Origin of the sequence: Streptomyces sp. NPDC048111 (assembly GCF_043202815.1) — a bacterium.
Classification (GTDB): domain Bacteria; phylum Actinomycetota; class Actinomycetes; order Streptomycetales; family Streptomycetaceae; genus Streptomyces.
On record NZ_JBIDBD010000014.1, the window covers coordinates 1 to 173285 of the forward strand.

169 protein-coding genes, 4 tRNA genes and 2 pseudogenes are annotated in these 173285 nt (G+C 71.2%); 60 read left to right on the forward strand and 115 right to left on the reverse strand.

Annotation, left to right across the window (positions count from 1 at the left end; genetic code table 11):
• Positions 1–462: 462 nt before the first annotated feature.
• On the reverse strand, positions 463–2991 hold the full coding sequence (locus ACGF3I_RS21825; protein WP_393134470.1) for a protein kinase: 2529 nt from the start codon (positions 2989–2991) through the stop codon (positions 463–465).
• Positions 2992–3653: 662 nt separating this feature from the next.
• Between ACGF3I_RS21825 and ACGF3I_RS21830 the strand changes: the two genes are divergently transcribed.
• Positions 3654–4721 (forward strand): serine hydrolase domain-containing protein, encoded by a 1068-nt coding sequence (locus ACGF3I_RS21830; protein WP_393134472.1) that lies wholly within the window; start codon positions 3654–3656, stop codon positions 4719–4721.
• Positions 4722–4891: 170 nt separating this feature from the next.
• Here ACGF3I_RS21830 and ACGF3I_RS21835 read toward each other — a convergent pair whose 3' ends face one another.
• Positions 4892–6598, reverse strand: a complete 1707-nt coding sequence (locus tag ACGF3I_RS21835; RefSeq protein ID WP_393134474.1) for a glycerol-3-phosphate dehydrogenase/oxidase — start codon at positions 6596–6598, stop codon at positions 4892–4894.
• A 232-nt stretch (positions 6599–6830) separates the two neighbouring features.
• Between ACGF3I_RS21835 and ACGF3I_RS21840 the strand changes: the two genes are divergently transcribed.
• Together ACGF3I_RS21840 and ACGF3I_RS21845 are read left to right on the forward strand one after the other, a co-directional pair.
• The gene (locus ACGF3I_RS21840; protein WP_393134476.1) at positions 6831–8075 is read left to right on the forward strand and encodes a nucleotide sugar dehydrogenase; all 1245 of its coding nucleotides are present in this window, start codon (positions 6831–6833) and stop codon (positions 8073–8075) included.
• Positions 8076–8165: 90 nt separating this feature from the next.
• Complete coding sequence (locus tag ACGF3I_RS21845) at positions 8166–8693, forward strand: hypothetical protein (RefSeq protein WP_393134478.1); 528 nt, start codon at positions 8166–8168, stop codon at positions 8691–8693.
• Positions 8694–8857: 164 nt separating this feature from the next.
• Here ACGF3I_RS21845 and ACGF3I_RS21850 read toward each other — a convergent pair whose 3' ends face one another.
• The 4 genes from ACGF3I_RS21850 to ACGF3I_RS21865 form a co-directional block, all read right to left on the reverse strand.
• Positions 8858–9982, reverse strand: a complete 1125-nt coding sequence (locus tag ACGF3I_RS21850) for a GuaB3 family IMP dehydrogenase-related protein (RefSeq protein WP_161247528.1) — start codon at positions 9980–9982, stop codon at positions 8858–8860.
• Between the two features lie 107 nt (positions 9983–10089).
• Positions 10090–11595: an IMP dehydrogenase gene (gene guaB, locus ACGF3I_RS21855; protein WP_393134480.1), complete on the reverse strand. Its 1506-nt coding sequence runs from the start codon at positions 11593–11595 to the stop codon at positions 10090–10092.
• A 157-nt stretch (positions 11596–11752) separates the two neighbouring features.
• Positions 11753–12337: a sigma-70 family RNA polymerase sigma factor gene (locus tag ACGF3I_RS21860; protein WP_161247532.1), complete on the reverse strand. Its 585-nt coding sequence runs from the start codon at positions 12335–12337 to the stop codon at positions 11753–11755.
• A 254-nt stretch (positions 12338–12591) separates the two neighbouring features.
• On the reverse strand, positions 12592–13203 hold the full coding sequence (locus ACGF3I_RS21865; RefSeq protein ID WP_003948568.1) for a response regulator transcription factor: 612 nt from the start codon (positions 13201–13203) through the stop codon (positions 12592–12594).
• A gap of 427 nt (positions 13204–13630) precedes the next feature.
• On the opposite strand from ACGF3I_RS21865, the gene ACGF3I_RS21870 reads away from it, so the two are divergent.
• Entirely contained in the window at positions 13631–13954 is a 324-nt protein-coding gene (locus ACGF3I_RS21870; protein ID WP_393134482.1) for a WhiB family transcriptional regulator, read from the forward strand.
• 126 nt (positions 13955–14080) lie between these two features.
• Here the strand turns inward: ACGF3I_RS21870 and ACGF3I_RS21875 are convergent, their stop codons facing one another.
• On the reverse strand, positions 14081–14974 hold the full coding sequence (locus tag ACGF3I_RS21875; protein WP_393134484.1) for a LysR family transcriptional regulator: 894 nt from the start codon (positions 14972–14974) through the stop codon (positions 14081–14083).
• A gap of 81 nt (positions 14975–15055) precedes the next feature.
• On the opposite strand from ACGF3I_RS21875, the gene ACGF3I_RS21880 reads away from it, so the two are divergent.
• Together ACGF3I_RS21880 and ACGF3I_RS21885 are read left to right on the forward strand one after the other, a co-directional pair.
• Positions 15056–15724, forward strand: a complete 669-nt coding sequence (locus tag ACGF3I_RS21880) for an MOSC domain-containing protein (protein WP_393134486.1) — start codon at positions 15056–15058, stop codon at positions 15722–15724.
• A 155-nt stretch (positions 15725–15879) separates the two neighbouring features.
• Positions 15880–16653: an SDR family NAD(P)-dependent oxidoreductase gene (locus ACGF3I_RS21885; protein ID WP_393134488.1), complete on the forward strand. Its 774-nt coding sequence runs from the start codon at positions 15880–15882 to the stop codon at positions 16651–16653.
• On the opposite strand, the gene ACGF3I_RS21890 is transcribed toward ACGF3I_RS21885, so the two are convergent.
• Entirely contained in the window at positions 16616–18610 is a 1995-nt protein-coding gene (locus tag ACGF3I_RS21890; protein ID WP_393134490.1) for a DUF2264 domain-containing protein, read from the reverse strand. The genes ACGF3I_RS21885 and ACGF3I_RS21890 overlap by 38 nt on opposite strands.
• Before the next feature lie 204 nt (positions 18611–18814).
• Here ACGF3I_RS21890 and ACGF3I_RS21895 point away from each other — a divergent pair, with 204 nt between their 5' ends.
• The 5 genes from ACGF3I_RS21895 to ACGF3I_RS21915 all read left to right on the forward strand — a co-directional run bounded on the left by ACGF3I_RS21895 (position 18815) and on the right by ACGF3I_RS21915 (position 24615).
• Positions 18815–19996 carry a substrate-binding domain-containing protein gene (locus ACGF3I_RS21895; protein ID WP_393134492.1) on the forward strand — a complete coding sequence of 394 codons (1182 nt, stop codon included), beginning with the start codon at positions 18815–18817 and terminating at the stop codon, positions 19994–19996.
• A 217-nt stretch (positions 19997–20213) separates the two neighbouring features.
• The gene (locus ACGF3I_RS21900; RefSeq protein WP_393134494.1) at positions 20214–21542 is read left to right on the forward strand and encodes an ABC transporter substrate-binding protein; all 1329 of its coding nucleotides are present in this window, start codon (positions 20214–20216) and stop codon (positions 21540–21542) included.
• 259 nt (positions 21543–21801) lie between these two features.
• Positions 21802–22662, forward strand: a complete 861-nt coding sequence (locus tag ACGF3I_RS21905) for a carbohydrate ABC transporter permease (protein ID WP_393134708.1) — start codon at positions 21802–21804, stop codon at positions 22660–22662.
• A complete protein-coding gene (locus ACGF3I_RS21910; protein WP_393134496.1) occupies positions 22659–23528 on the forward strand; it encodes a carbohydrate ABC transporter permease in 870 nt (289 codons plus the stop codon). Before ACGF3I_RS21905 ends, ACGF3I_RS21910 begins: the two co-directional genes overlap by 4 nt.
• Positions 23529–23586: 58 nt before the next feature.
• Positions 23587–24615 (forward strand): hydroxyacid dehydrogenase, encoded by a 1029-nt coding sequence (locus ACGF3I_RS21915; protein ID WP_393134498.1) that lies wholly within the window; start codon positions 23587–23589, stop codon positions 24613–24615.
• Here ACGF3I_RS21915 and ACGF3I_RS21920 read toward each other — a convergent pair.
• The 3 genes from ACGF3I_RS21920 to groES all read right to left on the reverse strand — a co-directional run bounded on the left by ACGF3I_RS21920 (position 24528) and on the right by groES (position 30226).
• On the reverse strand, positions 24528–28067 hold the full coding sequence (locus tag ACGF3I_RS21920; protein WP_393134500.1) for a hypothetical protein: 3540 nt from the start codon (positions 28065–28067) through the stop codon (positions 24528–24530). The genes ACGF3I_RS21915 and ACGF3I_RS21920 overlap by 88 nt on opposite strands.
• A gap of 86 nt (positions 28068–28153) precedes the next feature.
• On the reverse strand, positions 28154–29782 hold the full coding sequence (gene groL, locus ACGF3I_RS21925; protein ID WP_393134502.1) for a chaperonin GroEL: 1629 nt from the start codon (positions 29780–29782) through the stop codon (positions 28154–28156).
• A 135-nt stretch (positions 29783–29917) separates the two neighbouring features.
• Positions 29918–30226 carry a co-chaperone GroES gene (groES, locus tag ACGF3I_RS21930; protein ID WP_120721868.1) on the reverse strand — a complete coding sequence of 103 codons (309 nt, stop codon included), beginning with the start codon at positions 30224–30226 and terminating at the stop codon, positions 29918–29920.
• A gap of 234 nt (positions 30227–30460) precedes the next feature.
• Between groES and ACGF3I_RS21935 the strand changes: the two genes are divergently transcribed.
• The 4 genes from ACGF3I_RS21935 (at position 30461) to ACGF3I_RS21950 (ending at position 35328) form a co-directional block, all read left to right on the forward strand.
• A complete protein-coding gene (locus ACGF3I_RS21935) occupies positions 30461–31150 on the forward strand; it encodes a response regulator transcription factor (protein WP_393134505.1) in 690 nt (229 codons plus the stop codon).
• Positions 31140–32531, forward strand: a complete 1392-nt coding sequence (locus ACGF3I_RS21940) for a sensor histidine kinase (protein WP_393134507.1) — start codon at positions 31140–31142, stop codon at positions 32529–32531. The genes ACGF3I_RS21935 and ACGF3I_RS21940 overlap by 11 nt, the downstream gene beginning before the upstream one ends.
• A gap of 161 nt (positions 32532–32692) precedes the next feature.
• Positions 32693–33913 carry an LCP family protein gene (locus ACGF3I_RS21945; protein ID WP_393134509.1) on the forward strand — a complete coding sequence of 407 codons (1221 nt, stop codon included), beginning with the start codon at positions 32693–32695 and terminating at the stop codon, positions 33911–33913.
• Positions 33901–35328 carry an FtsW/RodA/SpoVE family cell cycle protein gene (locus ACGF3I_RS21950; protein WP_393134511.1) on the forward strand — a complete coding sequence of 476 codons (1428 nt, stop codon included), beginning with the start codon at positions 33901–33903 and terminating at the stop codon, positions 35326–35328. The genes ACGF3I_RS21945 and ACGF3I_RS21950 overlap by 13 nt, the downstream gene beginning before the upstream one ends.
• Here the strand turns inward: ACGF3I_RS21950 and ACGF3I_RS21955 are convergent.
• Entirely contained in the window at positions 35319–36140 is an 822-nt protein-coding gene (locus ACGF3I_RS21955) for a polysaccharide deacetylase family protein (protein ID WP_393134513.1), read from the reverse strand. The two genes, ACGF3I_RS21950 and ACGF3I_RS21955, sit on opposite strands and share 10 nt — an antisense overlap.
• 22 nt (positions 36141–36162) lie before the next feature.
• Positions 36163–37068: a polysaccharide deacetylase family protein gene (locus ACGF3I_RS21960; protein WP_393134515.1), complete on the reverse strand. Its 906-nt coding sequence runs from the start codon at positions 37066–37068 to the stop codon at positions 36163–36165.
• Positions 37069–37180: 112 nt separating this feature from the next.
• Here ACGF3I_RS21960 and ACGF3I_RS21965 point away from each other — a divergent pair, with 112 nt between their 5' ends.
• Positions 37181–38401: a methyltransferase domain-containing protein gene (locus ACGF3I_RS21965; protein ID WP_393134517.1), complete on the forward strand. Its 1221-nt coding sequence runs from the start codon at positions 37181–37183 to the stop codon at positions 38399–38401.
• A 404-nt stretch (positions 38402–38805) separates the two neighbouring features.
• Here the strand turns inward: ACGF3I_RS21965 and ACGF3I_RS21970 are convergent, their stop codons facing one another.
• From ACGF3I_RS21970 to tsaB, 10 genes are all read right to left on the reverse strand, one after another.
• A complete protein-coding gene (locus ACGF3I_RS21970) occupies positions 38806–39171 on the reverse strand; it encodes a hypothetical protein (protein ID WP_393134519.1) in 366 nt (121 codons plus the stop codon).
• A gap of 67 nt (positions 39172–39238) precedes the next feature.
• Positions 39239–39859 carry a hypothetical protein gene (locus ACGF3I_RS21975; protein WP_393134521.1) on the reverse strand — a complete coding sequence of 207 codons (621 nt, stop codon included), beginning with the start codon at positions 39857–39859 and terminating at the stop codon, positions 39239–39241.
• Positions 39860–40083: 224 nt separating this feature from the next.
• Positions 40084–40560, reverse strand: a complete 477-nt coding sequence (locus ACGF3I_RS21980; RefSeq protein ID WP_393134523.1) for a VOC family protein — start codon at positions 40558–40560, stop codon at positions 40084–40086.
• A gap of 254 nt (positions 40561–40814) precedes the next feature.
• On the reverse strand, positions 40815–41171 hold the full coding sequence (locus ACGF3I_RS21985; RefSeq protein WP_393134525.1) for a YciI family protein: 357 nt from the start codon (positions 41169–41171) through the stop codon (positions 40815–40817).
• 179 nt (positions 41172–41350) lie between these two features.
• A complete protein-coding gene (gene helR / locus ACGF3I_RS21990) occupies positions 41351–43579 on the reverse strand; it encodes an RNA polymerase recycling motor ATPase HelR (RefSeq protein WP_393134527.1) in 2229 nt (742 codons plus the stop codon).
• A gap of 177 nt (positions 43580–43756) precedes the next feature.
• Positions 43757–44626 carry a polysaccharide deacetylase family protein gene (locus ACGF3I_RS21995; protein WP_393134710.1) on the reverse strand — a complete coding sequence of 290 codons (870 nt, stop codon included), beginning with the start codon at positions 44624–44626 and terminating at the stop codon, positions 43757–43759.
• A gap of 143 nt (positions 44627–44769) precedes the next feature.
• Positions 44770–45033, reverse strand: coding sequence for a hypothetical protein (locus ACGF3I_RS22000; RefSeq protein ID WP_393134529.1), 264 nt, complete (start codon positions 45031–45033; stop codon positions 44770–44772).
• Positions 45030–46187: a tRNA (adenosine(37)-N6)-threonylcarbamoyltransferase complex transferase subunit TsaD gene (tsaD, locus tag ACGF3I_RS22005; RefSeq protein WP_393134531.1), complete on the reverse strand. Its 1158-nt coding sequence runs from the start codon at positions 46185–46187 to the stop codon at positions 45030–45032. The genes ACGF3I_RS22000 and tsaD overlap by 4 nt, the downstream gene beginning before the upstream one ends.
• The gene (gene rimI / locus ACGF3I_RS22010) at positions 46187–46669 is read right to left on the reverse strand and encodes a ribosomal protein S18-alanine N-acetyltransferase (RefSeq protein WP_393134712.1); all 483 of its coding nucleotides are present in this window, start codon (positions 46667–46669) and stop codon (positions 46187–46189) included. Before rimI ends, tsaD begins: the two co-directional genes overlap by 1 nt.
• A 68-nt stretch (positions 46670–46737) precedes the next feature.
• Complete coding sequence (tsaB, locus tag ACGF3I_RS22015; protein ID WP_393134533.1) at positions 46738–47391, reverse strand: tRNA (adenosine(37)-N6)-threonylcarbamoyltransferase complex dimerization subunit type 1 TsaB; 654 nt, start codon at positions 47389–47391, stop codon at positions 46738–46740.
• A 145-nt stretch (positions 47392–47536) separates the two neighbouring features.
• Here tsaB and ACGF3I_RS22020 point away from each other — a divergent pair, with 145 nt between their 5' ends.
• A complete protein-coding gene (locus ACGF3I_RS22020; RefSeq protein WP_393134714.1) occupies positions 47537–48085 on the forward strand; it encodes a hypothetical protein in 549 nt (182 codons plus the stop codon).
• Between the two features lie 87 nt (positions 48086–48172).
• On the opposite strand, the gene ACGF3I_RS22025 is transcribed toward ACGF3I_RS22020, so the two are convergent.
• The 9 genes and pseudogenes from ACGF3I_RS22025 to glmS all read right to left on the reverse strand — a co-directional run bounded on the left by ACGF3I_RS22025 (position 48173) and on the right by glmS (position 57919).
• Positions 48173–48349 (reverse strand): hypothetical protein, encoded by a 177-nt coding sequence (locus ACGF3I_RS22025; protein ID WP_393134535.1) that lies wholly within the window; start codon positions 48347–48349, stop codon positions 48173–48175.
• 152 nt (positions 48350–48501) lie between these two features.
• Entirely contained in the window at positions 48502–49011 is a 510-nt protein-coding gene (gene tsaE / locus ACGF3I_RS22030) for a tRNA (adenosine(37)-N6)-threonylcarbamoyltransferase complex ATPase subunit type 1 TsaE (protein WP_393134537.1), read from the reverse strand.
• On the reverse strand, positions 48980–50215 hold the full coding sequence (locus ACGF3I_RS22035) for an alpha/beta fold hydrolase (RefSeq protein WP_393134539.1): 1236 nt from the start codon (positions 50213–50215) through the stop codon (positions 48980–48982). Before ACGF3I_RS22035 ends, tsaE begins: the two co-directional genes overlap by 32 nt.
• An 18-nt stretch (positions 50216–50233) precedes the next feature.
• Positions 50234–51379: an alanine racemase gene (gene alr, locus ACGF3I_RS22040; protein WP_393134715.1), complete on the reverse strand. Its 1146-nt coding sequence runs from the start codon at positions 51377–51379 to the stop codon at positions 50234–50236.
• A 169-nt stretch (positions 51380–51548) separates the two neighbouring features.
• Positions 51549–52496 (reverse strand): L,D-transpeptidase family protein, encoded by a 948-nt coding sequence (locus ACGF3I_RS22045; protein WP_393134541.1) that lies wholly within the window; start codon positions 52494–52496, stop codon positions 51549–51551.
• A gap of 624 nt (positions 52497–53120) precedes the next feature.
• Positions 53121–54551 (reverse strand): NAD(P)H-hydrate dehydratase, encoded by a 1431-nt coding sequence (locus ACGF3I_RS22050; protein WP_393134543.1) that lies wholly within the window; start codon positions 54549–54551, stop codon positions 53121–53123.
• A 208-nt stretch (positions 54552–54759) separates the two neighbouring features.
• Positions 54760–54981: pseudogene (locus ACGF3I_RS22055) on the reverse strand (NAD(P)H-hydrate epimerase); the annotation flags it as partial.
• Positions 54982–55698: 717 nt separating this feature from the next.
• Positions 55699–56067, reverse strand: a complete 369-nt coding sequence (locus ACGF3I_RS22060) for a holo-ACP synthase (RefSeq protein WP_393134545.1) — start codon at positions 56065–56067, stop codon at positions 55699–55701.
• Positions 56068–56071: 4 nt separating this feature from the next.
• Entirely contained in the window at positions 56072–57919 is a 1848-nt protein-coding gene (gene glmS / locus ACGF3I_RS22065) for a glutamine--fructose-6-phosphate transaminase (isomerizing) (RefSeq protein WP_393134547.1), read from the reverse strand.
• 199 nt (positions 57920–58118) lie between these two features.
• On the opposite strand from glmS, the gene coaA reads away from it, so the two are divergent.
• Both coaA and ACGF3I_RS22075 read left to right on the forward strand, forming a co-directional pair.
• Positions 58119–59108, forward strand: a complete 990-nt coding sequence (gene coaA, locus ACGF3I_RS22070) for a type I pantothenate kinase (RefSeq protein ID WP_393134549.1) — start codon at positions 58119–58121, stop codon at positions 59106–59108.
• A gap of 15 nt (positions 59109–59123) precedes the next feature.
• On the forward strand, positions 59124–60059 hold the full coding sequence (locus ACGF3I_RS22075; protein ID WP_393134551.1) for a DUF389 domain-containing protein: 936 nt from the start codon (positions 59124–59126) through the stop codon (positions 60057–60059).
• Here the strand turns inward: ACGF3I_RS22075 and glmM are convergent.
• From glmM to ACGF3I_RS22095, 4 genes are all read right to left on the reverse strand, one after another.
• On the reverse strand, positions 60056–61414 hold the full coding sequence (gene glmM, locus ACGF3I_RS22080; protein ID WP_393134552.1) for a phosphoglucosamine mutase: 1359 nt from the start codon (positions 61412–61414) through the stop codon (positions 60056–60058). The two genes, ACGF3I_RS22075 and glmM, sit on opposite strands and share 4 nt — an antisense overlap.
• Before the next feature lie 122 nt (positions 61415–61536).
• Positions 61537–62055, reverse strand: coding sequence for a 30S ribosomal protein S9 (gene rpsI, locus ACGF3I_RS22085; protein ID WP_161245589.1), 519 nt, complete (start codon positions 62053–62055; stop codon positions 61537–61539).
• A gap of 41 nt (positions 62056–62096) precedes the next feature.
• Entirely contained in the window at positions 62097–62540 is a 444-nt protein-coding gene (gene rplM, locus ACGF3I_RS22090; protein ID WP_053727625.1) for a 50S ribosomal protein L13, read from the reverse strand.
• A gap of 271 nt (positions 62541–62811) precedes the next feature.
• On the reverse strand, positions 62812–64434 hold the full coding sequence (locus ACGF3I_RS22095; protein ID WP_393134555.1) for an ABC-F family ATP-binding cassette domain-containing protein: 1623 nt from the start codon (positions 64432–64434) through the stop codon (positions 62812–62814).
• Positions 64435–64490: 56 nt separating this feature from the next.
• Between ACGF3I_RS22095 and ACGF3I_RS22100 the strand changes: the two genes are divergently transcribed.
• Positions 64491–65333 carry a hypothetical protein gene (locus ACGF3I_RS22100; protein ID WP_393134557.1) on the forward strand — a complete coding sequence of 281 codons (843 nt, stop codon included), beginning with the start codon at positions 64491–64493 and terminating at the stop codon, positions 65331–65333.
• Here the strand turns inward: ACGF3I_RS22100 and truA are convergent.
• The 32 genes and pseudogenes from truA to rpsJ form a co-directional block, all read right to left on the reverse strand.
• Entirely contained in the window at positions 65304–66176 is an 873-nt protein-coding gene (gene truA, locus ACGF3I_RS22105) for a tRNA pseudouridine(38-40) synthase TruA (protein WP_393134559.1), read from the reverse strand. The two genes, ACGF3I_RS22100 and truA, sit on opposite strands and share 30 nt — an antisense overlap.
• Positions 66177–66261: 85 nt before the next feature.
• Positions 66262–66750, reverse strand: a complete 489-nt coding sequence (rplQ, locus tag ACGF3I_RS22110) for a 50S ribosomal protein L17 (protein ID WP_393134561.1) — start codon at positions 66748–66750, stop codon at positions 66262–66264.
• A gap of 169 nt (positions 66751–66919) precedes the next feature.
• The gene (locus ACGF3I_RS22115; RefSeq protein WP_010473911.1) at positions 66920–67942 is read right to left on the reverse strand and encodes a DNA-directed RNA polymerase subunit alpha; all 1023 of its coding nucleotides are present in this window, start codon (positions 67940–67942) and stop codon (positions 66920–66922) included.
• Positions 67943–68208: 266 nt separating this feature from the next.
• Positions 68209–68613 (reverse strand): 30S ribosomal protein S11, encoded by a 405-nt coding sequence (gene rpsK / locus ACGF3I_RS22120; RefSeq protein WP_003956432.1) that lies wholly within the window; start codon positions 68611–68613, stop codon positions 68209–68211.
• Positions 68614–68714: 101 nt separating this feature from the next.
• The gene (gene rpsM / locus ACGF3I_RS22125) at positions 68715–69095 is read right to left on the reverse strand and encodes a 30S ribosomal protein S13 (protein WP_053727621.1); all 381 of its coding nucleotides are present in this window, start codon (positions 69093–69095) and stop codon (positions 68715–68717) included.
• A 189-nt stretch (positions 69096–69284) separates the two neighbouring features.
• Positions 69285–69398 (reverse strand): 50S ribosomal protein L36, encoded by a 114-nt coding sequence (gene rpmJ, locus ACGF3I_RS22130; protein WP_003956441.1) that lies wholly within the window; start codon positions 69396–69398, stop codon positions 69285–69287.
• Between the two features lie 59 nt (positions 69399–69457).
• Positions 69458–69679, reverse strand: a complete 222-nt coding sequence (infA, locus tag ACGF3I_RS22135) for a translation initiation factor IF-1 (protein ID WP_003956442.1) — start codon at positions 69677–69679, stop codon at positions 69458–69460.
• 150 nt (positions 69680–69829) lie between these two features.
• Positions 69830–69988, reverse strand: a pseudogene (locus tag ACGF3I_RS22140) (type I methionyl aminopeptidase); the annotation flags it as partial.
• Positions 69989–70083: 95 nt separating this feature from the next.
• Positions 70084–70929, reverse strand: a complete 846-nt coding sequence (gene map / locus ACGF3I_RS22145; RefSeq protein ID WP_393134563.1) for a type I methionyl aminopeptidase — start codon at positions 70927–70929, stop codon at positions 70084–70086.
• A gap of 159 nt (positions 70930–71088) precedes the next feature.
• Complete coding sequence (locus ACGF3I_RS22150; protein ID WP_393134565.1) at positions 71089–71745, reverse strand: adenylate kinase; 657 nt, start codon at positions 71743–71745, stop codon at positions 71089–71091.
• Entirely contained in the window at positions 71745–73058 is a 1314-nt protein-coding gene (gene secY / locus ACGF3I_RS22155) for a preprotein translocase subunit SecY (RefSeq protein ID WP_393134567.1), read from the reverse strand. The genes ACGF3I_RS22150 and secY overlap by 1 nt, the downstream gene beginning before the upstream one ends.
• 235 nt (positions 73059–73293) lie before the next feature.
• Positions 73294–73749 carry a 50S ribosomal protein L15 gene (rplO, locus tag ACGF3I_RS22160; RefSeq protein ID WP_114037182.1) on the reverse strand — a complete coding sequence of 152 codons (456 nt, stop codon included), beginning with the start codon at positions 73747–73749 and terminating at the stop codon, positions 73294–73296.
• A gap of 1 nt (position 73750) precedes the next feature.
• Positions 73751–73933, reverse strand: coding sequence for a 50S ribosomal protein L30 (gene rpmD / locus ACGF3I_RS22165; protein ID WP_393134569.1), 183 nt, complete (start codon positions 73931–73933; stop codon positions 73751–73753).
• A complete protein-coding gene (gene rpsE / locus ACGF3I_RS22170; RefSeq protein WP_030351447.1) occupies positions 73933–74535 on the reverse strand; it encodes a 30S ribosomal protein S5 in 603 nt (200 codons plus the stop codon). Before rpsE ends, rpmD begins: the two co-directional genes overlap by 1 nt.
• Positions 74536–74581: 46 nt before the next feature.
• Entirely contained in the window at positions 74582–74965 is a 384-nt protein-coding gene (rplR, locus tag ACGF3I_RS22175; protein WP_114037183.1) for a 50S ribosomal protein L18, read from the reverse strand.
• Between the two features lie 3 nt (positions 74966–74968).
• Positions 74969–75508, reverse strand: coding sequence for a 50S ribosomal protein L6 (rplF, locus tag ACGF3I_RS22180; RefSeq protein WP_393134571.1), 540 nt, complete (start codon positions 75506–75508; stop codon positions 74969–74971).
• Between the two features lie 21 nt (positions 75509–75529).
• Entirely contained in the window at positions 75530–75928 is a 399-nt protein-coding gene (gene rpsH / locus ACGF3I_RS22185) for a 30S ribosomal protein S8 (RefSeq protein ID WP_003966947.1), read from the reverse strand.
• A 223-nt stretch (positions 75929–76151) separates the two neighbouring features.
• Positions 76152–76337, reverse strand: coding sequence for a type Z 30S ribosomal protein S14 (locus ACGF3I_RS22190; protein ID WP_003956452.1), 186 nt, complete (start codon positions 76335–76337; stop codon positions 76152–76154).
• 5 nt (positions 76338–76342) lie between these two features.
• The gene (gene rplE, locus ACGF3I_RS22195) at positions 76343–76900 is read right to left on the reverse strand and encodes a 50S ribosomal protein L5 (protein WP_053727613.1); all 558 of its coding nucleotides are present in this window, start codon (positions 76898–76900) and stop codon (positions 76343–76345) included.
• Positions 76900–77223 carry a 50S ribosomal protein L24 gene (gene rplX, locus ACGF3I_RS22200; protein ID WP_053727612.1) on the reverse strand — a complete coding sequence of 108 codons (324 nt, stop codon included), beginning with the start codon at positions 77221–77223 and terminating at the stop codon, positions 76900–76902. The genes rplE and rplX overlap by 1 nt, the downstream gene beginning before the upstream one ends.
• Positions 77224–77225: 2 nt before the next feature.
• Entirely contained in the window at positions 77226–77594 is a 369-nt protein-coding gene (rplN, locus tag ACGF3I_RS22205) for a 50S ribosomal protein L14 (protein ID WP_053727611.1), read from the reverse strand.
• Positions 77595–77708: 114 nt separating this feature from the next.
• A complete protein-coding gene (gene rpsQ / locus ACGF3I_RS22210; RefSeq protein WP_100578124.1) occupies positions 77709–77993 on the reverse strand; it encodes a 30S ribosomal protein S17 in 285 nt (94 codons plus the stop codon).
• Complete coding sequence (gene rpmC / locus ACGF3I_RS22215; RefSeq protein WP_100578218.1) at positions 77993–78217, reverse strand: 50S ribosomal protein L29; 225 nt, start codon at positions 78215–78217, stop codon at positions 77993–77995. Before rpmC ends, rpsQ begins: the two co-directional genes overlap by 1 nt.
• Positions 78217–78636, reverse strand: coding sequence for a 50S ribosomal protein L16 (gene rplP / locus ACGF3I_RS22220; RefSeq protein WP_053727610.1), 420 nt, complete (start codon positions 78634–78636; stop codon positions 78217–78219). The genes rpmC and rplP overlap by 1 nt, the downstream gene beginning before the upstream one ends.
• Positions 78637–78641: 5 nt before the next feature.
• Positions 78642–79484, reverse strand: coding sequence for a 30S ribosomal protein S3 (rpsC, locus tag ACGF3I_RS22225; protein WP_053727609.1), 843 nt, complete (start codon positions 79482–79484; stop codon positions 78642–78644).
• Entirely contained in the window at positions 79484–79831 is a 348-nt protein-coding gene (gene rplV / locus ACGF3I_RS22230; RefSeq protein WP_030359020.1) for a 50S ribosomal protein L22, read from the reverse strand. Before rplV ends, rpsC begins: the two co-directional genes overlap by 1 nt.
• Positions 79832–79872: 41 nt before the next feature.
• Positions 79873–80154, reverse strand: coding sequence for a 30S ribosomal protein S19 (rpsS, locus tag ACGF3I_RS22235; RefSeq protein ID WP_100578122.1), 282 nt, complete (start codon positions 80152–80154; stop codon positions 79873–79875).
• A 12-nt stretch (positions 80155–80166) separates the two neighbouring features.
• Positions 80167–81003, reverse strand: coding sequence for a 50S ribosomal protein L2 (gene rplB, locus ACGF3I_RS22240; RefSeq protein WP_114037186.1), 837 nt, complete (start codon positions 81001–81003; stop codon positions 80167–80169).
• 39 nt (positions 81004–81042) lie between these two features.
• Positions 81043–81357, reverse strand: coding sequence for a 50S ribosomal protein L23 (rplW, locus tag ACGF3I_RS22245; protein WP_053727606.1), 315 nt, complete (start codon positions 81355–81357; stop codon positions 81043–81045).
• Positions 81357–82007 (reverse strand): 50S ribosomal protein L4, encoded by a 651-nt coding sequence (gene rplD / locus ACGF3I_RS22250; protein ID WP_393134576.1) that lies wholly within the window; start codon positions 82005–82007, stop codon positions 81357–81359. The genes rplW and rplD overlap by 1 nt, the downstream gene beginning before the upstream one ends.
• A 7-nt stretch (positions 82008–82014) precedes the next feature.
• Positions 82015–82659 (reverse strand): 50S ribosomal protein L3, encoded by a 645-nt coding sequence (gene rplC, locus ACGF3I_RS22255; RefSeq protein ID WP_114037188.1) that lies wholly within the window; start codon positions 82657–82659, stop codon positions 82015–82017.
• A 14-nt stretch (positions 82660–82673) separates the two neighbouring features.
• On the reverse strand, positions 82674–82982 hold the full coding sequence (gene rpsJ / locus ACGF3I_RS22260) for a 30S ribosomal protein S10 (RefSeq protein WP_003948644.1): 309 nt from the start codon (positions 82980–82982) through the stop codon (positions 82674–82676).
• Between the two features lie 654 nt (positions 82983–83636).
• Here rpsJ and ACGF3I_RS22265 point away from each other — a divergent pair.
• On the forward strand, positions 83637–85682 hold the full coding sequence (locus tag ACGF3I_RS22265; RefSeq protein ID WP_393134717.1) for a PIG-L family deacetylase: 2046 nt from the start codon (positions 83637–83639) through the stop codon (positions 85680–85682).
• 171 nt (positions 85683–85853) lie between these two features.
• On the opposite strand, the gene tuf is transcribed toward ACGF3I_RS22265, so the two are convergent.
• The 5 genes from tuf to ACGF3I_RS22290 all read right to left on the reverse strand — a co-directional run bounded on the left by tuf (position 85854) and on the right by ACGF3I_RS22290 (position 90996).
• Entirely contained in the window at positions 85854–87047 is a 1194-nt protein-coding gene (tuf, locus tag ACGF3I_RS22270) for an elongation factor Tu (protein ID WP_053731194.1), read from the reverse strand.
• Positions 87048–87210: 163 nt separating this feature from the next.
• Positions 87211–89337, reverse strand: a complete 2127-nt coding sequence (gene fusA / locus ACGF3I_RS22275) for an elongation factor G (RefSeq protein WP_393134578.1) — start codon at positions 89335–89337, stop codon at positions 87211–87213.
• 39 nt (positions 89338–89376) lie between these two features.
• A complete protein-coding gene (gene rpsG, locus ACGF3I_RS22280; protein WP_018101248.1) occupies positions 89377–89847 on the reverse strand; it encodes a 30S ribosomal protein S7 in 471 nt (156 codons plus the stop codon).
• Positions 89848–89849: 2 nt separating this feature from the next.
• Positions 89850–90221: a 30S ribosomal protein S12 gene (gene rpsL, locus ACGF3I_RS22285; RefSeq protein WP_003948652.1), complete on the reverse strand. Its 372-nt coding sequence runs from the start codon at positions 90219–90221 to the stop codon at positions 89850–89852.
• Positions 90222–90525: 304 nt separating this feature from the next.
• Positions 90526–90996, reverse strand: a complete 471-nt coding sequence (locus ACGF3I_RS22290; RefSeq protein WP_393134580.1) for a helix-turn-helix domain-containing protein — start codon at positions 90994–90996, stop codon at positions 90526–90528.
• 317 nt (positions 90997–91313) lie between these two features.
• Here ACGF3I_RS22290 and ACGF3I_RS22295 point away from each other — a divergent pair, with 317 nt between their 5' ends.
• The 3 genes from ACGF3I_RS22295 to ACGF3I_RS22305 are packed head-to-tail and all read left to right on the forward strand — an operon-like array spanning position 91314 to position 92835.
• Positions 91314–91694: a WhiB family transcriptional regulator gene (locus ACGF3I_RS22295; protein WP_393134582.1), complete on the forward strand. Its 381-nt coding sequence runs from the start codon at positions 91314–91316 to the stop codon at positions 91692–91694.
• Complete coding sequence (locus tag ACGF3I_RS22300; protein ID WP_393134584.1) at positions 91691–92605, forward strand: hypothetical protein; 915 nt, start codon at positions 91691–91693, stop codon at positions 92603–92605. Before ACGF3I_RS22295 ends, ACGF3I_RS22300 begins: the two co-directional genes overlap by 4 nt.
• A complete protein-coding gene (locus ACGF3I_RS22305; RefSeq protein WP_393134586.1) occupies positions 92602–92835 on the forward strand; it encodes a hypothetical protein in 234 nt (77 codons plus the stop codon). The genes ACGF3I_RS22300 and ACGF3I_RS22305 overlap by 4 nt, the downstream gene beginning before the upstream one ends.
• Before the next feature lie 154 nt (positions 92836–92989).
• Here the strand turns inward: ACGF3I_RS22305 and ACGF3I_RS22310 are convergent, their stop codons facing one another.
• Positions 92990–93286 (reverse strand): hypothetical protein, encoded by a 297-nt coding sequence (locus ACGF3I_RS22310; RefSeq protein WP_393134588.1) that lies wholly within the window; start codon positions 93284–93286, stop codon positions 92990–92992.
• Positions 93287–93878: 592 nt separating this feature from the next.
• Here ACGF3I_RS22310 and ACGF3I_RS22315 point away from each other — a divergent pair.
• From ACGF3I_RS22315 to ACGF3I_RS22385, 15 genes are all read left to right on the forward strand, one after another.
• The gene (locus tag ACGF3I_RS22315; RefSeq protein WP_393134590.1) at positions 93879–94286 is read left to right on the forward strand and encodes a hypothetical protein; all 408 of its coding nucleotides are present in this window, start codon (positions 93879–93881) and stop codon (positions 94284–94286) included.
• Between the two features lie 79 nt (positions 94287–94365).
• Positions 94366–94941 (forward strand): phage tail protein, encoded by a 576-nt coding sequence (locus tag ACGF3I_RS22320; protein WP_393134592.1) that lies wholly within the window; start codon positions 94366–94368, stop codon positions 94939–94941.
• A gap of 212 nt (positions 94942–95153) precedes the next feature.
• Positions 95154–95444: a hypothetical protein gene (locus tag ACGF3I_RS22325; protein WP_393134594.1), complete on the forward strand. Its 291-nt coding sequence runs from the start codon at positions 95154–95156 to the stop codon at positions 95442–95444.
• 176 nt (positions 95445–95620) lie between these two features.
• Positions 95621–95860 carry a hypothetical protein gene (locus ACGF3I_RS22330; protein WP_393134596.1) on the forward strand — a complete coding sequence of 80 codons (240 nt, stop codon included), beginning with the start codon at positions 95621–95623 and terminating at the stop codon, positions 95858–95860.
• A gap of 516 nt (positions 95861–96376) precedes the next feature.
• The gene (locus ACGF3I_RS22335; protein WP_393134598.1) at positions 96377–96919 is read left to right on the forward strand and encodes a hypothetical protein; all 543 of its coding nucleotides are present in this window, start codon (positions 96377–96379) and stop codon (positions 96917–96919) included.
• 45 nt (positions 96920–96964) lie between these two features.
• On the forward strand, positions 96965–98026 hold the full coding sequence (locus tag ACGF3I_RS22340; protein ID WP_393134600.1) for a phage tail protein: 1062 nt from the start codon (positions 96965–96967) through the stop codon (positions 98024–98026).
• A gap of 69 nt (positions 98027–98095) precedes the next feature.
• On the forward strand, positions 98096–99256 hold the full coding sequence (locus ACGF3I_RS22345; protein ID WP_393134602.1) for a hypothetical protein: 1161 nt from the start codon (positions 98096–98098) through the stop codon (positions 99254–99256).
• Positions 99257–99281: 25 nt separating this feature from the next.
• The gene (locus ACGF3I_RS22350; RefSeq protein WP_393134604.1) at positions 99282–100349 is read left to right on the forward strand and encodes a phage distal tail protein; all 1068 of its coding nucleotides are present in this window, start codon (positions 99282–99284) and stop codon (positions 100347–100349) included.
• Positions 100350–100401: 52 nt separating this feature from the next.
• Positions 100402–101514, forward strand: coding sequence for a hypothetical protein (locus tag ACGF3I_RS22355; RefSeq protein WP_393134606.1), 1113 nt, complete (start codon positions 100402–100404; stop codon positions 101512–101514).
• A gap of 8 nt (positions 101515–101522) precedes the next feature.
• On the forward strand, positions 101523–102641 hold the full coding sequence (locus ACGF3I_RS22360) for a hypothetical protein (RefSeq protein WP_393134719.1): 1119 nt from the start codon (positions 101523–101525) through the stop codon (positions 102639–102641).
• Positions 102642–103355 (forward strand): hypothetical protein, encoded by a 714-nt coding sequence (locus tag ACGF3I_RS22365; RefSeq protein WP_393134607.1) that lies wholly within the window; start codon positions 102642–102644, stop codon positions 103353–103355. It abuts the gene before it with no gap.
• Between the two features lie 53 nt (positions 103356–103408).
• Positions 103409–104860 carry a phage tail protein gene (locus tag ACGF3I_RS22370; protein ID WP_393134609.1) on the forward strand — a complete coding sequence of 484 codons (1452 nt, stop codon included), beginning with the start codon at positions 103409–103411 and terminating at the stop codon, positions 104858–104860.
• A gap of 80 nt (positions 104861–104940) precedes the next feature.
• Positions 104941–105867, forward strand: a complete 927-nt coding sequence (locus ACGF3I_RS22375; protein ID WP_393134611.1) for a peptidoglycan-binding protein — start codon at positions 104941–104943, stop codon at positions 105865–105867.
• Positions 105868–105995: 128 nt separating this feature from the next.
• A complete protein-coding gene (locus ACGF3I_RS22380) occupies positions 105996–106238 on the forward strand; it encodes a hypothetical protein (RefSeq protein ID WP_393134613.1) in 243 nt (80 codons plus the stop codon).
• Positions 106225–106488: a hypothetical protein gene (locus ACGF3I_RS22385; RefSeq protein ID WP_393134615.1), complete on the forward strand. Its 264-nt coding sequence runs from the start codon at positions 106225–106227 to the stop codon at positions 106486–106488. The genes ACGF3I_RS22380 and ACGF3I_RS22385 overlap by 14 nt, the downstream gene beginning before the upstream one ends.
• Before the next feature lie 67 nt (positions 106489–106555).
• Here ACGF3I_RS22385 and ACGF3I_RS22390 read toward each other — a convergent pair whose 3' ends face one another.
• The 10 genes from ACGF3I_RS22390 to ACGF3I_RS22435 form a co-directional block, all read right to left on the reverse strand.
• A complete protein-coding gene (locus ACGF3I_RS22390; RefSeq protein WP_393134617.1) occupies positions 106556–110455 on the reverse strand; it encodes a DNA-directed RNA polymerase subunit beta' in 3900 nt (1299 codons plus the stop codon).
• Between the two features lie 96 nt (positions 110456–110551).
• Positions 110552–114037, reverse strand: coding sequence for a DNA-directed RNA polymerase subunit beta (gene rpoB, locus ACGF3I_RS22395; RefSeq protein ID WP_161244510.1), 3486 nt, complete (start codon positions 114035–114037; stop codon positions 110552–110554).
• A gap of 613 nt (positions 114038–114650) precedes the next feature.
• Complete coding sequence (gene rplL / locus ACGF3I_RS22400) at positions 114651–115034, reverse strand: 50S ribosomal protein L7/L12 (RefSeq protein WP_393134619.1); 384 nt, start codon at positions 115032–115034, stop codon at positions 114651–114653.
• A 113-nt stretch (positions 115035–115147) separates the two neighbouring features.
• Positions 115148–115678, reverse strand: a complete 531-nt coding sequence (gene rplJ, locus ACGF3I_RS22405) for a 50S ribosomal protein L10 (RefSeq protein WP_053731188.1) — start codon at positions 115676–115678, stop codon at positions 115148–115150.
• A 296-nt stretch (positions 115679–115974) separates the two neighbouring features.
• Positions 115975–116910 (reverse strand): hypothetical protein, encoded by a 936-nt coding sequence (locus ACGF3I_RS22410; protein ID WP_393134621.1) that lies wholly within the window; start codon positions 116908–116910, stop codon positions 115975–115977.
• 187 nt (positions 116911–117097) lie between these two features.
• Positions 117098–117820 carry a 50S ribosomal protein L1 gene (gene rplA / locus ACGF3I_RS22415; RefSeq protein WP_189963093.1) on the reverse strand — a complete coding sequence of 241 codons (723 nt, stop codon included), beginning with the start codon at positions 117818–117820 and terminating at the stop codon, positions 117098–117100.
• Between the two features lie 88 nt (positions 117821–117908).
• A complete protein-coding gene (gene rplK, locus ACGF3I_RS22420; protein ID WP_053731185.1) occupies positions 117909–118343 on the reverse strand; it encodes a 50S ribosomal protein L11 in 435 nt (144 codons plus the stop codon).
• Positions 118344–118523: 180 nt separating this feature from the next.
• Positions 118524–119492, reverse strand: coding sequence for a transcription termination/antitermination protein NusG (nusG, locus tag ACGF3I_RS22425; RefSeq protein WP_393134623.1), 969 nt, complete (start codon positions 119490–119492; stop codon positions 118524–118526).
• Positions 119493–119566: 74 nt separating this feature from the next.
• Positions 119567–119863 (reverse strand): preprotein translocase subunit SecE, encoded by a 297-nt coding sequence (secE, locus tag ACGF3I_RS22430; protein ID WP_053731183.1) that lies wholly within the window; start codon positions 119861–119863, stop codon positions 119567–119569.
• A 106-nt stretch (positions 119864–119969) separates the two neighbouring features.
• A tRNA-Trp gene (locus tag ACGF3I_RS22435) sits at positions 119970–120042 on the reverse strand.
• A gap of 259 nt (positions 120043–120301) precedes the next feature.
• Between ACGF3I_RS22435 and ACGF3I_RS22440 the strand changes: the two genes are divergently transcribed.
• Complete coding sequence (locus ACGF3I_RS22440; protein WP_393134625.1) at positions 120302–121540, forward strand: pyridoxal phosphate-dependent aminotransferase; 1239 nt, start codon at positions 120302–120304, stop codon at positions 121538–121540.
• Positions 121541–121679: 139 nt separating this feature from the next.
• On the forward strand, positions 121680–122699 hold the full coding sequence (locus ACGF3I_RS22445) for an adenosine deaminase (RefSeq protein WP_393134627.1): 1020 nt from the start codon (positions 121680–121682) through the stop codon (positions 122697–122699).
• A 179-nt stretch (positions 122700–122878) separates the two neighbouring features.
• On the opposite strand, the gene ACGF3I_RS22450 is transcribed toward ACGF3I_RS22445, so the two are convergent.
• Entirely contained in the window at positions 122879–123523 is a 645-nt protein-coding gene (locus ACGF3I_RS22450; RefSeq protein WP_393134629.1) for a TetR/AcrR family transcriptional regulator, read from the reverse strand.
• Positions 123524–123622: 99 nt separating this feature from the next.
• Here ACGF3I_RS22450 and ACGF3I_RS22455 point away from each other — a divergent pair, with 99 nt between their 5' ends.
• Positions 123623–124255, forward strand: coding sequence for an NAD(P)-dependent oxidoreductase (locus tag ACGF3I_RS22455; protein ID WP_393134631.1), 633 nt, complete (start codon positions 123623–123625; stop codon positions 124253–124255).
• 35 nt (positions 124256–124290) lie between these two features.
• Here the strand turns inward: ACGF3I_RS22455 and ACGF3I_RS22460 are convergent, their stop codons facing one another.
• From ACGF3I_RS22460 to ACGF3I_RS22495, 8 genes are all read right to left on the reverse strand, one after another.
• Complete coding sequence (locus ACGF3I_RS22460; protein WP_393134633.1) at positions 124291–125418, reverse strand: UDP-N-acetylmuramate dehydrogenase; 1128 nt, start codon at positions 125416–125418, stop codon at positions 124291–124293.
• Between the two features lie 2 nt (positions 125419–125420).
• Complete coding sequence (locus ACGF3I_RS22465) at positions 125421–126869, reverse strand: DHA2 family efflux MFS transporter permease subunit (protein ID WP_393134635.1); 1449 nt, start codon at positions 126867–126869, stop codon at positions 125421–125423.
• Positions 126870–126953: 84 nt separating this feature from the next.
• Positions 126954–127514, reverse strand: a complete 561-nt coding sequence (locus ACGF3I_RS22470) for a TetR/AcrR family transcriptional regulator (protein ID WP_393134637.1) — start codon at positions 127512–127514, stop codon at positions 126954–126956.
• 112 nt (positions 127515–127626) lie between these two features.
• On the reverse strand, positions 127627–128061 hold the full coding sequence (locus ACGF3I_RS22475; protein WP_393134639.1) for a MaoC family dehydratase: 435 nt from the start codon (positions 128059–128061) through the stop codon (positions 127627–127629).
• A 1-nt stretch (position 128062) separates the two neighbouring features.
• A complete protein-coding gene (locus ACGF3I_RS22480) occupies positions 128063–128515 on the reverse strand; it encodes a MaoC family dehydratase N-terminal domain-containing protein (protein WP_393134641.1) in 453 nt (150 codons plus the stop codon).
• Positions 128516–128679: 164 nt separating this feature from the next.
• Positions 128680–128844 (reverse strand): 50S ribosomal protein L33, encoded by a 165-nt coding sequence (rpmG, locus tag ACGF3I_RS22485; protein ID WP_003956487.1) that lies wholly within the window; start codon positions 128842–128844, stop codon positions 128680–128682.
• Positions 128845–128932: 88 nt separating this feature from the next.
• Positions 128933–129005: transfer RNA gene (locus ACGF3I_RS22490), tRNA-Met, on the reverse strand.
• Positions 129006–129049: 44 nt separating this feature from the next.
• Positions 129050–129122 (reverse strand) — tRNA-Thr (locus tag ACGF3I_RS22495).
• Between the two features lie 245 nt (positions 129123–129367).
• Here ACGF3I_RS22495 and ACGF3I_RS22500 point away from each other — a divergent pair.
• Positions 129368–130639 (forward strand): hydrolase, encoded by a 1272-nt coding sequence (locus ACGF3I_RS22500; RefSeq protein WP_393134643.1) that lies wholly within the window; start codon positions 129368–129370, stop codon positions 130637–130639.
• Positions 130640–130719: 80 nt separating this feature from the next.
• Positions 130720–131376 (forward strand): SDR family oxidoreductase, encoded by a 657-nt coding sequence (locus ACGF3I_RS22505; protein ID WP_393134644.1) that lies wholly within the window; start codon positions 130720–130722, stop codon positions 131374–131376.
• Positions 131377–131395: 19 nt separating this feature from the next.
• On the opposite strand, the gene ACGF3I_RS22510 is transcribed toward ACGF3I_RS22505, so the two are convergent.
• On the reverse strand, positions 131396–132067 hold the full coding sequence (locus ACGF3I_RS22510) for a hypothetical protein (RefSeq protein WP_393134646.1): 672 nt from the start codon (positions 132065–132067) through the stop codon (positions 131396–131398).
• Between the two features lie 842 nt (positions 132068–132909).
• On the opposite strand from ACGF3I_RS22510, the gene ACGF3I_RS22515 reads away from it, so the two are divergent.
• The 3 genes from ACGF3I_RS22515 to ACGF3I_RS22525 all read left to right on the forward strand — a co-directional run bounded on the left by ACGF3I_RS22515 (position 132910) and on the right by ACGF3I_RS22525 (position 136305).
• A complete protein-coding gene (locus tag ACGF3I_RS22515; protein ID WP_393134648.1) occupies positions 132910–133251 on the forward strand; it encodes a hypothetical protein in 342 nt (113 codons plus the stop codon).
• Between the two features lie 226 nt (positions 133252–133477).
• Positions 133478–134092: an ABC transporter ATP-binding protein gene (locus ACGF3I_RS22520; protein WP_393134721.1), complete on the forward strand. Its 615-nt coding sequence runs from the start codon at positions 133478–133480 to the stop codon at positions 134090–134092.
• Complete coding sequence (locus ACGF3I_RS22525) at positions 134089–136305, forward strand: hypothetical protein (protein ID WP_393134650.1); 2217 nt, start codon at positions 134089–134091, stop codon at positions 136303–136305. The genes ACGF3I_RS22520 and ACGF3I_RS22525 overlap by 4 nt, the downstream gene beginning before the upstream one ends.
• 305 nt (positions 136306–136610) lie before the next feature.
• Here the strand turns inward: ACGF3I_RS22525 and ACGF3I_RS22530 are convergent.
• Positions 136611–136692, reverse strand: a tRNA-Tyr gene (locus tag ACGF3I_RS22530).
• A 224-nt stretch (positions 136693–136916) separates the two neighbouring features.
• On the opposite strand from ACGF3I_RS22530, the gene ACGF3I_RS22535 reads away from it, so the two are divergent.
• The 3 genes from ACGF3I_RS22535 (at position 136917) to ACGF3I_RS22545 (ending at position 138676) form a co-directional block, all read left to right on the forward strand.
• Positions 136917–137405 (forward strand): YajQ family cyclic di-GMP-binding protein, encoded by a 489-nt coding sequence (locus ACGF3I_RS22535; protein WP_100578076.1) that lies wholly within the window; start codon positions 136917–136919, stop codon positions 137403–137405.
• 96 nt (positions 137406–137501) lie between these two features.
• Positions 137502–138011, forward strand: coding sequence for a methylated-DNA--[protein]-cysteine S-methyltransferase (locus ACGF3I_RS22540; protein ID WP_393134652.1), 510 nt, complete (start codon positions 137502–137504; stop codon positions 138009–138011).
• Positions 138008–138676: an alpha-ketoglutarate-dependent dioxygenase AlkB family protein gene (locus tag ACGF3I_RS22545; RefSeq protein WP_393134654.1), complete on the forward strand. Its 669-nt coding sequence runs from the start codon at positions 138008–138010 to the stop codon at positions 138674–138676. Before ACGF3I_RS22540 ends, ACGF3I_RS22545 begins: the two co-directional genes overlap by 4 nt.
• Positions 138677–138714: 38 nt before the next feature.
• Here the strand turns inward: ACGF3I_RS22545 and ACGF3I_RS22550 are convergent, their stop codons facing one another.
• The 14 genes from ACGF3I_RS22550 to ACGF3I_RS22615 all read right to left on the reverse strand — a co-directional run bounded on the left by ACGF3I_RS22550 (position 138715) and on the right by ACGF3I_RS22615 (position 151327).
• Positions 138715–138984, reverse strand: coding sequence for a GlsB/YeaQ/YmgE family stress response membrane protein (locus ACGF3I_RS22550; protein WP_261712228.1), 270 nt, complete (start codon positions 138982–138984; stop codon positions 138715–138717).
• A 249-nt stretch (positions 138985–139233) separates the two neighbouring features.
• Positions 139234–139626: a YccF domain-containing protein gene (locus tag ACGF3I_RS22555; protein WP_393134656.1), complete on the reverse strand. Its 393-nt coding sequence runs from the start codon at positions 139624–139626 to the stop codon at positions 139234–139236.
• Positions 139623–140486: a zinc metalloprotease HtpX gene (htpX, locus tag ACGF3I_RS22560; RefSeq protein ID WP_393134658.1), complete on the reverse strand. Its 864-nt coding sequence runs from the start codon at positions 140484–140486 to the stop codon at positions 139623–139625. The genes ACGF3I_RS22555 and htpX overlap by 4 nt, the downstream gene beginning before the upstream one ends.
• 146 nt (positions 140487–140632) lie before the next feature.
• A complete protein-coding gene (locus tag ACGF3I_RS22565; RefSeq protein WP_393134660.1) occupies positions 140633–141091 on the reverse strand; it encodes an MscL family protein in 459 nt (152 codons plus the stop codon).
• 102 nt (positions 141092–141193) lie between these two features.
• The gene (locus tag ACGF3I_RS22570) at positions 141194–142735 is read right to left on the reverse strand and encodes an NADH-quinone oxidoreductase subunit N (protein WP_393134662.1); all 1542 of its coding nucleotides are present in this window, start codon (positions 142733–142735) and stop codon (positions 141194–141196) included.
• A complete protein-coding gene (locus tag ACGF3I_RS22575; protein WP_393134664.1) occupies positions 142732–144306 on the reverse strand; it encodes a NuoM family protein in 1575 nt (524 codons plus the stop codon). Before ACGF3I_RS22575 ends, ACGF3I_RS22570 begins: the two co-directional genes overlap by 4 nt.
• Positions 144307–144309: 3 nt before the next feature.
• Complete coding sequence (locus tag ACGF3I_RS22580) at positions 144310–146310, reverse strand: NADH-quinone oxidoreductase subunit L (RefSeq protein WP_393134666.1); 2001 nt, start codon at positions 146308–146310, stop codon at positions 144310–144312.
• Positions 146307–146699, reverse strand: coding sequence for an NADH-quinone oxidoreductase subunit NuoK (gene nuoK / locus ACGF3I_RS22585; RefSeq protein ID WP_393134668.1), 393 nt, complete (start codon positions 146697–146699; stop codon positions 146307–146309). Before nuoK ends, ACGF3I_RS22580 begins: the two co-directional genes overlap by 4 nt.
• Positions 146699–147322 (reverse strand): NADH-quinone oxidoreductase subunit J, encoded by a 624-nt coding sequence (locus ACGF3I_RS22590; RefSeq protein ID WP_393134671.1) that lies wholly within the window; start codon positions 147320–147322, stop codon positions 146699–146701. Before ACGF3I_RS22590 ends, nuoK begins: the two co-directional genes overlap by 1 nt.
• Positions 147319–147879 carry a NuoI/complex I 23 kDa subunit family protein gene (locus tag ACGF3I_RS22595; RefSeq protein ID WP_393134673.1) on the reverse strand — a complete coding sequence of 187 codons (561 nt, stop codon included), beginning with the start codon at positions 147877–147879 and terminating at the stop codon, positions 147319–147321. The genes ACGF3I_RS22590 and ACGF3I_RS22595 overlap by 4 nt, the downstream gene beginning before the upstream one ends.
• On the reverse strand, positions 147879–148847 hold the full coding sequence (locus ACGF3I_RS22600) for an NADH-quinone oxidoreductase subunit H (RefSeq protein WP_393134675.1): 969 nt from the start codon (positions 148845–148847) through the stop codon (positions 147879–147881). The genes ACGF3I_RS22595 and ACGF3I_RS22600 overlap by 1 nt, the downstream gene beginning before the upstream one ends.
• A complete protein-coding gene (locus ACGF3I_RS22605) occupies positions 148840–150351 on the reverse strand; it encodes an NADH-quinone oxidoreductase subunit C (RefSeq protein WP_393134677.1) in 1512 nt (503 codons plus the stop codon). The genes ACGF3I_RS22600 and ACGF3I_RS22605 overlap by 8 nt, the downstream gene beginning before the upstream one ends.
• Positions 150348–150953: an NADH-quinone oxidoreductase subunit B gene (locus tag ACGF3I_RS22610; protein ID WP_393134679.1), complete on the reverse strand. Its 606-nt coding sequence runs from the start codon at positions 150951–150953 to the stop codon at positions 150348–150350. The genes ACGF3I_RS22605 and ACGF3I_RS22610 overlap by 4 nt, the downstream gene beginning before the upstream one ends.
• On the reverse strand, positions 150944–151327 hold the full coding sequence (locus ACGF3I_RS22615) for an NADH-quinone oxidoreductase subunit A (protein ID WP_393134723.1): 384 nt from the start codon (positions 151325–151327) through the stop codon (positions 150944–150946). Before ACGF3I_RS22615 ends, ACGF3I_RS22610 begins: the two co-directional genes overlap by 10 nt.
• Positions 151328–151551: 224 nt before the next feature.
• Between ACGF3I_RS22615 and ACGF3I_RS22620 the strand changes: the two genes are divergently transcribed.
• The 5 genes from ACGF3I_RS22620 to ACGF3I_RS22640 all read left to right on the forward strand — a co-directional run bounded on the left by ACGF3I_RS22620 (position 151552) and on the right by ACGF3I_RS22640 (position 158462).
• Positions 151552–152775, forward strand: a complete 1224-nt coding sequence (locus ACGF3I_RS22620; protein ID WP_393134681.1) for a sensor histidine kinase — start codon at positions 151552–151554, stop codon at positions 152773–152775.
• Positions 152776–152938: 163 nt separating this feature from the next.
• Positions 152939–154264, forward strand: coding sequence for a sensor histidine kinase (locus ACGF3I_RS22625; protein ID WP_393134725.1), 1326 nt, complete (start codon positions 152939–152941; stop codon positions 154262–154264).
• Between the two features lie 228 nt (positions 154265–154492).
• Positions 154493–155152 carry a LuxR C-terminal-related transcriptional regulator gene (locus tag ACGF3I_RS22630; protein WP_393134727.1) on the forward strand — a complete coding sequence of 220 codons (660 nt, stop codon included), beginning with the start codon at positions 154493–154495 and terminating at the stop codon, positions 155150–155152.
• Between the two features lie 315 nt (positions 155153–155467).
• On the forward strand, positions 155468–157405 hold the full coding sequence (locus ACGF3I_RS22635) for a 2-oxoacid:acceptor oxidoreductase subunit alpha (RefSeq protein WP_393134683.1): 1938 nt from the start codon (positions 155468–155470) through the stop codon (positions 157403–157405).
• Complete coding sequence (locus ACGF3I_RS22640) at positions 157398–158462, forward strand: 2-oxoacid:ferredoxin oxidoreductase subunit beta (protein ID WP_393134685.1); 1065 nt, start codon at positions 157398–157400, stop codon at positions 158460–158462. Before ACGF3I_RS22635 ends, ACGF3I_RS22640 begins: the two co-directional genes overlap by 8 nt.
• Positions 158463–158594: 132 nt before the next feature.
• Here ACGF3I_RS22640 and ACGF3I_RS22645 read toward each other — a convergent pair whose 3' ends face one another.
• Complete coding sequence (locus tag ACGF3I_RS22645; RefSeq protein ID WP_393134687.1) at positions 158595–159008, reverse strand: winged helix-turn-helix transcriptional regulator; 414 nt, start codon at positions 159006–159008, stop codon at positions 158595–158597.
• 121 nt (positions 159009–159129) lie between these two features.
• Between ACGF3I_RS22645 and ACGF3I_RS22650 the strand changes: the two genes are divergently transcribed.
• From ACGF3I_RS22650 to ACGF3I_RS22660, 3 genes are all read left to right on the forward strand, one after another.
• Positions 159130–159987 carry an SDR family oxidoreductase gene (locus ACGF3I_RS22650; RefSeq protein WP_393134689.1) on the forward strand — a complete coding sequence of 286 codons (858 nt, stop codon included), beginning with the start codon at positions 159130–159132 and terminating at the stop codon, positions 159985–159987.
• A 292-nt stretch (positions 159988–160279) separates the two neighbouring features.
• Positions 160280–161329: an EamA family transporter RarD gene (rarD, locus tag ACGF3I_RS22655; protein ID WP_393134729.1), complete on the forward strand. Its 1050-nt coding sequence runs from the start codon at positions 160280–160282 to the stop codon at positions 161327–161329.
• A 1083-nt stretch (positions 161330–162412) separates the two neighbouring features.
• Complete coding sequence (locus ACGF3I_RS22660) at positions 162413–163801, forward strand: M28 family metallopeptidase (RefSeq protein ID WP_393134691.1); 1389 nt, start codon at positions 162413–162415, stop codon at positions 163799–163801.
• 239 nt (positions 163802–164040) lie between these two features.
• Here the strand turns inward: ACGF3I_RS22660 and ACGF3I_RS22665 are convergent, their stop codons facing one another.
• The 5 genes from ACGF3I_RS22665 to ACGF3I_RS22685 form a co-directional block, all read right to left on the reverse strand.
• Positions 164041–164649 (reverse strand): TetR/AcrR family transcriptional regulator, encoded by a 609-nt coding sequence (locus tag ACGF3I_RS22665; protein WP_393134694.1) that lies wholly within the window; start codon positions 164647–164649, stop codon positions 164041–164043.
• Positions 164650–164867: 218 nt separating this feature from the next.
• Positions 164868–165770 (reverse strand): ABC transporter permease, encoded by a 903-nt coding sequence (locus ACGF3I_RS22670; protein ID WP_393134696.1) that lies wholly within the window; start codon positions 165768–165770, stop codon positions 164868–164870.
• A complete protein-coding gene (locus ACGF3I_RS22675; protein ID WP_393134698.1) occupies positions 165757–166707 on the reverse strand; it encodes an ABC transporter ATP-binding protein in 951 nt (316 codons plus the stop codon). Before ACGF3I_RS22675 ends, ACGF3I_RS22670 begins: the two co-directional genes overlap by 14 nt.
• A gap of 101 nt (positions 166708–166808) precedes the next feature.
• Complete coding sequence (locus ACGF3I_RS22680; protein WP_393134700.1) at positions 166809–168032, reverse strand: outer membrane lipoprotein carrier protein LolA; 1224 nt, start codon at positions 168030–168032, stop codon at positions 166809–166811.
• A 322-nt stretch (positions 168033–168354) separates the two neighbouring features.
• A complete protein-coding gene (locus tag ACGF3I_RS22685) occupies positions 168355–169365 on the reverse strand; it encodes a polyprenyl synthetase family protein (RefSeq protein ID WP_393134702.1) in 1011 nt (336 codons plus the stop codon).
• A 204-nt stretch (positions 169366–169569) separates the two neighbouring features.
• On the opposite strand from ACGF3I_RS22685, the gene ACGF3I_RS22690 reads away from it, so the two are divergent.
• Together ACGF3I_RS22690 and fahA are read left to right on the forward strand one after the other, a co-directional pair.
• Entirely contained in the window at positions 169570–171570 is a 2001-nt protein-coding gene (locus tag ACGF3I_RS22690; protein ID WP_393134704.1) for a CocE/NonD family hydrolase, read from the forward strand.
• 183 nt (positions 171571–171753) lie between these two features.
• Complete coding sequence (gene fahA, locus ACGF3I_RS22695) at positions 171754–172980, forward strand: fumarylacetoacetase (protein WP_393134706.1); 1227 nt, start codon at positions 171754–171756, stop codon at positions 172978–172980.
• The last annotated feature ends 305 nt before the right edge of the window (positions 172981–173285 follow it).

The following is a 173285-nucleotide window of genomic DNA, read 5'->3' on the forward strand; positions in this document are numbered from 1 at the left end:
TCGCGCCTGAACGGCGCTCGTCCTCAATCGCCGGACGGGCTGAGGATGCGCATGCTGGCCCGCACCGGTGCGGTTAGGGGCGCGGGGAACTGCGCGAGGGGGGCCGGGATGCACGTGCGGGCCAGCACCGGTCCCGCTAAGGGGCGCGGGGAACTGCGCAAGGCAGGCTGCACACGACATGCGGGCCCGCACCAGTCCTGCCAGGGGCGCGAGGAACGGCGCGAGAAGCGACCACGGCCCGCACACGACCGCGGAGTTGAGGGGCGCGGGGAACTACGCAAACCCCGGCCAGCCCCAGCACCGCCAGGGGCGCGAGGAACTGCGCGAGAAGCGAGCACGGCCCGCGCCCGGCCGAGAGGTTAGGGGCGCGGGGAACTGCGCGAACCCCGGGCCCGGCCGCCCAGTACCGCCAAGAGGCCCAGGGGGATGCCACACCCCTGGCAACCCCGGCGGAGCTGGGCGTCAAGCGGGCTTGAACGTGGCGAAGAAGGCCGCCAGGGTCGCCTGCGTCCCCGCCGCCCCCCACTCCGCATCCTTCGCCGAGAACATGATCCCGTACCCCCGGCTCAGGCTCACGACGAACCCCCTGTCCAGGGAGTGGTACTTGGCCCCGCCGTCGTCGTCGTAGGTGAACTCCCAGTCCGCCGCCGGCCAGCCCCGATAGTTCAACCCGGCTATCTTCACGCGCTGATAACCGGGCCGGGTCATGGACGACTCCTGGTTCGTCCAGTCCTGCACCGGGTTCTTCTTCGGGCTGTCGGTCCAACCGACCAGCAACCTCTGCCCGTTGGGCCCGGTGAAGCGGGCGCCCGCGTCGTCGGTCGACTTGTACGACCAGCCCGCGGGCAGCCCTATGGAGAAGCCCTGGGACGACGTGTAGGGCGTGGTGGCGATCCCGCCCGACGCGCCACCCCCGCCGGTGGCCGTGCCCGCCCCGGCGCTGTCGCCGGTACCGGTCCCCGTGCCCGTACTCGTACCCGTCTCGCCGCCCTTGCCGTCCCCCTGCCCGCCCGACGAGCCCTGGCCCGCCGAACCGCCACTCCCGCCGGACGGCTTCTGGCTGCCGGAGCCCTTCTTGCTGCCGGCGGGACTGGCACCCGTCGCCGGACCGCTGGAGGCGGCCTTGTCGCTCTTCGGCTTGTCCGAGGCGTCGTCACCGCCGCTCAGCGTGATGGCGAGCACCGTGCCGAGTATGGCGAGCGCCACGACCACCGCGATGATGATCAGCGTGCGGCGCGGCACCACGTCGGTCAGCGGGGCGCGCGGCGGCGGCACCCGGCCGGGCACGGAACCCGACGACGTCCGCGCCGCTGGCACCGCCTTGGCCCGGACGTCCCGGGCCTCCCTGGCCCCCTGCGCCTTCTCCTTGGCCGACGCCTTGGCCTCGGCCGCGGCATTCCGTACCGACTTGAGCGCGCCGCGCATCCGCTCGGCCGCCGCGTCGCCCTTCGGCTCGCGGGGCAGCGGGGGCAGCGGAACCACCCGCGTCGCCTCCGACGAGACCGGCTGCGGCGCCGGTTCGTTGTGCTCGGGCGCGTTGAGCACCCCGGTGAGCAGCTTGCGCGCCGCGGAGTTGTCGAGCCGCTGCGCCGGGTCCTTGGCGAGCAGCCCGTAGATGACCTGCTCAAGGAGCGGGCCCGCGTTCTTGGGCGGGTCGACCGGCTCGGTCATCACCGCGGTCAGCGTCGCGATCGCCGAGCCCTTGTCGTACGGAGGCACACCCTCCACGCTCGCGTACAGCAGCCCGCCGAGCGACCAGAGGTCGGCGGCCGGGCCGGGCTTGTGGCCACGCGCCCGCTCCGGCGAGATGTACGAGGGCGCGCCCACCAGCATGCCGGTGGACGTGATGGACGGGTCGCCCTCCACCTGGGCGATGCCGAAGTCGGTGAGGACGACCCGGCCGTCCTCGGCGATCAGCACGTTGGACGGCTTGACGTCCCGGTGCAGGATCCCCTCGCGGTGCGCACTGCGCAGCACGTCGAGGATGGCCAGCCCGACCTCCGCGGCCCGGCGGGGCGTCAGCGTGCCGTCCTCGCGCACCACTTCGGCGAGCGACTTGCCCTCGACGAGCTCCATGACGATCCAGGGCCGGTCGTCCTCGTCCACGACGTCGTAGACGGTGATGGCGGCGGTGTTGCGGATCCGGGCGATCGCCTTGGCCTCGCGCAGGGTGCGCGTGATGAGCCGGCGCTTCTCGTCCTCGTCGATGCTGGAGGGGAAGCGGAGTTCCTTGACGGCGACGGTCCGTCCGAGCGTCTCGTCGACGGCCCGCCAGACCGTTCCCATCCCGCCGCGCCCGAGCACGCCGCCGAGACGGTACCGCCCCGCGAGCAGCCGCCCCTCTCCGCCGGCCGCGGCGACGGACTGCCCGGCCGACGCATCGACGGCGGGCTCGGCCGAAGACGCGACCGGGGACGAGGACGAGGACACGCGCTTGGCGTCCCCCGACTTGGCGCCTCCTCGGCCCGACCTGCCCTCCGCGCCGGACCCGACCCGCTTGACATCGGCGCCGGGCTCAACGCGCTTGGCCTGGCCGGCGGGCTCGACCCGCTTTGCGTCCGTCCCGTTCGCGCCCGTCGGCTTCGCGTCCGCCGACTCGCCACCTACCGGCGCGGCGGTGTCCGCGAGGCCCGTATCGGCGCTCCGGGAAGCCGACTTGGCACCCCTGGGCGACGGTACGGGCTTGTCGGCCGAGCCGGCGTCGGCGGGGGCGCCGGTACCCGACGGCGCCGCCGCCGGGCCGGACTTGGTGCCGCCCGTCGGGCCCGCCGCCTTGTCGTCGCGGCGCGCGCCCGCGCTGCCCGGCTCCGCGAACGCCGAGGCGCCACCGGACCGCGGCCCGGCCTTCCCGTCCCGGGACGCGGACTTGGCCTTGGGGGCTGCGGCATCCCGCCCGGCGCTCGCTGCCCCGGCACCCGGGGTGGCCACGGCCGTACGGGGGTCCGGCCTGCCCTTCGATGCGGAGGCCGCGACCGGCGTCGCCTCCTCCACAGGGGAGACCGAGTCGCCCGGGGAAACCGAGTCGCTCCGGGTGGCCGAATCGCCCCGCGCAACCGAATCGTCCTGCGCGTCCGAATCGTTCCGGGAGGTCGAATCGTTCCGGGAGGTCGAATCGTTCCGGGGAGCCGCCGTACCCGGCTCGGTTTCCGACGACGTGTCATCGTCCGGCTTCGTCACCGCGTCACCCGCACGCGACGACGCGCCGCGGCCGGATCCGGCCCCGGCAGCCCGGTCCGAACGCCCCGCCGGGGCCTCGGCGTCCGCCGGGCGCCGTCCGGATGTCGTGCCCGCCTCGCCCGAGGCGGACTCTGCGGGCGCCGACGACGCCTCCGGTTCCTGTCGCCCGTCCCGCTGGGGTTCCCGCGACTGCTCCGCCTCCGACATGCGTCCCCTCTGCGATTCCTGATCTTCGCCCGCGCCGGCCTCGGCCCGCGGCCTGCCGCGACCTGCCCTCATGGAGGCGGTCCGGCGCACCGCTCCGACCTGCTTGTCCTGCCGGGTGCCCGGCCGCACCGGAGCCGCTGTCGAACGCGGCGTCCGCGCGAGGCCCGTAACCCGCCCTGGCAGAGCCCCCATTGTCCCTCACGCCAGGACCGATCGTGGTCCCGGGTCCGCCGTCCGCCAAGATGACCGCGGAGGAAGGGAAGCCCGCCATGCCGATGCTCCGGGCGCCGCTCGTCGCCGTGCTCGTCGTGACGCTCTGTGTGCTGGGCACCGTGTCGCCGCGCACCGAGCCGGCACCCGCCGCGGTGCGCGTCGCGCTTGCCCGACTTGTCACCGAAGGTGGCGCTCCGGCCGCCGCGTTGCTCGCCGACGACCCCTCCGGCACGCGGTTCCGCACCGCCGGCGCCACCCTCGGCCGCGAGGACCATTTCCGCGCCGCCAGCATCACCAAATCCTTCGTCGCCACCGTCGTGCTCCAACTGGCCGGCGAGGGCAGGCTCGGGCTCGGTGACACCGTGGAGCGGTATCTGCCCGGCCTCGTCCGCGGACACGGCAACGACGGCCGCCACCTCACTCTGCGCTCCCTGCTCTCCCACACCAGCGGTCTCTTCAACTACACGGCGGACGACACCGCTCCGGTTCCCCTCTCCCCCGGCGCGGCCCTCGGCATCGCCCTCGCCCACTCCCCCGGCCCCCTCGGCACCTATGCCTACGCGAACACCGACTACGTACTGCTCGGCCTGATCATTCACGCCGTCACCGGCCGTACGTACGCGGCCGAGGCCGAACGCCGCATCATCTCCCCCCTCCATCTGACGGGCACCTCCTTCCCCGGCTCCCGGACCACCCTGCCCGCTCCGCACAGCCGCGGCTATGCCCTCGACGGCAGCGACGTGACCGACCTCGACCCCCGCGTGGCGGGGGCCTCGGGCGAACTCGTCTCGACCCTCGCCGACCTCGGCCGTTTTTACGCGGCCCTGCTCGGCGGCGTCCTGCTGCCGCCGGCCCAGCAGCGCGCCCTGCTCGACACCTCCGCCACCGGGGGCGGCTACGCCCTCGGCGTCTACCGCCGGCGGCTCGTCTGCGGTCTGACGGTGTGGGGGCACGACGGCCACATCCGGGGCAGCTTCGTGCGCGCCGCCACCACCCCCGACGGCCGCCACACCGTCGTCTTCCGCGTCAACACCGACGGCCTCACCGACCCCTCCCTCGAACTCGCCCTCCTGAACGCCGAGTTCTGCCCGATCCCGGGCAGATCGGCGCCCTCCGACCGCTAGCGCGCCTGTGCGGCGCATCGGGTGCCCTGTCCGCGCCGGCGCCCACGCCCGCCCACACGCCAGGTGCCCAGCCCGCCCGGGGCACCCGCGCCGCGCGCCGGCTCCTGCTCCTGCTCCTGCTCCTGCTCCTGCTCCTGCTCCCAACCTCCGCCCCCGGATCCCCGCCCCCCTTACACCGGCGCGATGTCCGGCGCCCCGAGCCGGGCCGCGTCCGCCGTCTGGTCGTCGGGCTGGAGCTGCGACTCCCGTTCCGCCTCCACCCGCTTCTCGTAGTGCTCCACCTCCTTGTCGATCTGCTGGGCGTCCCAGCCGAGGACCGGCGCCATCAACTCGGCGCATTCGCGCGCCGAACGCGTGCCCCGGTCGAAGGTCTCGATCGAGATCCGGGTGCGCCGGGTCAGCACGTCGTCCAGGTGGCGGGCGCCCTCGTGCGAGGCCGCGTAGACGATCTCGGCGCGGAGGTAGTCGTCCGCCGCGGCGAGCGGTTCGCCGAGCGAGGGGTCGGCGATGATCAGTTCGAGCAGGTCCTCGGCCATGGAGCCGTACCGGTTCAACAGGTGCTCCACGCGCACCACATGGAGGCCGGTCCGGGCCGCGATCCTGGCGCGGGTGTTCCACAGCGCCCGGTACCCCTCGGCACCGAGCAGCGGGATGTCCTCGGTGACGCAGGCCGCGACCCGCTGGTCCAGCGCGTGCACCGCCTCGTCCACCGCGTCCTTCGCCATCACCCGGTACGTCGTGTACTTGCCGCCGGCCACCACCACGAGCCCGGGCACCGGGTGCGCGACGGTGTGTTCGCGCGACAGCTTGCTCGTCGCGTCCGACTCCCCGGCCAGCAGCGGTCGAAGACCGGCGTAGACGCCCTGCACGTCGTCCCGCGTCAGCGGCACCGCGAGCACCGAGTTGACGTGTTCGAGCAGGTAGTCGATGTCGGCGCTGGAGGCGGCCGGGTGGGCCTTGTCGAGGTCCCAGTCGGTGTCGGTGGTGCCGATGATCCAGTGCCGGCCCCAGGGAATGACGAAGAGCACGGACTTCTCGGTCCGCAGGATGAGCCCGGTGTTGGAGTGGATCCGGTCCTTGGGCACGACCAGATGGATGCCCTTCGAGGCCCGTACGTGGAACTGCCCCCGCTCCCCGATCAACGCCTGGGTGTCGTCGGTCCACACCCCTGTCGCGTTCACGACCTGCTTGGCGCGTACCTCGTACTCGCCGCCCGCCTCGCCGTCCTGCACCCGCGCGCCGACCACGCGTTCGCCCTCGCGCAGGAAGCCCACCACCCGGGCCCGGTTGGCGACCTGCGCCCCGTAGGCCGCCGCGGTGCGCACCAGGGTGGCCACATAGCGGGCGTCGTCCATCTGCGCGTCGTAGTACTGCAACGCTCCGACCAGCGCGTCCTTCTTCAAGGCGGGCGCTACGCGCAGCGCGTGGCGCCGGCTCAGATGACGGTGCGTCGGCAGGCCGCGCCCGTGGCCCGACGAGACGGACATCGCGTCGTAGAGCGCGACGCCCGAGCCCGCGTACAGCCGCTCCCAGCCCTTGTGCTGCAACGGGTAGAGGAACGGAACCGGTTTGACCAGGTGCGGGGCGAGCCGTTCCAGGAGCAGCCCGCGTTCCTTCAGCGCCTCGCGCACCAGCGCGAAGTCGAGCATCTCCAGATAGCGCAGCCCGCCGTGGATCAGCTTGCTGGAGCGGCTCGATGTGCCCGACGCCCAGTCCCTCGCCTCGACCAGGCCGGTGGCCAGGCCCCGCGTGGCCGCGTCGAGCGCCGTGCCCGCGCCCACCACCCCCGCGCCCACGACCAGCACGTCCAGCTCGCGTTCGGCCATGGCGGCGAGCGCCTGTGCGCGCTGCTCGGGTCCCAGTGTCGCTGTCCTCACGGCTTGCCTCCCGTGGATCGGGTGATCGCGCGGACCGGGTGGTCCGGCTCACACCCCCGATTCTGGACGGGACCACCGACATCGGCCACCGCCTGTGGACAACACTCGCCTTGCCGCGTCCGCGCAATGCCGTAAATCAGTCATATTTCCTCTTAGTCTGACATTCAGCACGCCCGTTCTGTCCACAGGGCTTGCGCTCCATGTCCCCTCCGGCTAAGGGAAGGACGGTCACATGCCCGCAGACCTCGCCGTCATCGGACTCGGCCACTTGGGCCTGCCCCTCGCCCAGGCCGCCGTCGCCGCCGGCATCCAGACCGTCGGGTTCGACACCGACCCGCACGCCCTCACCGAACTCGACGCGGGACGCACCCCGGTCGACGGCTCCCTCACCCCCGCCGACCTGCGCCGGATGCTCGCGGGCGGTTTCCACACCGCCGCCGACCCGGCAGAGCTCGGCCGGGTGCGCACCGCCGTCATCTGCGCGCCCACCACCCTGGGCGCCGACCGCGCGCTCGACCTCGGCGCGGTCGCCGACGCGGCCCGCGCGCTGGCCGGGCGGCTGCGGCCGCACACCACCGTCATCCTGGAGTCGGCCGGCCACCCGGGCACCACCGAGGACTTTCTGCGCCCGATCCTGGAGCAGGGTTCGGGCCTGCGGGCCGGGCGCGACTTCCACCTCGCCTGCGCCCCGAGCCGCATCGACCCCGGCAACCGCACGCACGCCTATGCGGCGATCCCCCGCGTCATCGGCGGGCTCACCCCGGCATGCACGGAGTCGGCCGCCGCGTTCTACGGCCGCCTGACCGACAAGGTGGTCCGCGCCCGCGGGCCGCGCGAGGCCGAGATGTCCAAGGTCCTGGAGACCAACTTCCGGCACGTCAACATCGCCCTGGTCAATGAAATGGCCGTGCTCTGCCACGACATGGGGGTCGACTTCTGGGACGTCATCCGCTGCGCCGAGACCAAGCCGTTCGGCTTCCAGGCCTTCCGCCCCGGTCCCGGCGTCGGCGGCCACGGCGTCCCGCTGGACCCCACCCCGCTTCCGTACGCGGGCCTGCGCATGGTGGGCCTGGCCCGCGAGATCAACGCGCACATGCCGAGCTATGTCATCCAGCGCTCCACCACGCTCCTGAACGAGCACGGGAAGTCGGCCCGCGGCGCCCGCGTCCTACTGCTCGGCGTGACCTACAAGCCGGACTCCGCCGACCAGGAGGGCTCGCCCGCCCAGGAGATCGCCGGCCGCCTGATGGATCTGGGCGCGCAGATCACGTACCACGACCCCCATGTGCCCGCCTGGCGCGTCCGCGACCAGCCGGTGCCGCGCGCCGACTCGCTCTACGAGGCCGCCGCCCACGCGGATCTGACGATGCTGCTCCAGCACCACCGCACGTACGACCTCCAGGGCCTCGCGGTCAAGGCGCAGCTCCTCCTCGACACCCGCGGGGCGACCCCGGCGGGGGCGGCGCACCGGCTGTGAAATCCCGGTGAGCGGGCGGTCGCGCGGCTGCTAATCTGCGGCGTTCGCTTGTCGCACAGCCGTGCGTTTTCGTCCCAGGGGGGACCTTTCATGACCCAGCCCGTCACGCCGCCACCCCAGCCGTCCGAGCCGCAGCCGTCGGCGCCCCGGCCGTCCGAGCCGCAGCCCGACTTCGGGTACCCGGCGGCCCCCGTGGCCCCGGCGCCGGTGCGGGCGCCCGGCAACCTGGTCGGCGGGGCGCTCGCCGGCTTCGCGGCCGCCGTCGTCACCGGGCTCGTCTACGGGCTGATCACCGGCGCCATCGAGCGGCAGTTCGGCTACGCGGCCTTCGGCATCGGCTTCGCGGTCGCCATCGCGGCCTTCAAGGCCGGCGGCCGCAGCTTCTGGCTGTTCGTGATCTCCGCGCCGCTCGCGGTGGCGGCCACGTTCTTCGGACAGCTCCTCGCGGTCGCGATGATCGAGACCAAGGACACCCCCGAGTCGGTCACCGACCTGTTCCTGAGCCACTTCGGTCTGCTCACCGACGCCTGGTCCTACGACCAGAGCATCCTGCGGTACGCGTTCCTCGCGCTCGCCGTGGTCGGCGCCTGGGCGGGGGCCAGCCGCGCGACCGAGTAGCGGCCACGTACCGGGAAGGGCCCGTACCGCGTCGGCGGTACGGGCCCTTCCCTCAGTGCGCTTACGGCTCGCCTCTGAGGAGGCGACCTGCGCCTGCCCCTATACGAGCGGTACGCCGTTCAAACCTCGGCGTTTGCGCGGTGCTTCAGCGTTTGTGCGGTGCTTCAGCGCTTGTGCTGCGCGTCCGCCACCGTGACCTCGACCCGCTGGAACTCCTTGAGCTCGCTGTAGCCGGTGGTCGCCATCGAGCGGCGCAGGGCGCCGAACAGGTTCATCGAGCCGTCCGGGGTGTGCGAGGGACCGGTGAGGATCTCCTCGGTGGTGCCCACGATGCCCAGGTCGACGAGCTTGCCGCGCGGCACGTCCTCGTGCACGGCCTCCATGCCCCAGTGGTGGCCGCGGCCCGGAGCGTCGGTCGCCCGCGCCAGCGGGGAGCCCATCATCACCGCGTCGGCGCCACAGGCGACCGCCTTCGGGATGTCGCCGGACCAGCCCACGCCGCCGTCCGCGATGACGTGCACGTACCGGCCGCCGGACTCGTCCATGTAGTCGCGGCGGGCCGCGGCGACATCGGCGACGGCGGTCGCCATCGGGACCTGGATGCCCAGGACGTTGCGCGTGGTGTGCGCGGCGCCGCCGCCGAAGCCCACCAGGACGCCGGCCGCGCCGGTGCGCATCAGGTGCAGGGCCGCGGTGTACGTGGCGCAGCCGCCGACGATGACCGGGACGTCCAGCTCGTAGATGAACTGCTTCAGGTTGAGCGGCTCGGCGGCGCCCGAGACGTGCTCGGCCGAGACGGTGGTGCCGCGGATGACGAAGATGTCCACGCCCGCGTCCACGACGGCCTTGGAGAACTGCGCGGTGCGCTGCGGGGAGAGCGCGGCGGCGGTGACCACACCGGAGTCGCGCACCTCCTTGATGCGCTGCCCGATCAGCTCTTCCTTGATGGGCGCCGCGTAGATCTCCTGGAGGCGGCGGCTCGCGGTCGCCTCGTCGAGCTCGGCGATCTCGTCGAGCAGCGGCTGCGGGTCCTCGTACCGGGTCCACAGACCCTCGAGGTTCAGCACGCCGAGGCCGCCGAGCTCACCGATGCGGATCGCCGTCTGCGGCGAGACCACGGAGTCCATGGGGGCGGCCAGGAAGGGCAGCTCGAAACGGTAGGCGTCGATCTGCCAGGCGATCGAGACCTCCTTCGGGTCCCGGGTACGCCGGCTCGGGACGATGGCGATGTCGTCGAACGCGTACGCCCTGCGGCCGCGCTTGCCGCGCCCGATCTCGATCTCAGTCACGTTGTGTGGGCCTTTCCCTCTACGTCTGCATGCTCCAGTATCCCCGACATACGGGCGAGGGGCGGCCCCGGGAAATCCGGGACCGCCCCTCGTCGGGTGCTGCGGACTTACTTCCTGCTGTAGTTCGGCGCCTCGACGGTCATCTGGATGTCGTGCGGGTGGCTCTCCTTGAGGCCCGCCGAGGTGATCCGGACGAACCTGCCGTTCTGCTGGAGCTCGGGGACCGTACGGCCGCCGACGTAGAACATCGACTGGCGCAGCCCGCCGACGAGCTGGTGGACGACGGCGGACAGCGGGCCGCGGTAGGGCACCTGGCCCTCGATGCCCTCGGGGATCAGCTTGTCGTCGGTGGACACGGCCTCCTGGAAATACCGGTCCTTGGAGAACGAGCGCTGCTCGCCCCGGGACTGCATGGCGCCCAGCGAGCCCATGCCGCGGTACGACTTGAACTGCTTGCCGTTGATGAAGAGCAGCTCGCCGGGGGACTCCTCGCAGCCGGCCAGCAGCGAGCCGAGCATCACCGTGTCGGCGCCCGCGACCAGGGCCTTGGCGATGTCGCCCGAGTACTGCAGGCCGCCGTCGCCGATGACCGGGACGCCCGCGGCCTTGGCGGCGAGCGAGGCCTCGTAGATCGCGGTGACCTGCGGGACGCCGATGCCGGCGACGACGCGGGTGGTGCAGATGGAGCCGGGGCCGACGCCGACCTTGATGCCGTCGACGCCCGCGTCGATGAGCGCCTGGGCGCCGTCGCGGGTGGCGATGTTGCCGCCGATGAGGTCGACGCCCGAGGAGTTCGACTTGATCTTCGCGACCATGTCGCCGACGAGCCGGGAGTGGCCGTGCGCGGTGTCCACCACGATGAAGTCGACACCGGCGGCGATCAGCGCCTGGGCGCGCTCGTAGGCGTCGCCCGCGACACCGACGGCCGCGCCGACGAGCAGCCGGCCGTCCTTGTCCTTGGCCGCGTTGGGGTACTTCTCGGCCTTCACGAAGTCCTTGACCGTGATGAGGCCCTTGAGGATGCCGGCGTCGTCGACGAGCGGCAGCTTCTCGATCTTGTGGCGGCGCAGCAGCTCCATGGCGTCCACGCCGGAGATGCCGACCTTGCCGGTGACCAGCGGCATCGGCGTCATGACCTCGCGCACCTGGCGGCTGCGGTCCGACTCGAAGGCCATGTCGCGGTTGGTGACGATGCCGAGCAGCTTGCCCGCCGAGTCGGTCACCGGAACGCCGCTGATGCGGAACTTGGCGCACAGCTCGTCGGCCTCGCGCAGCGTCGCGTCCGGGTGCACCGTGATCGGGTCGGTGACCATGCCGGACTCGGAGCGCTTCACCAGGTCGACCTGGTTGGCCTGGTCCTCGATCGAGAGGTTGCGGTGCAGCACGCCGGCGCCGCCCTGACGGGCCATGGCGATGGCCATGCGCGCCTCGGTGACCTTGTCCATCGCCGCCGAGAGCAGCGGGACGTTCACCTTGACGTTCTTCGAGAGGTACGAGGAGGTGTCGATCTGGTCGGGCGCCATGTCGGACGCGCCCGGCAGCAGCAGCACGTCGTCGTATGTCAGCCCGAGCGTCGCGAACTTCTCGGGCACTCCGTCGACGTTTGCAGTCATGACACCTTCCCCAATGGCCTTGATCGGTGCGGATGTCCATGCTAACGGGCTGTGCGGGTGTCTCATTCCACGAGCAAGATCATCGGGATTCTTTGTACGTTCACACGGTGATGGGCGGGCGCGCGCTGCGTGCTCGCGGCGCGCACGCGCGGACGGCCTACTGCTCGGCCAGGGCGCGCAGCCGGCTCAGCGCCCGGTGCTGGGCGACGCGCACGGCACCCGGCGACATGCCGAGCATCTGGCCGGTCTCCTCGGCGGTCAGCCCGACCGCGACCCGCAGCACCAGGAGTTCGCGCTGGTTCTCGGGAAGGTTGGCGAGGAGCTTCTTGGCCCACTCGGCGTCACTGCTGAGCAGGGCGCGCTCCTCGGGGCCCAGCGAGTCGTCCGGCCGCTCGGGCATCTCGTCGGAGGGCACCGCCGTCGACCCGGGGTGGCGCATCGCGGCCCGCTGGAGGTCGGCGACCTTGTGCGAGGCGATGGCGAAGACGAAGGCCTCGAAGGGCCGCCCGGTGTCGCGGTAGCGCGGCAGCGCCATCAGGACGGCGACGCAGACTTCCTGGGCGAGGTCCTCGACGAAGTGGCGAGCATCACCCGGCAACCGGTTGAGCCGGGTGCGGCAGTAGCGCAGCGCGAGCGGGTGGACATGGGCGAGCAGATCATGCGTGGCCTGCTCGTCCCCGTCGACAGCACGGTGGACGAGTGCACCGATGACCCCCTGGGCCGCAGCCTCGTCGTCGCGCATCGATCCATCGTGCCTCGGTGCCGCCGCGTTCGTGGCACCGCGTCCGTAGTTGTGCACCGAAGCGTTATGAGCGGGTGCGCCGGAACCCATCCCCTGCACCCCCCTCCCGCTCGACCGACCTGTCCCCGAGGAACTCCACACCTACAAGGATGCGGCATCGCGGCGGAAGCAACACCTACTGCTGCCGTTCGCGGGACGACCGGGCCCGTCCGCCCGGTGGCGGACGGGGCTCCGACCGGCTGTGGAACCTGCCGTCAGCGCACCAGGCCCCAGCGGAAACCGAGCGCCACCGCGTGCGCCCGGTCCGAGGCGCCGAGCTTCTTGAACAGCCGCCGGGCGTGCGTCTTGACCGTGTCCTCGGAGAGGAACAGCTCGCGGCCGATCTCGGCGTTGGAGCGGCCGTGGCTCATGCCTTCGAGCACCTGGATCTCGCGCGCGGTGAGCGTGGGGGCGGCCCCCATCTCGGCCGACCGCAGTCGGCGCGGCGCGAGCCGCCAGGTCGGGTCGGCGAGCGCCTGGGTGACGGTCGCGCGCAGTTCGGCGCGCGAGGCGTCCTTGTGCAGATAGCCGCGGGCGCCGGCGGCGACCGCGAGGGCGACCCCGTCGAGGTCCTCGGCGACCGTGAGCATGATGATCCGGGCGCCCGGATCGGCGGACAGCAGCCGACGGACCGTCTCCACACCGCCCAGACCGGGCATGCGTACGTCCATCAGAATCAGGTCCGAGCGGTCGGCACCCCAGCGGCGGAGGACTTCCTCGCCGTTGGCCGCCGTCGTCACACGCTCGACACCGGGCACGGTCGCAACCGCGCGGCGGAGCGCCTCGCGGGCAAGCGGGGAGTCGTCGCAGACGAGGACTGATGTCATGGCCGCCCTCCGCAGCTGATGCGCGTCACCTTGAGCCTCCAGGCTGGGTACATGTGTCACCTGAGCGATTGACGCTCTCGGACACCTGCCCGAGCGCTTGTTGTTTCAACCGCCTCCGCACTCTCAACGACGGTCACTCGAAAGAGTTACGGGTCGGGCGGGGACGTTCGGCACTCTACGTGAGGAACCGTGCACACAGCAGAGTGTCGCGACGCGGCAGCCCAACTTTTTGACCTATGCCCCATTTAGCGGCTTTTCTTCCCTTTTGCTGGTGTCTGTGGCTAGATTCCCAATGAGTCATATTTACATCTACTTACACAGGAGATGTACCTTCGTCGGTACGTACGTTTCGGATGAGCCCCCGTGCGCACCCGTTCCGTACCGGCCCGCCCATCCGCCTCAGCACGGTTTCAAGGGGACAAGAGCAATGGCAGATTTCTCCCGCCTTCCCGGACCGAACGCCGATCTGTGGGACTGGCAGCTCCTCGCGGCCTGCCGTGGGGTCGACAGCTCGCTCTTCTTCCACCCGGAGGGCGAGCGCGGTGCGGCGCGGAGCGCGCGCGAGAGCTCGGCGAAAGAGGTGTGCATGCGCTGCCCGGTGCGTGCGCAGTGCGCGGCCCACGCCCTCGCGGTGCGCGAGCCCTACGGGGTGTGGGGCGGGCTCACCGAGGACGAGCGCGAGGAGCTCATGGGCCGGGCGCGCAACCGCCTGGTCACGGCCGCGGCCGGTGGCGGCCTCGGCCCCTCCTGAGCGGCTTCCGTCCGTTCCGATCAGAAGAAACGTTCCTGCATCGCCTGGCGCAGCGACGTACGCACAGTCGCGCCCGGCGGCGGCCGGTCGCGGCCGGGTGCCTGGTGACGCTCGGTTCGGTCGCGCTCAGTCGCGCGCGGCGGCCCGGGCCAGTTGGTCGAGGGTGGCTGCGACGGCGGGCACCCGGGCGAGGTCCGGCAGGGTGAGCGCGACGATCTCGCGCTCGACGGCGGGCTCGACCGCCACGGTGCGCGCGCCCTTGGGGCGTACGGACTCGATGGCGAGCTCCGGCAGCACCGCGACGCCGAGCCCGGCGCCCACCAGGCCGATCACCGCGGGATAGTCGTCGGTCGCGAAGTCGATGCGCGGGGTGAACCCGGACTCCTCGCACACCTCGACCAGTTGGCGCCGGCAGCGCGGGCAGCCCGCGATCCAGGACTCGTCCGCGAGGTCCCTGACGGCCACGGTGCCCGCCTCCGCCAGCGCATGGCCCTCCGGCACCAGGCCGACCAGGCGGTCGACCAGCAGCGGGCGGACCACCAGGTCCTCCCACTCCGTCGCGTTGGAGCCGTAGCGGAAGGCGAGCGCGATGTCGCAGTCGCCCTCGCGGAGCATCTCCACCGAGCGCGGCGGCTCGGCCTCCACCAGCGAGACCCGGGTGCCCGGGTGCTCCGCGCGCAGGGCCGCGAGCGCGGTCGGCACCAGCGTGGAGGAGCCGCTCGGGAAGGAGACCAGGCGCACCCGGCCGGCCCGCAGGCCCGCGATGGCGGCGACCTCCTCCTCGGCGGCCGTCAGCCCGGCCAGGATGCCGGACGCGTGCCGGACCAGGACCTGCCCCGCCTGGGTGAGGCGCATCTCGCGGCCCGTCCTGATGAGCAGCGGAGTGCCCGCGGACGTTTCGAGCGCCTTCATCTGCTGGCTCACGGCGGGCTGGGTGCAGCCCAGTTCGCGGGCGGCGGCCGAGAACGAGCCGGTGGTGGCGACGGCGCGCAGGACGCGGAGGTGACGGGCCTCGATCATCCCTTGAGCATAAGCGAATCTTGGGTCGAGTGGAAGAAATAAAGTCACGGCTTTGAGGCACGCTCGGCTAGCGTGCGCCCCATGAAGCTTCTGTCCGTGAACCTGGGCCGCGCCAAGGCGGTCGACTACACCGATGGCGCCGGGGGCCGCACCGGCATCGACAAGCGTCCCGTGACCGGCCCGGTCCGGGTGTACGCGCCCGGCCCCCGGGGCACCGGCGCGAGCGGCGTCGAGGGTGACGACGTGTGCGACCTGCGCCACCACGGCGGGGACCACCAGGCGGTCTACGCCTATGCCCGCGAGGACCTGGACGTCTGGGCGAAGGAGCTGGGCCGCGAACTGCCCAACGGCTGCTTCGGCGAGAACCTCACGACGTACGGGATCGACGTGAACGACGCCCGGATCGGCGAGCGCTGGCGGATAGGCGGCGATCTGGTCCTGGAGGTCGCCTCCGGACGCATCCCGTGCCGGACGTTCGCGGGCTGGCTCGACCGGAAGGGCTGGGTGCGGCGCTTCACACAGGCGGCGGTCCCCGGCGCGTACTTCCGGGTGATCGAACCGGGTGAGATCCGGGCCGGCGACGCGGTCGAGGTGATCGAACGACCGGATCACGAAGTGTCGGTCGCCTTCTGGTTCCGTGCGTTCACGACCGAGCGCGACCTGCTGCCGCGCACCCTGGCGGCCGGCGACGCCCTGGAGCCCGGGGCGCGCGACGTGGCGCGGAAGTACCTGGAGAGGACGGGTCCCTGACGCGGCCTCCGCGAGGACCGCCCGGCGCGGGACCGGGTGTCCCCCGGAGTGCCGCGCACCTGTTCGTGAGGGGGCGGCCGGCGGGGGCCGTCACCGGTCCGGCGGTGGGGTGGGGCCGGTCAACGGGCGCCCGGCGGGGGCACTACCGTGCGCCTATGACGACTGCACTGATTACGGGAGCGACGGCGGGCATCGGGGCCGCGTTCGCGCGGCGCCTGGCGGCCGATGGACACGATCTGGTGCTGGTGGCCCGGGACGGCGAGCGGCTGAGCCGGCAGGCCACCGAGCTGCACGACCGGCACGGCATCGAGGCCGAGGTGCTGGGCGCCGACCTGTCCACGGAGGACGGGATCGCCGCGGTCGAGGCGCGTCTGACGCAGCCGAGGCGGCCGGTCGACCTCCTGGTCAACAACGCCGGGTTCGGCAACAAGGGCCGGTACCTCGACGTGCCCATGGCCGAAGAGCTGACCATGGTCAAGGTGCACATCGAGGCGGTCCTCAGGCTGACCTCGGCCGCCGCCGCCTCGATGCGCGAGCGCGGCCGGGGCGGTGTCGTCAACGTGGCCTCGGTCGCCGCCTTCGTCCCGCGCGGCACCTACGGCGCGTCCAAGGCGTGGGTCGTGCAGTTCACCCAGGGCGCGGCCCGGGACCTCGCCGGGTCCGGGGTGCGTCTGATGGCGCTGTGCCCCGGCTTCGTACGGACCGAGTTCCACGAGCGGGCCGGCATGGGCACCGACAACATCCCGGGCTGGATGTGGCTGGACGCCGACAAGCTCGTGGCGGCGGCCCTGGCCGACCTGGCGCGCGGCAAGTCCCTCTCGGTCCCTGACCCCCGCTACAAGGCGCTGATGGGCGCGGTGAAGCTGGCGCCGCGCGGACTCCTCGGCGGGCTCACCTCCAAGACGGGCCGCAAGTACGGTCCCCAGTAGGCCGGTTGACGCCCGGGCCGGCCTGGGCACCCTGGCCGGCTTGGGCCCTGAGGTCGGCCTGGGCACCGAGGTCGGGCGGGGTGGCGAGGCCGGGCGGAGCGGCGTCCTCCGTGTGCACGGCGGGAGCGGTGGGGTCGAGCACGAGCCGGTGGACGGGGCCGCCCCGCCAGGCGACGCGCACGGTGTGTCCGGTGACCTGGACGTCGGCGAGGGTGTGGACCGGATCCGGGTCCGGCCGCGCGGTGAGGGAGGCGAGCGCGAGGAACAGGCACGGCGTGGCGCCGGTCGTTCCGTGGAGCGCGCGGACGGTCGACGCGGGGCCGAACAGCGTTGATCCGGCGGCCAGTTGGCTCACCTCCGGCGCATAGCCGTGCACGGGGTGCAGCTGTGCGGTGCGGCCCGGTGCGACCGCCCAGCCGGTCTGGCGCACGGGGGTTCCGGCGGGCGCTCCGACGACCAGGTGGGCACGGAGTTCGGCGCGGCCGTGCGCGAGGGTGAGCGACACGATCCGCACGCCCGGCGGCCCGGGGCGCGGCGTCGAGTGCGAGGCCGCCCAGCCGGGGCCGGAGCCGAGCGGCACGGCGGGGCCGCGGGTGGTGGCAGCGCCCGGCGGGACGAGCCCGAAGTGGTTGTCCGGCACGCCCTGTGCGGTGGGCCCGGTGGTGGTGGAGTAGGCGAACCGGGAGTAGCAGGGGTCCTCGTCGCCGCCGCCGTCCACATGGTTGTTGCTGCCGTGGTTGTGCAGCCGCACCAGGCCGTCCGCGGCCGTGGACTGGATCAGCAGTCCGGGCGGGCCGAGGGTCATGGTGGCGTCCGCGGTCTCGGCGGGCAGCGGCTCCTCCACGTCCGTCCACACCGGGTGCTCGGGCGGCAGCAGCAGTCCGAGGTGGCCCTTGGACGCCCAGTACGGGGAGGCGGGGCCCGAATAGCGCTGGATCACCGGTGGGTACGGGCCGTGCCAGCCGAGGGTGAGCAGCCCGTCGGCGTCGGTCGCGCCCCGGCCCGCGGGCCGGTCGAGGAAGTACTTCAGGCTGCCGGAAGCGAGCCGACGGGTGGCGCCCGGGCTGAGCGGGGTGTGCCCCGTGAGGGCGCCGAGCCAGGGGGCGGCCGCGGCGGCGAAGCGGTAGGTGAGCGAGCGCCCGTACGGCATCGGGGCGCCGTCGGAGCCGAACAGGCGGGTGTGCGCGTCGAGTTGGGCGTGCAGCCGGGGGCCGTAACGGGCCAGCAGGTCGCGGTCGTCGGCGAGATGGGCGTGCAGGACGGGATAGAAGTGCAGGGCCCAGCCGTTGTAGTGGTCGAAGGAGCGGTTGGGCCCGTCGCTGTACCAGCCGTCGCCGAGGTACCACTGGTCGATGCGGTCCAGGGAGCGTTCGATGGTGGCCGCGGCGCGGTCGGTCTCGATGCCGGCGTCCTGGAGGAATCCGGCGACGGTGAGGCCGAACAGCCACCAGTTGTTGTCGACCGGGGACGGTCCGAGAGCGGGCAGCAGCCAGTCGACGGCGCGCTGTCGCACCCGGTCGTCCAGCCCGCCCCACAGCCAGGGCCGGGTGAGCCGCAGCCCGAGCGCCACGGAGGCGGACTCGACGACCGCCTGGCGCACCTGGGTGGTCAGCGGCCAGGCGTCGGGAGACGCCGGGTCCAACTGGCCAGTGCCCAGCGGGTTCCGGGTGCCCGAGGCGAGGCCTTCGCCGTAGCGGTCCAGATGGCCGTGCGGATCCTCGCCCCGGGCGCCGGCCACCCGCAGGGCGGCCAGCAGCCAGGTGCGGGCATAGCCTTCGAGGCCGTCGGAGCGCGGCCCGGACCAACTGGGCCGGGTGCCGGGCAGGTTGATCAGACCCCCGCCGGGCGAGGCGTGGGGCCGTACGGCCAGGAGCAGCTCGTCCGCCGAGCGCTCCCAGTGGGCGCGGGTCCAGCCGGTGTACGGGCTGAGCCCACGGTTCTCGGGCGGCATGGGCATGGTGCGATGCTCCCTCGGGAACGCGCGGACGGCGGTGACGGCATCACGGCACCGGCGGGGCCTGTGCCGGGCCCCTGGGAACGTAGAGCTCGATTTGATCGAACGTCAATGGATCGGACCGAATGATCGAAACTGTCGGCGTTCGATCACATTGCATGAGGGTCGGGGCCCGCCGGGCCACCACACCGCGAAGGGGATGCCGCTGTGCGCGAAAGTGCTGCTGAACGTCATGACCGACTGCTGGAACTGGTACGCGGACGGGGGTCGGCGCGGGTGTCCGAGCTGGCGGCCCAGTTGGGGGTCTCGCCGGTGACCGTCCGGCGGGACGTGGAGTTCCTGGCCGGCGAGGGGCGTCTGGACCGCGTCCACGGCTCGGTGTCCTGGCCGGAGGCCGCGCGGCCGCAATCCGCCGCGGGCACGGCAGCGGGCACGGCCTCGGCACCGGGCACGACACCGACACCGGCTTCGCGCGAGCTCGTCATCGGCATGCTGGCGCCCCATGCCACGTACTACTTCGCCGAGGTCATCCGGGGCGCGCACGAGGCCGCCGCCGCGGCCGGGGCCCGGCTCATCCTGCGGATCTCGGACTACCGGCCGCAGGAGGACGCCGGCCGGGCGGCCGGGCTGCTCGCGGCCGGGGCCGAGGGTCTGCTGATCGCGCCGGGCTGGAAGGAGCCGGACGATCCGGTCGAGCACGGCGCCTGGATCGCCGGCCTCCCGGTGCCCACCGTGCTCCTCGAACGGCGCGGGGTGCCGGGCCGCGAGCTCGACGACCTGGACCGGGTCTGCTCGGACCACGGCCACGGCGTGCTCATCGCGCTGCGCCACCTGCTCGGGCTCGGCCACACCACGCCGCTCCTGATGGCCCGCGCGGACAGCCCGACCGCCATCGCGGTCCGCTCCGGCTACCGCCACGCGCTGGACGCGCTCGGTCTCAAGTCGCCGGGCGGGCCGATCGGTTCGGTCTCCGCCGAGACGGACCCGGCCGGGTTCGAGAGGGCCGTGCAGGCAGTGCGCGCCGCGGTCGCGGCCAACAGGGCGACGGCCGCGCTCGTGCACAACGACGTGGACGCCATCCGCCTGGTGCAGCGGCTGGCCGAGCTGGGCGTGCGGGTGCCGGACGACCTGGCGCTCGTGGCGTACGACGACGAGGTGGCGGCGCTCGCGGACATCCCGCTCACCGCGGTCGCCCCGCCCAAGCGCGAGGTGGGGCGCCATGCGGCCGAGCTCTTGATCGAGCGGCTGCGACGGGCTCCGGACGGGGGGACGGGCGGGGCGCAGGAGCCGCCCCGGCGCCATGTGGACCTGCTGCCCAGGCTGCGGGTGCGGGCTTCCTGCGGGGCGCCGGCCGACACCCTGCGGGCCTCGGGGAGCGCTCATTCCTGACGCACGAGCGTCCGGTCCGGGCGGCGGTCCCTGACGGGTGGGGGCGAGCGGCAGGCCGAGCGGTGGGGCCGAGCAGTGAGGGCGAGCGGTGGCGCCGAGCGTTCGACCCACCCTCTGATCATTTTTCGATCAATCGAACTTTCGCTCTTGACTTCGAACAGAACTGGGCCAAGGATCGCGGCCATCGCCTCGTCCCCTCACGTTCAGGAGCCGTTCCGTGAGCCGCAGTTGGACCAGATCGACCGCCGCCTTCGTCGGCACCGCCACCGCTCTCGCCCTGCTCACCGCCTGCGGTGGCGGGGACGGCACCACGGGCGACGCGGGCAAGGGCACCGCCGACAAGCCCGTCACCCTCACGTTCTGGGCCTGGCAGAAGGGGTCCAAGGACGTGGTGGACGCCTTCAACGCGTCCCACAAAAACATCCGGGTGAAGTTCGAGGAGATCCCCTCCGGCAACGCCGGCGGCTACGCCAAGATCTCGAACGCCGTGAAGGCGGGCAACGCGCCCGACCTCGTCACCGTCGAGTACCCGATGCTCCCCGAGTTCGTCAGCCAGGGCTCGTTCCAGGACATCAGCAAGTACGTCACCGACGACGTGAAGAAGCAGTTCCTGCCGCAGGCGATCCAGCAGACCACCCTCGGCGGCAAGAACTGGGCGATCCCCTTCGACGCGGCGCCCCAGGCGTACTTCTACCGCAAGGACTTCTTCGACAAGAACCACATCGAAGTCCCCACCACCTGGGCCGAGTTCAAGGCCGCTGCCCAGAAGGCCAAGGCCGCCGACCCCAAGGCCCGCATCGGTACGTTCTTCCCCGACGACCCGACCACTTTCGAGGCGATGGCCTGGCAGGCCGGCGCCCAGTGGTTCAAGGCCGACGGCGACACCTGGAAGCTCAACACCACCGACGCCGCCACCACGCGGGTCGCCGACTACTGGCAGGGCCTGATCGACGACAAGCTGGTCCAGAACGCGGTCTCCTTCAGCCCCGAGTGGACGGCTTCCCTCAAGGACGGCTCCACCGTCGGCTACCTCGGCGCGTCCTGGGGCGCGGGCGTCCTGAAGGGCACCGTCCCCGACCAGAGCGGCAAGTGGGCGGTCGCGCCCGTCCCCACCTGGGACGGCAAGCCCGCCAGCGGGATGCTCGGCGGTTCCACCTGGGCGGTGACCAAGGGCAGCACCAAGACCGCGGCGGCGCTGGAGTTCGCCCAGTGGATGTCGACCACCGAAGCGGGCATCGACGCCCGCATCAAGTCCGGCACCTCCAGCGCGTTCCCGGCCGACATCGCCCTGCGTCCGGCCGCCAAGAAGGCCTTCGACGCGAGCTTCTACACCGGCCAGGACCTCTACCAGCTCTTCGACGCCGCGGGCGGATCGATCAACGCGAACTGGGGCTGGGGCCCGAGCATGGGCACCACCAACACCACCCTCAAGGACCAGCTCGGCAAGGTCGCCGGGGGCTCGGTGAAGATCACCGACGCGATCCGGGCCGCCCACGACGCCACGGTCACCGAGCTGAAGAAGCGCGGCCTGAAGGTCGAGGGCTGAGCGGATGAGGACGTCGGGCCGCCCCGCGCACCCCGCCGCGGGCGGCGCCACCCCCCGCGTACCGCCACCGCCCGAGGACGCCCCCACCGGACCGGAGTCCGCCCACGAAACGGCACCCGGACCCCGGGCGGAAGCCGCCGCCGCAGCCACCGGCACCTCGCCCCGTACCCCGCAGACGCCCCGGACCCCGCAGGCGTGGCGCACCGGGCCGTCACCCCGGACCCGGTCGGCGCGGCGGCGCGTCGCCGGGGCCGCCGGAGTGCTGCTCGCGCCGTTCTTCGTGCTGTTCACCGCCGTCACCGTGGTGCCCATCGGGTACGCGCTGTGGCTCAGCCTGTTCACCGAGAAGCAGTCGGGGCTCGGGTTCGGCGGAGCCACGACCGTGTTCAGCGGGCCCGACAACTACACGGCGGCGCTGGGCGACCGGGCCTTCCGGGACGGTTTCTGGGTGCTGGCCGGCTACTGCGTCGTCTACATCCCGCTGATGGTCGGCGGCGCCCTCGCCCTCGCGCTGCTGCTGGACTCGACGCTGGCCCGCGCCCGCCGCTTCTTCCAGCTGGCGCTGTTCCTGCCGCACGCCGTGCCCGGCATCATCGCGGCCCTGATCTGGGTCTACCTCTACACTCCCGGCCTCAGCCCGGTCGTACGGGCGATGAACTCCGGCGGCGTCGGCCTCGACTTCTTCTCCTCCGGCGGCACGCTCCCCTCCGTGGTCAACATCGCGCTGTGGGAATGGCTCGGCTACAACATGGTGATCTTCTACGCGGCGCTCCAGGCCATCGACCGGTCGGTCCTGGAGGCGGCCGTGATGGACGGCGCCGGCGAGTGGCGCACCGCGTTCGGCATCAAACTCCCGCTGATCCGCGCCTCGTTGGTGATGGTGTCGCTGTTCACCGTCATCGGCTCGCTCCAGCTCTTCACCGAGCCGCTGATCCTCAACCAGGGCGGCAGCTCCACGGTCACCTCGACCTGGACGCCCAACATGTACGCCTACACCGCCGCGTTCAGCCGCAACGACTACGGCCTCGCGGCCGCGTCGGCCGTACTCCTCGCGCTCGCCGCGGCCCTGCTCTCCTTCGTCGTCACCCGCCTCACCAACCGGAAGGGGGCCACGGCATGACCGCCCCCGCCACCGCCGCACCCCGGCGGACGAACCGCTGGCTGTCGAAGACCGCGGTCAACGCCACCCTGCTCCTGTCCGTCCTCTACACGCTCTTCCCCCTCGTGTGGCTGGTCACGGCGGCCACCAAGGACAGCGGAAGCCTGCTGTCCGGCGAGGCCTTCTCGTTCCGGGGTTTCGACCTCGGCCACAACCTCTCGCAGCTCGCCTCGTACAACGACGGCGTGTACTTCCGCTGGTACCTCAACTCCCTGCTCTACGCGGGCGGTGGCGCGGCCGTCTGCGCGCTGGTCAGCGTCGCCGCCGGGTACGCCTTCGACAAGTACGCCTTCCGCGGCAAGGAGAAGCTGTTCGGCGTCGTGCTGCTGGGCGTGCTCGTGCCGACCACCGCGCTCGCCCTGCCGATGTACCTCCTGGCGAGCAAGGTCGGCCTGGTCAACACGTACTGGTCGGTGCTCGTCCCCGTTCTGGTCAATCCGTTCGGGGTCTATCTGGCGCGGGTGTTCAGCGCGAGCCACATCCCCGACGAGGCCCTGGAGGCCGCCCGTATCGACGGGGCGGGCGAGCTGCGCACCTTCTGGTCGATCGGTCTGCGCATGGTGATGCCCGGCTTCGTGACTGTCTTCCTCTTCCAGTTCACCGCGATCTGGAACAACTTCTTCCTCCCCCTGGTCATGCTCAGCGACCAGAAGCTCTTCCCGCTGAGCCTCGGTCTGTACGCCTGGAACAGCAACACCCATGCCGAGCCGAGCTACTACCCTCTCGTCGTCACCGGCTCCCTCCTCGCCGTCGTCCCGCTGATCGTCGCCTTCGTCTCCCTCCAGCGGCACTGGAAGGCCGGGCTCGCCGCCGGCAGCGTCAAATGACCGGCGCCCACCCCCCGTTACCCCCGGCCAGCGCCTCGTGAGGAGCCCGAGTCCCACCATGCACCACACCACTGACAACCGGCCCGCCCTGCTGCTCGCGATGGGCCCCGGCATCGCGGACCGCCTCCTCGCCGAGCGCCACCGCAGCCGCCTGACCGCCCTGACCCGCACCGACCCGCGGCTGGTCGCCCACGACCTCGCCCGCCCCACCCCTGCGGTGGCCGCAGCCCTCGCCGAGGCCGAGGTCCTGCTCACCTGCTGGGGCGCTCCCCCGCTCACCGCGGACGTGCTGGCCGCGGCCCCAGAGCTGCGCGCCGTGGTCCACGCGGCCGGCTCGGTCAAGCACCACATCACCGAGGCCTGCTGGGAACGCGGCATCGCGGTGACCTCGGCGGCGGCGGCCAACGCACTGCCGGTCGCCGAGTACACGCTGGCCGCGATCCTGTTCGCGGGCAAGGAGGTGCTGCGCTCTGCCCAGCACTACGCGGAGTTGCGTACCGCGCCCCAGTGGCTGAGCGAGACCGGGCGCACCGGCAACTACCGGCGGACCGTAGGTCTGATCGGCGCGTCACGCATCGGACGGCGCGTGATCGAGCTCCTGCGCCCCTTCGACTTCGACGTCCTGCTGCACGACCCGTACGTGAGCGGAACCGAGGCCGCGGCGCTGGGCGTCGAGCGGGTGTCGCTCGACGACCTGTGCGCCCGCAGCAGCGTCGTCTCCGTCCACGCGCCCCAGCTCCCCGAGACCCACCGCATGATCGACGCCCGCCGCCTCGCCCTGATGCCGACGGGCGCCACCCTGATCAACACCGCCCGCGGCTCCCTGGTGGACGAGCCCGCCCTGCTGGCCGAGCTGATCGAGGGCCGCCTGCACGCGGTCCTGGACGTGACGGACCCCGAACTCCCGCCCCGCGACAGCCCGTTGTACACCCTCCCGAACGTCCTGCTGACCCCGCACATCGCGGGCTCCCTGGGCAACGAGCTGCACCGCATGGCGGATCAGGCACTGGACGAGGTGGAGCGCTTCGGGTCGGGCCTGCCGTTCGCCGACCCGGTGCATCCACTCTCGCTGGACAGGTCGGCGTAGTCGGGCCGGGCGCCGAGTACCTCCTGGGCGGCGACCAGCGCGGCCTCGGGACTGTGCCGCACCAGCTCGGGCAGACAGCGCACCCAGCTCCCCCTGCGCAGGGCCTCCGCGAGAAGGGTGCGGGCCTCGGGGGCCGGCGACCAGTGGGCCAGGGCCGCCAAGGCCGTGGCGGCCCCGGCCCTGGAAGTGATTCCCCCCGCCCGGGCGTACGCCCTCGGTCGCTCGCCGCTCTCGGCGAGGGCGGCGACAAGATCCACCTGGGCTGCGGTCGCGGCCGGACCCCGCACCCGTTCGACCAGGTTCTCGGCCCGCTCGGCCTGCCCCGAGGAAACCAACGCCCGCACGAAGTCGCCCACTTCGGAACCACCGGCCCGGGTGAAGCCGACGACGACCTCCGCCTGCGAAAGGTGCAGGTGAGCCGCCTCGCGGTCACCGACCTGGTGGAAAGCTCGGGCCAGAGCGGCTGAGGCACGGACGCTCGGAGCGAATCCGGCGGCCGATGCCGCTCGGGCCAGCAGCGTGGCCGCTTCCGCCTCCCGTCCGTCCCGGTGCAGGCACCGGGCGATGTCGGCCAGCGCCCCGGCCTGCCCCTGCAAGGTCGCGCATTCGGCCAGCTTCAGAGCTGTGTCGTACGCACCCCTCTCTGCCGCGCGTGCGGCGGCCACGACGGCGAGCCACCCGCCGTTCAGCTTCGCCTGGGTGCGCCCCAGCCTCTCGACCTCGTCGAAGCTCCCGGCATCGGCCCGCGCCCGCACCAGCTCGCCCAGCAGGAGTTCCACCTGCTGGGGGCCGGGCGCCAGGTGCGCCAGTACCTCAGCCCGTTCGAAGTGCCCCACGGACGCGAGCGCGCGAAGGACGACGAGGAGGAGGTGCCCCGCTTCCTGTCCCTGGGCGTCCAGGCGCCCCAGGGCCGCGTGGAGCCGGTCCTCGATCCCCTCCAGTGCCGCCTCGGCCCGCTCGCACCAACCAGCCGCGGCCAACGCGGCCGAGACTTCCGCCTGTTGCTCCACCTCCGATGCAGGTGAGGCGCCGTGCAGGAGGTGCGCCTCGGCGACGAGCCCGACCGCCCGTTCCTTCAGGCCCACGCGTCCGAGTTCCGCGGCGATACTGACCAGAGGTCCCGGGTCGTCGTCCTGTTCCGCGAGCAGGCGGGCGATGCGCAGGCCCCGCTCGACCTCTCCCCGCCGCACCATCGCACCGGCCACGTGGCCCAGTACGTCGGAGAGCGACGTCGCATCGCTCATCAGGCGGGCGAAGCGCATGGCGGCCTCGACCTCGCCCGACAGGGCACAGGCTCGGGCCACCTCCCAGACCCCCTCGGAGAAGTCCAGTCCCCGCAACCGCCTGAGGACTGCTCTCGCGCCGTCGAACTCTCCGGCCCTGGCCAGCGCCGGCAGAAGGAGGATGCCGGTCCTCGCGCCCCGCCCCTGCGCAAGGGCGTCCGTGATGAGCCGCAGTCCTTCGGTCACGTCGCCGAGTTCGACGAGGCCCTCGATGAACTGTCGCCGAAGGACACCGGGTCCGGCCGCCCGCGCCTCATGGATCAGTTGCTCCGCCCGCGCGGTGAGGCCGGCCCGTCGCAGCGCGGCGGCCACCTCCAGCAGCGCCGCGCCCCGCGCAAGCTCCACGGAACGGGCCGCCCGCTCCGCGGCTTCGAAGTCACCGTTCCGGGCGAAGGCAGTTGCCCGGACGTGGGCTGCCCTGACGTCCGAGATCCGGTGTCTCGTCAGAGCCTGTCCCACGTACGCGGGTTGCCCGGCCCGCGCCAGTTCCTCGACGACCCGTCTGGCGAAGACCGGGTAGGGCAAGACCCAAGACCCCTGTACGTCACCGGCCACGGCCATGGCATCGGCGCATCGGCCCGCACGGATCAGCCGCAGGCAGACCGCCCCCAGTTGCCGGTCACGCCGGACGTCCTGAGGGAGCTCCCGTGCCGCGTCCGCGGCGTCGGTCAGGGCGCACACCTCCCTGTCGCGTTCGCCGCCGCGGCCCAGCTCGTCGGCGATGTCGATCAGTGCGGAGACCCTCATGTGGGGTTCCGGCAGCGCGAGGGCGGTCCTCCTGGCCCTGGGCTCGTCGCCCAGGGCCACCCAGACCACCGGGAGCGGCAGAGGGGTCCGTTCAATGCGCTCGGTGAGGGCCGTTCGCTTGATGGCCAGACGCAGCAGGCTCAGCAGCTGGTCGTCCTGGCCGGGGTCGAGGAGTTCCTCGGTGGCCCGGATCTGCTCCACGGCCTCCGCATCGCCGCCCGTGGCATCCCGCATGCGGCGATGCAGCGCGTCGTCGCCGGCGCACAGCAGCATGCGCTCCACGTCCCGGCGCATGCGCAGCATCAGGAAGTAGCCCCGCATCAGGTACTCCGGCGTCGACGCCGGCCAGCCGAGGCGGCGGTGCTCGGCGAACCAGTCGTGGAGCTGGTCCCGGCAGGCGTCCAGCGCCCGGTGCCCCAGCATCTCCACCGCCTGGCGCTGCAGTTCCTCATGGCCCAGCAGGACCACCTCGGACCGCGCGTCCTCCCCCTCCGTCCCCGATGCGGAACGCCGCAGCGAGAACGTCCGTCCTGCCTTGCTGCGCAGGAGGTCCTTCACCTCGTACGCGGTGGCGCCGGTGAGCCGGGCGAGGTCGTCCATCGTCAGACCGCCGCCGGCCGCGACGATCAGACCGAGCAGTGCCCGGTGCAGGTCCCCCGCCGTGAGGAAGCTCTTCAGCTCGCGCTCGGCCTCGTGCCTGATCGCCTTCGCCGAGGGTGAGGGGGTGAGCAGCCGCACCACGTCGGGGCTGCGCAGCGGATGGCCGTGCGCCACGTCGGGAGGCAGCGGCGGGTTGAGCCGGCCCGCGCACAGCACCCACAGCCCGGCCGTCGTGTCCATGGGCAGGAGACTCGCGATGCTGTGCGCGTCGGGGCCGGTGTGCACCCCGTGGTCCTCGTCGAGTCCGTCCACCAGGAGCACCAGGCGCTCGCGCCGCTCGGCGCAGATCCGGGCGGCCCGTTCGTACAGCGCGAGCAGGTGGGCCGCCCGGACCGTGGCGGGCAGGAAGGCGGGAAGCGCCTCCCCCGTCAGCTCGGCCAGCTGTTCCAGGACGACATCGACGTACGCCACCACATCGTTCTGCGCCCCGGACCGCGCGGTGACGAAGAACGGTACGACACGCACGCCCTCGGGCGGATGCAGGGCGAACCACGCCAGCAGAGCGGTCTTGCCGGCCCAGGCGTCCGCGCGCCACCAGGCGTACCCGGGGGTGGAGTCGGCGCGGCAGAACTTCGCAAGCTCCGCCAACTCGGCTTCCCGGCCCACCAGTTGGGACGGGGCCATCCGGCGGACATGCTCCCAGTACGCCGACCGGACCGCGGGCGCCGACCCCTGGGTGACGTAGACCGTGTTGCGGTCCCCGACCACCGCCGCGCCCACCACGTCGCTCAGCTCGACCGTCCGCCCCGCGTCCTCCCCCATATGCCCATCATGCCAACGCCGAAGGCCCGGCACCCCCCGAAGGGGACGCCGGGCCTCTGGTGTGCGGGGCTACCGCTGACCGGGGGTCAGTGGGAGTGGCCGTGACCGTGGCCGTGACCGGCCTCGGGCTCCTCCTCGGCCGGCTTCTCGACGACCAGGGTCTCGGTCGTGAGCAGCAGGGAGGCGATGGAGGCGGCGTTCTCCAGGGCGGAGCGGGTGACCTTGACCGGGTCGATGACGCCGGCCTTGACCAGGTCGCCGTACTCGCCGGTGGCGGCGTTGAAGCCGAAGCCCTTGTCGAGCTCGCTCACCTTGGAGGTGATGACGTAGCCCTCGAGGCCGGCGTTCTCGGCGATCCAGCGCAGCGGCTCGACGACGGCGCGGCGCACGACCGCGACACCGGTGGCCTCGTCGCCGGTCTTGTCGAGGTTGCCCTCGAGGACCTTGGCGGCGTGCACCAGGGCGGAGCCACCACCGGAGACGATGCCCTCCTCGACCGCGGCGCGGGTCGCGGAGATGGCGTCCTCCAGACGGTGCTTGCGCTCCTTGAGCTCCACCTCGGTGGCGGCACCGACCTTGATCACGCACACGCCGCCGGCCAGCTTCGCGAGGCGCTCCTGGAGCTTCTCGCGGTCCCAGTCGGAGTCCGTGGCCTCGATCTCGGCCTTGATCTGGGCGACGCGGCCCTCGACGTCGGCCTTGTTGCCGCCGCCGTCGACGATCGTGGTGTCGTCCTTGGTGATGGTGACGCGGCGCGCGGTGCCGAGCACCTCGAGACCGGCCTGGTCGAGCTTGAGGCCGACCTCTTCGGCGATGACGGTCGCACCGGTGAGGGTGGCGATGTCCTGCAGCATGGCCTTGCGGCGGTCGCCGAAGCCCGGGGCCTTGACGGCCACGGCGTTGAACGTGCCGCGGATCTTGTTGACGACCAGGGTGGAGAGCGCCTCGCCCTCGACATCCTCGGCGATGATCAGGAGCGGCTTGGAGGCGCCGGCCTGGATGACCTTCTCCAGGAGCGGCAGCAGGTCCTGGATCGAGGCGATCTTGCCCTGGTTGATCAGGATGTACGGGTCGTCGAGGACGGCCTCCATACGCTCCTGGTCGGTGACCATGTAGTGCGAGAGGTAGCCCTTGTCGAAGGCCATGCCCTCGGTGAACTCGAGGTCCACACCGAAGGTGTTGGACTCCTCGACGGTGATGACACCGTCCTTGCCGACCTTGTCCATGGCCTCGGCGATGAGCTCGCCGATCTGCTTGTCCTGGGCGGACAGCGCGGCGACGGCGGCGATGTCGGTCTTGTCCTCGATCGGACGGGCGGTCGCGAGCAGCTCGTCGGAGACGGCCTTGACCGCGGCGTCGATGCCCTTCTTCAGGGCGGCCGGGGAGGCGCCGGCGGCGACGTTGCGCAGACCCTCGCGGACCAGCGCCTGGGCCAGCACGGTCGCGGTGGTGGTGCCGTCACCCGCGATGTCGTTGGTCTTGGTCGCCACCTCCTTGACGAGCTGGGCGCCCAGGTTCTCGTACGGGTCGTCGAGCTCGACCTCGCGCGCGATGGTCACGCCGTCGTTGGTGATGGTGGGGGCGCCGAACTTCTTGTCGATGACGACGTTGCGGCCCTTGGGGCCGATCGTCACCTTCACGGTGTCGGCAAGCTTGTTGACGCCGCGCTCAAGGGCGCGACGGGCGTCCTCGTCGAACTTCAGGATCTTCGCCATGGGAGCGGTTCAGCCCTCTCGAAACTCGGGTTAATGACACTGCGCCCCTCGCCGCCCGGCAATCAGCGGGGTGACCAGGGGCGCAGCTCTCAAAGCATTCGCTTCGAACGCGAAGTACTCACGTACTCCGGTGAATTACTTCTCGATGACCGCAAGCACGTCGCGGGCCGAGAGGACGAGGTACTCCTCGCCGTTGTACTTCACCTCGGTGCCGCCGTACTTGCTGTACAGCACGATGTCGCCGGTGCTGACGTCGAGCGGAAGGCGCTCGCCGTTCTCGAAGCGGCCCGGGCCCACGGCCAGGACGACGCCCTCCTGGGGCTTCTCCTTGGCGGTGTCCGGAATGACCAGGCCGGAGGCCGTGGTCTGCTCGGCGTCGAGCGGCTGGACCACAATGCGGTCCTCGAGCGGCTTGATGGCAACCTTGGAGCTGGTGGTCGTCACGATCCGGTCTCCCCCTTCGGAGATCTCACGGGGTTAACTGTCTGGGGTGGCGACCAGGTGGATCCGTCGTCGCGGGTGCCGGACCTGCCCGTCGCTACTTGGCACTCTCCGGTGGGGAGTGCCAGAAGCGAGACTAGGACGGCGATTAGCACTCGGTCAAGCGGAGTGCCAATGTGCCACCGCCGCGGCGGATCGCGCGGGGCCCGCCTCCGGGCCTGTGTGACCCTGGAGGGCATGCGCATTCTGGTCGTCGAGGACGAAACCGGGCTCGCCGACTCGCTGCGTCGGGGCATCTCCGCCGAGGGGCACTGGGTCGACCTCGCCCACGACGGCCACCGCGGGCTCGACCTCGCGCTCACCGGCGGGTACGACGCGGTCGTGCTCGATCTGATGCTGCCGGGGCTCAGCGGCTACGAGATCTGCCGCCGGATGCGCGCGCTCGGCGATCCCACCCCGGTCCTGATGCTGACCGCGCGCGACGGCGAGTACGACGAGGCCGACGGGCTCGACTCGGGGGCGGACGACTATCTGACCAAGCCGTTCTCGTTCGTGGTGCTGCTCGCCCGGCTGCGGGCGCTCGGCCGCCGGGCGGGCGCCGAACGCCCGGGCCCGCTCCAGGCCGGTGACCTCACGCTCGACCCCGGCGCCCGGCGCTGCCGCCGGGACGGCCGCGAGATCGAGCTGACCGCGCGCGAACTGGCCGTCCTCGCCTGCCTGATGGCCGAGCCGGGACGGGCCGTGACCAAGCAGCACGTCCTGGACGAGGTCTGGGACGGCGGCACGGGCACGGCCGGCGGGATCGATCCGAACATCGTCGAGGTGTACGTCTCCTCGCTCCGCAAGAAGATCGACGCCCCGTTCGGGCGCCGGTCGATCCTGACCGTGCACGGCGTCGGTTACCGGATGTCCCCCGATGGCGGCTGAGCCGCGCCGCCGGACCGTGGGGCGGCTGCTGCCGAGGACCGTGCGGGGCAAGGTGGCCGCTGCCGCGGCCCTCGCGATGGCGCTGCTGCTCGCCGCGGGCGGGATCTGGCTCTTCCTCGTCCTGCGCTCCAATCTGCTGGACAACACCACGGGCCGCACCGAACTGGCGGCCCGCAAGGTCGCCGCCCAGGTCGACGCCGGGACCGTACGCCCGCAGCTCCCGCCGCCGGACGACGGCGTGGACCTGGTCGTGGTCCTGGACGAGCGGGGCCGGGTGAGCGCGGCGAGTCAGCGCACCGGGGCCGCCGCGGAGCTGGCCGGGCTGCGCCCGCCGCCCGGCCGGGACTCGGCGTCGCGGGTCCTGAACGAGGGCGGCCGGCACGAGGTCGCGGTGGTCGTCCGCGCCCAGCTGCCCGGCGGGCCCGCGAGCTACGTGTACGGCACGACCGTCCTCAACGACGTGGACGACGCCACCGGCGCCATCGGCTGGGCGCTGCTCGCCAGCGCCCCGCCGCTGATCGCGCTGGCCGCCGCCATCGCCTGGGCCGGCACCGGGCTCGCGCTGCGCCCGGTCACCTCGATCCGCACCGAGCTGGCCGAGGTCAGTTCGAGCGAGCTGGACCGGCGGGTGCCCGATCCGGGCGGCGGTGACGAGATCGCGCTGCTCGCCCGGACCGTGAACGCCACCCTCGACCGGCTCGAACAGGCCCATGTCCGCCAGCGCGAGTTCGTCGCGGACGCCTCGCACGAGCTGCGCAACCCGATCGCCGCCGTCCGCTCGCGGCTCGAAGTCGCCCTGACGTCACCGGACTTGGCCGCCGTCAGGGCCGCGCTCGACGACACCGAGCGGCTCCAGCGGATCGCCGCCGACCTGCTGCTCCTGGCCCGCCTCGACGCCCGGCACCGGCCGCTCGCCGAGCCCGTCGACCTCGCGCTCATCGCCGCCGAGGACACCGCGCGCCGGCGCGCCGCCCGGGTCCCGGTACGGCTCGCGGCCGACGCCCCCGTACCGGTGCGCGGCGATCCCGCGCAGCTGGAGCGGATGCTGGCCAACCTCGTCGACAACGCCGTGCGTCACGCGCGGACGGCGGTACGGGTGCGGGCCGCGCGCGAGGGGGACGGCGCGGTCGTGGAGGTACGCGACGACGGGCCCGGGGTGCCGGCCGCCGACCGGGCGCGGATCTTCGAGCGCTTCGTACGGCTCGACGCGGCCCGCGCCCGGGAGAGCGGCGGCACCGGGCTCGGGCTGGCTATCGCCCGCGAGATCGCGCGGGCCCACGGCGGTGAGCTGACGGCGGGAGCGGGGCCGGGCGCGGTGTTCACGGTGCGGCTGCCGGCGCGGCGACCGGACGAGGTCGCGCAGGAGCGGGCGGGCGCCTGAGAGGGCGGCCCGGTCCGGGGGCCGGGCGCCGTGCGGGTGTCCGGCCCGTGGGGGCGGGTCCCCGGCTGGTGAGCGCCCGCGCGTCCGGGCGGCCCGGGTTCTGAAGGCGTCTTCAGGACCTTCAGGATTCCTTCAGCGCCCCGGGCCAAGGATCGGTCGGCGTGAGCCATCGCCGAGAGAGCCGCAGCCCCGCCGACCGAGAGCGCCGCAGCCGGGGCGGCCGCCGCAGGAGACGTTCCGGGCCGGTGCGCCTGCTGCGCGCGTTCGTCGTGTGCGCCGTCGCCCTGGCGCTCTGCGCCCTGGCCGGCGGCTGGTACCTGTACCGCGACCTGGCCGGGAGCATCGGCACCTCGCGGGCGCTCGGGGACGGCGCGCCCAAGTCGGTGGGCGGGGACACCAACATCCTGCTGATGGGCCTGGACAGCCGCAAGGACCAGAACGGCGACGACCTGCCGCCGGAGGTGCTCGACAAGCTGCACGCGGGCAGTTCCGACATCGGCGGCTACAACACCAACACCCTGATCCTGCTGCACGTCCCGGCCGACGGCGGCAGGGCGAAGGCGTTCTCGGTGCCGCGGGACGACCTGGTCGACATCGCCGGACACGGTCAGGACAAGATCAAGAAGGCGTACGGCCTGGAGAAGGCCCGCACCGAGGAGAAGCTGGCGGCCGAGGGCGTCACCGACGGACGGAAGCTGGAGACGGCGGGCCGCGAGGCCGGGCGCCGGGCCGAGATCGAGACCGTACGCGCCTTCCTGGGGGTGCCGATCGACCACTTCGCCGAGGTCAACCTCGCCGGTTTCTACCATCTGGCCGACGCTCTGGACGGGGTGACGGTCTGTCTGAAGCACCCCGTGAAGGACCGGTACTCGGGCGCCGACTTCCCGGCCGGGAAACAGACCCTGAACGGACAGCAGTCGCTCGCCTTCGTACGGCAGCGGCACGGTCTGACCGGGGGCGACCTGGACCGCACCCGCCGTCAGCAGGCCTTCCTCGCCTCGGCGACCCGGAAGCTCGACTCGGCGGGCACCTTCACCGACCCGGTCCGGCTGCTGCACCTGCTCAACACCGCCAAGCAGGACCTGGTGACCGACCAGGGCTGGGACCTGCTGTCGTTCCTCAAGCAGGCGAAGAACCTGTCGGGCGGCAACGTGCAGTTCACGACGCTGCCGATCGAGCGGTTCGCCAAGCACCGGGGCGAGGACGTCAACATCGTCGACCCCGCGAAGATCAAACGGATCGTCGCGGAGGCGGTCGCCCCGGTGCGCTCCACCCCGCCCGCGCCCCCGGCAAGCTCCCCCGCGCCTCCGGGCCCGAGCAGGGCGCCCGAGCCGCCGTCCGGGCCGGTCATCGACGGCGGCGGCATCCCGTGCGTCGACTGACCGGCGGACCGGCCGGGACGGCCGGGCCGGGCCCCGGCGCGCTCCGCAGGCGCCGCGCGGAGGCACTGCTCCTGGTGCTGGTGGTCGCGGTGACCGGTTTCGGCCATGCTGCGGCCTCGATGGCGATGAGTGGTCAACTGCCGCGCTCCACCTATGAGTTCACCGCCAGCATGGCGCTGATCGCCTTGGCCGGCCATGTGGTGGTGCGCCGGTGCGCGGCCCACGCCGATCCGCTGATCCTGCCGCTCGCGCTGTTGCTGTCGGGGCTCGGGCTCGTGCTGCTGCACCGGCTCGACACCACGTACGCGCACAAGTTCCACGCGGGGGCGACCGCTCCGGGCCAGCTGATCTGGACGGTGATCGGCCTGGGGAGCGCACTCGCCGCCCTCGTGGCGCTGCGCGACCACCGCCGTCTCCAGCGCTGCATCCATGTGTGCATGGCGGCGGCGCTCGTGCTCCTGATGGCCCCGGCGTTCTTCCCCGGCGACACCTACGGCGCCAAGCGGTGGATCTTCATCGGCTCGTTCTCGCTCCAGCCCGGCGAGTTCGTGAAGATCATGATCGCGGTGTTCTTCGCGGGCTATCTGGTCGTCCACAAGGACTCGCTCGCCCTGACCGGCCGCAAGGTGCTGGGCGTGCGGCTGCCACCCGGCCGGCGGCTCGCGCCGATCCTGACCATCTGGGTGCTGAGCCTGCTCGTGCTCGTCTTCGAGCGCGACCTGGGCACCTCACTGATCTTCTTCGGCCTCTTCGTGGTGATGCTGTACGTCGCCACCGAGCGCTCCGGCTGGATCCTGACCGGGCTGGTGATGGCGGTGGCCGGGGCGTTCGTGGTCGGCTCGACGGAGCCGCACGTCAAGGGACGGGTGGCCGCCTGGCTGCACCCCTTCGACATCTATCTGCCGCCCGCCGAACGCCCGCCGGGCCTGATCTCCGACCAGGCCGCCCAGGCCCTGTTCGGTTTCGGCAGCGGCGGCCTGACCGGCACCGGGCTCGGTCTCGGCCACCCCGAGCTGGTGGGTTTCGCCGGGCGCAGCGACTTCATCCTGACCACGGTCGGCGAGGAGCTGGGCCTGGCCGGGGTGATGGCCGTCCTCGCGGTGTACGCGCTGCTCGTGCAGCGGGGCCTGCGCGCGGCGCTCGGCGCGCACGACGGGTTCGGCAAGCTGCTGGCGACCGGCCTCGCGGCGGCCCTCGCGCTCCAGGTGTTCGTGGTGGCGGGCGGGGTCACCGGCCTCATCCCGCTGACCGGCAAGGCGCTGCCCTTCCTCGCCAAGGGCGGCTCGTCACTGGTCGCGAACTGGCTGATGGTCGCGCTGCTGCTGCGGATCAGCGACAGCGGAGAGCGTCTCCGCGCAACCCAACTGAGCGATCCGGAGCCCGAGTTGGCGTACGCCGCGACCGCTCAGAGGTAGTCCTCCAGACGGCCCACCGTGAACCCCTGGGCCTGGATCTCGCGCAGGAGGCGCACGGTCGCGCGGGCCGAGTCGCCGCCGGGTCCCGGCAACCGGGTGCGCACGATGTCGCCGGGCCGCAGCGAGCGGGCGCCGTCGGCGCAGCGCAGTCCGTCGGCGGTCATGGTGGCGCGGGAGAGCACCACCGCGGTGATCCCGCACTCCCGTGCGGCCCGCAGGGTGGTCGCGTCGTAGTGGCCGAGGGGTGGTCGCAGCAGATGGGGGCGGGCTCGGGAGCGGGCGGCGGGCAGCTCCTGGCGGCCGCAGATCTCGGCGCGCTGTCCGGCGAGGTCCAGGGCGCGCAGATCGCGGTGGTGCAGGGCGTGGTGGTGCACCCCGGCGCCGAGTGCGCGCAGCTCCTCGACGCGTTCGCGCCCCGGCCCGGCGTCCTCGCCGGCCGGGAACAGGGTGACCGGCAGCCGCAGGTCCCGCACCAGGCGCACGAAGGCCGGGTCGGCGCCCGGCCCGCCGTCGAAGGTCAGGAAGACCACCTTGGCCCGCACCGGGATCCGGTCGACCACGTACGGCAGCCCCGCGGGGCGGCCCGGCGCGTGCGGGGCGGGGGCGAGCGGGGCGGTCAGGCCCCAGCGCCGGGCGGCGACGGCCCGGGCGTCCGGGCCGTCGCGGTGCACGACGCGGTGGGCGGCCTTGCGCCCGAGCCGCTGGAACGGGCCGGCCTGCGCGGCCGGATGGGAGCATCCCGCGAGCGGGCCGAGCAGCGCACCGACGGCGAGCAGCCCGGCCAGGGCGGCCCGGAGCCGGTGCGCCCGCATCACCTCGGCTCCTCGGACCCGGTCACACGTAGTCCTCGAGCCGGGCCACGGCGTACCCCTTGTCGGTGATCACCTTCATCACCTGGCGCACCATGTCGGGCATGGTTCCGTTCCAGTCCTCGCGCCCGCGGAAGTGCGTCAGGACGATGTCGCCCGGGTGCAGGTCGCGGTCCCACTCGCGCCACTCCATGTGGTCGGTGAAGGCCTCCTCCGCCCACAGCGGGGCGGCCGTGATGCCGCAGGACTTGGCGGCCCTGAGGGTGTCCTCGTTGTAGTTCCCGTACGGCGGCCGGAACAGCCGGGGCCGCTTGCCCGCCCACTGGCCGATCTTGTCCTGCTGGTCGCAGATCTCGTGGCGCTGCTCGTCGTAGGAGAGCGCGGGCAGGTAGCGGTGGTTGAGGGTGTGGTTGTTGAGGGTGACGCCGAGGCCCTGCATCTTCTTGAAGTACTCGTGGTCGTTCTTGACCAGGTAGTCGCTGAGGAACGCGCTGTAGGGGATGCGCAGTTCCTGCATCATCTTCAGGAAGGTCGGGTCCTTCTCGGCACCGTCGTCGATCGTCAGGAAGACGATCTTGTCCTTGGTGGGGACGGTGGTGAAGACGGGCGGCAGGGAGTCGCCGCCGTCCGTCTCGAACCCCTTGCGGTTGGTGATCTTCGGCTTGACGGCGGGTGGCGCGGGCGCCAGCAGCGGAGGCTTGGCGAGGCCCCACTTCTTGACGGCCGCGAGCCGGGCGGCCTCGGTGTGCTTGAGCTGCTCCGCGTGGTCCGCGAGCGCTCCGGCGGGGCCCTTCTGGGCGGCCGGGGCGCCGTGGCTGCCGGCGCCGGTGTCCTGGGAGGCGCAGCCCGAGGCGAGCAGGGCGGCGGCGAGCCCGAGGACCACACAGGCGACCTTTGTCCGATGTTTACCCTTTTGTCGTACTAGTTGCATGGCGTCGGATCCTGTCAGGCGCGAGCCCCGGAACCCGCACGACACCGCCACCGGCGCCCCACCATCGCCCGGCTGGCCCACAGCGGGTCCGGGCCTGGACGACAATGGCGGGGTGAACGACCTCGACACCTTCTCCCTGCTGCTCACCGACGAGGGCCGCGCGCTGCTCGCCTCCCTGCGGGAGTACGACCCGTCCCAGGAGCTGGCGGTGGCCACCCGGCTGCGCCGCGAGCACGACGCGGGCCTGGTGTCGGCGGCGCTCGGGCAGGCGCGGCTGCGGCAGCGGGCGGTGGCGAAGTTCGGCGCGGCCGACGCGCACCGGATGTTCTTCACGCCCAACGGCGTCGAGCAGTCCACCCGCGCCTCGGTCGCCGCCCACCGCGCACGGACCTTCGCCGCGCGGGGCGTACGCAGCGTGGCCGACCTGTGCTGCGGCATCGGCGGCGACGCGCTGGCCCTCGCGCGGGCCGGCGTCGCCGTCCTCGCGGTCGACCGCGACCCGCTGACCGCGGCCGTGGCCCGCGCCAACGCCGAGGCGCTGGGCCTGGCCGACCTCATCGAGGTGCGCTGCGCCGATGTCGCCGACATCGACACGGCCCCCTACGACGCGGTCTTCGTGGACCCGGCGCGGCGCGGCGGGCGCGGCCGGATCTTCGACCCCGAGGCGTACTCACCGCCGCTGTCCTGGGCGACCTCGGCGGCCCTCGCCGCGCCCTTCGCCGCGCTGAAGATCGCGCCGGGCATCCCGCACGAGGCGATCCCGCCGCAGGCCGAGGCGGAGTGGATCTCGGACGCCGGTGACGTCAAGGAGGCGGTGCTCTGGTTCGGCACCGGGGTCACTCCGGGTGCCGTCCGCGCCACCCTGCTGCCCTCCGCCGCCGAACTGTCCACGGCCGCACCGCTCGCCGCACCGCCGGTCGGACCGGTCGGGCGCTATCTGTACGAGCCGGACGGCGCGGTCATCCGGGCGCACCTGGTCGCCGAGATCGCGCGGCGGTGCGGGGGGCGGCTGATCGACGAGACGATCGCGTACGTCACGAGCGACGAGCCGTCCGTGTCGCCGTCCGTGGCGCCCTACGTCTCGGCGTACGAGATCACCGACCAACTCCCCTTCAACCTGAAGAAGTTGAGGGCGGTGCTGCGGGAGCGGGAGGTGGGGGTGCTGACGGTGAAGAAGCGGGGGTCGGCTGTGGAGCCCGAGGAGGTGCGGCGGAGGGTGCGGTTGCGGGGGCCCGGGTCGGTGACGGTCTTCCTCACCCGGGTGGCCGGCGCCCCCACGATGCTCCTGGGCCACCCCTGGGCTGAGGGCTCGGCCCGGCCCGGGGACGCTTGAGGGGCTCCGCCCCTCGAACCCCGGCGGGGGCTCCGCCCCCTGCACCCCTGCTCAGGGGCTGCGCCCCCGAACCCCCCATCGCGCCTGAACGGCGCTCGTCCTCAAACGCCGGACGGGCTGAAATGCCCGGTGCCGGCCAGCACCATGCCGCCAAGGGGCGCGAGGAACTGCGCGAGAAGCGACCACGGCCCGCACACGGCCGAGGGGTTAGGGGCGCGGGGAACTGCGCAAACCCCGGCCACCCCCGGCACCTCCAGGGGCGCGGGGAACTGCGCGAAGCAGGCCGGCATGCACGTGCGGGCCAGCACCATGCCGCCAAGGGGCGCGGGGAACTGCGCGAGAAGCGACCACGGCCCGCACACGGCCGACGGGTTGAGGGGCGCGGGGAACTGCGCGGAAGAGGGTCAGGCCAGGTCTGTCAGGTCTTCTGCGTAGACCTGGGACAGCGGCTGCGGGCCGACATAGCGCTGGCAATTGCACTGCCCCGCCTCAAACCGCAACGGCTTCTTGCTCTCATCCCAAGCCACCGGCACCTCAACCCGCTCATGACACTTACCCGCGCGGTCATGCTTGGCCAAGTGGTGGGTGCAGCCGCACACCGGCTCCGGGGCCTTGTGGGCCGCCTCCAGGGCGAGGCGCTCCTGCTTCGCCGCCTCAAGGCGCTCCATCTTGCGTTCGTGCCGCGTGCGCAACGCCGTCCGGGCATTGTCGATCGCCCACCCGAACCCGCCCATCCAGAAAACGATCAGAATCCACCAGTACCAGGCCATCACGACCGTCCTTCCCCCGGGATGCGACACCGCGACGCGCCGCGGCATCCTCAGGATAGGCCGGGTGTCAGCGGGGTGCGCCGGGGGCCAGGGACCGCAGGACCCAGCGCCGGTGGGCGGCGGCCTTCACCACCCCCACCAGACCGGTCAGCCAGCAGATCAGGCCGAGGCCCATGCCGTACACGACGAGGGCGTACGTGTCGTGGCCCGGCACCGCGGTGGCCGGCAGCACCAGGCAGACGGCGAGCCCTCCCGCGCACAGGAGCACCGACGGGACCAGCCAGGCCAGACTGAGTCCGGGTCGGCGCAGATTGCGGTCCAGGACCGGATCGCGGTCCAACTCGGCCCAGGCGCGCAGCAGTTCGCGGATCTTCCGGTCCTTGCTCAGACCGAACCCGACCGCGAGCCCGGTCGGGATCATCACGCCGAGGCCCAACAGCAGGAACACCCCGCCGACGATCGCGGTGAGCACGTCCGTCAGCGACGTGAGCGCCGTACCCACCATCGACCAGCCGAGCGCGAACAGCGCCGCCCACAGCCAGAGCAACCCCAGCCGGGCCGCCCCCACATGCCGGGTGACCAGCGCGTCCAGGACCTGCGCCCGGTCGGCGAGCAGCGCGTTGCGGTCGGGCCAGGCACGTATCTCGGCCGGGGGCGGAGGGGGAGGCAGCGGCGAACGGGGCGACATGCGCCAGAGGTTATCCGGGCCCCCTCGGCCTCCGGCGCCCACCCCGGGCCCCTCACCTGCCAGTTGGCCGATTCAACGGCCCGCGACCAGCCAACTGCCTTCCGCCGCGCGCCCGTTCAGCGGGACGGGCCACCGGCAGCCCCGCCGGGCGGGCTTCGCCAGTGCTGGCGCCGCGCGCGGTCGGGCCCAGGACACACCCGGCCCTCCGAGAGCCCAGGCGCGCGTCACGCGTCCCGCAGCGCCTTCAGATCGAGCTTCTTCATGCCCATGACCGCCGCCATGACCCGGTCGGACTTGTCCTCGCCCTGGCCGAGCAGTTCCGGCAGCTCCTGCGGGACGATCTGCCACGACAGCCCGTACTTGTCCTTGAGCCAGCCGCACGGGCCCTCTTCGCCGCCCTCGCTCAGCCGCGTCCAGAAGTGGTCGATCTCGTCCTGATCGGCGCAGCCCACCGACAGCGAGATCGCCTCGCTGAACGTGAACTGCGGGCCGCCGTTGAGGGCGCTGAAGCGCTGACCCGCGAGCTCGAACTCGACCGTCATGACCGAGCCCGTCTCGCCGGGCGCCGACGCGGGGTAGTGCGTGACGGTGACGATCCGCGAATCGCCGCCGAAGACGGAGACGTAGTGCTGGGCGGCCTCCTCGGCCTGGCTGTCGAACCAGAGGAAGGTGGTGATCTTCTGCGGGAGCTGCGGGGACATCTCGGCCTCCTTGCCGTTGCCGTGCCCGGTGCGGGCGGCATCAACAGGTGGACCGGCGCCGGACGCGAAACTCATCGCCGCGACGCCCACCGATTCCGCCCCGTCGGCCCGATCGGCCCGATCTGCCTGATCTGCCTGATCGGCCGGCCGGCCGTTCCAGCACAGCACCGCGGGCGGCGGGCGGCAACACGGAGCAGCGTCGCCTCCCGGCCCCGTCTTCGTCGCCGTCCCCTCCCCCGCCGGGGCGCCCCCGCTCAGCCCCCGACGACCTCGCGCACCTCGGAGGTGATGTCCCAGCCCTCCTCGTGGATCTTCACGAAGCGGGTGGCCCACTCGATCGCCTCGGCCTTGTCCTTGGCCTGGATCATCGCGTAGCCGCCCACGACCTCCTTGGACTCGGTGAACGGGCCGTCGGTGACGGTCAGCTCGCCGTGGTTCCAGCGCACCCGGGTGCCCTCGGACGTGGGGGCGAGCCCGGCGGTGTCGAGCAGCACCCCGGCCTTCGTCATCTCGTTGATCAGGTCCCCCATACGCTCCATCAGCGCGTCGCTGGGGCCGCCCTCGGGGGCGTTGTTCTCGTCGATGCGGACCATCGTCAGGTAGCGCGGCATGGCCGTTCTCCATTCTGTGCTGCGCGGCGTCCGTGCCGCGTGGTGTGCGCGTCGTGCCGTACGCCCGTCGCGTGCGGCCCTTCCCGCCTCTCACTACCCGCGTCGAGCGGGACGCCGCCGGATCGACACCCCCACCGGAATCAGCCGGACTTTTTTTCCGGGGCCGCGAGGACGGCGGCTCAGCTCGTCAGGACGACCAGACGCTGGGTCGCCCGGGTCATCGCCACGTACCGGTCGACCGCGCCCTCGATGCCCTCGCCGAACTCCTGCGGATCGACCAGGACCACCAGATCGAACTCCAGGCCCTTGGACAGCTCGGGCGTCAGCGACCGTACGCGGGACGTGGCCGGGAAGTGCGGCGCGCCGATCACACAGGCGATGCCGTCGGCGTGCTCGGCGAGCCAGTCGGCGAGGACCCGGTCGAGGTCGGCGGTCCGCCCGTGGGTGACGGGTACACCGCTGCTCCGGATGGACACCGGCACGTTGGCGTCCGGCAGCGCGGCCCGGATGACGGGCTCGGCCTCGGCCATGACCTCCTGCGGCGTGCGGTAGTTGACGCCGAGCGAGGCCACCTCGATCCGGTCGAGCCCGATCCGCTCCAGGCGTTCGTGCCACGACTCGGTGAAGCCGTGCCGGGCCTGGGCGCGGTCGCCGACGATGGTGAAGCTGCGGGACGGGCAGCGCAGCAGCAGCATCTGCCACTCGGCGTCGGTGAGCTCCTGGGCCTCGTCGACCACGATGTGCGCGAACGGGCCCGCCAGCAGGTCCGGTTCGGCGGCCGGCAGGGCGCTGTCGTCGATCAGGGTGTCCTGGAGGTCCTTGCCGCGCAGCATGCGCAGCGCGCCCTCGCTCTCGTCGCCCGCCGAGTTGAAATTGGACGCCGAGATGATCTCGGCGATGACGCCGGACATCCGCTCGCGCTCGGCGGCGACCAGGGCGTCGTGCCGGTGCCTGCGCCGTTCCGCCTCCGGGTCGCCGACCCGCTGGCGGGCGGCGTCGAGGAGCGGCAGGTCGGACACCGTCCAGGCCCGCGCGTCGGCGCGCCGCAGCCTGCGGACGTCCGCGGGGCCGAGCCAGGGCGCGCACATCCGCAGATAGGCGGGGACCGACCACAGGTCGCCGACCACGTCCGCCGCGTCGAGCAGCGGCCACGCGCCGTGCAGGGCGTCGGTCAGCTCGCGGTCCCGGCCGAGGGCCGCGCGGAACTCCTCCGGTGTGACGTCCTCGCCCTCCGGCCCGTCGTCGTAGCCGCCGCCCTGCCCGGCGCCGAGCCCGCCGACGTGTTTGTCGAAGAGGATCGTGGCCAGCGCCTCGCGGACCAGCTCGCGGCCTTCGTTGTGCGGGGTGCCGGGGCCGGGCGCCGAGAAGGCCTCCGCCCAGTCCTCGGCGGTCAGCTCGATGTCGGACCAGGGTGTGGAGACGGTCATCGCGTCGGTGGGCGGCTCCTCATAGAAGGCGACGGCCTTCTCGACGGCCCGTACGAGTTCCGCGCCCGACTTCAGGCGGGCCACCTCCGGATCGGCCTCCGCCACGGCGCCGGCGCCCTCGGTGACGAGGTCGCGCAGGACGCAGGTCTGTACGCCCTCCTCGCCGAGGCTGGGCAGCACATCGGCGACATAGTCCAGGTACGGCCGGTGCGGGCCGACGAACAGGACGCCGCCGCGCCGGTGGCCCAGGCGCGGATCGGAGTAGAGCAGATAGGCGGAGCGGTGCAGCGCGACGACGGTCTTGCCGGTGCCGGGGCCGCCGTCGACCACGAGCGCGCCGCGCGAGCCCGCCCGGATGATGGCGTCCTGGTCGGCCTGGATGGTGGACAGGACGTCGCGCATCCGGGCCGAGCGGTTGGTGGCGAGGCTCGCGATGAACGCGGACTGGTCGTCGAGCGCCGCGTGCCCTTCGAGCCCGTCGGCGCTGAACACCTCGTCCCAGTAGTCGCTGATCCGGCCGCGCGTCCAGCGGTACCTGCGCCGGCTCGCGAGGCGCATGGGGTCCGCGTGGGTGGCCGCGAAGAAGGGCTCGGCGGCGGGCGAGCGCCAGTCGACGAGGAGCCTGCGGCCCTCGCGGTCGGTCAGGCCGAGCCGTCCGATGTACAGGGGCTCGGCGTCGTCGGCCGCGACGACCCGGCCGAGGCAGAGGTCGAGGCCGAAGCGGCGCAGGGTGCGCAGCCGGCCGGTCAGCTGGTGGACCTCGATGTCCCGGTCCATGGCGGCCCGGCCGATGCCGCCGGGCGACCGGCGCAACGCGTCGAGGCGGTCGGAGAGTTCGGTGATCGTTTCGTCGAGGGTGCTCGCGATGGCGGCGAAGTGCCGCTCGTCGCCCTCGATCAGGGCGGGGTCGGCCTTGGCGGCGAGACGGTCGGGAAGGTCGAAAGCGCTGGAGGATCCAGGAACCGACAACTGCACACGCACTTCGTGAATCTCCCATTTCCGCAGGTACTGGCCCGAGGCCAGCGATTCTGCGGCAGGAGGGGGGCCTTGCCGCAAGCCCCCCGGTGCGCTATACCTTGAGAGTGGCGAGGAGAGCACGTACTCCTCGTCCTTTCTTTTTCCCGCCCGTTCCCGCCCGGCGCGTCCGCCGCGTCCGCCCTAGACGTAGTCCTCCAGGCGGGCCACCGTGAAGCCCTGCTCCTGTATGTGGCGCAGCATGTTCGCGGTCATCTCCGTCATGGACGTGCCCTTGAGCTCCTTCGGGCCGCGGAAGTGCGCCAGGATGATGTCGCCGGGGTGCAGCTTCTTGTCACCGCGCTGGTACTGCATGTTGCTGATCTGCATGGACTCGCGCCACAGCACCATCGCCCGGACGTCGCAGGACTTGGCGGCGGCGCGGGTGCTCTCGTTCCAGTTGCCGTACGGGGGCCTGAAGAGCCGGGGCGCCTTGCCGTACTCCTTGCCCAGCTTCTGCTCCTGGGCGCATATCTCGTTCTTCTGCGCGGCCTCGCCGAGCGTGCGCAGGTTCGGGTGCGAGAGCGTGTGGTTCTCTATCGAGTTCCCGAGTTCCTGGAGCGGTTTGAAGTAGCCGTAGTCGCCGCGGATGATGTCGTCGGTCAGGAACATCGTGAAGGGGACCTTCAAGTCCCGCATCATCTCGACGAACTTGGGGTCCTTCTCGGCGCCGTCGTCGAACGTTACGAAGACGATCTTCTCCGTGGTGGGTATGTCGCTCACCACCGGCACCTCCCCCGGCTTCGCCTGCACCGGCTTCTGCGCCGGGGGCGCGGGCGGGGCCGCGAACGGCTTGAGGCCCCACTTGCGGTACGCGGCCTCGGTGACGGCGGCGGCGTCGCCCGGGGACGCCTTGGGCGGCGCACCGCCGGGCCTGCCGGAGGGCGCGGAGGTGGCGGAGGCGCCGTGCGAACCCCCGGAGGAGCAGCCCGCGACCAGCAGCAGACCGAGGACGGCCGCGCCGACCGCCTTCCTGCGCACGAGGACCGCCTTCTTGCGCACGAGCCAACCCATGTTCCAGTACCGCCCGTTCCTGTCATCGGCCACGCCTAGCTTGATGGCCGAAACGGGCGCGAGGTTGCCTGAAACGATCGGTCGAGGGTCAGTGAGCGATCAGAAAGCGATCAGTGGACGATCACGATGTGACCGGGCCATGGTCAGGCGGCCGGGTCCCCCAGCGATTCGAAGCGCCAGCGGTGCACCGGCCGGGCGATCAACTCCGCGTCCGGATCCGGGAGTTCGGGCAGCTCGGCCTCGTACGGCGCAGCCCACCAGGTGATCACCAGGACCCGGTCGCCGGGCGCGCGCAGGACCTCGCGGCGCAGCGGCGATCCGGCCACCGGCTGTTGCCGGACCCAGGCGAGCAGTTCGGCGCCGCGGCCCTCGGCGGCCCGGGCCTCCCACATCAGGGCGACGGTCATGAGTACAGGTTCTTCCTGCTGACCTCGTGCACGTGATCATGGCCGTGACCGTGGTCATGCCCGTGCCCGTGCCCCTCCTCGTGTCCGTCGCGGTCGCGGTGCCCGTGCGCCTCGCCCGGTACGTGCGGCTCGGTCACCGGCAGCGAGGAGTCCGCGGAGAGTTCGAGGTCGGAGGCGGGCCGGTTCCTGGCCACCATCTCCGCGCCGAGCGCCGCCACCATCGCGCCGTTGTCGGTGCACAGCCCCGGACGCGGCACCCGCAGCCGGATCCCGGCCCGTTCGCAGCGCTCCTGGGCGAGCGCGCGCAGCCGGGAGTTGGCGGCGACGCCGCCGCCGATCATCAGGTGGTCGACGCCCTCGTCCTTGCAGGCCCGTACGGCCTTGCGGGTCAGCACGTCGACCACGGCCTCCTGGAAGGACGCGGCCACGTCCCGCACCGGCACCTCCTCGCCCGCGTTGCGCTTGGCCTCGATCCAGCGGGCCACCGCGGTCTTCAGGCCGGAGAAGGAGAAGTCGTACGCCGGGTCGCGCGAGCCGGTCAGGCCGCGCGGGAACGCGATGGCCGCGGGGTCGCCCTCCTTGGCGAGGCGGTCGATGACCGGCCCGCCGGGGAAGCCGAGCTGGAGCACCCGCGCGATCTTGTCGAAGGCCTCGCCCGCCGCGTCGTCGATGGTGGCGCCCATGGGGCGGACGTCGGCGGTGATGTCGGGGGCGAGCAGCAGCGAGGAGTGGCCGCCGGAGACGAGCAGCGCCATCGTCGGCTCGGGCAGCGGGCCGTGCTCCAGCTGGTCGACGCAGATGTGCGAGGCCAGGTGGTTGACGCCGTACAGCGGCTTGTTGAGGGCGTACGCGTACGCCTTGGCCGCCGAGACGCCGACGAGCAGCGCGCCGGCGAGGCCGGGGCCCGCGGTGACCGCGATGCCGTCGAGGTCGCGCGCCGAGACGCCGGCGGTCTTCAGGGCGCGCTCGATGGTCGGCACCATCGCCTCCAGGTGGGCGCGGGAGGCGATCTCGGGGACCACGCCGCCGAACCGGGCGTGCGTGTCCACGCTGGAGGCAATGGCATCGGCGAGCAGCGTCGTTCCGCGCACGATGCCGACGCCGGTCTCGTCGCAGGAGGTCTCGATGCCCAGTACGAGCGGTTCGTCAGCCATCAGTCAGTCTCTTCTGTTCCTTGGACGTATTCCTGGACGGTCAGTCGCATCACGAGCGCGTCGACGTTGCCCGGCTGGTAGTAGCCGCGCCGGAAGCCGATGGGCTCGAAGCCGAAGCGCTCGTAGAGCCTCTGGGCCCGGGTGTTGTCCACGCGCACTTCGAGCAGGACCTCGTCGCACTCGAAGGCGGTGGCGTGCTTGAGGAGGTCGGTCAGGAGGCGGGCGCCGAGCCCGGTGCCCCACTGGTCGCGGGCGGCGGCGATGGTCTGGACGTCGCCGAGCCCGCCGGCCGCGGCGAGCCCGGCGTAGCCGACGAGCCGGCGCCCGCCGTCCTCGACGCACTCGGCCACCACATAGCGGCGGGTGGCGCCGGGTCCGCGCGCGTGCGCGAGCTCGGACCAGAACATCCCCGCCGACCAGGCGTCCTCGGGGAACAGCTCGTGTTCGAGGGCGAGTACGGGCTCGATGTCCCACCAGCGCATCTCGCGCAGTACGGCCCCCGGCGCGGCCCCGGCGGCGGGGGCTGCGGCGCCGGTCGCCTCGGCACCGGTCACTTCGGGGTGACCACCTTGTAGTTCTTGGGCACCTGCGCGTCGGGCCGCCGCAGGTACAGCGGCGTCGGCGGCAGGAACGCGGAGCCCGCGGCGAGCTTCTCGGCGGCCAGGCCGGCGAGCGCCCCGGCCGACTGGTGCTCGGGGCCGCGCGCCTCGGGGAAGGCCTCCGGGTAGAGCACGGCGCCCTGACCGACGACGGGCAGCCCGCTCAGCTCGTCCGCGATGTCGCCGGGCCGGTCGACGCCGGGCTCGCCCGCGCGGGTGCGGAAGTTCTCGTAGCGGGCCCAGTAGACCTCCTTGCGGCGCGCGTCCGTGGCGACCACGAACGGCTCCTCGATGCCGGAGGCGTAGGCGAGTCCGTCCAGCGTGCACAGCCCGTGCACGGGGACGCCGAGGACCGAGCCGAACGTGGCGGCGGTGACCAGGCCGACGCGCAGCCCGGTGTAGGGGCCGGGGCCGACCCCCACGACCAGGTCCGTCACGGCGTCCAGGGCCAGGCCGGCCTCGGCGAGCACCCGGTCGACGGCGGGCAGCAGGAGTTCCCCGTGCCGGCGGGCGTCGACCTGGCGGGCCTCGGCGAGGACGGAGGTGCCGTCGTGCAGGGCGACGGTGACGGCGGGGGTGGCGGTATCAACGGCGAGCAAGAGCACGCGAACAGCCTACGACCAAGCCGGCGGGGGCACGGCGTCCCGCCCGAGCCGTCACCTGCTGCTACCGTCAGCCGCAGGTATGACCGTAGACATGCACGTACGTACGAAAGGGGAAGCCCAGGTGGCAAGGAGCAGCACGGGATTCGTGGCCGGGCTCACCGCGGCCGCTCTCGCGGTGGTCGGCTTCCTCGCCTACCAGGCCTCGGCGAGCGCGCCCCCGGCCTCCGAGCTCGCGGCCCCCGGTACGAGCGTCTCCCCGTCGGCGAAGCCGTCGAACGCGCCGCCCGCGGGCTCCCCGGCGGCGAAGCCCAGCCTCGCGGTCCCGGCCGACTCGGGCACCGGCGTCCGGGTCGTCTACGCGCTCGGCGCGAAGCGGGTGTGGCTGGTGGGCGTGGCCAAGACGCCGCGGACCTTCGCCGTCGTGCCGTCCTCGATCAACCCGAAGCCGGGCACGTACGTGGTGCTCTCCCGCACCGGCGGCAAGATCACCGGTTCGGACGGCGTGGCCGTGGACCACGTGGTGCGCTTCGCCAGCAACGACAACGTGGCGATCGGATTCAGTTCGGCGGTGGACGGTTCGATGACGCCCGCCAAGCCCGGCAAGAAGGCCGGCGGCATCCGCATGACGCGCGCCGACGGCGACGCGATGTGGACGTTCGCCACCCGCAACTCCAAGGTCGTCGTCGTCCCGTAGCGCTCGCGAAGGTCGTCGTCGTCCCGTAGCGCTCGCGCACGGCGGCACCGCGACCGGGCGCCGCGCTCGGGCGAACACCCGATGGGACTACGCGGCGTCCTTGCGCAGGTCACCCTCGGCGGGCCCGGAGGCGCTCTCGCGCGGCGGGGTGGACACGGCGGAGGCCGCCGCGCACGAGGCGAGCAGATCGTGTATCGACACCCCGAGCGGCACCGGGACGCCCCGCGGGGCCTGTGGCTTCGCTTCGCGTTCCGGCACGGTCATGGCGGCCTCCTGAGGCGGCGGAAGAGGGCGCGGTTAGGTAGACCTAACCAGGTCTCTTCCTCCATGTGACCACGCCCGGTGCGACCGGCGCAACATTTTGCCGACGTCTTGTCGGAACGTACGGCTCGCTCCAGCCGCACCCGGGCGCGGCCTCACAGCGATTCGATCCCGGCGCCGCTCCAGCGCGGTCCGATCCCGGCGACCGTGACCGTCCTGCGGTCGTCGTCGGTCTCGCCCACGACCCGGTCGATCAGCACTTGGAGCCGGTCGTCGGACAGCTCCTCGACCTTGCCCTCGCCCCACTCGACGACCACCACGGACTCGGGCAGCGACACGTCGAGGTCGAGGTCCTCCATCTCGTCGAGGCCGCCGCCGAGCCGGTAGGCGTCCACGTGCACCAGGGCGGGTCCGCCGACGAGGGAGGGGTGGACGCGCGCGATGACGAAGGTCGGGGACGTCACGGCGCCGCGCACGCCGAGGCCCTCGCCCAGGCCACGGGTCAGGGTCGTCTTGCCGGCGCCGAGCTCGCCGGTGAGCATCACGAGATCGCCGGGGCGGAGCAGTTTGGCGATGCGGCGGCCCAACTCCTGCATTTCGGAAGGGGAGTTGAGGGTCAGGCGGGTGGCGGCGTCAGCCGCCGGGCTGCTGTGCGGTGCTTCCATACGTCCCAACGTTAGCGGCCTGCGGCACCGCGCCCACCCGGGCCAGCAGGTCCGCGAGGCGGTCGGTGACCGTCTCGGGGTGCTCCAGCATCACCAGGTGCCCGCCGTCCGGCACGATGACCAGCTCCGCGTCGGGCAGCAGATCGGCGATGGCCTCGCTGTGCGAGCTGGGCGTGACCAGGTCGCGGTCGCCCGCCAGGACGAGGACCGGGACCTCCGCGAAGATCGCGAGGGCTGCGGTCTTGTCGTGCTCGGAGAAGGCCGGGTAGAACTCGGCGACCACGTCGATCGGGGTGCTCTCGATCATCCGCTCGGCGAACCGCGCGACCGCCGGGTCGACGTCCCTGGACGAGAACGAGTACCGCTTGATCATGCCCGCGAACAGGTCGGCCGTCGCCCGCCGGCCCCGCTCGACCAGCTCCGCCTGCGAGCCGAGCGCCTTGAGCACGCCCGGCAGCACCCGGCGCACCGCATTCACCCCGGCCACCGGCAGCCCGTAGTTGACCTCGCCGAGCCGGCCCGACGACGTGCCGACGAAGGCGACGCCGACCACCCGCTCCCGGATCAGCTCGGGGAACTGCTCGGCCAGGGCCATGATCGTCATGCCGCCCATGGAGTGTCCGACCAGGACGAGCGGGCCGTCCGGCGCGGCGGCGTCGATGACGGCCTTCAGGTCACGGCCCAGCTGGTCGATGTCGACCGGCACGCCCTCGCGCTGGGCCTTGCCGCGGTCCGAGCGGCCGTGGCTGCGCTGGTCCCAGTGCACCGTGCGCAGCACCCCGCGCAGGGCCGCCCGCTGGAAGTGCCAGGAGTCCTGGCTGAGGCAGTAGCCGTGCGAGAACACCACGGTGACCGGGGCCGGGACCTTGCGCCCGAAGAGGCGGCGCCGGCGCGGGGCGTTGTCCCCCGCCGCCGGCTCGGTCTCGTCGGTCTCGTAGTGCAGGACGGTCCCGTCGTCGGAGACCGCCCGGCCGGACGTGCCGCGCAGCGTCCCGTACGGCCCGGACGCGTCGAGCGCGAGCCGCGCCTTCCTGCGCATCCCGCGCCCGACCGTGAGCCGTTCCATGGCCACGCCCGCCGCGGCCCCCGCCGCGACCACGCCTATCGCCGCGCCCGCGATCGAGGCCAGACGCCAGTTCCCCACCGCTGAACCGGCGTCCTGGACCGCGGACACGACGGCGTCCCCCGTGCTGGTCTCGCTCACCGTGCCGCTCCGCTCCTGCTAGTCGTCGTCGGACCGCTCATCGAGATGGACGCGCGGCACCCGCGAACCGATGCGCGTCACGATCTCGTACCCGATGGTTCCGGCCGCACCGGCCCAGTCCTCGGCCGTCGGCTCCCCCTGGTCGCCCGGGCCGAACAGCACGGCCCGCGCGCCCGGCTCGACCGTGTCCCCCCCAAGGTCGACCACGAACTGGTCCATGGCAATGCGGCCCGCCGCCGTCCGCACTTTCCCGCCCACCAGGACCGGGCCGCGTCCCGAGGCGTGCCGCGGGATCCCGTCGGCGTAGCCGAGCGGAATGAGGCCGAGGGTGGTCTCGTCGCGCGTGACGTAGTGATGCCCGTAACTGACGCCGTGACCCGCCGGGACGTGCTTGACGAGGGCGACGGAGGCCGAGAGCGTCATCACGGGCCGCAGGCCCAGCTCCCGGGCGGTGCCGAGCTCGGGCGCCGGGGAGATGCCGTACATGGCGATGCCGGTGCGCACCAGGTCGTAGTGCGACTCGGGCAGGGTGAGGGTGGCCGGGGAGTTGGCGATGTGGCGCACCTCGGGGGTGGCGCCCGCCTTCTCCGCGTACGCCGTCATCTCCTGGAACACCGAGAGCTGGGCCGCGATCGAGGGGTGGCCCGGTTCGTCGGCGCAGGCCAGGTGGGACCAGAGGCCGGTGACCCGCACGCCGGGCGCGGCGAGGGCCGCGTGCACCAGCTCCGGCCAGTCGGCGGGCTGGCAGCCGTTGCGGCCGAGGCCGGTGTCGGCCTTGAGCTGGATCCTGGCGGTGCGACCGGCGGCCCGGGCCGCGTCGGTGACCTCGCGCAGGGCCCACATGTCGCTGACCGAGACGTCGATGTCCGCCTCGATCGCCTGCTGCCAGGGGCCGCCCGGCGTCCACAGCCAGCACAGCATCCGGCCCCCGATGCCGGCCGCGCGCAGGGCGAACGCCTCGTGCGGGGTGGCGGTGCCGATCCAGGTGGCCCCGGCCTCCTGGGCCGCCCGGGCGCAGGGCACGGCGCCGTGCCCGTACGCGTCGGCCTTCACCACGGCCATGAGCCGCGCGCCGGACGAACGGGCGCGCAGCGTCCGCACGTTGGCGCGCAACGCGCCGAGGTCGATCTCGGCGCGGGCACGCCCGGCGGGGTTCTGAGTCATCGCGGTCATCGCGCCCAGTCTCTCAGAGCGCACGGGTGCCCGGATTGTGCCGCGGGCCACACGGCCTGGGGCGGGGCGGGGATGGGGGTTTGACGGGGGTGGGGGCGGGGCCGGGGTGGGGCGGGGAACGCCGGGCCGGCCCCACCCCCTCCGCGCCTCCGCCCCTCGCTCAGGTGCCCTCGCGGTGGCCCCACACGTAGACGGAGTCGCCCTTGCGCAGCACGTCCCACAGCTTGCGGGCGTCGGTCAGGCTCAGGTTCACACAGCCCTGGCTGCCGACCGAGGTGTAGACGCTGTGGTAGATCGCGTGGAAAGCCTGCCCGCCGTCGAAGAACTGGGCGTAGGGCATGGACTGGTGGTAGATCGTCGACCAGTGGTTCTTGTGCCGCCAGTAGACCTTGTGCCAGCCGCCCCGGGTGGGCAGCGAGGCCCGTCCGCTGCGGATCGGCACCGGTCCGAAGGTGACCTTCGAGCCGGTCTGCACCCACATCAGCTGGCGCGCCAAGTCCACGCACGCCACCCGCTGCTTCTTCACCGGGCACTTGTGGGCGGCGTTGGGGTTCTTGCGCGCCGACAGGAACTGCATCCGCGACCAGGTGACCGGGCCCGCGAAGCCGATGGCCGGTGAAATGGCCTGCTGCTGCTGGAACTTGCGGATCGCCGCACAGTCCGCCGCGGACTGCCGGCCGTCCGCCTTCAGCCCCAGCCAGCCCTCGACCTGCCGCTGGTGGGGGCCGGTCTTGGCGGTGCAGCTGCCGGGCTTCGCCGTCAGCTCGGCCTGCGGTACGTACTCGACGAGCCGGTAGGCGCCCTCCGGCGCGGCGGCCGGCTCCTGGCGGTCCTCGTCCGCGTTGGGTTCGTACACGAGGGGCGGGAGCACCTGGTCGGGGGTGTCGAGTGGGGCCGCCTGCGGCTCCTCGGCGACGCCGGGCACCAGCACCTCGGCGGGCGCGGGGTCGCCCGGGGCGGGCGGGGCGGGGGCGGCGGGACGGCTTGGCCGTGGGGGCGGGGGCTCGGGGCTGCCGGGTGCGGCGGCGCCGAGGGCGAGGGTGGCGGCGAGCACCAGCCCGCAGGCGCCCCATTTCTTACGGTATCCACGGTTCTGTCCTTGGCTCATGCGCCCAGCGAACCCCGGGGCAGACCCGGATCACGGAAGCCGCGCGGCGCGTGTCACCCGGGGGTGGGGGTGGGGTGGGGCTCGGGGCGAGTGGGGGGGCTCGGCGGGGCTGGCGGGCTCGGCGGGGCTGGCGGGGCTGGCGGGCTCGGCAGGCCAGGCAGGTCGGGCGGGCTCGGCAGGTCGGGCGGGCCGGGCAGGTCGGGCGGGCTCGGCAGGTCGGGCAGGCCAGGCAGGCTCGGCGGGTCAGGCGGACCGGGCGGGCCAGGCAGGCCAGGCGGGCTCGGCAGGTCGGGCGGGCCGGGCGGCCTCGGCGGGCCAGGCGGGCCGGGGGCCGAGCGGGCCAGGCAGGTCGGGCGGGCCAGGCGGGTCAGGCGGACCGGGCGGGCCAGGCAGGCCAGGCGGCCTCGGCAGGCCAGGCAGGTCGGGCGGGCCGGGCGGGTTCGGCGGGCCAGGCAGGCCGGGCGGGTTCGGCGGGCCAGGGGGGTCAGGCGGGCCAGGCAGGCCGGGCGGGTCGGGCGGGTCAGGCGGACCGGGCGGGTCAGGCGGACCGGGCGGGCCAGGCGGCCTCGGCAGGCCAGGCAGGTCGGGCGGGCCGGGCGGGTTTGCGTGCTCGGTCCGCTGTGGTCACCCCGTCGAGGCTTCCGTGACGTCCCGCCAGGCGCCGGGCAGTGCCTCGGACACCGCGTACGCCGTGGTCGGGGCGCCGCGGGCCGCGCGTCGGCCGGCCAGGCCGTGCAGATACGCCGCCGCGGACGCCGCGTCACGGGCGGGCAGGCCGGTCGCGAGCAGCGAGCCCGCCAGGCCCGAGAGGACGTCGCCGCTGCCCGCGGTGGCCAGCCAGGAGGTGCCGGTGGAGTTGGCGCGCACCGGGCCCCGGGCGTCCGCGATCAGCGTGGTCGAACCCTTCAGGAGTACCGTCGCGCCGTAGCGGGCGGCCAACTCCCTTACGGACGCGAGCCGTTCGGCCTCGACCTGCTCGCGCGCGACGCCGAGCAGGGCCGCCGCCTCGCCCGCGTGCGGGGTGAGCAGGGTGTCCGCGGTCCTCGCCCGTACCGCGTCCGGGTCGAGGCCGCGCAGGCCGTCCGCGTCCACCAGTACGGGCACGTCCGAGGCCAGCACCTCGGCCACGCCGGGCCCGTCACCGAGGCCGGGCCCGACCACCCACGCCTGGACGCGCCCGGCCTTGTCCGGCGAGCCGTCCGACACCAGCACCTCCGGGAAGCGCGCGATCACCGCGTCGCCGCCGGGCCCGACGTACCGCACGGCCCCCGCGCCGCCACCCAGCGCGCCCGCGACCGCGAGGACCGCGGCCCCCGGATACCGGGCCGACCCCGCGACCACCCCGACGACGCCCCTGCGGTACTTGTCGCTCTCGGCGCCGGGAGTGGGCAACAGGTCGGCGGCGTCGGTGTGTTGGAGCGCCTCCACGGCCGGCACGGAGGGCAGGTCGAGGCCGATCGGGACCAGGTGCACCACGCCCGCGTACCGCGCCGCCGGGTCGATGAACAGGCCCGGCTTGTACGCGCCGAACGTGACGGTCACGTCCGCGCGCAGGGCCTCGCCCGCGACCTCGCCGGTGTCGGCGTCCACCCCGCTGGGCAGGTCGACCGCGACGACCAGGGCGTCGGAGCCGCGGGCGGCCCTGGCCAGCGGTACGGCGGCGGGGCGCAGGCCTCCGTGGCCGCCGATGCCGGTGATGCCGTCGAGGACGAGGTCGGCGGCGGCCAGCACGTCGAACGGGTCGTCCGCGACGCGGCCGCCGGCCCGGGTCAGTGCGGCGAGGCCGCCGGGGTGGGCGCGGTCGGGGGTGAGCAGCACCGCGCTGACGGACGCGCCCCTGCGGGCCAGGCGGGCGCCGGCGTACAGGGCGTCGCCGCCGTTGTCGCCGCTGCCTACGAGGAGGGTGATGCGGGTGCCGTATACGCGGCAGAGGAGGTTGGCGCAGGTGGTTGCCAGGCCTGCGGCTGCCCTCTGCATCAGGGTGCCTTCGGGGAGGGTGGTCAGGAGCTTGCGCTCGGCGGTTCGTACGGTGGCGACGTCATACGCGGTACGCATCCCCCCACTCTGCCCCGCTCCCCGGGGGGCCTGCCACCCGTCCGGGCGGGGGGCCCGGCTCCCTGGGGCTCCGCCCCAGACCCCGGGGGGTTTGCCCACCCACCCGCCCGTGACGGGGGTTGGATAGGCCCGGCCCCTGGGGCTCCGCCCCAGACCCCCTTGAGGGGCTCCGCCCCTCGAACCCTGGCGGGGGCTGCGCCCCCTGCACCCCCCTGCGGGCCAGGCGGGCGCCGGCGTACAGGGCGTCGCCGCCGTTGTCGCCGCTGCCTACGAGGAGGGTGATGCGGGTGCCGTATACGCGGCAGAGGAGGTTGGCGCAGGTGGTTGCCAGGCCTGCGGCTGCCCTCTGCATCAGGGTGCCTTCGGGGAGGGTGGTCAGGAGCTTGCGCTCGGCGGTTCGTACGGTGGCGACGTCATACGCGGTACGCATCCCCCCACTCTGCCCCGCTCCCCGGGGGGCCTGCCACCCGTCCGGGCGGGGGGCCCGGCTCCCTGGGGCTCCGCCCCAGACCCCGGGGGGTTTGCCCACCCACCCGCCCGTGACGGGGGTTGGGGGGTGCCTGGCCCTGGGGCTGCGCCCCAGACCCCCTGAGGGGCTCCGCCCCTCGGACCCCGGCGGGGGCTTCGCCCCCTGCACCCCCCATCGCGCCTGAACGGCGCTCGTCCTCAAACGCCGGACGGGCTGAGGATGCCGGTGCGGGCCCGCACCATGCCGCTAAGGGGCGCGGGGAACTGCGCGACCAGCCACGCACGGCCCGCACACAAACATAAGAGGTCAGGGGCGCGGGGAACTGCGCAAGGCAGGCCGCACACGACATGCGGGCCCGCACCAGTCCTGCCAGGGGCGCGGGGAACTGCGCGAGAAGCGACCACGACCCGCAGACGACCCTGGGACGAGGTGCACCGAACAACCACCCGCCCCGCCCTGGGCACAACCCCCTGGGGGCGCGGGGAACTGCGCAAAAAGGCCGCCCCGCACGCACCCAGGACCGGAAAGGCCCCGGGCCCAGGGCCGGAGAGGCCCAGCGGCACACGCCCACGCCCAGGACCAGGACCAGGACCCAGGGCCAGGACCAGGACCCAGGGCCAGGGCCAGGGCCAGGGCCAGGGCCAGGGCCAGGGCCAGGGCCAGGGCCAGGGCCAAAAGCTAGCCCTCTGCGATCACCACAGCCGACGCCACCCCCGCATCATGACTCAAAGACACATGCCACCCCCGCACCCCCAACTCCTCCGCCCGCGCCGCAACAGTCCCCCGCACCCGCAGGCGCGGCCGCCCGCTCTCCTCCACGTACACCTCCGCGTCCGTCCACAGAAGTCCGGCCGGTGCTCCCAGGGCCTTCGCCAGGGCCTCCTTCGCCGCGAAGCGGGCGGCCAGTGAGGCCACGCCTCGGCGTTCGCCGCCGGGGAGTATCAACTCGCTCTCCACGAACAGCCGTTGGAGCATCGCGGGGGTCCGCTCGATGGACTGCCCGAAGCGCTCGATCTCGGCCACGTCGATGCCTACTCCGATGATCATCGATTCACTCCACCGTCACGGACTTGGCCAGGTTGCGCGGCTGGTCGACCTCGTTGCCCCGGGCCGTCGCCAGCTCGCACGCGAAGACCTGGAGCGGGACCGTCGCCACCAGCGGCTGGAGCAGGGTGGGGGTGGCGGGGATGCGGATGAGGTGGTCCGCGTACGGGACGACCGCCTCGTCGCCCTCCTCCGCGATCACGATGGTGCGCGCCCCGCGCGCCCGGATCTCCTGGATGTTGGACACGATCTTGTCGTGCAGGACGGACCGCCCGCGGGGCGAGGGGACGACCACCACGACGGGCAGATCCTCCTCGATCAGCGCGATCGGGCCGTGCTTGAGCTCGCCCGCCGCGAACCCCTCGGCGTGCATGTACGCGAGTTCCTTGAGCTTGAGCGCGCCTTCCAGGGCGACGGGGTAGCCGACGTGCCGGCCGAGGAAGAGCACCGTGTTCTTGTCGGCGAGCGAGCGCGCCAACTCCCGTACCGGCTCCATGGTTTCGAGGACGCGGTCGACCTCGGTGGCGATCTCGGCGAGGTCGTGCACGACGTCCCGGATCTCGTCGCCCCACTTGGTCCCGCGCACCTGGCCGAGGTAGAGCGCGACGAGGTAGCAGGCCACCAGCTGGGTGAGGAAGGCCTTGGTGGAGGCCACCGCCACCTCGGGGCCGGCGTGCGTGTAGAGGACGGCGTCCGACTCGCGCGGGATCGTCGAGCCGTTGGTGTTGCAGATCGCGAGCACCTTCGCACCCTGTTCGCGCGCGTGCCGCAGCGCCATCAGGGTGTCCATGGTCTCGCCCGACTGGGAGATGGCGATGACCAGGGTGCGCTGGTCGAGGATGGGGTCGCGGTAGCGGAACTCGCTGGCCAGCTCCGTCTCGCAGGGGATCCGCGTCCAGTGCTCGATGGCCAGCTTCGCGATCATGCCCGCGTGGTGGGCGGTGCCGCAGGCCACGATCACGACCTTGTCGATCTCGCGCAGGACGGCGTGCGGGATGCGCAGCTCGTCCAGGGTGAGCGAGCCCGCGCCGTCGATCCGTCCGAGCAGCGTGTCCGCGACGGCCTTGGGCTGCTCGGCGATCTCCTTGAGCATGAAGTAGTCGTAGCCGCCCTTCTCGGCGGCGGAGGCGTCCCAGTCGACGTGGTAGGCGCGGGTCTCGGCCGGGGCCCCGTCGAAGTCGGTGACGGTGACGCCGTCCCGGCGCAGCTCCACGACCTGGTCCTGGCCGAGTTCGATGGCGGAGCGGGTGTGCTCGATGAACGCGGCGACGTCGGACGCGAGGAAGGCCTCGCCCTCGCCGACGCCCACCACAAGTGGCGAATTGCGCCGCGCGCCCACCACCACGTCCGGCTCGTCGGCGTGCACGGCGACGAGCGTGAAGGCCCCTTCGAGCCGGCGGCACACCTGCCGCATCGCCTCGGCGAGGTCTTCGGCCGAGGAGTGGCACTCGGCGAGGAGGTGCGCCACCACCTCGGTGTCCGTCTCGGAGGCCAGATCGTGCCCGCGCTCGGCGAGTTCGGCCCGCAGGCCGGCGAAGTTCTCGATGATGCCGTTGTGCACGACCGCGACCCGCCCGGAGTTGTCCAGGTGCGGGTGCGCGTTGGCGTCGGTCGGCCCGCCGTGCGTGGCCCAGCGGGTGTGCCCGATGCCGGTGGCCCCGGCGGGCAGCGGCGCCTCCAGGAGCGCCTTCTCCAGATTGACCAGCTTGCCGGCCCGCTTCGCCGCGGCGAGTCCGCCGTCCGCGAGCACCGCCACGCCCGCCGAGTCGTAGCCGCGGTATTCGAGCCGCTTCAGGCCCGCCACCACGACGTCGAGCGCCGACTGCCCGCCCACATAACCCACGATTCCGCACATAGAAACCCCTTCGTGGCCGCCTGACCTGCGCACGGGGGCTGCCCGTACGGAACACCGGTCCTCGTGACCGAGCCACCTTGCCATGACTTGGGCCGCCCGCCCGGCTGCGCGCGCTGGCGGGCCGGGCGTGTGGCGCGGCAGTCCGCCACGTGACCCACCCCACCCCCCACGCATGTCATACAGCCGCAACAATGGAGGCGTGATCACCACGCCGCCACGGAGCGCCCACCGCAAGCCGGAGGCGACTCCCTACGTGGACCTGACGCGCGCCGAGTGGAGCGCCCTCCGCGACAAGACGCCGCTGCCGCTGACCGCCGAGGAGGTGGAGCGGCTGCGCGGGCTCGGCGATGTCATCGACCTCGACGAGGTAAGGGACATCTATCTGCCGCTGTCCCGGCTGCTCAACCTGTACGTGGAGGCCACCGCCCAGCTGCGCGGCACCCTCAACACGTTCCTGGGCGACGCGGGCAACGGACACGGCACCCAGCGCGGCACCCCGTTCGTCATAGGGGTGGCGGGGTCGGTGGCCGTCGGGAAGTCGACCGTGGCGCGCCTGCTCCAGGCGCTGCTGGCCCGCTGGCCCGAGCACCCCCGGGTCGAGCTGGTCACCACCGACGGCTTCCTGTACCCGATGGCCGAGCTCCAGCGGCGCGGCCTGATGTCGCGCAAGGGCTTCCCCGAGTCGTACGACCGCCGGGCGCTGACCCGGTTCGTCGCGGACATCAAGGCGGGCAAGGACGAGGTCACCGCGCCCGTCTACTCGCACCTGATCTACGACATCGTGCCGGACGAGCGGCTCGTGGTGCGCCGCCCCGACATCCTGATCGTCGAGGGCCTCAACGTGCTGCAACCCGCCCTGCCCGGCCAGGACGGCCGCACCCGGGTGGGCCTCGCGGACTACTTCGACTTCAGCGTGTATGTGGACGCGCGGACCGAGGACATCGAGACCTGGTACCTCAACCGCTTCCGCAAGCTGCGCGAGACGGCCTTCCAGAACCCGTTCTCGTACTTCCGCAAGTACACCCAGGTCTCCGAGGCGGAGGCCCTGGACTACGCGCGGACGACCTGGCGGACCATCAACCGGCCCAATCTGGTGGAGAACGTGGCCCCGACCCGCGGGCGGGCCACCCTGGTCGTGCGCAAGGGCCCGGACCACAAGATCCAGAAGATCTCCCTGCGCAAGCTCTGACCCCGGCGAGGACCCGTGCTCCAGCTCCGACTGATCGTGCCCGCCGACCGGACGGAGGCGGTGGTGCGCCTCGTGGAGTCGACGGTCGGCACCGCCCACCTCGTGGTCCTCGCGGGCGCGGCCCGCGACCCGGCGGGCGACCTGGTGCTGTGCGACGTGGCGCGCGAGGCGGGCGACGGCCTGATCGCCGCCCTGCGCGCGCTCGGCCTCGACCGGGACGGCTCGATCGCCGTCGGCGACATCGACCTGACGCTGTCGGCACGGGCGGAGAAGGCCGAGGCGGAAGCGCCGGGCGAGGGCGCGGACGCGGTGCTCTGGGAGTCACTGGCCGACGCGACGCACGAGGAGTCGACGCTCTCGGTGACCTATGTGGCGTTCCTCGCCCTCGCCACCATGCTGGCCGCGTGCGGGGTGATGCTCGACAACGCGATCCTGATCGTGGGCGCGATGGCGGTGGGCCCTGAATTCGGTCCGCTGGCCGGGATCTGCACCGCGCTGGTGCGCCGGGCGCCGGGGCTGGCGTGGCGCTCGCTGGTCGCCCTGGTGGTGGGCTTCGCGTCGGCGATGGTCCTGACGGCCGGGTTCGGCTGGCTGATGGAGCTGTGCGGGCTCTTCGACAAGTCCATGATCGAGGCGCCCCGGCCGAACACGGCGTTCATCTTCCAGCCCGACTGGATGTCGTTCGTGGTGGCGTTCCTGGCGGGCGTCGCCGGAACGCTCTCCCTGACCTCGGCGAAGTCGGGCGCCCTGATCGGGGTGGCGATCTCGGTGACCACCGTGCCGGCGGCCGCCAACGCGGCCATGGCGTTCAGCTACCTGGACTACGGGCAGACCTGGGGCTCCAGCTGGCAACTGCTCGCCAACCTGGCCGGCATCGTGCTCGCCGGCACCCTCACGCTGCTCGCCCAGAAGGTGTTCTGGGCGAGACAGCGCAAGCGTCGACTCGCTTAGCCGAGCGCCGACTTGACGACGTCGGCGAGGCGGCCGGCGACCGAGCGGGCCTGCTCGATGTCGGCGGCCTCGACCATCACGCGCACCAGCGGCTCGGTGCCCGAGGGGCGCAGCAGCACGCGGCCGGTGGCGCCGAGCTCGCGCTCGGCCTCGGCGACCGCGGTACCCAGTTCGGCGGAGGTGGCCACCCGGGACTTGTCGACGTCGGGCACGTTGACCAGGACCTGCGGCAGGCGCTGCATGACGCCGGCGAGGTCGGCCAGCGAACGGCCGGTCGCGGCGACCCGGGCGGCCAGCATCAGACCGGTCAGCGTGCCGTCGCCGGTGGTCGCGTGGTCCAGGATGATCACGTGGCCGGACTGCTCGCCGCCCAGCGCGTAGCCGTGCTCCTTCATCGACTCCAGGACGTAGCGGTCGCCCACGCCGGTCTGGACGAGCTGAATGCCCTCGCCCTCCATGGCGATCTTGAAGCCGAGGTTGGACATCACGGTGCCGACGACGGTGTTGCCGCGCAGCGTGCCCGCCTCGCGCATGGCGAGGGCGAGGACCGCGAGGATCTGGTCGCCGTCGACCTCGTTGCCCGCGCCGTCCACGGCGAGGCAGCGGTCGGCGTCGCCGTCGTGCGCGATGCCGAGGTCGGCGCCGTGCTCGACGACGGCCGCCTTGAGGAGGTCGAGGTGGGTCGAGCCGCAGCCGTCGTTGATGTTCAGCCCGTCCGGCTCGGCACCGATGGTGACGACCTCGGCGCCGGCCCGCGCGAACGCCTCGGGCGAGACCCGGGCGGCGGCGCCGTGCGCCTCGTCCAGGACGACCTTCAGACCGTCGAGGCGGTTGGGCAGCACCCCGATGAGGTGGGCGACGTAGCGGTCGAAGCCCTCCTTGTACGAGCGGACACGGCCCACGCCCGCGCCGGTCGGCCGCTCCCACGGGGCGCCGGTGCGGTGCTGCTCGTAGATCGACTCGATGCGGTCCTCCAGCTCGTCGGCGAGCTTGTGGCCGCCGCGCGCGAAGAACTTGACACCGTTGTCCGGCATGGCGTTGTGGCTGGCGGAGAGCATCACGCCGAGGTCGGCGCCCAGCACACCGGTGAGGTACGCCACCGCGGGGGTGGGCAGCACACCGACCCGCAGGACGTCCACGCCCGCGCTCGCGAGACCCGCGACGACGGCGGCCTCCAGGAACTCGCCCGACGCGCGGGGGTCCCGTCCGACCACGGCGGTCGGCCGATGTCCCTCGAAGGTCCCCGCCTCGGCGAGCACATGTGCCGCCGCCACCGACAGACCGAGCGCCAGCTCAGCCGTCAGATCCGAGTTGGCGACACCGCGCACGCCGTCCGTGCCGAAGAGTCGTCCCACGTCTGTCCTCCGAAAACCTGAAAGTGCGGCATAGATAACTGCGGGGGGTGAATAGACGAACGCCCCGGCAGCACGGAAAGGTGCTGCCGGGGCGAACGAGAGCCGTAGTGGCAGGCGCGGATTTAGCGCTTGCTGTACTGCGGGGCCTTACGGGCCTTCTTGAGACCGGCCTTCTTGCGCTCGACCGCACGGTCGTCGCGGGAGAGGAAGCCGGCCTTCTTGAGGGCGCCGCGGTTGTTGTCGACGTCGGCCTCGTTCAGCGCACGGGCCACGCCGAGGCGCAGGGCGCCGGCCTGACCGGACACGCCGCCACCCGAGATGCGGGCGATGACGTCGTAGCGGTTGTCGAGCTCGAGCACCTTGAAGGGCTCGTTGACTTCCTGCTGGTGGACCTTGTTCGGGAAGTAGTCCTCGAGCGTACGCCCGTTGATCTTCCACTTGCCGGTGCCCGGGACGATCCGGACACGGGCGATGGCGTTCTTGCGACGGCCCAGGCCGGCGGCCGGCTGCGGGTCGCCGAAGCGGGACGCCATCGACTCGGTGGTGTACTCGCCCTCGACGGGGACCTCGGACTCGAAGGTGGTGACCTCCGCGTAGGTCTCTTCGCCCTCGACGGGGGTCTCGACAGTGGTCTCGGCCACGATGCTCCTCAGATTCTTTTCTGTTTAGGGGGTGGCCGGAACTACTGCGCGACCTGGGTGATCTCGAACGGCACCGGCTGCTGGGCAGCGTGGGGGTGCTGGTCGCCCGAGTAGACCTTCAGCTTCGAGAGCATCTGACGGCCCAGGGTGTTCTTGGGGATCATGCCCTTGATGGCCTTCTCGACGGCCTTCTCCGGGTTGTTCGCCAGGAGGTCGTCGTAGCGCACCGAGCGCAGACCGCCCGGGTAGCCGGAGTGGCGGTACGCCATCTTCTGGGTCTTCTTGTTGCCGGACAGGTGAACCTTGTCGGCGTTGATGATGATGACGAAGTCACCCATGTCCATGTGCGGGGCATAGACCGGCTTGTGCTTGCCGCGGAGAAGGTTCGCGGCGGTGGTCGCCAGACGACCCAGGACGACGTCCCGGGCGTCAATGACGTGCCACTGGCGAGTGATGTCGCCGGGCTTGGGGCTGTACGTACGCACTTCGTAGCCTTCGCTTCTTAGTGGATGGGGAGCAGACACATTGCACCCTGAAGCGATCATGCAGCTGGGACCCACAGTGCCGGGACGATGCCCGTATGCGAGCCACTGGTAACTGCTCCAGAGAACCTGCGCACCGGCTGTCGTGTGAGAACGACCGATCCAATACGCATAACAAACCAGAAGCCTACCCGGGCGCACCCGAGCGGGTCAAAACCGCCCGGGGCGCCCCGGCCCGCAACGCGGTGGCAGCGCTCCTGACCTGCGCAGACAGCTAGCGGGCCCGCTCCACCCGGCGCTCGTCCCACACCGGCTCCGGCGTCTCGCGCACCACTCCGTCCGAGCCGAAGACCAGATAGCGGTCGAACGACTTCGAGAACCAGCGGTCGTGCGTCACCGCGAGCACGGTCCCGTCGTACGACTCCAGACCGTCCTGGAGCGCCTCCGCCGACTCCAGGTCCAGGTTGTCGGTGGGCTCGTCGAGCAGCAGCGCGGTGGTGCCGGCCAGCTCCAGGAGCAGGATCTGGAAGCGGGCCTGCTGGCCGCCCGAGAGCTTCTCGAAGGGCTGGTCCCCCTGCCGCTCCAGTTCGTAGCGCCGCAGCACCGACATCGCGGCCCCGCGGTCCTTGGCGTGCTCGCTCCACAGGATGTCGACCAGGGTGCGCCCGAGCAGCTCGGGATGGGCGTGGGTCTGCGCGAAGTGCCCGGGCACGACCCGCGCCCCGAGTTTCCAGTTCCCCGTGTACGCCACCGACGGGTCCCCCGCGAGCAGCCGCAGGAAGTGCGACTTGCCGGAGCCGTTCGAGCCGAGGACCGCGACCCGCTCGCCGTAGAACACCTCCAGCGAGAACGGCTTCATCAAACCCGTCAGCTCAAGGTTCTCGCAGGTCAGCGCGCGCACCCCGGTACGGCCGCCGCGCAGCCGCATGGTGATCTCCTGCTCGCGCGGCGGCTCGGGCGGCGGGCCCGCCTCCTCGAACTTCTTGAAGCGCGTCTGCATCGCGTGGTAGCGCGAGGCCATGTCCGGGCTGATCGCGGCCTGGTTGCGCAGCCGCAGGACGAGCGCCTTCAGCCGGGCGTGCTCCTCGTCCCAGCGCCGCTTGAGCTCCTCGAAGCGCGCGAACCGCTCGCGCCGCGCCTCGTGGTAAGTGCCGAATCCGGCGCCGTGCACCCAGACGTCCGTGCCCGCCGGGCTCGGCTCCAGGCTCACGATCCGCTCGGCGGCCCGCGAGAGCAGTTCCCGGTCGTGCGAGACGAACAGGACGGTCTTGCGGGTCTCGCGCAGCCGCTCCTCAAGCCAGCGCTTGCCGGGTACGTCCAGATAGTTGTCCGGCTCGTCCAGGAGCAGCACCTCGTCGGGCCCGCGCAGCAGCGCTTCGAGCACCAGGCGCTTCTGCTCACCGCCGCTGAGCGTGCGCACCTCGCGGAACTGGGCCTTGTCGTACGGCACGCCGAGCGCCGCCATGGTGCACATGTCCCAGACCGTCTCGGCCTCGTAGCCGTGCGCCTCGGCCCAGTCGCTGAGGGCCTGCGCGTACTTCATCTGCGCGGGCTCGTCGTCCACGGTCATGATCAGGTGCTCGGCGGCGTCCACCTCGGCCGCCGCCTTCCTGATCCGCGGCTGGGCCACCGAGACCAGCAGGTCACGCACGGTCCGCTCGTCGCGCACCGAGCCGACGAACTGCGGCATCACGCCGAGCCCGCCGCTCACCGACACCGAGCCGCCGTGCGGCTGGAGCTCGCCTGAGATGATGCGCAGCAGTGTGGTCTTGCCCGCACCGTTGGCGCCGACCAGGGCCACCACGGAGCCCTCGGCGACCCGGAACGACGCGTCGCCGAGCAGCACCCGCCCGTCCGGCAGGTAGTACTCCAGGTGTGCAGCCTCTAGATGTCCCATGGGCGGATTGTCACCCAGCCCCTGCCCCCCTGAACAATCGAATTAGGATGCGCGGCATGAGCTTTGGGCAAGGGGGACCCGGATGGGGCCCGGGGGATCAGCAGACACCGGACTGGGCGGCGCTGGCGGACGCGTCGGCCGCGCGCAGCAGACGCCGCAAATGGCTGTTCATGGGCGGCGGTGCCGTCGCCACGGCGGCGGTCGTCGCGGTGGTGGCCGCGGTGATCGTCAACGCGGGCTCCGCCGACGACGGCAAATCGGCGAGCCAACTGCCCTCTCCCCCGGCGCTGCCCAGCGACAGCGCCCAGCCGGGACCGTCGTTCTCGCAGGTCGCCCCGCCGCCCCCGCCCAACCCGTACGACTACGTGGCGAGCGCCAAGAAGGACACCGCGCCGCTCAGTGCCGACACCCTCTTCCCGGGCGCGAGCCTCGCGCTCGCCAGCGGTTCCTACACCAAGGGCCCGACCGACAAGGCCGTCAACTGCGCCTCGGTCACCCAGGGTTCGCTCGGCTCGGCCCTCACGGGCAACGGCTGCCGCCAGGTGATCCGCGCCACCTTCAGCAAGGACGGCGTGGCGGTCACGGTGGGCGTGGCGGTGTTCGACACCGACGCCCAGGCCACCAAGGCCAAGGAGCAGGCCTCCGGCGGCATCGCCTCGCTCTCCGGCGGGGGCGTCGCCACCTTCTGCCGGGGCGGCTCGGTCTGCCGCAACACCGCCAACTCCTATGGCCGCTATGCCTACTTCACGATCGGCGGCTTCGCCAACGGCAAGAGCGTGACGAAGCAGGACGCGCCCGTGTTCACCGCGGGCAACGACCTCGCGAAGTTCACCTTCGACCAGATCGTCGCCCGCGGCCGCAACCAGGCGTCAGCAGCAGCCGCCCGGCCCGCTTCCTGAACTGCCGGGCAGCGTACGGAGGTTGCGGGCCTCCTTGCTGCGCGCGGCGAGCAACTCGTCGGCGGGGTAGCCGACTTCCTCCAGGGTGAGGCCGTGCGGCTTCACCACGTGCACCGAGGAGTCCCGCACCGCCGCCGCGAGGACCTTGCCGGGCCACTCGGGCCCCCGGTGCCCGTCGCCGACGTGCAGCAGCGCTCCCACCAGGGAGCGGACCATGTTGTGGCAGAAGGCGTCCGCACGCACGGTCGCGGTGATGATCCCGTCGTCACCGCGCGCCCAGGACAGTTCCTGGAGCGTGCGGATGGTGGTGGCGCCCTCGCGCTTCTTGCAGTACGCCGCGAAGTCGTGCTCGCCGAGCAGCGCGGCGGAGGCCGCGTTCATCGCCGCGACGTCCAACTCCCAGTCGTGCCACAGGACATGACCGCGCAGCAGGGGATCGACGCCCCCGATGTGATCGGTCACCCGGTACGCGTACCGCCGCCAGATCGCCGAGAAGCGCGCGTTGAACCCGCTCGGCGCCTCGGCGATCCGCCAGATCCGCACGTCGTGCGGCAGCCGCCCGGCGAGACGCCGCAGCAGCTTCTCGCGGTGCTCGGCCCACACTGCCTCCGGCAGGTCGACGTGGGCGACCTGGCCGCGCGCGTGCACCCCCGCGTCGGTGCGTCCGGCGACGGTCAGGTCGTACGACACCTCCGACCGCGTCACGGTGCGCAGCGCGTCCTCGATCTCGCCCTGCACGGTCCGGCGGCCGAGGGGCTGCCGGGCCCAGCCGGAGAAGTCCTTGCCGTCGTACGACAGGTCCAGTCGCACCCGGACGAGGCCGGGCTCCACCTCATCACTCACGTAACCGCTCCTCTCACAGCGTCCACACAGCGGAACGGGCCCGCCCCCCGAAGGGAACGGGCCCGTTCACCAGCCTTCAGAACGCTTACGCGTCCTTCGCCTCGTCGGCCGGCTTGGCGTCCTCGACGGCCTCGGACTCAGTGGCCTTGGCGTCGGACTCCTTGACGGCGCGCACGGTGGCGGCCTCGGCCTCGGCAACGGTCGCCTTCTTGGCGATCTCGCCCTCGACCAGCTCGATCACGGCCATCGGCGCGTTGTCGCCACGACGGTTGCCGATCTTCGTGATGCGGGTGTAACCACCCGGACGCTCCTCGTAGCGGGGCGCGATCTCGGTGAAGAGAGTGTGGACGATGCCCTTGTCGGTGATCGTCTGCAGCACCAGGCGACGGTTGTGGATGTCGCCCTTCTTCGCCTTGGTGATCAGGCGCTCGGCGACGGGACGCAGGCGACGGGCCTTGGCCTCGGTCGTCGTGATCCGGCCGTGCTCGAAGAGCGACTTCGCCAGGTTGGCGAGGAGGAGCTTCTCGTGCGCGGCGCTGCCGCCGAGACGTGCACCCTTGGTGGGACGCGGCATGGTGTTTCTCCTTGGTGTCTGCCCCGGCCGTATCAGGTACCGGGGTCAGTATCCGAGCAGGCGGCTGCCTGTCGGAGACCCGCGCCCCGTAAGGGGCGCGGGGAAGAGTCGATGTGCGACTCCGTCGCGTGGGCGCGGCCGGCCGGAGCCGGTCCGCAGCCGAAGACCGTCAGTACTGCTCGGTCTCCACGAACCCGGCGTCCGCGTCGTCATCGGCGCCGAAGGCGTCGGCGGCGGCGGTCGGGTCGAAGCCGGGAGGCGAGTCCTTCAGCGCGAGGCCCATACCGGCCAGCTTCGCCTTGACCTCGTCGATCGACTTCGCACCGAAGTTGCGGATGTCGAGCAGGTCGGCCTCGGAGCGCGCCACGAGCTCACCCACGGAGTGGATGCCCTCACGCTTGAGGCAGTTGTACGACCGAACGGTGAGCTCGAGCTCCTCGATCGGCAGGGCGAGATCGGCGGCGAGGGCGGCGTCCGTCGGGGACGGGCCCATGTCGATGCCCTCGGCGTCGATGTTGAGCTCACGCGCCAGACCGAACAGCTCGACCAGGGTCTTGCCGGCCGACGCCATGGCGTCACGGGGACGCATGGCCTGCTTGGTCTCGACGTCGACGATCAGCTTGTCGAAGTCGGTGCGCTGCTCGACACGGGTCGCCTCGACCTTGTACGTGACCTTGAGCACCGGGGAGTAGATGGAGTCGACCGGGATGCGGCCGATCTCCTGGCCCAGCTGCTTGTTCTGCACGGCGGAGACGTAGCCGCGACCGCGCTCGACGGTCAGCTCCATCTCCAGCTTGCCCTTGCCGTTGAGCGTGGCGAGCACCAGGTCGGGGTTGTGCACCTCGACACCGGCCGGCGGGGCGATGTCAGCAGCGGTGACCAGGCCGGGACCCTGCTTGCGCAGGTACATCACGACCGGCTCGTCGTGCTCCGAGGAGACGACCAGCTGCTTGATGTTCAGGATGAGGTCGGTGACGTCCTCCTTGACGCCCGGCACGGTGGTGAACTCGTGCAGGACACCGTCGATCCGGATGCTGGTGACAGCGGCACCGGGGATCGAGGAGAGGAGCGTACGACGCAGGGAGTTGCCGAGCGTGTAGCCGAAGCCGGGCTCCAGGGGCTCGATGACGAACCGCGAGCGGTACTCGTCAACGACCTCTTCGGTCAGCGAAGGGCGCTGAGCGATAAGCATGGGGAGATCCTTCAGTCATGGGCACCCACTATTTGATGCCCTGCTGGGTACTGCGGGGTACTGCGTACTGCAAGGGTACGGGCGGCACGCCTCGAAAGAGCCGTACCGCCCAGAACCTCAGCGCAAGCGATGTGCGTCAGACGCGGCGGCGCGTGGAGCGCCGCCCCGGATCAGACGCGGCGGCGCTTGGGCGGACGGCAGCCGTACTGCGATGTCCCGGGAGATAACCCCCGGACCCCCAGCCGACTACCGAGCCCGGCCGTGCGTCAGACGCGGCGGCGCTTGGGCGGACGGCAGCCGTTGTGCGGCGTGGGGGTGACGTCCTGGATCGAGCCGACCTCGAGGCCGGTGGCCTGGAGGGAGCGGATCGCGGTCTCACGGCCGGAGCCGGGACCCTTGACGAAGACGTCGACCTTGCGCATGCCGTGCTCCTGCGCGCGGCGGGCGGCCGACTCGGCGGCCATCTGCGCGGCGAACGGAGTCGACTTGCGGGAGCCCTTGAAGCCGACGTGGCCGGCGGACGCCCAGGAGATCACGTTGCCCGAGGGGTCCGTGATCGAGACGATGGTGTTGTTGAACGTGCTCTTGATGTGCGCGTGGCCGTGAGCGACGTTCTTCTTTTCCTTGCGGCGCACCTTCTTGGCAGCGCCCTGACGACCCTTGGGGGGCATGTCTTACTCCAGATGGAGGGGAGGTGATCGGTCCTACAGCGAAGACCGCTTGGGGGGTCTGGGGGGCAATCCCCCCGAACGCACGGAGCGTCCGCTGTGGACTACTTCTTGCCCGGCTTCTTCTTACCGGCGATGGCGCGACGCGGGCCCTTGCGGGTACGGGCGTTCGTGCTGGTGCGCTGACCGTGGACCGGCAGACCACGACGGTGGCGCAGACCCTGGTAGCAGCCGATCTCGACCTTGCGGCGGATGTCGGCGGCGACCTCACGGCGGAGGTCACCCTCGGTGCGCAGGTTGGCGTCCACGTACTCGCGGATCTTGACCAGGTCCTCTTCGGCCAGGTCACGAACGCGGGTGTTCGGGTTCACGCCGGTCGAGGCGAGGATCTCCTTGGACCGGGTGCGCCCGATACCGAAGACGTAGGTGAGTGCGATCTCCACACGCTTTTCGCGCGGGATGTCAACACCGGAAACGCGTGCCATTTACTGGCTCCAGTTGTTTTCGGGGGTCTTCCGCAACACCGCTCCCGACCGCCGTACTAGGTACGTTTCGGGTCCCCGGCCCCCGCCGGAGGTGTCACCAGCCGGGTCGACCGGCCAGGTGGGTGCTGCGTATGTACGTTGTGCTCGCGTCGCTTGAAGAACTGCGCAATGCAGGTCGGTCGGCGTGCGTCAGCCCTGGCGCTGCTTGTGGCGCAGGTTGTCGCAGATGACCATGACCCGGCCGTGACGGCGGATCACCTTGCACTTGTCGCAGATCTTCTTGACGCTCGGCTTGACCTTCATGGGATGTCAGGTTCTCCGGGTCAGTGCCACCGCCGCCGGAACGGCGACGTGGGCAAGATCTACTTGTACCGGTAGACGATCCGGCCACGCGTCAGGTCGTAGGGAGAAAGCTCCACGACGACCCGGTCATCCGGGAGGATGCGGATGTAGTGCATCCGCATCTTGCCGCTGATGTGCGCGAGGACCTTGTGACCGTTCTGGAGTTCCACCTTGAACATGGCGTTCGGGAGGGACTCGATCACGGTGCCCTCGATTTCGATGGCACCTTGCTTCTTGGCCACGCTTCGCCTTTCGAATCGGCTACCTTGATCGACTCCCGCCGCCGTGTGTGGACACACGGGTACACGAGAGCCGACGCATCAGTCTACGTCAGGGCACTCGAAAAGACGAATCAGATGAGTTTGCCCCGACGCGGAGATCGTTACGCCGCCTCAGCCCAGCGGGTCCGGAGCCGTCGTGACCCCGTACTCCGCCAGCTTCGCCCGGCCGCCGTCCGGCATCGTCAGGACCAGCGGACCGTTCTCCGTCAGCGCCACCGAGTGCTCCCAGTGCGAGGACCACGAACCGTCCGTCGTGATGACGGTCCAGTCGACCGATCCTCCACGCCCCCCTCGCGGGCTCGGCGCCGGGGCGCCTCACAAGCTTCGCGCGGCTGCGCCGGCCTCCGACCGGCGACGGGCCGCCCTCAGCCCAGCGGGTCCGGAGCCGTCGTGACCCCGTACTCCGCCAGCTTCGCCCGGCCGCCGTCCGGCATCGTCAGGACCAGCGGACCGTTCTCCGTCAGCGCCACCGAGTGCTCCCAGTGCGAGGACCACGAACCGTCCGTCGTGATGACGGTCCAGTCGTCCTCCAGGACCTCCGTGCGCGGGGTGCCCAGGGACACCATCGGCTCGATCGCCAGGCAGAAGCCCGGGATCAGCTTCGGGTTGTGGCGGCCCAGCATGCGGCGCTTGTCGACGTAGTTCAGGAGGTGCGGGTCCATGTGCATCTCGGAGCCGATGCCGTGGCCCCCGTAGTCCTCGACGATCCCGTACTTGCCGGTCGAGGGGCGGGGCTGGCGGCGGATGTACGACTCGATCGCGCGCGAGACGTCGATGAGCTTGTTGCCCTTCTTGACCGCGGCGATGCCGGCCCACATCGACTCCTCGGTCACCCGGGAGAGCTCGATCAGCTCGGGGGCGTGGCCGCTGCCGACGAACGCGGTGTAAGCGGCGTCACCGTGCCAGCCGTCGATGATCGCGCCGGCGTCGATGGAGATGATGTCGCCGTCCTTCAGGACGGTCTTGTCGTCCGGGATGCCGTGCACGACGACCTCGTTGACCGAGGTGCAGATCGTGGCGGGGAACCCGCCGTACCCGAGGAAGTTGGACTTCGCGCCGTGCTCGGCGATGACCTTGCGGGCGACCTCGTCCAGATCCTTCGTCGTGGACCCCGGCACCGCGGCCTCGCGGGTGGCGGCGTGGATCGCGGCGACGACCAGCCCCGCCTCGCGCATCTTCGCGATCTGCTCGGGGGTCTTGATCTCCACCATGTGCGGCTCACGCCTTTCTGGACAGGTACGGGTCACCCCCAACGATACGGCGTCTCGCCCACCCCCTACCCGCCCCGAGCCACGCCGGGACCGAACGCGAAACGGCCGCGGCACCCCCGTGAGGGGGCACCGCGGCCGTGAGGGCGCCGCGGGCGAGGGCTACGCCGCTTCGCGGCGCAGCGCGTCCATCGCCTTCGTCGTGACCTCGTCCACCTTGCCGAGCGCGGAGATGGTGATGACCAGCCCCTGCGCCCGGTAGTAGTCGATGATCGGCTCGGTCTCGCTGTGGTAGACCTCGAGCCGCTTGCGCACGGTCTCCTCGGTGTCGTCGTCGCGCTGGTACAGCTCGCCGCCGCACTCGTCGCAGACGCCCTCCTGCTGGGGGGCGTTGTACACGACGTGGAAGACGTGCGCGCTCTGCTTGCGGCAGATCCGCCGGCCGGCGATCCGCTTGACGACCTCGTCCTCGGGTACTTCGAGATCGAGCACGGCGTCCAGCTTCACGCCGTCCGCCTTCAGGACCTCGTCGAGCGCCTCGGCCTGCACCACGTTGCGCGGGAAGCCGTCGAGCAGGAAGCCGTTCTCGGCGTCCGGCGCTTCCATGCGGTCCTTGGCCATCCCGATGGTGATCTCGTCCGGCACCAGGTTGCCGGCGTCCATGTACGCCTTGGCTGCCTTGCCCAGGTCCGTGCCCTGGCTGATGTTGGCACGGAAGAGGTCGCCCGTGGAGATGTGCGGGATCGCCAGGTTCTTGGCAAGGAACGCGGCCTGCGTTCCCTTGCCCGCACCGGGCGGTCCAACGAGGACGATTCGCATCAGCGGAGGAACCCTTCGTAATTGCGCTGCTGAAGCTGGCTCTCGATCTGCTTAACGGTCTCCAGGCCGACACCCACGATGATGAGGATGCTCGTCCCGCCGAGCGGGAAGCTCTGGACACCGCCGAAGATGATCAACGCCATTGTCGGTACGAGCGCGATCAGCCCCAGATACAGCGACCCCGGCCAGGTGATCCGGTTGAGTACGTAGCTCAGGTACTCAGCGGTCGGTCGGCCAGCCCGGATGCCCGGGATGAAGCCACCATACTTCTTCATGTTGTCGGCGACTTCCTCGGGGTTGAACGAGATCGCCACGTAGAAGAAGGCGAAGAAAACGATCAGGAGGAAGTAGCTGACGATGTAGTAAGGATGGTCGCCCTTGGTCAAGTTGTCCTTGATCCAGGTCGCCCAGCCGGCCGTCGAGTTCGAGAACTGGACGATCAGGGCCGGGATGTAGAGCAGCGACGAGGCGAAGATGACCGGGATCACACCGGCCTGGTTGACCTTCAGCGGGATGTAGGTCGAGGTCCCCCCGTAGGAACGGCGGCCGATCATGCGCTTCGCGTACTGCACCGGGATGCGTCGCTGGGCCTGTTCGACGAAGACCACGAGCCCGACCATGACCAGGCCCACCAGGACCACGGTGCCGAACTCGATCCAGCCACCGGCCAGGTGACCCTGCTTCTTGATGGCCCACAGGGAGCTCGGGAAGCTGGCGGCGATCGAGATGAACATCAGGATCGACATGCCGTTGCCGATCCCGCGGTCGGTGATGATCTCGCCGAGCCACATGACGCACGCGGTGCCGGCGGTCATCGTGATGACCATCGTGATCGTCGTGAAGATCGACCGGTTCGGGATGATCTCGGTGGCGACCTGGCAGCCGCTGAACAGCGCGCCGTTGCGGGCGGTGGCGACGAGGCCGGTGCCCTGGAGGATCGCCAGCGCCACGGTCAGGTAACGCGTGTACTGCGTGATCTTCGCGGTGCCGGCCTGGCCCTCCTTCTTGAGGGCTTCCAGGCGCGGGATCACCACGGTCAGCAGCTGCAGGATGATGCTCGCCGTGATGTACGGCATGATGCCGAGCGCGAAGATCGTGATCTGCAGCAGCGCACCGCCGCTGAACATGTTCACCAGACTGAACAGGCCGCTGTTCTGCTGGGCCTGGTCGACACAGGTCTGTACGTTCTTGTAGCTCACCCCGGGCATCGGGATGTGCGTACCGAGCCGGTAGACGACGATGATGCCGAGTGTGAAGAGCAGCTTCTTGCGCAGGTCAGGCGTCTTGAACGCCTGGGCGAACGCGGTGAGCACGGTGCCTCCTGCGACCCCCGCGCAAGTGCGTCAGGGTGACGGTCTTGAGGATCGACGAATAAGGAAAGAAGTCTTGATCTGCCAAAAATCCGTGCCGTAGCCGTCCAGGCACACAGCACGGAACTTAGACAGTGCACGCCACCTTACCGGCGACCGTGCCCCCCTAGGAACGACCAACCGGGGATGCCCCATTTGAGAGGCATCCCCGGTCGGATGTTCAAGCCATCAAGCTGTCTCAGACAAGCTCGGTGACGGTGCCGCCGGCGGCGGCAATCTTCTCCTTGGCGGAGCCGGAGACGGCATCGACCGTCACCTGCAGCGCCACGGAGATCTCGCCCTGGCCCAGGACCTTGACGAGGCTGTTCTTGCGCACCGCGCCCTTGGCGACCAGGTCGGCCACCGTGACCTCTCCACCCTCGGGGTAGAGAGCGCCGAGCTTGTCCAGGTTGACCACCTGGTACTCGGTGCGGAACGGGTTCTTGAAGCCCTTGAGCTTCGGGAGACGCATGTGGAGGGGCATCTGCCCACCCTCGAAGCGCTCCGGCACCTGGTAACGAGCCTTGGTGCCCTTGGTACCACGACCTGCGGTCTTACCCTTGGACGCCTCACCACGACCCACACGGGTCTTGGCGGTCTTGGCGCCCGGGGCGGGCCGGAGGTTGTGGACCTTCAGCGGGTTCTGCTCCGCCATGTCAGTCGACCTCCTCAACCGTCACGAGGTGGCGGACGGTGTGCACCATGCCGCGGAACTCGGGACGGTCCTCCTTGACAACCGTGTCGTTCAGGCGCTTGAGCCCGAGCGAACGCAGGGTGTCGCGGTGGTTCTGCTTGCTACCGATGTACGACTTCGTCTGCGTGATCTTGAGACGGGACATTACGCACCCGCCCCAGCACGCGCACGGAGCAGAGCCGCGGGGGCGACGTCCTCGAGGGGCAGACCACGGCGGGCCGCGATCTCCTCGGGACGCTGCAGGCCCTGAAGGGCCGCCACGGTCGCGTGCACGATGTTGATCGCGTTGTCGGAGCCGAGCGACTTCGACAGGATGTCGTGGACGCCGGCGCACTCGAGCACCGCGCGCACCGGGCCACCGGCGATAACACCGGTACCGGGGGAAGCAGGCTTCAGCAGGACAACGCCGGCCGCCTTCTCGCCCTGGATCGGGTGCGGGATGGTGCCCTGGATGCGCGGGACCTTGAAGAAGTGCTTCTTGGCCTCTTCGACACCCTTGGCGATGGCCGCGGGAACTTCCTTGGCCTTGCCGTAACCGACACCTACGGTGCCGTCACCGTCGCCCACCACGACCAGCGCGGTGAAGCTGAAGCGGCGACCACCCTTGACAACCTTGGCAACGCGGTTGATCGCGACAACGCGCTCAACGTAAGCGGTCTTCTCGGCGGCAGCGCCACCGTCGCGACCCTTCCGGTCCCGCCGCTCGCCGCCACCGGCACCGCTTCCGCGGCGCTGGGGTCCAGCCATTGGATTTACCTCTCTCTGTTACGTCCGTTAGTCCCGGAACCGGGGCTTAGAACTTCAGCCCGGCTTCGCGGGCGGCGTCAGCCAGAGCGGCAATGCGCCCGGCGTACCTGTTGCCACCACGGTCGAACACGACGGCCTCGACGCCGGCGGCCTTGGCGCGCTCAGCGACCAGGGCACCGACCTGCTTGGCCTGCGCGGACTTGTCGCCCTCGCCGCCACGGATCGACGCGTCCAGGTTCGACGCCGACGCCAGGGTGTGACCCTTGAGGTCGTCGATGACCTGAGCGGTGATACCGCGGTTGGAACGCGTCACGACGAGGCGCGGACGCTCCGCCGTACCCGACACGTGCTTGCGGATGCGGACGTGGCGACGTGCCTTGGCGGCACGCTTGTAAGCGTCGCCCTTGGCGATCTTCACACCGTATGCCATGGCTTACTTACCAGCCTTTCCGACCTTGCGGCGGATGACTTCGCCGGCGTACTTGACACCCTTGGCCTTGTACGGGTCGGGCTTCCGCAGCTTGCGGATGTTGGCGGCGACCTCGCCGACCTTCTGCTTGTCGATGCCCTCGACGCTGAGCTTCGTGGGCGACTCGACCTTGAAGGTGATGCCTTCGGGGGCCTCGACCGTGATCGGGTGGCTGTAGCCCAGGGCGAACTCCAGGTTGGAGCCCTTCGCCTGGACGCGGTAACCGACACCGCTGATCTCGAGCGCCTTGCTGTATCCCTGGGTCACACCGGTGATCATGTTGGCCACCAGCGTGCGGGACAGGCCGTGCAGGGCCTTGTTCTGACGCTCGTCGTTGGGGCGGGTGACGTTCAGAACGCCGTCCTCACCCTTCACGATCTCGATGGGGGCCGCCACGGCGTGCGTGAGGGAACCCTTGGGGCCCTTCACGTGGACCGTACGGCCATCGATGGTGACGTCCACACCGGCGGGAACCTGGATGGGGAGCTTGCCGATTCGCGACATTAGCTTTTCCTCCGTTCCCGACTACCAGACGTAGGCGAGGACTTCCCCACCTACGCCCTTCTTGCCTGCCTGCTGACCGGTGAGCAGACCGTGCGACGTGGAGATGATCGCCACGCCCAGGCCGCCGAGCACCTTCGGCAGGTTGGTGGACTTCGCGTACACGCGCAGACCGGGCTTCGAGATCCGCTTGATGCCCGCGATGGAGCGCTCACGGTTCGGCCCGAACTTCAGCTCGAGGACGAGGTTCTTGCCGACCTCGGCGTCCTCGACCTTCCAGCCGGTGATGAAGCCCTCCTGCTGGAGGATCTCCGCGATGTGCGACTTGATCTTGCTGTGCGGCATCACGACGGAGTCGTGGTACGCCGAGTTAGCGTTACGCAGACGAGTGAGCATGTCTGCGATCGGGTCAGTCATGGTCATGAATCGGCCTTCGGCCTCTCTCGCCGCGGTTTCCTGTATGCGCCATCCCTCTCCCCACTCAGTGGCGGGACGGGTGCGGTGCGGGGACCTACGGCGTAGTAAGTCGTTATGGGCGGCGGACGCCCAACCCCACAAGCCTACGGCATGGGGAGTCGGGCCTCCGCCGACCAGATACTTACCGAGAGCCTCCGATAATTCCCAAGTCCCTGAGGACAGAGGGGAATTACCAGGAGCTCTTGGTCACGCCCGGCAGCTCGCCACGGTGAGCCATCTCACGGAGGCACACGCGGCACAGGCCGAACTTGCGGTACACGGAGTGGGGGCGACCGCAGCGCTGGCAGCGGGTGTACGCGCGCACACCGAACTTGGGCTTGCGGGCAGCCTTCGCGATGAGAGCCTTCTTCGCCATCTCGCTTACGCCTCCTTGAAGGGGAAGCCGAGGTGACGAAGGAGCGCACGGCCCTCGTCGTCGTTGGTCGCCGTGGTGACCACGGTGATGTCCATACCCCGGGTACGGTCGATCTTGTCCTGGTCGATCTCGTGGAACATGACCTGCTCGGTGAGACCGAAGGTGTAGTTGCCACGGCCGTCGAACTGCTTCGGCGACAGACCACGGAAGTCACGGATACGCGGCAGCGCGAGCGACAGCGTACGGTCCAGGAACTCCCACATGCGGTCACCGCGGAGGGTGACGTGGCAGCCGATCGGCTGACCCTCACGCAGCTTGAACTGCGCGATGGACTTGCGGGCCTTGGTGACGGCCGGCTTCTGGCCGGTGATCGTGGTGAGGTCGCGAACCGCGCCGTCCATCAGCTTGGAGTCGCGGGCGGCGTCGCCCACACCCATGTTGACCACGATCTTCACGAGGCCGGGAACCTGCATGACGTTCTCGTACGAGAACTCCTCACGCAGCTTGCCCGCGATCTCCTCGCGGTACTTCGTCTTGAGACGCGGAGTGGTGGTGGTAGCCATCAGATGTCCTCACCCGTCCGCTTGGCAACGCGGATCTTGTTGCCCTCGTCGTCGAAGCGGAAACCGACGCGGGTGACGACCTTGTTGCCGTCCTTCTCCACGACGAGCTGAACGTTGCTCACGTGGATCGGGGCCTCGGTCGTCACAATGCCACCGGTCTGCGAACCGCGAGCGGTCTGGCCGGCCTTCGTGTGCTTCTTGACCCGGTTGACACCCTCGACCAGGACGCGGTCCTCGCGGGGGAAGGCCGCGATGACCTTGCCCTGCTTGCCCTTGTCCTTACCGGTGATGACCTGAACCAGGTCGCCCTTCTTGATCTTCATGCTTACAGCACCTCCGGCGCGAGCGAGATGATCTTCATGAACTTCTTCTCGCGCAGCTCCCGGCCCACCGGGCCGAAGATGCGGGTGCCGCGGGGGTCGCCATCGTTCTTGAGGATGACGGCCGCGTTCTCGTCGAAGCGGATGTACGAGCCGTCCTGACGACGACGCTCCTTGACGGTGCGCACGACGACAGCCTTGACGACGTCGCCCTTCTTCACGTTGCCACCGGGGATCGCGTCCTTGACGGTGGCGACGATGACGTCACCGATACCCGCGTAGCGGCGACCGGAGCCACCGAGCACACGGATGCAAAGGATTTCCTTCGCACCAGTGTTGTCGGCGACGCGCAGTCGCGACTCCTGCTGGATCACGTCTATCTCCTGATCGTCTGCCGGTTCCCGGTGGGGGCCACGGACCTCTTGCGAGGTGCGGCCCCCACCGAGCCTGGCGGAACCACTCTGAGGGAAACCCCCCAGAGAATTTCCTTACTTGGCCTTCTCGAGGATCTCGACGATGCGCCAGCGCTTGCTCGCCGACAGCGGACGCGTCTCCATGATGAGGACGCGGTCGCCGACGCCGGCAGCGTTCTGCTCGTCGTGCGCCTTGAGCTTGTTCGTACGGCGGATGACCTTGCCGTACAGCGCGTGCTTCACACGGTCCTCGACAGCGACGACGACGGTCTTGTCCATCTTGTCGCTGACGACCAGACCCTCGCGGGTCTTGCGGAAACCGCGCGCTTCAGTCGTCTCAGTCACATTCTTCTCGCTCATCAGGCGCTCTCCACCGTCTCGATGCCCAGCTCGCGCTCGCGCATCAGGGTGTAGATCCGGGCGATGTCCTTACGGACGGACTTGAGCCGACCGTGGTTCTCGAGCTGGCCCGTCGCCGCCTGGAAGCGGAGGTTGAACAGCTCTTCCTTGGCTTCGCGGAGCTTGCCGAGAAGCTCCTCGTCGCCCAGCTCGCGCAGTTCGGACGCCTTGGTTCCGGCCGACATCACGCCTCACCTGCCTCGCGCCGGACGATGCGGCACTTCATCGGGAGCTTGTGAGCGGCTCGGGTGAGCGCCTCACGAGCAATCTTCTCGTTCGGGTAGGACAGCTCGAACATCACCCGGCCCGGGTGAACGTTCGCGACCCACCACTCCGGAGAACCCTTACCGGAACCCATGCGGGTCTCGGCAGGCTTCTTCGTCAGCGGGCGGTCCGGGTAGATGTTGATCCAGACCTTGCCGCCACGCTTGATGTGGCGGGTCATCGCGATACGAGCCGCCTCGATCTGGCGGTTGGTCACGTACGCCGGCGTGAGGGCCTGAATGCCGTACTCGCCGAACGCAACCGTCGTACCACCCTTGGCCATACCGCGGCGCTTGGGGTGGTGCTGCTTGCGGTGCTTGACCCTACGGGGGATCAGCATTTCGGTCAGGCCTCCGTTCCGGTGCTCTCAGCCGGAGCGGCGGCGGCGGGAGCCTCGGCCTTGGGGGCCTCGGCAGCCGGCGCAGCCTGCTGCGGCTTGCGGCCGCGACCGCCACGCTCGCCGCCACGACCACCGCGGCCACCGGCCGGACGGTCGTTGGCGCCACCACGGGCCGGGCGGTTACCCGCACGGGCCGCTGCGTTCTCGGCGCGAACCTCGGCGATGTTCTTGACGTCGCCCTTGTAGATCCAGACCTTCACGCCGATGCGGCCGAAGGTCGTCTTGGCCTCGAAGAAGCCGTAGTCGATGTTCGCGCGCAGGGTGTGCAGCGGCACACGGCCTTCGCGGTAGAACTCCGAGCGGGACATCTCGGCGCCGCCGAGACGGCCGCCGCACTGGATCTTGATGCCCTTGGCGCCGGCCTTCATGGTGCCCTGCATGCTCTTGCGCATGGCACGACGGAAGGAGACGCGGGAGGAGAGCTGCTCGGCAACGGCCTGAGCGACCAGCTGGGCGTCCATCTCGGGGTTCTTGACCTCGAGGATGTTCAGCTGGACCTGCTTGCCCGTGAGCTTCTCGAGGTCGCCGCGGATGCGGTCGGCCTCGGCGCCACGGCGGCCGATGACGATGCCGGGACGCGCGGTGTGGATGTCCACCCGCACGCGGTCACGGGTGCGCTCGATCTCAACCTTCGAGATGCCGGCGCGCTCCATGCCGGACGTCATCATCCGACGGATGGCGACGTCTTCCTTGACGTAGTCCTTGTACAGCTTGTCGGCGTACCAGCGGGACTTGAAGTCCGTGGTGATACCGAGCCGGAACCCATGCGGGTTAACCTTCTGGCCCATTACCGGGTTCCTTCCTTGCTGCTGACGACCACGGTGATGTGGCTGGTCCGCTTACGGATCCGGTAGGCACGGCCCTGAGCACGCGGACGGAACCGCTTCAGGGTCGGGCCCTCGTCCACAAACGCCTCGCTGATGAACAGCGAAGAGGCGTCCGTGTGGTCGTAGTTGTGCGCGGCGTTGGCAATGGCGCTGTCCAGCACCTTGCCGACCGGCACGCTCGCGGCCTGCGGGGCGAAACGCAGGACCGCCTGAGCCTCCGTGGCATCCATGCCACGGATAAGGTCCACCACTCGGCGGGCCTTCATGGGCGTAACGCGGATGTACCGCGCCTGGGCCCTGGCTTCCATGGTTGTCCTTCCAGTGTCTGTCATGGTCATTCCACCCCGCGTTAGCGGCGCTTCGACTTCCGGTCGTCCTTGACGTGGCCGCGGAAGGTGCGAGTCGGCGAGAACTCACCGAGCTTGTGGCCGACCATCGACTCGGAGACAAACACCGGGACGTGGGTCTTGCCGTTGTGCACCGCGATCGTGTGGCCGAGCATGGCCGGGATGATCATCGAGCGACGGGACCAGGTCTTGATGACGTTCTTGGTACCAGCTTCGTTCTGAGCGTCCACCTTCTTCACGAGGTGGCCGTCAACGAAGGGTCCCTTCTTGAGACTGCGCGGCATCTAAACCCGCTCCTAGCGCTTCTTGTTCGTCTTGCGGCGGCGGACGATGTACTTGCTCGATGCCTTCTTCGGCGAGCGAGTACGACCCTCCTTCTGACCCCACGGGGAGACCGGGTGGCGACCACCACTGGTCTTGCCCTCACCACCACCGTGCGGGTGGTCAACCGGGTTCATCGCGACACCGCGGACGGTCGGGCGGACGCCCTTCCAGCGCATACGGCCGGCCTTGCCCCAGTTGATGTTCGACTGCTCGGCGTTGCCGACCTCACCGATGGTGGCGCGGCAGCGGGCGTCGACCAGGCGAATTTCACCGGACGGCATACGAAGGTGGGCCATCGTGCCCTCCTTCGCCAGCAGCTGCACCGAAGCACCCGCGGAGCGGGCGAACTTCGCGCCGCCACCGGGACGCAGCTCGATGGCGTGGATGGTCGTACCGACCGGGATGTTGCGCAGCGCCAGGTTGTTGCCCGGCTTGATGTCGGCCCCGGGGCCGTTCTCAACGCGGTCACCCTGGCTCAGGCCACGGGGCGCGATGATGTAGCGCTTCTCGCCGTCCGCGTAGTGCAGGAGCGCGATGCGCGCGGTGCGGTTCGGGTCGTACTCGATGTGAGCGACCTTGGCCGGCACGCCGTCCTTGTCGTGACGACGGAAGTCGATCACGCGGTAGGCGCGCTTGTGGCCACCGCCCTGGTGTCGGACGGTCACACGACCGGTGTTGTTACGGCCGCCCTTGCTGTGCAGGGGGCGGACCAGCGACTTCTCCGGCGTGGACCGCGTGATCTCGACGAAGTCGGCGACGCTGGAGCCACGACGGCCCGGAGTCGTCGGCTTGTACTTGCGGATACCCATTTCTCAGTCCTCGTCCGATATTCGGACCAGGGCGCTCCGTTAGGAGGCCTGGCCGAAGATGTCGATACGGTCGCCCTCAGCAAGGGTCACGATGGCGCGCTTGGTGTCGGCACGCTTGCCGAAACCGGTCTTCGTGCGCTTGCGCTTGCCCTGGCGGTTGATCGTGTTGACCCCGGTGACCTTGACCGAGAAGACCGCTTCCACGGCCTGCTTGATCTGGGTCTTGTTGGAGCCCGGCTTCACGATGAACGTGTACTTGTTCTCGTCGAGCAGCGCGTAGCTCTTCTCGGACACAACCGGCTTGACGAGAATGTCGCGCGGGTCCGTGAAGGTCTTGCTGGTGATCTCGGCCATCAGGCTTCGCTCCCCTCGTTGTCATCGGCCTTGGGGCCAGACACGAAGGACTCGAGAGCGGCCTGGGTGAAGACCACGTCGTCGGAGACGAGCACGTCGTACGTGTTCAGCTGGCCCGGCTCCAGGATGTGGACCTGGGGCAGGTTGCGGGCGGACAGCCACGCGGCCTCGTCGGCGCGGTCGACGACCAGGAGCAGGTTCTTGCGCTCCGAGATCTTGCCGAACAGCGTCTTGGCGGCCTTGGTGGAAGCCGAACCCTCGACCACGCCGGTGACGACGTGGATGCGGGAGTGGCGCGCCCGGTCGGAGAGGGCACCGCGCAGAGCGGCGACCTTCATCTTCTTCGGGGTGCGCTGCGAGTAGTCACGCGGCTGCGGGCCGTGGACGACGCCACCGCCGGCGAACTGCGGCGCACGGGTCGAACCCTGACGCGCGCGGCCGGTGCCCTTCTGGCGGTAGGGCTTCTTGCCACCACCGCGGACTTCGCCACGGGTCTTGGTCTTGTGCGTGCCCTGACGGGCAGCGGCCAGCTGAGCGACGACGACCTGGTGGATCAGCGGAACGCTGGTCTTCGCGTCGAAGATCTCCGCGGGGAGCTCGACGGTCCCGGCCTTGTCGCCTGCCGGCGAAAGGATGTCAATGGTGCTCATCGTTACCTCAGGCCCCCTTGGCCGCGGTACGGACCAGGACGAGGCCGCCGTTCGGACCGGGGACCGCGCCCTTGATGAGCAGCAGACCCTTCTCCGCGTCAACAGCGTGGACGGTCAGGTTCTGGGTGGTCACGCGCTCGTTGCCCATGCGACCCGCCATGCGGAGGCCCTTGAACACACGGCCAGGGGTGGCGCAGCCACCGATGGAACCGGGCGAGCGGTGCTTGCGCTGGGTACCGTGACCGGCGCCCAGGCCCTTGAAGTTGTGACGCTTCATGACACCGGCGAAGCCCTTGCCCTTGCTCTTGCCCGTGACGTCGACCTTGACGCCGGACTCGAACACCTCGGCAGTGATCTCCTGGCCCAGCGTGTACTCGCTGGCGTCAGGGGTGCGGAGCTCCACCAGGTGGCGGCGCGGGGTCACGTCGGCCTTGGCGAAGTGACCCTTGAGGGGCTTGTTCACCTTGCGCGGGTCGATCTCGCCGAAGGCGATCTGGACCGACTCGTAGCCGTCGACGTCATTGGTGCGAACCTGCGTCACGACGCACGGCCCGGCCTTGACGACGGTGACCGGGACGACGCGGTTGTTCTCGTCCCAGACCTGGGTCATGCCGAGCTTCTCGCCCAGGACGCCCTTGATGTTCTTGCTCATCTCGGCCCGTCCCTTCAGAGCTTGATCTCGATGTCGACGCCGGCCGGCAGGTCGAGACGCATCAGCGAGTCAACCGTCTTCGGCGTGGGGTCGAGGATGTCGATGAGGCGCTTGTGGGTGCGCATCTCGAAGTGCTCGCGAGAGTCCTTGTACTTGTGCGGCGACTTGATGACGCAGTACACGTTCTTCTCAGTGGGCAGCGGCACCGGGCCCGCGACCGACGCACCAGTGCGGGTCACCGTCTCGACGATCTTCTTCGCCGAGGAGTCGATGACCTCGTGGTCGTAGGCCTTGAGCCGGATGCGGATCTTCTGTCCCGCCATGGCTACCTAGTAGTCCTTTGTCTCGTAACGCTCTGGAACCCGGGGGATCTGATGACTCCCACCTCCGACCCACGCGGTCGGGCGTGTCGCACTCCCTCTACGCAGAAACCCCATAAGGGATTTCCCAACCAAGGGGATGCGGGCCACAGGACCTCGCAATCGGGGGCAGAACACCCACCGGACGCCTGGCCGGAGCCCCGCTGACACTTCCCGGAAGATTCCCGTACGTCCGCCCCAGTAGGGACGACGAGTACTGTGGGACTCGCTTCCGGTCCTCCCGGCGGGAGGCGCGCAGCATCGGCACTCAACCGAGCAACCCCGACAGTCTGCCACACGGGGCGGGGGCCTGGCCAATCGCAGCCGGGAAGCGTACCCCACGTCACACCTGCTCACGCATCCGGCTCGCGGCACCCCGCCGCACCCCGCCCGCCCCGGACCCTCCGAGCCCCCCACCCCCGGCCCCGCCCGGGCCGGCCCGCCATGGCCGACAGACACAAGGCACTGTGCCCAACTCGCCCTGATGCAGGCCCAGTTGGGGATTCCCCGCCACAGCGCCCGAAGCCCGTCCCGCTCGCACGCAACCCCGCCCCCCGCTCCCCCGTCTCACAGGGCGCGCGCGACCCCGGGGTCCGCGAAAGGGAACTGGTGGACGGGATGTACGTGGGCGAGACGGGCGGGTCCTCAGGGCCGGGGCGACGGACCGTGCTGGGTGGTGTCGCGGCGGCCGGGGTCACCGCCGCACTGGCGGGGTGCGCCCCCGCGCGCGGGCGCACGACGGGCGGGCCCGAGCCGCTCGGGGCGCCGCCCCGCAGACCCCTGCTCCTCCAGATCCTCGCCCACCCCGACGACGACCTGTACTTCATGAACCCGGACACCCAGCACGCCCTGGACTCCGGAGTGCCGCTCGTGAGCGTGTACGTCACCGGGGGCGAGGCCAACGGGGACAACCGGGTGGTCAGCGACACCGGACCGCGCGTGTACGACAAGGCCGCCTACTCCTCCGCCCGGCACCAGGGGCTGCGGCAGGCGTACGCCACCCTGCTCGGGCTCGACAAGTACGCGCCCTGGCAGAAGTCCGTCGCCGAGCTGCGCGGCGGCCACCGCGCCGAGGTCAACCGGCTCCAACACCGGGGCCGCAGCGTGGAGTTGGTGTTCCTGAACACCGCCATGCACACCCCGCTCGGCGGGCGGATGGGGCTGCCGAGCCTGTGGGCGGACCACCGCCTCCAGCTGCCCGTCGTCATCGCCGAGGGGTCCCCGCTGACCCGGGCCGAGCCGTACACCTACGACGGCCTCGTGGACGTGCTGGCCGGGCTGCTCGCCGACCACTCCCCCACCCTCGTCCAGACCCTCGACCCCGACCCGGACATCCAGCACAGCTCACCCGCCGACCGCGCGCACGACTCCGAGCAGCCCGGGTACTCCGACCACGCCGACCACACCGCCGCCGCCTCCTTCGCCTGGGCCGCGCTGATCCGGCACGCCGAGCAGGGCCACGCCTTCCTCGCCACCGCCTACCGCGCCTACTACAACCGCCACTGGCCCAAGAACCTCCCCCCGAGGGTGCTCGCCGAGAAGGCCGCGCACCTCGTTCCGTACGGGGGCGACAAGGAGTGGCAGTGCGGCAACCCCGGCGGGTGCGGGGACTACAACGTGGGCGGGAAGCGGCCGCTGACCAACTGGAAGGGGTGGGTGCGCTCCACCCACCACCGCCACCCGGGCCCCCGCCTGGTCCTGTCCGGCACGGACGGCACGGACGGCTCGGCCGCCTACGGGGTGCTCGGGCTGCGGGCCGTCCGATGGCGGCGCGGACCCGACGACAGCTGGGGCGAACCCGAGGACCTGGGAGGGTCGCCGCTCGCCCCCGTGCTCGGCGGGGCCAGCCTGCCCGACGGCCGGCAGCTCCTGTTCGCGCTGCGGTTCTCCTCGCTCCAGGGGCGGGCCGGCGCCAACACCCGGGAGATCGTCGTGCTCGAACAGGGCGCGCCCGGTGGGGAGTTCGGGGCCTGGCGCGGGCTCGGCAATCCCGAGCGCGGGGACGACCGCGGGCGGCGGATCGGGCTCCCGCTCGCCCTCGCGGCGCCGGACGGCCGCGTCCACCTCTTCGTGCGCAACGCGGACCGGGGCGTGAGTACGCGCGTGCGCGCGGCCGACGGCGGCTGGTCGCCGTGGCGCGATCTGGCCGGAGGGCCCGTGCAGGAGGGGCTGAGCGGCGTGGTCGACCAGCGCGGACGCGTGCACGTCTTCGGGGCCGGCGCCGACACCGTGCACCACTGGACGCAGCCCGCCGCGGGCAGCCCGCTCGCCCCGGTCCCGTCCCGGCTGCCGCTCCCCGTCGACCCGGTGGCGCCGCTCGCCTCCGGTGGCGGCGTGGAGCTGCTCTACCGCACGTCCGCCGACGCCCGAAAGGCCCGCCAGGACCCCGGCTCGCCCGCCTCCCCGCGCCTCACCTCCGTACGCCTGGACGGCGGCCCCGCGACCGGGGTCGCCCTCGACGGGTACGGGCCGGTCGCCGCCGCGGGCGGGTTCGTGCTGGGGCCGGACGAGCGCGGGGTCCTGCAACTGGCGGACGGGAAGCGGGTGTTGAGGCGCGCCGACGGCGTCGTCCCGGTCGGCTCGGCCGCCCTGTCCGCGCAGGGCGGGCGGGCGCTCGCCGTCGGGCTGGGGGTCGACGCGCGGCCCTGGTCCTGGCGGCCGTAGACACCGGCACATCCGGCACCCCGGCCCACCGGCACCCCGGCCGCCGCACGCGGGCCGGGTGCGGCGGCGCCGGCCGCGTGACGCACCCGGAAACGGCGAAGAGCCCCGCACCTCGAAAGGTGCGGGGCTCTTCTGACAGCTCAGCGAGCTACCAGGTCAATCGTCAGGTACTTACTTGACGATCTTGACGACCTGGCCGGCGCCCACGGTCCGGCCACCCTCACGGATGGCGAACTTGAGGCCCTCCTCCATGGCGACCGGCTGGATCAGCGCGACCGTCATGGCGGTGTTGTCGCCCGGCATGACCATCTCGGTGCCCTCGGGGAGGGTAACGACACCGGTCACGTCAGTCGTACGGAAGTAGAACTGCGGGCGGTAGTTGTTGAAGAACGGCGTGTGACGGCCACCCTCGTCCTTGGACAGGATGTACGCCTGGGCCTCGAACTCGGTGTGCGGGGTGACCGAACCGGGCTTGATGATGACCTGGCCGCGCTCGACGTCCTCGCGCTTGATGCCACGAAGCAGCAGACCGACGTTCTCACCGGCCTGGCCCTCGTCGAGCAGCTTGCGGAACATCTCGATGCCGGTGACCGTGGTGGTGGTCTTCTCGGTCTTGATACCGACGATGTCGACGGTCTCGTTGACCTTGAGGACACCACGCTCGATACGACCGGTGACGACGGTGCCACGACCGGTGATCGTGAAGACGTCCTCGATCGGCATCAGGAACGGCTTGTCGACGTCACGCTCGGGCTGCGGGATCGCCTCGTCGACGGCGGCCATCAGGTTCAGGACCGACTGGCCCCACTCCTTGTCGCCCTCGAGCGCCTTGAGCGCCGAGACCTTGACGACCGGCAGGTCGTCGCCCGGGAACTCGTACTCGGAGAGGAGCTCACGGACCTCGAGCTCGACGAGCTCCAGGATCTCCTCGTCGTCCACCATGTCGGCCTTGTTCAGGGCGACGACGATGTACGGAACGCCGACCTGGCGGGCCAGGAGCACGTGCTCCTTGGTCTGCGGCATCGGGCCGTCGGTGGCGGCAACCACGAGGATCGCGCCGTCCATCTGCGCGGCACCCGTGATCATGTTCTTGATGTAGTCCGCGTGACCGGGGCAGTCGACGTGGGCGTAGTGACGCGACTCGGTCTGGTACTCGACGTGCGCGATCGAGATCGTGATACCGCGCTGGCGCTCCTCAGGAGCCTTGTCGATCTGGTCGAAGGCCGAGGCCTCGTTCAGGTCCGGGTACGCGTCGTGCAGCACCTTGGTAATGGCGGCCGTGAGGGTCGTCTTACCGTGGTCGATGTGACCGATGGTGCCGATGTTGACGTGCGGCTTAGTCCGCTCGAACTTTGCCTTCGCCACTGGGGTCCTCCTGCGGAGTGGTTCTGGTACGCCTTACTCATCGGCGCCAGGTGATCTTTGCTGGGATGCCGGGGCCACCCGGGGCACTTACCGTAAACCTGATGGTTTACGCCGAATGCCCCGGTGGCTCCGGTGACAAGCCTAAAGCGTGAACTCGGAAGAGTTACTCGCCCTTGGCCTTCGCGATGATCTCCTCGGCGACGTTCCGCGGAACCTCGGCGTAGGAGTCGAACTGCATCGAGTAGCTTGCGCGACCCGAGGTCTTGCTGCGGAGGTCGCCGACGTAGCCGAACATCTCCGAGAGGGGCACGAGGCCCTTCACGACGCGGGCGCCGCTGCGCTCCTCCATGGCCTGGATCTGGCCACGGCGGGAGTTGATGTCGCCGATGACTTCACCCATGTAGTCCTCGGGCGTGGTGACCTCGACGGACATCATCGGCTCGAGGAGCACGGGCGAAGCCTTGCGCGCGGCCTCCTTGAAGGCCTGCGAACCGGCGATCTTGAACGCGAGCTCGGAGGAGTCGACCTCGTGGTAGCCACCGTCGAGAAGAATGACGCGGACGCCGGTCATCTCGTAGCCGGCCAGGATGCCGAACTGCATGGCCTCCTGCGCACCCGCGTCCACCGACGGGATGTACTCCCGGGGGATGCGGCCACCGGTGACCTTGTTCACGAACTCGTACGACGCCTCGCCGCCCTCGATGGGCTCGATCGCGATCTGCACCTTGGCGAACTGACCGGTACCACCGGTCTGCTTCTTGTGGGTGTAGTCCACGCGCTCGACGACCTTGCGGATCGTCTCGCGGTACGCGACCTGCGGCTTGCCGACGTTCGCCTCGACCTTGAACTCGCGACGCATGCGGTCGACGAGGACGTCGAGGTGGAGCTCGCCCATACCACCGATGATGGTCTGGCCGGTCTCCTCGTCCGAGTGCACCTGGAAGGAGGGGTCCTCCTCCGCGAGACGCTGGATGGCGACACCCAGCTTCTCCTGGTCACCCTTGGACTTGGGCTCGATGGCGACCTGGATGACCGGTGCCGGGAAGTCCATGGACTCCAGGATCACCGGGGCCTTGTCGTCACACAGCGTCTCACCGGTGGTGGTCTGCTTCAGGCCCATGACGGCGACGATGTCACCGGCGCCCACCGACTCGATCTCCTCACGCTTGTTCGCGTGCATGCGGTAGATCTTGCCGATGCGCTCCTTCTTGCCCTTGATGGGGTTCAGCACCGCAGTGCCGGCCTCAAGGCGACCGGAGTAGATCCGGATGAAGGTGAGCTTGCCCAGGTGCGGGTCGGAAGCGATCTTGAACGCCAGCGCCGAGAGGGGCTCCTCGTCGGACGGCTTGCGCTTGACCACGACCTCCGGGTCCTTGACGTCGTGGCCCTCGATGGCCTCGACGTCCAGGGGGGAAGGCAGGTAGCGGACGACGGCGTCGAGCAGGGGCTGAACGCCCTTGTTCTTGAACGCGGTGCCACAGAACACGGGGGTGACGGTGGTGTCGCCGCCCTTGCCGGACGCGATGGTGATGCGACGCACCGCGGCGTACAGCTGCTCCTCGGTGGGCTCGACGCCCTCGAGGAAGAGCTCCATGATCTGGTCGTCGTTCTCCGCGACGGTCTCGACCAGCTTGCCGCGCCACTCTTCAGCGACCTCGGTGTGCGTGGCCGGGATGTCGACGACGTCGTACATCTCGCCCTTGGTCGCTTCCGCGGACCACACGAGGGCCTTCATGCGGACCAGGTCCACAACGCCCTCGAAGTTGGCCTCGGAACCGATCGGCAGCTGCATCACGATCGGGGTGGCGCCGAGGCGGTCCACGATCATGTCCACGCAGCGGTGGAACTCAGCGCCGGTGCGGTCGAGCTTGTTGACGAAGCAGATACGCGGAACGCCGTAACGGTCGGCCTGACGCCAGACCGTCTCGGACTGCGGCTCCACACCGGCGACACCGTCGAACACGGTGACCGCACCGTCGAGGACGCGGAGCGAACGCTCCACCTCGACCGTGAAGTCCACGTGGCCCGGGGTGTCGATGATGTTGATGGTGTGGTCGACGTCCTCGAGCGGCCAGTGGCAGGTCGTCGCGGCGGACGTGATGGTGATGCCGCGCTCCTGCTCCTGCTCCATCCAGTCCATCGTGGCAGCGCCGTCGTGGACCTCACCGATCTTGTACGAGACACCGGTGTAGAACAGGATCCGCTCGGTGGTGGTCGTCTTGCCCGCGTCGATGTGGGCCATGATCCCGATGTTGCGGACCTTGGCCAGGTCAAGTGAAGTGGTAGCCATATCGGCTCAGTCTTCTCTCGGTCTCGATGTGGGTAGCGACTACCAGCGGTAGTGCGCGAAGGCCTTGTTGGACTCGGCCATCTTGTGGGTGTCCTCACGCTTCTTGACCGCAGCGCCGAGGCCGTTGGAGGCGTCGAGCAGCTCGTTCATGAGGCGTTCGGTCATGGTCTTCTCACGGCGGGCGCGGGAGTAACCCACGACCCAGCGCAGCGCGAGGGTGGCGGCGCGACCGGGCTTGACCTCGATCGGCACCTGGTAGGTGGCGCCACCGACACGGCGGGACTTGACCTCAAGAGACGGCTTGACGTTCTCCAGAGCGCGCTTCAGCGTGATGACCGGGTCAGCACCGGTCTTCTCGCGGAGGCCCTCCATGGCGCCGTAGACGATGCGCTCGGCGGTGGAGCGCTTGCCGTCCAGCAGGATCTTGTTGATCAGCGAGGTGACAAGAGGAGAGCTGTAGACCGGGTCGATGATGACCGGGCGCTTCGGGGCGGGGCCCTTACGAGGCATTCTTACTTCTCCTTCTTGGCGCCGTAGCGGCTGCGGGCCTGCTTGCGGTTCTTGACACCCTGGGTGTCGAGCGAACCGCGGATGATCTTGTAGCGAACACCCGGCAGGTCCTTCACACGGCCACCACGCACGAGCACGATGGAGTGCTCCTGCAGGTTGTGTCCCTCACCCGGGATGTAGGCCGTGACCTCGATGCCGGAGGTCAGACGCACACGCGCGACCTTACGGAGCGCCGAGTTCGGCTTCTTCGGGGTGGTCGTGAACACACGCGTGCAGACGCCGCGGCGCTGGGGCGAACCCTCGAGCGCGGGCGTCTTGTTCTTCTCGACCTTGTCCTGCCGGCCCTTCCGGACCAGCTGCTGGATCGTAGGCACTACTTCTCCGGTTTCTGTGTGCCGTAGTAAAACTAACCTGGAACACAGCGCCGACCCACGCGGTCGGGTGTGTCGAATACTGCAACCCCCTGCCCGGAGGCAGGAGAAGCGCAGATTGCGGTGGCCGGTCTGGGAGCTCACCCTGCGGACGTAGGCACGCAGCGGAGCCCAGGCACACCCCAGGCACAAGGTCTGAGCGTACCTACCTCATCGACTTGGGTCAAAACAAATGCCGTCCACGCCGACACGCCGGTGAGCAGGCCCCCGGCCGATCCGCCGGTCGGCGGATCGGCCGGGGGCGCGCTCAGCTGCTCGCCGAGACGTCGCGCCGCCGGGGCTGGGCCTCTTCGGGACGGGCTCCGCTCACCGCGATGATCATTTCGGTCATCTCCACGAACTGGCGGCGGTGGCTGTCCGGAATGCCCAGGAGCTCGGCCGCCTCGGCCGGTGTGATCCGGCCGCGCCCGGCGCCCTTGCCCGCGGCCCGGCCCGGCACCTCCGGCAGTGGCAGGTCGTCGGCCGTCACGCGGCCCGACGCGATCAGCATGTCCCGCAGCCCGACCCCGAGGACCCGCGCCAGGGCGCGCATGGTCTCCAGGTCGGGCAGGCTCTGCCGCTGCAACAGCCGCGTCACCGCGGCCCGGTGCACACCCGCGTCCTCCGCCAGACGGGACCTGCCACCGCCCCGGGGGCTGTCGATGTCGTATCCGCGCTCGCGCATCAGGTCCTCGACCCAGCCCGCAAACCGCTCCATATCCGAGCTTTTCTCGCTCATAGCACGCTCCCTCCGCAACACCGCCGACCCTACCGTCCGTTCGCGCGCGCAATGACCAGCATGACGAGCGAGCCCGCAACTAGCCACCCCGACAGGCAAAATCCAGGTATTCCGGACGTGAAATGCACTCCAGGACGGCACGCGGTGTCGGAATCCAGCGACACAGAGCGAGCTTTGTTGCGCCCGCGCACGCAATATCGGTAGAGTTGATTGCGCAACCGCAACAAGAGCCCACGGAGGCTCCGCAACCTCCGTGTGCCCACGCCCCGCCCCGCATCTCTTTTTCTCGCCCCTTCTTCTCAGAGGGATCCGTTTCCATGCCCGCACCAGCGCTCGTCCGCTCACCCCTGTCCCGGGGCGCCCACCCCGCCGTCCGGCGCTCCGAGGACTGGCGCACCCACGCCGCCTGCATCGGCCTGCCCGACCACGCCGTCTTCGCCCGGGAGCCCGAGGCGGCCCGGCCCGCCCTGCGCGCCTGCGGCATCTGCCCCGTACGCCGCTGCTGCCTGGAGGCCGTCGCCCCCCAGGACAACTGGTTCGACGGCGTCAGCGGCGGGCGGCTGTGGAGCAACGGCCGCCAGGTCAGGGTTCCGGCCGACGCGGGCCCCGCCCGTCCCGGCGGTCCCGCCCGTCCCGACCGCCTTCGTACGACGCCCGCCGGTTCCGGCGCACACCGCCCGCAGGAACCGCAGTCATGAACACAGGAGCAGCCGTCATGACCCACCGCCCCGACCCCGCCGCCGTCTGGCTCGGCATCCTGCGCCGGCAGTTCCCCGAGCTGCACCACGAGCTGGCCCCCAGCCGGGGCGCCCGCCCGCTCGGCGCCGGGCGCTCGGGCCGGCCCACCGCCCCCGCCGCGCCCATACGGCTCTTCATATCCGACACCATCCGCGACATCACGGACGGTGTGGTGGAGCTGGAGGAGGCGGTCACCGAGAAGCTGCGCCTGCCCCGCTCGCCGCGCGGCACGGTCGAACAGCGCCTCGCCCGCCTGCTCGCCCTGCTCGGCGACATCGCGGACCACCCGGTCCTCGCCGAGCACGTACGGGGCGAGGCCCGGCGGATGGCCCGCCGCTGCTCGCTGGCGCTCGGCGACACCGAGAGCCCGGTCCGCGTCAGCGGCCGCTGCCCGCACTGCGACTCGGTGTCCCTGCGGGTCTTCCCGCACCGCGAGACGGTCCTCTGCGTCAACCCGGGCTGCCGCTGCGCCGCGCCCGACTGCGCCTGCCGCACCGACGGCGCCCACCGCCACGCCTGGGCCCGCACCGAGTGGCAGCACCTCGCCGACGCGGCGGGCAGGGTCCTCACCGAACTGACGGCCGCACAAGAAGCGGACGGGGCAGGGGAGTTGGGGAGTCCCGCGCACCCGGAGGGGCCGGCGCGTGCGGGGCAGCAGGTACGTGCGGGTCAGTCGGCGCGTGCGGAGCATTCGGTGGCGCCCGGCGCTGGGCCTGCGACGGCGCGTGCGGAGCATTCCGCGGCGCCCGGCGCTGGGCCGGCGACGGTGGTGGGCCCGCGGGGGTCCGGGCCGCGGCCCGCCTCGTGCCGCGCGGATCAGGGGTGTGCCGCGCACGCGGCGTCCGGCCCGCGGGAGGTCCAGGCCCGATGAGTACGACGCGCACGGCTCCGCGCTCCACGCCCGGCACCGCCCTCATCACGACCGCGATGGCGGCCGAGGAGGCCGCGGTGGCCCCGGACACCATCCGCAAGTGGGTCCAGCTCGGCCACATCGCCCCGGCGGGGCGCCGCGGCCGCTCGAACCTCTTCCGTCTGGCGGACGTCTTCGCCGCGGAGCGCGCGACCCGCCGCCCCCACGAACTGCGCGGCCCGCGCCCCTGAGCCACTCCCGCCGCGCTCCCCCCGCACCCCCCTTAACGAACACCCCCTGCCCCCCCCGCACTCCGTACAGAGAAGTGCCCCGCAGCCGATACGGCTGCGGGGCATTCGTGCTGGGGGCGGGGCACAGACCGGGCCCGGGCCGCCGCCGTGCGGGCTAGCGCACCCTGGGCCGCGGGGCGCCGCGCCCGGCACCGCGCACGTCCCACGCGGGGACCTGGTAGACCTGCGCACCGGCCGGCGCATCGTCCCCCAACGTGGCCATCGCCTCCTGCCATCCCGTGACGAACCCGTTGAGCTCCGCGTCCCCGATCGCGCGCTCCGCCACCTTGCCGACGACGGCGCTGAGCGCGCGGGCGACCTCGGGGGTGAAGGATCCGGCGCTGGCGGAATCGGCGGCCACTTCCACGGTGGCGATCACGACGTCCGAGACCCGCTCGTTGTAGACGCTCACCGGGCGACTCCCCCGCACCCCACGACCTGCTCGCTCATGCCACCCCCAGGTGCTCTTCGTCGGCTCATGCGCCCTTCCGTGCCACTCCCGGCCATCTGCCACCAGTTGTCCCGGAGTGCGCTGCAACCACCAAGTTAACCCCTGCAACTGACACCGTGTTCCCTGAGGTCCGCCCTGAAAGCCTTCGGCGAAGGGACCACTCGCACGCCGTCCGGGCGGCCCGTGCGCCGCCGCCCGAGGAGTGCTTGCGCGAACGACCCTGGCCACGCTCCGCCGCCCTCCCCGGGCGCCGGGCCGGACCGTCTGATTGCGCGCCCGAAACCTCTTGTTGCGCACTCGCACGATCTCGTTCACAATAAGTGCAGCGGCGGAGCTGTGCCCCTCACCGGGCAACGGCCTCCGCCGCTTCGCGTTGAGCGCCTCCGGCGGCCACGGGCCGAACGGCAGCCCACTCTCCCGCCCTCCGCACTGCCCGCGCGGCCCGCACCGCCGGGCGCCCGACGCACCCCCGCACCACCGACCTCCCGGGGCCCCCGTCTCTCCCAGGCGCCCCCGACGCAGCGACTCACCGACTCATCGAAAGGAGGCCCGGTTGAACGAGGCCCTGCTCGCGTTCCCCGATGTGGAGCGCCTGATCGTCGACCACCTCAAGAACCGGCCGGAGCTGGCCGGGGTGGACGTCGACAACCGACCGCCGCCCGTCTTCGACGGTACGCAGAAGGCGGTGCTGGTCTCGCGGACCGGCGGCGCCTGGGTCGACGACCTCCATCTCGACCAGCCGCTGGTCGAGTTGGAGGTGTACGGCCCGACCAAGACGGACGCGCACACCGTGTCGCTGTCCGTCCGCGCGGCGCTCCTCCAGCTCCGCGGCACCACCTACGGGACCGCGGTCGTCACCGACGTCGTGGAGACCGAGGCGGTGCGCTGGCTGCCCGACTACAACCGGCCGGCCGGCAACCGCTACCTCACCACGGTGCGCTTCTCGCTCCGCCCGTCCTGATCCCCGTCCCCACGCCATCGAGGCCCCGCCACGTCCGGCGGGGCCTCTTGCACATCCTGAACACAATGAGGAGAACCACATGTCCGGAATGAACCCGAGCGAGATCCGCGTGGCCGGCACCGGCCGCATCTTCCTCGCCAAGACCGGCACCGATGCGCCGGTCGACACCACCGCCGAGTGGGGCCCCTCCTGGCACGACCTGGGCTACACCAGCACCGACGGCGTGAAGTTCGGCCGCAAGGGCAAGACCGCCAACATCGACACGTGGCAGTCGCTGACCCCGGCCCGCACGATCTACACCGAGCGCGAGCTCACCCTGAAGTTCGGCATGCTCCAGCTCAACGAGGACACCCTGCCGTTCTTCTTCGGCGGCGGCGAGGTCGTGGAGACCGCCCCGAACTCGGGCCTCTACAAGTACGAGATCCACAGCGACCAGGGCGAGGACGAGCGCGCGCTCGGCGTCGAGTTCAGCGACGGCGCCGAGGTGCGCTACCGCTTCGTGGTGCCGCGCGGCGTGGTCACCGTCTCCGACGACATCGACCTCAACCGCAAGGGCGCCGTGAAGCTGGGCGTCACCTTCACCGCGATGGCCGCGAAGCCGGATTCGCCGCTGGCGACGTGGCTGATGAAGGACAAGGCGTTCGCGACCAAGTAGCACCCTGGGTTCGGGAGTTGGGGCATGCCGCCCGAACTCCCGGGCCCGCCGCGGTCCGGGACCCGAGGCCTTGGCCCCCACTCCCGGACCCGCCGGGGGCGGAAGCGCGCCGCCGTGCCGCTTCCGCCTCCCCTTCCACCACCTGAATCGGCGGCGCCGCCCCGCCCTCCCCTCCCCGGGGCGGCGCCCCCTCCCTCCTGAGGAGCAGCACCATGTCCGGATTCGACGTCAACGCGGCCCGCGCCCAGCGCCTTGAGGCGCACGGCAGCGCCTGGTCCTTCCAGCTGGACGGCGACACCTTCGAACTCCCCACCGAGATCGGCCACCGCACGGCCCGCGCGCTGCGCGACCTCGACGACAGCGACGTCGACGGGCTGCTCGGACTGCTCCTGGGCGAGCAGCAGTTCAAGCGCTTCCTGGAGCACGACGTGACGATGCAGGACATCGCCGCGATCCTGGAGGCGTACGGCACGGAGACCGGGCTCGGCCTGGGGGAAGACTGAGCCTCGACGCGTTCGTCGAAGAACACGCCGAGGCTCTTGAGGCCGACCTGCTGCGCCACTACGCCGTCGACCTCCTCGACTGGCACCGCGGCACCCTGACGTCCCGCCGCCTCGCCGTCCTGGTCAAGCACCTGCCGCGCGACAGCGCGGTCAACCGCGATCTGCACGGCGAGGCGGTGGAGTGGGACGCGTCCACCCACCTCCTCGCCGCGACGGTGGACCACCTGGCGGTGGCCAACTGGATGACGGCGACGATCAATTCGGGCGAGGACGCGGATCCGCTGGAGTATCCGGAGGCGGTGCCGCGGCCGGGCTCCCCTCCATCGACGCCGGCCCACGACATCGCACCCGCCGAAGGTGCCGCGCCGACCGCAGACCCGCCCTCCGCGGCGCAGCTGTTCGAGTTCTTCCGGTAATCAGCTGCCCACCGGCCTTCGCGGCTACCAGATCCGGCTGACGAGGACCGCGAGCACCAACAACAGGCCCGTGGTCGCCGACATGGCCACACCACTGACGTGTTCAAGACGCGGATGTTCATCGGCGATGAATACCTGGTGCGCCCTTTTCGGGTCGTAGGAAATCTTGACCGTTTCCCCGGGCCGGACTCGCGCACCCTTGGTCCGTAGGAGAACCAGCGGTTCCTCCCTCCCCACGGGCTGCCGCTCCAGAAGGTGTCTCACCACCCCGTCCGATTCGTCATTCAATGACGTACAAAGGGCCGGCACGACAACTCTCCGCCGCCAGGCAAGCAGATCTGACGCCGCGAGCACGGATCCAAACAAAAGCCAGACGAACCCAACCGCTAAAACAACCCATCCGACACTCACAGAAACTCCGAATCAAGTTAAAGACTCAGCAAATACCGGACGCTCACACTAGGCCCGCAGACCGCATCCGTCAAACCCTCCGCCCGAAGGAGGACATCTCCAGCCATGACCACGAAAGAGATCGAGGATCGGCTCGACAAGGTCGAGAAGGAACTGGCCCAGAAGGCCAACAAAACACCCGCCGTCCAGGATTCCCCGTCGGTGAATTGGACCGACTGGAAGGTGAACTGGAGCAAGTGGGTCGAGATCATCGCCGTCACCAAGGTGACGAGCATTCTCTCGTTCGGCCTGCCAAAACTCTTCAACTTCGACACCCTGATCGAGAAGAAGTTCAAACTCGAACGCAATAAATGGGGTTTCCTCTGGAAGAAACCCGCCAACCCTCTCGATGCCGAAGTTATTCGAATCGACAGGCTCGAAGACCTTCAGCGCCAGGGAAACAATCACCTTCTCAGCCTCGCTCGAATCGTCAATGGCAGTGTCGTACCGCGAGTGAGCAGGCTGGAAAGGAACGAGCAGGCACTCCGCAGCCAAGTCCGGTCGGGGGAGGCCGCACGCCCCCGCGTCCCACCGCTGAGCGGTAACGAGGCGGCGCGCATTCATGATTTGGAATTGCGGGTCACGAACCTGGCGGCGGCGCTGGGCTGAGGTCGGCCAGGTGCAGCTTTTCCATCAAGCCATACAGGGTGAACCATGTCACTAGTCCAGTCCCTCAGCAGAGCCAACAGCTCGCTCAAAGGATTCAAAACAGGAATCGACGGCGCCGGCCGCTCCGCCGGCACGCTCGGTAGGCAGGCCGGTACGGCCAACACCAATGTGGGGCGGATCAAGGGGGCCGCCCAGCAGTCCGCCCGGGAGCTGAAGGGGATGAAGACCGCCGCCGACCAGGCGGCGAAGTCCGTCGGGAAGGTCGGCAAGGAGGCCGGGACCGGCGGGGTCTCGATGGGCAAGCTGCAGGGCGGGCTCAAGAAGGCCGACGGCGGCTTCAAGGGGCTCAACAAGTCCATGAAGGGCAACGTCATCGGGATGCTGCTCGAACTCTTCGCCCCGCTCATCGAGAAGGTCGTCACCATGGCGACCAAGTCGAAGGCCATGCAGAAGATCATGAAGGTCGCCTTCGACGTCATCGGCAAGGTCGTCGACACCGTCATGAAGGCGATCGGGCCGCTGATGAAGAGCACCGGCAAGATCATTTCCAATGTCTGGAACGGCATCAAGGGCGCGATCCTGCCCATCGCCCTGTGGATCGCCAGCTTCATCCCCGGTGCGTTCGACACCGTCAAGAACGCCCTGTCCAGCGCCTGGGGCGGGCTCTCCCGCTTCGCGGGCAGTGTCTTCGACGGCATCCTGTCCGCGGTCAAGTCGCCGCTCAACCTGGTCATCGGGCTCATCAACTCGGCCATCGGCGCGCTCAACGGCATCCATGTCTCGATCCCCGGCTGGGTCCCGCTCGTCGGCGGCAAGACGTTCGGCGTCAACATCCCGCGGATCCCGATGCTGGCCGAGGGCGGCATCGTCGCCCCGCGCAGCGGCGGTGTCCCCGCGATCGTGGCCGAGGCGGGCGAGTCGGAGGCGGTCATGCCGCTGTCCCGGCTGGACCGGCTGCTGAGCCGCGCCGCCCACGCCGCACCGCTGCCCGCCGGAGCGGGTGCCTACGGCGAGGGGTTCCACATCGAGAACTACTACGCCACCCAGGACACCGATCCGCAGGACACCGCCCGCGCCCTGCTCTTCCTCGCCAAGGCCCGCGGATGACGCCCCGCGGCACGTGCCGGACCGCAACGGGCACAGCAGGCGCAACGGGCACAGAAGGGAGGGCACGCCATGGCCGGGGCCCCGTCGCACCCGCTCGCCAACTCCAGCGGCGCCTTCCGTAGCTTCGGCTCCTCGGCCGGTCAGGCCGCCGGGGCGGCCGGGGCCGCGCGCACCGGCATCACCAACGCCGCCCGCGCCGCCGACCGGATCAGGGCGTCGGCCACCCTGGCCGGCAAGGACCTGAAGCAGTTCGCCACCGGAGCCGACGGCGCCGGCCGCGCGGTGGGGGCGCTCGGACGTCAGACGCCCGGCGCCGCCACCCAGGTGCTGAAGGTGAAGTCCGGCGCCCAGCGGGCGGGCCGGGAGGTGAAGAACCTGAAGCGGAGCTCCGATCTCGCCGCCAAGTCCCTCACCCTCTCCGGCAAGGGCTCCGGCGCGCTCGGCAAGGTGACCGGTCTCTTCGGCGGGAATCTGAAGATCGCGAGCGGTGTCATGACCGCGATCAACCTGGTCATGAAGGCGAACCCGTGGGTCCTGGTCGCCACGCTGCTCGCGCCGTTCGCCGAACAGCTCATCGAGTTCGCGCTGAACTCCCAGCTCGGTCAGCAGCTGATGGAGGCGGCCCTTACCACCGTCGGCAGCCTGATCGAGACCGCCCTGACGTACGTCGCTCCGGTCGTCACCGGGTACCTGAGCGTCGTCCTCGGCTTCTGGAAGGGCGTCGCCCAGGTGCTGGGGCCGGCCATCGGCTGGATCACCAAGTCCCTTCCCGGCGGCTTCCGTTCGGTCACCTCCGCGATGGAGAGGGCCCTGCGCGGCATGGGGGACTTCCTGGAGAGCGGCTTCCAGATGGCCGTCGGCGTCATCAAGGGCCCCATCAACGGGCTCATCGCCTTCGCCAACTGGGTCATCGACGGCCTCAACAAGCTCAGCTTCAACTTCCTCGGCAAGCACTTCGGCGTCGATCTCTCCAAGATCCCGATGCTCGCCGCGGGCGGGGTCGTCGCACCCCGCACCGGCGGCGTCCCGGTGATCCTCGCCGAGGCGGGCGAGGCCGAGGTCGTCCTGCCGCTCTCCAAGCTCGACGCCCTGCTGGCCCGCACCGCGGCGGCAGCCCGCGCCGCGCGCCCCGCCGCCGGCACCCCCCGCATCGAGCACTACCACGAGCCCGCGGGCCGCGGCTCGTACGGCATCGCCGAGGATCTGCTCTTCCTGGCGCACACGACGTAACCCAGAAGGTGAGGGCCAACCACCCATGCCCCCAACACAGTTGACCACCACGACCGAACCCCCCGGCTCACTGATCACCCGCGACGGGCAGATCCAGTGGGCCGGACTTCTTTTCGGGCCCGGCACCGACTACGAGATCGCCGACAGCGGCCTCACCGGCTGGGCCGACCTGCCCGGCCTCGACAGCGGTGACGTCCTGCGGCCCGACCAGCACGGCGCCTGGCCCGGCGCCCAGTGGTCGCAGCCCCGTACCGTCACCGCCTCCGTCTGGCTGCTGCCCGACGGGCGCGAGCAGGCGGCCGCCGTCGCCCAGCGCTTTCGCGCCGCGACCTCGGTGCACTACGGCGAGCAGTGGCTCGCCGTGCGGCTGCACGGCGAGACCCTGGCCGTGCGGGCCCGGATCAGCCAGCGCTCCCTGCCGCACGACCGGATGTACGTCACCCACGGCGCCGCCAAGGCGACCGTGCAGTGGATCTGCGCCGACCCGCGCCGCTTCGCGCTCGACGTCCAGTCCGTACGCACCGGGCTCCCCCTGCCCGAGACGGGCCTGACCTGGGAGCGTCCGCCCGCCCAGGTCCCCGACCCGAACCAGCCGCCGCCCCGGCCCGACGAGGAGACCCGGCCCCCCGAGGGGACGCCTCCGGTCGCACCCGTCGCCGCGCCCGCCGCCGACCCCGCTCCCGCTCCCGCCGCCGGCCTCGCGTGGCCGCTCGGCTGGGGCGCGGCCCGCTCCACCGGGCTCGCCACCGCGTTCAACAGCGGCGACGCCCCCGCCAACCCGGTCATCGAGTTCCGCGGCCCGGTCCGCAAGCCGTCCCTGACCCGGCTCGGCGACGGGGTGCGCCTGGAGTACGACCTCACGCTGGCCGCGTCCGACGTCCTGAGCGTCGACACCGGCGCGGGCACGGTGCTCCTCAACGGCACCGCCTCGCGCATCCACACGGCCACCGCCTGGTCCACCCCCGAGCAGCTCTTCCAACTGGAGCCGGGCCAGAGCACGTTCAGCTTCCGCGCCGGTGCGGGCTCGGCCGCGCCGGGCGCCCAGGCCCCCCAGCCGTCGGCGACGGTCAGCTGGCGCAACACGCACTGGTAGCCCGCCCCGCGCACCCCGTACCCCAACTCCCGTACGTCCCTTAGGAGATCGCATGAACATCGGCAGTGCCTGGCTGCTCAACAGCACCGACGGCAACGGGGGCCAGTCCCGGCTCGACACCCGGCTCGCCCCGATCGGCACCATGGCCCCGGACGGCCCGCTCGGCACCCGCAGCGGCATCATCCCCGGCTCCCCCGAGGGCCAGTTCTCCATGGCCGGCCTGTACGTCTTCGGCGACACCGCCGGCATGAGCGCCCTCGTCGCGCCGGGCCGCGCGGTCGTCCAGGGCCGCCCCGGCGCGGGCGCCTACCCCGTCTACATCCCCGAGTACACGAGCCTGACCTTCCTGGACGGCGACCCGGGTCTGCCCCGCATCGACCTCGTCGTGGTGCGGGTGTACGACGACGCCGGCAAGACCGCGGCCGTCCTCGAAATCGTCCAGGGCGCCTACGCGGCCAGCCCCGTCGCACCCCAGGTGCCGGAGGCCGCGCTCGCGCTCGCCGAGGTGCGGGTGCCGGCCGGGACGTCCGCGGGCAGCGGCGGCATCGACTGGACCACCGCCGTGAAGGACCTGCGTCGGCCCACGGCCTCGGTCGGCGGCATCATCCCCGCGGGCGGCCCCGCCTACCGCGGCTCCTACCCCGGCCAGTACCGCGACAACGGCGGCAGCCTGGAGCGCTGGAACGGCACCGAGTGGCGGCCCTACCCCGAGCCGCGGGCGACCTGGCGGGACTACACGCCCGCCTGGGGCCAGGCCACCGCCGGTGCCCCGGTCCCCAAGCTCGGCAACGGCTCGCTGTGGGGCCGGTACATCAAGGACGGCCCGATCGTGCACTTCCAGGCCGCCCTGACCATCGGCTCCACCAGCAACTGGGGCGGGCCGAACAAGAACGGCAACTGGTACCTGAGCCTGCCGGTCCGCCCGGCGGGCCCGCGCGGTCTGACCATCAACTTCCGGGCCCGCACCGGTGGCGACGCGGGCGGCTACTTCTACGGCGGCGCCGAGACCAGCACCGCCTTCCACCCCAACGGCGTGGCCCGCAACTGGTCGACCGTCCAGGCCAGCGGCAAGCCGACCGGCGTGTGGGTCGACGCCGACGACCCGATGACTCCGGTGCCGGACAGCTGGTACGAGGTGTACGGCACCTACGAGGTCGCCCCGTGAACCGTGCGATGCCGACGGGCGAGGTCACCTACCGCGCCCTGTTCTGCGATCTGCGGACCGACCGGGTCATCGACGCGCTGCCGCTCACCGAGGTCGAGTTCGACGACTTCATCGGCAAACCGGGCCAGCTGCGCGCGACCGTCCCGCTGCCCGACGCGGCGCTCGCCGCGCGGGCCCGCGAAGCGCTCCGGCCGGGCCGCACCGCGGTCTGGCTGGAGCGCGGCGCCGACATCTGGTGGGGCGGCATCCTGTGGACCTGCACCCCGGCGGGTGACGAGCGGGGCCGCCTTGAGGTGCAGATCCAGGCGGGCACCTTCGACTCCTACCTCGACCACCGCATCCTCTCCGCCGACCTGTCCTTCCCGGCCCCCGGCGCCGATCAGTTCGACATCGCCCGCGCGCTGGTGCGGCACGTCCAGGAGCAGCCCGGCGGCGACATCGGGATCGTCCTGGACGACGAGCCGTCGGGGGTGACCGGCAGCCATGCCTACGCCCGCACCGACCTCGCCCGGGTGCGGGAGCTGATCGACCAGCTCGCGGCCCTCCAGTACGGGTTCGAGTGGCGCGTGCAGTGCTACCGCGACTCCGACACCGGGGCCCGGGTCAAGAAGCTCCAGCTGGGGCACCCCAAGATCCGTACCGGTGCGGTGCCGATCGTCCTGGACCGGCCGGGCCCGGTGCTGACCTACAGCCTGCCGGCCGACTCGACCGTGCAGGCCAACGTGTGGCTGGCCCGCGGAGAGACGGCGAACAACAACAACGCCGCCGCCTCGCTGCCGCAGATGTCCGTCCCGGCGGTCGCCGGCGACGACCTGGAGGCCGGCTGGCCGCGCCTTGAGGGCTCGTCGGACCACAGCGGCGTCTCGGACCAGGCCGTCCTCGACAGCCTCGCCCGCGCCGAACTGGCCCGGGCCCGGCAGCCGCAGATCATCCCCGAGGTCACCGTCCGGGTGGACGGCCGCATCACGCCCGCCCTGATCGGCGCCTCGGTGCTGCTGCGCATCCGGGACGGCTGGCACCAGGAGGGGCCCGATCCGCGCTACCGGATCGTCGGCCTGACCGTGACGCCTCCCGGCCGCGGCCGGGCCGAGACCGCGAAGCTCTATCTGGAACTGGAGGACGCCTAGATGGCCGCGATCCCCACGGATCTCCTGGACCGCATCCGCGCCCTGGAACGCCAGGTGCGGGCCCTGATGGGCAGCGCCAACACCCGCCCCGCGATGGACCGCATCAGCGGCGGCAACGTCGTCATCAGCGACGGCGGACAGCTCGCGGTCCGCAACCGGGACGAGCAGAAGGGCGCCGAGCTCCTCTACATCGGCCAGGTCTCCCCGGCCCGCCCCGGCGGCGAGGAGCAGCAGGGCTTCTTCGTGCGCCGCGACGACGGCTCCAAGGCGCTCACGGTGCACGCGGACGCTCCCGACCTCCAGCCCAACCAGTCGGTGAAGGTCTTCGACCGCAAGGGCAACGCCCTGTTCGCCGACGACACCGGCGGCGAGGGCCTGGCCCGCCCCTACATTCCGTATCCGCTGCCCACGCCGGAGGACACCGGCCGCTGGGAGTCCACCGCGGCCACCGAGTGGACCACCCTCTACAACGGCAACGCGATCGCCCAGCACCCGTCCCTCTACTGCCTGATCGCGGCGACGGGCGGCGGCGAGGTCCGCCTCCTGGTCAACGGCGTCCAGGTGGGGCCGAGCGCCGCCGGAACGCTGGAGTTCACCGCGCCGCTCGGCGCCCCCTACGACAGCCCCGTCACCTTCCTGGTGCAGGCGCGGGCCGGGGCGCCCGGCGCCACCGTCCGCTGCTCGCCCCGCGCGCTGTACGGCGTCAAGTCCTGACGCGCGGCCGCCCCGGCCCCGCTCTCCTGACCCCCAGTCCTAGGAGCACCTCCGTGTTGCCCTCCACCATTCCCACGGTGACCGTCACCGCCCGCTACCTCACCCCGGCGGGCATCGCCCTGAGCGGCACGGTCACCTTCAGCGCCCCCGCCCTGCTCACCCACACCGAGAGCGATGTCATCCTCGGCGGCCCGATCGTGGCCCAGCTGGACGCGGACGGCCGGATCAGCGCGGTGCTGCCGGCCACCGACGCCCCGGGCATGAACCCCGCGAAGTGGCAGTACACCGTCACCGAGCAGCTCTCCGGTCTGCCCGCCAACCGCACGTACAACATCGTGCTCCCGGCGGCCCGGCCGGCCGTCGACCTCGCCGACCTCGCTCCCGCCGACCCGCAGGCCCCGGAGTACGTCGCCGTCCCCGGCCCGCCCGGCCCGGCCGGCGCACAGGGCCCGGCGGGCCCCGCGGGGGCGCCCGGCGCGGTGCGGTCCGTGAACGGCCGGACCAGCGCCGACATCGTGCTGGGCGCCGACGACGTCAAGGCGGTGCCGGCCGCGTCGGCCGGTGCCGCGGGCGGTGTGGCCACGCTGGACGCGGCCGGGCGGGTGCCGGCCGCGCAGCTGCCCCCGGGCACGGTCGACCCGGTCTCGTCCGTGAACGGCAAGAAGGGCGTCGTCGTGCTCAGCGCGGCGGACGTCAACGCGCTCGACCAGGCCGCGGGCGACCTGCGGTATGTGCGCCCCGAGGGCCTGCCCGTCCAGTCGGTCAACGACCGCACCGGCAAGGTCGTCCTGGACGCCGCGTCGGTGGGGGCGGCCCCGCTGGGCTCCGCGGTCCTGTTGAGCGGGACGCAGAGCATCGACGGCGCCAAGACGTTCACCGCCGCCCCCTCGACCCCCGACACCCCCACGGCCGCGGGCCATCTGACGCGCAAGGCGTACGTGGACGCGGTGGCCACGCCCGGCACCTGGGCCCCGGGCGACCTCGGGTTCAAGGCCTGGGGCTTCGACCCCGCCGCGACCTCCGGCACCCGTTCGCAGTACTGCGGCGCCGGCTCCGTCTACCTGATGGGCGTCCGCCTCAACACACCCGCCACCCTCAGCAGCCTCGTCTTCTACTGCACCGGCTACGTCGGCGGCACCCTGAGCGAGGCGACGTACGCGGGGCTCTACGACGCGAACGGCACCCGGGTCGGGATCACGGGCTCGCTCAAGGACGTCATCAAGGACGGCGCCACCGCGGTCTGCCCGCTGACCAAGAGCTACGACGCGGCAGCCGGGAACTACTGGGTGGCCCTGCTCGTCAACGGGCCCTCCGAGCCGGGCAAGGGGCCCGCCTTCGCGATGGGCGCGGGCGCGGGCGAACGGCCGGCGGGTTCCGCCCGGATGCCGAACGCGTTCGCCCGCTACGGCCGGCTGCCCGCGACGGGCCAGGCCTCGCTGCCGACGACCTTCGCCCCCAAGACCGTGATCACCGACACCAACTCCCTCTGGGCGGCCGTCGCCTGACCGCCCCGCCCTCCCCCTCCACCGGCCCCCCGCGCCCTCCGGCGCGGGGGGCCCTCGCCTTCCCACCGAACGGATCACTCATGTCAACTCCCCTGTCCGCGGACGCCTTCGTGGCCGCGCTGCGCGCCGAGGGCGTCGCCGTCGTCGAGGTCGACGGCTGGCGCGACCACAACCGCAACCACAAGGGCGCCTGGGGCCCGGTCAACGGCGTCGTCGTCCACCACACGGTGAGCAGCGGCACCGACGCCTCGGTCCGGCTCTGCTACGACGGCTACGCCGAGTTGCCCGGGCCGCTGTGCCACGGCGTGATCGCCAAGGACGGCACCGTCCACCTGGTCGGCAACGGCCGCGCCAATCACGCGGGCGGCGGCGACCCGGCCGTCCTGAACGCCGTGATCGCGGAGAACTACGGCGACCGCCCGCCAACCACCCACCGGCACGAGGGCAGCGCGGGCGCCGTCGACGGCAACGCCCGCTTCTACGGCTTCGAGTGCGTCAACCTGGGCGACGGGGAGGACCCCTGGCCCGCCGCTCAACTGGACGCCGTCGAGCGGGTGTCGGCGGCCCTGTGCCGCGCTCACGGCTGGTCGGCCAAGAGCGTGATCGGCCACTTGGAGTGGTCGGACTGGAAGAGCGATCCGCGCGGCTTCACCATGCCCGATCTGCGCACCCGCATCGCCGCCCGGCTCGCCGGACCGACCACGGGGACCTCGGCCGCGGCCGAGGCCGCCGCCGCGGCGGCCCGCGCCGGAGCGGCCCGCCAGCCGTTCCCCGGCGCCGGGTTCTTCACCGAGGGCCGCGAATCGCCGGTGATCACCGCGATGGGCCGACGGCTCGTCGCCGAGGGCTGCTCGGCGTACGCCGAGGGCCCGGGCCCCCGGTGGACCGGGGCCGACCGGGCCTCCTACGCCCAGTGGCAGCGGCGGCTCGGCTTCGACGGCCCCGATGCCGACGGCGTACCCGGCCGCACGTCCTGGGACGCGCTGAAGGTCCCGCACACCGTCTGACGCCCCCGCCCGGCCCCGGGCGCCACCGCTCCCGGGGCCGCCGCCGGGCCACCCTCCCCGCAAGCGCCGCACCACCGGCCCGGGCCCCGGGCCGTCCCCGTGCCCGCCGGACCAGAAATGAGAACCCCATGTCCGAAGCCGCCAAGACCACCCTGCGCACCGTCCTCCAGACGGCCGTCGGCCTCGCCCTCGCCCTGCCCGCCCTCGTGGACGCCTCCGGCCTCCCGGCCGGCCTGCCCTGGGTCGCCGGGGCCCTGGCCGTGGCGGGCGGGCTCGCCCGTGTCATGGCGCTGCCCGCCGTCCAGGCCCTGCTGCCGGGTTGGCTGCGCACCGGGACGCAGCCCGCGGGTGCCGCCGATGACCGAGTCTGAGCCGGGTGACCCGGTCGTGGTGGCCCTGGAACTGGAACGTCTGCGCGGCACCCTGGAGGCCGGGTTCGCCCGGGTCGACGGGGCGCTGGCCCTGCTCGTGCAGCGCAGCGACCAGACCGACCGCCAGCTCGCCGACCACGAGAGCCGCCTCGACGCGCTGGAGCGGACCCGCTGGCCGGTGGCGAGCATCGCCGCCCTGACCGCGGTCACCGGTACCGCACTCGGCCTGTGGCAGCTGGCCGCGCGCTGAGAACCCCGAAGGGCGCCCACCCCGCGCGAAGCGGAGTGGGCGCCCTTCGGTACGTCGGACGTACGCCTTACTGGTTGTACGGACCGTAGTCGTAGTCCTCCAGCGGAACGGCCTGGCCGGAGCCGGTGCCGAACGGCGAGTAGTCGATGTCGTCGTAGCCGACGGCCGAGTACATCGCGGCCTTGGCCTCTTCGGTGGGCTCGACCCGGATGTTGCGGTAGCGGGACAGACCCGTACCGGCCGGGATGAGCTTACCGATGATGACGTTCTCCTTGAGGCCGATGAGGCTGTCGGACTTGGCGTTGATCGCCGCATCCGTCAGGACTCGGGTCGTCTCCTGGAAGGAGGCGGCCGACAGCCAGGATTCCGTCGCCAGCGAGGCCTTGGTGATACCCATCAGCTGCGGACGGCCGGAGGCGGGGTGTCCGCCCTCGGTGACCACACGACGGTTCTCGGTCTCGAACTTCGACCGCTCGACGAGCTCGCCCGGCAGCAGCTCCGCGTCGCCGGACTCGATGATCGTCACGCGGCGCAGCATCTGCCGGATGATGATCTCGATGTGCTTGTCGTGGATCGACACGCCCTGGCTGTTGTAGACCTTCTGGACTTCGCCGACCAGGTGGACCTGGACCGCACGCTGACCGAGGATCCGCAGCACGTCGTGCGGGTTGGTGGCACCGACGGTGAGCTTCTGGCCCACCTCGACCGCGTCGCCCTCGCCGACCAGGAGACGAGCACGCTTGGAGATCGGGAACGCCGTCTCCTCGCTGCCGTCGTCCGGGGTGACGACGATCTTCTTGGTCTTCTCGGTCTCCTCGATCCGGACGCGGCCCTTGGCCTCCGAGATCGGCGCGACACCCTTGGGCGTACGGGCCTCGAAGAGCTCGACGACACGCGGCAGACCCTGCGTGATGTCGTCACCGGCCACACCACCGGTGTGGAAGGTACGCATCGTCAGCTGGGTACCGGGCTCACCGATGGACTGGGCGGCGATGATGCCGACCGCCTCACCGATGTCGACCAGCTTGCCGGTGGCGAGCGAGCGTCCGTAGCAGAAGGCACAGGTGCCGACCGCGGACTCACAGGTCAGGACCGAGCGGGTCTTGACCTCCTCGACACCCGCACCCACGAGGGCGTCGATGAGCACGTCACCGAGGTCCACGTTGGCCGGCGCGATGACCTTGCCGTCGACGACGACGTCCTCGGCGAGCATGCGGGCGTAGACGGAGGTCTCGACGTCCTCGGTCTTGCGCAGCACGCCGTCGGCGCCCCGTTCCGCGATCTTGAGCTTGAGGCCGCGGTCGGTGCCGCAGTCCTCCTCGCGGATGATGACGTCCTGCGAGACGTCCACCAGACGACGGGTCAGGTAACCCGAGTCGGCGGTACGCAGGGCGGTGTCGGCGAGACCCTTACGGGCACCGTGGGTCGAGATGAAGTACTCGAGCACGGTCAGGCCCTCGCGGAACGAGGCCTTGATCGGACGCGGGATGGTCTCGTTCTTCGCGTTCGACACCAGACCACGCATACCGGCGATCTGACGCATCTGCATCATGTTTCCTCGGGCACCCGAGTCAACCATCATGAAGATGGGGTTCGTCTTGGGGAAGTTCGCGTTCATCGCCTCGGCAACCTCGTTGGTCGCCTTGGTCCAGATCGCGATGAGCTCCTGCGTGCGCTCGTCCTTGGTGATCAGACCGCGCTCGTACTGCTTCTGGACCTTCTCGTCCTGGGCCTCGTAGCCCTGGACGATGGCCTTCTTGGCCTCGGGCACGACGATGTCCGAGACGGCGACGGTGACGCCGGAACGGGTCGCCCAGAAGAAGCCGGCCGCCTTCAGGTTGTCGAGCGTCGCCGCCACGATGACCTTGGGGTAGCGCTCGGCGAGGTCGTTGACGATCTCGGAGAGCTGCTTCTTGCCCACCGAGTAGTCGACGAACGGGTAGTCCTCGGGCAGCAGCTCGTTGAAGAGCGCGCGGCCCAGGGACGTCCGCAGACGGAACGAGTCGCCCTGCTGCCAGGTCGTCTCGCCGTCCTCGTCGAGCGGCGGGGTCCAGCCGCGCGGCGGGACGGTGCCGATCGGGAAGCGGATGTCGATCTTCGCCTGGAGCGAGAGCTCCCGGGCGTCGAACGCCATGATCGCCTCGGCGGTCGAGTTGAAGGCACGGCCCGTGCCCTTCACCTCGCGCTCCTCCTCGTCCGTGGTGAGGAAGAAGAGGCCGAGCACCATGTCCTGGGTCGGCATGGTGACGGGACGACCGTCGGCCGGCTTCAGGATGTTGTTCGAGGACAGCATCAGGATGCGGGCCTCGGCCTGCGCCTCCGCGGAGAGCGGCAGGTGGACGGCCATCTGGTCACCGTCGAAGTCCGCGTTGAACGCGGTGCAGACGAGCGGGTGGATCTGGATGGCCTTGCCCTCGACCAGCTGGGGCTCGAAGGCCTGGATGCCGAGGCGGTGCAGCGTGGGCGCACGGTTCAGCAGAACCGGGTGCTCGGCGATGACCTCTTCGAGGACGTCGTACACGACCGTGCGGCCGCGCTCGACCATCCGCTTGGCGCTCTTGATGTTCTGCGCGTGGTTCAGGTCGACCAGGCGCTTCATCACGAACGGCTTGAAGAGCTCCAGCGCCATGGCCTTGGGCAGACCGCACTGGTGCAGCTTCAGCTGCGGACCGACGACGATGACGGAACGCGCGGAGTAGTCCACACGCTTGCCGAGCAGGTTCTGACGGAATCGACCCTGCTTGCCCTTGAGCATGTCGGACAGCGACTTCAGCGGACGGTTGCCGGGGCCCGTGACCGGGCGACCACGACGGCCGTTGTCGAAGAGCGCGTCGACGGCCTCCTGAAGCATGCGCTTCTCGTTGTTCACGATGATCTCGGGGGCGCCGAGGTCAAGGAGTCGCTTGAGGCGGTTGTTGCGGTTGATCACGCGGCGGTACAGGTCGTTCAGGTCGGAGGTCGCGAAGCGGCCACCGTCCAGCTGCACCATCGGACGCAGGTCCGGCGGGATGACCGGCACGCAGTCGAGCACCATGCCCTTGGGGCTGTTGCTGGTCTGCAGGAACGCGGAGACGACCTTGAGGCGCTTGAGCGCACGGGTCTTCTTCTGGCCCTTGCCGGTGCGGATGATCTCGCGGAGGCGCTCGGCCTCTTCGTCGAGGTCGAAGGTCTCCAGGCGCTTCTGCAGGGCAGCGGCACCCATCGAGCCGTCGAAGTACGTGCCGAAACGGTCACGCAGCTCGCGGTAGAGCAGCTCGTCGCCCTCCAGGTCCTGGACCTTGAGGTTCTTGAAGCGGCTCCACACCTCGTCGAGGCGGTCGATCTCGCGCTGCGAACGGTCGCGCAGCTGCTTCATCTCGCGCTCGGCACCCTCGCGCACCTTGCGGCGCACGTCGGCCTTGGCGCCCTCGGCCTCCAGCTCGGCGAGGTCCGTCTCGAGCTTCTTGGCGCGGGCTTCGAGGTCCGAGTCGCGGCGGTTCTCGATCTGCTGACGCTCGACGGAGACGTGCGCCTCCAGCGACGGCAGGTCGCGCGTGCGGCGCTCCTCGTCCACGAACGTGATCATGTACGCGGCGAAGTAGATGACCTTTTCGAGGTCCTTCGGCGCGAGGTCCAGCAGGTAGCCGAGGCGCGACGGGACGCCCTTGAAGTACCAGATGTGGGTGACGGGAGCGGCAAGCTCGATGTGGCCCATCCGCTCACGGCGCACCTTGGCACGCGTGACCTCCACGCCACAGCGCTCACAGATGATGCCCTTGAAGCGGACGCGCTTGTACTTGCCGCAGTAGCACTCCCAGTCCCGGGTCGGACCGAAGATCTTCTCGCAGAAGAGTCCGTCCTTTTCGGGCTTGAGGGTGCGGTAGTTGATGGTCTCCGGCTTCTTGACCTCACCGTGGGACCACTGACGGATGTCGTCAGCGGTGGCGAGGCCGATCCGCAGCTCGTCGAAGAAGTTGACGTCGAGCACTTGTCGTCAATCCCTCTTTCGGGGTCGATTCTTCAAGATGGTCTGAGGGGGGTCCCGGGGAAGACGGGGGCTCTCAACGAGCCCCCGTCAGACCCGTCAGACCTCTTCGACGCTGCTCGGCTCGCGCCGGGACAGGTCGATACCGAGCTCCTCCGCAGCGCGGAAGACGTCCTCGTCCGTGTCGCGCATCTCGATGGACATGCCGTCCGAGGACAGCACCTCCACGTTGAGGCAGAGCGACTGCATTTCCTTGATGAGCACCTTGAAGGACTCGGGAATGCCGGGCTCGGGGATGTTCTCGCCCTTGACGATGGCCTCGTAGACCTTCACACGGCCGGTCACGTCGTCGGACTTGATGGTCAGCAGCTCCTGGAGTGCGTACGCGGCGCCGTATGCCTCCAGCGCCCACACCTCCATCTCACCGAATCGCTGGCCACCGAACTGGGCCTTACCACCCAGCGGCTGCTGGGTGATCATCGAGTACGGACCGGTCGAGCGGGCGTGCAGCTTGTCGTCGACCAGGTGGTGCAGCTTCAGGATGTACATGTACCCGACCGAGATCGGGTCCGGGAACGGCTCGCCGGAGCGGCCGTCGAACAGGTTGGCCTTGCCCGAGGGCTGGACCAGCCGGTCGCCGTCGCGGTTGGGGATCGTGGCCTCGAAGAGGCCGGTGATCTCGTCCTCGCGGGCGCCGTCGAAGACCGGGGTGGCGACGTTGGTGCCGGCGGCGACCTGGTCGGCGCCGATCGCCTGGAGCCGCTGGGCCCAGTCGTCCGCCAGACCCGAGACGTCCCAGCCGCGGCTGGCGAGCCAGCCGAGGTGGATCTCCAGGACCTGTCCCGGGTTCATTCGGGACGGGACACCCAGCGGGTTGAGGATGATGTCGACCGGAGTTCCGTCCTCGAGGAACGGCATGTCCTCGATCGGAAGGATCTTCGAGATGACGCCCTTGTTGCCGTGACGGCCGGCGAGCTTGTCACCGTCCGTGATCTTGCGCTTCTGCGCCACGTAGACCCGAACCAGCTGGTTCACGCCCGGCGGCAGCTCGTCGCCCTCTTCACGGTCGAAGACGCGGACGCCGATGACCTTGCCGATCTCGCCGTGCGGCACCTTCAGCGAGGTGTCGCGCACCTCGCGGGCCTTCTCACCGAAGATGGCGCGCAGCAGGCGCTCCTCCGGCGTCAGCTCGGTCTCGCCCTTGGGCGTGACCTTGCCGACGAGGATGTCGCCGGCGACGACCTCGGCACCGATACGGATGATGCCGCGCTCGTCGAGGTCGGCGAGGACCTCCTCGGAGACGTTCGGGATGTCCCGGGTGATCTCCTCCGGGCCGAGCTTGGTGTCACGGGCGTCGACCTCGTGCTCCTCGATGTGGATCGAGGAGAGGACGTCGTCCTGCACGAGGCGCTGCGACAGGATGATCGCGTCCTCGTAGTTGTGACCCTCCCACGGCATGAACGCCACGAGCAGGTTCTTGCCCAGCGCCATCTCACCCTGCTGGGTGGCGGGACCGTCGGCCAGGACCTGGCCCTCGATCACGCGGGCGCCCTCGTCGACGACAACCTTCTGGTTGACCGAGGTGCCCTGGTTGGAGCGGGCGAACTTGGCGATCCGGTACGTGGTGTACGTGCCGTCGTCGTTGGCGACGGTGATGTAGTCCGCGGAGACCTCCTGGACGACACCCGCCTTCTCCGCCTTGATGACGTCACCGGCGTCGACCGCGCAGCGGTACTCCATGCCGGTGCCGACGAGCGGCGCCTCGGACGTGATCAGCGGCACGGCCTGACGCATCATGTTCGCGCCCATGAGGGCACGGTTGGCGTCGTCGTGCTCGAGGAACGGGATCATGGCGGTCGCGACCGACACCATCTGGCGCGGCGAGACGTCCATGTAGTCGACCTCGGTGCCGGGCACGTAGTCGACCTCGCCACCACGGCGGCGAACCAGGACGCGCGGCTCGGTGAACCGCATCTCGTCACTGAGCGCGGCGTTGGCCTGCGCGATGACGAAGCGGTCCTCCTCGTCGGCGGTGACGTAGTCGACCTCGTCGGTGACCTGGCCGTCGACGACCTTGCGGTACGGCGTCTCGATGAAGCCGAACGCGTTGACGCGGCCGTACGAGGCGAGCGAACCGATCAGACCGATGTTCGGGCCTTCGGGCGTCTCGATCGGGCACATGCGGCCGTAGTGCGACGGGTGCACGTCACGGACCTCGAAGCCGGCCCGCTCACGCGAGAGACCACCCGGGCCGAGCGCCGACAGACGGCGCTTGTGGGTGAGACCCGACAGCGGGTTGTTCTGGTCCATGAACTGCGACAGCTGGCTGGTGCCGAAGAACTCCTTGATGGAGGCGACGACCGGCCGGATGTTGATCAGGGTCTGCGGCGTGATCGCCTCGACGTCCTGGGTCGTCATGCGCTCGCGCACGACGCGCTCCATACGAGCCAGACCCGTACGGACCTGGTTCTGGATGAGCTCGCCGACGTTGCGCAGACGACGGTTGCCGAAGTGGTCGATGTCGTCGGTCTCGACGACGATGTTCCGACCCGACTCGCCGACCGTCTCGGTCTCACCGGCGTGCAGCTTGACCAGGTACTTGATGGTCGCGATGACGTCGTCGGTGGTGAGCACGCCGGCGTCCAGCGGCTCGTCCGCGCCGAGCTTCTTGTTCACCTTGTAGCGGCCGACCTTGGCGAGGTCGTAGCGCTTCGGGTTGAAGTAGAGGTTCTCGAGCAGCGTCTGAGCGGCCTCGCGCGTCGGCGGCTCGCCCGGACGCAGCTTGCGGTAGATGTCGAGCAGCGCGTCGTCCTGGCCCTGGGTGTGGTCCTTCTCCAGGGTGGCGCGCATCGACTCGTACTCGCCGAACTCCTCGAGGATCTGCTCGGTGGTCCAGCCGAGAGCCTTCAGGAGGACGGTGACGGACTGCTTGCGCTTGCGGTCGATGCGGACACCGACCATGTCGCGCTTGTCGATCTCCATCTCGAGCCAGGCACCCCGGGACGGGATGATCTTGGCCGTGAAGATGTCCTTGTCGGACGTCTTGTCGATGTTGGAGTCGAAGTAGACACCCGGCGAGCGGACCAGCTGCGACACGACGACACGCTCGGTGCCGTTGATGACGAAGGTGCCCTTGTTGGTCATGAGCGGGAAGTCGCCCATGAAGACCGTCTGGGACTTGATCTCGCCGGTCTCGTTGTTGGTGAACTCCGCGGTGACGAAGAGCGGGGCCGCGAACGTGAAGTCGCGCTCCTTGCACTCGTCGATCGAGTTCTTCGGCGGCTCGAAGCGGTGGTCGCGGAAGGTCAGGGACATCGACCCGGAGAAGTCCTCGATCGGGGAGATCTCTTCGAAGATCTCCTCCAGACCGGACTTGGTGGGGACGTCCTGTCCGCTCTCGAGAGCGGCCTCGACCCGAGACTTCCAAGCGGCATTGCCGAGCAGCCAGTCAAAGCTCTCGGTCTGCAGCGCAAGAAGGTTCGGAACCTCGAGGGGCTCCTTGATCTTTGCAAAGGAGATGCGCAGCGGGGCGGTGCTGGCGCCGTTGTTCGTATTGGCGGTCGAGGCGTTGCGCGAGGCGGCCAAGAGGGGGTCCTTCCGAGGGCTCGGACTCACTACGCGCGTACCGGTCCCACGTGGGCACAGAGAGAGACGTTTCCGATTCGGCCGGAGAGGCCAGGTCAGGGCGGTTCAATCCGAGGTGCTCAAGCGAGGGCATGCCCCTGGTGACGGGCAGGGGACAGCTAACAGGCAGCGCAAAGGGACAGTGTAGCCACTCGGCACACTGATGTCCAGGGCGGATTTTTCGACACCCGCGTTGCTCTTCTCAAGTACCTCGATACCTCGGTCAGCCGTGCGCCGCGCAGACGCAGATAAGTACTGCCCTCTTCGCCGCCGATCCATGCCTCGGATCCGGATCGTTGTGACGACGCGTCCTGAGAATTGCGCGCTGCGTGCGGTTCGTCAAGACCCCTCCGCTCCCCGGAGATCGCCGCGGGAGTCGTTACGGGGGTACGCCTGCGTCCTCGCCGAGCAGACGGCGAAGATCACCTTACTCCCCGCGACGGCCCGTGCAAGGCAGGCGTCGCGGGTACGCCGAAGGGCGACCACCCGGATGGGTGATCGCCCTTGGCGGTGTCCAACGGCGCGCGAACGCGCCTGCGGGACGGTTGCGGGCCCGCGTGGGACCCGCGAGGTGTTACTTGACCTCGACCGAGGCGCCGGCGGCCTTGAGGGACTCGGCAGCCTTGTCAGCGGCCTCCTTGGCGACCTTCTCGAGGACCGGCTTCGGGGTGCCGTCGACGAGGTCCTTGGCCTCCTTCAGACCCAGGGAGGTCAGCTCGCGCACGACCTTGATGACCTGGATCTTCTTCTCGCCGGCGCCGGTGAGGATGACGTCGAACTCGTCCTGCTCCTCGACGGCCTCGGCGGCGGGGCCACCGGCGGCGGGGCCGGCAACGGCGACGGCCGCGGCGGCGGTGACGTCGAACTTCTCCTCGAAGGCCTTCACGAACTCGGAGAGCTCGATGAGGGTCATCTCCTCGAACTGGGCGAGCAGGTCTTCCTGGCTGAGCTTCGCCATGATGGGCGATCCTTCCACTAATTCGGCGGGTGCCGGATGTACATGTAGGCGGGCGTACGTTCGGCCCGCTGCGACCGCGTCCCTAGAGGGCCGCGATCAATGCGCGAGCCGAATTACTCGGCACCGCCCTGCTCGGCGAGCTTGACGCGAAGCGCTTCCGCGGTGCGGACGAACTTCGACGGCAGCGCCTGGAGGAGCGAGGCAGTCTGCGACTGCTTGCCCTTGAACGCGCCGGCCAGCTTGCTGAGCAGAACCTCGCGGGACTCGAGGTCCGCAAGCTTCTTGATCTCATCGGCGGACAGCGCCTTGCCATCAAGGACACCGCCCTTGATGATCAGGTTCGGGTTCTCCTTGGCGAAGTCACGAAGACCCTTCGCCGACTCCACCGGGTCACCGGTGATGAAGGCAACCGCCGTCGGACCGTTGAACTGGTCGTCGAGCGAAGTGATCCCGGCCTCGTTGGCCGCAATCTTGGTCAGCGTGTTCTTCACCACGGCGTACTGGGCGTTCTCACCGAGCGAACGACGCAGCGTCTTGAGCTGCGCCACGGTGAGACCCCGGTACTCGGTCAGCACGGCGGCGTTCGAGCTGCGGAACTGGTCCGCGAGCTCGGCTACCGCGGCAGCCTTGTCGGGCCTTGCCATAGAGCGTCGGCCTCCTTCCGGGTGATGAGGACCGCTCAGAAGGGGCTGGACAAAACGAAACGCCCCGGCGCAGGCGCACGGGGCGTAGCTCAACCAGCTGTACTCAGAAGAGAAACATCCGGGAACTTTCCACGGTCACCTGCGCGGGTCGTCCGCATCCAGCGGATCCTTCGGCCACCGCCCCTTCGATTGAAGGCACGGCAACGACCAGCGGTCTTTGGCTTCTGGGAGAGCGTACGTCACGTCGTCCGGGTCAGGCAAATCCGCCCGGACGGGACGCGGGAACGGGCGCCCGCTCAGGCGTCGGGGCCCGAACCGCCGCCGTCGCTGCCGCCGTCCCCGAGGTCGGGGCCGAGGTCCTTCATCGCGTCGGCGAAGTCGTACGTCTCCCCCGCCGGGGGCGCCTGGACCGTGGTCTTCGTGCCGTAGTCCGAGTAGTGCGAGCTCAGCGAGAGCCTGCCCTGCGGGCTGTCGACGCCGACGTTCATCCGTACCGGATAGCCCGCCTTGTTGATCCAGAGCTCGGTGTCGTACCCCTTGATGCCGGCCGTCCGCATGCCGTCGACGAACTTCTGCCGGTCCTGCCCGGACATCCCGTCCGCGCTCCGGGTGGCGGCCATCTCGTCCAGCGTCAGGGTGCCCTTGTAGTGCTCCGCCGGGGCGCCGTCGATCTGCTCGGTGCCCAGGTGCTTCACGTTCGGCGAGTCGGTCAGGAGGGCGAGCTGCTGGGCCGGGTCCTGGTTCTGGGCGCCGCCCGTCAGCTGCTGGACGAGCCCCCCGTCGCCCTCGTCGGCGAGCGCGCCGAGGTCCATCCGCATCCAGCGCCTGCCGTCGGTCTTCTTCGCCGACTCGGCGCCCATGTCCATGTAGAGGACGTTGTTCACCAGGACCGTACGGACCGTGTCCGGTGTGCCGGGCCGCTCCTTGAGGGCCGCCGTGGTCGTGGTGATGTCCATGGACGCGGGGTTCCAGGCCTGGACGCCGGACAGCTCCATGTCACCGGCGCCGGGCGCCACGGACGGCATGGCGACCTTCATGGTGACCTTCGCCGAACCGGCCGCCGAGGTCTTCTGGTACGCCGCCCGCAGCGCCAGGCGCACGTCCGCCCGGCCGGCGTCGCCGCTCGGGCTGTCCGCGGCCTTGTCGTTCCCGCTCCGGCAGCCGGCCGCGCCGGCCACCAGGACGGCGACCGCCGCCAGGGATATTCCGGCGCGCTTGGCGGACCTGCTCATGTCGTCCCCACCCCATGGATCGTCAGTCGGAAGATCGCCACCACCGTAGCCCAGGGGTCCGGACGGCGGGCCCGCCAAAAAGACCGGCCCCCGCGCCTCTGACGAGGTGCGGGGGCCGGTCTCGGTGTCCAGGTGCGTCTCAGCGGAGCTGCGACGCGGAACCCGCGACTGCCGGTGATCCCAGGGATCAGACGGCGGCCGGGTCCTCCTCGACGAGGAGGTTGCGGGTGCGGTTCTGGTCCAGGGTGATACCGGGGCCCATCGTGGTGGTGATGGTCGCCTTCTTGATGTACCGGCCCTTGGCGGCGGACGGCTTCAGACGGAGGATCTCCTCCAGAGCCGCACCGTAGTTCTCCACCAGCTTGGTGTCGTCGAAGGACACCTTGCCGATGATGAAGTGCAGGTTCGAGTGCTTGTCGACGCGGAACTCGATCTTGCCGCCCTTGATCTCCTCGACCGCCTTGGCGACGTCGGGGGTGACCGTGCCGGTCTTCGGGTTCGGCATCAGACCACGGGGACCGAGCACGCGGCCGAGGCGGCCGACCTTGCCCATGAGGTCCGGGGTGGCGACGACGGCGTCGAAGTCCAGACGGCCCTTCGAGACCTCGTCGATGAGCTCGTCGGAGCCGACGATGTCGGCGCCCGCGGCAAGCGCGGCCTCGGCACGGTCACCGGTCGCGAAGACCAGGACCCGGGCGGTCTTACCGGTGCCGTGCGGGAGGTTCACGGTGCCACGGACCATCTGGTCGGCCTTGCGCGGGTCGACACCCAGGCGGAAGGCGACCTCGACGGTGCCGTCGAACTTGGTCGTGGAGGTCTCCTTGGCGAGACGGACGGCCTCGAGCGGCGCGTACAGCTTGTCCGCGTCGATCTTCGCGTCCGCAGCGCGGAGAGTCTTGCTGCGCTTCACTTCTGCTCCTGTTTTTGTTCAGGCGTGGAGTCGTGGTGCGGGCCAGCGCTTGGCCCTACCACTGGAGGTCAAACGGGGTGAGCTGAGATCAGCCCTCGACCGTGATGCCCATGGAACGGGCGGTGCCGGCGATGATCTTCGACGCGGCGTCCAGGTCGTTGGCGTTCAGGTCGGCGAGCTTCGTCGTGGCGATCTCGCGGACCTGGGCCTCGGTGATCTTCGCGACCTTGGTCTTGTGCGGCTCGCCGGAGCCCTTCTCGACACCAGCGGCCTTGAGGATCATCTTCGCGGCCGGCGGAGTCTTGGTGATGAAGGTGAAGGAGCGGTCTTCGTAGACCGTGATCTCCACCGGGATCACCCAGCCACGCTGCGACTCGGTCGCCGCGTTGTAGGCCTTGCAGAACTCCATGATGTTGACGCCGTGCTGGCCGAGCGCGGGGCCGACCGGCGGGGCCGGGTTCGCCGCACCGGCGTTGATCTGGAGCTTGATAAGCCCCGTGACCTTCTTCTTCTTGGGAGGCATTGCTCTCTCCGGGTCCTAGTGAGAGTGAACCGCCTTCATCCGATCAACCGGATGGAGGCATACCGCACAACGATAACGGGTATAGCTGCGCGGCTAAAAACCGAGCAGGTCAGAGGGGCTGCGAGAGCTCCTCTGACCTGCTCGGAAGTGCTGGTTCCGGAAGGGGCGCGGCCGGGGCCGCTAGTTCTTCTGGATCTGGTCGAAGCTGAGCTCGACCGGGGTCTCGCGGCCGAAGATCTCGACGAGGCCCTTGACCTTCTTCGAGTCGGCGTTGATCTCGTTGATCGTCGCCTGCAGCGTGGCGAACGGGCCGTCGGTGACGGTGACCGAGTCGCCCACCTCGAAGTCCAGGACCTGGACCTCGACCTTGCGCTGCGGAGCGGGCTTGCCCTCGGCCTCGGCGGCCTCACGGGCGGCCTTCTCCTCGGCCTCGGGGGCGAGCATCTTCACGATCTCGTCGAGGGTCAGCGGGTACGGGTCGTAGGCGTTGCCCACGAAGCCGGTGACACCGGGGGTGTTGCGGACGACGCCCCAGGACTCGTTCGTCAGATCCATGCGGACGAGAACGTAACCGGGCAGCTTGTTCTGCCGGACGTTCTTGCGCTCGCCGTTCTTGATCTGGACGATCTCCTCTTCGGGGACCTCGGCCTGGTAGATGAACTCCTCGACGTTCAGCGAGACGGCACGCTGTTCGAGGTTGGCCTTCACACGCTTCTCGTAACCGGCGTACGTGTGGATGACGTACCACTCGCCGGGCAGGAAGCGGAGCTCCTGGCGCAGGGCCTCGACCGGGTCGACCGGCTCGGCGGGCTCCGCCGGCTCCTCGGCCTCGTCCTCGGCGGACTCGTCGTCGCCGTCCTCGACGGAGGCCTCGGCCTCGTCGTCGGCGTCCTCGTCGGCCGCGTCCTCGTGGGAGGCCTCGGCGTCGTCGTCGGACTCGGCTTCGTCGGACTCGGCTTCGTCGGACTCGGTCTCGTCGGAGGGCTCGTCGTCCTCGGACTCGACGTGCAGGGCAGCCTCTTCGGCCGCTTCGCCCGCAGCGGCGTCGGCAGCCTCGGCCTCGTCCTCGTCGGCCGCCTCGATGATTTCGAGCTCGTCCTCGACGGACTCGACCGACTCGGAGGCGTCGTTCAGGTTCGGGTCAGACACGGTGGCTGCTTCTTCCTGGCTACAGATCGGGTGGAACATGCGAAAGGGGCGCCGATGAGGGGCGCCCTTCGCGATCAGCCGAAGACGTATTTGACGACCTGCGAGAAGCCGGAGTCAATCAACGTCACGATGCCGATCATGATCACGACGAACACGATCACCACGGAGGTGTACGTCGTCAGCTGGCTGCGTGTCGGCCAGACAACTTTACGGAGCTCGGCAACGACCTGCCGGTAGAAGAGCGCGAGACGGCCCAGAGGGCCCTTCTTGCCGCGCTTGCCGCCCTTGCGGGCCTTCTTCTTCGAATCCTTGGACTCCGCTGCCTCGTCCTGGGCATCAGGCATGTCGATGGAGCCCACGGCGTCCGTCACGCTACTCACCTGATTCCGGGTCATGGCCGTGCCGCGCCCGGTGGAGCCGCACGGCGGTGCATTGAAGTACGTACATGCGCACACAACCTGGCGAAGGTGTGTGTAGCAGGGCCGGAGGGACTTGAACCCCCAACCGCTGGTTTTGGAGACCAGTGCTCTACCAATTGAGCTACGACCCTTTGTGGTTCCCCCAACCTACCGCATGTGGTGGTGTGGTCGGTGAGGGCCAACAGGCAGTGAGTGTACGTGGTCAGGGGCCCGGCGTCGAACAGCTTGCCCGCCGACACCTCCCGGGCGCCTCCCCGCCGTCCCCGGAACGGGCCGGGATCCGGGCCGGGAGCCACGGCGGAAGGGCGTGCCCCGTACTCCTGTCCGGATGCTGACCGTTCCGTGGAACGCGGGTGCCCGGGCCGTCGGAGGTCTGGGAGCATGGCCCGCATGAGCGCTGCAACTCCCCCGCCTTCCTCCCCCACCGAGCGCCGGGTCTCCGCGCGCATCGGTGCCATCTCCGAGTCCGCGACCCTCGCCGTCGACGCCAAGGCCAAGGCCCTCAAGGCCGCCGGGCGTCCGGTCATCGGCTTCGGCGCGGGTGAGCCCGACTTCCCGACGCCCGAGTACATCGTCGACGCCGCGGTCGAGGCCTGCCGCAACCCGAAGTACCACCGCTACACCCCGGCGGGGGGCCTGCCCGAGCTGAAGGCCGCCATCGCCGCCAAGACGCTGCGCGACTCCGGGTACGAGATCGACGCCTCGCAGGTCCTGGTGACCAACGGCGGCAAGCAGGCGATCTACGAGGCCTTCGCGGCGATCCTCGACCCGGGTGACGAGGTCATCGTCCCGGCCCCGTACTGGACCACCTACCCCGAGTCGATCCGCCTTGCGGGCGGCGTCCCGGTGGACGTCGTGGCCGACGAGACGACCGGTTACCGGGTGTCGGTGGAGCAGCTGGAGGCGGCCCGTACGGAGCGGACGAAGGTCGTCCTGTTCGTCTCGCCCTCCAACCCGACCGGCGCCGTCTACAGCGAGGCCGACGCCGAGGCGATCGGGCGCTGGGCCGTCGAGCACGGCCTGTGGGTGATGACGGACGAGATCTACGAGCACCTGATCTACGGCAGCGCCACGTTCACCTCGCTGCCGGCGATCGTGCCCGAGCTGCGCGACAAGTGCATCGTCGTGAACGGTGTCGCCAAGACCTTCGCGATGACCGGCTGGCGGGTGGGCTGGGTCATCGGCCCCAAGGACGTGATCAAGGCGGCGACCAACCTCCAGTCGCACGCGACGTCCAACGTGAGCAACGTGGCGCAGATCGCGGCGCTCGCCGCCGTCTCGGGCGACCTCGACGCGGTCGCGAAGATGCGGGAGTCCTTCGACCGGCGCCGCCAGACCATGGTGCGCATGCTGGGCGAGATCGACGGCGTGGTCTGCCCCACGCCCGAGGGCGCCTTCTACGCCTACCCGTCGGTCAAGGGCCTGCTCGGCAAGGAGATCCGGGGCAAGCGCCCGCAGACCTCCGCCGAGCTGGCCGCGCTGATCCTGGACGAGGCCGAGGTCGCGGTCGTCCCCGGCGAGGCCTTCGGCACCCCGGGCTATCTGCGGCTCTCCTACGCGCTGGGCGACGAGGACCTCGTCGAGGGCGTCTCGCGCCTCCAGAAGCTGCTGGCCGAGGCGCGGGACTGACGCCCCGCCGGATCGTTCCGCTTGGACGGGCCCCGTCACGGGGCCCGTTTTCGCGTCCGGGGCCGTTTCTGCGTTCGGGACGGGTCCCGATCGGGGAAAGGGGCTGCCGGAATCCGGCCAGGTGGGGCAGGATCCCTGGATGGAGCACGTACGTGATGTCTCTGCACTGCCGAAGGCCCATCTGCATCTGCACTTCACCGGGTCCATGCGGCCCGCCACCCTGCTGGAGCTCGCCGACAAGTACGGTGTGCGGCTGCCCGAGGCACTGACCGGGGCCGAACCGCCGAAACTGCGGGCCACCGACGAGCGCGGCTGGTTCCGCTTCCAGCGCCTGTACGACACCGCCCGGTCGTGCCTGCGCTCCCCCGAGGACATCCAGCGCCTGGTGCGCGAGGCCGCCGAGGAAGACGTACGGGACGGCTCCGGCTGGCTGGAGATCCAGGTCGACCCCACCTCGTACGCCCCGCTGCTCGGCGGGCTCATCCCGGCCCTGGAGATCATCCTGGACGCGGTCGACTCGGCGTCCCGCGAGACCGGGCTCGGGATGCGCGTCGTGGTCGCGGCGAACCGGATGAAGCACCCCCTGGACGCGCGCACGCTGGCCCGGCTCGCGGTCCGCTACGCCGATCGCGGGGTGGTCGGATTCGGCCTCTCCAACGACGAACGCCGGGGCATGGCACGGGACTTCGACCGCGCCTTCGCGATCGCCCGCGAGGGCGGGCTGCTCGCGGCCCCGCACGGCGGCGAGCTGTCCGGCCCCGCGTCGGTGCGGGACTGCCTCGACGATCTGCACGCGCGGCGGGTCGGGCACGGGGTGCGCGCGGCGGAGGACCCCCGTCTGTTGCGGCGCCTCGCCGAGAAGGGCGTCACCTGCGAGGTGTGCCCGGCGTCCAACGTCGCCCTCGGCGTCTACGAGAAGCCGCGGGACGTGCCGCTCCGCGTCCTGTACGAGGCCGGGGTGCCGATGGCCCTGGGGGCGGACGACCCCCTGCTCTTCGGCTCCCGCCTGGCGGCCCAGTACGAGATCGCCCGCCGCGACCACGGCTTCACCGACCCCGAACTCGCGGAACTGGCCCGCCAGTCCATCCGGGCCTCGGCCGCCCCGCAGGACGTCCAGGCAAAACTCCTGAACGAAGTGGACACCTGGCTGACCACCTGACCCCGCCCCGCGGCCTGAGGGGCGCGGGGAACTGCGCGAGAAGCGACCACGGTCCGCACACGACCGACGACCCAGGGGCGCGAGGAACTGCGCGAGAAGCGACCACGGTCCGCACCCGCAAGCGGGTCTAGGGGCGCGGGGAACTGCGCAACCGGCCCAGCCCGGCCCGGCCGAGCCGCTCAGCCAGTACCCCGCACGCCAATACCCCGCAGCACCACCCGAACCACCCCCCGGGCAAACTCCTCCAACCCCCGCGGCCCCACCCCCGACGGAGTCATGTCGTACGCGAACGCCCGCTGCGCGCAAGCCCCCAGCAGCAGGGACGCGGCCGCGTACGTGTCCGCGTCCGCGGCAACCCGCCCCGCCCGCTGCTCCGCACGGAGATACGCGTCCACCCCGTCGATCGGCAGATGCGGCCCCGCCCCCAGCTCCCGCAGCGCCTCGTCGTGGCGCCGCTTGAGCTGCGGATCCGCGTACAGCGAGGCCGCGATCGGGAAGCTCTCGGCGTAGAACAGCGCCGCCTGCCGGGCGATCTCCGTGAGGTTCTCCTCCAGCGACCCCTCCCCGGGCGCCGCCGCCAGCCGCTCCACCAGCGTCTCCAGCTGCGGCAGCCGCTCCCGCAGGACCGTCACGAACAGGTCCTCCTTGCTCGCGAAGTGCTTGTACAGCGCCGCCTCCGAACACCCCGCCGCCTTCGCGATCTCCTTCGTCGTGGCGCGGGCGAGACCGATGGTCAGCATCAGCTCGTACGCGGCGGAGACGATCCGGACCCGCGCCGGAGGCGGCTGCGGGGGCGAGGCGGGCTGCGACGGCTGCGACTTCATGGCCGCCCTCCAAATGGGCTTGACGGGTGGGTGAGCACTTACTCACTCTAGAGGAGTGCGAAGTGAGTGAATACTTACCCACCCCAGGAGGGTGACGCCATGAGGCTCACGGTTTTCGGTGCCACGGGAGGCATCGGCCAGGAGATCGTCCAGCAGGCCCTGAGCGCGGGGCACGAGGTCACCGCGGTGGTGCGCGACCCGTCCGGGTTCGCCGTCACCGGCCCGGCCCTCGCGGTGTTCCGCGCCGACCTCACCGCCCCCGAGTCCCTGCGCGAGGCCGTGGCCGGCCGGGACGCGGTCCTGTCCGGGCTCGGCGCCCGCAAGCGCGCGGACGCCGGGATCACGACCCGGCTCACCCGGTCGGTGCTGGCCGCGATGGAGGCGGAGGGGACACGCCGGCTCGTCGTGGTGAGCGCGGCCCCGGTGGGCCCCGAGGCCCCCGGTGACGGGCTGCTCGACCGCACGATGCGGTCCATGATCAGCGCGGTCCTGAAGGACGTGTACGCCGATCTCACCGCGATGGAGGCCGAGTTGGCGGCCAGTACGACGGACTGGACCTCCGTGCGTCCGCCCAAGCTCACCGACAAGCCGCTCACCGGGACGTACCGCCGGGTCGTCGGCGGCACCCCCGGGGCGGCCCGCACCATCTCCCGCGCGGACGTGGCCCACGCGATGCTGGGCTGCCTGGACGATCCCGCGACGGTGAAGCAGGGGGTGGGGGTGGCGTACTGAGCCCCGGCCGAGGGCGCCGGAACCCCGTGGCCCGCCTAGATCTCCACCCCGACCGCCACCGGCTCGTTCACCAGGGTCACGCCGAAGGCCAGCTCCACGCCGGCCACCACGTCGCGGGCCAGGGCCAGCAGGTCCTCGGTGCTCGCGCCGCCGCGGTTGGTCAGGGCGAGGGTGTGCTTGGTGGAGATGCGGGCAGGGCCCGACCCGTACCCCTTGGTGAACCCCGCCTTGTCGATGAGCCACGCGGCCGAGGTCTTGGTGTGGTCGGCGCCCACGGGCCAGGCCGGCGGCGCGATGTCCGCGCCGAGCCGCTCCTGGGCGCGGGTGAGGAACGCCGCGTACGCCTCGTTGGTGAGGATCGGGTTGGTGAAGAACGAGCCCGCCGACCATGTGTCGTGGTCCTCGGGGTCCAGCACCATGCCCTTGCCGGCGCGCAGCTTCAGCACGGTCTCGCGGGCGGTGGCGGCCGGGACGCGGTCGCCGGGCTCGACGCCGAGGGTGCGCGCGGTCTCGGCGTACTTGACCGGCGCGGACAGGCCCCCGGCGTCCTCCAGCTCGAAGACGACGCGCAGGACGACGTAGCGGTCGGGGTGCTGCTTGAAGCGGCTGTTGCGGTACGAGAAGTCGCAGGCGGCGTTGGACAGCGTCACGGTGGCGCGGTCGTGGCGGTCGTACGCCACGACGTGCGTGATGGTGCTGGAGACCTCCTGGCCGTACGCCCCGACGTTCTGGATCGGGGTCGCACCCGCGGAGCCCGGGATGCCGGCGAGGCACTCGATGCCGGCGAGCCCGGCCTCGACGCTGCGGGCCACGGCGTCGCTCCACACTTCGCCCGCGGCGAGTTCGAGGCGGGTGCCGTCGAGTGCGAAGCCGCGGGTGGCGATGCGCAGCGCGGTGCCGGCGAAGCCCTTGTCCCCGATGAGCAGGTTGCTGCCGCCGCCGATGACCAGGAGCGGGGTGCCGCTGTCGTCGGCCTCGCGCACGGCGGCGACGACCTCGTCGTCGGTGACGGCGGTGACCAGCCGGTCCGCCGGGCCGCCGAGGCGGAGGGTGGTCAGGGGGGCGAGGGGGGCATCGTGAAGTTCCTGCACGGGGTCCAGCGTACGGGGGCGGCGGGCGGGGCCGGGGCGGGGCCGGGGCGCGGGTCGGCCCCGCCCGCGCACGGCTACCCCACCAGCTCCCGCTCCGCCGGCGAGGAGACGGCCGGCCGGGCCGGTGCGCCCCGGCGCGGCAGCAGCACCGCGGCCAGGGCCGCCAGCGCGACCGCCCCCGCGCCCACCCACAGCGCCGGGCCGAGCCCGTCCGCGAAGGCCTGCGCCGACCCGTACCCGCCCTGCGCGGAGAACACGGAGGCGAGGACCGCGATGCCGAGCGCGCCCCCGACCTCGCGCAGCGCGTTGTTCGCACCGGAGGCGATGCCCTGCTCGGCGGGCCGCACGCTGGACATCGCCAGGTTCGCCGCCGGCGCGAAGTACATGCCCATCCCGACCCCGCTGACGATCAGCGCCGGCAGCTGCGCCCCGTAGGACACGTCCGGTGCCATGATCACGGCGAACCAGGCGAGCCCGGCGGCCTGGAGCGCGAGGCCGGTCGCGACGACCGGGCGTCCGCCGATCCGGTCGGACAGGTAGCCGGCGATCGGCGCGGCGATCATGGGCATCCCGGTCCACGGCAGCATCCGCAGGCCCGCCTCGGTCGGCGAGTAGCCGATGACGTTCTGCAGGAACTGGCTGAGCAGGAAGATCGAGCCGAACATCCCCGCGAACATCAGCAGGCTCGCCGCGTTGATCGCGGAGAACGCCCGGCTCCGGAACAGCCGCATCGGAAGCATCGGGGCGGCAGCGCGCGTGCCGTGGACCACGAAGCCCACGAGGAGCGCCCCGCCCGCGACCAGACCGGTGAGCACGGTCGCGCTCGTCCAGCCGTCCGGGTTGCCGCGGATCAGCGCGTACACGATCCCGAACAGCCCCCCGCTGGCCAGCACCGTCCCCACGATGTCGAGCCGGGCCCCGGCGCCGTACGACTCCTTCAGGCGCAGCCGGGCCAGGGGCAGGGTGAGCAGGCCGAGCGGCACGTTCAGCCAGAAGATCCACTGCCAGGAGGCGTGCTCGGTGAGGGTGCCGCCGATGAGCGGCCCGGAGGCCACGGCCACGCCGTTCACGGCGCTCCAGATCCCGTACATCATGCCGCGCCTGGCGGCGGGCACGGCCGCGGTGAGCAGGGTGAGGGTGAGCGGCATCATGATCGCGGCGCCCACCCCCTGGACCGCGCGGGCCGCGATCAGCCCGTCGATCCCGGACGCCAGGGCCGCTGCCGCCGAGGCACCCGTGAAGATCGCGAGGCCCGCGACGAAGAGCCGCCGGCGCCCGAACCGGTCCCCCAGCGCCGCCCCGAACATCAGCAGCACGGCGAAGGTGAGGGTGTACGCGCTGACCGTCCATTCCAGGTCGTCCAGGGCTCCCCCGAGGTCCTCCCTGATCGAGGGCAGCGCGGTGGTCACGACCAGGTTGTCCAGCGCCGCCATGAACCCCGCCACGCTCGTGACGACCAGCGCCCACCCCGCGCCGCCCCCGCGGCCGCGCTCTCTCTCCACCGGTTCCGTCTGCTGGGCCATCGCTCCCCCTGAGTGATTAGTTATCGCTTACTAAGTTTCTGAGGCATGACCGAAGCCCGGGACCGAGCCCGGGACCGGCGTCCCTTACGCCCGCTTCGGCGCGGCCGCGTCGTGGAATCCCGCCCACATCCGGTCCTCGGGCGGGAAGCCGAGCGCGACCAGGGTGTTGATGAGCATCCCGTACGCCAGGAACGTCGTCGTCCCGGAGTCGTCCGCGCCGCCGGCCAGGTGCACCGTGTCGTACAGCTCCGTCCACCCGACCCGAATCGCCGCGCCGAACTCGTGGTCGCCCGCCGCCTCGGCCGTCGCCGCGGCCACGTACATCTGCATCTGGAGGAGCAGCTTGTCGCGGTCCTCGGCGATGAGGTTCCGGTACGCGGCGCCCATGGCGTGCAGCGCCTCCTCGCCCTCCAGGCCCTCGGACGCCTCCCGGAACACCGTGACGGTCTCCTCGATGCAGCGGCCGGCCGCCGCCAGGAAGATGGCCTGCTTGTTCGCGAAGAGGCGGAACAGGTACGGCTGCGAGACCCCGACCCGCTTGGCGATCGCCTCGGTGGAGGTGCCGTGATACCCGCCGCGCGCGAACTCGACCATCGCCGCGCGAATGACGCTCTCGCGCCGCTCCTCTGCGCTCATCCTGACCATACGAGCAAGTTAGTGGTCAATAACTAAGTACGCAACCCATTGCTGCACGAGGGGCCCGCGCTGCACGAAGGGCCCGGAGGCTGGTGCCCCCGGGCCCTCGGCTCTGCCCGTCTCAGGCCAGGCGCACTACGGCCCGGGACATGCCGAGCACCTTCTGGCCCGCGCTCATCGCGGTGAGGTCGACGCGTACGGTGCGCGCCTCGTCGTCGAGCTTGGCCGCCACCTTGGCGGTGACCTCGATCAGGGCGCCCGTGTCGTCGTTCGGGACGACGACGGGCTTGGTGAAGCGCACCCCGTACTCGGTCACCGCACCCGGGTCGCCGACCCAGTCCGTGACCACGCGCACTGCCTCCGCCATCGTGAACATGCCGTGCGCGATGACGTCGGGGAGCCCGACCTCCTTCGCGAACTTCTCGTTCCAGTGGATCGGGTTGAAGTCACCGGAGGCGCCCGCGTACTGCACGAGCGTGGCGCGGGTCACGGGAAAGGAGCCGCCCGGCAGTTCGGTGCCGGTCTCGACGTCCTCGTAACGGATCTTCGCGGTCATCTCAGGCCCCCTCGGCCGCTCGCGACACCAGCTTCGTCCAGGCGGTCACGACGTGCTCGCCGGCCTCGTCGTGGACCTCGCCCCGGATGTCCAGGATGTCGTTGCCCGCAAGGGACTTGATCGCCTCGATGGTCGAGGTGACGGTCAGCCGGTCGCCCGCGCGGACGGGTCGGTTGTACGCGAACTTCTGGTCGCCGTGCACCACCCGGCTGTAGTCGAGACCCAGCAGCGGGTCCTGGATGACCTGGCCCGCGGCGCTGAACGTGATGGCGAACACGAAGGTCGGCGGCGCGATCACGTCGGTGTGGCCGAGCGCCTTGGCCGCCTCCGGGTCGGTGTAGGCCGGGTTCTCGTCCCCGACCGCCACCGCGAACTCGCGGATCTTCTCGCGGCCCACCTCATAGGGCGCGGTGGGCGGATAGGTCCGCCCCACGAAAGACTGGTCGAGCGCCATCGGCGGGCTACCTCCTGGATGAGGGACGAGGGTGGTGATGTGTCGGTACCGAGAATCTAGCCGCCGGCCGTCCCGGCGGTCCCATACCGATCGGCAACGCCGAGAGGCCGCCCCCCGGTATGGGGAACGGCCTCTCGAACGAGCCTGAGTGCCAGACGCCGTGGTTAGCGGGTCTCGCGGTGCGCGGTGTGCGAGTTGCAGCGCGGGCAGTGCTTCTTCATCTCAAGACGGTCCGGGTTGTTACGCCGGTTCTTCTTGGTGATGTAGTTCCGCTCCTTGCACTCCACGCAGGCCAGCGTGATCTTCGGGCGGACGTCGGTGGCAGCCACGTGAGTGCTCCTTGACGGACGGGTTGACGGATGAACGCATAAAAGAGTAGCCGATCGAAGGACCGACCCCACAATCGGCTACCGTGTGTAGCGGTGACCGGACTTGAACCGGTGACACAGCGATTATGAGCCGCTTGCTCTACCGACTGAGCTACACCGCTTTGATACGGATTCCCTCACCCGAAGGTGAGGGCTTCCGCACCAGAGCCCCAATACGGAATCGAACCGTAGACCTTCTCCTTACCATGGAGACGCTCTACCGACTGAGCTATTGGGGCGAGCGAGGAAGACATTACACGCTCTCTCGCCGATCGCCCAAATCCGTTCCGTGCCGCCCCACGTGCGGCCTTCCGGGCCGCCGCCCCACGGGTCCCGTAGGCCACTCAGGGCCACACCGGTACGACTATTCGGCACCTCCTCGATGCACGCGTTGGCCGCCCCTAGGCTCGCCTCACGCTGCGTGATCATGCCCGCCCGAACTTGATCACCCGAGCTTGATCACCCGAGCCCGATCAGGAGCGCGATGTCCGACAGCCACCAGCAGCCGGCCCACTCCCCCGGCACCGGCGAAGGCCCCGACCCCACCCCCGGCACCTCCCTGCTGCTGTGCGGCGCCCGGCTCGCCGACGGGCGCACCGTGGACGTACGGCTCGGCGGTGGGCGCATCGAGGCGGTGGGCACCACGGGCAGTCTCGCCGCGCACGGCTCCTCCCGGGTCGACCTGGGCGGCTTCCTGCTGCTGCCCGCCCCCGCCGAACCGCACGCCCACAGCGACACCGCGCTGACCGCCCTCAGCGCGGAGGGGCCCGTGTCGTACGCCGTCGACGAGGTCCAGCGCCGGGCCACCGAGGCGGCCCTGCTCCAGCTCGGCCACGGCGCGACCGCCCTGCGCTCGCACGTGCGCATCGACGAGGTCGGCGGGCTCGACCCGCTGGAGGCGGTGCTCCAGACCCGGCGCTCCCTGCGCGGCCTCACCGAGCTCGCCGTGGTCGCCGTGCCCCGGCTGCTCACCGGTGTGGCCGGCGCCGACGGGCTCGCCATGCTGCGCGACGCGGTCAAGATGGGCGCCTCGGTGGTGGGCGGCTGCCCCGATCTGGACGCCGACCCGGCCGGCTACGCCGAGGCCGTCCTGGAGCTCGCCGCCGAACACGGCTGCGCCGTCGACCTGCACACCGACGCCGCCGACCCGGCGCGTCTGGCCCGGCTCGCCGCGATGGCGGGCGGCCTGCGGCCCGGCGTCACGGTCGGCCCCTGCGGCGGCCTGTCACGTCTGCCGCGCGACACCGCGGCCCGCGCCGCCGACCAACTCGCCACCGCGGGCGTCTCGGTGACGTGCCTGCCGCAGGGCGGATGCTGCATGACGGACCGTCACGGCACCGCTCCCGTACGCCTGTTGAGGGCAGCTGGAGTACAACTCGCCGCCGGGAGCGGTGCGTTGCGCGACGTGTCCAACCCGGTCGGGCGGGGCGACCCCCTGGAGGCCGCCTACCTCCTCGCCTCCCAGGCGGGCATGCGCCCCGAGGACGCCTACGCCGCGGTCAGCTCGGTGGCCCGCGCCGCGATGGGCCTGCCGGTGGTGCGGGTCGAGGCGGGGTTCCCCGCCGAGCTGCTCGCCGTGCGCGGTGAACGCATCGCGGGCGTCCTCTCGCTCGCCTACAGCCGCATCGTCATCCACCGCGGCCGGGTGGTGGCCCGCACGAGCGCGGTGCGCGAGTACTGCGACTCGGCCGCGGCCGTCGCCCTCGACCTGCCCCGCCAGGGCCGCGCGGAGGCGGGGCGCGGGGAAGCGGGCTGAGGCGCGGGCGGGTGGACCGAGCCCGGCGGAGCGGGGTCGCTCCCGGGCGGGCGGTCTCATCTCCGCGTACCGTCGTGACCATGCGCATTGTCATTGCTGGAGGACACGGTCAGATCGCGCTGCGGCTCGAACGCCTGCTGGCGGCGCGCGGCGACGAGGTGGCGGGCATCATCCGCAGGCCCGAGCAGGCGGACGACCTGCGCGCGGTGGGCGCGGAACCGGTCGTCCTCGACCTGGAGTCCGCCGCGGTGGACGAGGTCGCCCGGGCGCTCCAGGGCGCGGACGCGGTGGTGTTCGCGGCGGGCGCGGGCCCGGGCAGCGACGCCGCGCGCAAGGAGACGGTGGACCGGGGGGCGGCCGTACTGCTCGCCGACGCCGCGGAACGGGCGGGCGTACGCCGGTACGTGATCGTGTCCTCGATGGGCGCGGACTCCGCCCACCAGGGCGACGACGTCTTCGACGCCTACCTCCGCGCGAAGGGCGCCGCCGACGACGCCGTGCGCTCCCGCCCCCACCTGGACTGGACGGTGCTGCGCCCCGGCATGCTGACGAACGACGCGGGCAAGGGCCTGGTGACCCTGGCCGCCTCGACGGGCCGCGGCACGATCCCCCGCGACGACGTGGCCGCCGTCCTGGCCGAACTGGTCGACTCGCCCGCGACGGCGGGCCTGACCCTGGAACTGATCAGCGGCTCGGCGCCGGTGACGGTGGCGGTGAAGGGCGTGGCGGGCAACTGAGCCGCCCGGCGCCCCGGGCTCAGGACTTGGGGGCGGTGACCTCCACCGGTGCACCGAAGTCGCGCAGGGTGAGGACGTTCTTGACCGATGAGCCGTCGGGCGCGAAGAACGCCTGCTCCACGTGGACGACCCGCCCCTTGCCGTCGACCCAGACGTCGCTCGCCACGGACGCGATCCCGTCGAGGTGACCGCCGGCGACCGGGTCGACCTCCTTGAGGTCCGCGGGCGTGATCCGGGCGGACAGCCGCCGCGTCGGGCCGGTCCCCTCGTCGTCGCCCGCCACGGCACGCGCCCCGTGGTCGAGGAGGAGGCGCGCGTAGCCGGGCAGGTTGCCGGTCGGTATGCCGCCCTCCGCCGTGGACGCGTCGAACAGCTGCCAGGAGCCACCGGCCGTGGGGCGCCGGTAGACGTGGGCCGCCGTCATCACGACGTCCTCGCCCGGATGCCCCTTGACCTCGTCGGTCAGCCGCCCGGTGAGCCCCGCGCCGAGGTTGATCCGGCCCTGGGCGAGGTAGACCTGGGCACCGTCCTGGAACGAGGTCGCGCGCAGCTGGGCGGAGCGGGGAGCGGGATCCGCCGCATCGAGGAGCGTGCCGGCGTCCGCGGGCGCGGCCTCGCCGGAACCCCCGCACCCGGACAGCAGAAGCCCCGCCAGCCCGGCCCCCGCCACCACAGCCCACCGCACGCGCATCCCGCATCCCCTCGCCAACTCCGCCGGTCCCCCTCGGGCCGGGCCCCGCGACTGTAGGCGGCCGCCACCGTCTCCGGTGCGCCGGGGCACCCGTACGGCGGGCGTCACCCGCTGCCGTCTGCGTCTGGCATGCCGTGCTCCGGACGAAAGCTGCTCGGGCATACCCCACGGCTGAAGAGCAGCCGCCGCCCTCCTTCTCCTGACCGCAGCCGAGTTGATCGAACTCGGGGCGCAACTCCATGAGCTGCTCTTTGAGTTCGCCGGCTACCAGGCAGCGATGGCCGGCTGGGACCCGGAGGGGTTCATCGATCCGGCCGAGCTTCAGCGCGAAAACGGCGCATACCTGGTTGCGGAGAACCGCCAAGCCCGGCCCTTTCCGAGTCGCCGCACAGCCAGCCGATCGCCACGGGCTTCGAACGCTCCGTCCAAGGGGTTCGGATGGATCCCGTACCGGGGCGAGCGGCCATCGGGCTGACCGCTGATCCAGACGACAGGTATCCCCCGCGGCGCCCGGATCGCGCGATGGCTCCGACGCAGGGCAGATACGCGTGCCCAGGCATGGCAAGTGGCCGGGAATGATCGGCGTGTCGAAAAGATGCGCCCGAATGACGTGGAAGATGGGCCAGAACAGGCCAGCAATACATCGATCCGCTTCCCAGGTTTACAGAGAACTTACCTTGCCTTTACTGGAATCCCGGATGGCGTCCGCTTCTCGGGATGAGGTTGTTTCGGCCGCGCGAGTCGCAAAGAAGGTTGCCCGCACACCTGAATGGTCTTTACGTTGTGGCCTGATCAAGAAGGCACGGCAGGGGGCCGAGCCTTCAACAGGGGAGGGGTAAGAAATGAAGAAGGCAATCGTGGGGCTTGTCGTCGCAGGCGCCGCACTGGTCGGAGCGTCGCCGGCGTCGGCCGCGTTCGAGAGCTACTCGCCGAGCGGCAAGATGGGCGCGTGGACGCAGGCAAGCGACACTCAGGTCGCGGTGGAGGCCCACAAGACGGGCGTGAAGGGATTCGCGAACTACTACCGCACCACGGACCCGAGCAGCTACTACACCCTGTGGAACAAGACGGGGATCGTCGACAACCGCGCCTACAGCAACAAGGGCGGCCAGGTCACCAATCTGCGTGCCTGCAACTGGGTGCCGGACAACGATGACGAGTGCGCCCGCTGGGAGCGCGGCTGATATTCCGGGCGGTCTGACACCTCAGCCGCCCGGTTTTTCTCCCATCGGCAAGCAAGGCGGGAAGGGTGCAGATGAGGGGCTCTTCCCGCCCAGTGCGGTGGCACATGCAATAACAAGAGAGGGTTCCGTGGGGCGGCGGGGTAGGGGCGAAGTGGCTGCGGGCGGGCCTGTGTTGAATGTCAGTGGGCTGCGTTATCAAGTGGCTGACCGGGTGCTCCTGGACGGCGTGGACCTTCAGGTACGGGCTGGGAACTCCGCTGCGGTCACGGGGCCGAGCGGCAGCGGGAAGAGCACGTTCCTGGGGTGTGTGCTGGGACTGATCCGGCCGTCGCAAGGAACGGTCGAAGTGGCGGGCCTGGACGTCGCGAGGATGCGGCAACGGGCCCTTGAGCGTCACCGCAGCCAGCACATCGGCGTCGTGTTCCAGTTCGGCGAGTTGCTGCCGGAACTGACCCCGGTGGAGAACGTCGCGCTGGCCGCGCTGCTGGCCGGGGCACCTTCTCAGCAAGCGTACGAGCAGGCGGAGCGCCTGTTGAGGGAACTGGGCGTTCCTTACAGCGGGGTGCCGACCGGACAGCTCTCGGGCGGGGAGCGGCAGCGCGCGGCTGTGGCCAGGGCGCTGGTCAATGAACCCGCGGTGCTGCTGGCGGACGAGCCGACCGGGGCGCTTGATGCCGCGACCCGGGACAGCGTGGCGGAGCTGTTGTTCGAGGTGCCCCAACGTTGGGGATGCGCACTGGTCGTGGTCACGCACGATCCCGAGGTGGCCGAGCGTGCCGATGTGCACGTCGAGCTGAGGAACGCCAGGTTCGTACCGCACGGCCCGGCGGTGAGGCCATGAAACGGCGTTCGCTCGCGTGGCAGTTGCTGCGGATGGGCCGGGCGGCGGGCAGGCGGGTCGGTGGCGGGCAAGTACGGGCTGTCGCGCTGTTGTTGGCGACCGCGGTACTCGCGCTCTGCCTGTCGGCCGTGGCGGCGACGTTTGCCGCGTATGACGGCATCGATCGCCGAACGGCTGACCGCGGTGTGCAGTACCACGACGCCCACCCCGACGAGCCCACGGTGGCCCTGGCGAACCCTGACTTCGACGATCTCGGAGGGCGCCAGTTCAGCCTCGTCTACATCCGCCCTCAGTCCCCGAGCATGCCGCTGCCGCCTGGCGTTGACCACTGGCCCGGACCGGGAGAGGTGCTGCTGTCGCCGGCTCTGGCCAGGGCACTGGACAGCGCGGGCACTCCGGACCGGTACGGCAGGACCATCGGAGAGATCCGTGTCGAGGGTCTCGCCAGCCCCGGTGAGCGCTATGCCTACGTCAACCCCACCGACCGGCAGTTGAACGAGAAGAGGTTCCTTCCCATTGTCGGCTTCGGTGACGGCGCGGTCACGGGCGACAAGATGTTCATCGCCGACCGCGGACGTCTCCTGACCGCCCTCTACCTGATCCTGCTGCCTGCCGCCGTACTGATCCTCGTAGCGGTACGCATGGGCTCAGCGGAGCGGGACCGGCGCACGGCACTGGTCAGCGCGCTCGGCGGCGGTCGGCAGCACCGCGCGCTGCTCAACCTCGGCGAGGCCGCACTGCCGGTGACGGCGGGCGCGGGGCTGGGCATCCTCCCAGCACTCGGTGCGATGGCGTACGGCGATGTCCGGCTGCCCTGGATCAACTACTGGCTGTCTTCGGTGGACCTGCGACGCTGGTGGGAAGCGATCGCGACCGCAGGAATCGCAGCCGCCGCGGTGCTCCTCGTCCTGGTCTGCTTCGTGCACCGCCCGGCCAAGCGACGCAAGGCCCGCTCGACGCGGCTGGCCGCACACCGAAGCCGACTCGTTCAGTGGGCCGCCCTGGCCTGCCCGGTACTGATCTTCGCGACGGTCTGGGGCCCGGCGACGCTGGATCCGGAGGAGTACTCATCTCTCCGGATGCAGCTCTACAACACGGGCGTGGTGGCAGTCATGGCGACCCTGCCGTGCACGGTCGCGGTCGGTGCCGCCGCCCTCGGCCCACGGCTGGCCCGCTGGTCACGGCGTACCGGAGACACCGGGGCGCTTGTCTCCGGGCGGCACACAGCCGCCCACCCGGGAGTGACCGCCCGCCTGGTCGCAGGCATCGGCATAGCTCTCATACTCGTCAGCCAAGTGCAGTTGAAGAACGCCCAGTTCGGAGAGAACGCGCGGGCGGCCCAGGCCACGGCGGACCGGGTGGGTGACCGTGTGCTGCTGATGAAAGTCACCGACCAGCTCACCCCGAACCAGGTCGGCTCCCTCCTCGACCGGTTGCCGACCGGGGTGGAGACGCTCGCCATCTACCGCCCTGAGCGTCCGAGTTCCTCTGCCGCGGCTCGGATTCAGGGCCCCTGCCAAGCCCTGCGAGCCGTACGCCTCACCTGCTCGTCGCAGCCGCAGACCGTCTCGTCCCGCACAGCGGATCAGCGCCTCGTCGAAACCCTGCGCTGGATCAGCCCAGTGGTGGACCACTTCGAAGTGCGGCAGGCAGCTGCGCAGCCCGTGCAGTCGGCAAGAGCGCCCGAAAAATACGTCCTGGTATCCGCGGACGGAAAGGCCGTGCCCCAGGAGGAGATCAAGCAGCTCCTCAGGAACACCCTGCCGCTCGGCGCCGTCACTGCCGAGACACCCGGCAGCGGATGGCTCGTGGGCGCCAAGGAGACCGTCGCACACGGCAGATGGGTCCTGTTCTTCGGCGTACCCGGCGTGCTGATCGTCGCCCTCGCCGTCGCGCTGGCCAACCTCGCCGAATTCATGGGGTTCAGTCGCAACCTCGCCCCGCTGAGCGTTCTCACCGGCCGCCGGAAGGTCTATTACTCCGCCGCCGCCTGGGCACTGCTCGTGCCGCTGCTCGCCGCGATCGTCACGAGCGGCATCGCGGCGACGTGGCTGGCTGCACCCCAGGAACGAGCGGCCGACGGCATCGAACTTTCCGGCAGCATTCTCGGCGTCACAGCCGCCGCGCTGGCCGTTCTGGCTGTCCTCACCTGGTGGTGGGGCGCGCGAGCGGCGATCCGCCGGTCCGTCCAGTGGCGGCCCTATGGCGAGTAACCCCTAGCCCGACCACATCCCTGGTGACGTGCGATTCCGCGGGTCACCAGGGGCCTTCCTCCGCGTGGCGACGCCAGGATTTGAACCTGGATAGGCCAAGCCGACGCATCCCAAGCGGATGCGCTCTGCTACCGCTGTAGGCCTGCACCTGCCCACAGTCTTCCGAGGCCCCGCTCCAGTCGCCGCAATGCTGCTCTCGAAGCAGCGACCGCCCGGCAGGACCGGTACGGCACACATCGTCTTCGCCCCAAGCAACGCAGAAACCCCCGGTGACCTTCTCAGGTCACCGGGGGTTTCACCCAGTGTGGCGGCGCCAGGATTCGAACCTGGGTAGGCAGAGCCGACGGATTTACAGTCCGTTCCCATTGGCCACTCGGGCACACCGCCATGGGATGTCGCCCGGTTCCCGCTTTTCGGCGGTGCTCCGTGGCAACGACGTAAACGATACCCGATGCCCAGGGGTGCTTCGCCACCCCATTGATCAGCACGGGGGCGGGCACGGGGTGACTAGGCTTTGGGGCGGTGGTTCGGCAGTGGGGCCGGGTCGCCGCGCGTGCGGCCGCAGGGCTCGTGCGCACCCGACACACACCCGAACCAAGGAGCCACAGGACATGGCCGACTCCAGTTTCGACATCGTCTCGAAGGTCGAGCGGCAGGAGGTCGACAACGCCCTCAACCAGGCCGCGAAGGAGATCTCGCAGCGCTACGACTTCAAGGGCACGGACGCCTCGATCTCGTGGTCCGGCGAGAAGATCCTGATGCAGGCGAACGGCGAGGAGCGGGTCAAGGCGATCCTCGACATCTTCGAGACCAAGCTGATCAAGCGCGGCATCTCCCTGAAGTCGCTGGACGCGGGCGAGCCCCAGCTGTCCGGCAAGGAGTACAAGATCTTCGCCTCCATCGAGGAGGGCATCTCGCAGGAGAACGCCAAGAAGGTCGCGAAGGTCATCCGCGACGAGGGCCCCAAGGGCGTCAAGGCGCAGGTGCAGGGCGACGAACTCCGCGTCTCCTCCAAGAGCCGCGACGACCTCCAGGCCGTCCAGGCCCTGCTCAAGGGCAAGGACTTCGACTTCGCCATCCAGTTCGTGAACTACCGCTGACCCCTCCCCCGCCCCCGGACGTAGTGTCCGAATTCCGCCAGCGCCGCCGCCTCCGGGGTCGCAGACTCGATGTCGTACGCAAGGAAGGAAAGTGCGATGACTGTCTACGCGACCCTTGAGAGCCCCCTGGGCGAGCTCCTGCTCGTCGGGGAGGAGTCCGCCACCGCGCCGGGCGGGACCGCGCTGGTCTCGCTCTCCGTGCCGGAGCAGAAGGGCGGTGCCGTCGTCCGGGACGGGTGGCGGCGGGCGCCCGGCGCCTTCGCCGGGGTCGCCGCCCAGCTGGAGGCGTACTTCGCCGGGGAGCTGACCCGTTTCGACGTCGAGTACGCGGCCGGCGCCCCCGGCACCGACTTCCAGCGCCAGGTCTGGGCCGAGCTGGAGGCCATCAGCTATGGGACGACGGTCTCGTACGGTGAGATCGCCCGGCGGATCGGCGCCTCCTCGGTGAAGGTGCGGGCCGTGGGCACCGCGATCGGGCGCAATCCGCTGCTCGTGGTGCGGCCCTGCCACCGGGTGATCGGTTCCGACGGCTCGCTGAAGGGCTACGCCGGCGGCCTGGAGCGCAAGCAGGTGCTGCTCGGGCTCGAAGGCGTCCGCGCGCGGTGAGCGGGGGACTGTTCCGGCTGCCCCGGCCCGAACGGGTCGAGGTGGCGCCCGGCGCGGTCCATGTGCCGGGGTGGCTGTCCCTGGAGCGCCAGCGCGAACTCGTCACCGTCTGCCGGGAGTGGGCCAGGGGCCCCGTCCCGATCCACCGGACCGTGCTGCCGGCCGGCGGGGTCATGTCCGTGCAGACCGTGTGTGTCGGATGGCACTGGCAGCCCTATCGGTACACCAGGACCGCGGGCGATGTGAACGGGCTGCCGCCGGCCCCGTTCCCCGACTGGCTCGGCGAGTTGGGGCGCTCGGCGGTGGCCGCCGCGTACGGGGACGCTGCTGCGGCCGAGCGCTATCGCCCGGACACCGCGCTCATCAACTTCTACGACGGCGCCGCGAAGATGGGGCTGCACCAGGACAAGAACGAGAAGTCCGGTGCGCCGGTCGTCTCGCTCAGCATCGGGGACAGCTGCGTCTTCCGGTTCGGCAACCCCGAGACCCGCGGACGGCCCTACACCGATGTGGAGCTGGTCTCCGGCGACCTGTTCGTCTTCGGCGGGCCCTCCCGGTTCGCCTACCACGGCGTACCCAAGGTGCTGCCGGGAACGGGTGAGCCGGCCACGGGTCTCGCCCGCGGCCGGCTCAACATCACCCTGCGCGACACCGGCCTGGCCTGAGGGGCGCCCTCGACTGCCGTACGGTGCCGCGCCGTTCATCAGCGGCTGCGTGAATGACCGAACAGGATGCGGTAGATGATCAGCAGCACCAGCGAGCCGCCGATCGCCGCGCCCCAAGTGGCCCCGTCGTAGAAGTGGTTGGCGATCGGCCGGTCCAGCCAGCGGGCCGATATCCAGCCGCCCACGAAGGCTCCCGCCACGCCGATCAGGGTGGTGCCGATCAGGCCGCCCGGGTCGCGCCCGGGGAGCAGGATCTTGGCGATCGCCCCGGCGAGCAGGCCGAGGATGATCCAGCTGACGATGCCCATGCCGGGACCTGCCTTTCGTACGTCCGCGCACAGCGGGGCATCTGCCGTCTTGCGTAACCCCGCAACCATTCGGTTCGTACGGAAGGACGCCGCGGCCGCGCGGGCGGTTGCGCCGCAGGTCGGGATGCGGCACGGGACACAGAACCCTCGGCACCGGCCGGGCCAGGTCGGGCCCGGCCGGTTCGGGTTGGGCCGGGTCGGGCCGGCGGTCGGCGACCGGCGACCGGCGACCGGCGACCGGCGACCGGCTCAGCGTGCGGCGAAGGGCTCGTCGGACGAGACGATCTCCTTGCCCACGGGCAGCAACGACACCGGGATCAGCTTGAAGTTGGCGATGCCCAGCGGGATGCCGATGATCGTCACACACAGGGCGATGCCGGTGACGATGTGGCCCAGCGCCAGCCACCAGCCCGCCAGGACCAGCCACAGCACGTTGCCGACGCAGGACGGCGCGCCCGCGCCCCGCCGGTCCACGACGGTGTAGCCGAACGGCCAGAGGGCGTAGAGACCGATCCGGAAGGCCGCTATGCCGAACGGGATGCCGATGATCGTGATGCAGAGCAGCACGCCCGCCAGCAGGTAGCCCAGGAACATCCAGAACCCGCACAGGATCAGCCAGATGATGTTCAGGATTGTCTTCATGGGCGGCGACCTGCCATCTGTTCGAGTCGGGTGATGCGTTCCGCCATGGGCGGGTGGGTCGAGAAGAGCTTGGACACGCCCTGGCCGGGGCGGAAGGGGTTGGCGATCATCATGTGGCTCGCCGTCTCGATGCGGGGCTCGGGCGGCAGCGGCAGCTGCTTGGTGCCCGCGTCGAGCTTGCGCAGCGCACTGGCCAGGGCCAGCGGATCGCCGGTGAGCTGGGCGCCCGAGGCATCCGCCTCGTACTCGCGCGAGCGGCTGATGGCGAGCTGGATCACCGAGGCGGCCAAGGGGCCCAGGATCATGATCAGCAGCATGCCGAAGATGCCGGGGCCCTCGTCGTCGCTGGAGCGGCCGACCGGGATCAGCCACGCGAAGTTCACCAGGAACATGATCACCGAGGCCAGCGCGCCGGCGACGGACGAGATCAGGATGTCCCGGTTGTAGACGTGGCTCAGCTCGTGCCCGATCACGCCCCGCAGCTCGCGCTCGTCCAGGATCTGCAGGATCCCGTCCGTGCAGCACACGGCCGCGTTGCGCGGGTTGCGGCCGGTCGCGAAGGCGTTGGGGGCCTGGGTGGGCGAGATGTAGAGGCGGGGCATCGGCTGGCGGGCCTGCGTCGAGAGCTCGCGGACCATGCGGTACAGCGCCGGGGCCTCGAATTCGCTGACCGGACGTGCCCGCATGGCACGCAGGGCCAGCTTGTCGCTGTTCCAGTACGCGTAGGCATTGGTGCCCAGCGCCACCAGGAGCGCGACGATCAGCCCCGCGCGGCCGAAGAAGCTGCCGATGACGATGATGAGCGCGGACAGTCCTCCGAGGAGGACGGCGGTCCTCAGCCCGTTGTGCCGGCGGTGCACGGTACGCCCTCCAAGTGGTGCGGCGGGAGCCTTGCGCTGGTGGTCCTTCCACTTTCCAGTGGACTCTCCCGTACTGGTCAACGCCAGGCGGAGGACGCTGGTTCCCTTGTGCGCGCTGGAGGGCGCGTTACGCCGTACGGGGACGATCAGCGCGGGGCGGGCAGCCCGGCCATCTCCAGGGCCTGCGGGTCGGGCTCGATCTCGCTCGTGCAGTACGAGCAGCGGCTGGCGATGCCGGGGATCTGCGAGAAGCAGCGGGGGCAGTCGCGCAGGGCGGCCTTGATGTCGACCGGCTTGTCCTTGCGGTCGAACCGGGCCTGCACCTTCATCATGGGCACGACGACCACGAAGTAGAGCACCGCGGCGGTGATCACGAAGGCGATGGCCGCGCCGACGAACTTGCCGTAGGGGAACGTGACGCCCTCGGCGGTGAAGGTCGCCGCGCTGAAGTCGCCGGTGGAGCGGGTGGCCAGGCCGATCAGCGGGGTGATGAACGCGGTGCTGAACCCGGTGACCACCGCGGTGAAGGCCGAACCGACCGCCAGACCGACGGCCATCGTCACTATGTTCCCGCGCAGGATGAAGTCCTTGAACCCGCTCAGCACCGCTCTGCTCCCTGATGTGTGTCGCCCTCGTACGCGCTTACCCGGCCGGGCGCGCGCGTACGACCCTGCCCTCTGGAGGGCGTCCACATCAAACCGGGCCGCTCAGAACAGGGTCACCGAGGCGAAGTGCAGGGCGAGTTGGGGTAGGCCCGACAGGACGACGCCGACGAGCGCGGTCAGGGTGATGGCCGCGGTGAGGGGGACGGGGACGCGCACCCGTGCGGGGCGCTCGGCCTCCTGGCCGGCCCCGGCGGGCTCCGGCGTGCGGAACAGGAGCGCGGTCCAGCGCAGGTAGTAGTAGAGGGCGATGACCACGTTCACCGCCATGACGACCGCGAGCCAGCCGAGGCCCGCGTCGACGGCCGCCGAGAAGACGGTGACCTTCGCGAACAGGCCGATGATGCCCGGCGGGAGACCGGCCAGGCACAGCAGGAAGAAGGCGAGCGCGAGCGCGGCGAGCGGGCGCTCGGCGTACAGGCCCCGGTAGTCGGTGAGGCGGTTCAGGGGCCGGCTCCGGGCCACGAGGGCCGCGACCGCGAAGGCGCCGAGGTTGACCACGGCGTACATCAGGGCGTACGCGACGGTCGCGCCGACCTTGCTGTCGCTGGAGTAGGCGGCGGCCGCGATCGGCACCAGGAGGTAGCCGGCCTGCCCCACCGAGGACCAGGCGAGCAGCCGCACCGCGCTGTGGGCCCGCGTGACGGACTGCCGCAGGGCCGCCGCGTTGCCGAGCGTCATGGTCAGGGCGGCGAGGACCGCGAGCGCCGGGCCCCACACGTCCGCGTACGCGGGGAACGCGACGACCGTCACCAGGATGAGCCCGGAGAAGCCGACCGCCTTGCCGACCACGGAGAGGTAGGCGGCGACGGGCAGCGGCGCGCCCACATAGGTGTCCGGCACCCAGAAGTGGAAGGGCGCCGCGGCCGTCTTGAAGGCGAAGCCGACGAGGGTCAGCACCACGCCCGTCTTGGCGACGGTGCCCAGCTGGCCCGGGGTGGTGGCCAGTTTGGTGGCGATCTCCGTGAGGTGCAGGGTGCCGGTCGCCGCGTACACGAAGCTGACGCCGAGCAGCATCACGGCGGTCGCGGTGACCGACGACAGGAAGAACTTCAGGGCCGCCTCGGAGGACAGCCGGTCGCCGCGCTTGAGACCGACGAGCGCGAAGGCCGGCAGCGAGGCGACTTCGAGCGCGACCACGAGGGTGGCCAGGTCGCGGGCGGCGGGCAGCAGGGCCGCGCCGGCCGCCGAGGACAGCAGCAGGAACCAGAACTCGCCCGCCGGAAGCCGCTCCTCGGTGTCCTTCATCGACAGCAGCGCGGTCAGCAGGGCGCCGCCGAGGACCAGGACCTGGATGACGAAGGCGAACTGGTCGACGGTGTAGCTGCACGCGTCCGGGTTGGCGGTCAGGCAGAACGTCGAGCGGCTGCCGGTGCGCAGCGGCGCCAGCGAGGCGAGCGCCCCGAGCAGGCCCGCGAGGGTGAGCCACCCGAGCAGGGGCTTGCGCGCGGGGGGCAGGAACAGGTCGGCGAGCAGGACGACCAGCGCGACCGCGGCGGCGATCAGGGGCGGCGCGACGGCGACCCAGTCGACGGACTGGACCAGGCTCGCGGTGCCGGCCGCCGCGGCGGTGACGTCGGGGGTCACGACTTGCCTCCTGCGAGGAGCTTCTGGACGGCCGGGTCGGTCAGGCCGAGGAGGGCGGCGGGCCAGAGCCCGGCGAGGACGGTGAGCGCGACCAGGGGGCTCCAGGCGGCGAACTCGTAGCCCCGGACGTCGGCGAGCTCGGGCCCGTCGGCCGGTTTGCCGCCCATGCAGACCCGGCGCACGACGACCAGCAGGTACGCGGCGGTGAGCAGGGTGCCGACGGCCGCGATGGCCACGAAGGTGAGGTAGGCGGGCCGGCTGAGGCCCGCCGCGGGGTCGAACGCGCCGAACATGGCGAGCATCTCGCCCCAGAATCCGGCGAGTCCGGGCAGTCCGAGGGACGCGACCGCGGCGAAGGCGAGCAGCCCGCCCAGGCGGGGGGCCCGGCCGTAGAGGGCGGCTCCGGTGGCACCGGCCAGGGTGTCGAGGTCGGCGGTGCCGTACCGGTCCTTGAGCGCGCCGACCAGGAAGAACAGCAGGCCGGTGATGAGGCCGTGGGCGATGTTGGCGAACAGCGCGCCGTTCACGCCGGTCGGGGTCATCGAGGCGATGCCGAGCAGCACGAAGCCCATGTGCCCGACGGAGGAGTACGCGATGAGCCGCTTCAGGTCGCCCTTGTTGCCCTGCTTGGCGAGGGCGAGGCAGGCGAGGGATCCGTAGATGATCCCGGCGACGGCGAACGCGGCCAGGTAGGGCGCGAAGGTGTGCATGCCGTGCGGCGCGATCGGCAGCACGATGCGGACGAACCCGTAGGTGCCCATCTTCAGGAGCACGCCCGCGAGCAGCACCGAGCCGACGGTCGGGGCCGCGGTGTGGGCGTCCGGGAGCCAGCTGTGCAGCGGGAACATCGGGGTCTTGACCGCGAGCCCGATCCCGATCGCCAGAACGGCGACGACCTGCACGGATGTGGTCAGGCCCCGGCCGTTGTCAGTGGCGAGTGCCACCATGTCGAACGTGCCCGTCTTGAGCCCGATCAGGAGCAGGCCGAGCAGCATGACGACCGAGCCGAGCAGTGTGTAGAGGATGAACTTCCAGGCGGCGGCGGCCCTTTCGGCGCCGCCCCAGCGGGCGATGAGGAAGTACATCGGGATGAGGACCATCTCGAACGCGAGGAAGAACAGTACGAGGTCGAGGACGGCGAAGGTGGCGAGGGTGCCGGACTCCAGAACGAGCAGGAGCGCGACGAACGCCTTCGGGGACGGGCCCGCAGGCATTTTGTACTTGCTGTAGAGCGCGCAGAGGAAGGTCAGCAGCGCGGTCAGGACCAGAAGGGGGAGGGAGATGCCGTCGGTGCCGAGGTGGATGTGGACGTTGAGCGCCGGAATCCACTGGATGTCCGTCGTGGCCTGCATCCGCGACGGGTGGCCGTGGTCGAAGCCGAGCGCGAGGACGATCGCGGCGAGCAGGATCACCCCGGTCACGGTCACACCGTGGCGCAGCACGGCCTGGTCGGGGCCCTTGCCCTTGAGGCCGGGCGGGGCGGGCAGCAGCGCGGCGACCGCGCCGATCAGGGGGACGACGACGATGAACGCCAGAAGAAACTGCATCACGGACTCGCTGATATCGATCACGGCTCAGGACCCCGCGGTGACGTTGGCAAGGACGACCACGGCGGCCGCCAGGACGAGTGAGCCGGCCAGCAGCGCGCTGAGGTAGCTCTGCACATTGCCGTTCTGCGCGCCCCGCACGGCCCGGCCGAGCCAGCGCGGCCCGGCCGCCGCGGCGCGTACGTACGTCTCGACGACCTCGCGGTCCAGGAAGCGGACCAGCTCGGCCGCGGCCAGGACGGGGCGCACGAACAGGGCGTGGTAGACGGCGTCCAGGTGGAAGCCGCTCACCGCGTGCCGGTGCAGCGGGCCGAGCAGGAGGCGGCCCGGGTCGGCCGGGTCGTGGGCGGAGGCAATGGAGCCGTAGACCTCGGTGTGGCTGGCGATGGCCTCCTCCTCGACCCGGCCGCCGTCGCCCTCGGGGTGGGCGGCGACGGCGCCCATCGGGGTGCGGGCGGCGAGCGCGGAGGTGTGGCGCCAGGCGGCGTAGGTGACCAGACCGCCGACCAGGGCGACACCCGTGGAGAGCACGGCGGTGGTCGCGGCCGGGGTGAGGGCGCGTCCGTCGAACCAGTCGCCGAGGTAGCCGGTGGTGAGTCCGAAGGCGATCGAGGGGATGGCGAGCACCCACAGGACGGCGTTCATGACGACGGGCTGCTTGCCGTGGTCCGGGGCCTCTGCTCCCCGGCCGCGGAAGGCGAGCAGCCACAGGCGCATCGCGTACGCGGCGGTCAGGAGCGCGGCCAGGAGCCCGGCGATCAGGACGGTCCAGCCGGCGCCGGCCGGGGCGACCCGGCTCTCGCCGAGCGCGGTGTGCTCGGCGGCCGACAGGACGGCCTCCTTGGAGAAGAAGCCGGCGAAGGGAGGGATCGCGGCGAGCGCGAGCAGGGCGACGGTCATCGTCCAGTACGCGTCGGGGATGCGCTTGGCGAGGCCGCCCATGCGGGACATGGCGGTCAGCGAGTTGGTGCCGGTCGCGTGGATGACCACGCCGGCGGCGAGGAAGAGCAGCGCCTTGAAGGCGCCGTGCGACAGGAGGTGGAAGACGGCGGCCCCGCGGTCGCCGACGGCCAGGGCGCCCGAGAGGTAACCGAGCTGGCCGATGGTCGAGTACGCGAGGACGCGCTTGATGTCGTCCTGGGCGAGGGCGGCGAGGCCCGAGCCCACCATCGTGATCGCGGCCATCACCGCGAGCACGGTCATCGCGGCGGCCGACGCGGCGAAGACGGGCAGCAGCCGGGCCACGAAGTAGATGCCGGCGGCGACCATCGTCGCGGCGTGGATCAGCGCGGAGACCGGGGTCGGGCCGGCCATCGCGTCGGGCAGCCAGGTGTGCAGCGGGAACTGGGCGGACTTGCCGGCCACGCCCGCGAGCAGCAGCAGCGCGATGAGGGTGGGGTGGTCGATGCCGCCGGTCAGGGCCGCCTGGACGACGCCGGTGATCCGGAACGTACCGGCGTCCGTGGCGAGCGCGAACAGACCGATCAGGAAGGGGACGTCACCGAATTTGGTGACCAGGAAGGCCTTGAGGGAGGCGGCGCGCGCCTCGGGGGTCTCCCAGTAGTGGCCGACCAGGAAGTACGAGCAGATGCCCATGACCTCCCAGCCGACCAGGAGCACCATCAGGTCGCCGGAGTAGACGACGAGCAGCATCGCGGAGGTGAACAGGGAGACCAGCGCGGCGTACGAGGTGTAGCGCGGGTCGTCGCGCAGATAGCCCGTCGAGTAGAGCTGTACGCAGGTGGCGACCAGGCCGACCAGGACGGCGACCAGGGCCGCGAACCCGTCCAGGTGGAGGGCGAGTTCGATCGGCACGGAGCCGGTCGGGGTGAGGCGGGTGGCCGCGTCGAGGGCCTTGCCGCCGCCCTGGTCGACGGCGACGACGACGGCGAGCACGAACGCGGCGAACGTCGGGAGCACCGCGAGCGGGCGGACGAAGCCGGGGGCCCGGCGGCCGAACAGCAGGCCGGCCACGGCACCCAGGAACGGAAGGAGCGGGACGAGGACGGCGAGGGTCGTGGTGGTCACGCGGCGGCCTCAGCCTTCTGTGCCGGGGCGGCGGGGTCTTCGGGTTCGGCGGGGTCGTCGGCGTCGGCCAGGTCGGGGTCGGGGCCTTCGGCGGTGTCGCGGATCCGGTCGATGTCGGAGGTGCCGCGGTTGCGGTACACCGCGAGCACGATGGCCAGGCCGATGCCGATCTCGGCCGCGGCGACGGCGATCGTGAACAGGGTGAGCGCCTGTCCCGCGTGCAGGCTGTCGCGCAGCCAGACGTCGAAGGCGACGAGGTTGAGGTTGACCGCGTTGAGCATCAGCTCGACGGACATCAGGACCAGGATCGCGTTGCGCCGCGCGAGCACCCCGTAGAGACCGGTGCAGAACAGGAGGACGGCGAGCACGGCGGGATAGGCGAGGTGCATCAGCGCGACTCCGTCTCACGGGGGGTCTCACGGTCGGCGGGGGCGTCGACCGGGCCCGCCACGTCGTCGGGGGCGCCCTTGCGGGACAGCACGATCGCGCCGACCAGCGCGGCCAGGAGCAGCACGGACAGCGCTTCGAAGGGCAGCACCCAGTGCCGGAACAGGATCTCTCCGGACACCTTGGTGGAGCCCTGGGCGGCGCCGTCCAGGTCGATCCAGCTCGTGCGGAAGCCGTCCACGACGACCCAGACGAGGGTGCCGGCCGCGGCGACGGCGACGGCGAGCGCCGCCCAGCGGTTGTCGGAGTCGGCGTCCGGGGAGCGGCCGATGGGGGCCTTGGTGAGCATCAGTCCGAACAGGAGGAGCACCACGATCGAACCGACGTAGATGAGCACCTGCACCCAGGCGATGAACTCGGCGGTGAGCAGCAGGTACTCGACGGCCAGCCCGCCGAGCGCCACGACCAGCCACAGGGCGGCGTGCACCAGCTGCCGGGTGGTGACGGTGAGGACGGCCGCGCCGAGGGTGGCGATGCCGACGAGGACGAAGGCGATCTCCACCCCGGTCGGCGACAGGAAGCCCTGCGGGGCGGTGAGGGCCGCCGAGGCGAGCGCGGCGCTCATGCCTTCCCTCCCTCGGGGCGGGCGGCCTCCGCGGCCTGGGCGGCGGCCAGCTTGTCGGCGGTCTTGCGGGCCGCGGCGACCTCCTTCGGCTCCTCGGCGCCGGGGTCGAGCGCGGGCGGGGCCGGAACCGTCCACATCCACTCGCGCAACTTGTCGCGCTCGTGGGTCAGTTCGTGGATGTCCGTCTCCGCGTACTCGAACTCCGGGGACCAGAACAGCGCGTCGAAGGGGCACACCTCGATGCAGATGCCGCAGTACATGCAGAGCGAGAAGTCGATGGCGAAGCGGTCGAGCACGTTGCGGCTGCGCTCGCGGCCACCCTCGACGGCGGCCGGCACCGTCTCCTTGTGGGAGTCGATGTAGATGCACCAGTCGGGGCACTCGCGCGCGCACAGCATGCAGACCGTGCAGTTCTCCTCGAACAGGCCGATCACGCCCCGGCTGCGGGGCGGGAGTTCGGGCTGTACGTCGGGGTACTGCGCGGTGACGGTCTTCTTCGTCATCGTGCGGAGCGTGACAGCGAGGCCCTTGGCGAGGCCGGAACCGGGGACAGCCATTAGCTGATCGCCACCTTCACGATGCCGGTGAGCGCGATCTGCGCGAGCGCGAGCGGGATGAGCGTGGTCCAGGCCAGCTTCTGGAGCTGATCCTCACGGAGCCGGGGGTAGCTGACCCGGAGCCAGATCACGACGAAGGCGAGGACGGCGGTCTTGAGCAGGGTCCACACCCAGCCGAGGCCGTCGGCACCGAACGGGCCGTGCCAGCCACCGAGGAACAGGACGGTGGTCAGGCCGCACAGGACGACGATGCCGGCGTACTCGGCGAGCAGGAACAGCGCGAAGCGCAGACCCGTGTACTCGGTGTACGCGCCGAAGATGATCTCGGAGTCGGCGACGGGCATGTCGAACGGCGGGCGCTGGAGCTCGGCGAGGCCGGCCACGAAGAAGACCAGGGCGCCGACGATCTGCCAGGGCAGCCACCACCAGTGGAAGGCGTTCAGGATGCCGGGCAGCGACACGGTCCCGGCCGCCATCGCCACGGAGGCGGCGGCCAGCAGCATCGGCAGTTCGTACGCGAGGAGCTGGGCGGCCGTACGCAATCCGCCGAGCAGCGAGAACTTGTTGGCCGATGCCCAGCCCGCCATGAGCGAGCCGAGCACGCCCACGCCCATCACGGCGAGCACGAAGAAGATCCCCGCGTCGACGAGCTGTCCGACCGCGCCCTCGCTCGGGCCGATCGGGATCGCCACGAGCACGAGCAGATACGGCAACAGGGCGACGGCGGGGGCCAGTTGGAAGACCCGGCGGTCGGCGGCGGCCGGGACGACGTCCTCCTTCTGGGCGAACTTCACGCCGTCCGCGACGAGTTGGGCCCAGCCGTGGAAGCCGCCGGCGTACATCGGGCCGAGCCGGCCCTGCATGTGCGCCATCACCTTGTGCTCGGTCTGCCCGACGACGAGGGGGAGGACCAGGAACACGACGAAGACGACGACCAGCCTGATGGCGACGTCGAGTGCGTCATTCACGCGGCTCGCCTCCGGTGGGGTCGGTCTCGTTCGGTTCGGCGGGGTCGTTCGGTTCGGCGGGGTCGTGCGGTTCGGCTTCGGCGGTTCCGGTGCCCGGGGCGGGTTTCGCCTCGGGGTCCTCTTCGGCGAAGGCGGGTTGGGGGTTGTGCCAGGGGGCGTCCGTGCTGCGGGTCCGCGCCGGCACCCCGGCCTGCCGTGCCCCGGCCCTGCCGCCCGCCCCGGCCGCACCCGCCGCACCCGCCGCACCCGCCGCACCCGCCGCACCCGCATCCTGGGGGGCTTCGGGATCCTGCGGAACCTGGGGGGCTTCGGGAACCTGCGGGCCTTCCGGCGCGGCGGCCCGAGCCTGCGACGCGGAGCCCTCGCTCGCGCTACGACTGCGCCGCGGACGCACGGCGGGGGCCGCCGGGGCCGGGGCCGCCGAGGCGTCCGGCGCCCCCGCATCCGCGGACGCACTCGGGGTGGCCGAGTCCGCCGACGGGGCGGGCGCCTCCGAGCCCGAGGCACCGGGCTCACCCGGGGCCGCCTCGACCGCCGCGCTCTGCGCACCCGCCGCGCCCGCGGGCGCACCCGGGTCCGCCTGCCCCGCCGGGACCGGCGAGGTCACAGGGGCCGTCGAGCCCCTGGATGCCTCAGGGGCCACCGGCGCTCCCGGAGCCTCAGGGGTCGCCGGAGCCTCAGGGGCCGTCGAGCCCCCCGGCCCCTCAAGGGTCACCTGAGCCCCCGGGGCCGCAGGGGCCACCGAAGCCTCCGGGGTCGCCGATGCCTCAGGGGCCGCCGGCGCCTCCGGGGCCGACTGGGACGCCGAGCCCTCCGTGACGCTCCTCGCGCGCCGGACCGGACGGTCGCCTGCCGCGCGGGCCGGACGGTCGCCCGCTGCGCGCGCGGTGCGGGCCGGGCGGGCGGGGGCCGGGGGGAGCTGGCCCTTCAGGGGGCCCCACTCGTTGGGGTCGGGGACGCCGGGCGGGAGCATCTGGCGGCGCTTGGGGCCGGCGTGCCCGGCGCCCGCCGCGGGCTCCCCCGGCTCCTTCGCGCCGGGCCACGCCTTGGCGACCCGGGCCGCGAGGACGAAGTCCTTGCGCAGGGGGTGGCCCTCGAAGTTCTCCGGCAGGAGCAGCGGCACCAGGTGCGGGTGGTCCGTGAAGCCGATGCCGAACATCTCGTGGGTCTCGCGCTCGTGCCAGGCCGCGCCCGCGTAGACGTCGATGGCGGAGGGCAGCACGGGCTCCTCGTGCGGCACCGTCGTGCGCACCAGCAGGCGCCGCACCCGGCCCCCGCCGAGCGCGACGACGTGCGCGCAGACCCGGAATCCGGTGCCGGGCTCGTCGACCGCGCTCAGCCAGTCGAAGTAGGTGCAGCCCAGCTCGTCCCGGGCGGTTTCGAGGGCGGCGATCCAGGAGGCGGCGGGCACGTCGACGGTGAGCAGGCCGTAGGCCTCCTCCGCCGTGGCCCCGGCGCCGAAGAGCTCGGCGGCCCCGTCGGGCAGGCTGTCGTACGCGGTCACGCCCGGCCCTCCCCCGGGGTCGGCGGGGCCGCGACGAGCCCGCTGGTCAGCTGGCCCGGGGTGGGCGCGTTCGCGTACCGCTCGCCGAGCGACTCGCGGGCGATCTTCTCCTGGAGCTTGAGGATGCCCTGGAGCAGCGCCTCGGGCCGCGGCGGGCAGCCCGGCACGTACACGTCGACGGGGATGATCTGGTCCACGCCCTTGGTCACCGAGTACGAATCCCAGTAGGGGCCGCCGCAGTTGGAGCAGGCGCCGAAGGAGATGACGTACTTGGGCTCGGGCATCTGCTCGTAGAGCCGCTTGACCGCGGGCGCCATCTTGTCCGTCACCGTGCCGGAGACGATCATGAGGTCGGCCTGGCGCGGGCCGGGCGCGAAGGGGATCACGCCGAGCCGGATGAAGTCGTGGCGGGCCATGGAGGCCGCGATGAACTCGATGGCGCAGCAGGCGAGGCCGAAGTTGAAGACCCACAGGCTGTAGCGGCGGCCCCAGTTGAGGACCACCTTCATCGGCTCGGGTGCCAGGCGCGAGAGCACGCCCAGCCTCTTCGGCTCGGGCAGCGGCACGGGCTGTGCGGCGGATCCGGGAGTCGTCACGTCCATTCCAGGACGCCCTTCTTCCATGCGTAGAGCAGTCCCACGGCCAGGAAGCCGAGGAAGATGAACATCTCGACGAGGGTGGCAGCGCCGTAGCCGGGCGCCGCGAAGACGGTCGCCCAGGGGAAGAGGAAGATCGAGTCGACGGCGAAGATCACGTACAGGAAGGCGTAGACGTAATAGCGGACCTGGGTGTGGGCCCAGCCCTCGCCGACCGGGTCGACGCCGCACTCGTACGTGAGGAGTTTCTCCGGCGTCGGCACCACGGGCCGCAGCAGCCGCCCGGCCCCGAAGGCCACGGCGACGAACAGCACGCCGACCACGGCGAGCAGGCCGACGACCGAATAGCTGTGGAAGTAGTCGCCGGCCAACACCGGCATCTGGCGCACGGTCGGTTCCGGCACGTCGCGCCCCTCGCTCCCTGGCCTCGATGATCTCGTCGCGCCCTGTTCGACGCTGTGTACGGACGGGAGTCTAGGCCCTGCTAAGGCGGCCCTTGGCAGGCGCGTCTCACGGTGTGGGCCGCGGGGGTGGGGTTTTCCCCCGTACAAGAGGGTGCGGCACCCCATGGCGCCGCCGATCGCGGCCCGGCAGGCTTGGCACCATGACCAGGACCCTCCGCGACCAGCAGCGGTACGCAGCAGAACAGCCGGGCGCCCCCACCGGTGACGAGACGGCCGCACCGCCGGCGGTGCGGTTCGCCTACGAGCGGGCGACCTGGAAGGAGGTCGCCCACCTCCTGGCCAACTTCCCGATGGCGCTGATCGGCTTCCTCTACGTCGTGATCATGGTGGCGCTCGGCATCGGCCTGTCCGTCACCGTGGTCGGTCTGCCGCTGCTCGCCCTCGGACTGCTCGGCGCGCGCCAGCTCGGCAAGGCCGAACGGGCCCGGGCGCGCGGCCTGTTGGGGGTGCGCGTCGAGGAGCCCACCCCGATCCCGGCGCGGCCCGCCAAGCACGGCGGGTTCTTCCCCTGGCTGTGGACGAGCCTGCGCGACCCGGTGGCCTGGCGCAACGTGCTGTACGAGTTCGTGCGGCTGCCCTGGGGGATCCTGACCTTCGTCGTGACGCTGGTCTCGCTGTTCGTGGCGTGGCCGGTGCTCGGCTTCATCGCCCGCGGCCTGACCAACGCCGACCGGACGATGGTGCGCGGCCTGCTCTCGCCGTCCGACAGCCTGGAGCGGCGGATCGCGGAGCTGGAGTCGGACCGGGGGGTGGTCGTGGACACCGCGGCGGCCGATCTGCGCCGCATCGAGCGGGACCTGCACGACGGGGCGCAGGCCCGGCTGGTGGCCCTCGCGATGGGGCTCGGCCTCGCCAAGGAGAAGCTCCTCGAAGACCCGGACGCGGCGGCCGTGATGGTCGACGAGGCGCACGGCGAGGTGAAGCTGGCCCTTCAGGAACTGCGGGACCTGGCCCGCGGCATCCACCCCGCCGTCCTCACCGACCGCGGTCTGGACGCCGCCCTGTCCTCCGTGGCCTCCCGCTGCACGGTGCCGGTCAAGGTGGGGGTGGACCTGCCGGGACGGCCGGCCGCGGCCATCGAGGGCATCGCCTACTTCACCGTCTCCGAACTGCTCCAGAACATCAGCAAGCACAGCCGGGCACGGACCGCTTCGGTCGAGGTGTGGCGCAGCGCGGACCGGCTGCTGATCCAGGTCGAGGACGACGGAGTGGGCGGCGCGAGCCTCGACGCGGGCACCGGCATGGCCGGCCTCGCCGAGCGGCTGGGCGCGGTGGACGGCCTGCTCGTGCTCGAATCCCCGGTCGGCGGACCGACCGTCGTCACGGCCGAACTGCCCTGGCGCGACCGGGGTCCCAAGGACTGACGGGGCCGGCGGGCGGCCGGGGGGTAGGGAAAACCCCCGGCCCAAGAGGGTGACCGGCTGCATGGTCCACGGCGCCCGCACCGGCCAGGCTTGAGTACAGAGGGGGCGGCGCGCGACAGGCGCCCGCGCATCACACCGAAATGGACAGGACGGACCGATGACCATGGACACGGATTACGGGTACGGCGTGGCGCGGTCGTCCGGGCCGCGCCGGCACCTGCTTCCGCCGGTGCTGCGCGCTCCCTTCGAGGGCCGCACCTTCCGCGAGCTCGGGTATCTGATGCTCAGCCTGCCGATCAGCATCGTGCTGTTCTGCTGGTCGGTGACCGCGGTCTCGCTCAGCGCCGGCCTGCTGATCACCTTCATCGGCATCCCGCTGATGGCCGTCACCCTCATGGGCTGCCGCGCCTTCGGCATGATGGAGCGGGCCCGGGCGCGGGCGCTGCTCGGGGTCGACGTCGCCGAGCCGCAGCCGGTGCGCTCGCGCGGCGGTCTGATGGGGTGGATCGGCGCGGTCCTCAAGAGCGGCGTCTCCTGGCGCCACCTGCTCTACTCGCTGATCCACTTCCCCTGGGCGGTCTTCGCCTTCTGCACCACGCTGCCGATCTGGGCGACCGGCTGGATGCTGTTCACGTACCCGGTGTGGCAGTGGGTCTTCCCGATGTACGCCGGCCAGGCCGGGCTCCAGCTCTACGGCGACCAGCACCACAGCGTCTACCTCGACTCGCCGGGTGAGATCGCCCTGACCTCCGCGGTCGGCCTCCTGATCACGCTGGCGGTGCCGTGGCTGATCCGCGGGTTCGCCGTACTGGACCGGGTGATGGTCGTCGGGCTGCTCAGCCCCTCGCCGCTGGAGGAGCGCGTCACCGAGCTGGAGTCCGACCGCGGTGTGGTCGTCGACACCTCGGCCGCCGACCTGCGCCGCATCGAGCGCGATCTGCACGACGGCGCGCAGGCCCGGCTGGTGGCCCTCGCGATGGACCTCGGCCTCGCCAAGGAGAAGCTGACCGAGGACCCGCACGCCGCGGCCCGGATGGTCGACGAGGCGCACGGCGAGGTGAAGGTCGCCCTCCAGGAACTGCGCGACCTGGCCCGCGGCATCCACCCCGCCGTCCTCACCGACCGCGGTCTGGACGCCGCCCTGTCCTCCGTCGCCTCCCGCTGCACCGTCCCCGTCCAGGTCGAGGTGGACCTGCCGGCCCGGCCGGTCCCGGCGATCGAGGGCATCGCATACTTCACCGTCTCCGAACTGCTCCAGAACGTCAGCAAGCACAGCGGCGCGAGCCGGGCCACCGTCGAGGTGTGGCGGACCGCCGACCGCCTCATGCTCCAGGTCGCCGACAACGGCCGCGGCGGCGCCGACGTCACGGCGGGCTCGGGCCTCGCGGGACTCGCCGAGCGCCTCGACGCGGTGGACGGCATCCTCGCCGTCGACTCCCCGCGCGGCGGCCCGACGACGATCACGGCCGAGCTGCCCTGGCGCGCCTGACCCCCGCACTCCCTCCTTGACCGGTCCGCCCGGCGCCCCTCCCGCACCCCCCGACCCGCGCACCCCGGGTCGGGGGTTTTTGCCTGGCGGCGCGGGATTCGCGGCCGGATGCTGAGATGCTGGGCGGGCACATTCGCCGCGGCCCGCACAGGGCCGCGGGGCGCGCGCGGACCGCGTGCGCCTGGGGAGCAACGAGGCCCGGGGGGCTGCAGAGTCGTGGAGGACAGGGTGCGGGTGGTCATCGCCGAGGATTCGGTACTGCTCCGGGAGGGCCTGACCCGCCTGCTGACCGACCGGGGGCACGACGTCGTCGCGGGAGTCGGCGACGGAGTGGCACTGGTCAAGACCGTGGGGGAACTCGCCGACCAGGGCGAGCTGCCGGACGTCGTGGTGGCGGACGTGCGCATGCCGCCGACCCACACCGACGAGGGCGTGCGCGCGGCGGTCACGCTGCGCGCGCAGTACCCGGGGATCGGCGTCCTGGTGCTGAGTCAGTACGTCGAGGAGCAGTACGCCACCGAACTGCTGGCCGGGTCCAGCCGGGGCGTCGGCTATCTGCTCAAGGACCGGGTCGCCGAGGTGCGGGAGTTCGTCGAGGCCGTGGTGCGGGTGGCCCGGGGCGGCACCGCCCTCGACCCCGAGGTGGTGGCCCAGCTCCTGGGGCGCAGCCGCAAGCAGGACGTCCTCGCCAATCTGACGCCGCGTGAGCGCGAGGTCCTGGGTCTGATGGCCGAGGGGCGCACCAACTCGGCGATCGCCAAGCAGCTCGTCGTGAGCGACGGAGCCGTGGAGAAGCACGTCAGCAACATCTTCCTGAAGCTGGGCCTCTCGCCGAGTGACGGGGATCACCGGCGTGTTCTCGCGGTCTTGACCTATATCAATTCATGACCACCTGCCACCCTGGCGAGGATCGAGCGGGACCCAGCCGACGGGGTCGAAACTCGGTCACCGGGCCGGATTGAGCCCTCGTGCGCGGGGCTCCGACACGAGGGGCCCACAACCGAGCAGGATTGCTGGGCGTCTTGGAAGAAGAGGCCGGGGGGCGGGAAAGATCGTGGCGATTCAGGGCAGTGAGGCGTCTCAAAAGAGCGTCCAACATATGAGCGGTCCAGGGAAGGCGACCCTTACCGACGTAGGGTGGGCCTTGGCGCTACCGGTCGGCCGGATGCGCCCGAGCAGCCCGCCCGAGGGAGGTCCAGTTCAGTGACCAGCCAGGTCAGTAGCCCAGCCGAGCAGGCCGATGGAGCCGATGAGGCCCTCGTCGGTGAGCAGCGCAGGCCCGCAGGGGGCAAGGAAGTCCGGCGTCTTGACCGGGTCATCATCCGTTTCGCGGGTGACTCGGGTGACGGGATGCAGCTCACCGGTGACCGGTTCACGTCGGAGACGGCGTCGTTCGGGAACGATTTGTCGACGCTGCCGAATTTCCCGGCCGAGATCAGGGCGCCTGCCGGAACACTGCCGGGTGTGTCGAGTTTCCAGCTGCATTTCGCCGATCACGACATTCTGACGCCGGGTGACGCGCCGAACGTGCTGGTCGCGATGAACCCGGCGGCGCTGAAGGCGAACCTGGGTGATGTGCCGCGGGGCGCGGACATCATCGTGAACACGGACGAGTTCGCGAAGCGGGCGATGGCGAAGGTGGGTTACGACACCTCCCCGCTGGAGGACGGTTCGCTGGCCGCGTACCACGTGCATCCGGTGCCGTTGACGACGCTGACGATCGAGGCGCTGAAGGAGTTCGGGCTCTCCCGCAAGGAGGCCGAGCGGTCGAAGAACATGTTCGCGCTGGGTCTGCTGTCGTGGATGTATCACCGTCCGACGGAGGGGACGGAGAAGTTCCTGCGGGCGAAGTTCGCGAAGAAGCCGGCGATCGCGGAGGCGAACGTGGCGGCGTTCCGGGCGGGCTGGAACTTCGGTGAGACGACGGAAGATTTCGCCGTCTCGTATGAGGTGGCTCCGGCCACGCGGGCCTTCCCCGCGGGTACCTACCGCAACATTTCGGGGAATCTGGCGCTGTCCTACGGGTTGATCGCGGCCGGGCAGCAGGCGGACCTGCCGCTCTACCTGGGTTCGTATCCGATCACTCCGGCGTCCGACATCCTGCATGAGCTGTCGCGGCACAAGAACTTCGGGGTGCGGACCTTCCAGGCGGAGGACGAGATCGCGGGGATCGGTGCGGCGCTGGGTGCCGCGTTCGGCGGCTCGCTGGCGGTGACGACCACCTCGGGTCCGGGTGTGGCTTTGAAGTCGGAGGCGATCGGGCTCGCGGTCTCCCTCGAACTGCCCCTGCTGATCGTGGACATCCAGCGTGGTGGCCCCTCGACGGGTCTGCCGACCAAGACGGAGCAGGCGGACCTGTTGCAGGCGATGTACGGCCGCAACGGTGAGGCGCCGGTGCCGGTGGTGGCGCCGAGGACGCCGGCGGACTGTTTCGACGCGGCGATGGACGCGGCGCGGATCGCGCTGGCCTACCGCACCCCGGTGTTCCTGCTCTCCGACGGTTACCTGGCCAATGGGTCGGAGCCGTGGCGGGTGCCGGAGATCGATGAACTCCCGGACCTGCGCGTGCAGTTCGCGTCGGGGCCCAATCACACGCTGGCCGACGGCACCAAGGTGTTCTGGCCCTACAAGCGGGATCCGCGGACGCTGGCGCGGCCGTGGGCGGTGCCGGGCACGCCGGGTCTTGAGCACCGGATCGGCGGGATCGAGAAGCAGGACGGCACGGGCAACATCTCCTACGACCCGGCCAACCACGACTTCATGGTCCGGACCCGCCAGGCCAAGATCGACGGTATCGAGGTCCCCGACCTGACGGTCGACGACCCCGACAGTGCCCGCACCCTGGTGCTTGGCTGGGGCTCCACCTACGGCCCGATCACCGCGGCCGTACGCCGCCTGCGCGCGGCGGGCGAACCCATCGCCCAGGCCCACCTGCGCCACCTCAACCCCTTCCCCCACAACCTCGGCGAGATCCTGGCCCGCTACGACAGGGTCGTGATCCCGGAGATGAACCTCGGCCAGCTCGCCACCCTGATCCGCGCCAAGTACCTCATCGACGCCCGCTCCTACACCCAGGTCAACGGGATGCCGTTCAAGGCCGAGCAGCTCGCCACCGTCCTCAAGGAGGCCATCGATGCCTGACGCTCACACCAACGAGCTCCTGCAGCTGGTCCCCAGGGCCGAGGGCAAGCAGTCCATGAAGGACTTCAAGTCCGATCAGGAGGTGCGGTGGTGCCCGGGCTGTGGTGACTACGCGATCCTGGCGGCCGTGCAGGGCTTCATGCCCGAACTGGGCCTGGCCAAGGAGAACATCGTCTTCGTCTCCGGCATCGGCTGCTCCTCCCGTTTCCCGTACTACATGAACACCTACGGGATGCACTCCATCCACGGCCGCGCCCCCGCCATCGCGACCGGCCTGGCCTCCTCACGCCGCGACCTGAGCGTGTGGGTCGTCACCGGTGACGGCGACGCCCTGTCCATCGGCGGCAATCACCTCATCCACGCCCTGCGCCGCAACGTCAACCTCAAGATCCTGCTGTTCAACAACCGGATCTACGGCCTCACCAAGGGCCAGTACAGCCCCACCTCCGAAGTCGGCAAGATCACCAAGTCGACTCCGATGGGCTCCCTGGACGCCCCCTTCAACCCGGTCTCCCTCGCGATCGGAGCCGAGGCCTCCTTCGTCGCCCGCACCGTCGACTCCGACCGCAAGCACCTCACCGACGTGCTGCGCCAGGCCGCCGAACACCCCGGCACCGCGCTCGTGGAGATCTACCAGAACTGCAACATCTTCAACGACGGCGCCTTCGAGGCCCTCAAGGACAAGGACCAGGCCGAAGAGGCCGTCATCCGCCTCGAACACGGCCGGCCCATCCGCTTCGGCGCCGACAACGCCAAGGGCGTCATCCGCGACCACACCACCGGCGACCTCACCGTCGTGCCCGTAACGGCGGACAACGAGGCCGACATCCTGATCCACGACGCCCACCAGACCTCACCCACCACAGCGTTCGCCCTGTCCCGCCTCGCCGACCCCGACACCCTGCACCACACCCCCATCGGAGTGTTCCGCTCGGTGCAGCGGCCCGTCTACGACACCCTCATGTCCGACCAGCTCGACACCGCCATCGAACAGAACGGCAAGGGCGACCTCGCCACCCTCCTCGCCGGCAAAGACACCTGGACCGTCGTCGGCTGACCGGCGTCCCGCACGCCGAGTGCCCGGCCGGACCCCCTGAGGGCCCGGCCGGGCACTCGGCGTTTCGGCGCCGCAAGGGGGGGGGTGGATCCGACGAACGCCGGAGGTCGGCACACCCCCAACACCGGCTCCCTACCGCTCAGTTGGGGTAAGCCGGGCGTCGTAGGCGGCCCTGGCCCGCTGCACGTCGTCCATCCGCTCATCCGTCCAGCGGGCCAGCGCCCGCACCTGTTCGGCGGCCTCGCGGCCGAGCGGGGTGATCGAGTAGTCCACCCGGGGCGGGATCACGGGCTTGGCGTCGCGGTGCACGAACCCGTCGCGCTCCAGGGTCCGCAGCGTCTGGGCCAGCATCTTCTCGCTGACCGTGCCGAGCCGGCCGATCTCGCGGCGCAGCTCGCTGAAGCGGTACGGGCGGTCGAGCAGGGCGTCCAGGACCAGCACGCCCCAGCGGCTCGTGACGTGCTCAAGGACGAGCCGGTGCGGACACATGGCCTCCCGCCGCCCCCGATCAGCACGGACACCGGCGTCGTCACCACTTACTCCCATGCCAGTACCTTACTTCAAAGTGGGTACTTACGAAAAAACAGCGCTCTCCCTAGGGTGGCGAAAATGACACGGGCCGCACAACGGCGGCCCGTGGACCACACCCCTCGCAAGGAGCGTTCCCATGAGCATCGTCGTCACCGGCGCCACCGGATCCCTCGGCCGCCTCGTCGTGGAGGAGCTGCTGGCACGCGTGCCCGCGAGCGAGGTCGTCGCCGTCGTACGCGACAAGGAGAAGGCCGCGCCGCTGGCCGAGCGCGGCGTGGAGCTGCGCGTCGCCGACTACAGCGAGCCCGCCACCCTGGCCGGTGCCTTCCGGGCGGGCGACCGCGTGCTGCTGATCTCCGGCAGCGAGGTGGGCCGGCGCGTACCGCAGCACACCGCGGTGATCGAGGCGGCCAGGGCGGCGGGCGTGGCCCAGCTCGCGTACACGGGCATCCTCGGCGGCCCCGACGCCGACTTCGCGCTGGCGGACGAGCACCGCGTCACCGAACGGCTGATCCTCGACTCGGGCCTGCCGTACACCTTCCTGCGCAACGGCTGGTACACCGAGAACTACACCGCCAACCTCGCTCCGGTCCTCGCGCACGGAGCGGTGCTCTCGAACGCGGGCGGGGGCCGGGTGGCCTCGGCGGCCCGCGCCGACTACGCGGCAGCCGCCGCCGCGGTCCTGACCGGCGACGGCCACCTGGGACGGGCGTACGAGCTGAGCGGCGACGTGGCATGGTCCTTCGCCGAGTACGCGGCCGAGGTGGCCGGCGCCAGCGGCAGGCCGATCGCGTACGAGGCGCTCACCCCCGAGGCCCACCTGGCCGTCCTGACCGGCGCCGGGGTGCCCGCCGCCTTCGCGGAGATCCTGGTGGACGTGGACCTGGCCATCGAGCGCGGCCTCCTGGCCGCCACCCCGGGCGACCTGTCCCGCCTGATCGGCCGCCCGACGACCCCGCTGGCCGCCTCGGTACGGGCTGCGACGGCGGCCTAGCGCCGGGCGGCGCGGCGCCCCGGAATGCGGAGGGTCAGGACCGTATGACGGTACGGACATGACACCGCGGAGGTCGCGGCGCTACCTTCAGCCCTCTGGGGATCCGGCTTTGCGGATCGAGCGCGCGCAGGGAGGGCCGATGGCCACGGATTCTGTGGGACAGCGAGGGGCCGGGGAGCCGGCGGGGATGGGCGCGCCCGCTCTTGACGCGTCCGCTCTTGACGCGCCGGGCGTCGACGCACCGGGCATGGACGTGTCGGGTGTGGACGCACCGGGTGTGGACGCCCTGGGCATGGGGCGGGCCGAGGACGCGCGGGGCCGTGCGCGGGCCGGGCTGCTGTACGGGATCGGCGCGTACGGAATGTGGGGCCTGGTCCCCCTGTTCTGGCCGCTGCTCAAGCCGGCCGACGCCTTGGAGATCCTGGCCCACCGGATGGCGTGGTCCCTCGTCGTGGTCGCCGCGGTGCTCCTGGTGATGCGGCGCTGGGCGTGGATCGGCGAGCTGGTGCGCCGGCCGCGCAAGCTGGGTCTGATAGCCGTGGCCGCGACGGTGATCACGGTCAACTGGGGCCTCTACATCTGGTCGGTGAACTCCGGCCACGTGGTGGAGGCCTCGCTCGGGTACTTCATCAATCCGCTGGTCACCATCGCGATGGGCGTACTGATCCTCAAGGAGCGGCTGCGGCGGGTGCAGTGGATCGCGGTGGGGGTGGGTGCGGCGGCGGTCGTCGTCCTGACCGTGGGCTATGGGCAGCCGCCCTGGATCTCCCTCGTCCTGGCGTTCTCCTTCGCGACCTACGGGCTGGTGAAGAAGCAGGTGAACCTGGGCGGTCTCGAATCCCTGGCCGCGGAGACGGCCGTGCAGTTCCTGCCCGCCGTGGGTTATCTGCTGTGGCTGGGCGGCGAGGGGCGGGCCACGTTCACGACCGGCGGCCCCGGGCACGCGGCGCTGCTCGCGGCGACCGGGGTGGTCACCGCGATCCCGCTGGTCTGCTTCGGCGGCGCGGCGATCCGGGTGCCGCTGTCGACGCTGGGGCTGTTGCAGTACCTGGCGCCGGTCTTCCAGTTCCTGCTGGGCATCGTGTACTTCCACGAGGAGATGCCGCCGGAGCGGTGGGCGGGGTTCGGTTTGGTGTGGTTGGCGCTGACGCTACTGACCTGGGACGCCCTACACACCACCCACCGAGCCCGCCGCCCTCTCCCGCCCCGGATCCCTGCGACCACCCCGGGGGCGTTGAGCCCTGCGGCCACCCCGGGGACGCCTGTGAGCCCCGCGCCCGCCCCGGGGGCGCTGCCGCCGACCCCGCCGGAGCCGCGCGCGCCCGAGCCGCAGGGTCCGTAGCGCCCCGGGGTCTGCGGGGGCTGGGTGCTCGGGGTGGCCGGGTTTGCGCAGTTCCTCGCGCCCCTGGGGGGTCGAGTTCTGGCCGGGCGAACGGTTGCCCAGCGCTGCTGAACCCTGGGTCGTGTGCGGACCGTGGTCGCTTCTCGCGCAGTTCCCCGCGCCCCTGGCAGGGCTGGTGTCGGCCCGCACGTGCATCCCGGCCCGTCTCGCGCAGTTCCCCGCGCTTCTCAACCCCGGGCATCTGCGAACCGTGGTCGCTTCTCGCGCAGTTCCCCGCGCCCCTGGCAGGGCGGGTGCTGGGCCACACCGGCAACCTCAGCCCGTCCGGCGATTGAGGACGAGCGCCGTTCAGGCGCGAAGGGGGGCCCGGGGGCGCAGCCCCCGAAAGGGGTGCAGGGGGCGGAGCCCCCGCCGGGGTCAGAGGGGCGGAGCCCCTCAGCGGGTCTGGGGCGCAGCCCCAGGGGCCGAACCCTTCCAGCGCCCCGCACGGGCGGGTGGGCGGGCAAACCCCGCCGGGGTCCGAGGGGCGGAGCCCCTCAGGGGGTCTGGGGCGCAGCCCCAGGGGGCCGGGCTTATCCAACCCCCTGTACGGGCGGGTGGGTGGGCAAACCCCCCGGGGCCCAGCCCCAAGGGCCAGAACCTTTCGACCCCGTCACGGCCGGCCGAGCGGGCAGAGATCTGGTCGCCGTCCGGCATCCGGACACCCCGGAAAACCCCGAGCACGCCACAACCCCCGCCCACCAAACCCCCCACCACCCCGAGGCCCAGCCACAACACAACCCCGACCCAGCCGGTGCGGAGCCCAGGCACGGGCCCAGCACAGCGGGAGCGCCGCACACCCCGGCACCCCGGACCACCCCGGGGCCACCCCGGCCCGCCCCCACCCCCGGGCCGGGGCACCCCCGGCGGACATACCCCAATTGCCTGCCATATAGCGCGAGTTGGCCTCCCATTCAGCTCCCCTTGGGCGTCCGGAAAGAGAACACCCCTGGCCGATTACCGTTCTTGACGACCCCTGTACCTCTCCTTGACCATCGGGCACGCGTTTCCGTCCCCATCCCCGAACGGAACACGGAGCCCCCCATGCACTCCCAGCACTCCACGCACTCCCGCCACCCCAGGCATCCCTCCCGCTCCCCCCGCACCCTGGCCGCGGGCGCGGCGCTGGCCACCGCCACGCTCGCCGTCGGACTCCTCGCCCCGGCCGTCCACGCCGCGCCCGCGACGTCGGCGAGCCCCGCCACCGCGAGCCCCGCGGCCGTCGCCGCGCCCGACATACCCGTCGCCAACGTCAAGGCGCACCTCGCCCAGTTGCAGCAGATAGCCAACGCCAACGGCGGCAACCGGGCGCACGGCCGGTCCGGCTACCGGGCCTCGCTCGACTACGTGAAGGGCAAGCTGGACGCGGCCGGATTCACCACCTCCGTCCAGCAGTTCAGCTCCTCCGGCGCCACCGGCTACAACCTGATCGCCGACTGGCCGGGCGGCGACACCTCCCAGACCGTCATGGCGGGCGCCCACCTCGACTCCGTCACCGCGGGCCCCGGCATCAACGACAACGGCTCCGGCTCGGCCGGCATCCTGGAGACCGCGCTCGCCGTCTCACGCGCCCAGCTCAAGCCCGACAAGCACCTCAGGTTCGCCTGGTGGGGCGCGGAGGAGCTGGGCATGGTCGGCTCCCGCTACTACGTCAACTCCCTGGCGAGCGGCGACCGTTCGAAGATCTCGGGCTATCTGAACTTCGACATGATCGGCTCGCCGAACCCGGGCTACTTCGTCTACGACGACGACCCCACCCTGGAGAAGGTCTTCAAGGACTACTTCGCCACCCTCTCCATCCCCACCGAGATCGAGACGGAGGGCGACGGCCGCTCCGACCACGCCCCGTTCAAGAACGTGGGCATTCCCGTGGGCGGCCTGTTCTCCGGCGCCGACTACACCAAGACCTCGGCCCAGGCCCAGAAGTGGGGCGGCTCGGTGGGCCAGGAGTTCGACGCCTGCTACCACGCCTCCTGCGACACCAGCTCCAACATCGACACCACGGCCCTGGACCACAACAGCGACGCCATCGCGTACGCACTGTGGCAGCTGGCCGCCTCCGGGGGCACCACCCCGCCCGACCCGGGCAGCTCCTTCGAGAACACCACGGACCTCACCGTCCCGGACTCGCCCGGGCCGGCCGTCACGTCCTCGATCAGCGTCTCCGGCCGCACCGGCAACGCCCCCGCCACTCTGAAGGTCGCCGTCAACGTCGTCCACACGTACAGCGGTGACCTGGTCATCGACCTGATCGGGCCGAGCGGACGCTCCTACCGGCTGCACAACTCGTCGTCCGACTCCACGCCCAACATCAACACGACGTACACCGTGAACGCCTCATCGGAGGTCGCCAACGGCACCTGGAAGCTGAAGCTCCAGGACAAGGGACCGCAGGACACCGGCTACCTCAACAGCTGGAAGCTCACCTTCTGACGCGACCGCCCGGGCCGTCCCACGGGCCCCGGACCTCGTGCCAGAACCCGGCCGGGGGGGGGGGGGGGGGGGGGGGGGGGGGGGGGGGGGGCGGCGGGGGGCGGGGGCGCGGGCCCCCCCCCCCCCCGCCCCCCCCCCCCCCCCGCGCGCCCCCCCCCCCCCCCGCCCCCCCCGCCCCCCCGCGGGGGGGGGCGCCCCCGCCCCCGCCCCCCCCCCCCCCCCCCCGGCGCGTTCGCGCCTCAGCCCTGCTCCGCCGTCGCCCACAGCGCGCGGACGACGTGGGCCACCATCATCTCGACCAACTCGGGCCCGGGCATGGGCCTCCCGAGCGAGTGGCGGTAGTACAGCGGGCCGTACATCATCTCCACGGCCAGCGGAAGGTCGGCGTCCGGAGGCAGTTGACCCACCGCCTGCGCGCCGCGCATGCGCTCGTAGACCAGGGCGACCCGGGGAATGACGAGCTGATCGTTGACCGCCGTGGCCAACTCCTCGTCGTACAGCACCTGGGAGAGGATCCCCCGGTAGGCGGGGCCGAGCATGGACGATTCGAAGAGGCGGACCAGGCTGCCGATGTGGGTGCGCAGGTCCGCCCCGATGTCACCGGTGTCGGGCAGCGGCGAGTTGTTCGCCACCAGATCGGTCACCGCGTCGAGCAGCACCGCGCCCTTCGTCGGCCACCACCGGTAGATCGTCTTCTTGCTGACCCCGGCTCTGCCCGCGATGGCCTCGATGGTGACCTTGCCGTATCCGTCCTGAGCACACAGGTCCAACGCGGCCGAGAGCGTCGCCCGGCGCGATTTCTCACTGCGGCGCCTGGGGCTCGGGGCGGATTCCGGCGACGTGATCATGTCCTCACTCTACGAGCCGGTCCCGAACCGGATTGACAGTCCGGGCCACTCCTCCAAGAATGGCAGAGGAAACGGAACGTGTCGTGTCGAGCTGGACGGGGGTCGGCTCGCACGACCGCTCCGTTCCAAACCCGTCCGATGGTCCCGCGTGCCGGGTTCACCAGGGGGCCGCCCCGCCGACCCCCTCGCCACGAGACCCGTCGTCACGAGCCCCGTCGTCACGCCGTGATGTCCTTGGTGGTGAAGCGGGCCCAGGCCGCCGAACCGAACACCGCCACGTACAGGGCCTGGAGTTCGAGGTTCTTCACCAGCTGGTCCCAGTAGACCGGCTCGCGCAGGATGTCCGCGAAGGACAGCCAGTAGTGCGGGAAGAGATACGGCCCGATCGCGTGCAACTGCGGTATCTGGCCCAGGATCTGGACCGTGATCAGCAGCCCGACCGTAGAGGCCATCGCCGCGATGCCGCTGTTGGTCAGCGTCGAGACGAACAGGCCGAGCGCGGCCATCCCGGACAGCGAGAGCGCCACCACCCCGGCGATCGCCACGGCCCGCACCAACCCGTCGCCGAAGGTGATCCGCGTCCCCGAGATCGTGGTGACGTCGCCGAGCGGGAACAGCAGCGCACCGACCGCGAGCGCGGAGACCGCCACCACAAGCGTGGCGATGAGGCAGAAGGAGAGGACGGACGCGTACTTGGCGAGCAGCAGGCGGGTGCGGCCCGCCGGGGCGACCAGCAGGTAGCGCAGGGTGCCGGCGTTGGCCTCGCCCGCCACCGCGTCGCCCGCCACCACCCCGACGGCCATGGGCAGGAACACCGGCAGGGTGGCCGCGAGGGCCGCGAAGACCAGGAAGAGGCCGTTGTTGGTGATCTGCGTGATGAACGCGGGCCCGCCTCCGCCGCCCTCACCACCGCCTCCCCCGCCACCGCCCGTGTCGACCTTCACCGCGATGCCGATCAGGACCGGCACCGCCGCCAGCACCCCGAGCAGCGCGAGCGTGCGCCAGCGGCGCAGCACCGTGACCAGCTCGGAGCGGAAGAGCCCGAGCGACCACAGCACGCTCGGGCGCCGGCCCGGCTCGGCCCGCGGCGCCCGCTGCTCGGCGATCTCAGCCCGCGACATCAAAACCCTCCCCGGTCAGCGCGACGAAGGCGTCCTCCAGTGAGGCGCGCTCGGCCGCGAAGCCGCGCACCCGCACCCCGGCCCGTACGAGATCGGCGTTGAGGTCCGCCAACTCGACCTCGGCGGACGGCAGTTCGGCGGTCACCCGGTCCTCGCCGGCCACCGTCACATCGGCGATCCCGCGCTCCTTGAGCAGGCGGGCCGCCGCCCCGGTGTCCGGGGTGGTGACCGCGAGGCGCCCGCGCGCGCCCGCGGCGAGCTCCGCCACTTCGCCCTGCACCACGAGCCGGCCCTGGTTCATCACCGCGGCGTGCGAGCAGACCTGCTCGATCTCGTCGAGGAGGTGCGAGGACAGGAAGACCGTCGTGCCGTCCTGTGCCAGCTCCCGTATCAGCGTCCTGATCTCCCGCATGCCCTGCGGGTCAAGACCGTTCGTCGGCTCGTCCAGGACGAGCAGCTCACGGTGCTGGAGCAGCGCGGAGGCCAGGCCGAGGCGCTGCTTCATGCCCAGCGAGTACGCCCGCGCCTTCTTGCCCGCCGCCGCCGTGAGCCCCACCCGGTCCAGGGCGGCGCCCACCCGGGCGCCGCGGGTGCGCGGGTCGGCCGTGGGGTCGGCGGCGTCGTACCGCAGCAGGTTGTCCCGGCCGGACAGGAACCCGTAGAGCGCCGGCCCCTCGATCAGGGCGCCCACCTTCGGCAGCACGGCGCGGGCCGCTCCCGGCATGCGGCTGCCCAGGAGCCGCGCGGTGCCGGACGTCGGCTCGATGAGGCCCATCAGCATGCGGATGGTGGTGGTCTTGCCGGAGCCGTTGGGGCCGAGGAAGCCGAACACGCTGCCGCGCGGAACCGTGAGGTCCAGCCCGTTGACGGCCAGCTGGCCGCCGCGGAACCGCTTGCTGAGGCCCCGCGTCTCGATGACCGCCGAGCTGTCGTCCACCCCGCCCCCTTCCCGATCCGGGGGTCGAGGCCCCCGGGCCCCTGCGGGGCCGGCTCGGGCCGGGGGCGGCGGCTCGGTGGCCGCCTCCCCCAACCTCCTTGCTACTTGGCCGAGTTGGCCGCTGCCACCAGCGCGTCCTTTGTCACGGCACCCACGTACACCTTGCCGTTGTCCGTGATCAGGGCGTTGACCAGACGGGTCTTGAAGACCGTGCCCGAGCCGAACGGGCCGGAGACCTTGTCGCCGAGGGAGTCGAGGAACTTCTGGGCGTCGCCGCCCTTGTTCCCGTCCGCCTTGGGCAGGCCCTTGCCGCCGGTGTCGAGCTCGGCGATGGCGGTCCAGCCCTTGCCGATCACCTTGGTGTTCTTGGCGTCCCCGAAGGAGCCGAGGCCGCCGGGCAGGCCCTGCTCGGGCTTGAAGGTCTGCTTCCCGTGGTCGCCCCGCTTGCCGTCGTCCTCGGTCACCTTCGCGCCCTTGGGCGGGGTGAACGCGAAGGTGCTCGCGGACGGCTTCGAGAAGTCGACCTTGGTGAAGCCCGCGTCGACCACGGCCTTGCCGCCCGCGCTCGGCGAGAGCGTGAACTTCAGGGGCACGCCCGTCTTGGCGTCCACCGCCACCCGGACCGAACCGATCGTCGAGCCGGACTGCTTCGGCTTGATCAGGAGTTCGTAGGCGTCCCGCCCGGCGATCTGCGCCGTGCCGTCCACCGACACCGCGGTGGTGGGGTCGACGTTCTTCAGGAACTCATCGGCCAGCGCCTTCGGGGTGGTCGGTATGCCGGCCTCCGGCGTCTTCTTCCCGTGCTCCCGCGCCCCGTCCGCCGCGTGCCGGGAGTGGTGGACCTGGTTGGCTCCGCTGTCGTAGGCCCATACGTCGTCGCCGTTGTGGATCAGGCTGTACTCGGCCGCGTCCTCCATGATCGACACCTTCTGGCGGTCGGGGCCGTCGGCCGCGACGCGCAGGGTGTGGGTGCCGGAAGCGAGCTCGGTGAGCTTCGCGTCCGGGGACGCCGACTTCTCGGCGCCGCCGCCCTTGGGGGCGAAGGAGCCGAGGCTGCCGAGGCCGGGCAGGCCCAGGTCCGTGCTGATCTTCACCGTGCCGGAGAGCTGCTGGGTGTCCGACGCGGCCATCTTCTCGATGAGCTGCTGCGCGCTGATCTTCGGCAGACTGGGGTCACCGGCCGCGGCGAGCGCCGGGACGAGACCGATGGTCGCCGCCGCCACCCCCGCCACCGCGACCGGGACGAGATAGCGCGCCGCCTTGCGGCGCCCCGCACCCGGGTCCGTGGCTTCGCCGGTGGCCTGTGCGCTGTCGTTCGGTGCCATGTGTGCCCTACCTCCGTGGTCGGCGGCGTCCGTCCGTCGTGCTCAGTTCCACCCCGCGCCGCCATTCTCACCCGAATTGGTCAGGAGTGGTGCTTACCATCTGACCAAATCGACCGCCGCGAAGCGTCAGCCCCCGGGAGCAACCTCGTGTACCTCTCTGGGATGACACGACCCTGAGACGGCTCCCCCGACAGGGACGCGCGGCTCCCCCGCGTGGGGGGGGGCGCCCCCAGGGGGCGCCCGTCGACCCGTGCTCGTCGGCCCGCCGCCTCAGGCAGCCTCCTCAAGCCGCCTCCTCAGGCAGCCCCGTCAGGCCGCCCCGTCAGCCCGCGCGGTGGACGACCGCGTCGCAGAGCTCCGCCAGGGCGGACTTCGCGTACCCGGAGGGCAGCGGCGCCAGCGTGGCCCGCGCCTCCTCGGCGTAGCGGACCGTGTCCTTGCGGGCCTGCTCCAGGGCCGGGTGCACACGCAGCCGGCGCAGCGCCTCCGCGTGCCGCGCGTCGTCGGCGAGGTCGCCGTCGAGCAGTGCCACGAGCTCCAGGTCCTCCGGGCGGCCGTACTGCGCGGCCTGGGCCCGCAGGTGGAGCACCGGCAGGGTGGGGATGCCCTCGCGCAGGTCGGTGCCCGGGGTCTTGCCGGACTCGTGCGAGTCGCTGGCGATGTCCAGGACGTCGTCGGCGAGCTGGAAGGCGGTGCCCAGGCGCTCGCCGTACTGCGTCAGGATGTCGACCACCGACTCGTCGGCGCCGGACATCATCGCGCCGAACCGGCCCGAGACCGCGACCAGGGAGCCGGTCTTGCCGGACAGCACGTCGAGGTAGTGGTCGACCGGGTCGCGCCCGTCGCGGGGGCCCGCGGTCTCCAGGATCTGGCCGGTGACGAGCCGCTCGAACGCCTCGGCCTGAATGCGTACGGCCTCCGGGCCGAGATCCGCCAGTATGTGCGAGGCGCGTGCGAACAGGAAATCACCCGTGAGGACCGCCACGGAGTTGCCCCAGCGGGCGTTGGCGCTGTCCACGCCGCGCCGCACATCGGCCTCGTCCATCACGTCGTCGTGGTAGAGCGTCGCGAGATGGGTGAGCTCGACGACCACCGCCGAGGGCACGATGCCCGGCGCGTAGGGATCGCCGAACTGGGCGGCCAGCATCACGATCAACGGGCGGAAACGCTTGCCACCTGCACGGATGAGGTGCTGCGCGGCCTCCGTGATGAACGGGACCTCGCTCTTGGTGGCATCGAGCAGTCCCGCCTCGACAGCCGCCAATCCGGTCTGGACATCGGCTTCAAGTGCCTGGTCCCGCACGCTAAGACCGAACGGCCCGACGACGGTCACGAGGGGTACTCCTGTCTGCTGACGATCACACGGATTGTCGATGTGTCGCTGCCTTCACTCAAGTCAGCGTATCGGGTCGCTGTTCGATCACCATGGGCGCCTTCCCGTCACCCCTCGCGCACAGTCCTTTGAACCCCGGTATGTTCTTGATCAGCTCATTTGATCAGGAGTGAACCCTTTGCCCGGAGCGCCGAGGTCGCCGCCATGCACATCCGCACCGAGTTCCCTTACGAGACCCAGCGCGCGGACGTCCGGATCCCGCTGCCCGACGGCACGCTGCTCTACGCGCGCGTCTGGCGCCCGGTCACCGATGAGCCCGTGCCCGCGCTGCTCGAATACCTCCCGCACCGTCTCACCGACCGGACGGCGCCGCGCGACTGGCAGCGCCACCCCTGGTACGCAGGGCACGGCTACGCCTCGGTCCGGGTCGACGTGCGCGGGTACGGCTGCTCGGAGGGGCTGCCCGGCGACGCGCACGACGCGGCCGAGCTCGCCGACGGGGTCGCGGTCGTCAACTGGCTTGCCCAACAGCCCTGGTGCACCGGCCGGGTCGGCATGTTCGGCATCGCGTGGGGCGGGTTCGACAGCCTCCGGATCGCGGCCCTCGCCCCCGAGCCGCTCAAGGCGGTCGTGACGGTCTGCTCGGCCGACGACCGCTACGACAACGGCGCGAACTACCTGGGCGGTTCGGTGCTCGCCGCCGCCATGCCCGCCCGGGCCGCCGCCCTGCTCGCCCTCGCCTCATGCCCGCCGGACCCCGCCCACGTCGGGGAAAAATGGCGCGAAATGTGGCTGGAACGGCTCGAAGCGGTGGCGCCGCCCCTCCACATCTGGCTCGCCCACCAGACACAGGACGCCTACTGGCGGCACGGCGGCGGGTCCGAGGACCACGGCGCGATCGAGGCGGCGGTGCTCGCGGTGGGCGGCTGGCACGACCCGTACCGGGACACGGTCCTCCGCCTGGTGGAACACCTCCCGGCCGACCGGGTGCGCGGTCTGATCGGCCCCTGGTCCCACCAGTATCCGGACCGCGGCCGGCCCCCCGGCCCCGCGATCGGCTTCCTCCAGGAGACCCTGCGCTGGTGGGACCACCACCTCAAGGGCGAGGAGACGGGCGTCATGAAGGAGCCGCTGCTGCGCTCCTGGATCAGCGAGTCGCACCCTCCGGCCACGACGTACGCCCAGCTCCCGGGCCGCTGGGTCGGCGACCCCGCCTGGCCGTCGCCCCACGTCACACCGGTCACGTACGCGCTCCAGGGCCCGCCCGTGCAGGTCCGCTCGCCCCAGCACACCGGCCTCGACGCGGGCTCCTTCCGCCCCTTGGGCAACGACGCCGACCTGCCTCCCGACCAGCGCGCCGAGGACGCCCGCTCGGCCGCCTTCGACTTCCCGGTCCCGGCGGAATCGGGCCCCCTCGACATCCTGGGACGCCCCCGGGTCACCCTGCGGCTGCGCATGGACGTCCCGTTCGGCCAGGCGATCGCCCGGCTCTGCGACGTGGCCCCGGACGGCTCGTCGACGCTGGTGACGCGAGGTGTGCTCAACCTGTCCGCGCGGCACGGCCGGGACCGGGCCGACGCCTGGCCGCTGGGCGCCACGGAGGACGTGACCTTCGATCTGAGCGCCATCGGCCACGCCTTCCCGCCGGGCCATCGCGTGCGGCTCGCGGTGTCCTCCGCGTACTGGCCGTGGATCTGGCCCCAGGCCGACTCGGTCGGCTTCACGCTCGACCCCGCCGGCTCCTCGCTCGACCTCCCGCTGCGCGAGCCCACCGCGACCGACACGATCGCCTTCCCCGACCCCGAACAGTCCGAGCCCCTCGGCGTCTCCCACCCGGCGCCCCTGGACGAGCCGCGCCCCGAGCGCCTCGTGGTGCGGGACGTGGCGAAGGGCGAATGGCGCCTTGAGGTCGACCCGCGGCACGGGGGGACGCGGGTCCATCCCGACGGCCTCGAATGCACGGAGGACGCGCGGGAGACGTACACGATCGAGGAGAGCGACCCGCTGTCCGCCCGGACCCTCTCCACCTGGCAGGTGCGGCTGCACCGGGCGGAGTCGGGGTGGGACGTGAGGGTGGACACGCGGTCGGAGGTCCGGTGCGACGCGGCGGATTTCGTGACATCGGACGAGGTGGTGTGCCGGGAGGGGGGTGAGGTGGTGTTCCACCGGACGTGGGAACGCCGCATCTCCCGCGAGGCGGGCTAGGCCTCCTCTGCCCGGGCGGGCCCCGATGGCCTCTCGCGCGGGCCCGTCCCGTCTGCGGAGACCGCGGAACTCCCCCTTCCGGGTACGGCATTTCGGGACATCGGGCACTCTTTGGGCACTGCCGCGCCGAGCACCGCCGACGTAACGTGTCACCCACACCCGTGGAAAGCGAGGCAGGCACCGATGTCCGAGCAGAGCCCGCTCGAACTGGCCGAGGGCGACCCCTTCGGCCCGCACAACCTTCCGTACGGCGTCTTCTCCACGCCGGGCCACCCCGAGGACCGCAGGGTCGGCGTCCGCATCGGCGACCACGTCCTGGACGCGGGGGCGGCGGCGCACGCGCTGGGCTCGCCGTACGCGGCGCTCCTGGCCCGGCCGAGCCTCAACCCGCTGCTCGCCGCGGGGCGTACGGCCTGGCGCGATGTGCGCCGCGCGCTCACCGCCTGGGTGACGGTGCCCGCGCACCGCCCGGTGATAGAGCCGCTGCTCCACCCGCTCTCGGCCGTCGAACTGCACCTGCCGTACGAGGTCGCCGACTACGTCGACTTCTACGCGAGCGAGCACCACGCCACCAACGTGGGCAAGATCTTCCGGCCCAACGGCGAGGCGCTCACGCCCAACTGGAAGCACCTGCCCATCGGTTACCACGGCCGGTCCGGGAGCATCGTGGTCTCCGGCACGGACGTCGTCCGTCCGCAGGGGCAGCGCAAGGCGCCGACGGATCCGGCCCCCCTGTTCGGCCCCTCGGTCAAGCTGGACATCGAGGCCGAGGTCGGCTTCGTCGTGGGTACGCCGTCGAGCCTCGGCACTCCGGTGGACCTGGGCTCCTTCGACGACCACGTCTTCGGTCTGTTCCTGCTCAACGACTGGTCGGCGCGGGACATCCAGGCCTGGGAGTACGTGCCGCTCGGTCCCTTCCTCGGCAAGTCCTTCGCGACATCGGTCTCGGCGTGGGTCACCCCTCTGGAGGCCCTGACGGCGGCCCGCGTCGCGCCGCCGGCCCGGGACCTCCCGCTGCTCCCCTACCTGGACGACTCCGCGGAGGAGGTGCCCGGCGGGTTCGACCTGCGCATCACGGTGTCGATCAACGGGACCGTCGTGGCCGAGCCGCCGTTCTCCGCGATGTACTGGACGGCGGCGCAGCAGCTCGCGCACATGACGGTGAACGGGGCGTCGCTGCGTACGGGGGACGTGTTCGCCTCGGGGACGGTGAGTGGGGAGGGGCGTTCGCAGCGGGGGTCGTTGCTGGAGCTCACCTGGAACGGGGCCGAGCCGCTCGAACTTCCCTGCGGGAAGCGGGCGTTCCTTGAGGACGGGGACGAGGTGACCCTCACCGCTTGGGCCCCCGGGCCCCACGGCGTCCCCCTCTCCCTGGGCGAGGTCCGCGCCACCATCACCCCCTCCCCCTGACCCCCTTCCCGGGTCGGCCCCGGGGCGCCGGGGCGCCCTGGGGCTCCGCCCCAGACCCCGGAGGTCTGCCCACCCACCCACCCGCACAGCGGGTTGGATGGGCCCGGCCCCTGGGGCTCCGCCCCAGACCCCGGGGGGTCTGCCCACCCACCCGCCCGTAGAGGGGGTTGGAGGGTGCCTGGCCCTGGGGCTGCGCCCCAGACCCGCTGAGGGGCTCCGCCCCTCGAACCCCGGCGGGGGCTCCGCCCCCTGCACCCCCTATCGCGCCTGAACGGCGCTCGTCCTCAAACGCCGGACGGGCTGAG

Excerpts from the sequence above, each read along its gene's own strand:
- ACGF3I_RS21830 (WP_393134472.1), top strand. The coding sequence starts at position 3,654 with ATGCCGATGCTCCGGGCGCCGCTCGTCGCCGTGCTCGTCGTGACGCTC.
- ACGF3I_RS21840 (WP_393134476.1), top strand. The coding sequence starts at position 6,831 with ATGCCCGCAGACCTCGCCGTCATCGGACTCGGCCACTTGGGCCTGCCC.
- ACGF3I_RS21845 (WP_393134478.1), top strand. The coding sequence starts at position 8,166 with ATGACCCAGCCCGTCACGCCGCCACCCCAGCCGTCCGAGCCGCAGCCG.
- guaB (WP_393134480.1), bottom strand. The coding sequence starts at position 11,595 with ATGACTGCAAACGTCGACGGAGTGCCCGAGAAGTTCGCGACGCTCGGG.
- ACGF3I_RS21860 (WP_161247532.1), bottom strand. The coding sequence starts at position 12,337 with ATGCGCGACGACGAGGCTGCGGCCCAGGGGGTCATCGGTGCACTCGTC.
- ACGF3I_RS21865 (WP_003948568.1), bottom strand. The coding sequence starts at position 13,203 with ATGACATCAGTCCTCGTCTGCGACGACTCCCCGCTTGCCCGCGAGGCG.
- ACGF3I_RS21870 (WP_393134482.1), top strand. The coding sequence starts at position 13,631 with ATGGCAGATTTCTCCCGCCTTCCCGGACCGAACGCCGATCTGTGGGAC.
- ACGF3I_RS21875 (WP_393134484.1), bottom strand. The coding sequence starts at position 14,974 with ATGATCGAGGCCCGTCACCTCCGCGTCCTGCGCGCCGTCGCCACCACC.
- ACGF3I_RS21880 (WP_393134486.1), top strand. The coding sequence starts at position 15,056 with ATGAAGCTTCTGTCCGTGAACCTGGGCCGCGCCAAGGCGGTCGACTAC.
- ACGF3I_RS21885 (WP_393134488.1), top strand. The coding sequence starts at position 15,880 with ATGACGACTGCACTGATTACGGGAGCGACGGCGGGCATCGGGGCCGCG.
- ACGF3I_RS21890 (WP_393134490.1), bottom strand. The coding sequence starts at position 18,610 with ATGCCCATGCCGCCCGAGAACCGTGGGCTCAGCCCGTACACCGGCTGG.
- ACGF3I_RS21910 (WP_393134496.1), top strand. The coding sequence starts at position 22,659 with ATGACCGCCCCCGCCACCGCCGCACCCCGGCGGACGAACCGCTGGCTG.
- ACGF3I_RS21915 (WP_393134498.1), top strand. The coding sequence starts at position 23,587 with ATGCACCACACCACTGACAACCGGCCCGCCCTGCTGCTCGCGATGGGC.
- ACGF3I_RS21920 (WP_393134500.1), bottom strand. The coding sequence starts at position 28,067 with ATGGGGGAGGACGCGGGGCGGACGGTCGAGCTGAGCGACGTGGTGGGC.
- groL (WP_393134502.1), bottom strand. The coding sequence starts at position 29,782 with ATGGCGAAGATCCTGAAGTTCGACGAGGACGCCCGTCGCGCCCTTGAG.
- ACGF3I_RS21935 (WP_393134505.1), top strand. The coding sequence starts at position 30,461 with ATGCGCATTCTGGTCGTCGAGGACGAAACCGGGCTCGCCGACTCGCTG.
- ACGF3I_RS21940 (WP_393134507.1), top strand. The coding sequence starts at position 31,140 with ATGGCGGCTGAGCCGCGCCGCCGGACCGTGGGGCGGCTGCTGCCGAGG.
- ACGF3I_RS21955 (WP_393134513.1), bottom strand. The coding sequence starts at position 36,140 with ATGCGGGCGCACCGGCTCCGGGCCGCCCTGGCCGGGCTGCTCGCCGTC.
- ACGF3I_RS21960 (WP_393134515.1), bottom strand. The coding sequence starts at position 37,068 with ATGCAACTAGTACGACAAAAGGGTAAACATCGGACAAAGGTCGCCTGT.
- ACGF3I_RS21970 (WP_393134519.1), bottom strand. The coding sequence starts at position 39,171 with ATGGCCTGGTACTGGTGGATTCTGATCGTTTTCTGGATGGGCGGGTTC.
- ACGF3I_RS21975 (WP_393134521.1), bottom strand. The coding sequence starts at position 39,859 with ATGTCGCCCCGTTCGCCGCTGCCTCCCCCTCCGCCCCCGGCCGAGATA.
- ACGF3I_RS21980 (WP_393134523.1), bottom strand. The coding sequence starts at position 40,560 with ATGTCCCCGCAGCTCCCGCAGAAGATCACCACCTTCCTCTGGTTCGAC.
- ACGF3I_RS21985 (WP_393134525.1), bottom strand. The coding sequence starts at position 41,171 with ATGCCGCGCTACCTGACGATGGTCCGCATCGACGAGAACAACGCCCCC.
- ACGF3I_RS21995 (WP_393134710.1), bottom strand. The coding sequence starts at position 44,626 with ATGGGTTGGCTCGTGCGCAAGAAGGCGGTCCTCGTGCGCAGGAAGGCG.
- ACGF3I_RS22000 (WP_393134529.1), bottom strand. The coding sequence starts at position 45,033 with ATGACCGTCGCCCTGATGTGGGAGGCCCGGGCCGCCGAGGGCCGCGGC.
- tsaD (WP_393134531.1), bottom strand. The coding sequence starts at position 46,187 with ATGGCTGACGAACCGCTCGTACTGGGCATCGAGACCTCCTGCGACGAG.
- rimI (WP_393134712.1), bottom strand. The coding sequence starts at position 46,669 with ATGCGCTGGTGGGACATCGAGCCCGTACTCGCCCTCGAACACGAGCTG.
- ACGF3I_RS22025 (WP_393134535.1), bottom strand. The coding sequence starts at position 48,349 with ATGACCGTGCCGGAACGCGAAGCGAAGCCACAGGCCCCGCGGGGCGTC.
- tsaE (WP_393134537.1), bottom strand. The coding sequence starts at position 49,011 with ATGGAAGCACCGCACAGCAGCCCGGCGGCTGACGCCGCCACCCGCCTG.
- alr (WP_393134715.1), bottom strand. The coding sequence starts at position 51,379 with ATGACTCAGAACCCCGCCGGGCGTGCCCGCGCCGAGATCGACCTCGGC.
- ACGF3I_RS22045 (WP_393134541.1), bottom strand. The coding sequence starts at position 52,496 with ATGAGCCAAGGACAGAACCGTGGATACCGTAAGAAATGGGGCGCCTGC.
- ACGF3I_RS22050 (WP_393134543.1), bottom strand. The coding sequence starts at position 54,551 with ATGCGTACCGCGTATGACGTCGCCACCGTACGAACCGCCGAGCGCAAG.
- ACGF3I_RS22060 (WP_393134545.1), bottom strand. The coding sequence starts at position 56,067 with ATGATCATCGGAGTAGGCATCGACGTGGCCGAGATCGAGCGCTTCGGG.
- glmS (WP_393134547.1), bottom strand. The coding sequence starts at position 57,919 with ATGTGCGGAATCGTGGGTTATGTGGGCGGGCAGTCGGCGCTCGACGTC.
- ACGF3I_RS22095 (WP_393134555.1), bottom strand. The coding sequence starts at position 64,434 with ATGGGACATCTAGAGGCTGCACACCTGGAGTACTACCTGCCGGACGGG.
- ACGF3I_RS22100 (WP_393134557.1), top strand. The coding sequence starts at position 64,491 with ATGAGCTTTGGGCAAGGGGGACCCGGATGGGGCCCGGGGGATCAGCAG.
- rplQ (WP_393134561.1), bottom strand. The coding sequence starts at position 66,750 with ATGCCGCGTCCCACCAAGGGTGCACGTCTCGGCGGCAGCGCCGCGCAC.
- ACGF3I_RS22115 (WP_010473911.1), bottom strand. The coding sequence starts at position 67,942 with ATGCTTATCGCTCAGCGCCCTTCGCTGACCGAAGAGGTCGTTGACGAG.
- rpsK (WP_003956432.1), bottom strand. The coding sequence starts at position 68,613 with ATGCCCCCCAAGGGTCGTCAGGGCGCTGCCAAGAAGGTGCGCCGCAAG.
- rpsM (WP_053727621.1), bottom strand. The coding sequence starts at position 69,095 with ATGGCACGCGTTTCCGGTGTTGACATCCCGCGCGAAAAGCGTGTGGAG.
- rpmJ (WP_003956441.1), bottom strand. The coding sequence starts at position 69,398 with ATGAAGGTCAAGCCGAGCGTCAAGAAGATCTGCGACAAGTGCAAGGTG.
- map (WP_393134563.1), bottom strand. The coding sequence starts at position 70,929 with ATGGTGGAGATCAAGACCCCCGAGCAGATCGCGAAGATGCGCGAGGCG.
- ACGF3I_RS22150 (WP_393134565.1), bottom strand. The coding sequence starts at position 71,745 with ATGCGAATCGTCCTCGTTGGACCGCCCGGTGCGGGCAAGGGAACGCAG.
- rplO (WP_114037182.1), bottom strand. The coding sequence starts at position 73,749 with ATGGCGGAGCAGAACCCGCTGAAGGTCCACAACCTCCGGCCCGCCCCG.
- rpmD (WP_393134569.1), bottom strand. The coding sequence starts at position 73,933 with ATGTCCCGTCTCAAGATCACGCAGACGAAGTCGTACATCGGTAGCAAG.
- rpsE (WP_030351447.1), bottom strand. The coding sequence starts at position 74,535 with ATGGCTGGACCCCAGCGCCGCGGAAGCGGTGCCGGTGGCGGCGAGCGG.
- rplR (WP_114037183.1), bottom strand. The coding sequence starts at position 74,965 with ATGGCATACGGTGTGAAGATCGCCAAGGGCGACGCTTACAAGCGTGCC.
- rplF (WP_393134571.1), bottom strand. The coding sequence starts at position 75,508 with ATGTCGCGAATCGGCAAGCTCCCCATCCAGGTTCCCGCCGGTGTGGAC.
- rpsH (WP_003966947.1), bottom strand. The coding sequence starts at position 75,928 with ATGACCATGACTGACCCGATCGCAGACATGCTCACTCGTCTGCGTAAC.
- ACGF3I_RS22190 (WP_003956452.1), bottom strand. The coding sequence starts at position 76,337 with ATGGCGAAGAAGGCTCTCATCGCGAAGGCTGCCCGCAAGCCCAAGTTC.
- rplE (WP_053727613.1), bottom strand. The coding sequence starts at position 76,900 with ATGGCTACCACCACCACTCCGCGTCTCAAGACGAAGTACCGCGAGGAG.
- rplX (WP_053727612.1), bottom strand. The coding sequence starts at position 77,223 with ATGAAGATCAAGAAGGGCGACCTGGTTCAGGTCATCACCGGTAAGGAC.
- rpsQ (WP_100578124.1), bottom strand. The coding sequence starts at position 77,993 with ATGAGCGAGAAGAATGTGACTGAGACGACTGAAGCGCGCGGTTTCCGC.
- rpmC (WP_100578218.1), bottom strand. The coding sequence starts at position 78,217 with ATGTCGGCCGGAACCAAGGCGTCCGAACTGCGCGAGCTGGGCGACGAG.
- rplP (WP_053727610.1), bottom strand. The coding sequence starts at position 78,636 with ATGCTGATCCCCCGTAGGGTCAAGCACCGCAAGCAGCACCACCCCAAG.
- rpsC (WP_053727609.1), bottom strand. The coding sequence starts at position 79,484 with ATGGGCCAGAAGGTTAACCCGCATGGGTTCCGGCTCGGTATCACCACG.
- rplV (WP_030359020.1), bottom strand. The coding sequence starts at position 79,831 with ATGGAAGCCAGGGCCCAGGCGCGGTACATCCGCGTTACGCCCATGAAG.
- rpsS (WP_100578122.1), bottom strand. The coding sequence starts at position 80,154 with ATGCCGCGCAGTCTCAAGAAGGGACCCTTCGTTGACGGCCACCTCGTG.
- rplB (WP_114037186.1), bottom strand. The coding sequence starts at position 81,003 with ATGGGTATCCGCAAGTACAAGCCGACGACTCCGGGCCGTCGTGGCTCC.
- rplW (WP_053727606.1), bottom strand. The coding sequence starts at position 81,357 with ATGGCCGAGATCACCAGCAAGACCTTCACGGACCCGCGCGACATTCTC.
- rplD (WP_393134576.1), bottom strand. The coding sequence starts at position 82,007 with ATGAGCACCATTGACATCCTTTCGCCGGCAGGCGACAAGGCCGGGACC.
- rplC (WP_114037188.1), bottom strand. The coding sequence starts at position 82,659 with ATGAGCAAGAACATCAAGGGCGTCCTGGGCGAGAAGCTCGGCATGACC.
- rpsJ (WP_003948644.1), bottom strand. The coding sequence starts at position 82,982 with ATGGCGGGACAGAAGATCCGCATCCGGCTCAAGGCCTACGACCACGAG.
- ACGF3I_RS22265 (WP_393134717.1), top strand. The coding sequence starts at position 83,637 with ATGTACGTGGGCGAGACGGGCGGGTCCTCAGGGCCGGGGCGACGGACC.
- fusA (WP_393134578.1), bottom strand. The coding sequence starts at position 89,337 with ATGGCTACCACTTCACTTGACCTGGCCAAGGTCCGCAACATCGGGATC.
- rpsG (WP_018101248.1), bottom strand. The coding sequence starts at position 89,847 with ATGCCTCGTAAGGGCCCCGCCCCGAAGCGCCCGGTCATCATCGACCCG.
- ACGF3I_RS22290 (WP_393134580.1), bottom strand. The coding sequence starts at position 90,996 with ATGAGCGAGAAAAGCTCGGATATGGAGCGGTTTGCGGGCTGGGTCGAG.
- ACGF3I_RS22295 (WP_393134582.1), top strand. The coding sequence starts at position 91,314 with ATGCCCGCACCAGCGCTCGTCCGCTCACCCCTGTCCCGGGGCGCCCAC.
- ACGF3I_RS22300 (WP_393134584.1), top strand. The coding sequence starts at position 91,691 with ATGAACACAGGAGCAGCCGTCATGACCCACCGCCCCGACCCCGCCGCC.
- ACGF3I_RS22305 (WP_393134586.1), top strand. The coding sequence starts at position 92,602 with ATGAGTACGACGCGCACGGCTCCGCGCTCCACGCCCGGCACCGCCCTC.
- ACGF3I_RS22320 (WP_393134592.1), top strand. The coding sequence starts at position 94,366 with ATGTCCGGAATGAACCCGAGCGAGATCCGCGTGGCCGGCACCGGCCGC.
- ACGF3I_RS22325 (WP_393134594.1), top strand. The coding sequence starts at position 95,154 with ATGTCCGGATTCGACGTCAACGCGGCCCGCGCCCAGCGCCTTGAGGCG.
- ACGF3I_RS22335 (WP_393134598.1), top strand. The coding sequence starts at position 96,377 with ATGACCACGAAAGAGATCGAGGATCGGCTCGACAAGGTCGAGAAGGAA.
- ACGF3I_RS22340 (WP_393134600.1), top strand. The coding sequence starts at position 96,965 with ATGTCACTAGTCCAGTCCCTCAGCAGAGCCAACAGCTCGCTCAAAGGA.
- ACGF3I_RS22345 (WP_393134602.1), top strand. The coding sequence starts at position 98,096 with ATGGCCGGGGCCCCGTCGCACCCGCTCGCCAACTCCAGCGGCGCCTTC.
- ACGF3I_RS22350 (WP_393134604.1), top strand. The coding sequence starts at position 99,282 with ATGCCCCCAACACAGTTGACCACCACGACCGAACCCCCCGGCTCACTG.
- ACGF3I_RS22355 (WP_393134606.1), top strand. The coding sequence starts at position 100,402 with ATGAACATCGGCAGTGCCTGGCTGCTCAACAGCACCGACGGCAACGGG.
- ACGF3I_RS22360 (WP_393134719.1), top strand. The coding sequence starts at position 101,523 with ATGCCGACGGGCGAGGTCACCTACCGCGCCCTGTTCTGCGATCTGCGG.
- ACGF3I_RS22365 (WP_393134607.1), top strand. The coding sequence starts at position 102,642 with ATGGCCGCGATCCCCACGGATCTCCTGGACCGCATCCGCGCCCTGGAA.
- ACGF3I_RS22375 (WP_393134611.1), top strand. The coding sequence starts at position 104,941 with ATGTCAACTCCCCTGTCCGCGGACGCCTTCGTGGCCGCGCTGCGCGCC.
- ACGF3I_RS22380 (WP_393134613.1), top strand. The coding sequence starts at position 105,996 with ATGTCCGAAGCCGCCAAGACCACCCTGCGCACCGTCCTCCAGACGGCC.
- ACGF3I_RS22385 (WP_393134615.1), top strand. The coding sequence starts at position 106,225 with ATGACCGAGTCTGAGCCGGGTGACCCGGTCGTGGTGGCCCTGGAACTG.
- rplL (WP_393134619.1), bottom strand. The coding sequence starts at position 115,034 with ATGGCGAAGCTCAGCCAGGAAGACCTGCTCGCCCAGTTCGAGGAGATG.
- rplJ (WP_053731188.1), bottom strand. The coding sequence starts at position 115,678 with ATGGCAAGGCCCGACAAGGCTGCCGCGGTAGCCGAGCTCGCGGACCAG.
- ACGF3I_RS22410 (WP_393134621.1), bottom strand. The coding sequence starts at position 116,910 with ATGAGCAGGTCCGCCAAGCGCGCCGGAATATCCCTGGCGGCGGTCGCC.
- rplK (WP_053731185.1), bottom strand. The coding sequence starts at position 118,343 with ATGCCTCCCAAGAAGAAGAAGGTCACGGGGCTTATCAAGCTCCAGATC.
- ACGF3I_RS22440 (WP_393134625.1), top strand. The coding sequence starts at position 120,302 with ATGAGCGCTGCAACTCCCCCGCCTTCCTCCCCCACCGAGCGCCGGGTC.
- ACGF3I_RS22445 (WP_393134627.1), top strand. The coding sequence starts at position 121,680 with ATGGAGCACGTACGTGATGTCTCTGCACTGCCGAAGGCCCATCTGCAT.
- ACGF3I_RS22450 (WP_393134629.1), bottom strand. The coding sequence starts at position 123,523 with ATGAAGTCGCAGCCGTCGCAGCCCGCCTCGCCCCCGCAGCCGCCTCCG.
- ACGF3I_RS22455 (WP_393134631.1), top strand. The coding sequence starts at position 123,623 with ATGAGGCTCACGGTTTTCGGTGCCACGGGAGGCATCGGCCAGGAGATC.
- ACGF3I_RS22465 (WP_393134635.1), bottom strand. The coding sequence starts at position 126,869 with ATGGCCCAGCAGACGGAACCGGTGGAGAGAGAGCGCGGCCGCGGGGGC.
- ACGF3I_RS22470 (WP_393134637.1), bottom strand. The coding sequence starts at position 127,514 with ATGGTCAGGATGAGCGCAGAGGAGCGGCGCGAGAGCGTCATTCGCGCG.
- ACGF3I_RS22475 (WP_393134639.1), bottom strand. The coding sequence starts at position 128,061 with ATGACCGCGAAGATCCGTTACGAGGACGTCGAGACCGGCACCGAACTG.
- ACGF3I_RS22480 (WP_393134641.1), bottom strand. The coding sequence starts at position 128,515 with ATGGCGCTCGACCAGTCTTTCGTGGGGCGGACCTATCCGCCCACCGCG.
- ACGF3I_RS22500 (WP_393134643.1), top strand. The coding sequence starts at position 129,368 with ATGTCCGACAGCCACCAGCAGCCGGCCCACTCCCCCGGCACCGGCGAA.
- ACGF3I_RS22505 (WP_393134644.1), top strand. The coding sequence starts at position 130,720 with ATGCGCATTGTCATTGCTGGAGGACACGGTCAGATCGCGCTGCGGCTC.
- ACGF3I_RS22510 (WP_393134646.1), bottom strand. The coding sequence starts at position 132,067 with ATGCGCGTGCGGTGGGCTGTGGTGGCGGGGGCCGGGCTGGCGGGGCTT.
- ACGF3I_RS22515 (WP_393134648.1), top strand. The coding sequence starts at position 132,910 with ATGAAGAAGGCAATCGTGGGGCTTGTCGTCGCAGGCGCCGCACTGGTC.
- ACGF3I_RS22525 (WP_393134650.1), top strand. The coding sequence starts at position 134,089 with ATGAAACGGCGTTCGCTCGCGTGGCAGTTGCTGCGGATGGGCCGGGCG.
- ACGF3I_RS22535 (WP_100578076.1), top strand. The coding sequence starts at position 136,917 with ATGGCCGACTCCAGTTTCGACATCGTCTCGAAGGTCGAGCGGCAGGAG.
- ACGF3I_RS22540 (WP_393134652.1), top strand. The coding sequence starts at position 137,502 with ATGACTGTCTACGCGACCCTTGAGAGCCCCCTGGGCGAGCTCCTGCTC.
- ACGF3I_RS22550 (WP_261712228.1), bottom strand. The coding sequence starts at position 138,984 with ATGGGCATCGTCAGCTGGATCATCCTCGGCCTGCTCGCCGGGGCGATC.
- ACGF3I_RS22555 (WP_393134656.1), bottom strand. The coding sequence starts at position 139,626 with ATGAAGACAATCCTGAACATCATCTGGCTGATCCTGTGCGGGTTCTGG.
- nuoK (WP_393134668.1), bottom strand. The coding sequence starts at position 146,699 with ATGCACCTCGCCTATCCCGCCGTGCTCGCCGTCCTCCTGTTCTGCACC.
- ACGF3I_RS22590 (WP_393134671.1), bottom strand. The coding sequence starts at position 147,322 with ATGAGCGCCGCGCTCGCCTCGGCGGCCCTCACCGCCCCGCAGGGCTTC.
- ACGF3I_RS22595 (WP_393134673.1), bottom strand. The coding sequence starts at position 147,879 with ATGGCTGTCCCCGGTTCCGGCCTCGCCAAGGGCCTCGCTGTCACGCTC.
- ACGF3I_RS22610 (WP_393134679.1), bottom strand. The coding sequence starts at position 150,953 with ATGGACGTGACGACTCCCGGATCCGCCGCACAGCCCGTGCCGCTGCCC.
- ACGF3I_RS22615 (WP_393134723.1), bottom strand. The coding sequence starts at position 151,327 with ATGCCGGTGTTGGCCGGCGACTACTTCCACAGCTATTCGGTCGTCGGC.
- ACGF3I_RS22620 (WP_393134681.1), top strand. The coding sequence starts at position 151,552 with ATGACCAGGACCCTCCGCGACCAGCAGCGGTACGCAGCAGAACAGCCG.
- ACGF3I_RS22625 (WP_393134725.1), top strand. The coding sequence starts at position 152,939 with ATGGACACGGATTACGGGTACGGCGTGGCGCGGTCGTCCGGGCCGCGC.
- ACGF3I_RS22640 (WP_393134685.1), top strand. The coding sequence starts at position 157,398 with ATGCCTGACGCTCACACCAACGAGCTCCTGCAGCTGGTCCCCAGGGCC.
- ACGF3I_RS22645 (WP_393134687.1), bottom strand. The coding sequence starts at position 159,008 with ATGGGAGTAAGTGGTGACGACGCCGGTGTCCGTGCTGATCGGGGGCGG.
- ACGF3I_RS22650 (WP_393134689.1), top strand. The coding sequence starts at position 159,130 with ATGAGCATCGTCGTCACCGGCGCCACCGGATCCCTCGGCCGCCTCGTC.
- rarD (WP_393134729.1), top strand. The coding sequence starts at position 160,280 with ATGGGGCGGGCCGAGGACGCGCGGGGCCGTGCGCGGGCCGGGCTGCTG.
- ACGF3I_RS22660 (WP_393134691.1), top strand. The coding sequence starts at position 162,413 with ATGCACTCCCAGCACTCCACGCACTCCCGCCACCCCAGGCATCCCTCC.
- ACGF3I_RS22665 (WP_393134694.1), bottom strand. The coding sequence starts at position 164,649 with ATGATCACGTCGCCGGAATCCGCCCCGAGCCCCAGGCGCCGCAGTGAG.
- ACGF3I_RS22670 (WP_393134696.1), bottom strand. The coding sequence starts at position 165,770 with ATGTCGCGGGCTGAGATCGCCGAGCAGCGGGCGCCGCGGGCCGAGCCG.
- ACGF3I_RS22680 (WP_393134700.1), bottom strand. The coding sequence starts at position 168,032 with ATGGCACCGAACGACAGCGCACAGGCCACCGGCGAAGCCACGGACCCG.
- ACGF3I_RS22690 (WP_393134704.1), top strand. The coding sequence starts at position 169,570 with ATGCACATCCGCACCGAGTTCCCTTACGAGACCCAGCGCGCGGACGTC.
- fahA (WP_393134706.1), top strand. The coding sequence starts at position 171,754 with ATGTCCGAGCAGAGCCCGCTCGAACTGGCCGAGGGCGACCCCTTCGGC.